177 protein-coding genes, 6 tRNA genes, 1 other RNA gene, 2 pseudogenes and 1 riboswitch (1 of these 187 cut by a window edge) are annotated in these 209,748 nt (G+C 43.6%); of the genes and pseudogenes, 128 read left to right on the plus strand and 58 right to left on the minus strand.

Translation table 11 applies throughout. The features are described from left to right. Positions 1–241 carry the 3' end of an acylneuraminate cytidylyltransferase family protein gene (locus J8L84_RS13395; RefSeq protein ID WP_211071138.1) on the plus strand. 455 nt of this gene lie to the left of the window's left edge, so only the last 241 of its 696 coding nucleotides appear in the window; its start codon lies off the left edge, out of view; its stop codon occupies positions 239–241. Between the two features lie 32 nt (positions 242–273). Here the strand turns inward: J8L84_RS13395 and J8L84_RS13400 are convergent, their stop codons facing one another. Then, on the minus strand, positions 274–1,548 hold the full coding sequence (locus tag J8L84_RS13400; protein ID WP_211071139.1) for a class I SAM-dependent methyltransferase: 1,275 nt from the start codon (positions 1,546–1,548) through the stop codon (positions 274–276). A gap of 179 nt (positions 1,549–1,727) precedes the next feature. On the opposite strand from J8L84_RS13400, the gene J8L84_RS13405 reads away from it, so the two are divergent. Further along, positions 1,728–2,615: a GSCFA domain-containing protein gene (locus tag J8L84_RS13405; RefSeq protein WP_211071140.1), complete on the plus strand. Its 888-nt coding sequence runs from the start codon at positions 1,728–1,730 to the stop codon at positions 2,613–2,615. Between the two features lie 28 nt (positions 2,616–2,643). Here J8L84_RS13405 and J8L84_RS13410 read toward each other — a convergent pair whose 3' ends face one another. The 10 genes from J8L84_RS13410 to pseB form a co-directional block, all read right to left on the minus strand. Further along, positions 2,644–4,128, minus strand: coding sequence for a CDP-glycerol glycerophosphotransferase family protein (locus J8L84_RS13410; RefSeq protein ID WP_211071141.1), 1,485 nt, complete (start codon positions 4,126–4,128; stop codon positions 2,644–2,646). Between the two features lie 211 nt (positions 4,129–4,339). Further along, positions 4,340–5,077: an SDR family oxidoreductase gene (locus tag J8L84_RS13415; RefSeq protein ID WP_211071142.1), complete on the minus strand. Its 738-nt coding sequence runs from the start codon at positions 5,075–5,077 to the stop codon at positions 4,340–4,342. Positions 5,078–5,081: 4 nt separating this feature from the next. Further along, positions 5,082–6,458, minus strand: coding sequence for a fatty acid--CoA ligase family protein (locus J8L84_RS13420; RefSeq protein WP_211071143.1), 1,377 nt, complete (start codon positions 6,456–6,458; stop codon positions 5,082–5,084). 4 nt (positions 6,459–6,462) lie between these two features. Further along, entirely contained in the window at positions 6,463–6,732 is a 270-nt protein-coding gene (locus J8L84_RS13425; RefSeq protein ID WP_211071144.1) for a phosphopantetheine-binding protein, read from the minus strand. Between the two features lie 23 nt (positions 6,733–6,755). After that, on the minus strand, positions 6,756–7,436 hold the full coding sequence (gene pseH, locus J8L84_RS13430; RefSeq protein WP_211071145.1) for a UDP-4-amino-4,6-dideoxy-N-acetyl-beta-L-altrosamine N-acetyltransferase: 681 nt from the start codon (positions 7,434–7,436) through the stop codon (positions 6,756–6,758). A 4-nt stretch (positions 7,437–7,440) separates the two neighbouring features. After that, positions 7,441–8,490: a pseudaminic acid synthase gene (pseI, locus tag J8L84_RS13435; RefSeq protein WP_211071146.1), complete on the minus strand. Its 1,050-nt coding sequence runs from the start codon at positions 8,488–8,490 to the stop codon at positions 7,441–7,443. 1 nt (position 8,491) lies between these two features. Further along, positions 8,492–9,616, minus strand: coding sequence for a UDP-2,4-diacetamido-2,4,6-trideoxy-beta-L-altropyranose hydrolase (gene pseG / locus J8L84_RS13440; protein ID WP_211071147.1), 1,125 nt, complete (start codon positions 9,614–9,616; stop codon positions 8,492–8,494). After that, entirely contained in the window at positions 9,610–10,311 is a 702-nt protein-coding gene (gene pseF, locus J8L84_RS13445) for a pseudaminic acid cytidylyltransferase (protein WP_211071148.1), read from the minus strand. Before pseF ends, pseG begins: the two co-directional genes overlap by 7 nt. Before the next feature lie 62 nt (positions 10,312–10,373). After that, positions 10,374–11,564, minus strand: a complete 1,191-nt coding sequence (gene pseC / locus J8L84_RS13450; RefSeq protein WP_211071149.1) for a UDP-4-amino-4,6-dideoxy-N-acetyl-beta-L-altrosamine transaminase — start codon at positions 11,562–11,564, stop codon at positions 10,374–10,376. After that, positions 11,561–12,562 (minus strand): UDP-N-acetylglucosamine 4,6-dehydratase (inverting), encoded by a 1,002-nt coding sequence (pseB, locus tag J8L84_RS13455; protein ID WP_211071150.1) that lies wholly within the window; start codon positions 12,560–12,562, stop codon positions 11,561–11,563. The genes pseC and pseB overlap by 4 nt, the downstream gene beginning before the upstream one ends. Before the next feature lie 248 nt (positions 12,563–12,810). Between pseB and J8L84_RS13460 the strand changes: the two genes are divergently transcribed. From J8L84_RS13460 to J8L84_RS13630, 35 genes are all read left to right on the plus strand, one after another. Continuing rightward, a complete protein-coding gene (locus J8L84_RS13460) occupies positions 12,811–13,611 on the plus strand; it encodes a flagellin (RefSeq protein ID WP_211071151.1) in 801 nt (266 codons plus the stop codon). 155 nt (positions 13,612–13,766) lie between these two features. Then, positions 13,767–15,218, plus strand: a complete 1,452-nt coding sequence (locus J8L84_RS13465) for a sigma-54 dependent transcriptional regulator (RefSeq protein ID WP_211071152.1) — start codon at positions 13,767–13,769, stop codon at positions 15,216–15,218. 132 nt (positions 15,219–15,350) lie between these two features. Beyond that, positions 15,351–16,514 carry an ATP-binding protein gene (locus J8L84_RS13470; protein ID WP_211071153.1) on the plus strand — a complete coding sequence of 388 codons (1,164 nt, stop codon included), beginning with the start codon at positions 15,351–15,353 and terminating at the stop codon, positions 16,512–16,514. A gap of 18 nt (positions 16,515–16,532) precedes the next feature. Continuing rightward, complete coding sequence (locus tag J8L84_RS13475; protein ID WP_211071154.1) at positions 16,533–17,873, plus strand: sigma-54 dependent transcriptional regulator; 1,341 nt, start codon at positions 16,533–16,535, stop codon at positions 17,871–17,873. Between the two features lie 395 nt (positions 17,874–18,268). Then, a complete protein-coding gene (gene fliE / locus J8L84_RS13480; protein WP_013785107.1) occupies positions 18,269–18,598 on the plus strand; it encodes a flagellar hook-basal body complex protein FliE in 330 nt (109 codons plus the stop codon). 12 nt (positions 18,599–18,610) lie between these two features. Further along, a complete protein-coding gene (fliF, locus tag J8L84_RS13485; RefSeq protein ID WP_211071155.1) occupies positions 18,611–20,305 on the plus strand; it encodes a flagellar basal-body MS-ring/collar protein FliF in 1,695 nt (564 codons plus the stop codon). A gap of 13 nt (positions 20,306–20,318) precedes the next feature. Continuing rightward, positions 20,319–21,359 (plus strand): flagellar motor switch protein FliG, encoded by a 1,041-nt coding sequence (gene fliG / locus J8L84_RS13490; RefSeq protein ID WP_013785105.1) that lies wholly within the window; start codon positions 20,319–20,321, stop codon positions 21,357–21,359. A gap of 87 nt (positions 21,360–21,446) precedes the next feature. Continuing rightward, positions 21,447–22,232: a flagellar assembly protein FliH gene (gene fliH / locus J8L84_RS13495; protein WP_211071156.1), complete on the plus strand. Its 786-nt coding sequence runs from the start codon at positions 21,447–21,449 to the stop codon at positions 22,230–22,232. Then, complete coding sequence (fliI, locus tag J8L84_RS13500; protein ID WP_211071157.1) at positions 22,225–23,559, plus strand: flagellar protein export ATPase FliI; 1,335 nt, start codon at positions 22,225–22,227, stop codon at positions 23,557–23,559. Before fliH ends, fliI begins: the two co-directional genes overlap by 8 nt. Positions 23,560–23,565: 6 nt before the next feature. Beyond that, entirely contained in the window at positions 23,566–24,012 is a 447-nt protein-coding gene (gene fliJ / locus J8L84_RS13505) for a flagellar export protein FliJ (RefSeq protein ID WP_013785102.1), read from the plus strand. 282 nt (positions 24,013–24,294) lie between these two features. Continuing rightward, on the plus strand, positions 24,295–26,586 hold the full coding sequence (locus tag J8L84_RS13510) for a flagellar hook-length control protein FliK (RefSeq protein ID WP_211071158.1): 2,292 nt from the start codon (positions 24,295–24,297) through the stop codon (positions 26,584–26,586). 150 nt (positions 26,587–26,736) lie between these two features. Further along, positions 26,737–27,273: a flagellar basal body-associated protein FliL gene (fliL, locus tag J8L84_RS13515; protein WP_211071273.1), complete on the plus strand. Its 537-nt coding sequence runs from the start codon at positions 26,737–26,739 to the stop codon at positions 27,271–27,273. A gap of 13 nt (positions 27,274–27,286) precedes the next feature. Continuing rightward, positions 27,287–28,345: a flagellar motor switch protein FliM gene (gene fliM / locus J8L84_RS13520; RefSeq protein WP_211071159.1), complete on the plus strand. Its 1,059-nt coding sequence runs from the start codon at positions 27,287–27,289 to the stop codon at positions 28,343–28,345. Between the two features lie 17 nt (positions 28,346–28,362). Then, positions 28,363–28,764: a flagellar motor switch protein FliN gene (gene fliN / locus J8L84_RS13525; protein ID WP_013785098.1), complete on the plus strand. Its 402-nt coding sequence runs from the start codon at positions 28,363–28,365 to the stop codon at positions 28,762–28,764. Positions 28,765–28,792: 28 nt separating this feature from the next. Further along, positions 28,793–29,212, plus strand: coding sequence for a flagellar biosynthetic protein FliO (gene fliO / locus J8L84_RS13530; RefSeq protein WP_211071160.1), 420 nt, complete (start codon positions 28,793–28,795; stop codon positions 29,210–29,212). Beyond that, entirely contained in the window at positions 29,205–29,963 is a 759-nt protein-coding gene (fliP, locus tag J8L84_RS13535; protein WP_057793300.1) for a flagellar type III secretion system pore protein FliP, read from the plus strand. Before fliO ends, fliP begins: the two co-directional genes overlap by 8 nt. Before the next feature lie 8 nt (positions 29,964–29,971). Beyond that, complete coding sequence (gene fliQ / locus J8L84_RS13540) at positions 29,972–30,241, plus strand: flagellar biosynthesis protein FliQ (RefSeq protein ID WP_013785095.1); 270 nt, start codon at positions 29,972–29,974, stop codon at positions 30,239–30,241. Between the two features lies 1 nt (position 30,242). Further along, positions 30,243–31,022, plus strand: coding sequence for a flagellar biosynthetic protein FliR (gene fliR, locus J8L84_RS13545; RefSeq protein ID WP_211071161.1), 780 nt, complete (start codon positions 30,243–30,245; stop codon positions 31,020–31,022). 18 nt (positions 31,023–31,040) lie between these two features. Beyond that, entirely contained in the window at positions 31,041–32,171 is a 1,131-nt protein-coding gene (gene flhB / locus J8L84_RS13550; protein WP_211071162.1) for a flagellar biosynthesis protein FlhB, read from the plus strand. 233 nt (positions 32,172–32,404) lie between these two features. After that, a complete protein-coding gene (flhA, locus tag J8L84_RS13555) occupies positions 32,405–34,504 on the plus strand; it encodes a flagellar biosynthesis protein FlhA (RefSeq protein ID WP_013785092.1) in 2,100 nt (699 codons plus the stop codon). A gap of 29 nt (positions 34,505–34,533) precedes the next feature. Beyond that, positions 34,534–35,931: a flagellar biosynthesis protein FlhF gene (gene flhF / locus J8L84_RS13560; RefSeq protein ID WP_211071163.1), complete on the plus strand. Its 1,398-nt coding sequence runs from the start codon at positions 34,534–34,536 to the stop codon at positions 35,929–35,931. Continuing rightward, entirely contained in the window at positions 35,928–36,794 is an 867-nt protein-coding gene (locus tag J8L84_RS13565; protein ID WP_211071164.1) for a MinD/ParA family protein, read from the plus strand. Before flhF ends, J8L84_RS13565 begins: the two co-directional genes overlap by 4 nt. Continuing rightward, the gene (locus J8L84_RS13570) at positions 36,791–37,522 is read left to right on the plus strand and encodes an RNA polymerase sigma factor FliA (protein ID WP_013785089.1); all 732 of its coding nucleotides are present in this window, start codon (positions 36,791–36,793) and stop codon (positions 37,520–37,522) included. Before J8L84_RS13565 ends, J8L84_RS13570 begins: the two co-directional genes overlap by 4 nt. 36 nt (positions 37,523–37,558) lie before the next feature. Then, positions 37,559–37,942 carry a chemotaxis response regulator CheY gene (cheY, locus tag J8L84_RS13575; RefSeq protein ID WP_013785088.1) on the plus strand — a complete coding sequence of 128 codons (384 nt, stop codon included), beginning with the start codon at positions 37,559–37,561 and terminating at the stop codon, positions 37,940–37,942. 34 nt (positions 37,943–37,976) lie between these two features. Continuing rightward, positions 37,977–38,741 carry a protein phosphatase CheZ gene (locus J8L84_RS13580; protein WP_057793290.1) on the plus strand — a complete coding sequence of 255 codons (765 nt, stop codon included), beginning with the start codon at positions 37,977–37,979 and terminating at the stop codon, positions 38,739–38,741. Positions 38,742–38,753: 12 nt separating this feature from the next. Then, positions 38,754–40,982 carry a chemotaxis protein CheA gene (locus tag J8L84_RS13585; RefSeq protein ID WP_211071165.1) on the plus strand — a complete coding sequence of 743 codons (2,229 nt, stop codon included), beginning with the start codon at positions 38,754–38,756 and terminating at the stop codon, positions 40,980–40,982. 30 nt (positions 40,983–41,012) lie between these two features. Next, the gene (locus J8L84_RS13590; protein ID WP_211071166.1) at positions 41,013–42,143 is read left to right on the plus strand and encodes a chemotaxis response regulator protein-glutamate methylesterase; all 1,131 of its coding nucleotides are present in this window, start codon (positions 41,013–41,015) and stop codon (positions 42,141–42,143) included. A 71-nt stretch (positions 42,144–42,214) separates the two neighbouring features. Further along, the gene (locus J8L84_RS13595; RefSeq protein WP_057793285.1) at positions 42,215–42,979 is read left to right on the plus strand and encodes a ParA family protein; all 765 of its coding nucleotides are present in this window, start codon (positions 42,215–42,217) and stop codon (positions 42,977–42,979) included. Positions 42,980–42,985: 6 nt separating this feature from the next. Next, positions 42,986–43,837, plus strand: coding sequence for a chemotaxis protein CheW (locus tag J8L84_RS13600; RefSeq protein WP_211071167.1), 852 nt, complete (start codon positions 42,986–42,988; stop codon positions 43,835–43,837). Next, positions 43,812–44,303, plus strand: a complete 492-nt coding sequence (locus J8L84_RS13605) for a chemotaxis protein CheW (protein WP_211071168.1) — start codon at positions 43,812–43,814, stop codon at positions 44,301–44,303. The genes J8L84_RS13600 and J8L84_RS13605 overlap by 26 nt, the downstream gene beginning before the upstream one ends. Positions 44,304–44,392: 89 nt before the next feature. Continuing rightward, entirely contained in the window at positions 44,393–44,833 is a 441-nt protein-coding gene (locus J8L84_RS13610) for a DUF2802 domain-containing protein (RefSeq protein ID WP_211071169.1), read from the plus strand. Positions 44,834–44,933: 100 nt separating this feature from the next. Then, positions 44,934–45,872, plus strand: a complete 939-nt coding sequence (metA, locus tag J8L84_RS13615; RefSeq protein WP_057793277.1) for a homoserine O-succinyltransferase — start codon at positions 44,934–44,936, stop codon at positions 45,870–45,872. 3 nt (positions 45,873–45,875) lie between these two features. Next, complete coding sequence (locus J8L84_RS13620) at positions 45,876–46,943, plus strand: homocysteine S-methyltransferase family protein (RefSeq protein WP_129737091.1); 1,068 nt, start codon at positions 45,876–45,878, stop codon at positions 46,941–46,943. Between the two features lie 8 nt (positions 46,944–46,951). Then, positions 46,952–49,576: a methionine synthase gene (metH, locus tag J8L84_RS13625; protein ID WP_211071170.1), complete on the plus strand. Its 2,625-nt coding sequence runs from the start codon at positions 46,952–46,954 to the stop codon at positions 49,574–49,576. Continuing rightward, the gene (locus J8L84_RS13630; RefSeq protein WP_211071171.1) at positions 49,569–50,165 is read left to right on the plus strand and encodes a DUF938 domain-containing protein; all 597 of its coding nucleotides are present in this window, start codon (positions 49,569–49,571) and stop codon (positions 50,163–50,165) included. Before metH ends, J8L84_RS13630 begins: the two co-directional genes overlap by 8 nt. A gap of 133 nt (positions 50,166–50,298) precedes the next feature. Here J8L84_RS13630 and J8L84_RS13635 read toward each other — a convergent pair whose 3' ends face one another. Both J8L84_RS13635 and J8L84_RS13640 read right to left on the minus strand, forming a co-directional pair. Further along, positions 50,299–51,192: a LysR family transcriptional regulator gene (locus tag J8L84_RS13635; protein WP_211071172.1), complete on the minus strand. Its 894-nt coding sequence runs from the start codon at positions 51,190–51,192 to the stop codon at positions 50,299–50,301. A 108-nt stretch (positions 51,193–51,300) separates the two neighbouring features. Continuing rightward, complete coding sequence (locus tag J8L84_RS13640) at positions 51,301–52,245, minus strand: hydrogen peroxide-inducible genes activator (protein WP_211071173.1); 945 nt, start codon at positions 52,243–52,245, stop codon at positions 51,301–51,303. A 143-nt stretch (positions 52,246–52,388) separates the two neighbouring features. Between J8L84_RS13640 and J8L84_RS13645 the strand changes: the two genes are divergently transcribed. The 4 genes from J8L84_RS13645 to betI all read left to right on the plus strand — a co-directional run bounded on the left by J8L84_RS13645 (position 52,389) and on the right by betI (position 57,964). Further along, entirely contained in the window at positions 52,389–53,036 is a 648-nt protein-coding gene (locus J8L84_RS13645) for a carbonic anhydrase (RefSeq protein ID WP_211071174.1), read from the plus strand. Positions 53,037–53,071: 35 nt separating this feature from the next. Continuing rightward, the gene (locus tag J8L84_RS13650) at positions 53,072–54,709 is read left to right on the plus strand and encodes a SulP family inorganic anion transporter (RefSeq protein ID WP_211071175.1); all 1,638 of its coding nucleotides are present in this window, start codon (positions 53,072–53,074) and stop codon (positions 54,707–54,709) included. 184 nt (positions 54,710–54,893) lie between these two features. Further along, positions 54,894–57,308, plus strand: a complete 2,415-nt coding sequence (locus J8L84_RS13655) for a TonB-dependent receptor (RefSeq protein ID WP_211071176.1) — start codon at positions 54,894–54,896, stop codon at positions 57,306–57,308. 74 nt (positions 57,309–57,382) lie between these two features. After that, positions 57,383–57,964, plus strand: a complete 582-nt coding sequence (gene betI, locus J8L84_RS13660; protein ID WP_211071177.1) for a transcriptional regulator BetI — start codon at positions 57,383–57,385, stop codon at positions 57,962–57,964. Between the two features lie 120 nt (positions 57,965–58,084). On the opposite strand, the gene J8L84_RS13665 is transcribed toward betI, so the two are convergent. Further along, entirely contained in the window at positions 58,085–60,163 is a 2,079-nt protein-coding gene (locus J8L84_RS13665; protein ID WP_211071178.1) for a M13 family metallopeptidase, read from the minus strand. Continuing rightward, the gene (locus J8L84_RS13670) at positions 60,160–61,527 is read right to left on the minus strand and encodes a GNAT family N-acetyltransferase (RefSeq protein ID WP_348771835.1); all 1,368 of its coding nucleotides are present in this window, start codon (positions 61,525–61,527) and stop codon (positions 60,160–60,162) included. Before J8L84_RS13670 ends, J8L84_RS13665 begins: the two co-directional genes overlap by 4 nt. Before the next feature lie 83 nt (positions 61,528–61,610). On the opposite strand from J8L84_RS13670, the gene J8L84_RS13675 reads away from it, so the two are divergent. The 9 genes from J8L84_RS13675 (at position 61,611) to J8L84_RS13715 (ending at position 69,506) form a co-directional block, all read left to right on the plus strand. Beyond that, on the plus strand, positions 61,611–62,060 hold the full coding sequence (locus J8L84_RS13675; protein WP_211071179.1) for a regulatory protein RecX: 450 nt from the start codon (positions 61,611–61,613) through the stop codon (positions 62,058–62,060). Between the two features lie 258 nt (positions 62,061–62,318). Next, a complete protein-coding gene (gene alaS, locus J8L84_RS13680) occupies positions 62,319–64,916 on the plus strand; it encodes an alanine--tRNA ligase (protein WP_211071180.1) in 2,598 nt (865 codons plus the stop codon). Positions 64,917–65,049: 133 nt separating this feature from the next. Next, on the plus strand, positions 65,050–65,241 hold the full coding sequence (gene csrA / locus J8L84_RS13685) for a carbon storage regulator CsrA (protein WP_013785064.1): 192 nt from the start codon (positions 65,050–65,052) through the stop codon (positions 65,239–65,241). A 294-nt stretch (positions 65,242–65,535) separates the two neighbouring features. Continuing rightward, positions 65,536–65,626 (plus strand) — tRNA-Ser (locus J8L84_RS13690). Between the two features lie 41 nt (positions 65,627–65,667). After that, a tRNA-Arg gene (locus tag J8L84_RS13695) sits at positions 65,668–65,744 on the plus strand. A 55-nt stretch (positions 65,745–65,799) separates the two neighbouring features. Beyond that, positions 65,800–65,876, plus strand: a tRNA-Arg gene (locus tag J8L84_RS13700). A gap of 407 nt (positions 65,877–66,283) precedes the next feature. Further along, positions 66,284–66,544, plus strand: a complete 261-nt coding sequence (locus tag J8L84_RS13705; RefSeq protein ID WP_211071181.1) for an OadG family transporter subunit — start codon at positions 66,284–66,286, stop codon at positions 66,542–66,544. Positions 66,545–66,569: 25 nt separating this feature from the next. Continuing rightward, on the plus strand, positions 66,570–68,372 hold the full coding sequence (gene oadA / locus J8L84_RS13710; protein WP_211071182.1) for a sodium-extruding oxaloacetate decarboxylase subunit alpha: 1,803 nt from the start codon (positions 66,570–66,572) through the stop codon (positions 68,370–68,372). Positions 68,373–68,375: 3 nt separating this feature from the next. After that, positions 68,376–69,506, plus strand: a complete 1,131-nt coding sequence (locus J8L84_RS13715) for a sodium ion-translocating decarboxylase subunit beta (protein ID WP_057793242.1) — start codon at positions 68,376–68,378, stop codon at positions 69,504–69,506. A 245-nt stretch (positions 69,507–69,751) separates the two neighbouring features. Here the strand turns inward: J8L84_RS13715 and J8L84_RS13720 are convergent, their stop codons facing one another. From J8L84_RS13720 to pspF, 6 genes are read right to left on the minus strand one after another with little or no spacing between them, the layout of a single operon-like run. Beyond that, positions 69,752–70,558 (minus strand): ATP-binding cassette domain-containing protein, encoded by an 807-nt coding sequence (locus J8L84_RS13720; RefSeq protein WP_211071183.1) that lies wholly within the window; start codon positions 70,556–70,558, stop codon positions 69,752–69,754. Continuing rightward, positions 70,555–71,550 (minus strand): oligopeptide/dipeptide ABC transporter ATP-binding protein, encoded by a 996-nt coding sequence (locus J8L84_RS13725; protein WP_211071184.1) that lies wholly within the window; start codon positions 71,548–71,550, stop codon positions 70,555–70,557. Before J8L84_RS13725 ends, J8L84_RS13720 begins: the two co-directional genes overlap by 4 nt. A 1-nt stretch (position 71,551) precedes the next feature. Next, the gene (locus J8L84_RS13730) at positions 71,552–72,445 is read right to left on the minus strand and encodes an ABC transporter permease subunit (RefSeq protein WP_013785057.1); all 894 of its coding nucleotides are present in this window, start codon (positions 72,443–72,445) and stop codon (positions 71,552–71,554) included. Beyond that, entirely contained in the window at positions 72,432–73,463 is a 1,032-nt protein-coding gene (locus J8L84_RS13735; protein ID WP_057793236.1) for an ABC transporter permease, read from the minus strand. Before J8L84_RS13735 ends, J8L84_RS13730 begins: the two co-directional genes overlap by 14 nt. Then, on the minus strand, positions 73,460–75,082 hold the full coding sequence (locus tag J8L84_RS13740; protein WP_211071185.1) for an ABC transporter substrate-binding protein: 1,623 nt from the start codon (positions 75,080–75,082) through the stop codon (positions 73,460–73,462). The genes J8L84_RS13735 and J8L84_RS13740 overlap by 4 nt, the downstream gene beginning before the upstream one ends. A 4-nt stretch (positions 75,083–75,086) precedes the next feature. Continuing rightward, positions 75,087–76,256: a phage shock protein operon transcriptional activator gene (gene pspF / locus J8L84_RS13745; protein WP_211071186.1), complete on the minus strand. Its 1,170-nt coding sequence runs from the start codon at positions 76,254–76,256 to the stop codon at positions 75,087–75,089. A 199-nt stretch (positions 76,257–76,455) separates the two neighbouring features. Here pspF and pspA point away from each other — a divergent pair, with 199 nt between their 5' ends. The 7 genes from pspA to maiA all read left to right on the plus strand — a co-directional run bounded on the left by pspA (position 76,456) and on the right by maiA (position 82,652). Beyond that, positions 76,456–77,139 (plus strand): phage shock protein PspA, encoded by a 684-nt coding sequence (pspA, locus tag J8L84_RS13750; RefSeq protein ID WP_211071187.1) that lies wholly within the window; start codon positions 76,456–76,458, stop codon positions 77,137–77,139. Between the two features lie 85 nt (positions 77,140–77,224). After that, positions 77,225–77,464 carry an envelope stress response membrane protein PspB gene (gene pspB, locus J8L84_RS13755; protein ID WP_013785052.1) on the plus strand — a complete coding sequence of 80 codons (240 nt, stop codon included), beginning with the start codon at positions 77,225–77,227 and terminating at the stop codon, positions 77,462–77,464. Next, the gene (pspC, locus tag J8L84_RS13760) at positions 77,461–77,913 is read left to right on the plus strand and encodes an envelope stress response membrane protein PspC (RefSeq protein WP_211071188.1); all 453 of its coding nucleotides are present in this window, start codon (positions 77,461–77,463) and stop codon (positions 77,911–77,913) included. Before pspB ends, pspC begins: the two co-directional genes overlap by 4 nt. Positions 77,914–78,133: 220 nt before the next feature. Continuing rightward, entirely contained in the window at positions 78,134–78,937 is an 804-nt protein-coding gene (gene phhA, locus J8L84_RS13765) for a phenylalanine 4-monooxygenase (protein WP_211071275.1), read from the plus strand. Positions 78,938–79,117: 180 nt separating this feature from the next. Then, positions 79,118–80,674 carry a transcriptional regulator TyrR gene (gene tyrR, locus J8L84_RS13770; RefSeq protein WP_057793227.1) on the plus strand — a complete coding sequence of 519 codons (1,557 nt, stop codon included), beginning with the start codon at positions 79,118–79,120 and terminating at the stop codon, positions 80,672–80,674. Between the two features lie 207 nt (positions 80,675–80,881). Then, positions 80,882–81,892: a fumarylacetoacetate hydrolase family protein gene (locus J8L84_RS13775; RefSeq protein ID WP_211071189.1), complete on the plus strand. Its 1,011-nt coding sequence runs from the start codon at positions 80,882–80,884 to the stop codon at positions 81,890–81,892. 103 nt (positions 81,893–81,995) lie between these two features. Continuing rightward, entirely contained in the window at positions 81,996–82,652 is a 657-nt protein-coding gene (maiA, locus tag J8L84_RS13780) for a maleylacetoacetate isomerase (RefSeq protein ID WP_211071190.1), read from the plus strand. Positions 82,653–82,707: 55 nt separating this feature from the next. Here the strand turns inward: maiA and J8L84_RS13785 are convergent, their stop codons facing one another. Further along, positions 82,708–83,175 (minus strand): Lrp/AsnC family transcriptional regulator, encoded by a 468-nt coding sequence (locus J8L84_RS13785; protein WP_013785046.1) that lies wholly within the window; start codon positions 83,173–83,175, stop codon positions 82,708–82,710. A gap of 194 nt (positions 83,176–83,369) precedes the next feature. Here J8L84_RS13785 and J8L84_RS13790 point away from each other — a divergent pair, with 194 nt between their 5' ends. Next, positions 83,370–84,428, plus strand: coding sequence for a Glu/Leu/Phe/Val dehydrogenase (locus J8L84_RS13790; RefSeq protein ID WP_211071191.1), 1,059 nt, complete (start codon positions 83,370–83,372; stop codon positions 84,426–84,428). Between the two features lie 85 nt (positions 84,429–84,513). Further along, positions 84,514–84,610: signal recognition particle sRNA small type (gene ffs, locus J8L84_RS13795), an RNA gene on the plus strand. 71 nt (positions 84,611–84,681) lie between these two features. On the opposite strand, the gene J8L84_RS13800 is transcribed toward ffs, so the two are convergent. Next, on the minus strand, positions 84,682–84,969 hold the full coding sequence (locus J8L84_RS13800; RefSeq protein WP_211071192.1) for a late competence development ComFB family protein: 288 nt from the start codon (positions 84,967–84,969) through the stop codon (positions 84,682–84,684). A gap of 158 nt (positions 84,970–85,127) precedes the next feature. On the opposite strand from J8L84_RS13800, the gene J8L84_RS13805 reads away from it, so the two are divergent. The 8 genes from J8L84_RS13805 (at position 85,128) to J8L84_RS13840 (ending at position 98,508) form a co-directional block, all read left to right on the plus strand. After that, the gene (locus tag J8L84_RS13805) at positions 85,128–86,216 is read left to right on the plus strand and encodes a tryptophan 2,3-dioxygenase family protein (protein WP_211071193.1); all 1,089 of its coding nucleotides are present in this window, start codon (positions 85,128–85,130) and stop codon (positions 86,214–86,216) included. 327 nt (positions 86,217–86,543) lie between these two features. Then, positions 86,544–89,516 carry a TonB-dependent receptor gene (locus tag J8L84_RS13810; RefSeq protein ID WP_211071194.1) on the plus strand — a complete coding sequence of 991 codons (2,973 nt, stop codon included), beginning with the start codon at positions 86,544–86,546 and terminating at the stop codon, positions 89,514–89,516. Between the two features lie 50 nt (positions 89,517–89,566). After that, positions 89,567–91,000 (plus strand): sulfotransferase, encoded by a 1,434-nt coding sequence (locus J8L84_RS13815; RefSeq protein ID WP_211071195.1) that lies wholly within the window; start codon positions 89,567–89,569, stop codon positions 90,998–91,000. Positions 91,001–91,310: 310 nt separating this feature from the next. Then, positions 91,311–94,148: a TonB-dependent receptor gene (locus J8L84_RS13820; RefSeq protein WP_211071196.1), complete on the plus strand. Its 2,838-nt coding sequence runs from the start codon at positions 91,311–91,313 to the stop codon at positions 94,146–94,148. A 63-nt stretch (positions 94,149–94,211) separates the two neighbouring features. Beyond that, positions 94,212–95,348: a 2OG-Fe(II) oxygenase gene (locus J8L84_RS20685; RefSeq protein ID WP_211071197.1), complete on the plus strand. Its 1,137-nt coding sequence runs from the start codon at positions 94,212–94,214 to the stop codon at positions 95,346–95,348. A 45-nt stretch (positions 95,349–95,393) separates the two neighbouring features. Beyond that, positions 95,394–95,675 carry a hypothetical protein gene (locus tag J8L84_RS13830; RefSeq protein ID WP_057793209.1) on the plus strand — a complete coding sequence of 94 codons (282 nt, stop codon included), beginning with the start codon at positions 95,394–95,396 and terminating at the stop codon, positions 95,673–95,675. A gap of 53 nt (positions 95,676–95,728) precedes the next feature. After that, on the plus strand, positions 95,729–96,703 hold the full coding sequence (locus tag J8L84_RS13835; RefSeq protein WP_211071198.1) for an aspartyl/asparaginyl beta-hydroxylase domain-containing protein: 975 nt from the start codon (positions 95,729–95,731) through the stop codon (positions 96,701–96,703). A gap of 2 nt (positions 96,704–96,705) precedes the next feature. Beyond that, complete coding sequence (locus J8L84_RS13840; RefSeq protein ID WP_211071199.1) at positions 96,706–98,508, plus strand: tetratricopeptide repeat protein; 1,803 nt, start codon at positions 96,706–96,708, stop codon at positions 98,506–98,508. 101 nt (positions 98,509–98,609) lie between these two features. On the opposite strand, the gene J8L84_RS13845 is transcribed toward J8L84_RS13840, so the two are convergent. Beyond that, positions 98,610–99,170: a 2OG-Fe(II) oxygenase gene (locus J8L84_RS13845; protein ID WP_211071200.1), complete on the minus strand. Its 561-nt coding sequence runs from the start codon at positions 99,168–99,170 to the stop codon at positions 98,610–98,612. A 660-nt stretch (positions 99,171–99,830) separates the two neighbouring features. Between J8L84_RS13845 and J8L84_RS13850 the strand changes: the two genes are divergently transcribed. Genes J8L84_RS13850 through J8L84_RS13875 form a run of 6 tightly spaced genes read left to right on the plus strand, consistent with a single transcriptional unit; the run spans position 99,831 to position 104,774 of the window. Next, positions 99,831–100,592: a DUF3450 domain-containing protein gene (locus tag J8L84_RS13850; RefSeq protein ID WP_211071201.1), complete on the plus strand. Its 762-nt coding sequence runs from the start codon at positions 99,831–99,833 to the stop codon at positions 100,590–100,592. A gap of 6 nt (positions 100,593–100,598) precedes the next feature. Next, complete coding sequence (locus J8L84_RS13855; RefSeq protein ID WP_211071202.1) at positions 100,599–101,957, plus strand: MotA/TolQ/ExbB proton channel family protein; 1,359 nt, start codon at positions 100,599–100,601, stop codon at positions 101,955–101,957. A 1-nt stretch (position 101,958) separates the two neighbouring features. Further along, positions 101,959–102,483 carry a MotA/TolQ/ExbB proton channel family protein gene (locus tag J8L84_RS13860; protein ID WP_211071203.1) on the plus strand — a complete coding sequence of 175 codons (525 nt, stop codon included), beginning with the start codon at positions 101,959–101,961 and terminating at the stop codon, positions 102,481–102,483. A gap of 11 nt (positions 102,484–102,494) precedes the next feature. Continuing rightward, positions 102,495–102,893: a biopolymer transporter ExbD gene (locus tag J8L84_RS13865; RefSeq protein ID WP_013785032.1), complete on the plus strand. Its 399-nt coding sequence runs from the start codon at positions 102,495–102,497 to the stop codon at positions 102,891–102,893. A gap of 1 nt (position 102,894) precedes the next feature. Further along, the gene (locus J8L84_RS13870) at positions 102,895–103,506 is read left to right on the plus strand and encodes an energy transducer TonB (RefSeq protein WP_211071204.1); all 612 of its coding nucleotides are present in this window, start codon (positions 102,895–102,897) and stop codon (positions 103,504–103,506) included. A gap of 2 nt (positions 103,507–103,508) precedes the next feature. Next, positions 103,509–104,774 carry a tetratricopeptide repeat protein gene (locus tag J8L84_RS13875; RefSeq protein WP_211071205.1) on the plus strand — a complete coding sequence of 422 codons (1,266 nt, stop codon included), beginning with the start codon at positions 103,509–103,511 and terminating at the stop codon, positions 104,772–104,774. A gap of 67 nt (positions 104,775–104,841) precedes the next feature. Here the strand turns inward: J8L84_RS13875 and J8L84_RS13880 are convergent, their stop codons facing one another. Continuing rightward, the gene (locus J8L84_RS13880) at positions 104,842–107,295 is read right to left on the minus strand and encodes a GNAT family N-acetyltransferase (protein WP_211071206.1); all 2,454 of its coding nucleotides are present in this window, start codon (positions 107,293–107,295) and stop codon (positions 104,842–104,844) included. A gap of 68 nt (positions 107,296–107,363) precedes the next feature. Between J8L84_RS13880 and J8L84_RS13885 the strand changes: the two genes are divergently transcribed. The 10 genes from J8L84_RS13885 (at position 107,364) to J8L84_RS13930 (ending at position 114,918) form a co-directional block, all read left to right on the plus strand. Further along, positions 107,364–107,792, plus strand: a complete 429-nt coding sequence (locus tag J8L84_RS13885; RefSeq protein ID WP_013785028.1) for a hotdog domain-containing protein — start codon at positions 107,364–107,366, stop codon at positions 107,790–107,792. 113 nt (positions 107,793–107,905) lie between these two features. Then, a riboswitch (TPP riboswitch) is annotated at positions 107,906–108,015 on the plus strand. Between the two features lie 54 nt (positions 108,016–108,069). Next, positions 108,070–110,169: a TonB-dependent receptor gene (locus J8L84_RS13890; RefSeq protein ID WP_211071207.1), complete on the plus strand. Its 2,100-nt coding sequence runs from the start codon at positions 108,070–108,072 to the stop codon at positions 110,167–110,169. A 9-nt stretch (positions 110,170–110,178) separates the two neighbouring features. Next, positions 110,179–110,457 (plus strand): YkoF family thiamine/hydroxymethylpyrimidine-binding protein, encoded by a 279-nt coding sequence (locus J8L84_RS13895; protein WP_211071208.1) that lies wholly within the window; start codon positions 110,179–110,181, stop codon positions 110,455–110,457. Then, positions 110,454–111,098, plus strand: a complete 645-nt coding sequence (gene pnuC / locus J8L84_RS13900; RefSeq protein WP_211071209.1) for a nicotinamide riboside transporter PnuC — start codon at positions 110,454–110,456, stop codon at positions 111,096–111,098. The genes J8L84_RS13895 and pnuC overlap by 4 nt, the downstream gene beginning before the upstream one ends. Beyond that, positions 111,055–111,846, plus strand: a complete 792-nt coding sequence (locus J8L84_RS13905; protein WP_211071210.1) for a phosphotransferase — start codon at positions 111,055–111,057, stop codon at positions 111,844–111,846. Before pnuC ends, J8L84_RS13905 begins: the two co-directional genes overlap by 44 nt. 115 nt (positions 111,847–111,961) lie before the next feature. Continuing rightward, positions 111,962–112,038: transfer RNA gene (locus tag J8L84_RS13910), tRNA-Trp, on the plus strand. Between the two features lie 165 nt (positions 112,039–112,203). Continuing rightward, on the plus strand, positions 112,204–112,899 hold the full coding sequence (locus J8L84_RS13915; RefSeq protein ID WP_211071211.1) for a hypothetical protein: 696 nt from the start codon (positions 112,204–112,206) through the stop codon (positions 112,897–112,899). A 24-nt stretch (positions 112,900–112,923) separates the two neighbouring features. Beyond that, entirely contained in the window at positions 112,924–113,373 is a 450-nt protein-coding gene (gene rimI / locus J8L84_RS13920) for a ribosomal protein S18-alanine N-acetyltransferase (protein WP_211071212.1), read from the plus strand. A gap of 137 nt (positions 113,374–113,510) precedes the next feature. Continuing rightward, on the plus strand, positions 113,511–113,810 hold the full coding sequence (locus J8L84_RS13925) for a 2OG-Fe(II) oxygenase (RefSeq protein ID WP_211071213.1): 300 nt from the start codon (positions 113,511–113,513) through the stop codon (positions 113,808–113,810). A gap of 172 nt (positions 113,811–113,982) precedes the next feature. After that, positions 113,983–114,918: a DMT family transporter gene (locus J8L84_RS13930; protein ID WP_211071214.1), complete on the plus strand. Its 936-nt coding sequence runs from the start codon at positions 113,983–113,985 to the stop codon at positions 114,916–114,918. A 21-nt stretch (positions 114,919–114,939) separates the two neighbouring features. Here J8L84_RS13930 and J8L84_RS13935 read toward each other — a convergent pair. Further along, a pseudogene (locus tag J8L84_RS13935) lies at positions 114,940–115,665 on the minus strand (LysR substrate-binding domain-containing protein); the annotation flags it as partial. Between J8L84_RS13935 and J8L84_RS13940 the strand changes: the two are divergent. From J8L84_RS13940 to argS, 3 genes and pseudogenes are all read left to right on the plus strand, one after another. Beyond that, positions 115,659–116,166, plus strand: a pseudogene (locus J8L84_RS13940) (MFS transporter); the annotation flags it as partial. The pseudogenes J8L84_RS13935 and J8L84_RS13940 sit on opposite strands and share 7 nt — an antisense overlap. Positions 116,167–116,810: 644 nt before the next feature. Beyond that, complete coding sequence (gene prfC / locus J8L84_RS13945; RefSeq protein WP_211071216.1) at positions 116,811–118,400, plus strand: peptide chain release factor 3; 1,590 nt, start codon at positions 116,811–116,813, stop codon at positions 118,398–118,400. Positions 118,401–118,414: 14 nt separating this feature from the next. Beyond that, a complete protein-coding gene (gene argS, locus J8L84_RS13950) occupies positions 118,415–120,145 on the plus strand; it encodes an arginine--tRNA ligase (RefSeq protein WP_211071217.1) in 1,731 nt (576 codons plus the stop codon). A gap of 105 nt (positions 120,146–120,250) precedes the next feature. Here argS and J8L84_RS13955 read toward each other — a convergent pair whose 3' ends face one another. Continuing rightward, positions 120,251–123,439, minus strand: a complete 3,189-nt coding sequence (locus tag J8L84_RS13955) for an EAL domain-containing protein (protein ID WP_211071218.1) — start codon at positions 123,437–123,439, stop codon at positions 120,251–120,253. Between the two features lie 378 nt (positions 123,440–123,817). On the opposite strand from J8L84_RS13955, the gene J8L84_RS13960 reads away from it, so the two are divergent. Next, a complete protein-coding gene (locus J8L84_RS13960) occupies positions 123,818–124,399 on the plus strand; it encodes an NAD(P)H-dependent oxidoreductase (protein ID WP_211071219.1) in 582 nt (193 codons plus the stop codon). An 83-nt stretch (positions 124,400–124,482) separates the two neighbouring features. Here J8L84_RS13960 and J8L84_RS13965 read toward each other — a convergent pair whose 3' ends face one another. Then, a complete protein-coding gene (locus J8L84_RS13965; protein WP_247670785.1) occupies positions 124,483–125,394 on the minus strand; it encodes a LysR family transcriptional regulator in 912 nt (303 codons plus the stop codon). A gap of 93 nt (positions 125,395–125,487) precedes the next feature. On the opposite strand from J8L84_RS13965, the gene J8L84_RS13970 reads away from it, so the two are divergent. The 6 genes from J8L84_RS13970 to lysS all read left to right on the plus strand — a co-directional run bounded on the left by J8L84_RS13970 (position 125,488) and on the right by lysS (position 131,403). Further along, a complete protein-coding gene (locus tag J8L84_RS13970; protein ID WP_211071220.1) occupies positions 125,488–126,696 on the plus strand; it encodes a TauD/TfdA family dioxygenase in 1,209 nt (402 codons plus the stop codon). A 3-nt stretch (positions 126,697–126,699) separates the two neighbouring features. After that, positions 126,700–127,320 (plus strand): HD domain-containing protein, encoded by a 621-nt coding sequence (locus tag J8L84_RS13975; protein WP_211071221.1) that lies wholly within the window; start codon positions 126,700–126,702, stop codon positions 127,318–127,320. Between the two features lie 127 nt (positions 127,321–127,447). Further along, positions 127,448–128,074, plus strand: coding sequence for a DUF6515 family protein (locus J8L84_RS13980; RefSeq protein ID WP_211071222.1), 627 nt, complete (start codon positions 127,448–127,450; stop codon positions 128,072–128,074). 93 nt (positions 128,075–128,167) lie between these two features. After that, complete coding sequence (locus J8L84_RS13985; RefSeq protein ID WP_211071223.1) at positions 128,168–128,605, plus strand: DUF2177 family protein; 438 nt, start codon at positions 128,168–128,170, stop codon at positions 128,603–128,605. Positions 128,606–128,722: 117 nt separating this feature from the next. After that, positions 128,723–129,821, plus strand: a protein-coding gene (prfB, locus tag J8L84_RS13990; RefSeq protein WP_126871927.1) for a peptide chain release factor 2 whose coding sequence is annotated in 2 segments (ribosomal slippage) — positions 128,723–128,797 and positions 128,799–129,821 — 1,098 coding nt in all. Because the reading frame shifts where the segments join, the coding sequence is not laid out codon by codon here. Between the two features lie 25 nt (positions 129,822–129,846). Further along, on the plus strand, positions 129,847–131,403 hold the full coding sequence (lysS, locus tag J8L84_RS13995) for a lysine--tRNA ligase (protein ID WP_211071224.1): 1,557 nt from the start codon (positions 129,847–129,849) through the stop codon (positions 131,401–131,403). Positions 131,404–131,498: 95 nt separating this feature from the next. Here the strand turns inward: lysS and J8L84_RS14000 are convergent, their stop codons facing one another. Genes J8L84_RS14000 through J8L84_RS14010 form a run of 3 tightly spaced genes read right to left on the minus strand, consistent with a single transcriptional unit; the run spans position 131,499 to position 134,002 of the window. Next, a complete protein-coding gene (locus J8L84_RS14000; RefSeq protein ID WP_211071225.1) occupies positions 131,499–132,602 on the minus strand; it encodes a 2-dehydropantoate 2-reductase in 1,104 nt (367 codons plus the stop codon). 8 nt (positions 132,603–132,610) lie between these two features. Then, positions 132,611–133,444, minus strand: a complete 834-nt coding sequence (locus J8L84_RS14005; RefSeq protein ID WP_211071226.1) for a pseudouridine synthase — start codon at positions 133,442–133,444, stop codon at positions 132,611–132,613. Next, positions 133,445–134,002 (minus strand): Hpt domain-containing protein, encoded by a 558-nt coding sequence (locus J8L84_RS14010; protein WP_211071227.1) that lies wholly within the window; start codon positions 134,000–134,002, stop codon positions 133,445–133,447. Positions 134,003–134,232: 230 nt separating this feature from the next. On the opposite strand from J8L84_RS14010, the gene J8L84_RS14015 reads away from it, so the two are divergent. From J8L84_RS14015 to J8L84_RS14065, 11 genes are all read left to right on the plus strand, one after another. Continuing rightward, complete coding sequence (locus tag J8L84_RS14015; protein WP_211071228.1) at positions 134,233–137,082, plus strand: pitrilysin family protein; 2,850 nt, start codon at positions 134,233–134,235, stop codon at positions 137,080–137,082. A 91-nt stretch (positions 137,083–137,173) separates the two neighbouring features. Beyond that, entirely contained in the window at positions 137,174–138,772 is a 1,599-nt protein-coding gene (gene gshA / locus J8L84_RS14020; protein WP_211071229.1) for a glutamate--cysteine ligase, read from the plus strand. 66 nt (positions 138,773–138,838) lie between these two features. Next, positions 138,839–139,477: a hypothetical protein gene (locus tag J8L84_RS14025; protein ID WP_211071230.1), complete on the plus strand. Its 639-nt coding sequence runs from the start codon at positions 138,839–138,841 to the stop codon at positions 139,475–139,477. A gap of 235 nt (positions 139,478–139,712) precedes the next feature. Beyond that, the gene (locus J8L84_RS14030; RefSeq protein WP_247670786.1) at positions 139,713–140,660 is read left to right on the plus strand and encodes a transposase; all 948 of its coding nucleotides are present in this window, start codon (positions 139,713–139,715) and stop codon (positions 140,658–140,660) included. 369 nt (positions 140,661–141,029) lie between these two features. Beyond that, positions 141,030–142,286: an HlyD family efflux transporter periplasmic adaptor subunit gene (locus J8L84_RS14035; RefSeq protein ID WP_211071231.1), complete on the plus strand. Its 1,257-nt coding sequence runs from the start codon at positions 141,030–141,032 to the stop codon at positions 142,284–142,286. An 18-nt stretch (positions 142,287–142,304) separates the two neighbouring features. Next, on the plus strand, positions 142,305–143,039 hold the full coding sequence (locus J8L84_RS14040) for an ABC transporter ATP-binding protein (protein ID WP_211071232.1): 735 nt from the start codon (positions 142,305–142,307) through the stop codon (positions 143,037–143,039). Position 143,040: 1 nt separating this feature from the next. Beyond that, the gene (locus tag J8L84_RS14045; protein WP_211071233.1) at positions 143,041–144,354 is read left to right on the plus strand and encodes an FtsX-like permease family protein; all 1,314 of its coding nucleotides are present in this window, start codon (positions 143,041–143,043) and stop codon (positions 144,352–144,354) included. Positions 144,355–144,364: 10 nt separating this feature from the next. Next, positions 144,365–145,573 (plus strand): FtsX-like permease family protein, encoded by a 1,209-nt coding sequence (locus J8L84_RS14050; protein WP_211071234.1) that lies wholly within the window; start codon positions 144,365–144,367, stop codon positions 145,571–145,573. A 22-nt stretch (positions 145,574–145,595) separates the two neighbouring features. After that, entirely contained in the window at positions 145,596–146,939 is a 1,344-nt protein-coding gene (locus tag J8L84_RS14055) for a sigma-54 dependent transcriptional regulator (RefSeq protein WP_211071235.1), read from the plus strand. Next, a complete protein-coding gene (locus tag J8L84_RS14060) occupies positions 146,936–148,318 on the plus strand; it encodes an ATP-binding protein (protein ID WP_211071236.1) in 1,383 nt (460 codons plus the stop codon). Before J8L84_RS14055 ends, J8L84_RS14060 begins: the two co-directional genes overlap by 4 nt. Positions 148,319–148,593: 275 nt before the next feature. Then, positions 148,594–148,719: a DUF3149 domain-containing protein gene (locus J8L84_RS14065; protein ID WP_082604951.1), complete on the plus strand. Its 126-nt coding sequence runs from the start codon at positions 148,594–148,596 to the stop codon at positions 148,717–148,719. 65 nt (positions 148,720–148,784) lie between these two features. Here J8L84_RS14065 and smrB read toward each other — a convergent pair whose 3' ends face one another. Next, positions 148,785–149,378 (minus strand): endonuclease SmrB, encoded by a 594-nt coding sequence (gene smrB, locus J8L84_RS14070; RefSeq protein ID WP_211071237.1) that lies wholly within the window; start codon positions 149,376–149,378, stop codon positions 148,785–148,787. 88 nt (positions 149,379–149,466) lie between these two features. On the opposite strand from smrB, the gene prmB reads away from it, so the two are divergent. From prmB to J8L84_RS14090, 4 genes are all read left to right on the plus strand, one after another. After that, positions 149,467–150,402, plus strand: coding sequence for a 50S ribosomal protein L3 N(5)-glutamine methyltransferase (gene prmB / locus J8L84_RS14075; RefSeq protein ID WP_211071238.1), 936 nt, complete (start codon positions 149,467–149,469; stop codon positions 150,400–150,402). Between the two features lie 9 nt (positions 150,403–150,411). Next, positions 150,412–151,512, plus strand: coding sequence for a chorismate synthase (aroC, locus tag J8L84_RS14080; protein WP_211071239.1), 1,101 nt, complete (start codon positions 150,412–150,414; stop codon positions 151,510–151,512). Positions 151,513–151,649: 137 nt separating this feature from the next. Beyond that, a complete protein-coding gene (locus J8L84_RS14085; RefSeq protein WP_211071240.1) occupies positions 151,650–152,825 on the plus strand; it encodes an MFS transporter in 1,176 nt (391 codons plus the stop codon). Between the two features lie 211 nt (positions 152,826–153,036). Continuing rightward, on the plus strand, positions 153,037–153,501 hold the full coding sequence (locus tag J8L84_RS14090; protein ID WP_211071241.1) for a hypothetical protein: 465 nt from the start codon (positions 153,037–153,039) through the stop codon (positions 153,499–153,501). A 116-nt stretch (positions 153,502–153,617) separates the two neighbouring features. On the opposite strand, the gene J8L84_RS14095 is transcribed toward J8L84_RS14090, so the two are convergent. The 4 genes from J8L84_RS14095 to sodB all read right to left on the minus strand — a co-directional run bounded on the left by J8L84_RS14095 (position 153,618) and on the right by sodB (position 159,212). Then, positions 153,618–155,132, minus strand: a complete 1,515-nt coding sequence (locus J8L84_RS14095) for a SpoVR family protein (RefSeq protein WP_211071242.1) — start codon at positions 155,130–155,132, stop codon at positions 153,618–153,620. A 3-nt stretch (positions 155,133–155,135) separates the two neighbouring features. Continuing rightward, positions 155,136–156,422, minus strand: a complete 1,287-nt coding sequence (locus J8L84_RS14100) for a YeaH/YhbH family protein (protein WP_211071278.1) — start codon at positions 156,420–156,422, stop codon at positions 155,136–155,138. A 43-nt stretch (positions 156,423–156,465) separates the two neighbouring features. Continuing rightward, the gene (locus tag J8L84_RS14105) at positions 156,466–158,388 is read right to left on the minus strand and encodes a PrkA family serine protein kinase (RefSeq protein WP_057793122.1); all 1,923 of its coding nucleotides are present in this window, start codon (positions 158,386–158,388) and stop codon (positions 156,466–156,468) included. 242 nt (positions 158,389–158,630) lie between these two features. Beyond that, positions 158,631–159,212, minus strand: coding sequence for a superoxide dismutase [Fe] (gene sodB, locus J8L84_RS14110; RefSeq protein ID WP_211071243.1), 582 nt, complete (start codon positions 159,210–159,212; stop codon positions 158,631–158,633). Between the two features lie 509 nt (positions 159,213–159,721). On the opposite strand from sodB, the gene J8L84_RS14115 reads away from it, so the two are divergent. The 5 genes from J8L84_RS14115 to J8L84_RS14135 all read left to right on the plus strand — a co-directional run bounded on the left by J8L84_RS14115 (position 159,722) and on the right by J8L84_RS14135 (position 167,918). Further along, positions 159,722–160,072, plus strand: a complete 351-nt coding sequence (locus J8L84_RS14115) for a Grx4 family monothiol glutaredoxin (protein ID WP_013784977.1) — start codon at positions 159,722–159,724, stop codon at positions 160,070–160,072. Positions 160,073–160,365: 293 nt separating this feature from the next. Next, positions 160,366–162,927 carry a TonB-dependent receptor gene (locus tag J8L84_RS14120; protein WP_211071244.1) on the plus strand — a complete coding sequence of 854 codons (2,562 nt, stop codon included), beginning with the start codon at positions 160,366–160,368 and terminating at the stop codon, positions 162,925–162,927. A 147-nt stretch (positions 162,928–163,074) separates the two neighbouring features. Next, positions 163,075–163,635 (plus strand): RNA polymerase sigma factor, encoded by a 561-nt coding sequence (locus J8L84_RS14125; protein WP_013784975.1) that lies wholly within the window; start codon positions 163,075–163,077, stop codon positions 163,633–163,635. 1 nt (position 163,636) lies between these two features. After that, complete coding sequence (locus J8L84_RS14130) at positions 163,637–164,713, plus strand: FecR domain-containing protein (RefSeq protein WP_211071245.1); 1,077 nt, start codon at positions 163,637–163,639, stop codon at positions 164,711–164,713. 358 nt (positions 164,714–165,071) lie between these two features. Beyond that, the gene (locus tag J8L84_RS14135; protein WP_348771836.1) at positions 165,072–167,918 is read left to right on the plus strand and encodes a TonB-dependent receptor; all 2,847 of its coding nucleotides are present in this window, start codon (positions 165,072–165,074) and stop codon (positions 167,916–167,918) included. A gap of 95 nt (positions 167,919–168,013) precedes the next feature. Here the strand turns inward: J8L84_RS14135 and J8L84_RS14140 are convergent, their stop codons facing one another. Then, positions 168,014–168,208: a bacterioferritin-associated ferredoxin gene (locus tag J8L84_RS14140; protein ID WP_013784972.1), complete on the minus strand. Its 195-nt coding sequence runs from the start codon at positions 168,206–168,208 to the stop codon at positions 168,014–168,016. A gap of 261 nt (positions 168,209–168,469) precedes the next feature. Between J8L84_RS14140 and J8L84_RS14145 the strand changes: the two genes are divergently transcribed. After that, complete coding sequence (locus J8L84_RS14145; RefSeq protein ID WP_211071247.1) at positions 168,470–169,075, plus strand: peroxiredoxin C; 606 nt, start codon at positions 168,470–168,472, stop codon at positions 169,073–169,075. A gap of 175 nt (positions 169,076–169,250) precedes the next feature. Here the strand turns inward: J8L84_RS14145 and rnt are convergent, their stop codons facing one another. Then, positions 169,251–169,907, minus strand: a complete 657-nt coding sequence (rnt, locus tag J8L84_RS14150; protein WP_211071248.1) for a ribonuclease T — start codon at positions 169,905–169,907, stop codon at positions 169,251–169,253. A 317-nt stretch (positions 169,908–170,224) separates the two neighbouring features. On the opposite strand from rnt, the gene J8L84_RS14155 reads away from it, so the two are divergent. Then, a complete protein-coding gene (locus J8L84_RS14155) occupies positions 170,225–171,031 on the plus strand; it encodes an OmpA family protein (protein ID WP_049791830.1) in 807 nt (268 codons plus the stop codon). A gap of 83 nt (positions 171,032–171,114) precedes the next feature. Here the strand turns inward: J8L84_RS14155 and glpQ are convergent, their stop codons facing one another. The 3 genes from glpQ to J8L84_RS14170 form a co-directional block, all read right to left on the minus strand. After that, positions 171,115–172,137 (minus strand): glycerophosphodiester phosphodiesterase, encoded by a 1,023-nt coding sequence (glpQ, locus tag J8L84_RS14160; RefSeq protein ID WP_211071249.1) that lies wholly within the window; start codon positions 172,135–172,137, stop codon positions 171,115–171,117. 50 nt (positions 172,138–172,187) lie between these two features. After that, a complete protein-coding gene (gene gloA / locus J8L84_RS14165) occupies positions 172,188–172,574 on the minus strand; it encodes a lactoylglutathione lyase (RefSeq protein ID WP_211071250.1) in 387 nt (128 codons plus the stop codon). 133 nt (positions 172,575–172,707) lie between these two features. Then, positions 172,708–173,418, minus strand: coding sequence for an SDR family oxidoreductase (locus tag J8L84_RS14170; protein ID WP_211071251.1), 711 nt, complete (start codon positions 173,416–173,418; stop codon positions 172,708–172,710). Positions 173,419–173,846: 428 nt separating this feature from the next. On the opposite strand from J8L84_RS14170, the gene J8L84_RS14175 reads away from it, so the two are divergent. The 3 genes from J8L84_RS14175 (at position 173,847) to J8L84_RS14185 (ending at position 178,005) form a co-directional block, all read left to right on the plus strand. After that, positions 173,847–174,059, plus strand: coding sequence for a cold-shock protein (locus J8L84_RS14175; protein WP_013784966.1), 213 nt, complete (start codon positions 173,847–173,849; stop codon positions 174,057–174,059). A gap of 543 nt (positions 174,060–174,602) precedes the next feature. After that, complete coding sequence (locus tag J8L84_RS14180; protein WP_211071252.1) at positions 174,603–176,270, plus strand: diguanylate cyclase; 1,668 nt, start codon at positions 174,603–174,605, stop codon at positions 176,268–176,270. 565 nt (positions 176,271–176,835) lie between these two features. Next, positions 176,836–178,005, plus strand: a complete 1,170-nt coding sequence (locus tag J8L84_RS14185; protein WP_247670787.1) for an alpha/beta hydrolase-fold protein — start codon at positions 176,836–176,838, stop codon at positions 178,003–178,005. An 86-nt stretch (positions 178,006–178,091) separates the two neighbouring features. Here J8L84_RS14185 and J8L84_RS14190 read toward each other — a convergent pair whose 3' ends face one another. Further along, the gene (locus J8L84_RS14190) at positions 178,092–179,492 is read right to left on the minus strand and encodes a M20/M25/M40 family metallo-hydrolase (RefSeq protein WP_211071253.1); all 1,401 of its coding nucleotides are present in this window, start codon (positions 179,490–179,492) and stop codon (positions 178,092–178,094) included. Between the two features lie 334 nt (positions 179,493–179,826). Here J8L84_RS14190 and J8L84_RS14195 point away from each other — a divergent pair, with 334 nt between their 5' ends. After that, positions 179,827–181,905 (plus strand): S9 family peptidase, encoded by a 2,079-nt coding sequence (locus J8L84_RS14195; RefSeq protein ID WP_211071254.1) that lies wholly within the window; start codon positions 179,827–179,829, stop codon positions 181,903–181,905. A 146-nt stretch (positions 181,906–182,051) separates the two neighbouring features. On the opposite strand, the gene J8L84_RS14200 is transcribed toward J8L84_RS14195, so the two are convergent. The 11 genes from J8L84_RS14200 to J8L84_RS14250 form a co-directional block, all read right to left on the minus strand. Next, a complete protein-coding gene (locus J8L84_RS14200; RefSeq protein WP_247670788.1) occupies positions 182,052–182,915 on the minus strand; it encodes an alpha/beta hydrolase in 864 nt (287 codons plus the stop codon). A gap of 335 nt (positions 182,916–183,250) precedes the next feature. Then, entirely contained in the window at positions 183,251–184,774 is a 1,524-nt protein-coding gene (locus tag J8L84_RS14205; protein ID WP_211071256.1) for an amidohydrolase family protein, read from the minus strand. A gap of 303 nt (positions 184,775–185,077) precedes the next feature. Beyond that, a complete protein-coding gene (gene nth, locus J8L84_RS14210; RefSeq protein ID WP_063458287.1) occupies positions 185,078–185,719 on the minus strand; it encodes an endonuclease III in 642 nt (213 codons plus the stop codon). A gap of 118 nt (positions 185,720–185,837) precedes the next feature. Beyond that, on the minus strand, positions 185,838–186,530 hold the full coding sequence (locus tag J8L84_RS14215; protein WP_211071257.1) for an electron transport complex subunit E: 693 nt from the start codon (positions 186,528–186,530) through the stop codon (positions 185,838–185,840). Further along, positions 186,527–187,195 (minus strand): electron transport complex subunit RsxG, encoded by a 669-nt coding sequence (rsxG, locus tag J8L84_RS14220; RefSeq protein WP_211071258.1) that lies wholly within the window; start codon positions 187,193–187,195, stop codon positions 186,527–186,529. Before rsxG ends, J8L84_RS14215 begins: the two co-directional genes overlap by 4 nt. Then, entirely contained in the window at positions 187,196–188,296 is a 1,101-nt protein-coding gene (gene rsxD / locus J8L84_RS14225) for an electron transport complex subunit RsxD (RefSeq protein ID WP_211071259.1), read from the minus strand. It lies immediately after the preceding gene. Continuing rightward, complete coding sequence (gene rsxC, locus J8L84_RS14230) at positions 188,293–190,935, minus strand: electron transport complex subunit RsxC (RefSeq protein WP_211071260.1); 2,643 nt, start codon at positions 190,933–190,935, stop codon at positions 188,293–188,295. The genes rsxD and rsxC overlap by 4 nt, the downstream gene beginning before the upstream one ends. A gap of 3 nt (positions 190,936–190,938) precedes the next feature. Next, positions 190,939–191,508, minus strand: coding sequence for an electron transport complex subunit RsxB (rsxB, locus tag J8L84_RS14235; RefSeq protein ID WP_211071261.1), 570 nt, complete (start codon positions 191,506–191,508; stop codon positions 190,939–190,941). Further along, on the minus strand, positions 191,508–192,089 hold the full coding sequence (gene rsxA, locus J8L84_RS14240) for an electron transport complex subunit RsxA (RefSeq protein WP_013784953.1): 582 nt from the start codon (positions 192,087–192,089) through the stop codon (positions 191,508–191,510). Before rsxA ends, rsxB begins: the two co-directional genes overlap by 1 nt. 212 nt (positions 192,090–192,301) lie before the next feature. Further along, positions 192,302–192,378 (minus strand) — tRNA-Asn (locus J8L84_RS14245). Positions 192,379–192,406: 28 nt separating this feature from the next. Continuing rightward, a tRNA-Asn gene (locus J8L84_RS14250) sits at positions 192,407–192,483 on the minus strand. A 1,174-nt stretch (positions 192,484–193,657) separates the two neighbouring features. Between J8L84_RS14250 and J8L84_RS14255 the strand changes: the two genes are divergently transcribed. The 5 genes from J8L84_RS14255 (at position 193,658) to J8L84_RS14275 (ending at position 198,931) form a co-directional block, all read left to right on the plus strand. Continuing rightward, on the plus strand, positions 193,658–194,947 hold the full coding sequence (locus J8L84_RS14255; RefSeq protein ID WP_282100451.1) for an MATE family efflux transporter: 1,290 nt from the start codon (positions 193,658–193,660) through the stop codon (positions 194,945–194,947). Between the two features lie 28 nt (positions 194,948–194,975). Then, entirely contained in the window at positions 194,976–196,991 is a 2,016-nt protein-coding gene (gene uvrB / locus J8L84_RS14260; protein ID WP_211071263.1) for an excinuclease ABC subunit UvrB, read from the plus strand. A 171-nt stretch (positions 196,992–197,162) separates the two neighbouring features. Further along, positions 197,163–198,089, plus strand: coding sequence for a LysR family transcriptional regulator (locus tag J8L84_RS14265; protein ID WP_057793076.1), 927 nt, complete (start codon positions 197,163–197,165; stop codon positions 198,087–198,089). 99 nt (positions 198,090–198,188) lie between these two features. Beyond that, positions 198,189–198,527 carry a hypothetical protein gene (locus tag J8L84_RS14270; protein WP_231518478.1) on the plus strand — a complete coding sequence of 113 codons (339 nt, stop codon included), beginning with the start codon at positions 198,189–198,191 and terminating at the stop codon, positions 198,525–198,527. Further along, on the plus strand, positions 198,524–198,931 hold the full coding sequence (locus tag J8L84_RS14275) for a hypothetical protein (RefSeq protein WP_211071264.1): 408 nt from the start codon (positions 198,524–198,526) through the stop codon (positions 198,929–198,931). Before J8L84_RS14270 ends, J8L84_RS14275 begins: the two co-directional genes overlap by 4 nt. Positions 198,932–198,947: 16 nt before the next feature. On the opposite strand, the gene queC is transcribed toward J8L84_RS14275, so the two are convergent. After that, positions 198,948–199,604 carry a 7-cyano-7-deazaguanine synthase QueC gene (gene queC, locus J8L84_RS14280; RefSeq protein ID WP_013784947.1) on the minus strand — a complete coding sequence of 219 codons (657 nt, stop codon included), beginning with the start codon at positions 199,602–199,604 and terminating at the stop codon, positions 198,948–198,950. A 117-nt stretch (positions 199,605–199,721) separates the two neighbouring features. Here queC and queE point away from each other — a divergent pair, with 117 nt between their 5' ends. Beyond that, a complete protein-coding gene (gene queE / locus J8L84_RS14285; RefSeq protein WP_211071280.1) occupies positions 199,722–200,372 on the plus strand; it encodes a 7-carboxy-7-deazaguanine synthase QueE in 651 nt (216 codons plus the stop codon). 31 nt (positions 200,373–200,403) lie between these two features. After that, a complete protein-coding gene (locus J8L84_RS14290; protein WP_211071265.1) occupies positions 200,404–201,264 on the plus strand; it encodes an amino acid ABC transporter substrate-binding protein in 861 nt (286 codons plus the stop codon). Between the two features lie 117 nt (positions 201,265–201,381). Here the strand turns inward: J8L84_RS14290 and asnB are convergent, their stop codons facing one another. Further along, positions 201,382–203,055, minus strand: coding sequence for an asparagine synthase B (gene asnB / locus J8L84_RS14295; protein WP_057793070.1), 1,674 nt, complete (start codon positions 203,053–203,055; stop codon positions 201,382–201,384). Between the two features lie 391 nt (positions 203,056–203,446). Here asnB and J8L84_RS14300 point away from each other — a divergent pair, with 391 nt between their 5' ends. Beyond that, positions 203,447–204,229, plus strand: coding sequence for an RMD1 family protein (locus J8L84_RS14300; protein ID WP_013784943.1), 783 nt, complete (start codon positions 203,447–203,449; stop codon positions 204,227–204,229). Positions 204,230–204,346: 117 nt separating this feature from the next. Here the strand turns inward: J8L84_RS14300 and J8L84_RS14305 are convergent, their stop codons facing one another. Beyond that, positions 204,347–206,035 (minus strand): M28 family metallopeptidase, encoded by a 1,689-nt coding sequence (locus J8L84_RS14305; protein ID WP_211071266.1) that lies wholly within the window; start codon positions 206,033–206,035, stop codon positions 204,347–204,349. A gap of 69 nt (positions 206,036–206,104) precedes the next feature. On the opposite strand from J8L84_RS14305, the gene J8L84_RS14310 reads away from it, so the two are divergent. Continuing rightward, the gene (locus tag J8L84_RS14310) at positions 206,105–206,989 is read left to right on the plus strand and encodes a DUF3025 domain-containing protein (protein ID WP_211071267.1); all 885 of its coding nucleotides are present in this window, start codon (positions 206,105–206,107) and stop codon (positions 206,987–206,989) included. 56 nt (positions 206,990–207,045) lie between these two features. Here the strand turns inward: J8L84_RS14310 and J8L84_RS14315 are convergent, their stop codons facing one another. Together J8L84_RS14315 and J8L84_RS14320 are read right to left on the minus strand one after the other, a co-directional pair. Next, complete coding sequence (locus tag J8L84_RS14315; protein ID WP_211071268.1) at positions 207,046–207,747, minus strand: YIP1 family protein; 702 nt, start codon at positions 207,745–207,747, stop codon at positions 207,046–207,048. A gap of 235 nt (positions 207,748–207,982) precedes the next feature. Beyond that, the gene (locus J8L84_RS14320) at positions 207,983–209,713 is read right to left on the minus strand and encodes an SLC13 family permease (RefSeq protein ID WP_211071269.1); all 1,731 of its coding nucleotides are present in this window, start codon (positions 209,711–209,713) and stop codon (positions 207,983–207,985) included. Positions 209,714–209,748: the final 35 nt, after the last annotated feature.

Genomic DNA, 209,748 nt, shown 5'->3' on the forward strand with positions numbered 1-209,748 from the left:
ACAAGATAATGCCGAAGGGCAACTTCGGTTCCTTGACGATAGCTTAAATCAAGGCGGATTATTTAATCGACAGAGCAATGGCCGTGTGTACATGCCCAATGGCGCTATCTTCATTTACCAGGTTGATAGTTTAGTAGCACAATACCAGCCCACCACCTATTCATTTGTTATGGACGAAGTTGATTCAATTGATATTGATACGTTGGATGAATTTAATTTAGCACTTAAGCGTCAGCAGTAACTTATTCTCTAGCATAGCTAATGCTAAGTGCATCACTTGTACAGGCAAATAATCTCAACTTCACTAGATTCAAGATGACTTATTCGCCTTAATATCGTTTCTTGATACGAATTGGATGAAATAACAATTGCCTTTGGAATCTGTGCTTCAAGGGCAACTACCGGAAGGCCCCCCATTATGTTTCCATGTTCTTTCGCATCAGGTGATATTATATTTTTCAACTTCTTTGCTTGAGTGATGTAAGACAGTAATTGTTTCGTGTGCAGGCCAGTACCGTAAAGAGATACGGATTCGTCGGGAAAAGTACTGAGTGTCAAATCGAGCTCGCTAAAGCGTTGACGTATTGCCAATTCAGCGTTCTCACTTTGTTGCTTAACGTAACATTCGCGATTGCTCTCTAGGTCATCTAAATATGCGCGAATGCTAGAGTATTGATTATCCGTGCAAGGTACAAAATTATCAGATTTCTTAAATACGGCTTGTACATATTCATTGCCCTTCACAAGTGAAAAGCCATATTTTCCAAGTACCCTTTTCAATAATGCCAAGTTAAAGTGATAGTTGTGTGCATTTTGCAAATATTTAAGAAAGTCACTGTCATAAGTGTTTCTGAGGTTAAATAAGCCTGGAACTTCTATATAGAGAAGGCCATTTTTTGCAAGCAGCGAGGAGATGGTGTTGAGTTCTTTCCCTATATCAAGAAAGTGTTCAAATACATGGCTGAGAATAACTAAATTGAATTTTTCTTTTGTTGTTTCGACAAGTTGTTGAGAAGACATACAATGAAGATTTAACCCAAACTGTCGGCCCATATCTAAATAGGTGTCCCCTAAATCTATACCAATACACGAATAGCCAGCTTCTTCGAGGGGCTTTAATATTCCTCCGGCACCACAACCAATTTCTAAAACAGAACCGCTATTGGGCTCAATAACATCTGATAAATAGCGTAATATGCGATTGCCGTGACGAACTTGTCGATTAAAAAACTGTTCGTCTGCAGCCGAGGCCCCTACATAGAGCTTTCTGTACAAATTAGCATAAAAATCTGAGGTGCTTATTTGGTTTAATCGTGGAGAGGTGAAAACTTGACCGCATGACTTGCATATCTGTGTGGTAATCGGAATGGCGTATCTGTCTTTTTTAGCCAAAATTTCTAGATCACTACTTCCACATTCACAAATTACCGATTCGAACTGATATTTGCCAAGGGCCACTTGAGACAAATATTCATTCCTAGCGGCTAATTGCGCCTCCTTTAATGTTAACCTCGCAACGTTATCATTTTTGAATCTTTCAGAAAGCATTTGGGGCGCCTTTACTTATAAGCTGTCACATGAATTAACGGCAGCTATTTAATATTCTAAAGCGTTACGTTGAATAAATCTGGTCAAGGTAACTTTTTATTTAGTTTAAGAAAAGTGTTAAGCGTACTGGAGTATGGTCGATAATAAAGGAGTGAGAATGATTAATACCGGAGACAGAGATGCGTAAATTGAGCGTTTTAGAAAAGCATGGGTTTAATGGCTTGAATCGTTGGCCAGGTAATACGCAGCTTGAAAGTGCCGAGGCGGTCTCAGACTATTTTATGCATGGTTACGCACCGCCTGAGCCACTGATTACTAAAAATACAAAAATAACCGCCTTTGGCTCTTGTTTCGCTGGAAATGTATCTCGCTATTTACTCAAAAAAGGCTACCAGGTTAATGCTCATAGCTGGGACCATAATCAATCAGATTTAATTCGTATTGACGAAATAATGGTACATACACCAGCTCTACTTGCCCAGTTTGAGTGGGCGTTTAACAACAAACCTTTGGGCTCTGTTTTCATCGGTTCCGCCGAAGAAAAAGCGCAGACATATCATAGTATGGAAGCTTGCAAACAAATTATTAAAGAAACAGACTTTTTTATAATAACACTGGGGCTTACGGAGGCTTGGTATGACAAAGAGAGTGAGCAATACCTCTGGAAGTTTGTGCCAAATAGACGCTTAGATCCAACTCGATTTGAAAGTAGGTTTGTTTCCTTTTCCGAAAATTTAGAGAATTTGCGTCGAATTTATAGCTTAATCAAATCTAATGTTCCTAATGGGAAAGTATTGTTTACCCTTTCCCCAATACCGCTCCTTGGTTCATATCACGGAAAGTCAGTAGTTGCTGCGAATACTGCTTCGAAAGCAACACTCCGTGCTGTATTGCATGAGTTTTTGAGTCAAAAGGAGCATGGAGATGCCCTCTATTTCCCATCATACGAGTTAGTAAATAACTACATTGATTCGCCTTGGAAAGAAGATAACCGACACATCACGCCTGAGACTGTTGAAACGATAATGTCAATTTTCGATGAGTATTACATGAGTGCAAACGAGTAGAATGAGAGGGTAATGGCTATTGCGAGGTTTAACTTCTAACCTCTTCAAGAATTAATGGGCAAGCCGGTTTGTTACCGAGCCAAAACTTATCACGCAGCGCTGATACTAATTCAGTATTTGCTGCCGCAGAGTCGGTAAGAAGCCGAAGTAATTCATCAATAGCTAACGCCACTTCCCCCGCAATAAAATCACTGTCGCTCACCAATGTGTTTCCACGTAATTTCAGATAATCCTGCTTGTCATATTGAAAATAAACAATCGGCTTGTTCGCTAATAAAAAATCATATGCGATTGAGGAATAGTCAGTAATCAAAGTTTCTGCATCTGCCAGCCAAGGGTATATATTCTTTCCACTAGGGTATAAATAGATATGAGGATGCGAAGGAAGCGCTTGAACGTTTTCACTGTCAGGTAGAGCCATAGCATCGCCAAACTGCCTTGAAATAAACGGGTGAAATTTTAAAACAAAAGAGCGTTTATTATTCTCACACCACGCGTTTATCTTATCTAAATCTAACGGGTAATCGTTATCCCCCCAATCGCGGTAGGTGGGGGCGTAAACAACAATACTACCTGTGGTATTTTGAATATGAGTCAATGTGCTAAGAGGCTCAGCGTTTATCCAGTCTCGCGCTTCAGGTGATTGACTAAACACGTCATTTCGAGGGTATCCGAAATCTAAATAGCGTTTGGCCCTAAAAATAGTGGGAAAGATGTGTTCATTAAACCATGATGAACTAGAGATGAAGGCATCATCGCAAATATCAGGGTAATGGATATTCCCGCTTAGCGCTTTATAAGGTAACCCATGCCATAGCTGTACAACAGGAATAAACTTTCTAAAAAGGGTGAAGGTATTCCCGGTGAACTCATGATCTACCACCATCTTTTTAGCACGTACCATTTGCCAAAGCCCGAGAAGCGAAAATAAACGTAGTAGATGATTATCGGCATCCAGCATGGTTAAATCTTGCTTAATATTTCTGCCTATCAACCAAGGTTCATCAGGGTATTGTCTACGGTGTTGTCGGTACGCCAACAGCATATTGGTATCAAAAAACTGCTCCGCGTAATACACATAGCCCCGTTGCGGCACTATGCTTCTTAATACCTGGATGATGAATGAGAAAAACCTAAACCGAAATGACTTAAATTTTTCGTTTATCGGCGTTTTATACGGGTGAATGTTCGAGTGACTGTTTGCGCCAGAGCTTGACGTTGGCGCTGTGGTGTCGACATCTTCTTTTAACGAAGTGTAAAGCTGGTGGGGGGCAAACCCTCTTGCCATAAGCCCTTTGGCAACATTATGCGTGTAGGGGCCGTTGCAAATAATAACGATAGCATCAGGTTTTGATTGAGCGTGTGAGTTTATTATTCCATCGGCTTGCTTTAAGTTATCAGCTAGCCCGCATACGTTGTACCCCTCAGCCGTTAGCGCACTCGCAAGTGCCCTTCCTGCTGGGTTGGCTGGTGCTACGTATACTGGTTGTGAGGTATTAATATTGCTCTGCATAGTAATGCGTTCTCGCTAAGCTCTCGCCAATGCCAATGGGTGTCCTATCCGTATCGCTATCCGTATCGAGCACGTGACTAACATTAATAGATAATAAACGTATTCATGACGTTGCCTGCTAAGCCAAATATTTAAGCCAGATGTTTAAGCCGAATAGATAAGCGTAATACTTAAGGCATATTGTGTTAAGCCAACTAGCTAAGCTATTTAATTAAGCGGTGCTGCCAGCATCAACGGTTATGGTTGTACCCGTAATTGATTTTGCGCTATCACTTAATAAATACAATACCGCGCCCGCCGCATCTTCAGGCGTGGCAAGCGTGCCTAAAGGACTACGGCGTTTCACTGCTTCAAGCTTGTCGCCAGTAAGGCTATCTGTCATATCCGTTTGCATGTAGCCAGGGGCTACGCAATTCACTGTTATGCCGGCTTTTCCAACTTCCCGCGCAAGGGAGCGAGTAAATCCTTCAAGCGCCGCTTTACTGGCAGCATAAACGCTTAAACCATTAAATCCGGTGTTGGCAATAATTGAAGAAATATTGATAATTCGCCCCGTGCGGTTTAGTAGCATGGCGCGAGACAAATATTTGGTCAGTAAAATGGGCGCCTGAACATTCACATTCAGCAGCGTATTTATCTCGCTGTTATGCATAGTGGCTAACACACCATCAAAACCTAAGGCGGCATTATTAATAAGCGCATAAGGTCTACCATGTGTTTTCACTATTGATTTAGTCAGTTCGTGAAGTGAATCAAGGTTCCCTAAATCAAACGGAATATGGGTAACATCATTGCGACTGCACAATGCATCAAGGGCGGGACTGCTTGCCCGTGAAATCGCCACCACTTGGTAGTTATCTGCTGCCAATAAGTGGCATATTGCAAGGCCTAATCCTCGACTCGCGCCGGTCACAATCACTAGTTTCTTATTTGATGTTGGCTGCTGCATATATTTACTCTGTTGACGCTTGTTGTGTTCTGCCTATCTTGCCTGAGGCATTGATGGCTATGCTATCAGTAACGTTAATTTTTGTAGGCATTTCGAATCGGGCAAGATGCTTTTTACAATGTAGCAGTAACGCTATCGTGGGTTTTGTCTCAATGTCTTTGCTAGAAGAAAGCACAACATCGGCCACAACAAGTTGCCCCATGATGCTGCTTTTCTTCGCGTAGACTAGAGCTTGTGACACTAATGGCGATTGTAAAAGCACTTGTTCTACATGCTCGGGGTGCACTTTTTGCCCTCCGACGTTAATGGCACCATTTGCTCTGCCTTTAAAGTAAACTCGATTGTCTTTAATCATAACTACATCATTTGTGTTTACGTAGCCTTCTGAATCAACCTCTACAATGGTGTTATTTATCTTTTTTAATTCAGTGTTTTGCGCTGCATTAGCCTTGATCCAAAGCACATCTTCGCTATCCACTTTTAAGTTATTCCCATTCACGCCGGTAGTTAACCATTGTTTTGGGAAACCAGGCTGACTATCAGTAACCGCAAACCCTACACCAGCTTCGGTTGAAGCATATACATGCATAATCTTCGCGTTCGGAAATTGGCTGGCTAATAGGGCCAACAAGGGGGCATCGGTAATTTCTCCCCCAAGAGTTATCTTCTCAATAGTGAAAGGAGGCGAGCTATCTGAAAAAGCACCGCTTAATAAAAATTGACGCCAAAGGGTGGGTGTGGCGGAAATCGCATTTACTTTTTCGCGCCTAATAATGTCTACTTTTTTTGCGGTATCGGCGGTGGTGCAATCTACTAACGTGGCACCATTAAGCAGACTTTGTAAGAGTACTTGCAGGCCAGCGTAGCGAAAAGGTTGGTAGCATAATGCCCAGCGGGTTTGCTGATGCTGCTGTCCTTGTTTAATCGCGCGGCATAAACTTGCGCTAGTATGAGCAATCCATTTCGGCGTGCCTGTTGTGCCCGACGTTGGTAAATGCAACACGGTTGCAGCTGTGTATTTATCTGTGCTATCTGGCGTGCTAGCGCTACTCTTATAAGCGTTGCTCTTATTAGTGGCGCTGTTATTTGCGTTGCTTGTATTAAGGAGGGCAAGCGGGGCTTCAGGTTGTAGATATAAATTTTCCACCACGCTTTCATAGGCTAGCAAGTAGGTTACAAAGGTGGTTAGGTTTTCAAAAGAAAGTACCGCCTGGCAAGGCAAGTTTCCTTTGGCGCGTAATGCTTTGGCTTCGACAATTAGGGTTTCGTAAGTGGTGTATTGAATAGCTTGAGCGTCATCATTACCGCTGCTATCTGCTTTGGTATTGTGAACCAGTGCAACACCGGTAAAATTTGAGACCTGCTCAAGCAGCGATAACACCCTGTTAGCCTTCTAATGCACTTGCATAAAGCGCGGTAAACTCGCCAAAGGTGCGCGGGTATACCGCTAGCTGCATTTCACTAAATGGATCTATACCTAGGTCTTCTTCAAGCTGCGCCACTAACATGGCAAATCCTAGTGAATCTAAACCGCTTTGAAGCAGTACGGTTTCATCAGTAATGGTATCGATGAGCGTACAATCTGCAATAACCGCTACATTGGACATGGTATCTAAAATAGTTTGCGCTAACTCAGTTCTGTTTAAATCGCTCATTGGTCTCGTTCATTATTAATGGTTTAAGGTTTAGCAAAGTGTATATGCTGTGCCGCTGCGCCAATTTGCTTTGGTAACATTGAAAGCACTTTTTCCCGTTTGGTAAGCCACTGCTTTTGTTGGTATAAAAAGCGCTTAACCGTAACAGTAGTGCCGTCTTTTTTCTTTGGTTTTTCGTCTATTCGATCTTCAAGTGCTTCGTATTGAAACAACTTGTGCATTTTAAGCACGGATTGGTTGGACGACAGCACCTCGGCATATAAGGCCGCTGCATTTTTATTAATCAATGCATAATCGAGTGCGGCAATTTCTAATAGCAACCCTGACCCCGGCCACACGTTGTCCTCACCAATATAACATCCCCATTCTATGCAGGGCGTTGTTAGTTCAGGGTTATTCTCAATAGCGCCCATTGAAGTGAAATTTAATACACCAATAGGGCGCTCGTTTTGCATAAAGACGAAGAACTGCTTTTCCGCGTTGTTTTTAAGTGTTTCAAACCAACTAAGGTGCTGTTGCCAGCTTATCTCATCAGTAGAGTGCATGTTTTCGCGTATATGCGGTAAGTTACGCCACCCAAGCACCGTTTCAAGGTGTGTCTCGTTCAATGGTATAAACTGACTACTAGGCGACGTTTTAACTTTAGCGCTAGTTGCTTTTGAATGAGATGCTGCTTGTTTAGGTGTTTCGGGAATATGCGTCATGGGATTAAATAAGGTCCCAGCTCATTGGGGTACCCTTTGCCACGTCTTGTTTGACAGGCTTCCCTAACAACATGGGCAAGTTTTTAACCGGCAAGCCAAGGCCAGGTCTAATTGAACGTAAGTTTGTGGGTGTTAAAACATCACCGGCCTTCAAATCGTTAGCGATATAAAGCGAACGCCTGTGTACCCGTGAATTCACCTCTGCCTCGGTACAGCCGTAATTAACTTCACCTACTGCAATGCGCGCGCGCTGACTTTCTTCTACTAGCTGTTTAAATTCTTTAGGTTCTAAAGAAAATGCCGCGTCCACGCCGCCGGCATTTCTATCAATAACGAAATGTTTTTCAATTACACTCGCGCCTAGTGCGGCAGCTGCAATGGCTACCCCTATACCAGTGGTGTGATCAGATAGCCCCACGTGGCATCCGAACATGGCTTTTAAATGGGGCAAGGTCATTAAGTTAGCGTTTACTGGGTCGGCAGGGTATTGGCTAGTACATTTAAGTAGCACGTAATTCTCGCAGCCATTGTTACGTAATACATCTACCGCTTCTGAAATTTCTGTCAAACTCGCCATGCCCGTAGAGACAATAACGGGTTTGCCCGTTCTAGCCACAGCAGCAATGAGCGCGTGGTCAGTATTTTCAAATGAGGCTATTTTATAACAAGGTACTTCTAGACTTTCTAGAAATGCGACTGAAGTAAGATCGAACGGCGTGCTAAAGGCAACCATCCCTTTTTCTTTCGCTCGTTCAAAAATAGCGTTATGCCACTCCCATGGCGTAAACGCTTTTTCATATAACTGATACAACGACGAACCGTGCCACAGGCTATTCTCATCATCAATATAGAACTCGCCAGTAGCAATATCTAATGTCATGGTATCTGCAGTGTAAGTCTGCAATTTTAATGCATGTACACCAGCTTCTGCAGCGGCGTCTACCATGGCCAATGCAACATCAAGATCTTGGTTATGATTACCGGATAATTCCGCAATAATAAAAGGGGGCTGTGTGTCACCAATGGTATGGTGACCAATTGAAAATGTATCCACGTTAGCCTTCCTCTCTTAATGTTCTACTGTTTAACAACGACTCGCCCTTTATCTTATTCATCTGCGCTACTATTACATTAACTACTGCAACAGCGCCGCCATCTATTGGGACAAGCTGTGATGCGATTTTAGCCATGTGTTGCCGTGCCGTTGCATCATTTAACAACGCTAATACAGAATGCGCAATTGCGTCCTGTGTTACCGTTTCACTATCGCCAAGCCATTTGCAGGCTCCCAATTCTGACAAATATTTTGTCGTCGCGACTTGGTTGGCGGCAAGTGTAATAACTATGCTAGGCAGAGCTGATACACAGCGTTCCCAGTGCATACTGCCACCCGCGCCAACCATTATTGTCGCGTGCCGCATAAGCACTGCCATTTGTGTGGTATCTACGTGCAATGTCATAGTAGAAAATTGCGCCACTTTTGAAACAATTTGAGCATAATTCTCATGCTGGCTACCAATAACAATATCAACGTCAACAAAGGTAGTGTCTATCTTACTTATCGCTGATAGGGTTTTATCGGTTACATTTTGCGGATCTGTACCCCCAAAGCAAACTAGAATACGTTTTCTTTTTTGTTTCTCGTTGGTTTGAAGTGCAACATTCGGTATGTGTTTGGGTATTTTAGTTTGTGTGGGCGCGTAAAATTCTTCTCGCAATAACGCGAACTGCGGCCCCAACAGGGTGGTGCAATCTTTCGGAACAAGGTCTTTGTATCGAGAAGCACTATTTGGCAGCAGGTTACCATCTAAAAGCAGATTGCAATGATGCTTTCTATCGGCGAGATCATCAATAACCATCACACCCAAAACCTTGTTGTATAAAAGTGTTTCGTAGCACGTGTCCAAGCTATAGTGGTCGATAATAATCAGGTCGGTTTCAGGCGGTATTACCGCTAACGTATTTGTCGCGTGTTGCGCTGGGTCGTTGTCTATGTCAGCAATAACATGCACATTATACCCAGAAGCTTTTATCTTAGATGAAAGTGCGGCACCGCTTTTACTGACAACAAATTCGCAATATGCCTTGCCACGCAGTGCGTGCGCTAAGGTAAGGCAACGCATAACGTGGCCAGCCCCCATCGCGATTGAAGCATCAACACGAAAAACGACCTTTAGCATTCACCCATCTCTTTAAGTACTTTGTACAAGACTTCTGCACGCTTCCAATCTTCGGGGGTGTCGATATCTTGAACAAGGTGTGATGGGAGTTTAATCATGCGAGATTGAGGTGAAAATACGCGTTTGGTTTTATCTAGCCATGTGGTGGCATTAGCAACGTATAGCTGCCCGGCATCATGAAAGGTATCTGGTAAATCTTGTGATCGCTTACCAATAGTTTCAGGGTTAAAAGGCATCACTTCACCAAGCTCAGATTGCAAGAGTGCTCGTTGAATAGGAAAAGAGAATTGATTTACCGTAAAAACAAACTCTGCGTTGTCTTGTTGAAGCCGGTGTACCGCATCGTTAATCAACGTGCCTGTTAAAAAAGGGGCGGTAGCATACAAACACGCGCATACATCAACATTCCATCCGAGCGCGACTAACGATTCAAGCGCACTGCGAATTACCGGCGTAGTGCCTGTCTTGTCGTCTGCCAGTGATACTTCTCTTAAGAAAGGCACTTCTGCACCATATTGAATGGCAATATCAGCAATTTCCCTATCGTCAGTGGACACCACGACTTTATCTATAGCAATACTGCTAAGGGCGGCTTCTATCGAATAGGCAATAATAGGCTTACCCCGAAATAACTTAATATTCTTTCGAGGAATGCGCTTACTTCCGCCTCGGGCTGGAATAATGGCTATATTCATGAGTATCGTGCTCTATATCTTTGCTTTCATTACGGCTTCTTTGTTTGTACTCGCGGCACTTTTCAAGCGACGAGTAAGCGTGCTTCTTTTACTTTATCGGCCACAAATGAAATTTGTGAAGGCGTAAGGCTTGGAAATAGTGGAAGGGTAACCGCTTGTGTGTAGTAGGTTTCGGCATTGGGACAATAGCCCTTTTCGAAGCCCAAAGCTTGATAGTAAGGTTGAAGATAAATTGGAATATAATGAACGTGTCCTACAATACCTTGTTCGCGCAGGAACGTTATAGCATGGCGATGCTGAGCATCATTAATACCAATAAACCGAACCACATAGAGGTGATAACTGCTATCGCTGTTTTCTTCGACGACTAACGGCGCTATCTCGACTTGGCTGTCGGCCAGTAGCTCGTGCATGTCTGAAAATAACTGATTGTAGCGCTTAGCATGTTGATTACGCTTCTCTACAAACTGGGGCAATTTTGCAAGCTGACTTAAACCTAGTGCCGCTTCTACATCGTTCATACGGTAGTTAAAGCCTAACGTGTGCTGTTGATAATACCAAGGGCCGTGGGAAGGTTCGGTTAATAAAGCCGGATCGGCAGATACACCATGACTTCGTTGCAGCGCCATTTGATTGTACAGTTCTTCGTTATTAGTAAGCGCCATTCCACCTTCCATCGTGGTAATGATTTTGACGGGGTGAAAACTAAAAATACAAATATCTGAAAATTCGCAGCTTCCTACATATTTGTTGTTGTAGCGCGCGCCTACCGCATGTGAAGCATCTTCGATTATTCGAAATTGATATCGGGTTGCAAGTTTCGCTAGTTCAGCCATGTCGCAAGACTGCCCTGCAAAATGAACGGGTATCAGTACTTTGGGTAGCGTGTTGTTGCGTTCTGCCACTTCAAGTTTTTCAGCAAGCGCGCTCATGCACATGTTGCCGGTGGTAAGATCAATATCAACAAAATCCACATCTGCACCACAGTAAAGCGCGCAGTTTGCCGATGCGACAAACGAGTTTGGGGATGTCCATACACAATCGCCTAGCCCCACATTTAGTGCCAAACAGGCAAGATGTAATGCAGAAGTGGCGCTGTTGGTTGCCACTGCATGGTTGGCATTGCAATAACTGGCCATCGCTTGTTCGAATCTTGGCACCATCGGGCCCTGTGTCAGCCAATCAGATTTTAGGGCTGACACTACTGCCTCAATATCATCGTCGTCTAAATGCTGACGACCATAAGGGATCATGCCTCAGATTCCTCGTTAAACTGAATTATCTCATCGACAGTTAAAAACGAGGGATTTGTGTCTGAAATATATTCGAAACCTTCTGCTACTGGCCTACCTTTTTCATCAAGGGCATTGCTAGTAAAATTATTGCTGCGGTGAAAGAATTTAATAGCCGGCGCAATCACGAAATGATCGTCAAATTCGTAAGTGTGAAATGCCATATCGCCGGGGCACATCATTTCATGTAATTTTTCACCTGGTCGTATTCCGATAATTTTTATCGGTAAGTTAGGTGCCATCGCTTTTGCTAATTCGGTAATGCGAATAGAGGGGATTTTAGGAACAAAAATCTCCCCGCCAAGCATACGAGCGAAGTTTTTCAATACAAAATCAACGCCTTGCTGAAGGGTTATCCAGAAGCGCGTCATATCCTGATGGGTAATGGGGATATGGTCGCTACCTTCATCAATTAACTTGTTGAAAAAGGGCACGACTGACCCTCTTGAACCCACCACATTGCCATAGCGAACCACTGAGAATCGAGGTTTTTTACCGCCAACCATATTATTGGCTGCAACAAACAATTTATCTGACGCCAGCTTTGTTGCACCGTATAAATTTACGGGGTTAGCCGCTTTGTCGGTGGATAACGCAATGACTTTACTCACACCGTTATCAATGGCGGCATTTATTACATTTTCTGCGCCATCTATATTGGTACGAATACATTCGGTAGGGTTGTACTCTGCGGCTGGAACTTGTTTCATTGCGGCAGCGTGTATAACGTAATCAACGCCTTGCATAGCACGAGTTAGCCTGTCTTTATCACGGACATCACCAATGAAATATCGCATGCAAGGTGCATTAAACTTTTGCTGCATTTCGTATTGCTTGAGTTCATCTCGAGAGTAGATGATTAAGCGTTTTGGTTTGTAACGAGACAACAAGGTTTCTGTGTATTTGTGGCCAAAAGACCCAGTGCCACCTGTTATCAGTATTGATTTACCGTCGAACATGTCTCGCTCGCTATTTTTATCATTATGAAAATAAATATATCATGTGTCGGCGCGAATGCCATAAACCATTAGTTTTTAACAGTTCCTATTCGCGATTTTTCGCTTTTAAACACAAATTTAGCACGCTAATCCATATATGAGTATGGCAATGTATACTTATTAATAATGTAGTGGGGTACTTGGGTTTACGAAAATGCTGTATAATTACTGAACTAATTACCACAATTAACACTTAACCGGAGGTTCAAATGTTGAAAGTTGATTCTGACATCGGCAGTTCGCTTCTTCAGCAAGTACAAGAAAAGCAAAATACGCTTTTGGAAAAACTTGCGTCCGGAAAAGAAATTAATAGCGCATCAGACGGCGCCGCTGCCCAGCAAATTATTGACCGTTTAACCTCTGAGGTTGAAGGCAATCGTCAGGCTGTGAACAACGTTTATGACGGCATATCGTTAGCTCAAGTCGCTGAAGGCGGGTTGAGTAACATCAACGATGATGTGAATCGTATACGCGAACTTACTATTCAGTCAGGTAATGGCATTTTAAGCGACGGCGACCGTCAAGCGCTGCAATCTGAAATATCACAGCTTCAAGAAAACATTAGCTTTACCATTGAGCAAACCAATTTTGCAGGTAAACCCTTGTTGTCTGACAATGGCGCGTTGAGTTTTCAAGTTGGGGCGAATGCTGGCAATTCAGTTGATGTTAAAACCCAAGATATTGGCAGCCAGCTATCAGACGTTCTTTCTATCGATTTAACCTCTGGTAGCAGTGTTGATGATGCGTTAAACGCTACCGACGAAGCGATTGAAATTTTAGGTGGTGCACGTGGCGATTTAGGCGCTACGCAAAATAGTTTGGCTAGTACTGCTCGAAATTTAACCCAATCCAATGTGAACACGGCAGAAGCGCGTAGCCGAATTCAAGATTTAGATTACGCTCAAGCAAGCTCTCAACAAGCGGCAAATGATGTGCAAGGACAAGCGGCTTTAACGGTTCAAGCCCAAGCGAATCAGCAGCAAGGGCAGGTTTTGGCGTTGCTCAGTTAAACATTAAATCTGAGTGAGTTATTCGAAAGAAGCAGGGAAACCTGCTTTTTTTATTGCTACATTTCCGAAAACACCAGTTGCGCTGCGATCTTTTGTCGTTACAATTTACAAATGCGCTAAACTGTAAATAATAACAAAGCGTTCTCGGGGATTTGATGAAGGATATTTTGCTGGTTAGTGATAGCCAGGAACTAATTCATAGCTTAGAAACCATAGTCACCTTTTTGGGAGAGTCGTGTCAGTCACGAGGGCTTTCTGACTGTGAAAGTTACCTGAAAGAAAAGGGCGCAGATGCGGTGCTTATTGAGTACGCGTCGCCGTCAGTGATAAATTCACTGGTTGCTCGTTTTCCACACATACCATTCGTTGCCATTTTACATTCAAATGGCGAAGTGGCCGCGTCGTGCAACTTAGTCAGCGTGATCACTTTACCGCTTACTTACCCAGTACTTACGCAATCAATTCACCGATGCCAAGAATATAGCCGCAGAAAGCCGGGTAAAACACGCGCTGGTGGTTCTAAAACTCGGCTGTTTAGAAGTTTGGTGGGTAAAAGCGACGAGATTCAGATAGTACGCCGTTTAGTAGAGCAAGTAGCTCCAACAGAGGCTACAGTGCTAATTTTGGGTGAATCTGGTACAGGTAAAGAAGTGGTGGCACGTAATGTACATTTCTTGTCAGAACGTAAAGATGGCCCTTTTATCCCGGTTAACTGCGGTGCTATTCCCGGCGAGCTTCTTGAAAGTGAATTGTTTGGTCACGAAAAAGGCGCGTTTACCGGTGCGATAAGTGCTCGTAAAGGCCGTTTTGAGTTAGCCGAAGGCGGAACATTATTTCTAGATGAAATTGGCGACATGCCGTTGCAGATGCAAGTCAAACTGCTTCGGGTGCTGCAAGAGCGTATTTATGAGCGAGTAGGTGGCAGTAAGCCTCTACAGTGCAATGTTCGTATTATTGCGGCTACCCATCGTCATCTAGAAACTATGATCAAAGAAGATAAGTTTCGTGAAGATCTCTATTACCGCTTAAATGTGTTCCCTATCGATAGCCCTGCACTGCGTCAACGCAAAGATGACATTCCTTTGCTATTGCAAGAACTCAATAGTCGTATTCAAGGTGATGGTGTAGAAAGCGTACGTTTCACTGAGCGCGCCATTGCATCGTTGATGGAGCATAACTGGGCAGGTAACGTACGAGAGCTATCAAACCTTGTTGAGCGTTTAAGTATTTTATATCCAGGTCAAATCGTTGATGTGGCCGACCTTCCAGAGAAATACCAGTACGGTGAAATTCAAGCGTACGAACCAGATTACCCTGAAGAATTGCTAGAGCGAGATGCCTTTAATGCACTTTTTGCTGAATCAGCCTCTCAAGAACACTTTGATGAACCTGAGGAAGAGAGCAGTTTGCCGCTTTCCTCTGCGTTGCCTGAGGAAGGGGTTAATCTAAAAGAATACTTATCTGAACTTGAAATTACCCTCATTCGCCAAGCCTTAGAACAACAAGAATGGGTTGTCGCTCGCGCTGCAGATAAGCTAGGAATGCGCAGAACCACCCTTGTTGAGAAAATGCGTAAGTACGATATTCAGCGTATGGAAGAAGTTTAACGTCAGGTAATTGACGTTAAATTTCTTTCTGAATTTACTGTAACTGCCTGATAAATATAGTTTAAAAAACTGGCATGCCTTCTGCAGTGTAAAATCATATACACAAACCGTCTTTAAATTGACGAGAGCCATATGATTTTTGATAGCACACACGACAGCAGTACTTCATCTTCTGAACAATTCACTTCATCCTATGATGTGCCTAGTGTCGAGCATGCGCTTGAGGCTGCAACACCGTCGTATGTGAGTGAAGCAGAAGTCAGTTCACTTCGTCGTCAAGCTAGTCGTTTGGAAAACTTGCTTCAAGTCATGCCTGCAGGCGTCATTGTTATTGACGGCAAAGGGGTTGTACGTCAAGCCAATGACTTAGCTAAAGCATTGCTGGGCGAGCCGCTAGAAGAACAAGTATGGCGTAGCATCATTTCTCGCTCATTTAACCCTCGTGCAGACGATGGTCATGAAGTGTCATTGGTAGATGGTCGTCGCGTTAAACTTTCTATCACGCCGCTAGAAGACGAGCCAGGGCAGCTTATTGTAATTACAGACTTGACGGAAACCCGTCGGCTTCAAGCCAGTGTCAGTCATATGCAGCGGTTATCTTCATTAGGCAAAATGGTGGCATCGCTTGCGCATCAGATTCGTACGCCTTTATCCGCAGCTATGCTCTATGCCTCTAATTTAACGCGAAAAGATTTACCGCAGCATGCATCTGAGCAATTTGCTCGAAAGATGACAGACAGGCTTAAAGAGTTAGAAAGCCAAGTTAATGACATGCTGCTGTTTGCCAAATCCGGCGAGCAACAAGTGGTTAATGGTTTATCGCTCGCCAGTTTGCGAGAAGCTATTGAGCCCAACGCGCAAACTATCACCGCGCAGCATGCACAAAAAATTGCGTTTAATGGCTTCGATTCAACCGATGCACTTATCACGGGCAACCTCACTGCGCTACAAGGTGCTGTATTGAATCTTATCCAAAATGCGAGTCAGGTTACGCCCAAGGGTTACACGGTGTCGATTAATGCGGTAGTACATGAAGATAGCGTACTGCTTTGCGTTAATGATAAGGGGCCTGGTGTACCAAATACCTTAATCAATAAAATATTTGAGCCGTTTTTTACCACCAAAACCCATGGCACAGGGCTGGGGTTAGCCGTGGTGAAATCGGTAGCTAAAGCACATAACGGCTCGCTTAGCGTGGTAAATCTTAATGAAGGTGGTGCCTGCTTTACGCTTTCATTACCTTGTAATACTCAGGCTATCGGGCAACACAATAAGCCTCACTCAAATGTCGCTTAATTGCTAGGAGAATTAGAAATGTCTAAAACAACTATTCTTATCGTGGAAGATGATGCTGGATTACGCGAAGCGTTGTACGACACCTTATTACTAGGCGATTACGATGTTGTGGATGCCGACTGTGCCGAGGCTGCGCTAATGGTATTGGCGGGGAGAAAGATAGATCTCGTGGTAAGTGATATCCAAATGGGTGAAATGAGTGGGCTTGCTTTATTAAAAAGCATCAAGACGAAATACCCTCAACTGCCCGTATTATTAATGACAGCGTATGCCACCATCGATGACGCCGTGCAGGCCATGCGAGATGGGGCTACTGATTATTTGTCCAAACCATTCGCCCCTGAAGTGCTACTTAATCTTGTTGGACGCTATGCGCCTGCTCAAAAAGTAGAATCTTGCACGCCTATAGTAGCTGACCCTTCAAGTTTGAAATTACTCGAATTATCAAGAAAAGTGGCGAAGTCAGAAGCGACCGTAATGGTGCTTGGGCCAAGTGGTTCTGGTAAGGAAGTACTTTCTCGCTATATACACGACCAGTCTTCTCGCGCAGATGCACCTTTTGTAGCAATCAACTGCGCAGCTATTCCTGAAAATATGCTTGAAGCTACCTTATTTGGTTATGAGAAAGGCGCGTTTACTGGCGCTATTCAAGCTTGCCCAGGTAAGTTTGAACAAGCCCAGGGCGGAACGCTATTATTAGATGAAATTACCGAAATGGATTTAGCGCTTCAGGCGAAACTACTTCGTGTTATTCAAGAGCGTGAAGTAGAGCGGCTTGGTGGTCGTAAAACAATTAAATTAGATGTGCGAGTTATTGCAACCAGTAACCGAGATTTACGTAAAGCGGTAGAGCTTGGAAACTTCCGAGAAGATTTATATTACCGTTTAAATGTCTTCCCTATCACGTGGCGCCCACTCGCAGAGCGTCCAGGTGATATTGTACCTCTAGCAGAACACCTTATTAATCGTCACACGAGTGTGCAAGGCTTAGGTAATGTGCGTCTCAGTGCAGCGGCACGAAATAAGTTGGCGCAATACACATGGCCAGGTAACGTGCGAGAGCTTGAAAACGTTATTCAGCGGGCACTTATACTGTGTGAAGATGGCAGTATAGAGTCTGGTGACTTGATGATTGATATGGCCGTGCATGACGAGATGGAAGTAAGGCAGGAGGAATCTGAAGACAATAGTCGTCTTGGATCGGAGCTTCGCCAGCAGGAGCATCAAATTATTCTTGATACACTTACCCTGTGCAACGGTAAGCGTAAAGATGTAGCTGAAAAATTGGGTATTAGCCCTCGAACCTTACGCTATAAGTTAGCTAGAATGCGTGAAGATGGGATTGAATTGCCGGCCTAACATCTTAAACTAGCTTGGTAATAAAGAGGGGCGGTTAGCCCCTTATTTTTAATGCTTTAGCTGCGGTGCTTTTAGTATTGTGCTTGCAGTTGCGCTTGTATTTATACTTGCTTGGACCGGGCGTTACGGAAACGTGGTATACCTTCTGCGCTGCCATTAAGCATTTTGCATCGCGTATTTACATAATCTTACGTCTATTCACTTTCTTGACGCTATTTTTTCCTCTCTGTCATAAAATTGGCAACCCCCCTTAAAAACGCTATAACCTATTGCTTTTAAATGGCTTTTACATAGTTTTTTAAAGTTGGCTTGCCGCTTGCTTATAGTTAAACATAAGTAATTAAAACGCATTGTCGTTAAGTGGCAATTCCCCACCGACATTCGAAGGAGTGGTTATGGACGTTAAAGCCAATAGTTTGTACCAAGAAATGCAAAGCATGATTGGGCAAACTCGTATGCCTGCAAACGAACTTCAACCATCAAACGAGATTAATCCCTCGGCCAACGAGTTCTCTACCATGCTTAAGCAAGCGGTAGATGGGGTTAATGGTATGCAATTAGAATCTAAAGATTTACAGCAGCGGTTTGAAATGGGTGATAAGTCACTAAGCCTTGCCGAAGTTATGCTAACTAAAGAAAAAGCAGGCATAGCTTTTGAGGCCACAGTGCAAGTACGTAACAAGGTACTTGAAGCTTATAAAACCATTATGAACATGCCGGTGTAGTTGGAGTAAGTCATGGCTGAAGCAACAGGCACAAATTTAACCGTTAACGACCCTTCCATTGGGAACGATAGCGAGCCTGAGAATAAATCAGGATTCATGGATACCTTAGGCAGTGCAGACATGATGCGCCAAATGGCGTTAGTGGTAGTGCTCGTTATATGTGTCGCCATTGCAGTCTTTATATTAATTTGGGCGCAAGAGCCTGATTTTCGTCCGTTAGCAAAAATGGAAACCCAAGAGCTTATTGAAACCTTGGATTACATGGACGCTAACCAAATTGAATATCGTTTAGAGGGAAATACGGTATACGTTCGAAGTGACGAATTTCAAACTATACGCTTAGGCATGACGCGTCAGGGCTTAACCGGCTCTTCTGATGCTGGAACCGATATTATCATGCAGGACATGGGATTCGGGGTAAGCCAGCGGGTAGAGATGGAACGCTTGAAACACGCCCGTGAGCAACAAATCGCTGCCACTATCGAAGATATCTCAAGTATACAAAAAGCACGGGTTCTATTGGCGATGCCAAAAGAAAATGTGTTTGCTCGCCGTGAGAAAAAAGCCTCGGCTACTGTAGTACTAACCGCCAAGCGCGGCAAAGTGATTGCAGGAGAGGAAGTTGACTCAGTTATCGATATCGTGGCGTCAGCGGTACAAAACATGGAGCCTTCTGCGGTAACGGTTACCGATAGCAATGGCAGGTTACTAAATTCGGGTTCACAAGACTCACTAAGCGCTCGAGCACGAAAAGAATATGAAATTGAAAGGCAGCGTGAACAAGAATACCTAGAAAAAATTGATGCTATTCTTATTCCAGTTCTAGGCATCGGTAATTACACCGCGCAAGCGGATGTCAGTATGGATTTTACTGCGCTTGAGCAAACTCAGCGCAGTTATAACCCTGATTTACCGGCTGTTCGTAGCGAAATGATCAACGAACAAAATAGCGTGGGTGGTGGTGCCATGGGGATTCCTGGTGCGCTAACTAACCAACCTCCGTTAGACTCAAATATTCCTGAAAATCCAGAAGCAGGTGCACAAGCTACGTTGCCAGGCAGCACATCGAAAGTCTCTACTCGAAACTACGAGCTGGACACCACCATTAGTCATACCAAAAAACAAAGTGGCGTAATCCGCAGGTTAAGCGTATCGGTGGCGGTAGACTATCTTCAAGTTACTGGTGAAGATGGCACTACCTCGGCAGAGCCTCGTAATCAAGAAGCCTTGTTAAACATTCGCCGTCTGCTACAAGGTGGTGTTGGGTTTGACGTGACCCGTGGCGATTCGTTAGAAGTCGTGAGTGTGCCTTTCACCCGTATGGATGATGGTATTATTGAAGATGCGCCAATATGGGAACAGCCTGCATTTTTGCCTATACTTAAGCTAGTTATTGGTGGTTTGGTTATTATCGTGCTTATCATCTTTGTGATAAGACCAATGCTACGTCGCTTGATTAACCCAGATGAGTCTAAAGAAGCGGATGACTTTGATGCAGACGAAGGCCTAGATCTTGGTGACGAAACCATTAGCATGCTGTCTTCTGATTTCGATGAAGGTCAAGTGGGCTTTGCGGCAGATGGCTCACTAATGCTGCCAGATTTACATAAAGATGAAGACGTATTAAAAGCGGTTCGTGCACTGGTTGCGAACGAACCTGAATTGTCAGCCCAGGTTGTTAAGGGCTGGCTGATGCAAGATGAGTAAGTGAGAGCGTATTATGGCTGAAGAACTTGCCACTACTGAAGAAGCGTCCTATGACGTCAGTAAGTTAGAAGGGGTTGAAAAAGCCGCTATCTTGCTTCTGAGTTTGTCTGAAGAAGACGCTGCACAAATTTTAAAACATCTTGAGCCAAAGCAAGTTCAAAAGCTAGGCTCTGAGATGGCAAAAGTGGATGATATGACACAGACAAAAATTACGTCTGTGCATAAACACTTTATTGAAGAGATTCAAAACTACAGTACTATCGGCTTCCAAAGCCAAGACTTTGTTAAGCGAGCCCTTACCGCTGCATTAGGTGAAGATAAAGCGGCTAACTTAATTGACCAAATTCTGATGGGAAGTGGGGCGAAAGGTCTCGATTCGTTGAAGTGGATGGACTCGAAGCAAGTAGCCAGTATCATCCGAAACGAACACCCTCAGATTCAAACTATTGTATTGTCGTACTTAGAGCCAGAACAGAGTGCCGAAATATTGGCACAGTTCCCAGAAAAAGTACGCTTAGACTTACTTATGCGTATTGCTAACCTTGAAGAAGTTCAGCCTGCTGCACTGCAAGAGCTTAACGAAATCATGGAGAAACAGTTCGCCGGTCAAGCGGGTACGCAAGCGGCTAAAATGGGCGGCCTGAAATCTGCTGCGAACATCATGAACTACCTTGATACCGCTATTGAAGGTCAGTTGATGGATGCTATCCGTGAACAAGACGAAGAAATGAGTCAGCAAATTCAAGATCTCATGTTCGTATTCGACAACTTAGTCGATGTAGACGACAAAGGTATTCAAGCTATCTTGCGCGAAGTGCAACAAGATGCGCTGCTTAAGTCGATTAAAGGTGCGGACGAAGAGCTTAAGAACAAGATTATGAAAAACATGTCGAAGCGAGCGGCAGAAATGCTTAACGACGACCTTGAAGCCTTGGGGCCTGTACGTATATCTGAAGTTGAAACCGCACAGAAAGAAATTCTCTCTGTTGCCAGAAGACTTTCCGATTCAGGTGAAATTATGCTGGGCGGCGGAGGCGGTGAAGAGTTCTTATAACCCTTCATTATTTATTCGCTATTGTGGTTAAAATAGGCCTTTTCACTAGTTTGCTAAAGGCCTCATGAACGTTACCTGGGTAGATTGATGTCATCAAATAAAGGCTTCAGCGACGACGAATTAAGCGATGCAAAACCTTGGGATTTGCCCTTCGTTGAACAGCCCGAAAAGCCACAAGATAAAGATAAAACCAACGCGCTAAATTTCCGTTCAGATTGGAAATACGAGCCACCAGAAGAGGAAGAGGCTGAAATCCTTCCTCCTACTGCACAAGAAATCGAAGCGATTAGACAAGCTGCTCACGATGAAGGCTACGGACAAGGCAAAGCGCAAGGTTTTGAAGAAGGAAAAGCCGAAGGCCTAGCGCTAGGACTTAATGAAGGTCGTGAGTCTGGTCATGCTGAGGGGCTTGAGCAAGGATTAGAAGAAGGTAAGGGCTTAATTTCCTCGCAAGTTGAAGTTTGGCAGCAACTTATTGAAAAACTTCATACGCCATTATCACAAGCTAACGACGAAACCCGCGATCAGCTGGTTAAGCTTGCAGTTACTCTTGCTAAATCTGTGATCAAAACCGAAATTACGTCAAACGAGCAAGTGATTTTGCAAGCGCTTAGCGAAGGAATGAAAGCTCTGCCGGTTAATCAAACTCGGTATCAAATTCATATGCATCCGGATGATATAGCGCTAGTTACCGAACATTATTCCGAAGCTACGTTAAAAGAGAAAGATTGGCAGTTCATTGAAGCGCCTACTATGGAGCGAGGCGGCTGTGATATTGCGACTGAACAAAATGCTGTAGATGTTTCAATAGAACGCCGCTGTCGTGATGTGATTGACAAATTTATGGTGAATCAGGGTTTATCAGATGACTAGCCCTTGGCATGCCCATTTTGACAGCTTGCAGAAACAAGTGTCATCACCGCCTATTGTGGCGGCAGGTAAACTTGTCAGAGGCATAGGCCTTACCCTTGAAGCTGTTGGGTGCCAACTACCAGTCGGTAGTCAGTGCCTTGTGCAAACCATTGAAGGCGAAATTGAGGCCGAAGTGGTGGGGTTTGGTGCCGATATTACTTATCTCATGCCCACCGAAGCAGTGCGGGGCATAGTACCCGGAAGTCGGGTAATGCCGCTGAATCGACAAAGTGGCCTTGCCGTTGGCATGGGGCTGTTGGGTCGAGTGGTTGATGGCAACGGCAACCCGCTAGATGGACTTGGCGAAATTCAAACTGAAACCCGTGTACCTACTACGCGCCCCCCTATTAACCCGTTAATTCGCCGTGCCATTACTCAGCCTATGGATGTGGGTGTTCGCGCTATTAATGCACTAAATACCGTTGGCGTAGGTCAACGCATGGGGCTTTTTGCAGGTAGTGGCGTGGGGAAAAGTGTTTTACTCGGTATGATGACCCGAGGCTGCGAAGCCGATGTGGTTGTGGTTGGCTTGGTGGGAGAACGGGGCCGAGAAGTAAAAGAGTTCATCCACGATATCTTAACCGAAGAAGAGCGCGCACGTGCGGTAGTGGTAGCAGCGCCGGCTGATACTTCACCGTTAATGCGCTTAAAGGGCTGCGAAACGGCAGTCACCATTGCTGAATACTTTCGCGATCAGGGCTTAAAAGTTTTACTGCTTATCGATTCTTTAACTCGCTATGCCATGGCGCAACGTGAAATTGCATTAGCGGTGGGTGAGCCTCCCGCCACAAAAGGGTATCCGCCTTCGGTATTTGCCCGATTACCTGCATTGGTAGAAAGGGCGGGTAATGGTAGTGAGAAGCAAGGGTCTATTACTGCCTTTTACACGGTACTTACCGAAGGTGACGATTTACAAGATCCCATTGCCGATGCCGCACGGGCTATTTTAGATGGTCACGTTGTGCTATCACGGACTCTCGCCGACAGTGGTCATTACCCCGCCATCGATATTGAAGCCTCTATCAGCCGTGTTATGCCGATGGTGGTCAGCGATGAACATCAACAGATGGCACGAAGAGTAAGACAAGTTTATTCAAACTATAAACAAAACCAAGATCTTATATCCATTGGTGCTTATGCCAAAGGTTCAGATCCTCGTATCGATTTAGCCATTCGTGCAGAGCCTGCAATTAATGCATTTCTGCAACAGGGTATGAAAAACGTATTGCCTTATGATGAATGTCTAGAAGGCATGGCGGCATTAGCGAAAGGCCTAGGGCAAGGGTAATCAATTATGTCTAAACAATTAGAACGCCTCGCTGAATTTGAACGAGAAAGAGAGCAACGCATTGCGCAAATGTTCCAACAAGCACAGCAAAATGTGATGCAACAGAAACAAAAGCTCACTAGCCTTGAGCAATATAGAATTGATTACTTAAAGGGCATTCAGCAAACCGGCAAAGCGGGTGTAACTGCTACCCATTATCAACAGCATTTGTCGTTTGTAGGCAAATTAGATAAGGCCTGCGAGCAGCAAATGAATGTCATTGCACAAGCGAATATGGCCGCCGATCAGCGTAAACAGCTTTGGCTAAAGCAGCAGCAAAAAGTAAAAGCAGTAGAGTTGTTACTTAATAAACGTCATTTAGCTAAAGTGGCAAAAGAAGCTAGGGCAGAACAAGCTATGATGGACGAATTTGCCACGCAGAAATTTTTTAGAAGTGGAAAAACCTTTTTCTAGACAGTTTCTCTAATTTTTCATTCACCCCAAGTCGTGTACTCCAAGTCGTTCAATCCTTTCGATTTTTTAAATACCTCGTCGTTTAATCTCCACAGTGGAACACTCTTTGCAAATTCGTTAATCAATAATGTGTTTATACGCCTAATTTGAATACCGATATGGCAGCTTTTCTAAGCTAAATGTCGGCCTACAGCCCACGGACACTGGGGTTGTAGAGGCCAAACGATTCAATCTGGGTTTTCATAGTTCTGACTTACAAAGTCATAGCAGGACGGTAAAAATATGATGCAACAAGTTGCCGCACAAAAAACAGACATTGCCGCATTGCCTTTCTCGGCCTCATCAACGGCAAAAGCCGTAGAAGCTGGCATGGGTGCAGAAGATTCATCGCAGAATAACAAAGCGTTTGAAGCTGCATATATTCAGGCAAAAGAAGCGAGTGCAAAGTCACTCGACGCCCAAAATAGAACTCATTCATCGCGACACGCAAGTGCCTCGGTAAACGACAGTGCGAACCCTGCAATCGAAAAGAAATCAGCTAATAACCGCTCGGTTGACCCAGAGGCTGGAAATGTTGATTTACCGCCGGTGAAAGATGATGAAGCGCAAGCGCAAAATGGCGATCAAGCAGACCAAACAGGCAGCAAAGGCGAAGTGGGGGATGTAACCTCACCTGACGAAGGCACTGATGAATCGGCAATGACAGACATTGCTGATGCGCAGGCACGACGAATCGACGCTGATGCAAAGAAAGACGACAAAGACGATGGCCTAAATAACGGTGAAAATAACGGCGAAACTAAGAAAGACTTCTTTGGCGGCCATATCGATTTACCACCCGAAGAGTTATCGAGTATTGGAAACGGGGATAGCGAAGTCTCCACAGACTGGGTTGAGTATGTCACCTCAATGATGGGGGCTTCTAGTGATACTGAGGTTTCTTCAGATAACGAGGCTACTGCCGACACCAGTATTGATGATTTATCAGACGCTGGCGAGATAGAAGATGCCGAATTAGCCGCGAAGCAATTAGCACAAGCTTTGCTAGCGGGTGATGAGTTAGTGAGCGATGACGTACTAAGTGCACTGGCATCAAATAACAGTAGCAACGAAAGCGGTGCTGAGACAAACGGTGCTTTAAGCGCAACGAGTCTTCCGGACGATGTTGATGCTAGTTCAGCAACGGAAGTAACGGCCTATCTAATGAGCTTGCTTGAGGGACAAACCGGTGACGAACTTAGTCAAGATGCTGGCGAAGGGCTTAGTAATGAAACCTTAGAAGCAGTAAAAGCACTCACCGCTGCGCTAATGGCTAAAGCAAATGATAACGCTGCAACAAGCGACGTCGATGCAGGGCAGTCGGAAAGTGCTGATCCCTTAGCTAACCTGCTTGCGCAGTTTTTAGGTAATGCTAGCGAGAATGGTGAAGAAAGTTCTGATGCTCTGGCGCAAAATGCAGAGCAAGCACTCTTAGCTGAACAAGAAGCAGTAGATGAACAAGCCTTGAGTGCCGATGAGGCATTAGTATTAAGTCTTCTTCAAGAGCAAATGCAAATAGCTGGGCAAACTGACACCAAAGAGGCGCTAAATGCAGCGCTAGCCAATGGTGTTTCAAGCCAATCTTCAGCATCAACGCAAACGAATAATAAAGCTATCGATACAGTCTCTACCGAAGCTAGCGATATACTTACCGATAGTCAGGGTGAATCTTTGCTGCAGTCACTCGCGATGATGTCACCAGAAAGTGCACAAAAGGCGACGGAAGCATTTGCCGAGCGGGTAGCGGCATCTTTGCCTACCGCGACCACCGCAGCCCAGCAACAAGCGGTTAAATCAAATCTAATTGCTGGCATTAACGAGTTTCAGCAACAAGTCGCTCAAGGGCGTGAGCCAGGAATAGATCTTTCGGCACTTGTAGCCGATGCAGCCTCTGAAGCAGGGTTAACACAAACTCAAATGCAGAATGTTGCGGGGCAAACTGATGTGCTAGCTGGGCAGTTTATGCAATTGGTAAACGGTACCCAACAAAGCGCGCATCAAGTATTGCAAAGTGAGCTAGTCAGTATCGATTCTCACATGAATGAAAATAACCAAGTTCGAGCAGAGTCAACCAAAACTCAGCTTCAATTTGATGGTGCTGACAAACCGGTTAATATTTTGAAGCCCGAAGGCCAGCAGCAGCTGCATGAGAAAATTCGCTGGATGGTGAATGCGCGAAACAGTATGGCAGAAATTAGGCTCGACCCGCCTGAACTAGGCAGCATGCAGGTGCGTGTGAATGTATCTGGCGATGCAGCCAGTGTAAGTTTCATTGTGCAGTCGCAACATGCTAAAGATGCACTAGCTGATGCCATGCCAAGGCTAAAAGATATGCTAGCAGAGCAAGGCATTAATTTAGGCGAATCAGAAGTTCGTAAAGATAATTCGTCACAAAATGGTGATGGAAGTGGCCAGCAACTTGCAGGTAACGGTGTAGCTAGCCAAGATACCGACGGTGAGTTCGACGAGGGCTCCACGGTGATAGAGCAATCTGTCACGAGGGAAGCGAAAGGCGGTATAGACTATTACGCTTAGTAGGTAGATAGCAAAGGCAAAGACTTAAGTAGGGTTGATGTACAATTGCGCAATCTGCTATAAGAACTGCAAATTTAAGCAGGCTTACGTTGCCATTTGCGTCGTAAGCCTGATAATACGAGTTCCTCGTGGGATATTGACGGATTAGACATGGCTGAAGAAGAGTTACAGATTGAAGAAGGTGGTAAAAAGAAAGGCAAAATGATGCTGATTATTATTATCGCCGTGGTGTTAGTTGGCGGTGGTGCAGCAGCCTATTTTCTTTTATTCGCTGGTGGTGATGAGCCTGTTGCTGCAGAGCAACTTGCCGAAACCGACGAGCAAGCAGCCACTGAAACAGCGGCTCCAAGTGGAAGCGCTGAAGTAGGTACCGCCTTGTACGTTGCTATGCCACGCCCTTTCGTTTTTAACGTTCCGGGCACAGGTCGAGACCGATTAGTACAAATTAAAGTGCAGCTTCTTGTGCGGGGCTCAGACAACGAAGAGTTGGCTAAAACCCATATACCGCTTATTGAAGGCACTTTACTGCAAGTCTTTAGTACATCAAATGCCGATGATTTGGTGACTGAAGCAGGAAAAATTGAACTGCGTGAACAAGCGGTGACTGAAGTACAAAAAGTGCTTAAAGACATCGCGGGAAGTGATGTGGTTGAGCGTGTGCTCTTCACTGGTTTTGTGATGCAATAACAGGTAGATAACTGTGAGTGATTTATTATCTCAAGATGAAATCGATGCCCTCCTACACGGGGTAGACGATGTAGAAGAAGACGAGGTTAGCGATGCTGATTCCGATGCTTCTACGCTAGAGTACGACTTCTCCTCACAGGATAGGATTGTTCGTGGGCGTATGCCTACACTTGAAATCGTTAATGAACGCTTTGCCCGTCATATGCGGGTGAGTTTGTTCAATATGATGCGCCGCTCTGCGGAAGTGTCAATTAACGGGATACAAATGATTAAGTTTGGTGAATACATTCATACCTTGTTTGTACCCACTAGCTTGAACATGGTGCGGTTTCGCCCGCTTAAAGGTACTGGCCTTATTACGATGGAAGCCCGCTTGGTTTTCATTTTGGTCGATAACTTCTTTGGGGGGGATGGTCGTTACCATGCAAAAATTGAAGGGCGCGAATTTACGCCAACAGAGCGGCGTATTATTCAAATGCTGCTTAAAATTATTTTTGAAGATTACAAGGAAGCGTGGGCGCCAGTCATGGACGTGTCTTTCGAGTATTTAGACTCAGAAGTAAACCCAGCGATGGCGAATATTGTGAGCCCCACTGAAGTGGTGGTGATAAGCTCGTTTCATATAGAGCTTGATGGTGGTGGTGGCGATTTCCACGTGTCACTTCCATACTCAATGCTTGAGCCTATCCGCGAATTGCTAGATGCGGGTGTGCAAAGCGATAAAGAAGACACTGATTTACGTTGGAGTAAAGCACTTCGCGATGAAATCATGGACGTAAAAGTGGCACTGACAACCCACATGCTTGATGTGGATGTGTCATTACGCCAAGTAATGGAATTCAAACCAGGTGAAATTATTCCTGTGGAAATGCCAGAAACCATTACGGTGCTGATTGAAGATTTACCTACGTTCAGAGCTAAACTAGGTCGTTCACGCGATAACTTAGCCCTGAAGATAGTAGAAAAGATTGCAAGACCGACTTCTGTGAAGTCTGAGCTACAATTATTAACCCGCGGCGGGCGCATTATAGATAATGATGCTGAGCTGCAAGTACTCGAAGAAGACCTGTAAGGTGAGGGGAATATCCCATGAGTGAAGACGGTATGGACGATTGGGCTGCCGCCATGGCGGAGCAAGCCGATTCTGAAGCTGACGATCAGGAAAACGATGATGTTCAGGTTGCAGAACTCGACGAATTAACCGACGACACACCCATAACCCAAGAAGAGAAAAAGAAGCTGGATACCATTTTGGATATTCCAGTTACTATCTCGATGGAAGTAGGGCGTAGTCAAATAAGTATCCGAAATCTGCTACAGTTGAATCAGGGATCTGTGGTGGAGCTGGACCGAGTTGCTGGTGAGCCATTAGATGTATTGGTAAATGGCACGTTGATTGCTCATGGTGAAGTAGTAGTGGTCAACGATAAATTCGGTATTCGGTTAACGGATGTTATTAGTCAAATCGAGAGAATCAAGAAGCTTCGATAAATCTTCTTACATAGCAAGGGGTTGCGCAATGCTGCCCCTTATATTTTCGCAAGTAGTGAATGCGCAATCTACCCAATCAATCACTAACCCCACCTCTGTAGTGTCAATTTTTCTATCACTTCTTTTAGTGGTTGGAATTATTTTTGCGCTTGCTTACCTTATGCGTCGATTTAATGTCGGTACCATGGGTGGTGGCCAAATGAAGGTAGTCGCCAGTATGGTGGCAGGCACTAAAGAAAAAATTATGGTTATTCAGGTGGGCGACGAACAGCACCTTGTGGGCGTGACCAGCCATAATATTTCCCATTTAAGTAAACTTGAAAAGCACTTAGAAACGCCAGTAGCAAATGGGCAGCAAGGTAGCGGTGACGCATTTAAACAAAAGCTGGTTGCCGCCATGGCAGGTAAGCTGAACCCCTCAATAAAGGAAGATAAAAACGATGCGTAAGTTTTGGACCGCATTTTTTGTAGTGTTAGCTTCTTGGGTGATTGCTGAGCCTGCATTGGCCCAACAAGGTATTTCAGCAGTAACCGTTGTGACTAACGACGACGGCTCGCAAGATTACACCATGACGTTACAAGCGCTGTTTATCATGACAGCGCTCAGTCTTATTCCTGCGTTCATCATGATGATGACTTCGTTCACCCGTATCATCGTGGTGTTATCGATTTTGCGCCAAGCGATTGGTTTGCAGCAATCTCCTTCTAACCAAATTTTGGTTGGGGTAAGTTTGTTTCTCTCTATGTTTATTATGGCGCCGGTGTTTGAAGAAATTAACGAGCGCGCCTTGCAGCCGTATTTGTCAGAGCAAATGACAAGTTTGGATGCCATCGAGCAAGCTAAAGGCCCAATGCGTGCCTTTATGTTGTCGCAAACTCGGGTGAAAGACTTAGAAACCTTTGTGCGGATTGCTGGCGATGAAGGAAAGTATGCTGACACGGAAGAAGTGCCAATGACGATTCTCATTCCTGCCTTTGTCACCAGCGAGCTTAAAACCGCATTTCAAATTGGGTTTATGCTGTTTATTCCCTTTCTTATTATCGACCTTGTTGTGGCGTCAATATTGATGGCTATGGGTATGATGATGCTGTCACCCATGATTGTTTCTTTACCATTTAAGCTCATGTTGTTTGTGTTAGTTGATGGTTGGAATCTCATATTTGGCACACTGGCTACCAGTTTCGGTATGGGTGTGTAGGAGGGCTTATGTCACCAGAAGTCTTTGTTGAAATACTCCGCGAAGCCATGTTTATGGTTATCGTTCTGGTGTCTGCGGTTATTGTTCCAAGCCTTATAGTCGGGCTGGTGGTTGCAGTGTTTCAGGCTGCAACCTCAATTAATGAACAGACCATGAGTTTCTTGCCGCGATTACTTGTTACCTTGTTAGCCCTTAGTTGGGGAGGCAACTGGTTGGTGCAAAAGTTAATGGATTTCACTTTCCACATGGTAGAAATGATTCCTCAGGTTGTCGGTTAACATGGTTGTCGAATTGGCTACCATCAATCAGTTTCTTGCTGATTTAATGCTGCCTTTTATGCGTATCAGTGGCCTGTTTGTGGCAATGATTGGCTTAAGTGCACAATCTATACCCCCGCAAGTTCGTGCTCTGCTAGGCATTATGCTGACCCTTATTATTATGCCGGTAGTGCCGCCTGCTCCTGTTGATGATTTAGTGAATCTAGGCACCTTTATTCTTGGTATTCAGCAGCTGTTAATAGGCGTAGCTATCGGGTTTATTTCCATGATGGTGCTAAATACTTTTGTGCTGGCAGGGCAAATTATTGCTATGCAAACGGGTTTAGGGTTCGCTTCAATTGTAGATCCGGTCAATGGTATTAATGTTCCGGCCGTAGGTCAGTTTTACTTAATTCTGGCTACCTTGCTGTTTTGGACGTTAGACGGCCATCTGGCTATGATCCACATGATTGTATTAAGCTTTCATGCGTTCCCAATCGGGGAGGCATGGTGGACAGGGGAGCAGTTTAGGGAAATCGCTCATTGGGGCGGTTGGATGTTTATCTCTGCGATTACGCTATCGTTGGCGCCCATTGTTTCTCTGCTTATTGTAAATTTAGCGTTTGGCGTTATGACCAAAGCGGCGCCTCAGCTTAATATTTTCAGTATTGGCTTTTCTATTGCACAGGTGATGGGCTTGCTCATCATCTGGATAACCCTAGATAACTTTACCGCGCATTTTGAAACCCAGTGGCTGCGAGCAGAGCAGTTTATGTGTCAACTTCTTAGGATTTGCCCATGAAGATAAGTCAGGTGATACATGGCTGATTCAGATTCTAGCGAAAAAACAGAAGACCCCACGGGGAAAAAACTCGAAGACACCCGAAAAAAAGGGCAGATAGCCCGATCCCGCGAATTATCGACAACCTTAGTGTTGGTGGTCAGCGCTTTTATGTTTTTGTTCGTTGGGGGCTGGATTGCCGAATCGGTATTTAAGCTTACTCAGCGCATGTTCGTTTTATCACGAGATGAAACTTACGATACCACGCATATGTTTGGTGCATGGGGCGAAGCCATTTCTACGGTAAGTGTACCGGTTCTACTGTATATGACGGTGGCCATGCTAGCCGGAATATACGGCTCTATTGCGTTAGGCGGCTACAACTTCACTTGGGAAGGTGCCAAATTTAAAGGCTCTAAAATGAGCCCGCTTAGTGGATTTAAGCGCATGTTTGGTATGAATGGCTTGGTTGAGTTAATCAAATCTATCGCCAAAGTGGTTGTCATCGTTGGGATGGCGTTAGGTGCATTGCTGTTTTTTGAAGACGAAGCACTGCATCTGGATTTAGAGCTGTACCCGGGCAATATTTTTCACGCGTTAGATATGCTGAAATGGGCTTTTATCATGTTGGTTTGCGGCATGATACCTATTGCGCTTATTGATGTGCCTTATCAAATGTATAAGCACAACAAAGAAATAAAGATGACTAAACAAGAGGTGAAAGACGAGCGTAAAAACTCTGAAGGTGATCCTTTAGTAAAAGGGCGCATTCGTCGCTTGCAGTATCAAGCTGCCACAAAGCGGATGATGCAAGAAGTCCCTCAGGCCGATGTGGTGGTGACAAACCCAACCCATTATTCTGTCGCTATAAAGTATGATGACAGTGGTAACCGCGCCCCTGTAGTTGTGGCAAAAGGCACCGATGAATTAGCCATGCATATCCGTAAAATAGCCACTGCCAACGATGTGCCGCTTATTCCATCACCCATGCTAGCCCGCGCCGTTTACTACTCGACTGAAATTGACGGTGAAGTCCCTAACGCCTTATTTATGGCAGTAGCACAAGTATTAGCTCACGTTTATCAATTGAAAGCACACAGGGCGGGCAAAGGAAAACGTCCCAAGCCGCTTAAACGTGACTTACCCATACCACCAGAGCTGCGCCGCTAGCGCGCTACTCTCTACTTAATTAGAGCCTAACTCAAGCGAGAGCAGCGCTCAAATAAGTGTCTGAATCGGAGCTTGAGCAAAGGCTTATAACGAGACAATCTTTATTGTAGTGCTGAGAATTGCAGCCCTCCCACTTATGTTTAATCGGTTTTGTATAAAGCTGGCACGGTAGTTGTAATACTCATTGAAAGATAGCGTTAAGCGTCAATTTTCCGATAGAGAGACTCCCTGCAATGCAGTTATCCGGTTACCTTCAGCGATTCGATAAAAGTCAGCTGCAGAACATTACCAGTGGCTTAGGCGCTCCCATTGTTCTTCTTGCCATTATGGGCATGGTTATTCTTCCCATGCCGCCATTCCTACTCGACGTATTGTTCAGCTTTAATATTGCGCTGTCTTTAGTCATTATTTTGGTGGCAGTACTCACCCAAAAGCCGGTTGATTTCGGTATTTTCCCCCTCGTATTATTGATTGCTACTGTACTGCGATTAGCCCTAAATGTGGCCTCTACCCGTGTGGTATTACTGTACGGGCATGAAGGGGGCGATGCTGCGGGTAAGGTTATCGAAGCCTTTGGTGCTGTGGTCATTGGCGGTAACTATGCGGTGGGTGTGGTGGTCTTTGCTATCTTGCTCATTATCAACTTTAAAGTGGTCACCGCCGGTGCAGGGCGTATTTCAGAAGTAAGTGCACGCTTTACGCTTGATGCTATGCCAGGTAAGCAAATGGCGATTGATGCCGACTTGAATGCAGGCTATATCGACCAAGATCAGGCGCGTGCTCGCCGTGAAGAAATAACCGCCGAAGCAGACTTCTACGGATCGATGGACGGTGCGTCAAAATTTGTGAAAGGTGATGCGGTCGCGGGCCTATTCATCATGCTCATTAACATTGTAGGCGGCCTGTTTATCGGCATGATTCAACACGGGCTAAGCTTTGGAAATGCTATTGAGGTGTACACCATATTAACCATTGGTGACGGTTTAGTGGCACAAATTCCATCGCTGTTACTGTCTGTAGCTACCGCAATTATTGTTACCCGAGAAAACGAAACCCAAGAAATGGGTAAAGAAATTCGTAGTCAATTGGGTAATAGCCAAGCCCTTTATATTGCTTCTGGTGTGCTATTCGTTATGGGGATAATTCCCGGCATGCCTCATCTGGCCTTTATTGGTTTTTCAGTGCTTATAGCCGGTTACGCTTACTGGCAGGGTGTTGCCGCTAAACGCGAGGCAGAAAAGCCTAAAACTCCAGCGAATATAGTGAAAGATGACACGGTAGCGCCTGAAATAAAAGAGCTTGGATGGGACGATGTACAGCATGTAGACACCATAGGTTTAGAAGTAGGGTACCGATTAATACCCTTGGTAGATAAGTCCCAGGGCGGAGAACTGCTCACTCGTATTAAAGGGGTGCGTAAGAAGCTGTCTCAAGAACTAGGCTTTCTTATTCCACCCGTACACATTCGCGATAATCTAGATTTAGAGCCTAACCTTTATACTATTGCCATGTTGGGCGTCACCATTGGTGATGCACAGATAAGTCATGATGAAGAACTTGCGATTAATCCGGGTCAAGTATTTGGCAAATTGGAAGGCCGTGCTACCAAAGACCCTGCCTTTGGCTTAGACGCGGTATGGATCAAACCGAATAAGCGTGAGCACGCGCAAACCCTAGGTTATACCGTGGTTGATGCAGCTACTGTGGTTGCTACTCACTTAAGTCAATTGCTGACAAACAACGCCTACCAACTACTTGGGCATGAAGAAGCTCAGCAGCTATTAGACATGCTAGCCAAGCAGCATCCTAAATTAGTTGAAGGATTAGTGCCTGATATTCTGCCGCTAAGCACCATCGTTAAAGTGCTGCAAACCTTGTTATTTGAAGGGGTGCCTATTCGCGACATGCGTACTATTGTACAAACCTTGAGTGAGTATGGCCCACGTAGCCAAGACCCAGATGTACTGGTGTCTGCGGTACGTATTGCGCTTAAACGTCTCATCACTCAAGAAATTACCCAAGGGGCGAAAGAGATACCCGTCATAACCTTGGCGCCAGAGTTGGAACAGATGTTGCACCAGTCATTACAAGCAGGTGGCGAAGATGGCGCTGGTATTGAACCAGGACTGGCCGATAAGCTGCAAAAATCATTGCAGCAAGCTAGTCAGCAACAAGAATTAGAAGGTGAGCCTGCGGTACTTCTCACTTCCGGTATGTTGCGCCCCGTACTATCTCGCTTCTTAAAGTATTCGGTCGCGGGTTTACATGTACTTTCCTATCAGGAAGTACCCGACGATAAGCAGATAAAAATAGTCAGTTCGGTCGGTCAATAATCTGACACTGGGTGATTGGAGAGTTTTCAATGAAAATCAGACGTTTCTTTGGCAAAGATATGCGAGAAGCTTTAAGCCAAGTTAAAGCGGAATTAGGCAGTGATGCCGTTATCATGTCAAACCGAAAGCTTGCTGACGGTATCGAACTGGTAGCCGCTTACGATAAAGAGCCAGAAGCTAAACTGTCGATTAAAAAGCCTGCACCTAGTGCACAAGGACAAGCGAAAGCAGCGGTTCCTAGTCTTAGTGAAATCATCGGTGATGATGGTCCAGACAGCTTAAAAGCACTGTTGGAAAAACAACATGGTGGCAGTATTCAAAGCCCAACTTCAGCACCAGCCCCCAGTGCCAATGCTCAGCATGCTAATCAAATTGCTTCGCACTTAGACTTTTCAGAAGCCTTTATCGACGATGTAGAAGCAAGCCAGCACACCTCAGAATTCCCAAGCCATCAGGCGTCTAGCCTAAATGAAAGCCTTGATAATAGTAGTGCTGCTAAATCTGACGAGTTATCGCAGATTAAAGAGGAATTGGCGTCACTACGAAATGTACTTCAATACCAAGTTGCCGATTTGATGGAAGCAAAAAGTCGTCGTCAGCAGCCTGTACACCATTACTTAATTCAGCGTTTAACCGATATGGGGTTAAGCCAATCACTGGCAGAGCAACTGATTAGTTATACGCCGTCGCATTACAACGAGCGTGACGCCTGGGTGTATCTTCTAAACCTATTGGCTAATCGCATTAATGTGACAGGTAACGATATACTTACGCAAAAGGGCGCAGTAGCGTTAGTGGGTCCTACCGGAACAGGTAAAACTACCACAGTAGCGAAATTGGCTGCACGCTATGCACAGAAATACGGTGCTGACTCCGTTGCCATGATTACGATAGATACCTACCGTATTGCAGCGTTTGAGCAATTAGCCACATATGGAAAAATTATTGGTTGCACGGTGCGTAAAGCGCAAAGTAGTGAAGAATTATCAGATTTATTGTTTCAATTACGCCATAAGAGACTAGTGTTAATTGATACGGCAGGCTTTAGTCAGCGAGATAGTCGATTAATTAAACAGATAAATCAATTTGATAACGGCCAAATGCAGCCAGTAAAAAAATACCTAGTAGCGCAAGCGAATACCCAATATGCTGCGTTGCAACGTATTATAGATGCGTACGAAGGGGTGGAACTTAGCGGTTGTATCTTTACAAAGCTTGATGAGTGCTACTCTCTAGGCGAAGTGCTTAGCGCTGCGGTGGAGTACCAGTTACCTGTCAGTTATGTAACAGATGGACAGAAAGTTCCTGAAGACATTAAGATTGCAGAAGCAAAATCTTTAGTATCTGCTGCTGCAAAGCTTTATAAAAAGTACGGTTTGAATCATACTACTAGTAACAATGTGGTTAAAACAGCACGAGCAGTATGATTGATGATCAAGCGAGTAGCTTACGAAAAATGAAGCAATCACGATTAATCAAAGTTATCGCCGTCACCGGAGGTAAAGGTGGCGTTGGTAAGACAAATATTACGCTAAACACCGCTATTGCTATGGCAAAGCAGGGAAAGCGGGTAATGGTATTGGATGCAGACTTAGGTCTGGCCAATGTGGATGTAATGCTAGGATTGCGCGTAGAGAAAAACCTCTCTCACGTATTATCTGGTGAGTGTACCTTGGACGATGTACTCGTTACGGGCCCTCACGGTATAAAAATAGCACCAGCCACATCAGGCTCTCAATCAATGGCAGAGCTATCACCAACGCAGCATGCAGGGCTCATTAGAGCTTTTAGCGAATTGCGCTCGCCCATTGATGTACTTATTGTGGATACCGCAGCGGGTATTTCCGATATGGTGCTAAGTTTCTCCAAAGCCTCTCAAGATATTATGGTGGTAGTGTGCGATGAGCCCACTTCACTCACTGATGCCTATGCGTTAATTAAAATTCTTAACCGAGAGCACGGTGTTTTTCGCTTCAAAGTGGTCGCCAACATGGTCCGCGATGTTAGAGAAGGTCAGGAGCTTTTCAGTAAATTATCTAAAGTAACAGGGCGATTTTTAGATGTTGCGCTAGAATTGGTAGCAACAGTTCCTTTTGACGAGAACATACGCAAAGCAGTACGTAAACAAACGTCAATTGTAGATGCTTACCCAAGTTCGCCGGCAGCCGTGGCAATTAGCCAGCTAGCAGCCAAAGCAGCATCATGGCCTATTCCTGCGCAACCAGGTGGTCATTTAGAATTTTTTATTGAACAACTAGTAGCAGATAAAGCAGTAGGAAGTCAGCGTTGAATAGCAAAGCAGCCGCTTATCAACAGCAAACGGACAAGTCACAATTAGTTGAGCGTCACGCTTCGCTGGTGAAGCGAATAGCACACCACTTAATGGCGAGATTACCAGCCAGTGTTCTTGTCGATGATTTAATCCAGTCAGGTATGATTGGACTGCTAGAAGCTGCACGAAATTTTGACGGTTCCAAAGGTGCAAGTTTCGAAACCTTTGCAGGTATTCGTATTCGCGGCGCCATGCTTGATGAAATAAGAAAAGGTGATTGGACGCCTCGCTCTGTTCATAAAAACGGAAGGGCAATCACCGAAGCAATCTCTCAAGTTGAAGGTGAAACAGGCCGAGACGCGCGAGATGTTGATATTGCAGCTAAAATGAATGTCAGTATGCAAGATTATCATCAAATGCTTAACGAAGTGAATGCTGGGAAATTGGTGGGTATTGAGGACCTAGGTGTTTCTGAAGATGTTATTTCTACAGAAAAAAACCGAGGCAGCGACGCACCGTTAGAAGATTTGATGCAAGGGGCTTTCCAAAAAGCGCTAGCACATGCTATTACTACATTACCCGAACGGGAAGCGATTGTACTTTCTTTATACTATGATGAAGAACTGAACCTTAGAGAAATAGGTGAAGTTCTTGATGTTAGTGAATCGCGAGTGAGTCAGATTCATAGTCAGGCCATGTTAAAACTCAAATCACGAATGAAATCGTGGCAAGTTGACGAAGAATAGAAATTAATAACAATTAACCCCTCATTGGAGGCTATTTTGGATAAAAGTATGAAAATTCTCGTGGTTGACGATTTTTCTACCATGAGACGTATCATAAAGAACCTGCTAAAAGATTTGGGTTTTGCCAATATCCAGGAAGCGGACGACGGTAACACCGCGCTGCCTATGCTACAACAAGGTGATTTTGACTTTGTTGTAACAGATTGGAATATGCCAGGTATGCAAGGTATCGACTTATTACGCGCTATACGTGCCGACGATAAGTTGAAGCACCTACCGGTTCTCATGGTGACAGCAGAAGCGAAGAAAGAACAAATCGTTGCCGCAGCGCAAGCTGGTGTAAACGGTTATGTTGTAAAACCTTTCACTGCCGCTACGTTGAAAGAGAAATTAGACAAAATCTTCGAACGTTTAGGTTGATCCAGACGCTCACCAGAGAAATGAGGTTTACTGGATGTCGACAAATGAAAGTGTCTCTATAACGCTCGAAGAAGCCAAAAAATTGGTAGCGTATCTTGAAGAGGGCGATAACGCATCAGCGAACGCCGTCTTAGAAGCCGTTTCGATGAAAGAGTCCATTGAGCTCTTTGCTGAAGTTGGTAAATTAACGCGTCAACTTCATGATTCGTTAAATAATTTCCAAATCGATGAACGTATTAAAAATTTAACCGTTGATGACATTCCTGATGCGCAGACGCGACTGATGTACGTTATCGAAGAGACGGAAAAAGCGGCCAATACCACTATGGATGCTGTTGAAGAGTGCATGCCAATTGCGGAAGTGCTTTCTACACGCATCGAAAAAATTATGCCGGAATGGAAAAAACTGATGAATCGTCAACTTGAGTTGGGTGAATTCAAAGTTTTATGCGCAGATTTAGACGAATTGCTAGAAGACGGATCGAAACAATCGTCTAAGCTTACATCATTGCTTACCGAAGTGTTAATGGCACAAGGTTATCAAGATCTTACCGGTCAAGTTATTCGCAGAGTGATTGAACTCGTAAAAGAAGTGGAAGATAGCTTAGTTAATATGCTGACGATGTTCGGTGAACCCGAACAGTCAGAGCAAGACAAGCCATCTGAAGCGAAAGTCGAAAAAGTTAACAAGATTGATGGTGTCGAAGCCGAAGGTCCAATTATTGATGCAGACCAACGCGATGATGTGGTATCTGGCCAAGATGACGTAGATGATCTTTTGTCTAGCTTAGGTTTTTAGGGGAGCGGGCGCATGGCGTTTGATGTTGACGAGGATATATTACAGGACTTTCTAGTTGAAGCTGGGGAGATCCTTGAACAATTACAAGAACAGCTCGTTGATCTGGAAAATAATCCTGAAGATGGAGATTTACTTAATGCTATCTTCCGGGGTTACCATACCGTAAAAGGTGGCGCCGGCTTTTTGTCGCTTACTGAATTAGTTGAAATTTGCCACGGTGCAGAAAACGTTTTCGATGTAATGCGAAACGGACAACGTACTCTTACGCCTGAATTGATGGACACCATTCTTCAGGCCACCGATGTAGTAGTAGATATGTTTGAGCGTGTTAAAGCGCAAGAGCCGCTAGTACCTGCAGACGCAAAGTTAGTTGATTTGCTGCATAAGTTAAGCACCCCAGAAACTCCAGACGAAAATATCTTTGGTGACAGTAGTGATGCGGCTGAAGCCCCCGCTGCCGAAGTTGTCGAGGAAGAATTTGCGTTGGAAGAAGCGCCCGTACCTGAAGCGCCTGCTGCCAGCAGCGATGGCGGCATCGATGAAATTTCTGAAGATGAATTTGAAGCTTTACTTGATGAACTTCATGGTTCAAACGCCCCAGGTAAATCTGCGCCTAAAGCAGAACCAAAAGCGGCTGCACCCGCTGCCGCTGGTTCAGGTGATGATATTACCGACGACGAATTTGAAGCGCTGTTAGACGAATTGCATGGCAAAGGTAAATTCAAAGAAGAAGAATCCGCGCCTGCAGCTGCGCCAAAAGCGTCAGCGCCTAGCGGTGAAGAAATTACCGACGATGAGTTTGAAGCACTACTTGACCAGTTACATGGTTCAGGCCAAGGGCCTACAGCGCAAGGCGCTGAACCAGCAGCAAATACTCCGCCTGTAGATAAAAAGGCGACAGAAGCAATTCAGAAGGCTAAAGCAGAGCAATCTGCCGCTAGTACGCCAGCTAAATCAACGCCTGCCGCAAAAGCGCCAGCGCCTAGTCCAGCAGCTAAAAAGGCGCCAGAGCCTGCTAAAGCCGCGGCTAAGAAAGACGACAAAAAAGCAACCCCAGCACCTCCTCAAGCAGAAACCACAGTACGTGTTGATACCAAGCGCCTAGACCAAATTATGAATATGGTCGGTGAGTTAGTATTAGTACGAAATCGTTTGCTGAGTTTAGGAATAAACAATGCCGACGAAAGTATGTCTAAGGCAATTGCTAACCTTGATGTGGTAACGGGCGATTTGCAGGGTGCGGTTATGAAAACCCGCATGCAGCCAATTAAGAAAGTGTTTGGCCGCTTCCCTCGCGTTGTTCGAGACTTAGCACGTAGTTTGAAAAAAGAAATCACCTTAGAGTTGGAAGGTGAAGAGACAGATTTAGATAAAAACCTGGTAGAAGCATTGGCCGATCCGTTGGTTCACTTAGTGAGAAACTCAGTGGATCATGGTATTGAAATGCCAGATGACCGTGCTGCTACAGGTAAATCCCGAATGGGGACCGTGAGATTAGCGGCTTCTCAAGAAGGTGATCATATCCTACTTACCATTGAAGATGACGGTAAGGGCATGGATGCGGAAAAACTGAAAGAGATTGCGATAAGTCGAGGTGTTTTAGACGCCGATGCGGCTGCGCGTATGTCTGATGTTGAAGCGTTTAATCTTATTTTTGCACCAGGTTTCTCTACGAAAACTGAGATAAGTGATATCTCGGGCCGTGGTGTAGGCATGGATGTGGTTAAAACAAAAATTAACCAGCTTAACGGTACCATTAGTATTGATTCTCACCTTGGGAAAGGCACGCGACTCGATATTAAAGTTCCACTTACGCTTGCGATATTACCTACCCTAATGATTGTGGTTGGCAAACAAACGTTCGCGTTACCGTTAGGTGCGGTCAACGAAATTATCAATATGGACATCAAGAAAACCAATACGGTTGATGGCCAATTAACCATGATAGTTCGTTCTAAAGCGATACCACTGTTCTTCCTTGGAGAATGGTTGATCCGCGGACCTAAAAATATAATCAAAGAAAAAGGTCACGTCGTCGTGGTTCAAATAGGCACTCAGCAAGTTGGTTTTGTTGTTGATGCGCTAATAGGCCAAGAAGAAGTGGTGATAAAACCATTAGATGCCTTATTACAGGGAACGCCAGGTATGGCGGGAGCGACTATCACATCCGACGGTGGAATTGCACTCATCTTAGATGTTCCTAGCTTATTGAAGCGTTATGCTCGGAAGCCTTTAAAGTAATACGGCGGAACACATAGGAAATTTACATCCATGGTCTTTAAAGTCCTGGTCGTGGACGATTCTACTTTTTATCGTCGTCGAGTTCGTGAAATTCTCGACGAAGATAGAGAACTTGAAGTTATTGGCGAAGCTCGTAACGGGCAAGATGCACTAGATAAAATAGATACACTGCTACCCGATGTAGTCACAATGGATGTGGAAATGCCGGTAATGGATGGCATTTCAGCGGTAAAGGCCATTATGGAAAAGCGGCCTGTGCCTATTTTGATGTTTTCGTCTCTTACGCACCATGGTGCACAAGCGACACTAGATGCGTTAGAAGCCGGTGCATTAGATTTTTTGCCAAAGAAATTCGAAGATATCGCCCAAGACCGTAAAGATGCAGCACGACTGCTCTGTACAAAAGTAAGATTAATTGCACGGCGTGGTGTTGGTATCAAACGCCCTGTATTAAAGCGAATTGAAAGTAGGAAGTTTCCTGATAACGCGCCGAAACCAGCGTTTTTCAAGAGCTCTAATCTACTGACCGGAAGGAAAGATGCCACGAGGCAGCCTACCGTTTCCTCGATTAAGGCTTCTGGTAAAAGGTATAAGTGTTTAGCAATTGGTGCCTCTACGGGTGGCCCCGTGGCATTGCAGAAGATATTGGTAGCACTGCCGACAGATTTTCCTTATCCAATTGTGTTGGTGCAACATATGCCTGGCACTTTTACTAACGCGTTTGCACAGCGACTAAATTCTCATTGCAATATTGCGGTGAAAGAAGCTGAACATGGAGACATATTGAAACCAGGGTGCGCTTATTTAGCCCCCGGTGGCAAACAAATGTTGATAGAGGGTGCAGGCTCTCATAAGAAAGTAGTAATTACCGACGCTAACCCGTCTGATAAAATAAATTATAAGCCGAGTGTTGATTTAACCTTCGGTTCGCTGGCCAAAGCTTATGGTGGCGATTTATTGGGTATTATATTAACTGGTATGGGCGCAGATGGGCGAGAAGGCTGCCGTTTGATGAAAGACAATGGTGCTACCATTTGGGCGCAAGATCAGGATTCATGTGTTGTTTATGGCATGCCTCAAGCGGTAGCTGTTGCAAACATATCGGTTAACAGTATTGATATAGATGACATGAGCAGCTGTATCTTAACCGAAATGAAATAGCCTAAGCGCAGCGGCAGTGTTGTCTGTGAATGAACAACACCCCAAGTAAATATAAGCTGGGAATTAAAACGATGAAGGTGTGGACAGTTGCAAACCAGAAAGGCGGAGTTGGTAAAACAACAACGACAGTAACCTTAGGTGGTTTGTTAGCTCAGCGCGGGAAGCGGGTATTGATGGTTGATACCGACCCCCACGCCTCACTTAGTTACTATTTCGGCATAGACGCAGAGTTACTCAGTCAATCTGTCTACGACATTTTTATTAAGTCTTCTGATATCACTGCCGATATGGTCATGGACTGTTTGTGTCCAACTAAGCTAGATAATTTGTACGTTTTGCCCGCTACCATGGCGTTAGCCACATTAGACAGAACAATGGGTAGTGAGCAAGGAATGGGCTTAGTGCTAAAAAAAGCGCTGGCCAAAGTAGAGAATGAATTTGATGTTGTCATTATTGATTGTCCGCCAGTACTTGGTGTACTTATGGTCAACGCATTGGCAGCATGTAATAAAGTGATAGTGCCGACACAAACAGAGTATTTGGCACTGAAAGGCTTAGACAGAATGATACGCACCATGGAAATAATGGGGCGCTCTCTTCAAAAGTCTTTTGACACTGTGATTATTCCTACTATGTTCGACAAACGCACGAACGCGGCACTTGAATCAAGAAAGCGTTTAATGAGCGATTATGGAGAGCGGGTTTGGCAAGGTGTAATTCCCGTAGATACGCATTTTAGAGATGCGAGTTTAGTACAGTTGCCAATTTCCGCAGCATACCCGAAAACCCGAGGGGTAACGGCTTATAGCAAGTTACTTGAGGTTTTGGAGAAGTAAAGTTAGATGAGCAATCAAGGACCTTTTGCACGGGAAGACGTTGTAGAGGCTTATCTCGATAGCCTATTAAAAGAGCCAGATGATCCGGCAGACGTCACTGCGCGAACGGCAAAATTGCTTGAGCAGGCAGTACAAACGTTAGCCGAAGAAGCCACAATTGATGAAGCACCTGCCACTGAACAAATCGTGGTTGAAGAAGCCATCATTGAAGCGGTGTCATCTAGCACAGGCAAAGATGTCGAAGAAACTACGCAATACGAAAAAAGCGACTACAATGAAATAGATAATGAGACTGCTGAGTCAGTCGAGGCCTCTTCAGATGAGGGGCAATCAGTTGAAAAAGGATTGTTGGTCGACAGCCTCGAAAATAATTTTCAGGCATTATTTTTTGAAGTGGCAGGGTTAACATTAGCGGTGCCATTAACCACCCTAGGTGGTATTCATCAGATTGAAAAGATAGGCCCTTTATTTGGTAAACCAGATTGGTTTATGGGGGTAATGATACATCGCGAAGAAAAGCTTAGCGTTGTAGATTCTGCAAGGTGGGTCATGCCAGAAAAGTATGATGAGAGTCTCGCAGAGTCATTGAACTACCGATATCTTATTATGTTAGGGGATAGTTCGTGGGGATTGGCCAGTGAGAAACTGGTTAACACGGTCACCTTGGCAAAAGCTGACGTCAAATGGCGTGAGTCTACCGGTAAGCGTCCCTGGTTAGCGGGGATGGTTAAAGAGAAAATGTGCGCGTTAATTGACGTTAACGAATTAATATCTATGCTTAACAAAGGCTTAGGCAGTAACGACCAGACGCCGAGTATTGGGAGCCAGGTTCATGAGCGACGAAAGAACGAACAGTAATACCACCGATAGTAACGATGAAGTCCTTCAATGGGTGACATACCGCTTAGGTGAAGAAACATACGGTATTAACGTAATGCAAGTGCAAGAAGTATTGCGTTACACTGAAATTGCACCTGTACCCGGCGCACCTAACTACGTATTAGGTATCATTAACCTACGTGGTAATGTTGTTACGGTCATTGATACACGTGCGCGTTTTGGATTACCACCAACAGAAATAACGGATAATACCCGTATTGTGATCATCGAATCTGATGAGCAAGTCGTGGGTATACTTGTTGATAGCGTGGCTGAAGTGGTTTACCTTCGCTCGTCTGAAATTGACAGTGCGCCAAACGTGGGTACTGAAGAAAGTGCTAAGTTTATCCAGGGTGTTAGCAACCGAGACGGTGAGCTTCTTATCCTAGTGGATTTAAACAAACTTTTAAGTGACGAAGAGTGGGATGAACTAAGTTCAATTTAGTCAGCCTACACGTCTAAAGGGCAGGTAACTGGGTTATCTGCCTTTTTTATTTCCGTTTTATATAGGTACGAATTAAGGCTTCTTCGCATATGGATCTGCAGTTTATTGCTCCAACAATCAACGAACTTATATTGCTTGTGCTTGTTATAGCACTGGTTATTTTTGCAATATGGTTGACGTTTAAAGAGCGAAAAACACATGCGGCGTTAGTTGAACTGCAAGAGCTTGTAACGCGCAGAACCGATGACATGGATACTCAAATCCGAGATTTTGGTCATCAACAAAATGAAGCCCAAACGAGAAGTTTAGTGGTGACGCGCCATCTGCAAGCCCTTCAAGCCAAGCAAGACGATTTCGAAAACCAAATCCGCGAAGTAAAACTTCAAGATCCCTCACTCCGGCTTTATCAGCGTGCCGCCGAGTTAGTAAAGCAAGGCGCTAGTATCGAAGAAGTGATGGAGGCCTGTGATATTCCCCGTGCCGAAGCAGAAATGTTGTTTATGGTGCACAAACAATCCCCTTCTCAATAACACTGTTAAACGTCCGTTTAGACGTCTAGACGTAAAGATGTTGACATCTGTGTGTTAATTGCCACAATACAGTCATAGTAATTTATGACTGGAGCCTTCTATGCCAATTCGTATACCAGAACAACTGCCTGCGCAGAATGTGTTGTTGGGCGAAAATATCTTCACCATGGAGAGCAATAGGGCGGCGAATCAGGATATACGTCCTCTTAAAGTTGGTATCTTAAACTTGATGCCTAATAAAATTGAGACTGAAGTACAGCTGTTGAGGTTACTCTCCAACACGCCACTACAAATTGATGTGGATTTTATTCGCATTGATAGTCAGGCGCCCAAAAATACCCCTCAGTCTCACATGGATGCTTTCTACCACGACTTTTCGCAAGTGGCAGACAAAAAGTACGATGGTCTTATCGTGACTGGCGCACCTCTCGCTTTACTAAAATACGAAGACGTAAAGTACTGGGATACCATGACCACCATTTTGGAATGGGCACAGCGTCACGTTAACTCCACGCTGTATTTATGCTGGGCTGCACATGCTGCCATGTATCACTTTTATAACTTTACTCGCACGCTGCGCAAAGAAAAATTCTCAGGTGTGTTCGAGCATAAAGTAAACGACCCACATAATGAATTATTACGTGGCTTCGACCCTGTATTCTATGCGCCTCATTCTCGTTATGGGCATATCGATACCGCGAATTATAATAGTGTAGACGGACTGCATGTGGTGGCGGAATCTGAAGAAGTAGGCGCCTATATTGTTGCCTCAGAAGACAAACGCATGGTTTTCGTTACAGGGCATCCAGAATATGATGCTGATACCCTTAAAGATGAGTATTTTAGGGACGTCAAAGCTGGGCAAACCCCCGCCATACCAAAAAATTATTTTACGGATAACGACCCGAACAAATCGCCTATCGTTAGATGGCGCTCCCACGGGAGTCTGTTCTTCACAAACTGGTTAAACTACTATGTTTACCAAACAACGCCGTATGACTTAAATCAGTTAGCTGAAAAATCACAGCCAAAGAGGTAACGCGTGAGTCAACATCCAGTTTCTAGCGCGCAAGCAACACTGCTAAGCGCTGCACAACAACGTATTCTCGTATTAGATGGTGCAATGGGCACCATGATCCAGCAACACAAGCTGGAAGAAGAAGATTACCGTGGCACTCAGTTTGCGGACTGGCATTGTGACGTGAAGGGTAATAACGACCTTTTAGCCATTACACAGCCAGATATTATTTATCAAATTCACTGCGATTATTTTGAAGCAGGCGCTGATATTGTTGAAACCAATACCTTCAACGCTACTACCATCGCCATGGCCGATTACGACATGGAAGCGCAATCAAGAGACATCAACATTGCCGCAGCCAAATTAGCCAGAAAAGCAGCCGATGAGTTCACGGCAAAAACGCCAGATAAACCAAGGTTTGTCGCAGGTGTATTAGGCCCAACTAATCGTACAGCGTCTATCTCTCCTGATGTTAACGACCCAGGTAAGCGCAACGTGACTTTCGATGCCTTAGTAGAAGCGTACACAGAGTCTACCGAAGCGTTAATTGAAGGCGGCGTAGATTTGATTATGCTTGAAACCATTTTCGATACGCTAAATGCTAAAGCGGCGGCTTTTGCCGTGGAAACCGTATTCGAAAAACTAGGTAAGTATTTGCCAGTGATGATTTCAGGCACCATTACCGACGCATCAGGCAGAACGCTCTCAGGACAAACCTCTGAAGCCTTTTATTATTCAATGCGCCACATTAGCCCATTTTCGTTTGGCCTAAATTGCGCATTAGGGCCTGACTTATTACGCCAATATGTTGAAGAAGTCTCAACGATTAGCGAGTGCCTTGTATCTGCTCACCCCAATGCAGGTTTACCTAACGAATTTGGCGAATACGATTTAGAAGCGCCTGAAATGGCCGAACATATCAAAGAATGGGCAGAGTCGGGTTTAGTGAATATTGTTGGCGGTTGCTGTGGCAGTACGCCAGAACATATTCGTGCTATTGCCGATGCGGTAAGCAGCATAGCACCAAGAACGGTGCCTAAGTTCGAACCTAAAATGCGTTTGTCTGGCCTTGAGCCGTTTGTACATTAGGAGGCAGCGTGAGCGCACAATTTTCTACATTTATTAATATTGGTGAACGTACTAACGTTACCGGTTCAGCACGCTTCAAACGTCTTATTCTTGAAGGCGATTATGAAACTGCCCTTGATGTTGCCCGCCAGCAAGTTGAAAGCGGCGCGCAAATCATCGATATCAATATGGACGAGGCCATGCTTGATTCCAAGCAGGCCATGGTTACCTTTTTGAACTTGATTGCTTCTGAGCCTGATATCAGTCGGGTGCCTATTATGATTGACTCATCAAAATGGGAAGTGATTGAAGCCGGGCTAAAATGCGTGCAAGGCAAGGCGATTGTAAACTCAATCAGCCTTAAAGAGGGTGAAGAAAGCTTTCTTACCCAAGCCAAGAAAATCAAACGTTATGGTGCTGCCACGGTAGTGATGGCGTTTGATGAAACGGGGCAGGCAGATACCCAAGCGCGTAAAGTTGAGATATGCCAGCGCAGTTATAAACTGCTGACAGAATCTATCGGTTTTCCACCTGAAGATATTATCTTCGACCCGAATATTTTTGCGGTAGCAACGGGTATAGAAGAGCACGATAACTACGCCGTAGATTTTATTGAAGCCACAGCGAAAATTCGTGAGCTTTGCCCTTATGCACATATTTCCGGTGGCCTTTCTAATATTTCGTTCTCGTTTAGGGGCAATAACCCCGTACGCGAAGCGATGCATTCGGTGTTTTTATACCACGCCATTCGTGCCGGTATGGACATGGCTATCGTGAATGCGGGGCAGCTTGAAGTTTATGATGAAATACCAAAAGAACTTCGTGAAGCGGTAGAAGATGTCATTCTAAATCGTTGTAGCGACTCTACTGAACGCTTGCTTGATATCGCCCCTAACTATCAAGGCGACGGTAAAGCGGCGGCAAAAGAAGATTTAAGCTGGCGAGAGCAAGACGTTAATAAGCGTTTGGCTCATGCGCTGGTAAAAGGTATTACTGATTACATTATTGATGATACTGAAGAAGCCCGTTTGCAGGCCGAGCGCCCGCTACATGTAATTGAAGGGCCGTTAATGGACGGCATGAACATTGTTGGCGACTTGTTTGGTGAAGGCAAAATGTTCTTGCCTCAGGTTGTAAAGTCGGCGCGGGTAATGAAAAAGGCCGTGGCCCACTTACAGCCTTACATTGAAGCCGAAAAATCCGATGGCACTAAGAGCAATGGTAAAATATTGCTTGCCACCGTGAAAGGCGACGTTCACGACATTGGTAAAAACATCGTAGGCGTTGTATTGCAATGTAATAACTTCGAAGTGATTGATCTCGGGGTGATGGTACCTGCAGCTACTATCTTGCAAGTGGCGAAAGATGAAAACGTAGACATGATTGGGCTCTCTGGCCTTATTACGCCTTCACTTGATGAAATGGTGCATGTAGCCAAAGAGATGGAGCGTCAAGGCTTCGACTTACCGCTTTTAATTGGCGGTGCAACTACTTCCAAAGCACACACGGCAGTTAAGATAGAACAAAATTATCATGCCCCTGTGGTGTATGTACCTAATGCAAGTCGCGCAGTTGGCGTGTGTCAAAAGCTGCTTAACCGTGGCTCTCGAGATATTTATGCCGAAGAACTGGCAAAAGAATACGACAAAGTACGTGACCAACACGCCCGTAAAAAACCGCGCAGCAAGCCAGTTACCCTAGCCCAAGCACGCGCCAATGCATTCACACCAGATTTTACAGAAGCACCGGTAACACCTAAGAAGTTAGGGGTAACACCGGTGGATGTAGATATCGCTACCTTGCGTCCGTATATCGATTGGACACCGTTCTTCCTGACTTGGTCTTTGGCCGGCAAGTATCCACGAATTCTAGAAGATGATGTGGTAGGGGAAGAAGCAAAGTCCTTATTTAGCGACGCCAACGAAATGCTTGATAACATTATCGCTAATAATTCATTGGCCGCTAAAGGTGTTATTGGGTTATTTCCTGCTAATAGGGTAGATGATGATATTGAAGTGTATACCGATGAGTCTCGCTCAGAAGTGCAAGGGGTAGCGCATCATCTTCGTCAGCAAACCTTAAAAGATAAATTCGCTAACTATTGCTTAGCCGATTATGTTGCCGAGAAATCATCAGGTATTAATGATTATATCGGTGCTTTCGCGGTGACAGGCGGAATAGGTGAAGATGAGCTAGCCGATAGCTTCATTAAAGCTGGGGATGACTACAACGGAATTATGGTAAAAGCCGTGGCCGATAGGTTAGCCGAAGCCTTTGCTGAATATTTGCACGAACAAGTGCGCAAAGTGTATTGGGGCTATGCGGAAAGTGAAAACTTAACCAATGACGACCTTATCCGAGAAAAATACCAAGGTATTCGACCGGCGCCAGGTTATGCAGCGTGCCCTGAGCATACTGAAAAGCAGCTTATTTGGGATTTATTATCGGCACAGCAGCATACTGGTATGAAACTCACCGAAAGCTACGCTATGTGGCCTGGAGCGGCAGTATCGGGGTGGTATTTCTCCCACCCTCAAAGTAAATATTTTGCCGTGGCTAAAATTCAAAAAGACCAAGTGGAAGACTACGCCACCCGTAAAGGTTGGACATTGGAAGAAGCTGAGAAATGGTTGGGGCCTAATTTACATGACTGAGTCGTTTTCAAAGCCGTTTAGCCAAGCGTGCGAAAATAACAAAGCGCCTATTTTAGCTGTACTTAACCGTACGTTTGCTAATTGTAAAGGCGTGTTAGAAATTGGCAGTGGTACGGGGCAGCATGCCGTTTACTTTGCTGAAAACCTTCCTCATTTGCAATGGTACTGTAGTGATCAGCCTGATCACCATGAGGGTATTACGGCGTGGTTAGAAGAAGCTGCGCTACCTAACGTTTCAAAGCCTGTATCGCTCACAATAGGTAAAGACGCCTTTCCAGCGTTATCGGTACAAGGTATTTACAGTGCTAATACCGCTCACATTATGCAACGTCATGAGGCAGAGCAGCTGATGAAATCAGTAAGTGAATACTTACCTTCAGGTGGGATTTTCTGTCAATATGGCCCTTTTACTATCGGCGGAGAGTTTTCCTCTGAAAGTAATAAGGCATTCCATGAGTCACTTATCGAGCGTGGATATGGTGGCTACCGTGATATTAGTGAACTGACTGAGTGGTGCCGAGACTTAGTGTTACGAGAAGTTCATAAGATGCCCGCAAATAATTTATTGCTGGAATGGCATAAACCCTAGCGGCCTTTTAGTAAACTGAGTAGCCATGGTGTATATAGGTCTCCATGGCCGTTGAGGCCACTCAGCTTAGAGGCGTATCTATAGGGTTAAATGGATGGGTAGGGTAGTTTAAAATGTAAACGCGGCTATCTGTTCATTTAGGCAACACGGTTGCCTTGGCCAACGAGATAAATTCGTCAACAAACCCAATTGGGTCAACCTCTTTTCGGTGGCCCAAATATAAGGTTTTTTGTAAGCCCTTTTCACCTAAGGGCTTATACGTTAACACATCAGATTCTTTCGCTTCTTCAACTAGCCATTTCGGTAATGCGGTAACACCGCGCCCAGCTGCCACCATTTGCAAAATAATTTCTGTGGTTTCAATGGTTCTGTGTTGTTTTACGCTCGCACCAGCAGGAGTAAGAAACCCAGAAAAAATATCCAGTCTATTAGTTTCTACCGGATAGGTGATCACCACTTCATTGGCCAATTGCGAAGGCTTGATATAGGCACATTTAGCCAAAGGATGTTCTTTGTGCATTACTAATACTTGTTCGTAATCTAATACGCCGGTGTAATTAATCGCATCTACATGTAATGGATCGGGTGTGAGTAATAAATCAATGTCGTAGCCGTGTAAGGCTTGTAAGCCACCGAATGAAAATGCTCGTCTTACATCAACGTCTACATCGGGGAAGGCCTTTAAAAAAGGCGCAACTACTTTTAGCAACCATTCGAAACAAGGGTGGCATTCCATCCCAATACGCAATATACCTTGCTTCCCTTCTGCCATACGGCGAAGCTGTGCCTCGGTGTGCTCGAATTGAGGCAGTACACGTTGAGATAACCCCACCAAGCTTTTACCTGCTTGAGTCAGCACTAATGTTCGACCTTCTTTTTGCCAAAGCGGCAACGAAAAGCTCGCTTCTAGTTTTTTCATCGAATGACTAAGCGCTGACTGAGTAACGAACAACGACTTGGCTGCTTCCGTCATGGTGCCGTGTTTATGAATAGCGTTAATAATCTTAAGATGCTGACGTTCAATCATAATTTATGAATGTTGCTCATGTATTAACGTAAATATACCATTATTTTTAATCAGTTTTGCCATGCTAATTAGGTAAATTGCGATAAGTGTAGAAACGTAAACACGTGATTAACCGTGAATGACATCTACCGCGGTTGAAAGTCGGTTACCGATAATATCCCTGATCACAGAAGTAATTTCTCTAAAGGTTTTGCGTCCTGGTGCGGTATTTCTCCACGCTAAGGAGTGCTGTCTTTCAATGGGCATACCTTCTATTTCACAAACATGAAGTGCCTCGGGGTGATGCAACTCTGAATGTATATATAGCCCCGGCAAAAATGCTACCCCCATACCCATTACTACCATTTGTCGCAGTGTATCTAAGCTTGTTCCTTCGTAGTCCCGTTGCAGGTTTGCGCCAATTTCGTCGCAAATATGTTGCACTTGATGATGAAAATGGTGTCTATCTTCTAATGTGAGTACTCTTTCTCCGGCTATTTGTTCAGGGCGCACAAAGGCATTCCCAGCAAGATGATGATCGGAAGGCACAACAAATTTAAGGGGTTCGTTAAATAACGGCTCGGTTATTAGCTGCGAATATTCACTGGAAAGTGGTGAGATAATTAAATCGTACTCGCCATGCAGCAATCCATGTTGTAGCGCCTGCGGTGCAGCTTCTCGCACGTAGAAACGTAGTCCCGGCTTGCGCTGATGTAACTCAGGCAAAATATGGGGCAACAAATAAGGGCCGAGAGTAGGGGGAATACCAAGCCTGAAGGTAACCACTTCACCTTCAGCCAGGTCCCGCGCAATTTCATTGAAACGGTGATTAGCTTGTAGCACTTCTTCGGCCGCTTCGAAAAGTGCTTTTCCTTGGGGCGATAATAAGGTGCCAGTTCGCGAACGTTCGAACAACACTAAGTCTAGACTCGTTTCAAGAGTATTAATTTGGCTCGTTAATGTGGGCTGACTAATACCTAGGCTTGTGGCCGCTTGCCGAAAGCTTAGGTATTTAGCTACCGCAACAAAATAACGAATTTGGTTAATCGATGGAGTTTTACCGTTCAGTAACATGGTGATTACGTCGCCTTAATTTTATAATTCAAATAGCGTGATAGTTAAGAGCTATCACGAACTAGTATATTAAACTATTAATCTATCAGGCGACACTGGTGTCGACAGTAAAAGACAATAATTATTATTTAATGGAGAAATTTATGGATCACGTAATTTCGGGTGTTGCTAAATTCCAGAAGGAAGTTTATCCGGGAAAAAAAGCGGCCTTCCAAAAGCTGGCGAATGGTCAGAACCCAGAAGTGCTTTTCATCACGTGTTCAGACTCTCGTATCGATCCTAACTTGGTGACGCAAACCGAACCAGGCGAACTGTTTATCTGTCGTAACGCAGGCAACATCGTGCCTCCGCATAGCAACCAAACAGGTGGTATGACCGCCTCAATCGAATTTGCTGTTGCAGCATTGGGCGTTACGCATATCGTTGTTTGCGGGCACACAGATTGTGGCGCAATGAAAGGCGCTTTAAAGCCTGAAGGGCTTGCTTCATTGCCTCATGTTAAAGAGTGGCTAGGCCATTGTCGTGCTGCGACTGAAGTTGTTAAAGAGCGTAGTGGTTGTTCTGAACTAACCCACGATCATTTAGAAGATGTAACAAAAGAAAACGTGGTACAGCAAATTCAGCATTTACGTACACATCCTGCTGTTGCCGCAAAAATTGCGAACAAACAAGTTACTCTTCATGGTTGGGTTTATAATATAGGTAGTGGCGAAGTGTTGTGCTACAACAGCGAGTCTGGTGAGTTTGAGGTAATGGATCAATCTCACGCAGAAGCGCAGCTTGCACGCTAAGCACTTTTGCGCGTTAAGAACTTAGGAAACATTCCATGTTTAAGTTAAATGTAAGTAATTTACGTGGTGACATTACCGGTGGTTTAACCGCCGGTATTGTTGCTTTACCGCTAGCCTTGGCGCTAGGGGTAGCCTCAGGACTTGGCCCGATGGCCGGTCTTTATGGCGCCATTGCGGTAGGTTTCTTCGCCGCATTGTTTGGTGGTACGCCGTCACAAATTTCTGGGCCAACTGGGCCTATGGTGGTGGTATTAGCCGGTTTGTTTGCTAGCCTATCTGGTGATGCAAGCTTGATCTTTACCGCAGTTATACTTGCCGGTATTTTTCAGATTATCTTCGGCTTCTTAAAGGTTGGAGAATACATCCGGTTAGTACCATACCCTGTTATATCGGGCTTTATGTCGGGTATAGGTGCCATTATTATTATTCTACAATTAGGTCGTCTTTTAGGGCATGAGCCTCCAGGCGGTACTATTGGTGCATTAAGTTATTTACCAACTGCGCTTGCAGATATTAATTTTGCCACCCTAGGTTTAGGTATTGGTACACTAATTATTGCCTACAAATGGCCAGCATCATTAGGTAAATATGTACCCGGTGCGCTAGCAGCACTTATCATCGGTACGCTTGCAAGCTTAGCGTTATCTGTGCCTATTTTAGGTCAAATCCCAACAGGTTTACCTAGCATCCAAATGCCAGTATTCGAGCAAGGTACAGCATTATTAATCTTAGAAGCTGCGTTTATTCTTGCGATTCTAGGTGCTATCGATAGTTTATTGACCTCATTGGTTGCCGACAACATGACCCGTACCCGCCACGATAGCAATAGAGAGCTAATCGGTCAGGGTATTGGTAACACTGTAGCGGGTTTCATTGGCGGTATTGCTGGGGCTGGTGCCACCATGCGAACGGTTGTGAATATTCGCAGCGGTGGTAAAGACCGTATTTCGGGTATGGTCCACGCATTGGTATTACTTGCGATTGTGTTGGGTCTTAGCCCACTTGCGGCGAAAATCCCTCATGCTGTACTAGCCGGTATTTTGGTTAAAGTCGGTTTAGACATTATTGATTGGAGCTACTTAAAGCGCGCTCACAAAGGTCCTCGCTGGGATTTCGGTTTGATGATTTTGGTACTTGCACTTACTGTGTTTGTTGACCTAATCACTGCTGTGGGGGTGGGCGTGGTATTTGCTGCGTTAGCTTACGTCCGTCAAGTTGCTCACTTACAACTTGAAGAGCTTCGTAAAATTCCTGAGTCGCTTAACGATCCTGAAGAGAATGCGTTACTTGAGTCGCTTAAAGACAAGGTCTCTATCTTCAGCTTCGGCGGTCCGTTAAGTTTTGGTGCCGCTGCTGATGTAGGTCACCATGTAAGAGACAACGTAAAAGTAGGTTCTAAGGTGATGATCTTAGATTTCACCCGTGTGCCTACTGTGGATGTGTCTGCGGCAATGGCGGTAGAAACGGTAACTGTGGATGCTATGGCGGCAGGTAGACAACTAGTGATTTGCGGTGCTAATGCCGCGGTGAACGAAGTGCTAGAGAGCATCTGTGTTAACCATCCAGGTATCGTTATTTACGATAACTTGCACGACGCATTACTTTATGCGAAAAAAAAAGTGACGGAATCACCGAATCCAGAAGTTAATTTTAACGCTGTATCGCAATCTTAACTTCATGATAATTAAGTGTATTTAATAAAAGCCCTTCTCGCGAAGGGCTTTTTTTTGTGCTTTTTTCATAATCTGTCATTTTTTATTAATTGAATGTTCAATTTAACTTAACGTAACTGTCACATCCGCTTTTTAAGCTGATTGAGTGAAAAGCACTCAAACTATTAAAAAGGGAAACATACACATGACGCGTTACCATCTTATTGCACTTAGTGTACTTGCCGGATTATCAGGTGTTTCAAATAGCCATGCAGAAGCTATTGCCGAAGATAAATCAAATGAAATAGAAGAAATTACGGTTGTTGGGCGAAGTGTGTCATACGCCAATAACGCGGCTTCTGACGACATGCAAAAACAGCAAGCAAATTTAAGCAGTGTGCTTGCCGTGGTAGATAACTTACCGGGTGTGCTAATTAACGAAGGTGATACCTTTGGGGCCGATGATTGGTCTACTTCTATTGTTATTCGTGGTTTTCAAGTTAACCTTAATGAACAGCAAATCGGTATGACGGTAGATGGTATTGCCAACGGCAACTCGAATTATGGCGGCGGTGCTAAAGCAAACCGCTATATTGATACTGAAAACCTACAAACCATAGAAGTATCACAAGGTACGTCTGATATTGCCTCTCGCTCTCATGAAGCGCTAGGCGGTACGCTAAACTTTACGACTATTAATCCGAGCGATGAAGAAGGCTTTGTCGTGAGCGTGACGGCGGGGGAGTTTGATGCTTCAAAATACTACGTGCGTTATGACACCGGCGAAATCTTAAAAGATACGTACGCGTGGATCAGTCTATCTACACAAGAAAGCAGCGACTTCATGGATCAAGTGGCTGAAAATACCCGTGATCACCTGGCGTTGAAAGTAACCTCTATGGTGGAAGACGTTGCGCTAACCGGCTATGTGTCATATGACGATACCCATGAAGAAAATTACCAACGAATTTATAGCCTAGAGCAATATGCGCAAAACCCGGACTGGGATCAGCTCACCAGTGAATGGACCGGTATCCCCTATCAAGACCAATCTTATCGTCGTGGCTGGTCTACTTTACGTGAAAATCTATTAGCTTACTTGAAAGCAGAGTTTTCTATTGGCGCCGTCGATATGTCGACAAGTGTCTATTATCACGAAAACGAAGGACGTGGTGATTGGGTGCCACCGTATCTTGTAGACGTAAAAGATGACGGCGCTGACGGTCACTCAGAGTTGGTCAACGGAAACACGGTCTATGGTGGTAGTGCACTTGGTAATATCTACTTTGTAGACCGCGATGGCATGCAGCTTTCTCCTATTGCTGGCTGTGCAAGTTCAATTACCTTTCCTTATGGCGGGGCAGGGGCCGAGTACGACCCAAGCTGTCACGAACAAGGTGCAATTCCAGTTGGCTCGTACCGACACACACATTACAACAAAGAGCGCCTTGGTTTTAATGCAGATGGCATCTGGTATGCCAAGTTAGGCGAGTTCGATAATACGCTTCGCTTTGGATTGTGGTGGGAAGATTATGAGCGTGATGAATACCGAGATTGGCACAAAATCACTGATTCGGCGATTGGTTACGATTTTAATAACTCGCCTTACTGGGTGCAGTATGATCGCAGTTTCCCTATTGATACCTTAATGTATTACGTAGAAGACGAAATTGATTTTGGAATAGCGAAAGTACGTCTAGGCGCTAAGCGCTTTAATGTTGATATTGCTAAGAACGACAACTTCGACAGCGCTAATAACCTTGACGTTAATTCTGATTCAGACACGCTATTTTCTGCTGGCTTTGTAGCACCTATCGCCATAGATGGGTTGGAACTGTTCGCTGGCTACGGTGAAAACTTCGCATCAATAAAAGACGCACAACTTGAGCGTGACGATACGGACTTGCGCTTTATTGAACCAGAAACTGCAGAGAATATTGATGTAGGTCTTCGTTATTCAAGTGCTAAATTCAATGCCAATATTACATACTACACCATTGAGTTTAATAACCGCATTCAATTCACCAGCAATGAAACTGCTAGTGGTATCGACTTTTTAGAAGCCGCGGCAGGTGGATATCGAAATGTAGGGGGGATTGAGTCTAGCGGTTTTGAAATGTCTGCTGACTTTGCGATTACCGACAACCTTACTGTATTTACCTCGCTAACATTAAGTGAATCGGAATACATTGAAACCATTGGTGGCACAGGTACCCAGTACGACTCACTAGCCAATGCCCAAGCCGCTATTGCAGATACCACAAACTCTGAATCTTCATTGGTAGCAGTAAAAGGGAATACGGTGATAGGTACGCCAGATACCATGGCTGTTATTAGCCTAGATTGGAGTAAAAACAATTATTTCGCCGGTATATCGACAAAGTATGTCGACTCTCGTTTCATCGATATTTACAATACCGCTGAAGTAGATGACTATTTGGTTAGCGACCTTTATATTGGTGGATACATTAGCAATATAGGTCAAGGCATGGAAGAGCTTGAAGTTCGCCTAACCGTAAACAATGTGCTAGATGAGGATTATGCTTCTACCATCGCCCCTAACGCATTTTGGATAGGTGCGCCACGCGCAGTCGCCATCAATGCACGTTTAACGTTTTAATTCACTGTAAGACGGGTTGTTGCAACGTACATGAAAAGTGCGTTGCAGCGGCTCATACGGTATGGAGCAGTTACATGCCTAAAGTAGGAATGGAGCCCATTCGAAAGCAGCAGCTAATCGATGCCACCTTGGTGGTCATAGCTGAGCACGGGTTTCACAGCGCCACCATTAGTTTAATTAGTAAACAAGCGGGTCTTTCAACCGGTATTATTAGCCATTATTTTGGTGATAAACAGGGGCTAATTGAAGCCGCTATGCGATACCTGTTAGAAAAGTTGAAACTGCAGGGTAATTTTAGCAGCCATTTAGAGCGCTTAGACGCCATTATTGAAAGCAATTTTTCCGGTGAACAGCAAGAATCCTCAGCCACCAATACATGGCTGAATTTTTGGGCGTTATCATTGCACAATAAAGGCTTACACCGTCTTCAACGAATAAACCACAAACGGTTAGAAAGTAACTTAACCTATAGTTTTGCAAACCTTATTCCTAGGGAGCATGCCAAAGAGGCAGCGTTGTCTACCGCAGCCATGATAGATGGTTTTTGGTTACGCAATGCCCTTGAAGGTGAAAAGCAAAATAATAAGGAAAATGTGATTAGGACGAGTAACGCGGTGAAGCGTTATGTACGATTGGTGCTATCACAATATCAATAAAAGCGGCGTGGTAGTCGGGAGTGTGGGGTTAAAAGCCTTTAACTATAAAAGCTGCAAATACAAATATTGTCATCAAAGAAGCCCACACGGACAAAGCGTCCGCATGGGTATCCACTAACATTACCAAATACGAACTCGTTCTTCTGGCTCAAGATACAAATCATCGCCAGGTTGAACGTTAAAAGCTTCGTACCAAGCATCGTGGTTTCGTGGTGCTTGCGCACGGTAACGACCTGGAGCATGCGTTCCACCACGTAGCTGGTTCAACATGCTTTCCTCAGTACGCTTTTCACGCCACACTTGCGCCCATGCAAGGAAGAAACGTTGATCGCCAGTTAGGCCATCAATAACCGGCGCTTCTTCACCATTTAAGCTTAGTTTGTAAGCATGATAAGCCATAGACAAACCACCTACATCACCAATGTTTTCGCCTAAGCTGTTACGACCATTAACGAAGTTACCTTCAATCGGCTCGTATTGGTTGTATTGCTCGGCCAGCATATCGGCTTTTTTCTCAAATGCAGCGCGGTCTTCGTCAGTCCACCAGTTACGCTGAATACCGTTAGCATCAGACTTTGAACCCTGATCGTCAAAACCATGACCCATTTCATGGCCAATAACAGCGCCAATTGCACCATAGTTTACTGCAGCATCAGCATTAGGATCGAAAAACGGCGGCTGAAGAATAGCGGCAGGGAAAACAATTTCGTTAAACGAACTGTTGTAATACGCGTTAACACGTTGTGGCGTCATGCCCCAACGCTCACGGTCGGTTTTTTCTAGCTCTTTCGCAATACCTTCAGCTTTGAAAAACTCTCTAAGGTTACGCACGTTTCCTAGCAAGTCATCACTGTTGATGGTTAAGCCATCGAAAGATTGCCATTTGTCTGGGTAGCCAATCTTAGGGCGAAACGCCATCAGCTTTTCTTTCGCATTAACTTTGGTGTCTTCACTCATCCAATCTAGGTTATCGATACGTTCGTTCAGTGCCGTACGTAAATTTTCAACCAGCTCGGCCATTTGTGCTTTCGAACTTTCAGGGAAGTACTCAGTAACGTATATCTTACCAATGGCAAACCCTAAAGACTCAGTACCAGCCATTTGGCTTACGGCACGCTTCCAGCGAGGGCGAGGCTCCTGCTGACCACTTAACGTTGTGCCATAAAAATCAAAGTTGGCCAGATAAATATCTTCTGATAGTAAGCCTGCATTGTTTTTAATGGTGTGGTAAGTCAAGTAAGCCTTCCAATCATCAAGGCTGGTTTCATTGATAATATCAATAACATCATTGATGGGTTCAGGCTGGGTGATGTTAAGTTCAGGCGCTTTAAAGCCGGTTTGGGCTAAAAATGTGTCCCAATCAAATTGAGGATAAGCATCAGTAAGTTTGCTGCGCTCAATTTGATTTAATGTAAGGTCGCGGTCGCGACGTTTCTCACGAGGCCACTGAATGTTTGCTATCTCAGTTTCAAGCTTAAGAATGGTGGCAGCTTGTTCAGCGGCATTTTCTACGCCCGCAAAGTTCAACATTTGTTCGATGTGCGCCAAGTAAGCTTCGCGAATTTTCACGAACCTTTCATGATCGCTAATGTAGTAATCGCGATCAGGTAAGCTAAGGCCGCCCACACCAACGCTAAGCTGGTACTCATTCGGATCTAAACGGTTGTACCACATGCCAGTATCAATAGGAGAACTCGCACCGGTGAGCCAACTTTTACCAAATACTTCAGTTAAGTCTTTGGTTGATGCAATAGCATCAATAGATGACAACACATCAGAAATCGGCGTAAGCCCTTTTTCGTTAAGGGTTTCGACATCCATATAAGACACGAAAAAATCATGAACTAGCTGCTCATCAGCGTTCAAGTCTTCTTTTTCCATTAACCCGTCAATAATATTTTTGACCTGTTCTTCACTGCGCTCAGCAAGGGCAGTGAAGGCACCGAATCGGGTTTTATCGGCAGGAAGCTCATAATTGTCGTACCAGGTACCGCCAGCGTACATGAAGAAGTCGTCGCCAGGTTTAACGGCTTCGTTTCGGGCAGATAAGTCTACGCCAAATGAACCTAGTTCAGCTTGACCTTGCTCTTCTTCCATTGCCATCTTGTCAGCAGCTTGTTGTTTATTTTGTTCTGGCTGACCACAGCCAGCTAAGCCTAGCGATGCTGCTATGGCTAGCGCGAGTAGTTTTTGTTTCATATCGTTTTCTCATTATGATTATTCACCGCTAACAAAGGGTTAGGGGTGTTTGTCGTTTTAAGGGTAGGTGTTATATCGTTATTAAAAGGTAAAACATCTTGGGCTTGATTGAAATACGCAACAATATGTTCTGATTCTTGTTGTAAAAATGACGCTACAGCATCATGAAAGGGGGCCGAAAACAGTTGATGTTGCGACTGGCAGTAAATAGGTTCAAACCCCCGGAGAATCTTATGCTCGCCTTGAGTGCCAGGGTTAAAAAGTGGAAGCTTTTTCTCTATCGCAAACGCAATGCCTTCAAAGTAACAACACGCAAAATGTAGTCCGCTGACTTCCTCTAATGCCCCCCAGTATCTGCCATATAACCCCGAGTCATCATAAAAAAACAACGCACTGGCCATCGGGCAATCATGCTTAAACGCAGTGATAATAAGCATATTGTTGGCCATGGTATCGCGCAACTGATGAAAAAATGCCTCATTCAAATAGCCTGTGTGGCCGCTACGTTTTAAATACGTTGCTTGGTAGCACTGCAAGAAGAAATCGAGTACCTCATCGGTGATTTCATTCCCACATAAATGGCGATAATGGATACCTTGTTCAACAAGCTTTCGTTGTGTTTTTTTCATGTCACGACGTTTGCGCGAGGTCAGCGCATTTAAAAAGCTGTCGAAATTGGTGTATTGATAATTATGCCATTGAAATTGAACAGCGTATCGAGTGAGAAAATCTGAGTTATTGCCGAGGATTCTTTGCGTGCGGGCATCGGTAAATAGCCAATGGCAGGAAGAGACGGTCTCTTCGCCAATCGATTGCACGGTATCAGAAATGAGTGTTATAAGCGCTTCGTTAAATGATGCCTCTTCACGGGTTAATATTCGTGATCCGGTAACGGGCGTAAAGGGGATTGCGGCAATCCACTTCGGATAATAAGGAATACCATGCTGGTGGTATGCATTGGCCCATGAATGGTCAAACACGTATTCGCCATAGCTGTGGGTTTTTAAATAACCGGGAATAATGGCGATTACCGTACTTTCATCTGATGCAGAGAATGCTTCTTCGTTAGACGAGGCTTGATCATTTGCAAGGGCTTGTTCAGTTATAAGCGATTGGTCAGATAGAGGCGCTCGGTCATTTGCATGGCATTGGTCAGCTACAGAAGCTTTTTCAATGACAAGATGTTGCGGTATCCAACCAGAAGCTTCATTGCAGCATCCACTTTGTTCTAACGCATTTAAAAAGTCGTAACGTAAGAAAGGGCCTTCGCCTCTAGCAAGGTCATCCCATGTAGCTTGGGGAACATCCGACACCGCACTGACAACTTTTACCTTATATTCCATGCTCACGTTTACTTTATTCACTTTCGTTCAACGACGCTAAAGATTACCATTAATAGTAATATAACGAGATTGAAAAGTATTTTAAGAAGGTTTCGATTAATAAAATGTCAGAATTTGACAGAAAATTCATTACCGACGCGATTACCCGCATGCTTGCACGACGAGAGCATAGCTTTTCAGAAGTTTGCCGCAAGCTTTCCCAAAAAGGCATTGAAAGTGAGGCTTTTATGCCCGTGCTGGAAGCCTTTCGAGAAGCTGATATTCAAAGTGATGAACGCTTTGCTGAAAGTCGTGCCCGCGCTTTGTATATGAAGGGCTCTGGCCCTAGAAAAATCAAACTCGATTTACAGCAATACGGTGTTGATGAAATTGCGGCTGAACGTGCCCTTGATGAAATAGAACCTGATTGGTTCGAAAAAGCGAAATGGGTTAAAGATAAAAAGTTCGGCCCGTTTCAAGAAACCGATTTCAAGCTGCTGATGAAGCAAAAGCAGTTTCTTCAATACCGTGGTTTCTATAGCGAACACATCGAATTTGCCGTTAAGGGTGAATAAAAATCGCATAAAATTCATTTATGCCCTTTATAACGGGTATAAAAGGGCTTATTTATAATGCTAGAGCAGGCTATGGGCTTAACAAAAAAGCGCTAACCATGGTATTGTTGCGCACATCCGTGCGAGGGTATGAAATGCATAAACAACTAGGCGGTTATTAGTAAGGTTAATCTTAGAAAAGTTAATCTAACGATTAATCGGCCAGTAGCATCAATCTCGCACATTCTCATTCAATGTATTAAGGAAGTTAGGTTTTCAATGACATTATCAACTGCTGACTTACGCCAAAAGTTTAAAGATTATTTCAAGAGTCATGGTCACCAGCCTGTGGCTAGCTCGTCTCTCGTACCAGCAGATGATCCAACCCTTCTTTTTACTAACGCGGGAATGAACCAGTTTAAAGATACGTTTTTAGGTGCGGAAAAACGCAGCTACACCCGTGCGGTTTCTTCTCAGCGCTGTGTTCGTGCTGGTGGTAAGCATAACGATTTAGAAAACGTTGGTTATACTGCCCGCCACCATACTTTCTTTGAAATGCTAGGTAACTTCAGCTTTGGTGATTATTTTAAAAAAGAAGCCATTGAGTTTGCGTGGAATTTCTTAACATCAGAAATTGGCCTACCAAAAGAAAAGCTCCTGGTTACCGTGTATTCAGAAGACGAGGAAGCCTTTGATATTTGGGAAAACCACATTGGTGTGCCTAAAGAAAAAATTATTCGCATCAGTACATCAGATAATTTCTGGTCTATGGGTGATACAGGGCCATGTGGTCCGTGTTCAGAAATATTCTACGACCACGGTGACCATATTTGGGGCGGACCTCCAGGAACACCAGAAGAAGACGGTGATCGTTTCATCGAAATCTGGAACCTGGTATTCATGCAGTACAACAAGCAAGCTGATGGCACGATGGAGCCATTGCCTAAGCCTTCTATCGATACCGGTATGGGGCTTGAGCGTATTTCAGCTATCTTGCAAAACGTGCACAGCAACTACGAAATTGATTTGTTCCAAAACCTCATTCAAGCGGCGGCGACAATTGTAGGCACTGAAGATTTAGAGAATAAATCTTTACGTGTTATTGCTGACCACATTCGTTCTTGTAGCTTCTTAATTTGTGATGGTGTGATGCCATCTAACGAAGGCAGAGGCTATGTACTTCGTCGTATTATTCGCCGTGCTGTACGTCATGGTTACCAGTTAGGTGCCAGCGATATTTTCTTCTACAAACTGGCTTCAGCACTTAGCAAAGAAATGGGCGAAGCTTATCCAGAGCTTGTAGACCAACTACCGGTAGTTGAAAAAGTACTACGAGTAGAAGAAGAGCAGTTTAGCAAAACTCTAGCCCGTGGTATGGCAATGCTAAACGACACGCTAGAAACTCTTGAAGGTGACACTATTCCAGGTGACGTGGTGTTTAAGCTTTATGACACTTACGGTTTCCCTACCGACCTCACCAACGATGTTGCCCGTGAACACGACCTTAAAATCGATGTGGAAGGGTTTGAAAGTGCTATGCAGGCACAGCGTGCTCGTGCGCAACAAGCCAGTAACTTTGGTGCTGACTACAACAACACGCTCGCGGTTGACCATACGACATCTTTCACGGGATACAGCGATGTAGAAGGCGAAGCAAACATTGTAGAGCTTATTGCAGATAACGCCTTTTGTGAGCGTTTAGAAGACGGTCAAGAAGGGGTAGTGGTATTAGACCAAACGCCTTTCTACGCTGAAAGCGGTGGTCAGTCGGGTGACAAAGGGGTGCTTCGTGTTGCGAATGGCGAGTTTATCGTTACCGATACTCAAAAAATGGGTAATGCTTTCGCTCACAAAGGAAAAGTAAAAGGCACCATCACAAAAGGTGATCGAGTTACATCTGCTATCGATAATTCAAACCGTGATGCGGTGAAGAAAAACCATAGTGCGACTCATTTACTTCACGCTGCACTTCGCGAAACCTTAGGTGATCATGTCACGCAAAAAGGGTCGTTAGTAGAAGCGCAGCGTATGCGTTTTGACTTCTCTCACTTTGAAGCAGTAACACCCGCGCAGCTTATTCAGGTTGAGCGTAGAGTTAACGAAGAAATTCGAGCTAACCATGAGTTAAAAACCCAACTGATGGACTTAGATGAAGCCAAAGCATCAGGCGCAATGGCGTTATTCGGTGAAAAGTACGATGAGAAAGTACGTGTAGTGACTATGGGGCCCTTCTCTGTAGAGCTATGTGGTGGAACCCATGTTAACCGTACTGGCGATATTGGTTTGTTTAAAATTACCAGCGAAGCGGGCATAGCATCAGGTGTACGCCGTATAGAAGCGATTACCGGTGAGCAGGCGCTATATTATGTTCAAGACCAGCAAGCCACGCTGACAGAGCTGTCTAGTTTGTTAAAAACTGACACGCAAAACTTGGTTGAACGTGTGGCTGCGGTACAGACTCATACTAAAGAACTAGAAAAATCACTCACTTCTGCGACACAAAAACTGGCGAGTCAGCAAGGTGCTGATATGCTTAGTAACGCTATTGAAATAAATGGTGTAAAAGTACTTATAGCTAAGTTAGAAGGTGTTGAAGCGAAATCACTGCGTTCAATGATGGATGATATTAAAAACCGAATTGGCGAAGGCATCGTAGTACTAGGTGTGGCAAGTGAAGATAAGGTGAATCTTATCACTGGGGTGACGAAAAACCTTACCGGTAAAGTGAAAGCAGGAGAACTGGTTAACTTTATCGCTGCGCAAGTTGGCGGAAAGGGAGGAGGTCGCCCTGATATGGCTCAAGCGGGTGGCGATAAGCCAGAGTGTCTAGGCACAGCGTTAGATTCAGTTAACGCTTGGTTAGAAGATAAGCTATAATCAAATCTGAAACTTGCAGTGAGTTTTTGAAGTGACACAGAAACATGGAATCACTGTTGCTACTGTCGGGTCGTGCCGATGAGTGGCGGAGTAATTAAGGATATGTTCAGTATTAAGGAACAGGAGCAAGCGAATGCTTATTTTGACTCGTCGAGTTGGTGAAACACTTATGGTTGGTGATGATGTAACTGTCACTGTTCTAGGTGTTAAAGGGAATCAGGTCCGAATTGGTGTGAATGCACCGAAAGAAGTTTCTGTGCACCGTGAAGAGATTTATATGAGAATTCAAGCTGAGAAAGGTGGACAACCTGGAACGGCTGAGTAATCAAATTTCTGCACAAAAATCGGTCAGCTCATGCTGGCCTTTTTTGTTTTTGGGCCTTTTTTAAAATTAATTTCAAAAAAATTTAGATGTTTTTCGATATTTTTCGATATTTCTTAAAAAAGTTCATTTCGCATTACTGCGTGCAATCTTAAATTAACCCGCTAAAATTTGATTATAACCTAACCAAAACACAGGTTTTTTGTACGAATCGTACAAAATGACAGCGAGTAAACATTTTTATCTAAAAAAGGTTTGACTCCGGCCAGTGAATCCGTAAAATGCGGCACCACTTAAGGAGAGGTGGGTGAGTGGCTGAAACCAGTTCCCTGCTAAGGAACCATACCTAATACTGGTATCGAGGGTTCGAATCCCTCCCTCTCCGCCATTGTTCGTTGATGGTGTGACGGTCAACAAAAGTTTTATTGCGCGTGTGTAGCTCAGCTGGATAGAGTACCTGGCTACGAACCAGGCGGTCGGAGGTTCGAATCCTTCCACACGCGCCACTTCTTTTAAATGCGTCACCTTTGGGGATAACACCTTAAAGTAAAAAAAGTTTACGCGTGTGTAGCTCAGCTGGATAGAGTACCTGGCTACGAACCAGGCGGTCGGAGGTTCGAATCCTTCCACACGCGCCATATAAAAAAACCCACCATCTGGTGGGTTTTTTTATGCCTGACATTTAGTTTCTTTCTGTATATTTAGCTTTTTAGGCCCTGACTCGTTAACCTTTAGCCTTTGAAAGGTCAGCGCAGTACCGTTTTAGTTAACTGCTTTCGCTGCTTAACTTTCCCATCTTGTTAATATAAATACCCACTTACACTTCTCTTATCGGGTTTTCTCGTTATACCTCTTCCAATGAGTGTATTTCGTTTTTCCTTTCCTGAAGAGTTTGAAAAAATATTTAGACATAATGCATAAAAAGCATGAATTTTTGATGATTTTCGCATAAATGGCTGGTTTTATGCATTACTGGCGCTTTTCTGGTTGTGTTTTATAAATGAGCGTGATACTTATTCCTCATCAAAATATTTGAGGATTCGCCATGGGATCAGAATCAGTTAGCAGTTTGCTGCTTGAAGCCGGCTCACTGATGCTAATAGGAATGGTATTTGTTTTTTCATTCTTAGCATTGTTAATCGTTGGAATTCACCTAATTGCAAAATTTTGTGAAGCATTTCCGGGCGAAACCGCACCGCAGTACGCTGCACCCCGAAGAAAAGCGGTTCAAGCTGGTGTCGATGGTAACGTTGTTGCTGCTATCACCGCTGCTGTTCATACTCATCGTCAAACCAATAAAAATTAATTAAACAAATCATTCAGGAGTTACCATGTCTAAGCCACTGGCCTTAACCGAGCTAGTCTTGCGTGATGCCCATCAATCGCTGCTTGCTACGCGTATGCGTATAGAAGATATGCTGCCTATTGCCGAAAAACTTGATAAAGCAGGTTTTTGGTCTGTTGAATCTTGGGGCGGGGCGACATTTGATTCCTGTATTCGCTATTTAGGGGAAGATCCTTGGGATCGCATTCGCCAGCTTAAAGCGGCAATGCCAAACACGAAGCAACAGATGTTGTTGCGTGGTCAAAATTTATTAGGCTATCGCCATTACGCTGATGATGTAGTGACACGCTTTGTTGAGCGTGCACATGAAAACGGGGTTGATGTATTTCGTATCTTCGACGCCATGAACGATATGCGTAATCTGAAAACGGCGATTAAAGCCACCGTCGACAGCGGTGCTCATGCGCAAGGTACAATCTCTTACACCGTGAGCCCAGTGCACAACCTTCAGCTTTGGCTAGATATGGCCAAGCAACTTGAAGATATGGGTGTTCACTCTATTTGCGTAAAAGATATGGCGGGGCTGTTAAAGCCTTACGACTGTGAAGCCCTAATTACGGGTTTGAAAGAAACCGTCAATGTGCCTATTGCTATGCAGTGTCATGCCACTACAGGGTTAAGCACGGCGACTTACCAAAAAGCCATTGATGCTGGCATCGACATGCTTGATACAGCCATCTCTTCAATGAGTATGACGTATGGTCACACCGCAACTGAAACCATGGTGTCTATTGTTGAGGGCACAGAACGAGATACGGGTATGTCATTACCGGATCTCGAAGAAATCGCTGGCTACTTCCGTGGCGTGCGCAAAAAATACAGTAAATTTGAAGGTAGCTTGAAAGGGGTTGATGCCCGTATCTTACTAGCTCAAGTGCCTGGCGGCATGTTGACCAACATGGAAAGCCAGTTAAAAGAGCAAGGCGCTGAAGATAAGTTTGAAGAAGTACTAAAAGAAATTCCTCGCGTACGTGAAGATTTAGGCTTTATTCCTTTGGTTACTCCAACGTCACAAATTGTGGGTACGCAGTCTGTATTAAACGTACTTACTGGTGAGCGTTATAAGAGCATCACCAAAGAAACGGCGGGTGTCCTTAAGGGCGAATATGGTGCTACGGCTGCACCAGTGAACAAAGAATTGCAAGACCGTGTGCTAGATGGTGGGCAACCCATTACTTGTCGTCCGGCAGATAATATTGCGCCTGAACTAGACAGCCTTGAAACAGAGCTGACTAAGTTAGCATCAGAGAAAAGTATTACGCTATCAGATGCTAAGATTGACGATGTGCTTACCTATGCCTTGTTCCCACAAATTGGTCTGAAGTTCCTTGAGAATCGTGGCAACCCTGACGCATTTGAACCTGCGCCTGGCACTGAAGCTGATGTAGCATCAAGTGCACCAGCGGCTACGCCTGTTTCAGCTACCGGCGCACCAGCGGCATACGATGTAAAAGTTGAAGGCAAGGTATACCATGTTGAAGTAGCAGCATCAGGGGAGTTATCTAGCATAACCCCAAGTCAGCCATCTACAGCAGCGCCAGCGGCTCAGCCGGCATCCTCATCCAGTAATGAAAGTGCACAAAGCATTAACGCACCGTTAGCCGGTAATGTGTTCAAAATACTAGTGCGTGCTGGCGATGTAGTGAATGAAGGTGATGTGGTGATTATTTTAGAAGCCATGAAAATGGAAACTGAAATTCGCTCTGCTGTTTCCGGTACCGTTAGTGAAGTACTTGTGGGTGAAGGCGATGCCGTAGCCAGTGCTCAACCACTTATTGCGCTGGGGTAATTCATGGATAAGTTGATGGTGCTGTGGGACAGCACTGCACTGGCGCATTTTGAGTCAGGCCAGTTAATCATGATGGCAGTAGGTTTCCTGTTGCTATTCTTAGCGATTGTGAAAAAGTTTGAACCGCTGTTGTTAATCCCTATTGGGTTTGGTGCATTGTTAACCAATATCCCATTAGCAGGATTTTCAGAAGCGGGAGGATTACTCCATTACATTTATGCTATCGGTATAGACACTGGGGTTTTTCCGCTGCTTATCTTTATGGGCGTGGGCGCAATGACGGACTTCAGTGCCCTAATTGCTAATCCTAGAATGTTGTTGTTAGGAGCCGCAGCGCAGTTTGGTATTTTTGCGACCTTGTTCGGTGCTATTGCACTCAACATGATCCCTGGTTTTGAGTTCACTCTCAAAGATGCCAGCGCGATTGCTATTATTGGTGGTGCTGATGGCCCTACGGCTATCTTTCTAGCCTCTCGATTAGCGCCCGATTTATTAGGTGCAATTGCGGTAGCAGCTTATTCATACATGGCGCTGGTACCTATTATTCAGCCTCCAATTATGAAAGCGTTAACCAGCAAAGAAGAACGCACCATAGAAATGGCGCAATTACGCCCTGTATCGCAACGTGAGAAGATTATCTTTCCACTGGCTACACTATTCCTAACTATCTTGTTTTTGCCTTCAGCAACGCCTCTAGTGGGTATGTTTTGCTTTGGTAACTTACTGAAAGAGTGTGGTGTAGTAGATAGGCTTAGCAAAACAGCACAAAACGAGCTGATTAACATTGTTACTATTTTCTTAGGGCTAGCAGTAGGTTCAAAGCTATCTGCAGACAAATTTTTAACCGTTGAAACCTTGGGTATTCTTGGTTTAGGTGCAGTAGCGTTCGCTATTGGTACTGCAACTGGCGTGTTAATGGCTAAGTTAATGAGCCGTATGAGTGGTGGAAAGATAAACCCACTGATTGGTGCCGCTGGTGTATCGGCAGTACCAATGGCTGCAAGGGTTGTGAATAAGGTTGGACTTGAAGCTAACCCTCATAACTTTCTACTTATGCATGCCATGGGGCCGAATGTAGCTGGAGTACTTGGATCAGCAGTTGCCGCGGGTATCTTGCTGGCGCTAGTAGGCTAATACGTTAGCCAATTTATTTAATTGGCGACAGGGCGAGGAGTAGTAAACTCGCTTATATAAAAAGCAAAATGCGGCCTCTTCACTAGGCCGCATTTTTTGTTTTTGCATAAAGCACAATGTAAAAAGCGTTATAAAAAATGACGTCAGAATCGCTGCATAAGGTAACGTCAAAATCGTTTCAAGGGTAGCTTCAAATCAATTACCAAGCACCTTTAAATTACCAAGCATCTTTAAATTAATCTTAGCTAACTGATAGTATTGCTCGTAATTAACGACTGGTAGGCCAAAATAAGCTTTTTAGTAATCGTATGCTCCGGCCAACGAAAAATCGTTTCGGTTTTTCCTTCTTCTACAATATTGCCATTTTCCATCACAATAACCCGATCGGCGATATGTCGAACTATTCCCAAGTTATGGCTAATGAAAATAAACGCCAACCCCATTTCTTGTTGTAGCTTCAAAATAAGATTTACCGTTTGAGAGCGTATTGACGGATCAAGAGCCGCAAACGGTTCATCAGCAATAAGTACTTTCGGTTTTAATATTATGGCGCGAGCGAGGGATACACGCTGCTGTTGGCCATCAGATAACATATGACGATAGAAATAATAATGCTCGCGTAACAAGCCCACTTTTGTCAGCATTTCTTCAATAAGAGATTTACGTTCCGCTTCCGTTAAATCTGTATTTAAGCGAAGGGGTTCGTCGAGTACTTTTCCTACTGGCACAGAAGGGTTCATCGACTCACTACTGTGTTGCAATATCATGCGAATGTCATGGGTGCGTTTTTGCTGATTGTTGTGCTGGTTATATTTCGCTAAATATTTGTGGCTATTAAGCTCAATAACCCCTTCATCAGCAGGAATAGCGCCTACCAGTAATTTAGCTAACAATGATTTACCTGCGCGGTTTTCACCAATAATCGCAATGGTTTCACCACGCTGCACAGTCAGATCGATAGGCCCCAATTCAAATATTTCCGGCTTCTTTAGCCAACGTTTCTTATCGTTATGCCTAAACGTTAATCCATCTACCTGCATAATGTCTGTCATAACTTCTCCATATGCAGCGGGTAGTGGCAGTTATAGGTATGGTCGTGAATATGCCTTACCGCAGGTCTGGAAACACAGGCACGTTGTGCGCGAGGGCAGCGTGGGCCTAACCGGCACCCAATAGGTAAATGCTGCAACGTAGGAATAGAGCCACCTAATGTCGGCAATTGTGATTTTGGTGGTAAATCTTTTCTGAAGCTTGGTGCGCTGTCCAACAATGCTTTGGTGTACGGGTGAAGCGGGCGTTTTTTAATATGCTTCATTTTACCCGATTCTACTGTTTGTCCCGCGTAAAGTACCGTCATAGAGTGCGACATACTGGCAATAGCCAACAAGTCATGGCTTACAAATAAAATACTTAACGAACGGGTTTGGTTTAAACGGGTAAATAACTTAAGGATCTGCGTTTTAGTGGTTGGTTCCATCCCACGGGTGGGATCATCTGCAATTAACAGTTTCGGCTGAGACACCAAGGCCATGGCTATCATGAACTTTTGGCCTATATCGCTTGGAATTTGGTGAGGATAAGCATTTAAATAATGCCTGTGCTGCTTTATTCCCACCTTGTGTACTGTACTGATGGCGATGCGTTTTCTGTGCTGTGCCCGTTGCCAAAACCAGTAACCTTCTACAAACTCGTCGGGAATACTTTCTTCAAGCTGCTCACCTAAAGTGGCAGAAGGGTCTAAGCTGGTTTGTGGGTTTTGAAATACCACGGCAATGTCTCGGCGCATCACTTCACGGCGCTGATATTTTGACATGCTTAGTAAATTTTCGCCTTTCCAGCTCATGCGATCTGCGGTCATTCTCCACTGCGAGGGCAGGGCACCACAAATAGCAGATACAATTAAACTTTTTCCCGAACCAGATTCACCTACAAGGGCTCGTATTTCACCTGTATTAACGGTTAAGTTAACCTTATCTAACGCCTTAATGGTGGTGTCGCCAGCGACCATTTCTAGGGTTAAATTTTTAATATCTAGCATAGGCATGTTAGTGGCTCACTCTTTTTCTGAGTGCAGAACGTAGGCCGTCCCCCACAATATTTATCGACAACACCAATAAGAAAATAGCAATGCCAGGCAATGCTACATTCCAAGGTGCTAGGTAGGCCACATCAAGACCATCGCCCAAAATAGCCCCAAGTTCAGCGAGTGGTGATTGTGCACCTAAATTCAAAAAGCCTAATGCAGACACATCAATCACCGCAATCGATAATGCCACAGTACCTTGCACCACAAGCATTTCTGTCATGTTAGGAAGAATAGAGTGCACGAACAATTGCCATCTATTTGCGCCGTCTAATTTCGACGCCATAATATATTCTTTTTTCATTTCAGCTCGCACAAAGGTGCGTGTACGGTGAACAAATTGTGGAATGAGCGCAAGGGTAATAGCCCACATACTATTCACCAACCCTGTTCCAAGAATCGCCACGATAATAATAGCAATCAACAGGGTTGGAATAGCCATTAAAGCGTCCAGTAAGTGGTTCACAATACTTGAACGCACGCCCCGCAACATGCCTGCAAATGTACCTATGCTTACGCCAATCAGCATGGCTAGCACTACCATTAGAAATCCCGATCCTAACGTAGTGCGACAGCCGTAAATAATACGAGAGAAAACATCTCGGCCGAGGGGATCGGTGCCAAATAAATGGGTTATTGAGCCGCTGCTTTCCCAACTTGGGGGAATAAGTAACGCATCGATATTCTGTTCCGCAGGGTTGTAGGGCGACACCACCGGTGCGAACAGCGAAAAGATGATAAAGAAGCCAAGCAAAATAAGACCAACAATGGCAATGTGGCTGCCACGGAAAGCTGCCCAAGTGCGTTGCCAGGGAGATGGATGAAACTCCTCTTCGTATAAACTAAACTGTGGCACGTTCGTACTTTTCTCGGCTAGGATCGATAATGCGATTAAACAAGTCGACCATAATAGTTAACGTAATAACGAGGGTTGATACCGCCAACATTCCTACTCGAAGCGCAGGGAAGTCTCGTTGATAAATTGCTTGAATTAACCAGCTACCAATCCCAGGCCATGAAAATAAGGTTTCTACTATCATGGCATTGGTGATGAGCGTGGTAATTTGGATTGCCATTAAAGGCAAAATAGGCAGCAACGCGTTACGTAATACATGCCTAAAGAAAATCTGCCATTCAGATACACCTCTAGAGCGCGCAGCCACAATATACGGGCGGTGAATAACATCAATAACCGAGCGACGCGTAATTCGCACCATTGAAGCGGTTGTTATTGCCCCAATTGCCAGCGTAGGCAATGCAAGGTGTGAAATAGCATCACGGTAGGCTAACCCATGGTCAATACCCTCTGCCAGCATAATATCAATAAGCACGAAGCCGGTAACCGGTTCAATATCGAACAATAAACTAATCCGACCCGACAAAGGCGCAATATCAAGGTGTAAGCTAAAAAACAGAATTAGAATAAGTGCCAACCAGAAAACAGGAAACGAATAGGTGGTAATGCTTAAAGCATTAATGGTGTGGTCGGTAGTAGAGTAACTTTTCAGCCCTGCGTAATATCCCAATGGGATGCCAATGAAAAGCGCCATCAGCATCGCATAAGTGCTTAGCTCGATAGTGGCGGGCATGGCGATGCCAATTTCTTCTCGAAGGGGCAATCCTGACGCTAGGCTGTAACCCCAATCACCTTGTAGTAACGACGATAAATAGTAAAAAAACTGTACAATATAGGGTTGGTCTAGGCGAAATTGGCGCATAAGCGCCTCACGCTGAATCTCATTCTGCGGCACAATGCCGGTAAGGTTTTCTAGTACATCACCGGGAAACAGATACACCAGCGAGAATGACATGGCGGTTAATACCAAAAGGGTTAAGATAAATAACACACCGTATCGCGATAATATTTGAATCACAGTGATTTACCTACTCCGCCAAATCTAACGCCGCCAAAGGGGTTAATTGTCATGCCCTCAAGTTCATTTCTATAGGCTTGATAACGAAAGGCGTGGGCAATAGGCACCAATGGCAATCGTTCGTAAAGCAGTCTATTGACTTGCTGATAGATTAAGCGCCTGGCTTCAAGGTCTTCTGTCTGTAAGGCTTTATCTAAAAGTTCGTCATAATCGCTATCACACCACATGGCGCGATTAGTGCCAGAGGGAATAGCGCCACAACTAAGTAATGGTCGATAAAAGTTATCAGGGTCGCCATTGTCTGCAGACCAGCCTATTAGAACTGAGTCGTGTAGCCCTTCTTGCAAGTGACGTCTAAACGTTGCCCAGTCGTAACTAACAATTGTGGCGGTAACGCCCACTTCACGTAAATATCGTTGAATAAGCTCTGCCATCTTAGCGGCATTAGGATTATAAGCACGTTCAATGGGCATAGCCCATATGGTCATAGTAAACCCAGGCTCCACGCCCGCATTTTCAAGTAGCTTTCTCGCTAGCACAGGATTGTAAGCCGTATCATCTGCATCATTTTGAAAGGCCCAGCTAGCGGCGGGTAGCAGTGTTTTTGCGCGGGTAGCACTGTCGAAGTAGACCGCTTCTAATAAGGTGTTTTTGTCGATAGCCGCGGCTAGAGCACGCCTAACATCAGGGTTGTCGAAGGGAGGGCGCTGGGTATTAAATGCCCAAAAGCCTACATTCAAACCTGGCTTTTCAGCCAGTAATAAATCGTCGCGGGAACGGATAATTTCTAATTCCGTTTGGGCAGGAAAAGCCGTAGCGTCACATTCACCAGTCATTAATTTAGCCAAACGCAACGAGCTCTTCGGCGTGATGTCATAAATTAAGCGTTCAGCATTATCTTGCTCGCCCCAATAGGTTTGGTGACGCTGGTAGCGAATATAGTGATCTTTACGGTAGTTTTCGAATTTGAATGGGCCTGTACCAATAGGGTATTGGTCCATTCGATTGGGCAAGCCTTGTTGTAACAACGCTTCACCGTACTCTTGTGACAACATCACCGAAAAGTCAGTAGCTAAGTTAGCTAAAAAAGAACTGTCTCGACGTTTTAAATTTATCTCTACTCGGTATCCGTTTAACCGCTCAACTGAAGCGATATTTTGAGCAAGCCCCAAACTTTCAAAATACGGGTAACGGCCGCCAGACACGTAATGGTATGGGTGCGAGGTAAGTCGCCATCTATCAATACTAAAAATGACATCATCAGCATTGAAATTTCGGCTAGGGGTGAAATAGCTGGTGGTATGAAACTCTACGTCTTTTCTCAGTTGAAAAGTGTAGGTTAAGCCGTCATCAGACACTAACCAGCTACTGGCCACACTAGGTATAATACGGCCAGAATCTGGATCGAAATCTAGCAATCTGTCATACAATTGATGCGATGACGCATCGGTTGTGGTGCTAGACGTATCTAACTGAGGGTTAAAGGTAACGGGGTTGCTTTCAGAGCAATACACTAAACCGCTATTATAAAATGCATGTTCATCTTGTTTTGAACAGGCAGCTACCAGCATTACCATAACAACAGTAAAGGCAGCATAAAAAAGCGGTTTTACGGGCATTTAGTTAGCACTCCATCGATTCAGGTGAAGAGTCTAACAGGTTGTATTTTTTTAGATAACCTCGAAGTTGATGATAAGTGAGACTAAGTTTCTCAGCAGTCTTTTTCTGGTTGAATTGGCTGTCGGATAACGCTTGCTTAATCATATCAATTTCGTATTGCTGAGAGCGGTCTTTTAAATCAATTGGGTATTCTACCGTATCGGGCTTTAACGAGGGTAACACCGCCGAGGGTGAATTCGCAGCAGCTTCACTATTGTTGGCGTTATTTTTAGCGATGTTCTCTACATTGGCCGCTACTGTATTGGACGGCATTGTATTGGAAGCTAACGTCGACTCGGCTTCAGACGTACTCGAGGTTCTGTCGTTTGTTTTAATACGAGAGGTGGGTCTAAATAAAGATTCAAACGGGTCTAGAACAATATCGTGTACGGGCAAATGTGGGTTGTTCGTTCTATAAACCGCACGTTCAACCACGTTTTTAAGCTCTCGAATATTCCCTGGCCAATCGTAATCAAGCAAGGTGCGTTTTGCTTTTTCAGTAAAGCCGCTAAAAAGCTCCATTTCCATTTCTCTTGCCATGCTAATGGCAAAGTTCTCAGCAAGCATCATGATATCATCACGTCGCTCTCTTAAAGGAGGGATGGTAATAACATCGAAAGCGAGCCTGTCGAGTAAGTCAGCACGAAATTCGCCCGCGTCAGCCAATGCAGGTAAATCTTCATTTGTAGCCGCTACCAAGCGTACATCGGTTTTAACGGTTTTATTACCGCCTACCCGTTCAAATTCGCCGTATTCCACTACCCGCAATAACTTTTCTTGGATTAAACCAGACGTGTTCGCCAGCTCATCAAGAAACAAGGTGCCATTGTGGGCAATCTCAAAACGTCCTTCTCGGCGTTTTGCTGCGCCAGTAAATGCGCCTGCTTCATAACCAAATAACTCACTTTCCAATAAGCTTTCGTTAAGTGCGGCACAATTGAGTTTGACGTAATTTTGATCCCAGCGCTTAGACAGAAAGTGTAAACGTGCTGCAATAAGCTCTTTACCGGTTCCGCGCTCACCAATAACCAATACGGGTTTATCTAGTGGTGCTATTTGTGAAATTTGCTCAAGCACTTCTAAAAAACTATTCGCTTGGCCTAGCAAATTATCCTGCTGACGATACCTACTCATTAAATCCCTCAAATATTAGTCATTTCGACCAATTAATAGTGTAGAGTAAAAAAACTTGTTGTTCGAGCATTATTTAAACTAAACGAATATCTTTTAAAATTATCAAGTTAGGGTAATTTGAAAAACTGGCAAGCATATTGAATAGTCTTATTACAAGTTTATCTTGGTACAACCAGTTTTCGACTATGAGGTAATTATTATGGGTATCTTCTCGCGTTTCACTGACATTGTGAATTCGAATATTAATGCGCTTTTAGATAAAGCGGAAGATCCGGAGAAAATGGTCCGGTTGATTATTCAGGAAATGGAAGACACATTAGTAGAGGTGCGCTCAGCATCGGCTAAAACGTTGGCGAACAAAAAGGAAATTGTAAGCCAAATTAATAAATATGAAGCAGACGCTAACGATTGGCAGGCGAAAGCGGAACTTGCATTAAGTAAAGACCGTGATGATTTAGCCCGCGCAGCATTGCAAGAAAAAAAGAAATCAGCAGAAGCTGCTGAAACATTGAATAACGAGCTAACGGTTGTTGAACAGCAAATTAGCAAGCTTCAGGATGAAATTGGTCAGCTTCAAGACAAGCTAGCTGATGCGAAGAGTCGTCAAAAAACGATTATTATGCGTCAGAAAACAGCGAGTTCACGCTTAGAAGTGAAACGCACGTTAGATAGCACAAAAGTAGATTCAGCAATGGGGCGCTTTGAACAATACGAGCGTAAGATTGACGATTTAGAGTCGCAGGTAGATGCTTACGACTTAGGTAAGAAAACCTTAAATGATGAATTTGCAGAATTAGAAACTGGCGATAAGATAGACGAAGAGCTAGCTGCGCTTAAAGCAAGAGTGAAAGGTGACACAAGTTCATCTTCAACATCAGAATAATAATTATAGGTAGCCTGCTGAAGCATTAGATTTTTAGTGTTAGTGCACTAGGCAGGCTAATCGGGGTTTATTGGAGGTATTTACAATGGATGAAGGTATCATTGCAATGTTGGTAATGCCCTTAGTCATCTTTATGATTTTTGTGGCGCCGATTTGGTTAATTTTGCATTACCGAAGCAAAAAACAAGTTAATCAAGGTTTGAGTGTTGAAGAACAAGCTTCACTACAATCACTTGCTGAACAAGCTGAAAAAATGAGTGACAGAATTCAAACCCTTGAAGCTATTTTAGATAGCGAAGCTCCAGAGTGGAGGAATCGCGCATGAGAAACGGCAAGCAGTTATACCGAGATACAGACAACGCAAGAATAGCGGGTGTATGTTCAGGAATAGCGCACTACTTTGGTTTAGAAACATGGTTGGTGCGAATTCTAGCGGTGACAGGCTTTTTCTTACTTGCGGGTCCATTCATGTTTGTTGCTTACATAGCGGGCTGGTTCATTTTGGATAAGAAGCCTTTAGGTGACGCTCCAGAAGAACAAACCACTGTACATCAAAGTCGCGGCAAGGGATGGAAAAACACAAGTTCTCCATCAAGCAATAGTCGTCATAAGGTCGAAGTGAAAACCAAAGTTTGGCAGGCTGGTGAGCCACCTAAACAGGCTTTTCACGATATTCGTAATCGCTTTCAAAAATCTGAAATACGACTACGCAAGATGGAAACGTATGTGACCTCAAGAGAATTTGAGCTTAACCGAGAAATCAGTAGATTATAGTTAAGTGTCTTTGAAACACATTCGCTAGCAACTCCCCGATAAAACCAAAGCCGCTCTTTTTTAAGAGCGGTTTTTGTATGTAAAGCATCGAGTTAAGTATATTTGTAAATAAGTTGTTACGGCTTGGCTGCGTAACAAGAATAGGTAAACACTTCCTGTTAGCGCGCTTTTCATTAGACTATTTGGCAGAAGTCAGTCACTGAATATGTCGAAAGTAGTTATGGCAAAATCTAGCGTTTATCAATCAAAAACCTCAGACAGCAAAGGCGTTATAAGCTGGTCAGAAGAAGAAAATCAAATCTGGGCAGCCTTGTACGCGAGGCAACTTCCGTTATTGAAAACCCGGGCCTGCGAACAATATATGGAAGGGTTGTCGTTACTGGCACTGCCTGATGATCGCATCCCTCAGCTACCGGATATCGATAAAGTACTGTTAGCACAAACCGGGTGGAAAACCGCCGAAGTTCCCGCCCTCATCAATTTTGGTGAATTTTTTAGATTATTAGCCAACAAGCAATTTCCTGTTGCAACCTTCATTCGCTCGAAAGGTGAATTTGATTACCTACAAGAGCCGGATATTTTTCATGAGGTTTTCGGTCATTGTCCTTTGCTAACGAATCCTGCTTTCGCGCACTTTACTCATACCTACGGAAAACTCGGCTTAGCGGCGAGCAAAGAAGACCGAATCTATCTAGCACGACTTTATTGGTTCACGGTTGAGTTTGGGTTAGTTCGAAGTAAAGCAAACCCAGAAAAACTGGAAATTTATGGTGGTGGTATATTGTCTTCCCCGGGTGAAACGCTTTATGCATTAGATAGCAACGAGGCAATCAGAAAACCGCTTACAGCGACAGATGCGTTACGCACACCCTATAGAATTGATATCATGCAGCCCTTGTATTACGTACTTCCTGACTTTGATTATCTGTTCGAGTTGGCTGATATGGATATTATGAGCCTAGTGAATAAAGCGAAAGGGCTTGGGCTATATCCGGCCTTATTTGACGCCAAAAAGCAGGCTTAAGTTAACATTATGTTACAGCGTGGCGTGTTTGGGGGAAACGTTTTCACACCTCACGCTGCGCGGAACCGCTTTAAATACCAGTCTTCCAAGGTGATAATTTGACATAATTAACTTGTTATCTTTTTGTAAAAGTGTGATATTGTGTACATATAAGTTTACAAGAGATGTGAAGTCACACCCATGCGATTAGAAATCAGTTGTCAGGACAGACTGGGTATTACTCAAGATGTGTTGGATATCCTCGTTACCCATGAAATCGATCTAAGAGGTATTGAGATTGATGAGACAGGTAAAATTTTTCTTAATTTTCCCAATATTGAATTTGCAGACTTCCAGCATTTAATGCCGAAAATTCGTCGCATTGACGGTATTTCTGATGTGAAAACTACGCATTTTATGCCAAGTGAAAGAGAGAAAACCCAGCTTTCTGCCATACTGCGCACGCTTCCCGATCCGGTATTTTCCATTGATGCTCGTGGACAAATCTTATTGTGCAATGAAGCGGTAACCTCTGGGTTAGAACAAAGTGCCCACGATGTTGAAGGCGTAGAAATAGGTGAAGTAGTGAAGGGCTTTAACTTCACTCGCTGGATGGATGGCAAGCTGCCTCGAGCTCAGTCTTCTAAAGTAAAGTTTATCCAACAAGACTATGTAGCTGACATGTTACCCATCACAGTACCTGACGGTGACAACAACATTATTATGGCCGGAGCAGTGGTCATTTTAAAATCGGAAATGCGCTTAGGCCAACAGTTTAGTGTGTTTCATCAATCTCCCACTGACAGCTTTGATAGATTCGTAGTGGAATCTCAGGCCATGAAACGCGTAGTAAGTGAAGCAAAGCGTATTGCTGATCTTGATGCACCAGTGCTTATTTTCGGTGAAACAGGCACAGGTAAAGAAATGATTGCCCGTGCGTGTCATCAATCTAGTCGCCGCAGTGAGGGGGCTTTTTTAGCGCTCAATTGTGCATCACTACCTGACAGTGTGGCGGAAACCGAATTATTTGGTTACGCACAAGGTGCTTTCAATCAACCGAATGCTAAAGAAGGGCTACTAGAACAAGCGAGAGGCGGTACGCTGCTGCTTGATGAAATTGCAGATATGAGTTCTCAGCTACAAGCTAAACTGCTCCGGGTATTGGAAGATGGCGAGTTTAGGCGAGTAGGCGATGCAGAACCTGTTACGGTAGATGTTCGATTCATTTGCACTACTTGTCGCGACCTAGGGCAACTAGTAGAAGAAGGGCGTTTTCGAAAAGAATTATATTACCGCTTAAATGTTCTGAGCTTAGTGATGCCATCGTTAAAAGAACGCCGCCACGATATTGTACCTCTAGCAGAATCCTTTATTGCGCAGCACAGCACAAAGTTAGGCCGTAGGCCGGCTAAATTGAGTAAGTCCTGCGTTGATTTTCTGCAACAATATCCTTGGCCGGGCAATGTCCGTCAGTTGCAAAATGCGTTGTTCAGAGCGCTGTCTTTGCTAGACGGCAAGGAAATAACCAAAGAAGATATCCAGCTTCCTAGTTGTGCTCCTAGTGTGACCTTTATTGACGAAAACTTTGAAGGTACGTTAGACGATGAAGTGAAGAAATTTGAAAAAGATTTACTGAAGCGGCTTTATCCTTTCTACCCTAGTACTCGTCAATTGGCGAGAAAGTTGGGATTAAGTCATACCGCGATTGCGAATAAATTACGTGAGTACGGTATAAATAAAGCATCAATAAAAATGTAGGTTTCACTGTTTCGTTAAATTTACGTTGCCTTGCTTAACCAATAAGGGCGGTACTTCAATAGGAAGTGCCGCCTTTTTTTGTACAACCAAGCTTACAGTGAAAATTATTGTCGTGTGCTCCCGACTTTTCATCTTGATGCGGGTGATGCATAAAGAATAATAAATGTTACATACGCAAAAGCGCTGATCACAGTAAGGATCCAATTTATGAAACTAGCTACTTATAAGAACGATAGCCGAGACGGCCGTTTGATGTTGGTATCTAAAGATTTAACGCGTACCTGTTCAGTAGAAGATATTGCTCACACTATGCAACAAGCACTGGATAGCTGGCAGGTCACTGCGCCACAGCTACATATGCGCTACGAACAACTTAATAATGGGGTAATAGAAAGTATTGAATTTGATGCTACCCGCTGTGAATCGCCTTTACCGCGCGCTTATCAATGGGCTGATGGCAGTGCGTATGTGAACCATGTTGAGCTAGTAAGAAAAGCACGAGGCGCTGAAATTCCTGAAAGTTTCTGGAGTGACCCACTCATGTATCAAGGGGGATCTGACGATTTTATCGGTCCCCGTGATGATATTATTTTGCCCTGCGATGAGTGGGGCATTGATTTTGAAGGTGAGGTTGCCGTTGTTACTGACGATGTTCCTATGGCCTGTACTGATGCTCAAGCGGCAGAACGCATTAGATTAGTGATGCTTGTGAATGATGTATCCCTAAGAGGGTTAATTCCAGGCGAGTTGGCGAAAGGGTTTGGGTTCTTCCAGTCAAAACCGGCCTCTAGCTTTTCACCCGTGGCGGTAACGCCTGATGAACTCGGGGATGCGTGGGAGCAAGAAAAAGTGCATTTACCGCTTCGTTCCACCTACAACGGCGAGTTGTTTGGTAAACCACAGGCAGGCGAAGACATGACATTTAGCTTCGCAAAGCTGGTGTCACATGCTGCTAAGAGTCGTAATTTAGGCGCTGGTACCATTATTGGTTCCGGTACCGTATCGAACAAACAAGGTACTGACCATGGCTCAGCCATCGCTGAGGGGGGGCTTGGCTACTCGTGTATTGCTGAAGTGCGCATGATTGAAACCATCAGAGACGGTAAGCCCTCTACACCGTTTATGCAATTTGGCGATCGAATTAGAATAGAAATGTTTGATAGTAACGGGCAAAGTATTTTCGGTGCCATCGAGCAGCAGGTTAAGCCTTTAAGCTAAACCCATTTAATGCAAGCTGAGGAGGGGGGCATGCGCCGCCCTTTGCAAATTACGCTATGATTATAATAAGTAGCACAACACACACGTAAGGCGGCGGTGAGTTATGAGTTTAACTTTATATGGTTATTGGCGCTCAACGGCGTCTTACAGAGTAAGAATTGCACTTAATTTAAAAGGTGTAGAGTACCAATATATGCCAGTGCACCTTGTGAATGAAGGTGGCCAGCAGCACAGTGCACCCTATAAGCAGTTAAACCCCGCTCAGCTAGTGCCCACTTTGGTTGACGATGATGAAGATATTATTCTTAATCAGTCTTTAGCCATTATCGAATACTTAGATGAACGTTTTCCCTCTCCGTATCAGTTAATACCATCGCATAAGACAGAGCGGGCAAGGGTAAGGGCGCTGGCTCAAGATATTGCATGCGACACCCAACCTCTAAGTAACCTACGTGTACTCAATCAACTTAAAAGTGAATATAGTGCTGAACAAGAAAGTGTGAATAAATGGGCAGCGCATTGGATAACGCTGAGCTTCGATGCCATTGAAAAGCGGCTACAAACCCAAGCGGGGAAGTATTGCTTTGACTTTGACGTGACCATGGCTGATTTGTGTTTAGTTCCACAAGTGTATAACGCGCATCGCTTTAATGTGGATATGACACGATATCCGCTTATTCAGAAAATAACAGACAACTGCAATGCACTACCGGCTTTTGAAAAAGCCCTGCCTGAGAAACAGATTGATAGCGTGCTTTAATAACGTAAGAAAGAAGGGCAGTCGATAGGCAGCAGGGCGTAGGTTTCAATGAAACCTACTGTCGTTTGATAGGCAGCTCTGTGGTGTTCTTCACTTGTTTTAACGCGAAGGTGGAGCTGACATGATCAACCAAGGGAAGATGAGTAAGCTTCGTTTTCAGTAAAAATTCATATTCTTCAATACTTTCCACAATCACTTTAAGCAAATAGTCTTTCTCGCCGCTGGTGGTGTGGCACTCAACAATTTCATCAATACTTTGTACTGCATTTTCAAAATCGGTAAGGGAGTCACCATCATGATTTTTAAGGGTGACATAAATAAAAACCGACACCCCAAGGTTCAACTTTTTACTGTTTAATAAGGTAACTTTACCGATGATAATACCATCGGCTTCCATCCTTTTTACTCGTCGCCAACATGGGGTATGGGAAAGCCCCACCTTCTGACTCAACTCAGCCATAGAGACAGTGGCATCTTGTTGAAGTACTCGTAAAATCTCACGATCGAATTTATCTAATTTCATTGAACGCAGCTTCCGTCGTTTTTATGATGTTTATTATATAGAAAAATAAATTCTAGGATAGATATCCTAGAAAAATAGTATTCATACTTTGTGTATTTCACTTTACGAGAGTGGGTTAATAACTTAGCAAGGCGTGTCCTCTGGTGGTTGGGCTACACTTGGGCAAAATCCATCACATTATTAATAGGGAAAGTATGTCGGTTTTCGATCACATAGAGTTTGATAATCACGAGCATGTCGCTTTTTATCACGATAAAGAAGCAGGCTTAAGTGCCATTATTGCCATTCATAATACAAACTTAGGCCCAGCATTGGGTGGTTGTAGAATGTGGCCCTATGTAAGTAGTGCAGAAGCACTAACCGATGTACTCCGCCTTTCTAAAGGAATGACCTACAAAGCCGCCATGGCCAATATCGCATTAGGCGGTGGTAAGTCAGTGATTATCGGCGATCCTCGCAAACAAAAAACGCCGGCAATGATGGAAGCTATGGGGAAATTTGTTGATTCATTGGGCGGCAAATATTTTACCGCAGAAGACTCGGGCATTTCAGTTACCGATTTACAAACCATGGCGACTCAATCTGACTACATTGCTGGGGTAAATGCGCAATATCATTACGCTGACGAACAGCCAGACGGTAATCCAGCACCATCTACCGCTTATGGTGTGTTTGTTGGCTTAAAGGCCAGCGTAGAGCACGGGTTAAATCGCAGCTTAGAGGGCGTAAGCGTAGCAATTCAAGGTATGGGGCATGTTGGTTATCGACTAGCGTCACACCTTCACGCAGCGGGTGCAAAACTGTATGTAGCTGATATTTTCCCCGAAGGTGTTGAAAAGGCGGTAGCAGAACTTGGCGCTACAGCAGTTGCGCCTGAAGATATTCTAGGTCTAGACGTTGATGTACTAGCGCCTTGTGCATTGGGCGCGGCCATTAATGACCAAACATTGCCTACGATTAAAGCTAAGGTCATTGCTGGTGCGGCAAACAATCAACTCGCACGTGAAGAAATTGGCGATATGTTAGTTGAACGTGGCATTTTGTATGCGCCTGACTATGTGATTAATGCAGGGGGTATTATCGATATCTTCCATCAGCGTATGGAACAAAGCTCTAATGCGGCGCTGCGCAAGCATATCGAAGACATTGGCACTACGCTAAAAGAGATTTATACCCGTGCTGATGCCCAAAAAGCAGCCACAAATCGTGTGGCAAACATTATTGCAGAAGAGAGATTTTCGTTAAAGGGTTGAAACTTATCGGGCAAGTAGTCATAATGCGCCCCTCGCTTAAGACTGCTGACGCCTGTTAGCATTTTATTCGCTTTCTATGGTGGGCTTTTGGTCCTCCCGCAATGATACTCTGTGAACTCGGTCAGGCCTGGAAGGGAGCAGCCGCAGCAGACGACTCATGTGCCGGGATGTGGCTGGGAGCCCGCCACCCAATTTACTCCCCCGTATTTTAGTCCCACAACCGTATTTTTAACTTACACAACTGTGTTTGGCATTACTCTGCCTTCTCGTTTACCGATGTTTTATCTGTATCGTTTAAATACTTCATCGCATTATCGATAGCATACGTAACATTCATTTCCATTTGGTTCCGTTCACTCTGGGGAAGGTAAAAAGCCATATCGACTTCGTAGCGAATGTAACGCGGAGGAACTTGATTAAGTGCCAAGCAGCATAAGTCAGCTAAATAATCAGGACTTTTAGTATTGTCGAGTCCAAGTTCTGTTACACGTTGCAGTACAAGATGTTCGTAATAATTATGAATGTCATCATCAAGCTTCATATTTGTGCCCTAATTTAAATTTTAACGCGATGTTATTTTTTATGGGTGTGTATATTTTTAATAACGCCCCTAGATAATTTATAGCCTGTATTTTGTCGATGTCGAGTTAGCGATGTTAGAATTTCCTTCTGTGCATAACGACGATAAGAACAATCGGCATGAAAAAAAATATAGAACCCTGCTATTACGGTGATTACCTAGCGTTAGACAAAATACTTGGCGCACAAAAACTTCAAAGTACTAAGTACGGCGAACCTGCCCATGAAGAAATGCTATTTATCGTAGTGCACCAAGTGTATGAACTATGGTTTAAGCAACTTTTGCACGAACTCAATGCGGTTATCGATACATTTAATCAAGCATCAGTAAAAGATCAGCAACTCACTTCGGTAGTACATAGGCTACATCGCGTTATTCAAATTCAAAAGCTGATGAACGACCAAATTGGCATTATGGAAACCATGACTCCACAACAGTTTCTTTCCTTCAGAGACTATTTGGTTCCCGCTTCAGGCTTCCAAAGTATTCAGTTTAAGCAGCTTGAAATTTCGTTGGGCCTTAAAAGGGAATACCGTATCGATTTCGATAAACAAAGCTTTTATAACCGTTTAAGTGATGATGATCGCAGCCTACTGGAAGCGTTAGAAGAAAAGCCAAGCTTGTTCGAGTTAGTGGATAAGTGGTTGGCACGTATGCCATTGCTTAAAACCGAGGATTTTCATTTTTGGGATTACTACCGAAAAGCAACAGATGAAATGCTAAACGATGACAAAGAAACCATTGAAAAAAATGCGTTTCTGTCTGAAGTAGAACGCCGACAAGAGCTTAAAGACTGGCAATCGACCAGAGAGAACTTTGACGGGCTGTTTAACCATGATACCTATGAAGGGCTTCTTCATCAGGGGAAATTCCGCTTGTCTCATGAAGCATTATTGTCAGCTTTATTTATAAAGCAGTATTCAGAAGAGCCTGTTTTTAATCTGCCGTTCCAGCTTATTACTGCACTAACAGAAATAGATGAACAGTTAACGTTGTGGCGTTATCGCCATGCCATGATGGTGCAACGAATGCTGGGAACTAAAATAGGAACTGGAGGGTCATCTGGCCATCATTATTTGAAGAAAACGACTGAATCAAACAGGGTGTTTTTAGACTTTTTCAACATGGCTACGTTTCTTTTGCCAAAAAGTTCACTTCCAGAATTGCCTGAATCGGTAAAACGCAGCTTAGGATTTTACTTACAATAGACGAAAAATGCGACATTTCTGCATTTGCGACGAATGTAATTCGTCGCAAATGGGGAACTCTTTGAATATCCCTCAAAGCCAATTAACACACTAGCTCACGTGTAATTTCCCTACTTCACTGCACTGTCGCTCGTCGACAAAAATCCACTTTACACTTGATCTATCCCCTTTGCATATGTCAATTATACTTTCGGATAATCATAAAAATCCGTATAAAAAACAATCGTTTAGAAAGTTTTAATGGTTAGTTTAATAAAATTTAAAAGTCTGCTCTCATCGATAACTTTCAGTTACCGTTGAAGGGCGAATATAAAGCCGGGGAAACACATGATAAATAATAAAACGCTCACAGCATTAGCTGTGGCAGCGTCTTTAGGTGTTGCTGCACCTTCATTCGCACAAGAGTCAAAAGGTACTATTGTTGGTACTTCTGTATCTGCAAGTACTAATCAATTACTTGGTGATGTTGAAGTCACAATTATCAACCTTGAAACAGGTCTAACACGTAGTGTGGTGACAGATTCAGATGGCCGATTCACTTTTCCATTGTTACCACCAGGCCAATACAGCCTTTCAGCTCAAAAAGCAGGGTTTACCGTTGCTCAAGAAAAGCAATTTACAGTGCGTCCATCAGGAAGAACCAACTTAGATGTGGCTCTAGAGTCTGGGGATATTGAGCGAATTTCAGTAAGCGGAACGTCAATTTCGAATATTGATGTTACTTCAAGCGAATCACAGCTTTATGTAGACCAAGATTTCATTGCAAAAGTTCCTGTACCACGTGATATCGCTTCTGTCGCACTTTTAGCGCCAGGTACGGTATCTGGTGATTCCGACTTCGGGAACTATGCATCCTTTGGTGGTTCATCTGTAGGTGAAAACGTTTATTACGTAAATGGTATTAACGTAACTAACTTCAGAAACGGTCTTGGTGGATCAGAACTTCCATTTGAAATGTATGAATCGTTTGAAGTGAAGACAGGTGGCTACTCTGCTGAATATGGCCGTTCTACGGGCGGTGTTATTAACGCAAGAACGAAAAGTGGTAGCAACGAATTTAAGTGGGGCGCGAGCGCTTACTATGAGCCAGCTGCGTTAAGAGCACATAGCCCCGACGTCTTTTATAGAACCCAGGCTGATGCTGACGAAGCAGGAACAGCTTATTATGAAGTATTCAAAGAAGATGAGCGCAGTGAAACAAATGTAAACTTGTGGGCTAGCGGCGCACTTGTTGAAGATAAGCTTTTCTTTTTCGGTTTAATTAACCAAAAACTTCGTCAAAGAGATTATGGTGATACTGCAGTAATTTATGATCGTGAAGGTAACGATACATTACTAAGTGCAAAGCTCGACTGGTACATTACGCCAGAGCACATCCTAGAAATTACAGCATGGGACAATACCGAAGAGCTTGAATCTGAAAAGTTCTTATACAGCCCTGATTCGGATGAAATAGGAAACTCTTTAGGTAATTATACACTAGAGCGCGGTGGTAAAACTTGGGGTATTCAGTACACAGGTATTATTACCGATGATATTACTATTAGCACCCAATACTCAATTAACGAAACAAGCTACAGTAATTTAAATGATGGAAGTAATCCGCTTGGTGATGCTCCTGTTATTTTCGACAGATTTACAAACGTCGAATACGGCGCATACGGTTTAGCTACACCTTCTATTCAAGAAGATAAGCGTACCGCTATTCGTTTTGATGTTGAATGGTATGTCAATGCTGACCACGTGTTGAAATTTGGTGTGGATAACGAAGATCTAGAAGCGTCTGAAAATACTCAAAGAGCGGGTGGTGTAGCCTATCGCTATGAAAACTGTGGTGCTAATCTTGATGAAGCAGGAAACGAAGATTGCTTAGTTCGTCAAGAGTACTACATAAACCAAGGCGATTTTGAAACGAAAAGCTTCGCGTACTATATCGAAGATACTTGGACCGTAACTGATAATATTACAGCACGTATCGGCTTGCGTAATGAGAGCTTTGAAAACTACAACAAAGCAGGTGATAAATTTGTTGACGTTACTGACCAGTGGGCTCCTCGTCTAGGGCTTAGTTGGGACGTTAAAGGTGATGGCGAAAGCAAAATTTTTGCCAACTATGGTCGTTACTACCTTCCAGTTGCGACAAATACAAACATTCGTTTAGCGGGTGATGAACTTTATACTCGTCAGTACTATGAAGTAGAGTCAATTAATGCTGATTTCACACCAGTACTAGGTGATGAGGTTGGTGGCATGACGGTATACTCTGATGGCACACTTAAAAGCACAACAGAAACGGTTAATGCCGATTTAGACCCAATGTATCAAGATGAATTCATACTTGGTTACGAGCAAGTACTTAATGAATCATGGAGCTTTGGTGTTAAAGCCACTTACCGTGACCTTGGTAGCTCACTAGAAGACATTGCAATTGATGCAGGCTTTAACGAGTTTATTGAGCAAGAGTTTGGTTCCTCTTGTACTATGTGTGACTCTGGCTTCCACTACTACGTGCTAACCAACCCGGGCAACGATGTAACAATCACTACTGATCCAGATGGCGACGGTCCAGTTCCTTTTGGAACATATACTATTCCTGCAGATATGCTAGGTTATCCTGAAGCGGAGCGCCAATATGCCTCTGTTGATTTCACTGTCGACCGTGCATGGGATGACGTGTGGATGATGAGCTTTACCTATACGTGGAGCCATAGTTGGGGTAACAATGAAGGTTTCGTTCGTTCAGACAATGATCAGGACGATTCTGGATTAACAACTAACTTTGATCAACCAGGGTTAACGGACGGAGCTTCTGGTAATCTTCCTAATGATCGTCGCCACTCATTTAAATTAAATGGTGCGTATCAATTAACAGAAAATTTCTCGTTAGGCGCTAATTTCCGTTGGACATCAGGTCGCCCACTAAGCTCATTTGGTTACCACCCAACTGATGTGTTTGCGTCTCTATATGATGCAGAATCATTCGTTTATGAAGGTGAGATTGCTCCTCGTGGCTCTCAAGGTAGAACACCCAATGTTTGGAACCTTGATTTAAGCGCTAAATATTTGATAGAACTTGAAGAAGCTGATATTGCTCTTCGTGCTGATATCTTCAATGTGTTCAATAATGATGAAGCAACACAATTGAATGAAGTTAATGAACGACTATCAGGATATGAGGACGGCGAACAATTTGCTCCATTTGGCTATATTGCTCGCGGTGAATCTAACCCTAGTTATGGCCTACCAACTTCTTTCCAAACGCCTCGTTACGTGCGTTTTAGTGTTGAAGTTACATTTTAATAATTGAGTAATGAAAAAGCCCAGCTCATCCTGGGCTTTTATTTAGGCTTATGAAACTAGAACTACAGAAATTAGTACATGCGACGCGAGCAATGGACCAAACATTGGTTGTTTCTCTAATTACCGGCTTTTTGAATACTGAGTTAGAACTCAAAGAAAACTGGTTAGGAGTAGCGCGTTTGGCAATGACAGTTGGATGTTATGATTTAGCTGTCAAGTGTTTACATATGCTAGATCAATCAAAGTGTGATGATACGACAATAGCAAAGCAAATTGGTATGCTAGCCGATTGTGGTAAAGATGATGATGCATACCAGAGCGCAAAACAGTGGGCGAACAAGGCTCCGACATCAGTTGCAGCGCTTCATATCACTGGTGTACTTGCTTATCAAAAAGGGCTACTTGAAGAAGCGGAAACATTACTTAAAAAGGTAGTTAAGACAGCACCATTAGCGGGCGAAGCGTGGCACATGCTATCAACTCTGCAAAATGTGATCACTCAACCTGATTTTCAAAATTTCATTAGTGCGCAAACGGAAAAATTTAATCAGTTGTCTAACTGTGTATCTAAAGCTTGCTTTCTAAACGCTATGGGAAATGTAAACTGGTTAAATGGTGATGAGAAAAGTGCGTTCGCTTTTTACGAGAAATCAGCAAATGCTATGAGGCAAATCACAAGCTCAAATGCCCCCACAAAGCCTTTTAACATAGATGCGAACTACACAAAAATTACCAAAGTATTAAAAGATACTGAGCAGAGTAGCTTTACATCGAATACTTTCACGCCAGTATTTATAATGGGACTGCCCCGTTCTGGTACCACCTTGTTGAACAATATTTTGTGCTCTGATAAAGCTGTTAACTCAGTCGGTGAAACGGATGCATTTACTATTGCCTGTGACACAATCCTTAAAAAGAAAAATTCAGCTTACGATTTAGACACCATACTCAATTGTCAAAGCGTTGAACTAAATGCAATTGCAAAAGAGTACGAGCGGATCGCAAGAGAGTTAGGATGTACAGAAAGCGTATGCGTCAATAAAAGTTTAAACAACAGTCATATTGCATTGATGGTAAAGCGAGTCTTTCCTAACGCTAAATTTATCGCGACTAGGCGAAACGAGCTTGAAAATGCATGGTCAATCTACAAAACCTTTTTTAGCAGCAATTTGCATTGGTCTTTTGACATTCTCTCAGTTAAACGAGCGATTCAAATGGACAATAAAGCAATAGAGCAACTACAAACGATTATCAAAATAGAGGTAGTTGAACTCGAAGCGTTGAAGGCAGAACCTGAATTAGTGCTCCACAGAGTATTTGATTCAATTGGTCTAAATTACCAAAACAATCACACATATTTTCATAAAAAGTCCACAGTTGTGAAAACTGCGAGCATGTCTCAAATTAGGCAACCGTTAAATGCAATTAACAAAAATAGTTCTAGGGTTCCAAAACCATTTCTAGAACTATACGGAAATCTATAAACGTAGGTAAAAAGTCTTTTAACCTAATTTCCGTTTCTTATCGTGATAATAAGTCGCCTCAACTGAATTGGCCGAAAAGTAAACAGTAAAATGTGTTTGATATGTAAATTGTAAGTAAACATTTACAGAAAAAGGAAAAATAAACGAAAAAAATTGAACTTTTAATTATTCCTCTCCCGATCTCAGTTGACCGTTTACTCTTGTTGTGTTTATTATCTTAGTGAGGCTTTGACCTTACTAATAATAATTCGTTATAAACGATTTTAGAAATACACACTAAACAAGCTTTAGTGGTCCAGGGAGACAACACATGTTTACAAATTCTAAGCTGGCTAAGTCAGTTAGGTTGGCCTGCGCGTTCGGCGCGGTTTCAACAATAAGTTTTTCTGGTGCAGTTGCTGCACAAGAAGCTGAAGAAGCAGCCGATTCTGTTGAAAAAATCGAAGTAACTGGTTCTCGTATCCGTCGTACAGACATTGAAGGTGCTAACCCAGTAACGGTTATGACCCGTGTTGACATCGAAAAATTCGGTATCACTTCAATCGGTGACGTACTTCAAGCTATCCCATCTGCTGGTTCAGCAATCAACACCAACAACAACAACGGTGGTAATGGTACAACGACTATTAACATTCGTGGTATCGGTTCTAACCGTACTCTTGTTCTTGTAAACGGTAAACGTTGGGCTCCAGGCATTACTGGTTCCGTTGACCTTAACAACATTCCTTCTTCTATCATTGAGCGTATCGAAGTACTTAAAGATGGTGCTTCAGCGGTATACGGTTCAGATGCGGTTGCAGGTGTTGTAAACATTATCACTCGTCAAGATTTCGAAGGCGTTCACGCTTCTGGCTACCTTGGTCAATACGACGAAGGAGATGGTAACAAAGAATCGTGGGATATCGGTTTCGGTGTTGCTAATGACAGAGGTAACGTATACTTCAACGTAAGTTACGTAGAAGAAGAGCCAACATTTGCAGGAGATCGTGAGATTTCTGCAGTACCAGTGTTTGGCGCTCCTACAGGCTACGGCGGTTCATCGGGTACTCCTAATGGTCGTTTTTGGTATTTCGATGATGAAGCTACTTCATTCAACGTTCAAAACGATGGTCAAGGTGGATTAATTCCTTGGACTGGTAGCAGTGCATTTAACTTTGCTCCTCTTAACTACCTTTCTACACCTCAAGAGCGTATTAACCTTTACTCACAAGGCCGTTATGAATTAACAGACAACGTTTCTGTTAACGTAACTGGTTTCTACGGCAACAGACGTTCTTCACAGCTTCTTGCTCCAACACCATTATTTATCGGTAACGCTGCTGGTACATCAGGTGTAACAATTGCTGCAAATAACCCTTATAACCCAACAGGTCTTGATTTAACAGATACTGCTGGCTTCGGTGAAGCGAACAGCTTGTTCTTCGCTGGCCGTCGTATGATGGAAGCGGGTTACCGTGAATTTGCTCAAAACGTTGATCAGTTCCAATTCAATGGTGGCTTTGACGGTGTTATTGAACTGGGCGATCAAGAGTATTACTGGGATGCAACTTACACGTATGCAGACATTACTCAGAATACGCTAACTGACGGTCTTCTTAATATGGACCGCGTAGCACTAGCCTTGGGTGACGTTGATACCTGTGCTGCTACTGATGGTTGTGTGCCATTAAACTTCTTCGGTGGCGCGACTGCTATCGGCGAAGGTACAATCACGCAAGAAATGCTTGATTACATTCAATTCACCGCACAAGACGCGCTTAACTCTACTTTAGAAAGCTACGCGGCAAATATCTCTGGTGAAGTTTTTGAATTACCTGCTGGTTATCTTGCATTTGCTGCTGGTTACGAAAAACGCTGGCAGTCAGGTTACGACCAACCTGATGCACTAATTGCAGCTGGTATTACTTCTGGTAACTCTCGTCAACCTACTTCAGGTTCATTCAGTGTTGAAGAAGTTTACTTAGAAGTTGCTATCCCTCTTATCTCAGATGTTGAGTTTATTGAGCAATTAGATTTAGAACTTGCTACTCGTTACTCTGACTACAGCAACTTCGGCGACACTACAAACTCAAAAGTTGGTTTGAAATGGCGCATCAATGAAGATGTATTAGTTCGTGGTACATGGTCAGAAGCATTCCGCGCACCTTCGCTATCTGAATTGTTCCTAGGTAACAGCGACAGTTTCGCAACGCTAATTGACCCATGTAATGGCGGTGAAGCTGCAAATGCCAACAGCCCAGGCTGTGCCGGTATCCCTGCTGCTTACGAGCAACCTAACCCACAGATCAGAACAACTGTTGGTGGTAACGTAGATCTAGAACCTGAAGAAGCAGAAAGCTTTACATATGGTTTCGTATACTCACCAGCGCAAGTTGAAGGTCTGTCAATCACATTTGACGTATTCGACATTGAAGTGGACAACGCAGTATCAACTGTTGGTGCTCAACGTATCCTAGATGCTTGTGCAACTACTGGCACTACGTTCTGTTCACTGATTGAACGTAACAGCGGCGGTGTAGTAACTGAGTTGTTCAACGGCCTTGTTAACCTTGGTGGTCAAACGACATCTGGTTTCGATTATAACGTAGCGTATAACTTCGATACTGAATACGGTGATTTCCGAGTGAACTGGGACGGTACTTATGTAGACGACCGTACTAGTATCTTTGTTGACCCTGTAACTGGTGAATCAATCTCGGAAAATGATGCTGGTAAAGCATTTGACCGTGACATTATTCCTCGTATCCGTACTAACTTGTCTGTTACTTGGGCATACGAAGATTGGACTGCTAACTACTTAGTTCGCTTCATTGGCGGAACGACAGAAGCATGTTCGTTCGATGACGATACTGATGATGCAGGTAACTTCCTAGAAGATACATTGTGTAGTGATCCAGGCGTAAGCGTGTTTGCTGAAGATGGAAGCCTTGAGTCTAAAGATAGCTTCAACGAGCTAGACGCGATGGCTTACCACGACGCTTCAGTAGGTTACTCAGTAACAGAGAACCTTCGTTTGACATTTGGTGTTAACAACTTATGGGATACTGATCCTGAAGTTTCTTACACTACATTTGCAAACAGCTTCGATCCTTCAATGTATGAAATTCCTGGACGTTTCTTCTACGGTCGTATCAACGTAGACTTCTAAGCACAGGCATTTAATTGCATTTTACAAAGGCCTCTTATGAGGCCTTTTTTATGAGGGTAAATTGTGAATTCAGTACAGCAGTTGCTTGACCAGGCTCAGTATCATCAACAGCAAGGCGCCATTGATAAGTCTATGGCATTGCTTGGTGAAGCCGGTAAACTAGGCAACATTTATGCTGCCTTAGATTTTGCCTATTATAAGGTGAGTAGTGACCCGAATTTGGCTCTTCTTTATCTTCAGTCTATTCCTGATACTAAACACCCCACAGTTCGTTACCACAAGACGCTGATTACTCGATTTTATATTGAAGGTAGCTTTAGCCGAAGCACTATAAATGAACTGATCGATTTAGCGCAGAATGGACATGCAGAATCTTTGCTAGTGCTATCTTGTTGGTGCTCTGAAGATGAAAAGACCTATCTTCAGGTTGTTAGTGTTATGGCGAAATTAACGCCGAATATATATCGGCAACTCGTTAACGATGATAGGCAGGTGCTAACGACTTCCCTCGAACCTCTAGATGAAAGTAATATTGAATTTGCTATTCGAGCTCGTGAAGCAAAGTTGCGCTCACTTGAACTTGAAGTTTTAAATGAAGATATATCATTAGTGCGTGTTAAAAATGCATTGTCAGCATTTGAGTGTCGTTATCTAAAGCAACGCTTCATGCCACTTTTAACCCGTTCGATGGTTGCTAGCCCTGCGGATGGAAGCCCTATGGTTGATTCTATTCGTACCAGCGAGGTTGGCGTTATTCTATCTGAAATGGCAGATTGGATTGTTAGAGATATAGATACGAGAATGGCAGATATCTCAGGCACTGAAACATCCAATGGGGAGCCTTTAAATTTACTTCGCTACAAAGAAGGGCAAGAATACAAAGCCCATTATGATGCGTTTTCTCACAAACAGCGTGAGCAAGCGGAGTTTATTGAGGAAGGTGGGCAGCGTGCAAATACTGTTCTTGCTTATTTAAACTCAATGAGTAGCAATGGTGAAACCCATTTCCCTAAATTAGACATTAAAATAAAGCCTGAACTAGGAACCGTTATTTCATTTAAAAATATTGATGAAAATAACGAGATATTAAAAGCCAGTTTACACCTTGGCGCGCCAGTTGCTGACGGTGAGAAATGGACGCTTACAAAATGGATAAGAATTAACCAGACACAGTATGGTATTTTAACCCACGGAACTTAAACCTACGGTACTTTAACCCAATAAACTTTGAATAAGGATTTATAAATGTTTAAAACGATTTTAGTCAGTCTTGCTATTTCTGCCACTTTGGTGGGTTGCGGCTCTACAAGTAATAAAACTGCAGCAGTAGCTACCAATAAAACTGAAGAGATAGCTAGCAATCAAGAGCGTGATGATCAAATTTGTAAAATGGAAAAGCGAATTGGTTCTAACATGATGCGTCGTGTTTGTTATACAGTAGAAGAAAGAGAACGTATGGAAGAAGCGTCTCGAGAAGGTTGGATACGTATGCAACGTGGTACCGAAACATCAGGTTCAGACAATTAGAATAATAAACGGAGCTGACGTTTTTACGCAGCTCCATTTACCTCAGGTTTTCAATGACACCTTTATATATATCTACCCTCAATGACATTGAGAAAATGTTGTCGAAAGGAGATTTTGACCAAGCGCTTTCCTTATATGTTACGTTAAATAGTCAAAATTCAGATTATCTTGATTCTAAGTCAGGAGAAATGACTAGGTCACGTTTTTCTCACATACAGAATGCAGCTAATTTAGCACGTAGGGACGGTTACACACGCTTGCAATTCATGGAGTCGGTATCACCAAGGTTAAAGAAGTCGCTCGCACTTTTTTTTGGTGTCGAATTTCATCCTTTCCAAAACGAACTTCAAAAACCAAGTTTCTTTTATATTCCCGACTTACCAAGTAAACCTTTTTATCAAGCGGACGAAATTGGAGGGTTAACTGATTGGATAGTAGAGCTTCAAAGCCACAAAGATGAACTTCTAAACGTTGGGAAACGAGCAAACGTTAAGTATGTAGGTGAGTTTGAGAATGTACCAGCTACTGAGACATGGGATAAGCTTCGCGATGAATGGTTATCTACTCATCTACTAAAAGAAGGCAAGAGCTGTTCAGCGTTTGAAAGTTTATCATTAGCGTTACGTAGTGAACTTGAAAATGCCCCCTTAGCTTTCTGCCCTCCACATGCCCCAGAGGTTTTTCTCTCGGTACTTAAACCCGACGCTTACATACCCCCGCATTACGGTATTTCAAACTGTAAGCTGACTGTGCATATTCCTTTGCAGGTAACTGAACATGCGAGCTTAACTGTCGGGGGAGAGACTTTTAATTGGGGGCAGGCTAACAAGCACCTTGTTTTTGATGATAGTTTTATACATTCAGCGTCTAATAAGTCTGACAAAGAGCGGGCAGTATTAATACTTGATGTTTGGCATCCAGTATTGACTCTCGATGAGAGAGAGGCGATAACCCAGTTTATGTCCGTATTGTCGAAATGGAATGAAGGGGCGGGTAAGCTTATGAATTTAGATCGTGGCTTAGGGTAGTTATGGCTATTGATAAAATGGGAGTGTTGCGGCAAGTAGTTAATGCTTTTCAACAAGGAAAGTACGACTATGTGATTCAATTTATAGGTGCTAATCCTAGCATTCTAAAGCTTGATCCTGTGGCTGTTCAGGTATATTCAAGTGCCCTTAGAAAGACGAGAGATGTAGCACGTGCAGAATCAGTCATTATAAAAGGGTTAAAAACATTTAAAGGGAGCCCTAAACTTCTCAACAGCTTGGGTACAACACAACTGGAATTGGGGAAGGCAAAGAACGCAGTGCAATCGTTCAAGAAAGCACTGGCCACAAATCCTCTCGATGTTGAAGTTAAATATAACCTTGCCAGGGCGTATAAAGAAGTTGGCTTATTTAATGAAGCGGAAGCCATTTTTGTAGATGTTATTCGCAAAAAAACGACTTATAGCCAAGCCAATATTCATCTTGCTGATGTATACGTTAATCTAGGTGCTTTAGAAAAGGCGCAGTCGTGTTTAATGTCAACGTTAGAAACAGACCCTACGAATGTCGTCGCATTGAACAACTTGGGTAACGTGCTTAGGAAGATGAACGACTTTGAAGCGTCAGCACAGCGCTTTGAAGCCGCAATAAAGCTACAACCCGCTAATAGTACCTTACGACGAAATTTAGCTGCAACCTTAGTGCTATTAAATCGTCGCGAAGAAGCCAAACAGTGTTTTATGGACGCTGTATCATTAACTCCTCTAGATTGGACAGCACAAGAAGAGCTCGCTTCTTTTTTATGGGAAGAAGGTGTTGAATCTCCTTTTGAGTATATCGAGCCTCATATCAATCAAAAAGGTGCGAATACGGAGTTTGTCTTAGCCTACATAAAGTTATTAGTGCGGGCAGATCAATTTCAAAAAGCGCTTGATGTACTTAATAGCCAAGCAGAGTTATTACGTACTAGTCTCGATTTTTATATATATCAAGCACGGGTCTATCGAGAGTTAGGGGACTATCACGCATCGCTAGACTATGTTGAAAAAGGTGAAAAGCTAAAAGTTAAAAATAGCATAGGACTCGATAGCGAGGCTGGATATACCTTACTAAGTTTAGGCCGGGTAAAAGAGGCACACACTAAATTTGCTAAATTAGTGAAGCAAGAGCCACTGAATCAGGGGTGGTGGACAATGCTTTCTACGTGCTATTACCTACAAAATGAAGAAAGTAAGTATGATTGGTTGTGTAATTATCAACAATTGCTGGCTGTGGTGCCAGTTTTACCCAGTAAAGAGGGTAGGCAGAGCCTAAACAATGCATTGCGTGATGTGCTTGAGGCTTTGCACCAAAATGAACGCCACCCTATTGGGCAATCGTTGAGAAATGGTACCCAGACCTATGAAAATCTCTTTGATGATAACAATGAGGTAATAAATACCCTGTCCGGCCTTATTCTTGACAGAGCAGGGGAGTTCATTAAATTACAAAGTACAGATAGAAAACATCCTTTCTTATCTCGCTTGAGTAAAGATTTAACGTTTAAAGGCTCATGGTCAGTAAAGTTACGTTCCGATGGTTATCATCGTTCGCACTATCATCCTGAGGGGTGGTTAAGCGGCGTGTATTATGTAGACGTACCAGACGCTGTAAACCAGCACGGGGAAGGGTGGTTAACTTTTGGTAGAGCTGATATAGCAAACCAAAATTTTGAAGGTGACTTCTCAGTGAAGCCTCACTCGGGTAACCTTATCCTGTTTCCTTCGTATATGTGGCATGGAACCAATGCATTCACTAGCAGTACCGCTAGACTCACGGTAGCATTTGATATCATCCCAAGTCATTAACTTGGGATGTTTAATTAAACAGAGCGATGACTATGCCACTTTGGGTAAATGGCTTTAACGTTTAGATGCTTGTCTTTACAGTGAATAAACAACACCAATGATTAGCTGGCCAATTCGAGTTTAAACGCTAAGGTATATCTAGGCGTATAGCAAATACGGTTAGGCGGTCTGCCTACGTGTTTTATAGCACCATGAAAGATGCTGACTCGACCAGGTTTAGGGGTGCAAGCAAATAGACAATCATCATGTTCGTTGAAAAACATGGTTTCACCACCCCATTCTATATCCCATGTTGGCGAAATATAGACTAATACAGTGAGTTCGTCGGCACCGGGCATGCAATCTGTGTGAGTAAAAAGCATATCACCAAAAGAAGCGTGATTTACGTAGCCTCTATAAGCCTTATAGGTTTTACCTGTAAGCGTTTGAACCGCACTAATTGCACGATTATAAACAGGTAAGCTTTGTATTTGTTCGCCAGATAAATTCACTGCCCAATGACGAAACTCTTTTGTGTCAGGCCTCGCAATCTCATTGCGTTTAAATGCACTGACTTCCAGACCGTTAAATATACCTTGCGCCTCTTGTGAAGAGCATAATCCGTCGAAAATCCAAAGTGGTTTATCATCAATTGATACGGAATGTGTAGCTTCATACTTCATGGATTAATCCCGATACTTCATTTTTTTATTAAGTTTATCCTATAGCGTTTAGCATTTATACCTAACACCTATAAGTGACGAAAATCCAGATAAGAAAAGGAAGCTCTGTATTACAAAAGTGGCATGGCGTTAACATTTAGTGAATCGCTGCACCAAAATGTCACCTTTCATTTGAAGGGATGCTGTATACGCCTGTTTTTGATGGTATGACCACCAAATTGTGGAAATGAAAAGTTAATACCAAGTGATTTTTTTGAGTGATAGATGATGAAGATGAAGCTTATATTGAACTCTGTAGGAAATTGCGGTGCCATACCCCCCAAATTTGCTATAAAGCCAAGTAAAAACTGGGTATATTTTTGCTGATAGACAAAAAAATAACCCCGTATTTGCCAGTTATTTGTACGTTGGAATGAATTCTGCAGGAGAATTCGAACGTATATTAAACAGATGATGAAAAATCTACTTGGTGTAAACAGGGTGTTACTTGACTCAGTGCTGTAATCCGTGTGAGTATAATACGTTCGTAGTACTGGAAGCTAAGGTCCGTACTACATTCCTAAAACATAATTGTAAAAGTTTAATACGCCCCTTGCCCGAACTGTTTTCCTTTATCGGCGAGGATTCAAATAAGAAATTTGGTTGGGAACTATGTCCAAAATGAGCAAGAGAACTCTTATTGCTTCTACTGTTATCGGTGCTTTCGCACTAACAGGTAGTGCAGTCTCTGCAGATACGCTTGATGACCTTCATAAAGAAGAAGCGAAAATCCACGCGGCTGCAGCGAAATCTCAGGAAAAAATCAACACGTTGTTTGAACAGTCTCAAGAATTACTGGTTGAATACCGTCAAACAGTAGATGAGACAGAAAACCTCAAAATATACAATGACTACATTGCGAGTCTTGTAGCAGATCAACAACGTGGAATTGACTCTTTGCAACGTCAGATTGACAGCATCGAGCAAACTAAGCAGGGCATCGTTCCTCTTATGTTCCGCATGATCGATAGTCTTGAGAAATTCATCAAACTTGACCGTCCTATTCACTTAGATGAGCGTCTAGAGCGTGTTCAGCGTTTACGTGATGTTATGTCTAACTCTAACGTAACTGTTTCAGAACAGTTCCGCCAAGTAATCGAAGCATACTTGGTTGAAGTTGAGTACGGCACTAAGATTAACTCTTACCAAGGTACTATCGATAGCAACGGCACTGAAGTGACTGTTGACTTCTTTAACCTAGGTCGTACTGCACTAGTGGCATTGTCTCTTGACCAAGAAAACGCTTGGGCATGGAACAATGAAAGCCGCGCATGGGAACAGCTTGGAGACGAGTATGTGTCTTCAGTTGTTGACGCAGTTAAAATGGCTAATAACGTCATTCCTGCGGACCTGATCAAACTACCAATTAGTGCAGCGGAGTAATTGTTAATGAAACCAGTATTCAAATCTCTTTTAACCGCTGCCACTCTTGCGGTTGTAGCAACCGGAGCTCAGGCTCAGGAAGCAAAGAGCCTTAAAGAACTTCTAGACCAAGTTCAGGATAACCGTGTTTCTGAAACACGTATCAACAAACAGCGTGAAGCAGAATTCCAATCTGCTCGTGCAGACAAGCAAGCGCTTCTTCGCAAAGCAGAATCTGAATTGAAAGCTGAACAAGGTCGTGGCGATCGTCTTCAACAACAATTCTCTGACAACGAAGTAACGCTAAACGAAAAAGCCGCTGAGCTAGATCAGGCAACTGGTACGCTTGGTGAGATGTTCGGTGTGGTTCGTCAAGCGTCTTCTGAAGCTTACGGCCGTGTTGCTACATCAATCGTTAGTGCTCAATTCCCAGGCCGTGGTGAGTTCCTAGCTGGAATGGCAGAAGACTCTAAAGGTCTTCCTAACATTCAAGAACTAGAAGACCTATGGTTTGCTCTACAGAAAGAAATGACTGAAGGTGGCGAAACAGTTCGTTTCACTACAGAAGTTGTTAACCTTGATGGCGGTTCTTCACAGCAAGAAGTTGTTCGTATCGGTACTTTCAACCTTGTAGGCGAAGATGGCTACCTAACTTATGATGCTGAAAACGAAATCGTTCAGCCTCTTGGTCGCCAACCAGACGGACACTTTGTAAGTTCAGCTGACGATTTAATCGCTGCGACTTCAGGTATGGTTCCTTTCTACGCTGACCCATCTCAAGGCGCAATCCTTGGTCTGTTGAAGCAAAAAGCGACTATGTCTGAGCGTTATCATGCAGGTGGTGTAGTAGGTTACACAATCACTGTAATGCTAGCGATTGGTCTACTTATCGGTCTTTACAAGCTAATCACGCTTACAGTAGTTGCTGGTAAAATGCGTTCACAGCTTAAAAACCCAGGTAACCCTTCAGATGGCAACCCTCTAGGTCGCATCTTGAAAGTTTATCAAGAGAACAAAGCTGCTGATGCTGAAAACTTAGAACTTAAACTTGATGAAGCTATCCTACGTGAACTTCCACGTATCGAAAGCGGCATTAACGTAATCAAGATCTTCGCAGCAATCGCACCTCTACTAGGTCTACTAGGTACGGTACTAGGTATGATCGCGACGTTCCAAACAATCACATTGTTCGGTACAGGCGACCCTCGTATGATGGCTGGTAGTATCTCTATGGCGCTTGTAACTACGGCTCAAGGTATTATCGCGGCATTGCCACTGATTCTTACTCACAGCATCGTAGCTTCACGTAGCAAATCAATCATCCACATTCTTGATGAGCAAACTGCGGGTATCGTAGCAGCTCATTCAGAGTCGGAGAGAGTTTAGAATGAATTACCTGATTGGATTATTTGAATCGGTCAGGGATTTTATCGCTACCGGCGGTGACGTGCTTTATTTCGTTGCTGCCGCGCTCTTTCTCATGTGGGTTTTAATGATTGAGCGTTATTGGTATTTAACCTCGGTCTTCCCAACGGTGAAGAAAAACATCATCAAAAATTGGGATGCCCGAGCAGATACCACATCTTGGTATGCGCATAGAATCCGTGACGCGTGGATTTCTCAGGCGTCAGATGATCTGAACGCTAGAATGCTGATTATTCGCACCATTATTGCAATGTGTCCGTTAATCGGGCTACTGGGAACAGTAACCGGTATGATCGGTGTTTTCGAGACGATGGCGACACAAGGCACCAGCAATGCAAGATTAATGGCAGCTGGTATCTCCATGGCAACAATCCCGACTATGGCGGGAATGGTAGCCGCGCTTTCTGGACTGTTCATCAGTTCTCGTCTTGAAGCGAAAGTGAAGCTGGCACGCGAAGGGTTAGTTGATAGCCTGCCACATCATTAGAGAGAGATATTATGGCTCGAAAAGTCAGAATCGAGGAAGAAGACGCACAGATTGACATGACACCCATGTTGGATATCGTGTTTATCATGCTGATCTTCTTTATCGTTACCACTGTTTTCGTTAAAGAAGCAGGGATTGAAGTTAATAAGCCCGACGCGAGCCAGGCGGTTCTTCACAAGAACGCGAACATCTTCATAGCAGTTACAGAAGATGGGAGCGTTTGGTTAGATAAACGTGAAGTAGCGCCGGACAGCGTTAGAGCGAATATTGAACGACTGCTTACCGAGCAGCCAACTGACTATGTAATCATTCAGGCTGATGTTAAGGCCAAGCATGGTTTGGTAGTGGAAATAATGGACCAGGTTAAAGCTGCAGGCGTTAACCGTGTCTCGGTAGCGGCAAGGGGTTAAGATGTTACGTATAATTGTATCTATATTGTTAGGTGCTGGTGTTGCATTTGCCCTGTTCGTACTTATGGCTAAGTTGATTGAAAACTCAGCCAGACCGGCGGACGAAGTACCTGAAGCACCGGTAATCGATATTGTGATGCAGGAACCAGACGATCAGACGCAAACGCGTCAACGTGTTCCGCCTCCACCTCCACCTCCGCCTCAGCAGCCTCCTAAAATGGAGCTTGTTGAGCCAGAAGCAGCTGAACCGGATGCAGATGGCTTTAGCCTAGCAATCCCAGCTATTGATACTGGTGGTGTTGGTGTAAACATTGGTGGTGTCGGCGCTATGCAGCGCGATGGCGACGCTACTCCAATCGTTCGTATCGATCCGAAATATCCACCTGACGCAGCCCGTGATGGCCGTGAAGGTTGGGTAAGATTGTCTTTCACTATTAATGAAATTGGTGGTGTAGACGATATCGAAGTAATTGAAGCTGAACCTAAGCGTGTATTCGACCGTGAGGCACGACGTGCATTACGTAAGTGGAAATACAAGCCTAAGATTGTTGACGGCAAAGCTGTTAAGCAGACTGGCATGTTCGTACAGCTAGACTTTAAACTGGAGCAATGATCATGATGAAAAATAAATTCAAAATGTCTGCATTTGCTTTAGTGCTTGGTGCCGGTGCAGTGTTTTCTGCACCAGCGGCACTAGCGCAGTCTTCACCTGTTATGTGCCCTGGTTACGAAAAAGCCAAAACAACCTTAGTAGGCGAGCGTACAGGTAAAAAAGTTCAAAAAGCATTTGAATTTTACAACGAAGATCAAGTTGATGAAGCGTTAAACATTTTATATGAAATTGACCCTTCTGAAGACTTCGATGCTGCGTATGTAAATCGCTTTATTGGTAACTTATTAGCTGCACAAGAAGGTAAAGGTTCTAAAGCACTTGGTTATTTAAACCAGTCTGTAGAACCTAAAGTATTGAATGACCTTGAGCATTCTCAAACACTTAAGTTATTAGGTGATTTGAACATGCAAGAGAACAAATATACTGATGCGATTAAATGGTATAACGCGTGGATGGACTTTACGTGTAAAGAAGATGCAGACGTTTATACCCGTTTAGCGCAAGCTTATTATGAAGCAGGCCAATTAGATAAGATGATTGAGCCAGCTGACAGAGCGATAGCTTTGTATGATGAGCCGAACAAAAACCCTTATGTGTTAAAGCTAACGTCATACTACGAGCGTAAGATGTTTCCTCAAACAGTGGCAGTTGCAGAAGAATTAGTTCGCAATTTCCCTGAGGAACCTCGCTGGTGGACTCAGCTTGGCTTCTTCTACCTTTCAGTAGAAGACTTCGAGAAGGGCTTATCTACGTTTGAGATGGCTTACATCCAAGGCTACCTTAAGAAAGTAAACGAGATTAAAACGTTATCTCAGTTATTCCAAACTAACGGCATGCCTTTTAAAGCTGCTCAAATTTTGGAAAAACACGTTAAATCTGGTTTGCTAGAAGAAGATGCAGATATGCTAGCTAGCATTGCTAACGCATATCACCAGGCTAAAAACTATGACAAGGCTGCTACGCTTTACGCTAAAGCTGCTGCGAAGAGTTCAGACCCTGAGCATTACAGAAAGCAAGGTACCTTGTTGCTAGTTGCTGAAGATTACAAAGGCGCGATTAAAGCATTAAACAATGCATTAGAGCGTGGTGTAGAAAACCCTGGTAAAGTTCACTTCACACTTATGGAAGCGAACTTCTATGCAGGCGACTTCAGAGAAGCTTATAAGCACATCCAAGAAGCGAAGAAAGATCGCTCGCTACGTCGTAATGCGGCGGCTTGGGAGCCTTACATTAAAGAGAAGGCTAAAAACCGCGGTATTAACATTTAGTAGTTATACCGATAAATAAAAAGGCCTCCATTTGGAGGCCTTTTTTTTGCTAAAAATAGACCCAGGTTTATATTGTTGTAGAAGCCAACATATTGCCTATCTTTTTTCTTAATGACTCAGTTAATGCTTTACGACCATTCACGCCTAAAAGCTTTATAAGCTTATTGGTGGGTAGTGGGGAATTAGTCAGTAATAAAAGAAGTTCAGGCGTGACTTCATCCGTTTCACTCGTGCACGTTTTAATAGGGCTCTCAGTATGCTTAGCACACTGGGTGGACACAGATACCTCTGCGGCCAACGCGTTTATTGCTAAGCTAACTTGGTTTAATGGTCTAGTCGCATCAACGAACTGATTTAGTTTTTTTATTAGTGTATTTCGAGTGATGGTTGGAAGCTTACTGATAGGAACAATGTCGGTTGCTTGGCTATGGGTAAATAAGCATGACAATACTTCTTGTTGTGGCCCAAAGCGTTCAGAGATACTTTTTACAACCAATGCACTGGTTTCACCGCTCGCTTTATTAGGTTTTTCCCCCATATCCACAAGCGTAAATCCGCATTGCTGCCAAAAGTGATTAAGCTTGTCAGAAGCGCCATAAGAGCTAGTCAGTGCATCTATGTTTTGTGCAGAGGCTTGCTCGTTAATAAAGCTTACCAGGCCTCTACCTAGCCCTCGGCCTTGTAGATGAGGAGCAACTGCTATGCGATTTATTCTCCAGTACCGATACGATGCAGTGGAGGGGTTTGCCGTGAGTAGCGTAAGCCTCTGCGCCCCTAAATGGCCTTTAGGGCGGCGGGAACCATTTGCAATTCCTTCACGTACATCTGCTAAAGGCTCGCCGCCTTCACAATTTATTATTGCTGCAGCGATTAAACGAGAGTCGGCCCATTGGGTAAACAATACGATATCTGGGCTGTCACAAAGCCGCATGAAGTCGTCAGGAGTGGTTTGATAGTGTGCAGTGGCTAACAGTTGCATCACACAATGTAATTCGTGTTCCGACAATGCAGACACCAAACCTATCCTGTAGTCACCGCTAAATTTATCTGGCGGTGCTTTTTGTTGTAATTTTTGCCGTAGTTCTTGCCTTAGTTCTCGCAGTATTTCTGGCGGTGCTCCACTAAAGGTATTAAATGACTCTGTTCCTTCAAATAAGCAAATATTATGTATGAGGCTTTCTAGTTTATCGTTCTGTATCCAACGAAGCGGTGTGCTTAATGAAAGGTGCAAAGCGCCTTCAGCATTAAAAGCCGGTAGCATGCGTTGCATAAAGCCTTGTCCACTTCCTTCGTATCCCTGCAATGTTGTGCTGATCACATAGTTATCATGAGCGCCAATTAACAACTTAAGTACAGGTAAGGGGAAGGACGCTGCTTCGTCAATAATAAGTAAGTCATAGTCACCATTGATAAGCGCTGGGTTATCTGGCGCAAGCCACTGTGCAGATCCACTTTTCTCACTCTCTGAAGCTTGATGAGAGACTGCTTCACTAACAAAATCCTCAACAGCAAAAGCCGCTTTAGTGACAGTTCCAGCAATACCTGACTCATCATCAGTACTACCATTGGCATCAGTAGTACCATTAGAATTACTTGCACCATTTGAATTAGTGGCACCATTAGAATCAGTACCGCAATTAGCAGCCAGGCTTCCTTGTGCCTTTTTCTCTGAATTTGATGACTCTATGTCTATTCCTATGCCTATGCGAATATGCTTGAAAAGGGTGCTCGTGTTTTCACGAATGGCGCTAGTGATTACTATTTTTTCGCCCTTTTTAAGCCTTGATGCAACAAACATCCCTAAAAGCGCAGACTTTCCTCTGCCTCTAGGCGCTGTGATGACAGCTTTACGATTACCTTGCGACCACTTGTTTGTCAGGCAATCAAATGCCGCCTGCTGTTCAACTGATTTGAACTGTGGCCTACGGGTTTCCTCACCATCTAATGGCTGTGTTGCGTGTGCGTTTTCTGATACTACCTGATTGATAGAGCTCTCAGAGGTAACCGGGTTTAGCCGGTTTAACAAATTTACGGTATCACCAGCTACCCAATCAGGAATATGGCTGTTGTTGGAGCTCCAAATGGCTACATGTTTATCGTTTTTTAGTATTGCGACAAGCCTTTTTATATACAGGCTTGGTGATGCAGTAAAACCATGTGACAGGTGACTAGGGCGGGTGTGCAAATGCCAAGCGTCGAGCGTAGGGCAGCATAAAATAAGACACCCACCCCATCGAATGGTGCCAGCAATGGCCATGAGGTTTCCAGGGTTGAACCCTTGATGAGCATGTACCACCCCGATATCGCATTCATTACCTAACAAATGTTTACGGCGCAGTGAGTTCTCAGCCCCTACTTCTTTGACGATAAGTGTGGGGGGAATATCGCTTAAAATAGACGTTAAACTCTTATTTACCCACTCGTACTCACCAGAAAGCACAAGTAGACGACGATGCTCAGTATGTCGTGCTTGCGAATAAATAGGGTTAAACAACCATTGAGTTAATTCCGGTGGCGCCATAGGTGTGTTTTTTCGGTATAATTAAGACTTTCTCTGCTTATAGTAACTACTTATCTAAAGGAATTCGAATGCGCTTTCTTTCTCGGCGTCTAGTGATGCCAAACGACTTAAATTATGCCAACTCTTTATTTGGCGGCCGCGCGCTTGAATGGATTGATGAAGAGGCTGCTATTTGGGCAATTTGCCAATTAGAAACCAATTGTTTGGTAACCAAACATATTGGGGAAATTAGTTTTGAGTCTCCTGCACTGCAAGGTGATATTGTTGAGTTTGGTCTTGAGACTAAAGCCGTGGGTAGAACGTCGATTACGGTAAGTTGTCTAGTGCGCAATAAAGCCACTAAAAAAACCATCTGTTTCGCCGATGATATTGTCTTCGTTAAAGTAGACCCAGAATCACGTCAACCTGCAGCGCATGGTAAAACCCTTGAGGCGCTAGTGTCTCAAACTAACGAAGAAGTGCGAAAGCTTAATCTTGAATTAGAAGAACAAAAATAAGCTTACATAACACGAATAGCGTGCCTATTGTTACGTCAAGTTAACCGTTTAATATCTTGACGGTTTTGGCGTAACTGGTAGACTCCTCGCTGTATTTGGTATTCAAACCGAACGCATATACCAAGGGGTGTCCGTACCGCGGACTGAGATTCACATCATCACTGTGAGAACCCTTACACCTGATCCGGATAATGCCGGCGTAGGGATGGTTGACCACATAGTCGTATCACCTGCCGTACACCCGGATCTTTTTTCTTAAAAAAGAATAAGAGATCCCATGCAAAAACCTATATTTTGTCTTTCTTTACTTGCCGCTTCGCTTTCAGTTAGCGCACAAACTACTCAGCAAGAAACACAACTTGAAGACGTTGAACGTATTGTCGTTAGCGGAGACTTTCGCGAAACTGTATTAGACCAACTAAGTGCAAGTGCTACCGTTATGAGCGCTAAGCGCTTAAGCAGTCGCCAGCCTACCCATATTGATAGTGTGCTAAACAGTGTGCCGAACGTGAACTTCGCCGCAGGCGCTTCTCGCGGCCGCTTTGTTCAAATTCGCGGTATCGGTGAACGTAGTCAATTTGTAGAGCCTATTAACCCGTCTGTTAGTTTCATCGTTGACGAATTTGATTTCTCTGGTCTTGCGGCAGCGGGCCTTATTTTTGATACGCAGCAGCTAGAAGTGTATCGCGGTCCTCAAGCCACGTTATTTGGTTCTGGCGCATTGGCAGGAGCAGTAAAGCTTTCTAGCAATGCGGTAGGTGACGAAGGGCCTGATTATGTTGAGATCAGAGCAGGCAATAAAGATAGCTACCGCGTAGAGGCAGCCACTGGCAACGATATTAACCAGGATTGGGGTTATCGCGTTGCACTTATGCATAACAGTAGTGATGGTTTTGTAGAAAATACCGTAGTTAACAGTGACGGCACCGAGCAAAAACGTGATGATACGAATAATCTTGATGAAACCGCAGCGCGCATAAGTGTTGCTGGGAATATCGACGAAAGAAGCACTTTGGCGCTGACGTATCGTTGGTATGACATCGACAATGGTTATGATGCGTTTTCGCTAGATAACAATAATCAGACGTTATCTGATGAGCCAGGTTTTGACACTCATCAAACCCATGCTGTGAGTGCTAGAGCCACTACCTCGACTAATGGCGGTGACTTTATTTTAATTGCCACCCACGCTTCCCATAATATCGGTTACGGATATGACGAAGATTGGACTTACGAAGGTTTTCACCCTTTCGGCTATACCTCATTTGACGCTTATTTCCGTGATGTAGACACCCAAACCGCAGAAGTACGATTTGTATCTTCAGACAGTGCTGCGTTATTTAATGGCGCGACGGCTTGGACGCTTGGTGCTTTTTATAAAACCAGTGAAGAAGATTTGTTACGAGAGTACACCTATGCATCAGGTGACTTTACCAGTGTGTATGAACCCACCACCAAGGCGGTATATTTACAGACTGAATCTACACTTACCACTAGCCTAACGTTAGTGGCAGGGTTACGTGTCGAAAACTACGGTTTTGATTACTCAGATAACAATGGCCTTGAAAGTAGTCATGATACTACGATGACTGGCGGTAAAGTGGCATTGCAATACACAGGTGAAAACCACTTTTACTACGCCAGTATTTCTCGCGGCTACAAAGGGGCAGGGTATAACCCTGACGAACGTGTATCAGATGAGCAGCGATTCTTTGATGAAGAATATAACTGGAACTACGAGCTTGGTGTAAAAGGGCCTTTATTGGTGCCTGAAGTTACCATGCGAGCCGCCCTTTTCTATATGGACAGGGACGATACGCAAGTAAGTAATTTTGATGTTCAAATACGCGAAGATGGTACCGCTGATTTTATCGACATTATAGACAACGCAGATATAGGCACTAACAAAGGTGCTGAGCTAGAGTTAAGTTGGCTGGTAGATGAAAACTGGACCATGAACATGAGTTTGGGCTACCTAGATGCAACTTTTGAAGATTATACGCTTACCGATGGCACTGTGATTGAAAAACAGCGCCAAGCACAAGCACCTGAATACACGGCTAACTTATTTAGTGAGCTATCCATTACTGATGATGTGCTTTGGCGCATTGATATTGATTTCAAAGATAGCTACCGTTTTTCTGATGGGCATGACGTAGAAGCCCCTTCGACAACACTAGTAAACAGTGAAATTGTATGGTTTTCTGATAACTGGCAAACCAGCCTGTGGGTTAAAAATGCCTTCGATAATGAGTATTACACCAGAGGTTTTGGTGGGTTTAGCAATGACCCTCGTGATGAGTATGCGTTTGCAGAACCTTATTATCAATTAGGTAATGGCCGACAGTTCGGTGTTACCGTTAAATACCAATTCTAGGAGTATGCTATGCAAGTCATGGTTGAGCTATCGTTATACCCATTAGTAGGTGAATATATTGAGCCTATTCAGCAATTTATTGATCGCTTGAATAGCTACGGTGATATTGGTGTATTAACTACTTCTACCAGCACGCAAGTGTCCGGTGATTACGGACATGTGATGTCTATTCTTGGTAAGGAAATGCAGCGCACTCATGAAGAAGTTGGACAGGCTATTTTCGTGGCGAAGTTTCTAAACTACGATGCTATGCAGGCGAATAAACAAGCCAGAAAAACTGAAGCATGAGTGCATTTTTCACTGAATTTTTGTCGCAGATAGCGGCCACATCAAAACTGGAATGGTTGGCTGTAGTGCTTGCCATTGCCTATGTGCTGCTTGCGGCAAAACAGAATAGCTGGTGTTGGCTTTGTGCCTTCGCCAGCACGGCTATCTATACCTGGCTGTTTTGGCAGGTGACGTTACCGTTTCAGTCCATCCTGAATTTCTTCTATATGATAATGGCAGGCTATGGTTATTATCAGTGGTCAAAAGGTGGTGATGGGGGCACTGAGAAGCCAGTGCGTTCATGGCCGCTATGGATACATCTTACAATAGTCCCTGTGCTGTTGTGCTGTGCGTGGGGATTATCTAAATTAGTCACTTCCCAATTTAATAGTGATCATCTACTACTCGATGCGAGTATCCATCTTTTGAGTGTAATTACCACTTTTATGGTGGCGCATAAAGTTTTACAAAATTGGATTTACTGGTTCTTTATTAATTTGGCCTCCGCCTTTTTATACTTTCAAGTGGGGATGGCATTATCAGCATGCTTGTTCCTTGGGTATGTAGGATTCTCGATTTTTGGGTATCTACAATGGTTAGCGCAATGGAATAAGCAAGATGAAACCGGAAACTATTATTCCGCTTTTGAAAGAAGCACTTAATTTATCTGATTCAGCTACAGTGGAACGTCACCCCGCTGGCATAGTGAATCAGGTGTATCATCTTAAAGATGATAATCGTGGGTTTGCTGTCAAATGGGTGGGGGAAGATGCATTTAGCGGCATCGACAGATTCCATCAGTTTGTATTGCAACAGCAACTTGCTGAGCGAGGCATTGCACCAAAGCCTATTTGGTTAAGCGATGATGAATTAATTTGGGTAGAGCAATGGGAGGAGGAAACTGATCCTCATCCCAGTATTCGTTCTCCCGAAGCGTTGGCATCAGTACTTGCCCGTGTCCACGCCCTGCCTATCACCGCTAGACCTCTCAATTTATTTTCTCGTTGGTTGCACTATATGCACTCCGCTGGATTGAAAGAAGGCGATGCGCTTTTCGACCGCGCTATTCAACTTCGGGCAAGTTTAGTGAAAAGTGAAGGCAGCACAGAAGACTATGTGCTGTGTCACAACGACCTACTTGCTCATCATGTGGTACGTGACTCAACGCCTTTCATTGTTGACTGGGAATACTCGGCCATGGGTAATCGCTATTTCGATGTGGCTGGGTGTGCAAAGATAAACGCAATGAGTGAAGCGCAAACACAGGCATTAGCCATCGCCTATGCAAAAGAAGTAGGTAAAGATGAAGATGAGGTCTTATCGCAAGTTCAACTTCACATGGAAATCGTTAACGTAACTAACGATTTATGGCTGGCTGCGCTTGAGGCAACCAAGCAAAACGCTGGCTAAAGCACGCTTTTTGTTTGTTTTCACAGCGCTTTGTTTGTTTAATAAGCGGTAGTGCATAAGGCAGTAGAAAAATGCTTTACCTTTTATATGTCATCCGTATAATGCACAGCGCGCTAGGGGTGTAGTTCGAATTGGTAGAACAGCGGTCTCCAAAACCGATGGTTGGGGGTTCGAGTCCCTCCACCCCTGCCACTTTCCCTTCTTGTTTTCTAAATTCAATTTTTATCATTATTTATTCTTCTTAAGCTAAGTTAAACTCAGCAAGTTAGTCATTCTGTATCTGCCATTTTTAATCGCGTTGCCATTTTTAATCGCGTTGCTATACAATGTTAAGTAATTAAACGAGGTTGGATTTTTATGTCGCTTTCTACTTTTCAGCGTGCTGTGTTGCAAGAAATGGGGATCCCTGTCTGGGTGAGCCAGTCATCGCTGCAAGTTGAAAACACGAACTCGGTTGCGACTGATGTTGAGAATAAGCCCTCTGCTAATGTTTCTTTTGCAACGACCAGCAATCATTCACCGGCCATGCCTTCTAATGAAGAAAAGCAAAGCCGGTTGGCACAACTTCGTGCTCAAGTATCATCAGATTCAACCAAAGCCTCTGGCCAAACAAAAGCTACCAGCCCGAACGCTAGTGATTCGTCGTCAGCGACACCGCGCTCGGTAGGTAGTAATGCAGATAGCGCTGCAAGCAAGAGTGCACCAAAAGCGAAGTCTGTTAATGCTTCGAGCCAATCATCCAGCCAATTACCCAGCCAATTATCGAATGTGTTGTCCAATCCTGCTTCGACAAATCCACCTGCTATGGTTGAATTAACCCAAGCACAGCGCTTACAGGGCAAGCAGTGGCTGCAAGATTTAGATGTTGCGCTCGCTTATCTTCAATTACCCTTCACCAGTACTCAGGTGAAGCTAGGGCAAGACGTAGCAGTAACTAACGGTGGCATTGTTATACCGTCAGCGCCTCACTTACTGACGGCAACGATGCAAAAGCAGCTGTGGAAAATGCTTTGTGCTTTGCCCAACAATGTAAAATCGCCAGAAGCGCGTTAAATTCCCTCACTCGGTTGACCTATTTTGCATATCCAATTAGTTTCAAATACAAGTTGTCAAAGTGCTTTAGCGCAAGCCCACGGCATTCACGAAGCGTCTCAATTCAAACCTTGGTCTTTTGCAACGTTTGCTGATTGCACTACGGCACCCTATTTCGGTGCCCTTGCTATAAAAGATGATCAAGTAGTGGGATACGCATTGGTACTTGAAGTGGTTGATGAAGCTACCTTGATGGATATTGCAGTAGATAAGCGTTGTCGCCAAGAAGGGATAGGGCGGGCTTTAGTGGAGTACGTAAAACAACACGCCCAGCACAACGAAATGACCTCAATGTGGTTAGAGGTTCGCGCCAGTAATATTGGGGCAATCAACCTTTACGAACATACCGGTTTTGAGCATATCGAAGTAAGAAAAAGCTATTATCAAACCGCTAACGGCAAAGAAGATGCTAAAATAATGAAAGCCTCGCTTTAAACTCAAGAAGCTAAACTAAACACGCAATCGCACAAGTTATACCTTCTCGATCTACCCGCGCACTATCAGTCTACTCCTGTTCTCTGAGACAATAACATTCAATGTTTACGTTGTTAAAAACTAACTAAAGAGGATAAATGCCAAAGGTTATCAATCGGGAGATTGTGCGATTTAAACGGTTTGCCATTAATCTTGTGACCTATCCTGAAGGTCATCGGGTAATGAGACATAACGACCCTGTAAGCGAAGGGAAATACTATAAGTTTAATGTGGTATTAAAGCAGCCAAAAGTGGGTGGGGTGTTTTGTGCCGACAAGGTTATTTTTAACTTATTTAACCGTGTTTATTTCTTTCGGCCTGATTTGTACAGTCATAGTGTTACGCCCATTCAACAAGGGCAACGCAAACTATTGTCTGTGGCAATATTATTACCTTAGTTTAACCTTTATTTCCCTTGGCCTTTATGCGCGATAAGGCGCCTAATTACGTCGTTAAGGTCTATATCCGGTTTCAGGTTATTCGCGTATATTGCGCGGCTAAGTGAAATGTCACTTACTGTCTTATTTTTTGTGAAATAGCGCATGCTTTTTCATTTTATAGGTATTGAATATGTCTTCTGCGTTGCCTCCTCCGTCAGTTCAAGCAAAAGGCATTAAAATGTTGTTTGTTTCAGTGTTGTGCTTAGGCTTAAGTTGGCCAGCAATGAAGCTAGGTTTAGATTCTGTAAGTGCGTATTGGATGGTGACACTTAGGTTATTATTTGCCTTGCCTGTTATCGCCTTGTTTGTGTTTATCACCAAAAAACGATTACCTACTTTTTCACGGCCCGACCGCGCGGTTATCTTTACGGTAGCCTTGGTGCAGTTCATTGGCTCTATGGGGTTAATCACGGTTTGCCTGCAGTACATTCCTGCCGGTACCGCGAGTATTTTAATTTACACCACACCACTGTGGATGCTGGTGATTGATACCGTGTGGTATCGACAGCGACCTGCAGCAAAACGTTTTTTACTGACGAGTATCTCTACAATTGGCGTTGGCTTAATATTATTCGCGTCGGGCCAGCCTGGTGCTTGGTTACCTTTGTTTGGCATGCTATTAGCTTCGGGATTGTGGGCCGTGTCGATAAGGCGTGTTTCATTTCACAAATGGCATGGCAGTGTTATTGATGCGGTGTTCTGGCAATTTGCATTGGCTGGAGTAGTAATGCTAGCGATTGCCTGTGCTATTGAGGGTGTCCCCAACTTTGCTGAATACGGGGCGCGAGGTTGGTTGTCACTATCTTACATTGGACCAATCGCTACTGGGTTGGGTTTTGGTCTTATGGTGTCTGCAGGGCCTAAGCTTCCGCCTGAGCGCATCGTACTTATTAGCACGCTTACGCCAATCATTGGTTACGTAAGCTCGGTACTGTTACTAGGTGAAACCTTGCTGCCCATGGTGATTGTTGGCGCCACTGTAATGCTTTGTGCACTTACCCTCAACGCGTTGCCAAAGTCGGCACTAAAGAAATTGATATCCAAGGTGCCTGGGCAAACCAAATAAACTGGGCCAATAAACAAGTCGCTACAGCTTGAGACGTGGCTGTATAAAATCTAAAAAAGCCGAGATACGTGACGACACTGCACTGTTTCGGTAGTACACCGCTTGCACGGGCTCTCGATTGTTTGGTGTAAGTAAGTGCTCGCCTAATACGCTGACAAGTTTACCGTTTTCTAAATCGTCTGCCACCATAAAGTGCGACAGTAGGGCAATGCCTTGATCTGCTAAACAAAGCTGCCTGATGGTTTCCCCGCTGGATGCTTTTAAATCGAAATTAAGTTTTACCTCTTCTGATAAAGGCCAGCGGTTCAAGCTAGCGCCACTGGAAAAGCCAATGAGTCGATGTTCGCCCAATGACCTTATAGACACATCAATATTAGAACTTGCTAAATAGGCTGGGCTCGCCACCAAATGAAGTGCACTTCGCCCCAAGGTTTTGGCATGCAAATTAGAATCGCTCAGGGCACCAATTCGAATGGCGATATCGGTTTTATGTTCAAGCAAATCAATGATGTTGTCGTGACTGGTGATATCGAGTTTTATCTCTGGGTACGCCTCACGAAATTCACCTATCAGTGGGGTTAACTGATGCAGCACAAAGGGGCTGGCTGCATCTATTCTTAATAGCCCAGAAGGTTTTTGGTTTAGCAGCCGTAACGCTTCTTCGCCTTTTTCTAGTAAGTTCACACTGTCGCGGGCGTACTGTAGGTAGACTACACCTTCTTCGGTTAGCTCCAGTCGGCGGGGGGACTTTTACGACATTCACCTAAGCAAGAGAGCGGTTTTGCGCCTTCTGCGGTAAGTATTATCATGCTGGTTTACGGAGTGTCTGTGGCCATTGGTAATATTTACGGCGGTAAACTTGCCGATAAGAAAGGGCCCATAAAAGCGCTTACTATTATTTTTACTGCTCTCGCGCTCATACTATTTACCCTAACATTTACCATGAACACCCAAGTAGGTGCTGTATTAACCGTATTGGTGTGGGGCGCATTTGCCTTTGGTAATGTACCTGGCTTGCAAGTATATGTGGTGAAATTAGCCGAGCGATACACCCCAAATGCGGTAGATGTGGCATCAGGGTTAAATATTGCTGCGTTCAATATTGGCATTGCACTGGGTTCAGTATTAGGTGGTGCAATTGTTGAGGGCATGGAATTACGAGATACCGCCTGGGTGGGTGGCGTGATTTGTTTAGCAGCGCTGGTAGCAACTCGATTCAGTGGTTCCTTAGATGCGCGCACAGCTTAAGCTTGAGTTTGTTAAATCGTTAGCGTTTTAAAAGGTTAAATATTAAAAAGAACGGCGGCGCAACATAATAGCAAGGTGTTGAGCCGCCCGTTTTGCTATCAATAGATCATGAGATTAAAAAATTCTGAGTTTTAGAGAATATGAGGTTATGAAATCTTTTCTTTAGCACTCTCATCATGGCAGTTATCTCTGCCTAAAAAAACACTTTCACCGCAGCTTTAACAGCGCTCTTTTCAGCGCTATCACTAATCCCGCTACTATGTCTTTAATTGGCTCTGTTTTCGCCTCTTTTAGCAGCTCTTTTGCCAGCACTATTTTCACCTCTGAAATCACGAATTTATCCATCAGACAATATTTAACGGTGAGTTAAGAGAAAAACGTCAGCAGAGCGTGTTTTTAGCTGCCACAAATGTATAATAAGCGGCATTTTTATACTCCCTCAATGCTTTCCACTTTTTGGGTGCTAATTAAGGCTTCAAAAGGGAAGGTGTGATGCTTGGCGTCCCTTCGTAATGCTGTGTACAAAAGCTGGTAGCAAAAGCACGTTGCACACGTTAGTACGACAGTAAGAACGCCACTAAGCAAAGCGAGTAAATACTCAAGACTGAAGTACCATTACGGGTACGAAACGGGACCGATTTTTCATGGCAAATGCCGATTTTCTAAACGAAATCAATAAGCGAAGAACGTTCGCTATTATCTCGCATCCAGATGCGGGTAAAACCACCATTACTGAAAAAGTACTGTTGTTCGGAAACGCACTGCAAACCGCAGGTACGGTAAAAGGTAAAAAGTCTGGCCAACATGCAAAGTCAGATTGGATGGAGATGGAAAAAGAGCGTGGTATATCTGTAACCACTTCTGTAATGCAGTTTCCTTACAAAGACCATTTGGTTAATTTACTGGATACGCCTGGACACGAAGATTTCTCGGAAGATACCTACCGTACGCTTACCGCAGTAGATTCTTGCTTAATGGTTATCGATGCCGCGAAAGGGGTAGAGGATAGAACCCGTAAATTGATGGAAGTTACCCGTTTACGTGACACGCCTATCTTAACCTTTATGAACAAGCTCGACCGCGATATTCGCGATCCACTAGAAGTGATGGATGAAGTTGAGAGCGAACTCGATATTCTTTGCGCGCCAATTACCTGGCCAATCGGCTGCGGGAAAAGCTTTAAAGGGGTTTATCACCTTTATCGTGACGAAACCATTTTGTACCAAAGTGGGCATGGGCACACCATTCAAGAAGTTCGTATCTTAAAAGGGCTAGATAACCCTGAACTTGAAGATGCCATTGGCAGCGACCTAGCTGAAACTTTACGTGACGAGCTAGAGCTTGTGCGCGGTGCATCAAACGACTTTGATAAAGAACTCTTTTTAGACGGCCAGCTTACCCCAGTATTTTTCGGTACTGCATTGGGTAACTTTGGTGTCGACCATATGCTTGATGGCATGGTTGAATGGGCTCCCGCGCCACAAGGCCGTGAGACTGATGAAAGCCCAGTTGAATCGACAGATACCAAGTTCAGCGGTTTCGTATTCAAAATTCAGGCGAATATGGATCCTAAACACCGCGACCGCATCGCGTTTTGTCGTATTGTATCGGGCAAGTATGAGAAGGGCATGAAAATGCGTCACTCACGACTTGGCAAAGATGTACGTATTTCCGATGCTTTAACCTTTTTAGCCGGCGATAGAGCCTTACTTGAAGAGGCGTATGCAGGAGATATTATTGGTCTGCACAACCACGGGACCATTCGAATTGGTGATACTTTTACCTCAGGTGATAACTATCGCTTCAGTGGTATCCCTAACTTCGCACCAGAATTATTTAAACGTATTCGATTACGCGACCCGCTAAAACAGAAGCAATTGCTAAAAGGCCTTATCCAGCTTTCAGAAGAAGGTGCGGTTCAGGTATTTAGGCCGCTTGCCAATAATGACCTCATTGTAGGTGCGGTAGGTGTACTTCAGTTTGACGTGGTCGTCGCCCGTTTGAAGGCAGAATACAATGTTGATGCATTGTACGAGCACATTAACGTAAACACTGCCCGATGGGTGTACTGTAAAGACGAGAAAAAGCTGGATGAGTTCCGCCGCAAGGGTGAGCAAAACCTTGCACTAGATGGTGGCGATAACCTTACGTATATCGCCCCTACTAGAGTGAACTTACAGTTGTCGCAAGAACGTTACCCAGACATCGAATTTAAAAACACGCGCGAAAATTAAGATAAAGAATAACTATGAATATACATGCATTATTAATTAATCGATTTAGTGAAGCTTTAGAAACAATGGGTGTTGAAAACGCACCTATTCCTGTATCGCGCAGTGCTCGTCCTGAATTTGGTGAATATCAATTCAATGGCGCAATGGCGTTGGCGAAACAGCTTAGACAAAAGCCTCGCGATATTGCAGAAAAGATTGTTGAGATTGTAAAGCTTGATGATGTGGCCAGTAAATTAGAAGTGGCCGGCCCAGGTTTCATCAATGTTCATTTGAACAATGAGTGGTTGGCAAATCAGTGTGAATTGGCCCTAAACGATCCACGCATTGGCGTAGCAAAATCGCCAGCACAAACCGTAGTGGTAGATTACTCTTCACCAAACCTAGCGAAAGAAATGCACGTAGGGCATCTACGTACCACCATTATTGGGGACGCTGTGGTGAAAGTGTTGGAGTTCTTAGGCCATAAAGTCATTCGCCAAAATCACATGGGTGATTGGGGGACGCAGTTTGGTATGTTGCTAGCGCATTTGTCAGACAAACTTGAACAAGAAGTCGCTGAAACGGCGTTGTCTGACTTAGAAGACTTTTACCGTGAAGCAAAAGTGCGTTTCGATGACGAAGAAGGCTTTGCCGATCGTGCACGTGAATACGTCGTTAAGCTTCAAGGCGGTGATGAAAAATGCCTAGGCTTATGGGAAAAGTTCATTGATGTATCTATTGCACACTCTGAAGACGTTTATAAAAAGCTAAACGTAAGCTTAACTCGTGCCGATATTATGGGTGAATCTGCCTATAACCACGACTTAGCTAACGTAATTAGCGAATTAAAAGCGAAAGAGATTGCGGTAGAAGACCAAGGCGCTCAAGTGGTTTTCATTCCTGAATTGGCCGATAAAGAAGGTAATCCAGCGGTTTATATTGTGCAAAAATCTGGTGGCGGTTATCTATATGCCACCACAGATTTAGCGGCTATGCGCTATCGCAGCGGCACGTTGAACGCCGATAGAACCCTAATTCTTACCGACGCTCGCCAAGCACTACATTTCAAGCAAACCGAAATTGTGGGCCGTAAAGCAGGCTTTATGGAAACCACTCAAACCTACGAGCATTGCCCATTCGGTATGATGTTAGGCAGTGACGGAAAGCCATTTAAAACCCGTACTGGCGGTACGGTTAAATTGGTTGAGCTATTAGATGAAGCGGTAGAGCGTGCAGGTAAATTAATTGCCGAACGTGACAATGATTTATCTGAAGAAGAGTTAGCGGAAGTTGCCCGTAAAGTAGGTATTGGCGCAGTTAAGTATGCTGATTTAAGTAAAAACCGTACTACTGACTACATGTTTAACTGGGACACCATGTTGAGCTTTGAAGGTAATACCGCCCCGTATTTGCAATACGCTTACACGCGGGTTAAAAGCTTATTTAGAAAAGCCGGTGTTGCCATTGAAACTATGCCAGTAGATATCAATATTGTTGAAAAACAAGAACACGCATTGGCGGTACTGTTATTACAATTTGAAGAGGTGGTAGGCTTGGTATCACGTGATGCAACGCCTCACGTGTTGTGTACTTATTTGTACGAACTAGCCAGCGCCTTCATGAGCTTCTACGAGGCTTGTCCAATGCTAAAAGACGGCATTGAACTGAAAGTACGAGACAGCCGTTTGGCTTTATCAGCGCTTGTCGCCAGCACGTTAAGCCAAGGCTTAAATCTGCTTGGTATCGAAACATTGGAAAAAATGTAAAGTTGATAACGTAAACGTTTTTAGCATCTGATTCACGAATACAAGTATTCAGTATGCTATGTCTATATTGCTATTTTAAGAGGCTGACATTCGTGTCGGTCTTTTTTATGCCTCGTTATCGACAAGCGCTGGGGCAGGGCATCGCCACTCGGTCTTAGTAGACCACTGGTCTATCCAATCGGGCATGTCTGTGGCGGGCATAGGTCTAGCAATACCGTAGCCCTGGGCCAGTTCGCAGCCCAAATCCAACAACGATGTGCCATGAGCAATGGTTTCAACCCCTTCGGCAATAACATTGCGATTAAACGATTTAGCTAGGGCGATAACCCCCACTACAATGGTTCGATCTTCTGGGTCGATTAACATATCACGCACAAAGGTTTGGTCTATCTTAATGACTTTAGCCGGCAATCGTCTTAAGTAAGTGAGAGAGGAATAACCCGTTCCAAAGTCATCAATGGCAAAAGTCACCCCTAACTTTACGCAATCGTCCATAATTTCCGCGACTTTTTTAATATCACCTAACTTGCTGGTTTCTAAGACTTCTAACTGAAACGCTTCAGGGGGAACATTGGGTACTTTTGATAACAAACGTGATAAGCGAATAGGAAAGTTTCTTTGCTGTATCTGCAACGCAGAAATATTCACACTAATGGGAATATGAACCCCTAATTGCTGCCAGCGATTATATTGCTGCAATGACTCTTCGATAACCCATTCACCAATATCTATACTGAGTTGGTGATTTTCAATAAAAGGTAAAAAGGCTGCAGGGGAAAGTATACCTTTAACGGGATGTTCCCAGCGAATAAGGGCCTCTGCACCAATAATTTCTCCGGTGCGCATATTCACTTTTGGCTGGTAGTAAAGCACAAACTCTCTGTTATGAAGGGCTGTGGTTATGCTCTGGAGTATTTCATGGCGTGCTTTTATAGCGTCTTCAGACTCTATATCAAAAAGGTGATAGCAATTTTTGCCCTTCTGTTTTGCCACATACATCGCTTGGTCGGCGTGGCGGATAAGCTGATCAGCATCGGTGTCATCTGCAGGGTAAAGTGTCACGCCAATACTGGCAGATACTTTAAGTTGGTGCTCACCAATTTTTACCGGTTCAGATGCTACTCTCAGCATATTCTTAATAATGGCAGCAAAATCTTGTGGTTGTTTTAGGTTTGCTAATACCGCAACAAACTCGTCACCTCCAAAGCGTGAAATAGTATCACTCTCTCGCAATGTTCCTTTTAAACGATGAGCCAAGATCACAAGGAGTTCGTCGCCCACACTATGACCAAAGTTATCATTTATTTCTTTAAAACCATCTAAATCGAGCAGCGCCACTGCCACAAACCCTTTATCGAATTTACATTGAGACAGGGCTCTATCTAGTCGCTCGGCAAGCAGCGAGCGGTTAGGCAAATTAGTTAACACATCATAATGTGCCATATGCTCTAATTTGTATTGCTGCTCTTTGGCTTCCGAAATGTCGCTAAATATAGCAATGTAATTTTTAACATTGCCTTCATCATCATTGACTGCGCTAACAGTTAATAGTTGGGCGTAAACCTCATGATTTTTACGTTTGTTCCAAATCTCTCCAGCCCAATAACCTTTGCTTATAATAGACGCCCATAGGTGACGGTAGAATTCAGGAGACTGCTTTCCCGACTTAAACATATTAGGTTTTTTGCCTAACACTTCGTTTCGCTTATAGCCTGTTATATCAACGAAGGTTTTGTTCACATCTATAATGTTTGCGCTGCTATCTGTGATGAATATGCCTTCTCTTGCGTGAGAAAATACACTTGCAGATAGTTTTAGTTTTTCTTCTAAATGTTTGTTCTTGGTTATGTCTTGAACTAACGAGGTTACGCTTATTACGTTACCTGCTAGGTCAAGAATAGGGGTGCTATACCATTCGCAGATTATAGGGAGGCGTAATTTAGTCACGTTTTTATTTATTTTTCGCTTTGGCGCCTTTTTCTTAATGAGCTGAGCGAATGCGTCGTTTATTTCACCTCGACGTTCTAAAGGTATAATGAGATCTGAAGCATGTTTGCCAATCGCTTCTTCTTTTTTATAGCCAAAAATATTTTCTGCCGATTTATTCCAATCGGTACAGATAAGCTGAGTATCCCAAGTAATGCACCCTAAGGGGGTATTTTCGATATGACTTGCTAAGGTATTCTTACTTTCTAGCAAAGAAGCCTGGCTATCGATAAGTCGCTTTTCTGCCTCTAGCCGTGTTTTTGCCATCGAGGTGAAGCGTTGCTGTAGCTTCACTAACTCAACGCTACCATGTAAAGGTGCATCGCATACGTCTTTGCCTTCAGCAAGGGCTTTAGTAGATTGAAGTAATGTGCGTATTGGCTTTAATACATTTCTTCGCACGCCCCATACTGAGACACCTACAAGTAGTATTACTATCGCGGTCAGTATTCCGGCCGTTTTAATCAATCGCTCATTAATGACTTCCAGTGTCTGCTTAAGAGGAATGCCTACCGTAATATTGATTTGCTGACCATCTTCAAATAAAGGGCGTTTTACATATACCCGTTGATAAGGGTCATTGGAAATAACGGCGCTATTATCAGGTGCGGTATTCGAGTTATCTATTGCAGTGCTAGAGGTGCTTAATAGTGTTCCTAACAGGTTGTTGTTGGTTGGATATGCAGCAACAATCTTATTCTCGCTATCGGTGATGTAAGCAACGGTATTATTGGGTAAATGAGACTCTGAGAGCGCTTCACTCCACCATTCTAGTGAGATAACCGCTACCACTAACGCCACCACAGTTTCGTTTGTAGCATTCATTACCGGGTAAGCAAAATTCACACTAGTAAGATTAGTCGCTCGGTCTATTTGAAACTCACCGATGGAAAAATCTCGCGCGGCTAGCGCCTCTTGAATATAAGGACGGTCGGAGACATTTATTGGGGTATTGATGGGACGTGCATTACACAGTAGCTCGCCATCAGCCCTTGGGGCCCCTAAATTAATATAGTTACTATTTACCTTAAGTACGTTGGCAAGAAAAGCACTGCATGCTTCAGAGTTTGGCTTTTGAACCGCGTCGAAACTGGCAAGGTTTTGCAGAAAAACACGTGTTTTATCAATCAGTGTAGACTGGAATTTTGAGGTGGCCTTGGCGGTATTTACGGATTGGCTTATGGCAGCTTCTATAGCGTGTTCTCTTTCAACGTATGAGTCATAAAAAACGCCAACCCACCCTGGTAATGCAACCATAACGATGAGGAGAATTATTCTCGACTGCAGTGACTGAAAAAAGTACGCCATGTATTATTTTATAAATCCATTTAACGAAGATGACTACGAAAAATGTGAGATTTATCGTAGTGTATAACCGTATTAAGCCGTGCGTGAATTTTCGTGAAATTTAAAATGCACTAGCAATTCAGGTAAGTATAGTAACAATACTATAAAAGCGTTAATTATGATTAAGGTATTGCTTTATTTAAATATTATTACCTAACTTAGGGCATGTTTATTCATAGATTTGGGCTGCTGATTTGCGTCAGTGTTTAAATAGCCGGCTTATTATTCGCATTTTTTTGCTCACATTCTTGCTCAATAGTGTAGTAGGGTGATTCGCTACAATGCATCGAGTTTGTATGGCATAAACATTTGAATAGTACTAACAAAGGAATTTAAATTATGACGAAGTTACTCGCTTTTTCTGGCAGCACACGGAACGGCTCATTTAACCAAGCAATACTCACGGTTGCTGCTGAAGGAGCACGGGAGTCGGGCGCCAAAGTGACTGTTGTAAATCTAGCCGACTACCCAATGCCTATCTTTAATGAAGATGAAGAGCGCGCATCTGGCGTTCCAGAAAATGCGAGAGCCTTCAAGCAACTGTTAACTGAGCATGATGGTTTCTTAATTGCTTCTCCAGAGTACAATTCGAGTTATCCTGCATTGCTTAAAAATGCCATAGATTGGGCCACTCGCATGGAAGAAGGTGATAAACCTATGCAGGCTTTCAGAGGTAAAACGGCAGGTATTATGGCTGCATCTGCCGGCGGTTTGGGTGGAATGAGAGTGCTAGTGGTTCTGCGCATGCTGTTGGCGAACATTGGTGTAACGGTGTTACCTGCACAACTTGCTGTGGCAAAAGTAAATACCTTAATGGACGACAGTGGGGTAGTTACCGATGAGAAAACCATCAAACAACTTAAAAATTTAGGTAAACAAACCGCTGAATTAACAATGAAGATGACAGCACAGGTTCTATAAAGTAGTGCTGAGGCGAGGAGGCGAGTCATCGTCGCCTCTACATTTTTATCAATCTAGTCTTTTGTAACCTAGCCCTTTGTAATCTAGTCTTGCTCCACTTCTTTAATAAACCACTTTATTACATTACCTATGGCAAAGTTTGCGTATTGATCTGAACAAATCTGATATCCCCGAGTTTCAGATTTTAATCGCGGCCCTAATTCAATAAGTTTACCTTCTTCAATAAAAGGGTTTATTAACCCTTCCCATCCTAAGCAGAGGCCGTGCCCGCCAATGGCGGCTTCAACAATAAGAGGGTAATTGTTATACCGAAAAGAAATAGGGCTTGTGGAAGGCTTAACGCTTAATGCTTGGGCCCACCGTTGCCAATTTAGCCAACGGGAATCATCTACGTCCTTGTGTAGTAGCGGGAGGTTTCTCAAATCACTGAGTAGTTGGCCGCTTTTTAAGTGGTATTTGGCTGCGAATTCAGGTGAGCAGACGGGGAAAACTATCTCAGGGATTAACATCGTTTCAAACTGATATTTACCAATCTTTGATGAAAAGTGAAATAATATATCTGCATGTGCAGTGGTAAGGTCACTTAAACTGTTGGTTGGTTGGATTTCGAAAAGATAATCAGGAAAAGCTTGTTGTAATCGCTGTAGCCTAGGCATTATCCAATGAAAGGCAAAACCAAAATAGGCGCTAATAGAAATTTTAGTTTTTGTTTCACGAAAATCTTCTCGTGCGTTATTGGTAGCACGCAGAATAGATGATGTAGAGCCTCTTAACTCGTTGTAATACTTAAGCCCTTCAACCGTAGGTGTAACGGGTTTCTTACTACGATCAATTAAGATACCACCTACCACATCTTCCAGTGCACGAATTCTTTGAGACACCAGCGGTTGTGTAATACCAAGATCTTCAGCTGCTAATGTCATAGAGCCATGTCGTACTGTAGCTTCAAAACACAATAAGCCGTTAAGTGTAGGTAACTCAGATTCTTTCATCATTACTAATTTGCATGTTAGCTATAAGGCTTTGCTACTGTAATATAAACCACGATTACTTGATACTTCTCCTATTGATTTTTAAGGGAGATTCTCGTGCAGCAAATAGACTATATTATCAACGAAGCGAATGCTTCCGTGTCAGCGACTGTAAATGGACAACACTATCCTTTACCCGCGTTATGGCTTCGTGAGCGTTGCCAAGATTCAGAAAACCTTGATAAAACCACCAAGCAACGCTTTTTCGACCCACATCAGTTAGATGAAAATGTGTCGCTTATTAAGGTAGAAAAGAAGCACAATACGCTTGCTAACCTAACGTTCAGTGACGGGTATTCTGGTGAGTACGATTTGAATGAGTTCGCTGCCGACTTCGACGTTTGGGATGGCGCGCCTAACGATATTCCGTGGAAAAGCGATGTGGACAAATCGTTATTTCATATTGATTTAGCCACGTTGAAATCGGAAGCGGGGTTAATGAAAGGAATAGAAATATTCTTAACCTACGGGGCGCTAATTGTTGATAACGTGCCTACTGAATCAGACGCGGTATTAGAAGTAGCAAATTTATTTGGCCATGTGAGAGAAACTAACTTTGGTAAACACTTCGAGGTTTTCACCCGTCCAAACTCTAACGATCTTGCTTATCGTTCAGTGCCTTTAGGGCCGCATACCGATAACCCTTACCGAAACCCCATGCCGGGTATTCAACTTCTGCATTGTTTAGAAAACCAAACGACAGAAGGCTTGTCCACATTGGTTGATAGTTTGTCGGTGCTAGAGCAGTTGAAAAAAGAAGATCCCGACGGGTTCGCATTGCTTTGCACGGTACCTGTCCGTTACCGTTATTATGACAACGAAGTTGATTTGATAGAAAGGCGTACCATGATTGAATCTGACCCTAGCGGCAGAATTACGGGGATCGCTTATAGCCCGCGACTCGACTATTTGCCGCTATTACAAGATGAAGAAATGGTTATATTTCATCGTGCCCGTAAACGTCTGGGACAGTTGTTGTGTTCGCCTGAGTATGAGTGGCGTTTCAGATTGGAACCCGGTCAATTGCAGATGTTTCATAACACCCGTGTGTTACACGGACGCACAGGGTTTGACCCTAGTGAAGGGCGTCGTCACCTGCAAGGCGCTTACATAGATATTGATGCACCAAAAGGCCGATACAATGCGCTTAAAAGAAGGCAAGGTTCTATGCATACCAACGATGCGGTTGAAACAACAAGTACTAAGGGTGAGTTTGAAATAGCGAATACCAAGGCCACAGTAGAAACAGCAAAAATGAGAGGTTAAGTGATGGAAACTGTTCAATTTCGCCAGATGAAAGACGGAACAAAAGAAGAGTATTTGTTTCTTACCAAACATGAAGATGAATACGCGAAAGGCTTGCCCGATAGAATATTGGAAGCGCTGAAAAATTTAGAGAACACCTTATCAGGCTATCAGGTTTCACGACTTGGACACTCACTGCAATCAGCAACCCGCGCTGAAGCCGATGGCGCCGATGAGGAAATGATTGTAGCGGCACTTATTCATGATCTTGGTGATGACTTAGCGCCGCACAATCACTCGCAATACGCGGCATCGATTTTACGCCCCTATGTGCGATCTGAAGTGACTTGGATTATTAATCAGCATGGATTATTTCAAAACGTGTATTACGCCCATTTTTTAGGTGGCAATCCGAATGAACGAGAGTATTTAAAAGATCACCCTTGGTATCAAGCCTGTGTAGATTTTTGTGAAAAGTGGGATCAATCATCATTCGACCCTGACTACCCTACAAAACCACTTTCACACTTCGAGCCATTGGTTAGAAAGATATTTTCTAGAACGGCATTCGACCCCAAATATGTGGGTGAACAAACCATGGGTAAAAGTGCTGTTGATATCGCCATGTCTGGAACTAGTGAGTAAAAGGCGTAAGCCTCGTAAAGGTTAGGTAAAGGTATAAGAAGATCTATTCTTGTATAGGTCTATACCCCCATATAACTAAGTGCACGGCATTGTCGCCGTACTCTTAATTTGTTGGGAGTAATACTTTATGAATTTACTTACGAATTTACGCTTAATACCCATTGTATGCTCTATTACTTTACTAAGCGCATGTGCGGTGCCGCTACATGGTGGCGGTGCACGCGGTGGCTTTCACGGTGGAAATGCAGCATTAAGTATAGGTGCGGGCATTGCGGCGGGGGTTGCTGTTGCAGTGCTAGCATCCCCGCGATATGAGCCAGGACATAGAGTAAGGCACTTACCTAAAGACGCTGCCTTCATTCGTCACCATGGCATAGACTATCGATATAGAAATGGTGTGTATTATCGCAAAATAGGCAGCGATTTTACTGTAGTGTATCCGCCTGCAGGGGTCATCATTCATACCTTACCTGATCATCCCGATACCATTTTTGTCGATGGGCAAACCTATTATGTTGTGGAGGGGGTGTATTACAAACGAATGGATGGTGAGTATATCGTAGTGAAAGCCCCTGTCGAATGGTCGCGAGCAGACAGTGGTGAATATCAAGCAGGCAAGCATTACGATGCTCTTCCTGAAGGTGCGCTGCCAGTAAAAATACATGATACTCAGTACTTTTTATCTGGCGGTTTATATTTTCTGCCTCAATCATCCCAAGGGCAAGTCACTTACCTCGCAGTGAAATTGAACTAGTCTCGTCAGTATACAAATTTTACATATTGCTATTTTATTCATAGACATGACAAACTGATAATCTGCGCATGTTTATGAATGGAACGCGAGTTCATGCTTCAAAAAATCATTATGTTTTCTTCCAGTATAGCTCTTTCGATATTGGCCATTTTATTGTGCTTTGGTGTACTTGATGCCCTATGGCTAGGCTGGATAGCCCGTGACTGGTATACCACCGAAATGGCGAGCTTATTGCGAGAAAGTTATATTACTTGGCCTTGGATAGTATTCTATTTAATGTATGGCTTTGTGGTATTTGTATTGGCTGTTGTGGCCAACAGAGACAAGCCACTTTACTACGCAGGTATTGATGGAGCACTGCTTGGGCTCGCCAGTTACGGAGCATACAACCTAACTAACTACAGCATTGTTGAAGGGTTTACACTGTTTATCACGGTGATTGATTGGGCCTGGGGCACCTTCTTAACCAGTGCAAGCGCAATGGCGGGCTGGGTGGGCTTTCAACAGGTGCGAAATAGTGAAGATAATTAAACGCTAGGCCGATTTTTAGTCGGCTCTTTAAGCTGCCTTTTATTTCGTTAACCCCTATCAAATTTCGTCCAAATTCGGTACTATCCGCGGTCTTATTTTACAGTTGATAAGCGGACTATGTTTGAAGTAAACCCCGTTACCAATGCGATAAAAGATATCCGCGAGCGCACCGACGCGCTTAGGGGGTACCTTTGACTTTGATGCAAAGTCAGAGCGCTTAGAAGAAGTTAACCGAGAGCTTGAGAGCTCTGAGGTATGGAACGAGCCAGAACGCGCACAAGCGTTAGGTAAAGAAAAGGTGGCCTTAGAGCTGGTTGTAGAAACAATTCACAACCTTGAACAGGGCACCGAAGACGTTGAAGGTTTGCTTGAACTCGCCGTTGAAGCAGAAGATGAAGAAACCTTCGATGAGGCCAACAAAGAACTAGAAGGCCTGCTTGAGCAACTTGAAAAGCTTGAGTTTCGCCGCATGTTCTCTCAGCCTAATGATGCCAACGATTGTTATATTGATATTCAATCTGGCTCTGGCGGTACAGAAGCGCAAGATTGGGCTAATATGCTCCTTCGCATGTACCTTCGTTGGGGTGAGGCTCACGGCTTCAAAACCGAGCTTATTGAAGTATCTGATGGCGACGTAGCGGGTATTAAAAGTGCTACCTTGCGTATTGCAGGTGAGTACGCTTTTGGTTGGTTACGTACCGAAACGGGCGTGCATCGCTTAGTGCGTAAGTCGCCATTTGACTCAGGGAACCGCCGTCATACGTCGTTTTCATCTGCCTTTGTTTACCCTGAAGTAGATGACGATATCGATATTGATATAGACCCTTCAGATTTGCGTATTGATACTTACCGCGCTTCGGGCGCGGGTGGTCAGCACGTAAACAGAACCGATTCAGCGGTGCGTATTACCCACGAACCTACAGGTATTGTAGTGCAGTGTCAGAACGACCGCTCGCAGCACAAGAACAAAGATCAGGCGATGAAGCAGTTGAAAGCTAAACTCTACGAGTATGAGCTTCAAAAGCAAAACGCCGAGAAACAAGCGATGGAAGACAGCAAGTCAGATATCGGTTGGGGAAGTCAAATTCGTTCATACGTACTAGACGACTCTCGCATTAAAGATTTGCGTACTGGCGTGGAAACACGCAACACTCAGGCCGTGCTAGATGGTGGCCTGGATAAATTTATCGAAGCCAGCCTTAAATCAGGGCTGTAATCCGAACAACGAAAGTGAATAGGTTATGACTGACCAACAAACCGACGAAAATAAATTAATTGCTGAGCGCCGAGCAAAACTAAGCGCAATTCGTGAGCAGTGCCGTGCAAATGGCTTCCCAAACAGCTTCCGTCGTGAAAACTATGCTGACGAACTTCAAGTCAAGTTCGGTGAACTAGATAAAGAAACCTTGCAAGAGCAAGGTAACAAAGTAAGCATTGCTGGCCGTATTATGGCAAAGCGTGGCCCTTTCATGTTGCTTCAAGACATGACAGGTCGCATTCAAGCTTACGCAGATAAAGACACGCAAAAAGCCCTTAAAGCCCAATACGGCGCGCTAGATATTGGTGACATTATTGGTGTTGCTGGTGTATTGCATAAGTCGGGTAAAGGCGATTTATATGTGAACATGGAAGAGTATGCATTGCTAACCAAAGCACTGCGCCCTCTACCTGAGAAGTTCCATGGCCTAAGCGACCAAGAAACTAAATATCGTCAGCGATACGTTGACCTTATTACCAGCGAACAAACCCGCAAAACCTTTATGATCAGAAGTAAGATTGTAAATGGTATTCGTAACTACCTAACTCAGCGCGACTTCCTTGAAGTAGAAACGCCTATGCTGCAGGTTATTCCTGGTGGTGCTACTGCGAAGCCGTTTGTTACTCACCATAATGCATTAGACATTGATATGTACTTGCGTATTGCCCCAGAGCTTTACTTGAAGCGCTTGGTGGTAGGTGGTTTCGAGCGTGTTTTCGAAATTAACCGTAACTTCCGTAACGAAGGGCTTTCTACGCGTCATAACCCAGAGTTCACCATGTTGGAATTTTATCAGGCCTATGCTGATTTCAACGACCTGATGAACTTAACAGAAGACATGTTGCGTACCCTTGCCGAAGATATTCTTGGTTCTAGTGTTATTACTAACACCACCAAAGATACCGACGGGAACGTGGTTTCAGAAGTACAGTACGACTTTGGTAAGCCGTTTGAGCGCTTAAGCATGGGCAACGCCATTTTGAAATACTGGCCAGAAGCCAATGAAGCCGCTATTCGCGACCCAGAAGCTAACCTTGATGCACTTAAAGCCATGGCGAAACAGTTGCATATTAAAGAGCCTGAAGTTGACGGTATCTGGGGCGCGGGTAAGTACCTATGTGAAATCTTCGAAGCTACAGCAGAAGAGAAGCTTGAACAGCCTACGTTTATTACTGAATACCCGTGGGAAGTATCGCCACTTGCACGTCGTAACGATGACAACCCGTTCATTACCGACAGGTTTGAATTCTTCGTTGGCGGTCGTGAGCTAGCAAACGGCTTCAGCGAGTTGAATGACTCTGAAGATCAAGCTAAGCGTTTCTCTAAGCAAGTTGAAGAGAAAGATGCTGGTGATGATGAAGCGATGCACTACGACGAAGATTACATTCGTGCACTAGAGTATGGTTTACCGCCTACCGCTGGTGAAGGTATTGGTATCGACCGTTTGGCCATGCTATTTACTGATAGCCCAACGATTAAAGACGTGATTTTATTCCCGCATATGAAACCTGAAGTGTCGAAAGGCGCTGAAGAAGAGTAAGCTGTGTGGATGACGTTACGAATAAGTGACGTTATGCCTAAGTGACTTTATGAGTACGTTATAAAAAACAGCTTTATAAAAACAACTTACAGCGCTTATGTTAAACGCGCAGTGATTTGTTTTGTAAGAAGGGTGTTGAGGGGAACTTCAATACCCTTTTTTTGTGCCATTTTGACAATATACCCATTAATGGCTTCAATTTCCGTTTGTCGATGGTGTAGCACGTCTTGGTGCATACTGGAGTAGTTATTGCCGGTAAGGCTTGCGACTTTAATTACTTGCTGTTCAATTTCAATCGCATCAAAGCACTGCCCACATGCATTTGCCACTTGAGCAAATTCTTCACAAAGCGTTTTACGTTCATTAGCAAACTGCTCACCAGCAATATGGCTATTGGTTATATTATTCAGGGCTGTTAATGGGTTTATCACCACATTGATAGCAAGCTTGGCCCACAATGCCTGCATGATGTCAGCTTGGTAATTCACTGGTGGAAGCAGCGCATGCAAAGTGTGACACACACTTTTCACCCACTCAGGCATGGCTGAGTGTTCGTGCGAAAGCAAATGAGGGGCAATACCAATCTGAGTAGCGCCCTCGCCAGTGTAAATAGCCTGAGTTTCCGTGCGCTTCATGGCCCCATGGCTGGTGGTAGCAAGCAGCAATGGTTGGCTTGGTGGCAATATCGATTTCGCAATTTCATACCCACCCATACCATTATGTAAAAGCACAACTGGCGTGTTACCCCCTAAAAATGGCAACCATTGAATAAGCGCGTCTTTTAAGTGGTGTACCTTTAAAGGCAATACCAAAATGTCGTTATCAGAAAGGTGAGGTTTGGTACTGCTTATTTGCGTAACGGGGTATTCGGAACCGTCAATCCATTCTACGAAATAGGGGGTGAGTGTCCCATTGTCATACTTCTCATCGTCATTTTGTGAATAGAGTGTGGGTGTCTCAGTTTTAGGTTGCTCACTATTATGTTGTTTAAGGCTAGTTTTCTGAAAACCAGATTTATCAACTTGAGATACAAGGCTTCTTGGGTAAAGCGCGTAAGGCATGGTTTGTTTTTCGGCAGCTCCTGCGAGTAAAGAGCCAATAGCGCCGCTGCCTACAATGTGGATTTTTTTTATCGCGATCTGCTCAGCCTTTAAGTTTTCTGTTTCCTGCACGCCTTGCTTTGCCTTTTCACCTTTCATTTCTTACATCAAGCCTTGCTAACTAACTGTAATAAAGAAGGGGCGATCTCGGGCCAGGTGAAAGTATCTGGTTCAGGCAATTCAGCTAACCAAGTCGCCACTTCACTGTCAGTGAATAAATCACCTTCTAATATGGGGGCTTTCACTGAAATAGTGCGAGAGGGTAGGGGAATGCTTAACCAGCCGGCGTGCAAATGCAATATATCGGATGGTGCGCCACTATAAAGTGTGTCACCAAGTATGGCTGCGCCAACACTTTTAAGGGCGACTCGAATTTGATGGGTTTTGCCCGTAAGCGGTTTTACGATAAAACCGCGATAGCCAGGTTTGGCTGACTGACTAAAAAATTGAGTGACTGCAGGGTTATCTTTGCTTTTAAGTAACATGAACTGGCCGCCGCGGCGGTTTTTCATATCACCGACAATAGTACCTTGTTTCTTTTTCGGCTTGTCGGCACTAATAGCAAGGTAGTACTTACTGACTTGGCGTGTCGCAAAGGAATCACCAATAAGTGCTGCTGTCTGTGCATTTTTGGCTAAACACAAACAGCCGGACGTGCCGGTATCTAAGCGATGACAAAGATGAAGCTGGCTATAACCGGTTTGTTTCCTAAGTAGGCTGACAATACCTAATGTATGGGTGTCTATGTTGCTGTCTATGTTTCTGAGACTGCCTGAGTCTGCGCTTTCACCGGTTCTTATATTTTTACCAGCCCCAGTGCTCTTGGCATTTTCAGTATTAGCAGTATCCGCAATATTTGCACTGTCATGCATGGCGATGCCGGAAGGCTTGTTGACGATAAGCACATCGTTATCGTCAACTAAGATAGGAATTTCGTTCACCTAGGCTTTTTCAAGCAATTTAATGGCTTCGTCGTAGTCTAGTTCGTCTACCGCCTCTTCAATTTCTTGCTTCGTTTCAGCAGGAAGTGAAAGCACACTTAGCCACTCATCAAGCGTTGACTGGGAAATGAATTCACTGGCTTTTAATGCGGCAATAAATTGATCGCGAGCTTGTGCCGCCACGGCGCTAGTTGCTTCAGGCGCTGCGGGCTCAGGCGCTGCCGATAGTGCATCAACAGCCGCTATGGTTTCATCAACGAGAGCAGAAAAGCTGGCGTAGTCATCGGGAAGGCATTTGTCGTTTCTAACACTTGCTTCAACCGGCTTACTGGCGTGATGCAAAGCAAATAACCCTAAGTTACCTGCCACACCTTTTAGCGTGTGAATTAAAGAATATGCGTCGTCGAAATTACCTTCTTTCACTAATCTCTGTAAATCATCGTTTGCTGAGCGATATTCATCCGAAAACTTATTTAATAAGGTTAACAACAGTGTTTTATTACCACTTAGTTGAGACATGCCAAATTCAAAATCTAAGACTGTTGCGGGCTGATCCATATAAGTTCCTTTAACTACGTTTCTGTACTGTGTTCACTGTCAGTGTATTTCAGAATTTTATAAATTAATACAATGATAGCAAGTCAGAGCAAGTAAAGCGTTAAAAAGTCTGGTAGTCTTCGATGAAACGTATGCCCCAGGCCATTGTCTCAACGGTTGTATTATTATAGACGCTAGTGTGATGCGAGTTAAATGTATTACAAAAGCGAGGCCACCTAGAAGGATCCAGCATGTCAGGAAGTTTGGCGTTTCGCCTTATTGTTGCAGTTTTTGCTATTAGCGTACTTAACGGATGCCAGCGGGCAAACGTAGATATCCCCGCCGATAGCTCCGCAGTTACTATCCCCTACGAAAAGTACACGCTCAGTAATGGATTAACGGTTATTCTCCACGAAGACCATTCAGATCCCCTCGTTCATGTGGATGTGACGTACCACGTAGGCTCTGCCCGAGAAGAAGTGGGTAAGTCTGGTTTTGCACACTTTTTTGAGCATATGATGTTTCAAGGCTCGAAACATGTAGCAGATGAACAGCATTTTAAGGTGATTACAGAAGCCGGTGGCAGTTTAAACGGCTCGACAAATACCGACAGAACCAATTATTACGAAACTGTGCCTGCCAACCAGCTTGAAAAAGTGTTGTGGCTTGAAGCAGATCGCATGGGGTATTTGCTTGAAGCGGTAAATCAAACTAAATTCGAAAACCAACGTGAAACGGTTAAGAACGAGCGTGCTCAGCGAGTAGATAACCAGCCTTACGGGCTAAGACACGAGCTAAATGGCGAAGCCATGTATCCAGAAGGGCATCCCTATTCTTGGATGACCATTGGTTATGTTGAAGACTTAGACCGGGTTAATGTAAACGACCTTAAAGCCTTTTTTAAACGCTGGTATGGGCCCAACAATGCGGTGTTAACCATAGGTGGTGACATAGACGCGGCAAAAACGAAGAAGTTAATTGCCCAATACTTCGGTGATATTCCAAAGGGGCCTGAGGTAAAAGATCCTGAGCCTCAGCCTGTGACCTTATCTGAAACGCGCTATATGACGTTAGAAGATAAGGTACACTTACCCTTACTACAAATCACTTTCCCTACGGTATATGCACGTCACCCTGATGAAGCACCGTTAGATGTACTCTCTGACATTCTAGGCGGCGGCAAAACGTCTTTATTTTATAAAAATTTAGTAAAAGAAGGCATGGCTGTCCAAGCTGTCGTGTCACACCCATGCCGGGAACTTGCCTGTGAATTTCAATTAATTGCCTTGGCTAATCCAGCAAAAGTGCAGTCACTGGATGAGCTTCAAAAAGTAATAGAAGCCACTCTGGCTGAATTCGAAACCCGCGGTGTTAAACCTGACGATTTAGCGCGAACCAAAGGCAGTATAGAAGCCTCTACCGTATTTGGCCTACAAAGCGTAGCCGGTAAAGTGACTGCGCTTGCGGCTAATGAAACTTTTTATCAAACTCCAGATTTAGTGTCTGAAGATATCGCGCGATATAATTCTGTCACCGCTGAAGACGTGATGCGTGTCTATAAGAAATATATCAAAAGCGCTAATAGTGTGGTGTTGAGTATTGTGCCTAAAGGCCAGCCGCAACTGCAGGCTGCGGAGCCCACGTTTGAACGCCCGGTTCGAACACTGCCTGAAACGCAGCCCGAAACAAAACCAGACAATCATGAATATACGTCTTCACCATCTAGTTTCGATAGAACCGTACAACCGAAAGCCGGTGAGGCTCCTGTAGTCACAGTGCCGGATTATTGGGAGCGTGAACTAGCAAATGGTGTGAATGTACTTGGCGTCACGATGAGTGAAACGCCTACTGTAGCCCTTACCATCAGTATGGATGGTGGTATGTTGCTAGATGCTGAGGGTAAAGCAGGTACAGCGTATCTCACCGCATTAATGATGAATGAATCTACACAAAACTACACAAATGAAGAGTTAGCGAACGAGTTAGCTAAATTAGGCAGTTCAATTCGCTTTAGTGCAGCTGGCCGATACTCACAGGTATATGTGTCTACGTTAACTAAAAACGTAATGCCAACTTTGGCATTACTAAAAGAGAAGTTCTTTAATCCTGCTTTTGCAGAAAGTGATTTCATTCGAATGAAAGAGCGGGTGTTGCAAGGCTTGCAGCAGCAAGCGAAAACGCCGTCAAGTTTGGCTCGACGTGCGCGAGATTTAGTATTGTTTGGTGCCGATAATCGTGTAAGCCTTCCTGATGAAGGCACCATTGAAACGGTTCAGTCCATCACACTTGACGATGTGAAGCAGTTTTATAATCAGTATTATTCACCCAGTAAAGCGAGTGCGGTAGTCGTGGGTAATATGAGTTCTGATGCGGTGGTAGATGCATTAGATTTCATGTCGAATTGGAAGGGTGAGGCTTATACCTTTGAAGATTATGATGCTTTCCCTACTTACGATAAGAACCAAGTGTTTTTGGTCGATAGCCCCAGTGCAGTGCAGTCGGTGGTTTATATTGTTAAACGTAGCCTACCTTTTGATGCAACTGGCGATTACTTTAAATCTCGTTTAGTGAACTTCCCGCTAGGTGGCGGCTTTAACAGCCGAATAAACCTGAATTTACGAGAAGATAAAGGCATTACCTATGGTGCGAATAGTGCGTTCATGGGAGGTAAAACCCTAGGTTGGTTTGAAGTTGGAACTGATTTAACGGCGGCGAATACTGCCCAGGGCATTACTGAAGTTTTTAAAGAAATAAATCAGTACATCGACAAAGGGGCGACGGATGAAGAAATTCAATTTATGCGCAACGCGTTTACATTAAGTGATGCTTTGGAGTTTGAAACCCCCAATAGCAAAGCGCGCTTTCTTCGCCAGTTGCAAAGTTATGGCCTTGAAAAAGGGTACCGAAACGAGCAAATTGAGATAATTAATAGCATCAGCAAAGACGAGATAAACGCACTGGCTAAGCAATATTTGTCGACAGATGCGTTGCAAGTTATCGTTGTTGGCGATAAAGAAGCGATTCTTGAGCAATTAGAGTCGTTAAATATGCCGATCATCGAATTATCGGTAGATACCAATAGTCGAGAAAAGATAAACTGAGTATCTGATAGCAAGTCATTGGTAATATTGACTTGAATTTAATACGTTGTTCCCCATTTTGAGGGGAACAACTCATCCATGGATATGAACATTGACTGTAAACTCAACGTGTTTCAACGAGCGTTTGGCTGCGCTTAAATCACCTGAATTTTTAACGGCACTTACGCAAATAAAGCGTGGTGTTGAGCGTGAAGCGTTACGCATTAAGCCAAACGGTGCTCTGTCGCAAGAGCCTCATCCAAAGGCGTTAGGCTCTGCGCTAACACACGACACGATAACCACAGATTTTTCAGAGTCGTTGTTAGAGTTTATTACGCCGCCTGAAAGTAGCGCCGCTAAAACTATTACGCAGTTACAAGATGTTCATAAGTACACCATTGATAACATTGGCGATGAGCAAATTTGGCCACTCAGCATGCCGTGTTTTATCGAAGATGAAGCGCATATTCCTATTGCTTATTTTGGCGAATCTAATATCGGCAAAATGAAGCGAGTATATCGAATTGGGTTAAAAAACCGCTATGGCAGCATGATGCAGGCGATTGCTGGCGTACATTTTAACTTTTCTTTTTCTGATGATTTCTGGAAACTTTGGGCTGAGCTTAACGGTACTGACCATAGCCAAGATCAGACTTCAGCCGACTACTTTTCTTTAATCAGAAATTACCGTCGTTACTGCTGGATAATTCCTTATTTATACGGTGCCTCACCTGCATTGTGTGGTTCGTTTTTGAAAGGAAAAGAACATGCATTACCATTCGAAAAAATAGGCAAGGGTACGTATTACATGCCGTATGCCACGTCATTGAGAATGAGTGACTTGGGCTATACCAGTGCAGAGCAGTCTTCACTTAAAATTTGTTACAACCAGTTAGACAACTACGTTCGTTTGCTTCGTGGTGCTATGGATACGCCATCAAATCGCTTTAGTAGCTTTGCTGCTGGCGATGGTGGTAATTATCAGCAGCTCAGTCGTAATATTTTACAGATTGAGAACGAGCTGTACTCGCCAATTCGTCCAAAGCAACCTACGCAGTCTATGGAAAAACCTACCGACGCGCTGGTTAAGCGCGGCATCAGCTACATTGAAGTGCGTGCGTTAGATGTAAACCCATTTTCGCCCATTGGTATTAGCCAAACGCAATTCGATTTTCTTGATGTGTTTTTGTTGACGTGCTTGTTGAAGCCTAGTGCTGAATTAGACGAAGCTCAGCTAAATGAAGCGAAAGAAAACATGAACCGGGTAGTGTTAGAGGGGAGAAAGCCTCAATTAGCGCTTACTCGTGACAATCAGGAAACAACACTAACAGCGTGGGCTTCATCATTGTGTGAAGAGTTTGAACAAGTAGCGAAAATACTCGACTTGGCAAATGATACCACCCGATACAGTGACGCAGTTGCTGCAGAGGCGAAGAAAGTTGCAAACCCTGCGTTAACGCCTTCAGGTGTTCTTTTAGAGGAACTGCTCAAACATGATAAAGATAACGGTGTTTACGGACTAGAGCTAGCCGCACGGTATCAAGAGCAGATGAAAGGGTTCGATTATCAGCAAACTACGGAAGCTATGTTTGTAGATGCCGCTGAGACGTCTTTAGCAGCGCAAGCTGATGTGGAAGTGGCTGATACGATAGACTTCGACAGTTTCATTCGTGATTATTTCAATGAACCGCTAGCAAAAAAAAACGCCTGATAGAAATCAGGCGTAGAAGGTTCCAGGGAAACACACATTTTACTAGAACATAAGTTAAGACAAGCTATGCATCAAAAGTTCAAACCGTTGTTCATTTTTTTATCAAGTTTGGTCGTGCTTTTTCCGCTATTTATCGCTGGGTGCGCTACAACACCGCCGAAAGACAGCAGTAATTTGTGCGAAATCTTCTTTGAAAAAGATGATTGGTACGATGCAGCAGCCGACGCACGTGATAAATGGGGGGTACCCATTCATGTGCCGATGGCGATGATGTATCAAGAAAGCTCTTTTCGCCACGATGCATTGCCTCCTCGTGATTATGTGTTTTTCGGCTTAGTCCCTTGGGGCAGAGTCAGTTCCGCTTATGGCTATTCGCAAGCTAAGACACCCACATGGGCTGACTATATGCGCGAAACCGATAACAGCGGCGCTGATCGCGATGATTTCGAAGATGCCATCGACTTTATGGGTTGGTTTATTTATAAATCGCAAAAAGTAAATGGCATTTCAAAGTGGGATGCATACGCCCAATACTTGAATTACCACGAAGGCTGGGGTGGCTATAAACGTAGAAGTTACGACCGTAAACCTTGGTTGAAGAAAGTGGCATCTAAAGTGAAAGCAAGATCGCTACGCTACGCCACCCAGCTTAAAACCTGTGAAGAAGAGCTAAGCAAAGGCTGGTTCATGAAGCTTTTTAGCTAAGTTTTTGATAGATTTGTGGACACCCACCTAATTAAAACATGGACACCCACTAAAACATAGACACCCACCGTTTTAAGATCCTTGGACATATCATGGATGTCCAAGGTTTGTTTGATAAAACGCACACCTTAGTCAATTGATTCGGAACAGAGGAGAAAACTAACCCAAGGTTCAGTTTTCTCCTATGGCAGATTAATCCACTATAAACATCAAATACCCACACCAAAACTTCAGCATGCCGCGTCCTCGTAAGTCACTAATATGTTTAGATGAGACTCCATACTATCATTGCGTTTCTCGTTGTGTTCGTAGAGCATTCCTATGCGGTAAAGACAGATTCAGTGGAAAGAGCTACGAGCACAGAAGGCAATGGGTAGAGAACCGATTGCTGAAGCTCGCCAGTGTTTTTGCAATCGATGTTTGCGCTTATGCAGTAATGAGCAATCATACCCATACGGTATTACGCATTGATAAGAATCTTGCACTTGCAATGAGCCCTGAAGAAGTACTAAGCCGGTGGCATACGCTTCACAATGGAACTTTGCTTACCCGTCAATTTATGAATATAAATCAGAGGCCTAATCTTTCTGAAGCACAAATAAAAACGGTATTTTCTTGCGTGGAAATTTATAGAAAGCGTTTGTACGATATCAGTTGGTTTATGCGGCTTCTTAATGAGTTTATTGCTAGGAAAGCAAACAAGGAAGACGAATGCACAGGCCGTTTTTGGGAAGGACGATTTAAGTCTCAAGCTCTGTTAGATGAATCAGCGTTATTGGCTTGTATGGCCTATGTTGACTTGAATCCCATTAGAGTTGGTAAAGCGAAGACACCAGAAAAGGCAATGTATACCAGTGTGAGTCGTCGTATAGCAAAGGCGAAAGTGAATAAACAACCCCCAGAACTACTTCCATTTATTGGTGATTCACAAAATAGTAAATTAGGAGGATTACCTTTTCGATTAGAGGATTATTTGAACCTGGTGGATCAAACAGGTAGGCAGCTAAAAAGTAATATCAAAGGTGCTATCCCGCAAAACTGCGAGCCTATTTTATCGCGTACAGGTTTAACACAAACAGATTGGTCTGAAGTTGTAAGCACTATAGAGAGTAATTTCTCCAGCAAGATAAGCTTGTCGCTGGTAAAACGAAAAACTGGAAAGAGATATCAATTAGTCGGCTAAATCCGAATACTCTATCCCAATCTTTGTATCTTATTTAGCATCAATGGGTATTGAGGCAAGTTGATACCAGCCTTTAAGTAACACCCAGTGATTTTCCTGATATCTATCCCCTAATTCTCCAAACCCGTCCGGCCAACAAAATCGGACAATAAAAAGTGTCCGTTCGGACACATTAACTACTCAAAGTTTTAAAAAATCATTGCTAATCATGTGGTTAATTTTTGGCACGTTATTCGTAGTACTAGTTTATACCCCCAACAAAAATTAGATGAACATGTTGCTTTTTCACTTTATCAGTCTGCCCATTATTATCTTTATCATTGTGGTGTTGCTCGCTAATTTTGAGTCCGTAAGTCATGAGGATGCCTTATGATTCAGGATACCAGTAGCCAGGATACCGTTGTTATAACGCAGCCATCGCCAAAAAAATGGGTGGGTGTCTTAGCGGTACTCGTGATAGTGGGTGTCTTCGGATATTTTTTTCTTTTTTCCAGCTCCAACGCTGGCATATCTAGCAGCCGTGATTCGCTAAAATTCAGTGTAGTAACGAAAGGCGAGCTGATTAGGGATATCGTCACAACAGGCAGAATAATCGCTTCAAACGCTCCACAGCTATATAGCCCTGAGCAAGGCTATGTTCTATTAAAAGTTAAGCCCGGTGATTCGGTAGAATACGGGAATATTGTAGCAATAGTCGATTCTCCTGAGTTGCAGAATACTATGAAGCAAGAGCAATCTGCGCTAGCAAGTTTGCAAAGTGAGCTTGCTAGGCAAGAGCTCGATGTACGTAGACAGGCACTTTTATTAAATAAACAAGCTGATATTGCCAACGTTGAATTGGTCGCTGCTCAGCGAGAAGAAAAAAGAGCAAAGCTGTCTATTAAAGACCACCTCATTAGCCAGATAGATTTAGAAGAGGCGCTAGATAATCTAGCCAAGGCTGAAGTGACTTATAAGCACGCCATTAGCGAAATTGAATTAGCAACAGATACGTTAGCTTTTGAGCTTAAGACCACGAAAGAGAAGGTCGCCAGGCAAGCTTTAGTTGTTGATGACCTTACCCGCCAACTTGCCGATTTAACTATTAGAGCTAGCGTGTCTGGTGTGGTGGGGAACGTGCTAATTCAGCCGAACGCACTTGTGGCCAAAAATGAGCCATTAATGAAATTGGTAGATTTAACAGCTTATGAAGCTGAACTCAACGTTGCTGAGAGCTACGCAAATGAGTTGGGTTTAGGGATGAGTGTTGAGTTAAAAGTGGGTGTCCAAAAAGTGACTGGCACACTCGTTTCAATATCCCCAGAAGTTGTCGATAGACAAGTTACGGCTAGGGTGCGCTTTCCTGAAAATAGCGTGCAGTCAATTCGTCAGAACCAACAGGTGTCAGCACGAATATTGTTAGAGAACAAAAGTGATGTACTTAAGGTAGACCGTGGGAGCTTTCTTCAAGCCGGCGGCACCACAGCTTATTTAGTTACCGGCGACCTTGCAGAGCGAATCGACATTCAGGTTGGTGCAACCAGTATTCGAGAAGTGGAAATTCTCAGCGGGCTGCAAGAAGGCGACAAAATAATAGTTTCAAATTACGAACAGTTTAATCAAGCGGCTACAGTACTTCTGCGCTAATAAAAAGGATAAATAGCAATGTTAACCATGAATAACGTAAGCAAAATATACCAAACGAACAGCGTACAAACCCATGCACTAAGAGATTTTTCCTTAACCGTTAATGAAGGTGAGTTCATCGCCGTTACCGGGCCCTCAGGTTCTGGGAAAACAACGTTTTTAAACATAGCTGGTTTGCTCGAGCCGTTTACCACAGGGCAATATACCTTAGATGGTGTCGATATCGGCGGGCTTTCTGACAATGAAACTGCCGACTTAAGAAACCAAAAAATAGGGTATATATTTCAGGGGTTTAATTTAATACCTGATTTGAATTTATATGAAAATGTCGAAGTACCCCTTCGTTATCGAGGTATTGCAGCGAAAGAACGTAAAATTAGAATTGAACAATGTTTAGAGCAAGTTGGACTAGCCAGCCGAGCGAAACATTTACCACAACAGTTATCTGGCGGGCAACAGCAGCGTGTTGCAATCGCACGAGCTCTTGCGGGCAAGCCTCGTTTCTTACTTGCCGATGAACCTACGGGAAATTTGGACAGCCTTATGGCACGCCAAGTCATGGAGCTTCTAGAAGAAATAAACAAAAATGGCGCGACAATTGTGATGGTAACACATGATGCAGAATTGGCCCGCCGAGCGCCTAGAAATATTCAAGTGGTAGATGGGCAGTTAGCCGACTTTACGTTGTATCAAGGTAAACCGACAGTAGCGGCTACCCGCGACAATGAAACCTTTGTTGCGTCAGGAGTATAATATGTTCCTCCATTATATCGATTTAAGTTGGCGAAGCATTAAACGCACGCCCGTCATTAGCTTTTTGATGGTTTTTGCGATTGCCATTGGCATTGGGCTGACTATGACAAGTCTGTCGGTTTATCACATGATGTCGATGGACCCCATTCCCCACAAAAGCGGCGCTATTTTTTATCCGCAGTTGAATATCATGGACGATGGCAATGAGTGGCATTCATCCGACAACCTGCCTTATCAACTGACTTATCAGGATGCCGTGAATCTGTACAACGCAGATATTCCAGTACCTAAGTCGCCGAGCTTTAGAAGTGGTTTCTCTGTGCATCTTAATTCTCCTGACGTGAAACCTACCATGGAGCCCGCGCGATTGGTAAATCGAGAGTTCTTCACTATCTTTGACCGACCCTTTATTTATGGCGCACCTTGGTCTTTAAATTCACAAGACACCCACGAATACGTAGTAGTGATATCAGAAAAAATAAATAATCGGTTATTTGCAGGCAAAGACTCGGTTGGCCAACATATTTACCTTGATAACAATAGCTACAGAATTGTGGGTGTCTCAGCTGATTGGGAGCACCACGTCAAGTATTACGACGTGAACAATGGAGCATTTAATTCCTCTGAACAGCTCTATATTCCTTTCGGCATTGGTGCATTAGAAGAAATTACCACCTGGGGAAACTTAAACGGCTGGAAGCATGAGGGGCTTAAGAACTATCAAGATTTAATGCAATCAGAGCACGTGTGGCTTCAATTTTGGGTTCAATTGAACACGGAAGAAGAGAAGCAACAGTTCGCCAATTTCCTAATGACCTATATGGAAGATCAAAGAGAAAAAGGGCGATTTAACCGAGAAACTCTGGAATACAAGCTACGAAATGTGACGGAATGGCTGGAGTACAACTCAGTGGTTTCTGAAGACAACCGTATTCTGGTGGGGTTGAGTTTTATGTTCCTATTAGTGTGTGTGTCCAACATTTTAGGATTACTGCTGGCGAAGTTTTTAAAGCGGGCGCCAGAGGTGGGTGTCCGAAGGGCACTAGGCGCCAGCAAGCGTCATATATTTGCCCAGCATATTGTCGAAGTATCAGTGATTGGGCTAGCCGGAGGCTTGTTAGGTATTGTGATTGCGCAAATTGGGTTATGGGGAATTCGCGTGACCAACAGCTATTATGATGACTTAGCAACTATGGATGTCTCAATGTTGCTAGCTGCGCCATTGATTGCACTTGTGGCCAGTTTCTTAGCCGGATTGTACCCAGCTTGGTTAGTGTGCAGAACACAACCCGCAATTTACTTAAAAAGCCAATAGGGAGCAGGCTATGTTAGACATTAAACCAATCTTCAATGCAATACGCCGCTCTAAAATTGGCGCCTTGCTTTTATTACTTCAAATAGCGCTCACTATGGCGATCGTTAGCAATGCCGCATTTATGATTAATGATCATGTTTCGTATCTTCGCGAAGATACAGGGTTCCCAGAGAAGGAAATCTTTAGTTTGTCGGTAATGACGTTTGGAAAAGACCGCTCTCTCAGTCAACAAGCTGAACTCGATGAAACAATGATAAGAAACCTTCCTGGCGTAATTGACGCCAGTTTGATTCAAGCGGTACCCTTGTCAGGTGGTGGTTCATCATCATCAGTGCGTTTGAAACCATCTCCAGAGAAATCTAAATCCATCAGCGTGCCTTACTATTACATGGATGACCATGGCTTAAATACTTTTGGTATAAAACTACTTGAAGGGCGTAACTTTAGGCCAGAAGAGGTAATAGTTGGTAATGACTTCACCGGTAGCGGCCCTAATACAGTTATTGTCTCTCACGCTCTCGCCAAAGCCTTATTCCCTGATGGTAATGCGTTGGGCGAGACGGTTTATCTTAAAAATAGGCCCCTTGAAATTATCGGTATTGTGGGAACAATGAAAAGCCCGTGGCCTAATGGTATGCGAGACAAAACCACCGCTATTGTGCCGTTTATGGATGTGCAAAGTTATCAACATATTCTCGTTCGAACAGATAAAACTGAACGAGCTAACATCATGGCGAATATTGAGCAGAACATGTTGGATATTTACGATAAACGGGTCATCATTAATGTCGATGGATTAGATAAAACCAAAGAAAACTATGACGCTACTGATGTGCTCATGATGCGTATGTTGATAGTACTGGTTGTTATTCTTTTACTGGTGACCGCTCTTGGCATATTTGGCTTAACCCAGTTCAATATTAGTAAACGAACAAAACAAATTGGTACTCGGCGCGCATTAGGGGCAAGAAAGTCTGCTATCGTAAGATATTTTTTAGTCGAAAATACCATGGTATGTATAGCGGGCTTACTGATAGGGGGAATAGCGGCAGTGGTTCTAGGTAATGTGATGATGAAATCCTATTCGATTGCATCTTTAGAGCCGGAATTCATCGTGGGTACCGCCGTGTTCATTTTTGCAATGAGTATACTTGCCGTCATTTTTCCTGCTATGCGAGCCGCTAATATTTCACCCAGTATTGCTACCCGTAGCATATAAGTCGTATTGAAGAAGTGAAGACATGACAAAAGTGTTAATTGTTGATGACAACGCAGCCGTATTAGAGGCGTTGTCATTATTGCTAGAAATTCATGGTTACGATGTGGTGACAGCCACCACGCCAAAAGCAGCGCTGCAGATAGTCAATTACCAAGCTATCGGGCTAGTGCTGCAAGATATGAATTTTAGTGCAGATACGACCTCTGGCGAAGAAGGACGCGATCTCTTCTTCGCACTTCGTGAGCTAAACCCGTTATTACCCATTATTCTCATTACAGCGTGGACGGAGTTAGAGCAAGCTGTAGAGTTAGTGAAAGCGGGCGCGGCAGACTACATTCCAAAGCCTTGGGATGACAGCAAGCTGATTACTACTATTAAAAACCTAGTAGCGCTAGGCCAGGCCGCTAGCCAAAATAAAGTGTTGAAGCAACAGGCGGCAAATTTTGACAATACTCGCCAGGCAGCAGTAAGTATTGGATTAGTGTACGAAAGTGCAGCCATGCAGCGGGTGGTAGATATGTCGGTGCAGGTGGCTAAATCAGATGTGCCGGTACTTATTACTGGACCTAATGGTAGCGGAAAGGAAAAGATTGCTGAACTCATTCAGTCTCAATCCCCCCTTAATCAGTCCGCCTTTGTGAAGGTAAACGCGGGAGCCCTTCCTCAAGAGCTTATTGAAGCCGAGCTATTTGGCGCAGAAGTAGGGGCGTTTACCAGTGCTAATAAAACGCGAATTGGCCGCTTTGAAGCCGCCAACCAAGGCACTTTGTTTTTAGATGAAATTGGCAATTTGCCTTTGTCGGGCCAAGTCAAATTATTGCGTGTATTGCAAACCGGTGAATTTGAAAAACTGGGCTCGGTGAAAACACAAAAAACAGATGTAAGAATTATATCGGCTACCAATTCTGATTTAACTCGCGATATCGCCAACGGCGAATTCCGCGAGGACTTGTTTTATCGTTTAAATGTTATCGAAATTAATGTGCCGCCGCTCAATGAGCGAGGAGATGATGTGTTGGCTTTAGCAAAGCATTTCCTGCCAGGTCGAGACATAAGCTTAACGGGTCAACAAGCGCTGCAAGCCTATGCATGGCCAGGAAATGTGCGTGAGCTTGAGAATGTGTGTCGACGAGTTAGTATTTTGCACCCAGATGGTACCCTTGATGCTGAAGACTTCGGTTTACCCTGTGCGAATGGTGAATCGAATACCGAGGACAAAGGTGGAAAAGAACCCAGCAAGTTAGAGATAGAGGCGGCGCTTACAGAATTTAACGGCACAATATCTAAAGTCGCAAGGTACTTGGGGCTATCAAGGCAAGCCCTTTACCGCAGACTAGATAAATACGGAATTAATTATAAATCGTGAGGTTAATTAAAACTAAACTTCTGGTAGCAGCGCTTTGCGCTACGGCAATAGGCATGGCGCCTATGTTGTATTTAAGCGACCAGTCGGTTGTTCAAAAAGTCCTGCTTGCTACCGCATCTTTGTGCCTGTGCGCAATGGCAGTGAAAATCTGTACGTCACAAATAACTAAACAATTGGATGCCCTTGAAATAGGCTTGCTCAATTTTAAAGACGGTGAGTTTTCATCAACACTGGCTTGTAAAACTGGGGACGAGTTTGAAACCTTATGCCAGCTTTATAACGATACCGCAGAAACCCTTCGCCGAGAAAAACAGTGGTTGTATCAACGAGAGCTAATGCTAGACAAAGTGCTGCATAGTTCGCCTGACGTTTTATTATTAGTAAACGACCAGATGCATGTAGTACTGAGTAACCGCCAAGCGTGCGAGTTCTTCCACCCAACAAGTAAGATGGAGGATAGTGACTTACAGGCAAATAGTGCCAATGGGGTAGGTGCTAACAGTTTGGGCGAGAAAAGCATGGGTAGCAGAAGCTTAGAGGGTTACACCCTTGGCACGTTACTCAAAAATAAACCAGACACGCTGAAAGATGTTTTGTTAGAAAACCGAGAAGGCCTATTCACCTTGCCTCAGGATGCCAGCGGTATTCAAACGTGGCATATGGCTACCGGAACCTTCTTGCTCAATAACCAAACTCATCGATTGTATATTCTTAAGCAAATGACTCGGGAGCTTAACCGACAAGAAGTGTCGGTTTGGAAAAAAGTAATAAGGGTGATTAGTCACGAGCTAAATAATTCCTTAGGGCCTATTTCCAGCCTGTTACATAGCGGGCAAATTGTAGGGCAGCAAAATGGTGATACTCGTCTGGTGCGGGTGTTCCACACCATTGAAGAGCGTATTGCCCATTTAAATCAATTTGTTCAAGGGTATGGAAGGTTTGCGAAATTGCCTCCACCAGTTTTGACAACGATTGATTGGGATAAAATAACGGCGCAACTCAGCAATCAATGTGATTTCAAGTTAACCATGCCAGAGGCTGTCGAGGTGAAAGCCGATGCAGTCCAAGTAGAACAGCTATTAATCAACTTGCTTAAAAATGCCCATGAGTCGGGAGGAAATCCACAGGATGTGGAGCTCGTTATCAAGCAAACGGCCTCTCAAGTTATTATAGAAGTACTCGATAGCGGAAAAGGCATGACGGATAGCGTAATGACAAATGCGCTGGTTCCTTTTTATTCCACTAAGGCGAATGGAAGTGGACTAGGGTTGGCGCTATGCCGAGAAATTACCGATGCACATAATGGCCACTTAGTGATTCAAAACCGAAAAGAAAAAGGATTATGCGTGCGTTTTATTATTGATAAAACGAAAAAGTAACAGACAAAAAAATAGGGGAACAGACGGGCGTCTGTTCCCCTTACGACGCTAAGCCAAGACCGTTTTTAACCTACGTCGAACAGGCATGTATAATGTATTGCAAATGAGAATGATTTGCAATGTCATTTTGAATTATTTTTAATTTATTTCTATATTGATCTCGATCAACTTCTCTACAACCCTTCTATTTACCGTATTTCGGACTTGATCCAGATCATAAACCCTCGTCATGAAATCGCTATCATTAACTTACTAACCCTGTGAGGAGAAACACTATGTTACTAAGTATGATTTCAGATCCCGTTGTATGGGGCTCGCTTTTAGGTATCAGTATTATTATTGGAATGGGCGTGTTTTACACATACATGTTTATGCACAACAGCGCAGAGCTTGATAAGTAAGCAGGGCTTTACCTATGAGCATTGTCGCTTAGGTCAAGAAGCCTCAGTAAACAGGATTAAGTTTGCTATCGCTTATATTCTGGCGTGGGCACATCTAGCAAAACAAGCAATGCTGCTTGTCCGCCGTATTCAAGGGGTGCTTGGTGGAATGCATTCACGTGGGGATGCTGTATTAAGTAGTGGGGAAGCGCGTTTTTTAAAACGCCTTGCCCAAACCCGTGCATTATAGAAACACAGTCTACCGACTCTTTGCGGGCGGTATAAATCAATGAGGCTATTTCGGTTTTTGCCATTTCTCGGGTCATGCCATGTAAATCGAGCAAAAACTCAGGGGAATAGTCTCCTCGTCTAAGCTGCTTTAATACGTGCGTTGGCACGCCATCTCGGCAATACCGCATAGGGCCTTCTTGTGGAAGTACGGCTTGGTACATATCTGAAAAGCTAAAACTCGCCGCTACCTGCTTACTGCCTTTAAGGTGTTTAACCCCTGCCAGTTGCTTTTTCTTTTCTAGAGCAACTTTCTTATTCGGTACAATCTTGTCCTGCTCCATGGGCTTTACACCTTGCACAGCATCAGCAAATGAGAAGGTATCTTCAATCACTTTTGGCTTCTCAGTGCCTTTTTTCATGGCTTTTAGTTCTTTTTTAAATGCTGTCATTATGAACCGATATGCAAATTAACGTGGGCGCAGGCGTTATCTTTGGGTATGATACCAGCTTTCATATTCCTGATGTACCCAAGCTCTTATGACCGACAAGTTTTACTTAGAAGAAGCCATCGAAGATTTACACAGCATACTTGATATGATTCGGTGGGCTACCAGTCGTTTTAACGACGCCGCCCTCTATTTTGGTCATGGTACCGATAACGCTTGGGATGAAGCATTAAGCCTTACCATGCAAGCGCTGCACTTGCCGCATTCGTTGTCTGAGCATGTTGGCGACAGTATGTTGTCATCACGACTTACAAAAAGTGAGCGTGAAAAAATTGCTGAGCTTGTTTTAAAACGAGTTCAAACTCGTATGCCACTGCCTTACATTACTAACGAAGCTTGGTTTTGCGGCATGCCTTTTTACGTTGATGAGCGCGTGCTTATTCCTCGCTCTCCGTTTGCAGAACTGATTCAAAATAATTTCGAGCCTTTCGTTAAAGAAGCACCGTCGCATATTTTAGATATGTGTACTGGTGGTGGCTGTATTGCGATTGCGCTTGCGCATGCGTACCCCGACTCACAGGTTGATGCGGTAGATATAAGCGAAGATGCCCTTGAAGTGGCTGATATTAATATTCAAGAGCATCAACTCAGTCACCGTGTTTACCCCATTCATTCTGATTTATTTACTAATTTAACCGGGCAGAAGTACGATTTAATTGTATCAAACCCACCTTATGTTGATGCTGAAGACATGGCCGACTTACCTGATGAATATCATCATGAGCCAGAGCTCGCATTAGCTGCCGGTGATGACGGGTTAGAACTTGTGGATATTATGCTGCGTAAAGCACCACAATATTTAACCGACAACGGCTGGTTGTTCATTGAAGTAGGTAACAGCGAAGTGCACATGGACACTCGCTTCCCAGGCCTTGAAGTCATTTGGCTTAGCTTTGAAAATGGCGGGCAGGGGATATTTGCCGTAAACAACACAACATTAAAAAACTATTTTAACAGCAAGGATTAATTCTAGATTATGTCAGGCAACAGCTTTGGAAAACTCTTCACCGTTACCACATTTGGAGAAAGCCACGGTATCGCCATTGGTGGTGTTGTTGATGGTTGTCCTCCAGGCCTCACGTTAAGTGAAACTGATTTACAGGGCGATTTAGACAGACGTAAGCCTGGTACATCCCGTTATACCACGGCCCGTCGTGAAGATGATGAAGTGCAGATTTTGTCTGGCGTGTTTGAAGGAAAAACTACGGGTACCAGTATTGGTTTGTTAATTAAAAACAAAGACCAACGTAGCCAAGATTACTCAAATATCGCTGATCGTTTCCGTCCTGGTCATGCTGATTACACCTACGATCAAAAGTATGGTTCACGTGATTATCGCGGTGGTGGTCGTTCTTCTGCCCGTGAAACCGCGGTACGTGTTGCGGCTGGTGGTATTGCTAAAAAGTACTTAAAAGAAGTACATGGCGTTGAAGTACATGGGTACCTTTCTCAATTAGGGCCTATTAGCGTTGAAAACGTTGACCATACGGTAACGAACACGAACCCTTTCTTTTGCCCCGATGAAAGCAAACTTGAAGCACTCGATGAATACATGCGCGAGCTAAAAAAATCTGGCGATAGCATTGGCGCTAAGGTTTCAGTCGTGGTTAAAAATGTTCCAGTGGGGTTGGGCGAGCCAGTATTCGATAGACTAGATGCCGACATTGCACACGCTATGATGGGTATTAACGCCGTTAAAGGCGTAGAAATTGGCGATGGCTTTGAGGTTATAAACCAAAAAGGCAGTGAGCACCGTGACACACTTTCACCCGAAGGTTTCCTATCAAACCATGCTGGTGGCGTATTAGGCGGTATTTCAACAGGACAAGATCTTGAAGTGCATATGGCACTTAAGCCAACCTCAAGTATTTCGGTGCCAGGCAAAACCATCAATAAGCAAGGCGAAGAAATTGAAATTATCACCAAAGGTCGTCACGACCCTTGCGTGGGTATTCGCGCAGTGCCTATTGCTGAAGCGATGATGGCCATTGTATTAATGGATCATTACTTACGTCACCGTGCACAAAATGCTTCTGTGGTATCGACGACTGCCCCCATCGCGGGTCAGGCTGACTAAACGATAAGAAAACGCTAAGAAAACGCTAGTTAAGCGCTAATAAACAGCGCGTCAGTAAAAATAGTAACAACCCAATTCATCCCCTCATACGCCACAAGTAATCTTACTTGTGGCGCTATCGCATACGGAGTTGTGCAGTGCCATTCGCTAAATTGCCTTTTGCTAACCATAAATCACTCATTGTCCTCGCGTTAACTTATTGGCTGTACTTTGGTCAACTAGGCGTGTTAGTCCCTTACTTGGGTATATTTCTTGATGGTCGTGGTTTTAGATCTGCTGAAATAGGGGAGCTTTTCGCGGTAATAACCTTGGCGCGTATTTTAGGGCCTGGATTGTGGGCGGGCATTGCCGATAAAAAAGGTAATGCGGTAAGTGTATTGCGCCTGGGTAGCTTTCTTACGGTAGCCACCTTTTGTTCGGTATTCTTATTTGAAGGTTTTTGGGGGCTTACCCTTTCCTTTGGCTTAATGATGATGTTCTGGACTGCGGTTTTACCTCAGTTAGAGGTTATTACTATGAAGTCTGTAGTGGGAACTAAAGCCAGCTATGGGCTTATTAGGTTGTGGGGAAGTATCGGCTTTATCTGCTTAACCGTAGGCGTGGGTAAGGCCTTAGACAGCTTTTCTACTGAAACACCGGTCATCGTGAGTGTGGGCGTGTTATTGCTCTTGTTCGTGACCACGCTATTTATTCAAGCCCCGAAAGCGAGTGCCGAGAAACACACCGCTGTTGGAAGCATTTGGCAGTATGCCAAACAGCGCCCTTTTGTGGTTTTTATCTTTGCCTCAATATGCTTACAAATTAGTTTCGGTGCTTATTATGGTTTCTTTGCATTGTATATGCGCGACCTTGGCTACAGCGGTCAGCAAACGGGTTTATTCATCGCCCTAGGTGTATTGGTAGAAGTGGTTATTTTTCTTATTGCCAGTCGTTTAACTGCACGTTTTGGCGTATGGAATTTGCTGTTTGCCAGTTTGCTATTAACAGCACTGCGTTGGTATGCGTTAGCGGCAGCGGCCGATAGCATGGCGGTGATATTACTAAGCCAAGTGATTCATGCGTTAAGCTTCGGATTAACCCATGCGGTATCGGTACACTTTATTCACCAGTTTTTACCACCGGCATTCCACAGCCGAGGCCAAGCTATCTATATTAGTGTGGCCTTTGGGTTTGGTGGCGCATTTGGTAATTACATGGCAGGTCAACAATGGAACCAAGGCGCCAATGCTTATGAAACCTTTGCCACCGCCGCGGTGTTCTCAGCAATAGGGGCGGTCTCCTTGTTTTTCTGTAAGCGCAAGCAACTTATGTAAAAAGCCTTCACCGTTTAAAGCTTGTTTTATTAAAGCTTTCGTCTAAAACTACTTTACTTGCAATATGTAGCTATACTGAATTAGACGTAAAGTAATACTAGTACGAAGACAATAGACACCTTGTTGTAATAAAGAACATTATTGCAGGTCTAGTACAAGGCTAGCACAGGTGTCGACGTCAGTAGTTTTGTACTAATAAAGGAGTGCTTGCATGAATTTACGCTCTGATATGGTGTGTAATAAAAAGTTTCCCCATGCGGCTTACAGTATAGAAATTACCGGTTCTACGCTGATTAGTGAATTAAAGGGTCAGTGGTCTACTGAGATATCAAATAGCTATATTGCGGATGTTAAGCAAGAGGTTGCCTCAAGGTTTAACATGCGCTGGCTACATATCGTGTTGTTAGATAAGTGGGATTTAACCACTTTTGACGCCATGGAAAACTTCACTCAATACGGAGTATGGTGTTATGAAAATGGCGTGAAAGCGTCTTTCTATGTGTATCAAACCAACCCAGTCAAACGCTATCAATTGGCCAAAATGTTGCCCGAACGCGCCAAAGACTACGTTAGCTTTCATGTGGAAAGCATCGACGACGCGTTTCACTACGCCTCTGAAAATGGCTTTCTTGACGAGCCTAAGCCCAACCAGGCGATTAAAACATTGAATGCCTAACATACTCATACGGTTGTATTTGCTCGTTAACGCCTTAGCGCGTTAGGCTCTAGAAGTTGGAAGTAAGAGTGTGCATTTAACTGGCGCCCCCGCGTACCAGAAGGCGCAAAGTACAATTACTTACTGGTTCGGCACTCGGCCAGTAGGGTAGGAAGGCCTGCACTGTTTTCTTGCTCAAGCCTTACATCAAACTTCCACAATCTATGAAGATGACGCATAACCTCACCTTTGGAGTTTCCTAACGGAATGCCATGTTGAGGTACGTAGCGAAGTGTCAAAGATCTATCACCTCTTACATCAACGTTATATACCTGAATATTAGGTTCTAAATTACTTAAATTATATTGGGCAGAGAGTTTTTCTCTAATAGTACGATAGCCGTTCTCATCATGAATAGCGCTCACACTCACATAGGAATTGCTCGCGTCGTCCTCCAAGGCAAATAATTTAAAATCTCGCATTAACTTAGGTGATAAAAACTGACTGATAAAACTCTCATCTTTAAAGTTATGCATAGCGAAATGTACGGTTTCAAGCCAATCTTTTCCTGCGATAGTCGGTAAGTATTCATAGTCTTCTTTGGTGGGAGATTGGCACACCCGTTTGATATCCATAAACATGGAGAACCCTAGCGCATAAGGGTTAATGCCCGAATAGTAGGGGCTGTTGTAATCGGGCTGCATCACCACACTGGAATGACTGTGCAAAAACTCCATCATAAAACGGTCGCTCACTAAGCGCTCGTCATACATTTTATTTAAAATATGGTAGTGCCAAAAACAGGCCCAGCCTTCATTCATCACTTGGGTTTGTTTTTGTGGGTAAAAGTACTGAGATACTTTTCTCACAATACGAACAAGTTCACGCTGCCAAGGCTCTAACAAAGGGGCATTTTTTTCAATGAAGTACAGCAAGTTTTCTTGCGGCTCTGAAGGGAAGCGTAGAATATCCGTGTTTTGGCTTTTAGGATTGTTTGGTAAGGTGCGCCACAGCTCATTAACTTGTGATTGCAAGTAGCGAGCACGTTCTTCTTGACGCGTTTTCTCTTCCTGAAGCGATATCTTTTGGGGTCTTTTATATCTATCCACGCCGTAATTCATTAGAGCGTGACAAGAATCTAAGATGTTTTCCACTTCCTCTACGCCGTGTTTTTGCTCACATTTGGAAATATACTTCTTGGCAAATACCAAGTAGTCGATAATAGAGCTGGCGTCTGTCCAAGTTTGAAAAAGATAGTTACCTTTAAAAAATGAGTTGTGACCATAGCATGCATGGGCCATCACTAGCGCTTGCATAGTAATGGTATTTTCTTCCATTAAGTACGCGATGCAAGGGTCGGAATTAATCACAATTTCATAGGCCAATCCCATTTGACCTCTGCGGTACTGTTGTTCAGTTTGAATAAACTTTTTACCAAACGACCAATGGGTATAGTTTAGTGGCATACCTATACTGGCATACGCGTCCATCATTTGTTCAGCGGTAATAACCTCAATTTGGTTAGGGTAAGTGTCTAGCTTAAAATCTTTAGCAATGCGGTCTATTTCTGTTTCATACTCGGTCAGTAACGAAAACGTCCAATCTGGACCATCATCTAATTTATGTTTTTGACGGGCTTCACTTAAAGACATGGGCTAACCTCCTGGCGTACTTAACTGCTCAGTACGCTTAAATATTTCTCTGAATACAGGGTAAATATCATCCGGTGTTTGAATGTGCTTACATACTAAGTTGTCATAAGACTGACTTACCTTTTCGTATTCTCGCCAAAGGGTTTGGTGTTGGCGTTCGGTTATTTCAATATAGGCAAAGTAACGGGTGGCGGGTAATAGATTGTTGACTAAAAGTGAGCTACATAAAGGTGAATCATCGGCCCAGTTATCCCCATCTGACGCCTGGGCCGCGTAGATATTCCAATTACCGTCGCTAAACCTTTCTCGCACAATGTCATCCATTAGCTTTAGTGCGCTAGAAACAATAGTGCCGCCGGTTTCTTGAGAATAGAAAAACTCTTGCTCGTCGACTTCTTTCGCTTGAGTATGGTGGCGGATGTACACCACCTCTACATTTTCGTAGGTACGGGTTAAAAACAAATACAATAAAATATAAAAGCGCTTGGCCACATCTTTGGTCGCTTGATCCATAGAGCCTGAAACATCCATTAAACAAAACATTACTGCTTTGCTTGTGGGGATAGGGCGCTTATCGAAGTTTTTGAAACGTAAATCGAAGGTGTCGATAAAAGGGACTTTAGCGACTTTGGCCTTAAGTAGTGCGAGTTCTTTTTCAATTTCTTCAATGGCAAGCGCATTGTCAGAAGGCGCAGCAATTAACAAGGCTAACTGTTCTTCTAACTCTCTAATACGCTTACGAGTAGAACCGGTTAACGCTATCCGTCTTGCTACCGACCCCTTTAAAGACCGAACAATGTCTAAATTACTCGGCACACCGTCAGTCTGATACCCAGCACGATAGGTTTCATGTTGAATCACTTTATCAAACTGATTTTTCTTTAAATTAGGCAGTGCCAAATCGTCGAACAAAATATCCAAGTATTCGTCTTTTGATATGGAAAAAACAAATTCGTCTTCTCCCTCGCCGCTATTGCCGGCTTCACCATCACCAGAACCTTGCCCCGCACCACCGGGTGGGCGGTCAATTTTATCGCCGGCAATGAATTGGTCATTGCCGGGGTGGACGATGTCCCGCTTGCCTCCTTTTCCTGTGTGAAATACAGGTTCGGAAATATCGCGAGTAGGAATACTTACCTGCTCGCCCGAGTCTAGGTCGGTAACAGAACGTTTACCAACGGCATCGGTAACAGCACGCTTTATCTGTTGTTTATAGCGTTTAATAAAGCGCTGTCTGTTTACCGTGCTTTTGCCTTTACTGTTAAGTCTTCGGTCGATGAAATGCGCCATAACCACCTGCTTGTCATAGGGTGAACCACGAGTAAATAGCCCATTATGAGGCTTTACGAACTCGTAAATACCACTCACACAATAGTCTGACTTGCTTTTGTGTATAGCCTTTTTCCGTCATTCGATTCACAAAGTCGTCATGCTTTTTCTGTTCGTCGGCCGACCCTTTGGTATTGAACGAAATAACTGGCAGCAAATCTTCCGTGTTGGAAAACATTTTCTTTTCAATCACAGTGCGTAATTTTTCATAACTCGTCCACGATGGGTTTTTACCGCCATTGTTGGCCCGTGCGCGAAGTACGAAATTCACTATCTCATTACGGAAGTCTTTAGGGTTGCTAATTCCCGCAGGCTTTTCGGTTTTTTCAAGTTCAGCGTTTAGCGACGCGCGGTCAAAAAGTTGACCGGTTTCAGGGTCGCGATATTCTTGATCTTGGATCCAAAAATCTGCATAGGTGACATAGCGGTCAAAAAGATTCTGCCCGTATTCTGAGTAAGATTCCAAATACGCGGTTTGAATTTCTTTACCGATAAACTCAACATATTTTGGTATGAGGTAGCCTTTTAAAAATTCTAAATATTGCTCACTTAAATCAGGTGGAAATTGCTCACGCTCAATCTGTCTTTCAAGCACGTAGAACAAATGGACAGGGTTGGCAGCCACTTCTTGATGATCGAAGTTAAACACTCGGGATAGTATTTTAAAGGCAAAGCGGGTGGATAGCCCTTCCATGCCTTCATCTACGCCGGCATAGTCTCGGTATTCTTGATACGACTTGGCTTTAGGGTCGGTGTCTTTTAAACTTTCGCCATCGTACACCCGCATTTTTGAGAATAAACTTGAGTTTTCTGGTTCTTTCAATCTTGAAAGCACGGTAAATTGAGCTAAGCATTCAAGGGTATCTGGCGCGCACGGTGCCCCTTTAAGTTCACTGCTATCTAGCAATTTACGGTAGATATGAATTTCTTCACTTACTCGCAAACAGTAAGGCACTTTTACAATATAGACTCGGTCTAGAAAGGCTTCATTGTTCTTGTTGTTTCTAAATGTTTGCCACTCTGATTCATTTGAGTGAGCTAAAATCAGGCCATCAAAAGGTAACGCTGAAAAGCCTTCGGTTGGGTTATAATTGCCTTCTTGAGTGGCAGTAAGCAGCGGATGTAGCACTTTAATGGGCGCCTTGAACATTTCCACAAACTCCATCAACCCCTGATTCGCTTTACACAGTGAGCCCGAGTAGCTGTAGGCATCTGGGTCATTTTGTGCGTATTGCTCTAACCGGCGAATATCTACCTTACCTACCAAGGCTGAAATATCTTGGTTGTTCTCATCGCCAGGCTCAGTTTTCGCAATACCCACTTGATCGAGCACAGAAGGGTAAACACGCACTACTTTGAATTTCGTGATGTCACCATTGTATTCATGCAAGCGCTTGCGCGCCCAGGGCGACATAATGGTCTTTAAGTAGCGTTTGGGAATGCCATATTCTTGCTCGAGTAAATGGCCGTCTTCTTTGGCGTCAAATAAGCAAAATGGATGGTCGTTTACCGGAGAGCCTTTAATGGTATAAATCGGTACGTGTTGCATAAGCTCTTTTAAACGCTCAGCTAACGACGATTTACCTCCCCCTACAGGCCCAAGTAAATAGAGAATTTGTTTCTTTTCTTCTAACCCCTGTGCGGCATGTTTTAGGTAAGAGACTATTTGTTCAATAGCTTCTTCCATACCATAAAATTCATCAAACGCGGGGTAGCGAGATATAACGCGGTTTGAAAATATGCGACTCAGTGCGGGATCCGTCGCGGTGTCTATCATTTGAGGCTCGCCAATGGCACTTAGCAATCGTTCAGCCGCATTTGCGTAAGCTGCTGCATCGTCCTTGCAAATCTCAAGGAACTCCTCAATGGTAAACTCTTCCTGCTTTCGTTCTTCGTATCGGTTTTGGTAATGTTCGAAAATACCCATAAATACCTCTTAAAAAAACGGTTGCCCGTAATTTCAGCTTAGTCGGTATTTAGAAATAGGAAACAAAAATCATAGTAAACTTTTGTATAGATGTGAAATGTTTGGTCTAACGAAAAATGGAATTTTTTCGTTTAAATAGAGTCAAATACACCCATTAGTATTACTTAAAGGTCTGTATATTATTTAATGATGGGCATAAAAAAACCCGCACAAGCGGGTTTATAAAATTTACCTGAAAATGATTACGCGAAGTTCGCGCTAGCAAATTCCCAGTTAGCAAGTGCCCAGAAGTTTTCTAGGTACTTAGGACGCACGTTACGGTAATCGATGTAGTAAGCGTGTTCCCAAAGGTCAACAGTCAATACAGGCGTAAGCTCGTCACCAGAAATTGGTGTTTCAGCGTTACTTGTATTTACGATGTCTAGAGAACCGTCAGTAGCTTTCACTAACCAAGTCCAGCTAGATCCAAAGTTGTTCACTGCTTTGTCGTTGAATGCAGCTTGGAAGTCAGCGAATGAGCCCCATTTTGCATTGATTGCGTCAGCAAGTGCACCAGTAGGTTCGCCGCCGCCATTTGGGCTTAAGCAGTTCCAGTAGAACGTGTGGTTCCAAACTTGTGCTGCATTGTTGAAAACGCCACCTTCAGAAGACTTGATGATCTCTTCTAGGCTTTTGCTTTCCAAATCAGTACCTTCAACTAAACCGTTTAATTTAGTTACGTAAGTAGCGTGATGCTTGCCGTAGTGATAGTCCAGCGTTTCAGAAGAAATATGCGGTTCAAGTGCATTTTTTTCGTATGGTAATGCTGGTAATTCAAAAGCCATATCGGTCTCCGTGTTGGTTTAATGTTTTTAAACAACGTTAATTTAAGCTCGTAATGCCTGTTCAACGAGCCTGTATAAATACTTTATCTAAGATGCTTATTTTATAATAGCAAAAGCATGTTGTAGATGTAGGGGCAAATTTGTATAACTCAATGACAAATTTATGAAAATTCTAAATTCTTGTCTAGTTATAATAATTGCCCTTTAAATCCCCATATCGTGAATGCTCGATGACGATGCGTAGCAGCCACGTCGCAAACAATAGAAACTAGGGTACTGATAGTAAGTAATATCTGCGTAAGATATAAGATCACTTTCATCTTACCAATGCGACTAGGCTATATGAGATTATTGCCATCCACAATTGGTGTGAGCATCACAGGTTATATAAATACCTTTTTCAGATGCGGTGAGTATAAACCCCTACAAGAAACTATGATAATATTACCCTTGAATTCTACACGCTCATTCCCACTTATAGGGAATAACTTTTCCGCTGAGAGGACCTGATGGATAACACTGAAACACAATCCACCGTAGACAGAATTAAGCAACAAATTGAAGAAAACCCTATTCTTTTATATATGAAGGGTTCTCCTAAACTGCCAAGTTGTGGTTTTTCTTCACAAGCATCACAAGCACTAATGGGCTGTGGTGAACCGTTTGCGTATGTAGACATTTTGCAAAACCCAGATATTCGCGCTGAATTACCAAAGTATGCGAACTGGCCAACTTTCCCACAATTATGGGTAGACGGCGAGTTAGTAGGTGGTTGTGATATCATTATGGAAATGTTTCAACAAAACGAATTGCAGCCGTTAATTAAAGAAACGGCAGAGAAACACAAGACTGAAGAATAAGATTAGAAAGCCGGCAATTAGCCGGCTTTTTTGATTAAAAACCCGCAAAATCACACCACTTTCAATTCCCGTAAATACTAATAGACAGACCAGAAAACAAAATCCTCTATGGTTTGAAAATAAATAATTATTTTGTGCAAAAACGTTTGTTTTATAGGAGCTTACATCTTATAAAAACCGGGTGCTGACAAGTATATGGTCAGTGTTAAAGGTATAAAATAACTATCACTCGCTGCACTTATTACGTTCATGAAAGCGTAGAGGTGACAGGGGGAAAATCCCGGGAAACCACTATGAATACATCTTTGTCTTTATTGACCAAACACGTTCGAGGCGTACTTGCTGCGTCAGCGGCATTTTCTGTTATGGCCATCGCGCCAGTACATGCCCAAGAAGCAGCCGATGCTGCAGAAGCGAGCGCAGAAGATTATGAACAAATCGCTATCGTAGGTTCACGCGCAGCACCACGTTCTGTCGCTGAATCTGCAGTACCTATCGATATTATCTCTGATGAAGAATTTAAAAATCAGGGTGCCACCGATGTTGTCTCTATGATGCAAACGGTTGTTCCGTCGTTTAACGTTAACGACCAACCTATTAATGATGCATCTACCCTAGTTCGTCCTGCTAACCTTCGTGGTATGGCATCAGATCACACCCTAGTGCTAGTAAACGGTAAGCGACGTCACCGTTCTGCTGTAATCACATTTCTAGGTGGTGGCTTGTCTGACGGTGCACAAGGCCCAGATATCTCGGTTATTCCAGCAGCAGCTTTGAAACAAATTGAAGTATTACGTGATGGTGCTGCGGCGCAGTATGGTTCAGACGCCATTGCCGGTGTTATTAACTTCGTATTAAACGATGCGTCGGAAGGCGGCTCATTTGAAGCACGCTACGGCTCGTATTATGAAGGTGACGGCGACATGATTCAGCTGTCTGGTAATATTGGTATGCCTTTATCTGACAAAGGTTTCATAAACCTTTCTGCAGAATACCGTACTGCCGATGATACTTCTCGCAGCGTTCAGCGTGATGATGCCGCAGGCCTAGTGGCTGGTGGAAATACCTTTGTTGCCGACCCTGCGCAAATTTGGGGTTCTCCTGAAATTAAACACGACTACAAACTTTTCGCTAACCTAGGGTTAGAGCTAAGTGATACTGCAGAAGCCTATATGTTCGGTAACTTCGCTGAGCGTGAAGTGGAAGGTGGTTTCTACTACCGTAACCCGCACACTCGTGGCGGTGTTTACGCGGCTGATGATGGCTCATTGTTGGTAGGTGACTTAACCGACGACCTTTCAGGTAACTGTCCTACTGACATCATGCCTGGTGACAACGTGTTAACGAACGAACGTTACATCAATGAAGTGGCTAATAACCCTGATTGCTTCGCGTTCAACGAAATTTTACCAGGTGGTTTCACACCGCGCTTTGGTGGAACGGTCACCGATATGTCATTGGTATTTGGAACCCGTGGCGAGTTAGCTAACGACATCACTTATGATGTAAGCTTGAACTTGGGTGAAAACGAAGTTGATTTTGTTATCAGCAACACTATCAACCCATCATTAGGTCCCGATACGCCCTTCGAGTTTAGCCCTGGTCGTTACACGCAGTCAGAGCAAACCCTTGACGTAGATTTCACTAAACCTTTCGAAATTGGCTTATATGAGCCGTTATTTGTAGCAAGTGGTTTCCAATACCGCCATGAAAGCTACGAGAGTTTTGCAGGTGATTCTGCGTCTTATGAAATTGGTCCACTAGCCTCACAAGGTTTTGGTATTGGTTCGAATGGTTTCCCTGGTTTAGCGGCAAACAGCCAAGGCCTAGTGTCGCGTCATAACATCGCGTTCTACGTAGATGCAGAAGCGTACATTACTGAAACCTTCATGTTAGCGGGTGCTATTCGTTACGAGGATTACTCAGACTTTGGTGATACTACCAAAGGTAAAGTGGCGTTCCGCTGGCAAGCACTTGAAAACATCGCCTTCCGTGGTGCTTTCTCAACAGGCTTTAAAGCGCCTACATTGGGTCAAAGCAACGTTCGTAACGTAACCACAGCGTTTGGTACTGATGGCAAGCTTATCGACCGTGCTACCCTTCCGCCTACCGATCCAGTATCACAACTTAAAGGTGGTGAGCAGCTTACTCCGGAAGAATCTGAAAGTATCACGTTTGGTGTAGTAGCAGACTTTGATAACGGTTTGTTCATTACAGCTGATTACTACAACATCGAATTGACTGACCGAATCAGTACTGCTTCTGGTATTGCGCTTACTGATGAAGATATTGCGATTTTGCTAGATCAGGGCATCAACGATGCGTCTAGCTTCACTGAAATTAGCTTCTTCACTAATGACTTCGATACGACTACCGAAGGTCTTGATGTTGTAGCTAACTACAGCATGGACATGTTTGAAGGCGAAACTAAGTTCTCGCTAGCGTATAACTGGACGTCTACTGAAGTAGATAGAGCATCTGATAATATTTCAGCTGAACGTATCCGCATGTTGGAAGATAACCTTCCGGCAGTACGCTACAGTGCAACAGCTAACCATACCAATGGTGACTGGCGCTTCCTAGCTCGCCTTAACTATTTCGGTAGCATCTATGAAGATCACCTAGATTCAGCACTACCTATCGATAAAGTAGGGTCTGAAATCACGATTGATTTGGAAATGGCTTATAACTTCACAGAAGAGCTGACTGTAACAGTGGGTGCGAAAAACGCGTTTGATGAGTACCCAGATGAAAACACGCAGTATGCAGGTATTGCAGGTTCATTGTATCCGACTACGTCTCCCATCGGCATCAATGGCGGTTTCTATTACCTGAGAGGTGTTTACACTTTCTAAAAACGGAAACCAGGTAAAAGGAGGCGTTCGCCTCCTTTTATTTCTCTAAATACTAAAAATATAAGATTTCATCGTGCAAGAAGACCAATTAATTGGCATGATGGTTCAATAACTGTAAGCAATTTGAAACACCTGCAAAATTTTAATATGACCAGAAAGTCGACAGTCACCGAATCCTTCTTAAAATATCGCGCAAAGCTAATGCGTGCGGTGAGTACTATTGTGGGTGCCGACGATATAGAAGACATCGTTCAAGAAGCATTCATAAAAAGTTATGAAGCTGAGATGAATCAAGAGATTCGTTTTGAACGCACATACATGCTGAAAACAGCACGTAACTTAGCATTAAACCATGTTGCCAGAGCTGAAAATAAAAATAATCAGCCTATTGATGACATGGACATTTTACCCCACGAACTGGTGGGTTATAGCTTAGAAAAAAATGTAGAAAGTAAGGAACGCTTCATCCACTTTTGCCGAGCAACGGATACGTTGTCTGCGGATGTTAAGCGGGTATTTTTACTTAAAAAAGTATATGGCATGCGCCAAAAAGACATCGCAGAACTCGTTGGTTTAAGCGAGAGTACGGTAGAAAAGCATGTCGCTAAAGGATTAATGTTGTGCTCGAAATATTTAGCCGAGCTATCTAAAGATGACGCCCCCGTGCGCACATCTCGTAATGCGACTCAGGACATAAGCCGTAGTTAACATGAACAATATTCGTCAGTTTTCCAGCAAAGAAGATATCCAAGAGCAAGCCTGCTTATGGATAAGCCGTCTCGATCGTGAACTTAGCGAAGACGAAAAAACACAGCTAGATGCGTGGCTTGCCGAAAGTCCAAATCATCGTAAGGCACTGATGGAGGCCGCAAGCTTGTGGGATGACATGTCAGTACTTAACGAGTTAAGTGGATTGTTTCCTCGTCATCAGAACAAAACCGAAACCAAGGCCCATAATCGCAATAAACGACGCGTGGGTATCGTTACTCAAGCTCGCATGAGCGCAGCCGCCGCATTTTTAGTGATGGCTATTGCGGTAGGAGTTGTGGTTGACCGTGTTTGGCTTGAAGAGCCAAATGCAGTGGCGCACATGTCTGAAAAAATTGAAACCGGTATTGGTGAACAAAGAAATCTTGTGCTTTCTGATGGTTCCACATTACTGTTAAACACAAACTCGCGGGTCACCGTCGATTTTTCTGACGATGTGCGAAACATTGTCTTGCTAAAAGGCGAAGCGCATTTTGAAGTGGCGCACGATACCACGCGCCCTTTCACCGTAACCGCTGGAAATAACACGGTTACAGCGGTGGGTACTGCGTTTAACATGCAATATGTTGACGATAATGCCTTTGAGTTAGTGGTAACCGACGGAAAAGTATTAGTTAAAGACAGGTTCAGTGCATTCAGTAGTAACCAATCATTGTTTTCCAAAACACCCGTTGAAGGTGAAGGCCTGCTTATGTTTGCGGGTGAAAAAGCCACAGTTAAAGGCGATGTTGATGCCCGTGAAAGCTTATCGCAAAATGATATCGACGATGACTTAGCATGGCAGCAAGGCATGATTGTGTTTAAAGGCGAGCGCTTAGAAGCCGTACTTGCTGAAATTGGCAGATATACCCAAGTACATTTTCAGATTTCTGACGAGTCACTTAAAAGTCGCCGTGTTGCTGGCTACTTTAAAGTGGGTGATATTGATGGCTTGCTAGCGGCACTGAAAAACAGCTTTAACATCGAATACGAGAAAGTTTCTGATACCAGTATTCAGTTATCGGTTTCCCGAAGCTAGTTTAAGCCTAGTGTAGGGGGCCACTGCAGGGGCATTAAAGGGCTAATTCGCAGATAACTCGCGATTGATGGTCAAAGGCATGCTTTAAGGTTAGTGTTTGTCTTATAAAAGCAATGCGCTTGCATTACTTGGCATAAGCTTAACTATTGTGACAATATAATAAAACAAATAATAAGTACGATTTCTTATCTTGCATCATTTGCGTTCGGCCAATTTTTCTCGTGCAGTAGTGCGCAGCTATAACAGTGTGCGCAAGGCAAGTATATGCCTTGTGTTAGCCGTTTGTGCTGGTCCCATTCAATGCACATACGCCCAAGAGCCCGAGTCTCAAGCTGGTCAACGGAGCAAACAAGAAAATGTGCCAAGCCCAATAAAGCAGTCTAATCAAACGGCCTTTCAGTTTTCAATTCCAGCCCAAGATGCCGATGACGCGCTAACAGAACTAGCAAAGCAAGCTAATACCACACTCTTATTTCCTTTCGACTTAGCGCAAACGGTTAAAACCAATTCTTTAGAGGGCAACTTCACCCTTAACGAAGCTTTATCAAAATTGCTTGATGGCACCGAGCTTGCCGTAGTAACCGACAGTGCTGGGCAAGTCAGTATTCGTTCTCGCAGTGATGTGGTTGCTCAAAATAGAAAAGACGAGGGTGAAGAGAAGGTTCAAGAAGAAGACACGAGTAATACGATTGAGCGCATCGCCGTGGTAGGCACGAGAAACTCTCCTCGTAGTGTGGTCGACTCGCCCGTGCCACTAGATATTATTGGCTCAGAATCATTGCGTTCACAAGGCAACAGCGATGCCTTGTCGATGCTAAGCACCATGGTGCCTTCTTTAAACGTCAACGATCAGCCTATTAATGATGCTACCAGTTTAGTGCGACCTGCTAATTTACGAGGTATGGCGTCAGATCACACATTGCTGCTCGTTAACGGTAAACGCAGACATCGCTCGGCAGTCATTACCTTTCTTGGCGGTGGCTTATCTGATGGCGCACAGGGGCCGGATATTTCGGTTATCCCAGCTTATGCATTAAAGCAAATTGAAGTTTTACGAGATGGTGCTGCGGCACAATACGGTTCAGATGCCATTGCTGGCGTGATTAACTTCGTACTTGATGATAGTGATTCAGGTGGCAGCATCGCACTTAAAACGGGTACTTATTCTGAAGGTGATGGTGAGTTATTTCAGATACAGGCTAATAAAGGTTTTCGTTTAGGTGAAAACGGCTTCTTGAACGCCACGGTAGAATATCGACAGCAACAAGGCACATCACGCTCTGTTCAGCGTGATGATGCCCAAGGCCTCATCGACGCAGGCAACACATTTATAAGTAGCCCCGCGCAAATTTGGGGGGCACTAGATGTTAACGAAGACATGAAAATGTCGGTAAATGCGGGGTGGGATATTGCGCCTAACTACGAAGGATACGCGTTAGCAACTTATGCACATCGAGAAATAAGTGGTGGTTTTTACTATCGCAACCCACAAACCCGAGAAGGTGTCTTTTCTGAAACGAACGAAGAAACGGGCGAAAGTCGCTTATTAGTTGGGGATTTAGACGGTATAGGGCAGGGGATTAGCTGCCCCACTATTTTCCTTGATGATACCAATGTATTGGATAACCCCGATTATTTGCGTATTGCCGATAACACCACCGCACTTGGTGCGAATTGCTTTGCCTTTAACGAGTGGTTTCCTGGTGGGTTTACCCCACAATTCGGTGGCACAATTACTGATGCCTCAGTATTTGCTGGTGTTAAAACGGAATTAGACAATGGCTGGGCAATGGATTTGAGTGCCAGTGTAGGGTATTCAGATATTGCTTATCGGCTATCGGGTACAGTTAACCCTTCGCTAGGGCCAGACTCTCCGCTCTCTTTTACACCGGGCTCTGTGAGCCAAGTAGAGCGTACGTTTAATCTTGATTTCGCAAAGCTAATTCAATCTGTATTTGAAGAGCCAATTAGTATTGCTATGGGCGCAGAGTGGCGCAGAGAAACTTACTTTCAAAAAGCCGGCGATGATGCCTCTTATGCCGCAGGCTCGCTTGCTTTTGACCCCACCACGGAGGCGTCGCAAGGGTTCAGCATTGGTTCTAACGGGTTTCCTGGTTACCAGCCTCAATCTGCAGGGCACTGGAGTAGAAGTAATTGGGCGGTGTACATAGATTTGGAGTTTTTTTTAAGTGAAGCATGGCAGTTTGGTGTAGCGACCCGCGTTGAACACTTTACTGATTTTGGCTCTACCTTTGATGGAAAGCTAAGTACGCGATACAAGGTTAACGACTTATTTGCCCTTCGAGGCTCTATCAATACGGGCTTTAAAGCGCCGACAGTAGGGCAAAGTAACGTAATTAATGTTACCACTGCTTACAGCGCAAATGGACTAGAAGACCAAGCCACATTGCCGCCCACTGATTTGATATCACAACAGCTAGGTGCAACACCGCTCACTCCAGAGGAATCGGTTAACTTTAGTTTAGGTGTGGTGATGCACGTAAGTGATACCTTTTTCGCAACCCTCGACTATTTCAATATCCGTTTAATGGACAGGATCAGTACCACGTCGGCAATACCGCTTAGTGACGCAGACATCCAAGTGCTTAGTGCGAAGGGCCGAGACGATGCGGCGAAATACAACGCCGCCAAATTTTTCACCAATGACTTTGATACCCAAACCCAAGGTGTCGATTTAGTGGTTCACTATGACTTCATGGTACAAGATTGGAAGCAGACATTGTTGTTAGCTTACAATTGGACAGACACACAAGTAGAGCGGGTGACCTTATATCCCACTATGGTTGATGGTGAGATAACCTTAATGCCAAACCTGACAACACAGCGCATTAGAATGCTAGAAGATAACTTGCCAGCACACAGAGGCAGTTTGACGCTAGAACAGTACATTGGCGACGTTAATTTTACGTGGCGGGCAAACTACTACGGTAAATACTACGAAGACCATCTAGATGCTTCAGCGGGAATGGATATTTTTGGAAGCGACACGCTAACGGCAGATGCGCAAGTAGCATGGTATTTTTCACCGTCGTGGCGATTTACGCTAGGTGTGCAAAATTTATTTGATACAAAACCTGATAGCAATCCATTCAGTGGGGAAGTAGGGGCTTTATATCCGCCAACATCGCCAGGGGGAATTAATGGTGCTTTCTATTATTTAGGGTTGGAATACAGTGTTGATTAACGACACACAAGTTAATTGAAATAGAAGATCAAATAAATTCTGGATAGAACGTAGGAAGGAGAAACTAGGAAAATGCCTAGGAAAAAAGGGAAGAACTAGCCTACGTTTTTAAACATAGAATCATCGATGATAGTTTGATCGATAATCTGTTGTGCCATTTGGATGCACTTGCCACACTGGGAACCCAGTTCCATATGTTCACGCAATTCACGCATGTTGCCTACGCCATTACCTTGTACTGCGGCGCGTATGCTTTTATCGGTAACGCCGTAACACATACATACAAACATAAAACACTCCAAATAAGTCTGTAAATGATAATAATTGCTATTTCATTCTAATGCAAGTGAGATTTAGTCGTATTCACACTCAAGAAATCATCAAAAAGGGTGGCCTTTGGTACGATGAGTGAATAAATCATGAAGAATTAGCGAAAGTACAGTGCGTTACCGCTTGTTATCTAAGATAAAGTACCAATAAAGGAAATAGAAAACGCCCATTAATAAGACGTTTTACTAATTATTAAATATTTTAAAAAATTGGAGATATTCATGAGTGTATTAGTTGGTCGTCCAGCGCCGGATTTTACCGCTGCTGCAGTATTAGGTTCGGGTGAAATAGTTGATTCATTTTCACTCTCTGAAACCATCAAAGGCAAAAAAGCGGTACTTTTTTTCTACCCGCTAGATTTCACCTTTGTTTGCCCATCTGAACTTATTGCTTTTGATAAGCGTTTTGAAGAATTTAAAAAACGCGGCGTAGAAGTGATTGGGGTTTCTATCGATTCACAGTTTTCTCATAACGCATGGCGAAATACGCCAGTAAACGAAGGTGGCATTGGCCCAGTAAAATACACCTTGGTGGCCGATGTAAAACATGAAATCTGCCAGGCATATGATGTAGAACACCCTGAAGATGGCGTGGCATTTAGGGGTTCTTTCCTGATTGATGAAGAAGGCCAGGTCCGTCACCAAGTGATTAACGACCTTCCACTAGGCCGCAATGTAGATGAAATGCTTCGTATGGTTGATGCGCTTGCATTCCATCAAGAGCATGGCGAAGTTTGCCCAGCGGGTTGGACACAAGGGAAAGCGGGTATGGATGCTTCACCAGAAGGCGTAGCTAAGTACCTTGCAGCAGAAGCTGACAAGTTATAATAGGCCGAAAGTCTCTACAATAGCCTTTAAAATAGGCATTTCGGCTTGTTAAACAGGCTTTATGCAAATCCGTTTATCCAATACTAAAACAGCGCCATTCGGCGCTGTTTTTTTCTATTGAATAGATTTTAATTTGAAGCGCTTGCCGCTAAGCCAGCATTTCAGGCGTTGCATATCAGCAAGGCTCATCAGGGCAGATAGGTTCACCTGCTAAGGGCCAGCCGCCCAGTGCTTTATAGCGATTTACCATAAAGCAAAATAGCTCTGTGGTTTTTTGCGCATCATATAATGCGCTGTGAGCTTCTTTTTGATCGAACTCAATGCCTGCCGCTCGACAGGCTTTAACTAATACAGTTTGGCCCAACGTTAAACCGGCAAGGCTGGTGGTATCAAATGATACAAACGGATGGAAAGGCGTGCGCTTAATGTTGCAGCGAGCTATGGCTGCGTTCACGAAGCTTTGATCGAAAGTGGCATTATGCGCCACAATCACCGAGCGCTGGCAATCCGCATCTTTTTGCGCTTTACGAATACCTTTGCACAACGACTTCATTGCTTCACTTTCTTCAATGGCACCGCGCAGGGCACAGTGAGGGTCGATACCGTTAAACTCTAGCGCTGCAGGTTCTAAGTTCGCGCCTTCAAAAGGGTCTACATGGTAATGAAAAGTTTGGTCGGGATAAATCAGGCCATCTTCTTCCATTTTTACCGTTACGGCAGCAATTTCAAGTAAGGCATCGGTCCCAGCGTTGAAACCGGCGGTTTCAACGTCGATAACAACAGGGAAGTAGCCCCTAAAACGATGAGGAAGGGAGTGGTGCAACTCAGACATAGTTTCTCTTAGCAGGTTCTTTGGTTACGTAACAAAGCTGTATCAACATAAAAATGCTACAAAAAGTGCTGGGATTATGGCAAGGATAACCCACGGTATCCAGCCTGAATTTCAATGTGGGGCGTAAGAAACCTGAAATGAGGGGCATAATTGATGGTATTAATGGTATAGAAGGCTAAACTTTTCTACACTAAGGACGATATATTCTGTAAGCGCCTTTTTGTTAGGTATGGTTTATCAGTTGAGTGGGTATAGTTGTGAAGCGTAAATTCGGTTTACTTATTCCGTTGTTTTTTACTACGGTCGCAAGCGGTGCTATGCGTCAGTATTCTGCTACGGTAGAAACGTCAAACTGGGAAGTGGTTGATGCATCGCGTTTGCAATGTACATTGAACCATCCTTTACCCGGCTACGGCGATGCCATGTTTACAAGCGTGGCTTCTAAACGGCTTAATATGGAATTTGAGCTAGACATGCATTTATTGCCTAATCGCTTCGATGTAGCTGCTGTTTATTCTGTACCGCCAAAGTGGATGCCGGGAGTGGCCCCTAAAACCATCGCCGATATGACATTGCGCACGCAATATAATGGCGACCTTCCACAAGACGCTGCATGGACTATGCTAAGTGAACTCGAAAAAGGTTTCTGGCCCACCATTTACTATCAAGACTGGTACAACGAATACGATAAAGTGAGTGTTGCATTAAACGCCAGTAATTTTTCGATGGTGTATAGAGACTTCGTTAAGTGTGTGTCTAACTTATTACCTTACAACTTCGACGATATTGCCTATACGGTGTTGTCGTATCAGAAAAACAGTACCGAACTGACTAAGTATTCTCAAAAGCGCCTAACAATGATTGGGGAATACCTAAAAGAAGATAGCGATTTAGAGTTAGTCTTGCTTGATGGCTATACCGATAGTTATGGCGGGCGATGGAACAACGAACAATTATCTATACGCCGAGCCAATGAAGTAAAAAGCTACTTAACGACCATTGGCGTGCCCGATGACAGAATTCAACTGACGGGACACGGCGAGAAGCGTCATATCGCAAATAACGATACCCGAGAGTCACGAGCACAAAATAGACGGGTAGTCGTGCGTTTATCTAAATCTTAGGGTTATCTAAAATCCAAATGAAATCTATAAAAAGCGGCTTAATAGCCGCTTTTTTTGTCAAGTGAATAATCTACTTGTTGTTGCTATTCGCCTTGAGCCTCAAGCCAGGTTTTTACCGGCGGCACATGGTCGGTAAATACGCCGTCTACGTTCACCACGTGTTTAAGGGTAGACAGAAGTTGTTCTGCTGTCATGCCTGGCGGAAGGGCATCTTGACGGAACGTGTAGGGATGAATAATGAAACCTTCTGAATGGGCATACTCAACCCACGATGCGGGTACTAATTTACCTGCTTTCATCGCTTGTGGGTCTAGTAGTTGACCTAACCAAGGGCCTAAACCGTCAGCATAGTTTGCCACTTCTTTCATGCCTGCTTCACTTTTGATCCAATCGTAGTCTGTGGTTGATTCGCCCCAACTGTTTTCACCCATTAGCATGACCACTTTGCCCGCATAGTTTAGGTCTTTTCTAATGCGCTTTATTTCATCGAAGTCAAAACACTGCAAGTAACTATTGGCGTCTTTATTGGCAAGATTAAATCGTGTCAGTGATGCAATCACAATCTGGCTTGCATCTACTCCTTGTTCGTTATGCCACGCTGGTGATTTTACTTCCGTATATACCCCTACATCGGTATTAAACTCTCGATTGAGCTGAGTAATAAGCTCGTAGTGCTCTTCTAAGGTTGCCACGGTAAAATTTGCCGTATTCCCTGTATAGCGTTTTGTAAAAACTTGTTCGCCCTTGCTGTTCGCTCGTTCGTGTACTTGCAGAGTACGAAGCTCAGCTAACGTGAAATCTAAGGCGTAAAAGCGACCATCTTTACGTGCACGCTCTGGAAATACTTGCTCGACGTTGGTTACTGTTTCTAAATGTATGTCGTGCAAGACCACGGCAATCCCATCTTTAGTAATAACCGCATCTTGCTCAATAAAGTCAGGGTTCATGGCAAAAGCAAGCGTGGCGGCTTCTAATGTGTGCTCAGGCAGATAACCTGACGCGCCCCTATGAGCAATAACATCGAAGTCTTTCGCCAATAGTACTGGGCTTGTAAAAATCGAGATAGAAAGCGAGAAAGTAAGTAGAGCGTGACGAATTTTTAGCATGATAGGGCAATATCCTTATTAATAGGGCCGCTGTATTTTAAAATAGAGACTTATTGTTTTGTTTGGATAAGTTCAATGGCATAGCCATCTGGGTCGCGAACAAAAGCGATGACAGTAGAGCCGCCCTTAACAGGACCTGGCTTACGGTATACATCACAGCCATTTTGTTCAAGGGTTTCGCAGAACTGATAAATATCGTCTACTTCGATGGCGATGTGGCCGTAAGCTGTGCCTTTTTCATAGGTGTTGTCACCCCAGTTATAAGTGAGTTCAAGTACGGTAGTGTTAGTTTCTTCACCGTAACCCACGAAAGCGAGCGTGTATTCATAAGCTTGGTTTTCAGACTTTCTTAGCAGCTTCATGCCCATCAAATTAGTGTAGAAGTGCAAAGACGCATCAAGATCCTCAACACGAAGCATGGTATGTAGCATTCTCATTCGATTCTCCCCCGTCCTTCTAAGGACATCATGTATATCAGTTTACTATGGGTATGTGAAAGGAATGAGACACTAAGGCGCAAATACAATGGCTGCAAGCGCCTATCGGTAAACCGCTAGCAAAAAAGGATAGTTAAAAGCCCCACATTCCAATATTGTCTATTTTAAGACGACGAGGTTGCTGTAGTAAATAAACGAGCATATCAGCAAGATCATCATTTTGAATAAGCCCTGAATCAATTTCATCCTTTGGCGTTTTTTGAGATTGAATAAGCGCAGGGTTGAGTGAATGAACATGAATGCCGTACTCACGCACTTCTTCCTGAAGGGCTTTACCTAGCCCCACCATGGCAAATTTTGACGCGCAATAGACGCCTGCATTGGCATAGCCGTTAAGCGCAGCTTGTGAGGCAATATTTACCACGTACCCATCTTTTTGCTTAATCATATTGGGCACCACGTTTTTGCACATCAAAAATGTACCTTTAACGTTGGTATCCATAACGTCATCCCAGTCGCTTTCGCTGGTCTCACAAATTAAGGTTTCTTTGCCAAAGCCACTGTTATTTACCAATACTTGAATATCGCCGAACTGCGAATGTACTTCCTGTATAAAGTAACTTACCGCAGATGCATCACTAATATCGCAAACTTGGCCATAAATACGCTTACCGAATTGGGCTTCAAATTCTGCTACTGTGTCATTAATAGTGGCTGCGGTTCTTCCGCAAATAGCGACCTTCATACCTTCTTGAAGTAGTCTTAGGGTAAGGGACTTACCCAGACCTTTACCGCCGCCGGTAACAATCGCCACTTTCTCGTTTACTGAATAATGTTGTGACATACAGCCTCTACTCGAGTTGTGATTTCTAAGCGCGTTAGCGCAACAAGAACATGAGCCTAGCTAATATAAAGGGGCATTCCTATCAACATACGTATGTAAGTTGTCAGTCGTGATTGCGCCGCCAATTGATGGTGTATGCGGGGAAGGGCACGGTGGATAAGGTATGTGAGCAATTGTAGGAGAAGCCTTACAGCAATGTGGTGCACGACAAGAGAAATAAATAGCGATTTAGGTAGACTTACCTGACTGAAAGATGTACATTATGCCCGCTTTAGATAATTAAAAGCTTTTTCTACTACTGCGTTGTACCCTTTTATTCTTCAGTTTTATCGAAGTTTTAATAGATATACATTTGCGTTACTAGTAAGTTAAATCTATTGCTATCCGGTGAATTTCACCAATTACTTCAAATATATAAGGTTACAAACATGTCTGATACAGTAAACGGCACAGTTAAATGGTTCAACGAAGATAAAGGTTTTGGTTTTCTTACTCAAGACGGTGGCGGTAAAGATGTATTCGTACATTTCCGTTCAATCGCTTCTGACGGCTTCAAAACTCTTTCTGAAGGCCAAGCGGTAAGCTTCAGCGTAGAACAAGGTCAAAAAGGCCTTCAAGCTGCAAACGTTGTTGTTCTTTAAGTAGAACTTTAAAATACAACGACAAAAGGCTAAGTTTCTACTTAGCCTTTTTTAATTGTGCAATACTAATATTTTTATTTATTTTTGGTTTGATAAGAACAGAATTTTGAAAGGAATTTTAAAACGAATAAAAAACTAGCAACATTATTATACAAAGAAAAATTATATGTCTCATACTATTAACGGCGCCTCGCTCCGTACACTTCCCCCTATTTCGACAATCTCAGTAAATAACTTCAACGTTGTTTTCACCGATACAGAGTGTCAAAAGTCAGTTCAATTTCACAACAACAAAGATACTAAAGTATTTTTACGTTGGTTGCTTAATACTACGGTTGAAAGTATTTACGCTTAGCTAGTTAGCAGGCTGAAGCAAAATTATTACTGCGTTAAGAGCTCGTGTGTCGCTATTGCCTTACAGAATATTGCGTAAAAAAAGTAAATTTCCTCTTTTATATTATGAATTTTGAGAAAGCAGGTTTATGCTTGATACAGGACAAGTAACATTTTTGTTGCCCTTTTACCTGCAGACAAGGTTCGATTTTGCTTTCTTACTTTCATTTGGGTGTTTTGTATTTTCTCCTTTTACTGTCGGTATTTCCCGTATTCGGTCAGGAACCTATATCAGTCGTTGATGATAAGCGCATAATTGCTGATGCTAATCTGTGGCACGAATTAGATGATTCTTTTGATACAACAAGCCTCGAATCAAAGGATAAGCTAGCAATTTTAAAAGAGGCTTATGAAAGCGCCGCGGTTGTTCCATCACTGGGTGGGATGTCGGGAAGTTACTTCACCAAAGTAGTCTTAGATATTTCACAAAAAGGGCAGTATTTTGCAGTCGTTAATGCCAACTTCATTGATGTTGGCTTAGCATCATACTCGTCGTCTATTCAGCCTGAACCTAGCACACAAGTATTTTCTCAACTTCTTGATGACAGCACACCGCCGGTACTTCATTTTCAAGCCGTGACGGTGCAAACCGTTGTGGTGAATGAACGGGTAGAATTATGGCTGTTTATTAACGCCAAGCAGTTTCCTACGCCGGTTTCCATTACCGTGTTAGACAGTGCAGAGTTTTATCGCTTCCAAAAATTTAATAACGGTATTTCCATAGCTGGCATTACCACCATGTTCATTTTGTCGTTGCTGGCCTTGCTCATCTATTCAGGGACGAGGAAAAGAGTAGCGTTAACCTGTGCAGGCTATTTGGGTTTTCATGCTATTGGCTGGGCAGCAGCTTCTGGAATGCTAGGAGATATCGTTCATTTCCCATTTAATACCAGTTATTGGGGAATGCTACTTTTTCCTTTCGCTATTGCCTGTGCCGCGCAATTTGTCTCTGATTTATTTGAGTGCAAAACCGACCACAAAAAATTATTTAAATTTCTAAACGTCTTAAGTGTTGTGAGCGTCGTATTAGGCGTTGGCATGTGGTTTATACCATTCACCATCGCATATTTGCTATCTCACTTATTGGCTATGTTCTGGATAGTGGTGACCATAGCGGTGGGTGTGAGCATGATTAGACAGCAAGATTTCCGCGCGAAATATTTCTTGGCAGGCAATCTACTCTACAGTGCATCACTTGGCTACTACATTGCTGCTCACAGCCAATATTTTGGTGAGCTAGCGTACCCCGAATCGGTTGTTATATTTGCATTGTCGCTAGATTGCTTATGTATTTTGTTGTGCTTAACCGAGTGGTTTAAATTGAAGCAAAAGGAGTTCAATCGAAACCAGTACTTGTCTCGCATAGACTCAATGACACAGCTTGGTAACAGATTTTCTCTAACAGAATGCATTGAAGCCTTAAATGATTACTACGTTATTATTTACATCGACTTAGATGGTTTAAAGGCCATTAACGATAAATACGGCCATGATGAAGGCGACAAACTTATTATTAAGACGGCGAGCCTGTTACAACAATCGTTTTACTCTTTGGGAGATATCTTTCGCTCAGGAGGCGATGAATTTGTGGGCGTATTGCATGCCGATTCGACCAGTGAAACTCGAAACGTGGCTGATAGTGCCTTATCAGTAGTATCGAATGTTTCAATGGAGCTTAGCCAGCAATGGCGTGATGCGGGTGTTAGCTTTGGGATTGCAACCAGCCTAGAAACTAACTTACCTTCTGAATGTATATCTCTCGCTGACAAACGAATGTATCGACATAAAGCTAAATCGAAGCATCCGCGCGCTGGTTAGGCGCTTAGTGAAAAGGCGCTGTGTAAGAGTTCTTAATAAGGGCTCTAAATAAGGGATCAGTGAAAACGCTTAGCCTCTGTAAATAATATGATTTCGCTTTTAGTTTCAATGCCAGCTATTTAAACCGCCAAGCTTTATAGTATTAGTCTTTAAACAATTGCAATTACGCATTTCTCCATCACAGTCTACCTTATCAAGGTTTTTTTAAGCTTTACGGTGCTGCTTAGCGTAAAAAAAAGCGGCTATCATCAAGGCCAAGGGCAGTAAAAAAATTAATTCAGGTATCATGCTTAACACTCACTGTTTTGTTCACTTAATAGATAGATTAATGATTCATCATTTATTTGCAAGTAGCTCAAATGGCTAGTTTGCTTAAATGAAAAGTCGCACGCGTGGGTTTATCTACTTTCATTTCTGTCTTCTTGCTGGGTCTGTTTCCGCATCCTTTCCGCACCTTTTTCCGCAGTCCGTGATTTTGTGTTAACGTAATTAAATAGCATAAATTTTCATAACGCATTAAAAGGGCTTAACTTTCATGGCGCTGCACCGAATAAAGATTCTATGTTTGTTTTTACTATTGGTAAGCCCAATTACCTATGCTCAAGATGCTTCTGTAGAGGGTGAATTAGATAATCCTAGTTACACCCTAATTACCGAAAAGCTAACATCGAAGGTTTTATCAGAAGAGCGGACTGTGTTTGTACAGCTCCCTAAAAGCTATGCTGAAAATCCTGATAAAAAATACCCCATTATTTATCGTCTTGATGGTGTCGGTACTTTGGTTATGCTGAATGCGGTTCTAGAAAGTTTGCAATCTCAGCGGGCGGCGCCAGAAGTTATTGTAGTGGCAATCGAAAATACCGACCGACTACGGGATTTATACCCTAACGTAAATAAAGATCCCAACGGCCCTGTGGGTTATGGCGGCGGCGGTGCTAAATTTTTACAATTTATCACTTCAGAGCTGATGCCGATGGTGGAAAGTAAGTATCGCGTGCATGATTTTCGAGTTATTGCAGGTGCTTCGGCAGCAGGTGCTTTCTCATTGTATGCCATGCAGAAAGAGCCTGAATTGTTCAATGCCGCCTTAACTTACAGTGCTGCGGTATGGTGGGCAAATGGCGCAACGGCAAAGACTACGGTTGAGTTCTTCAAGAATAATAAAAAGTTCGATCATTACCTTTATACCGCTATTGGCAACGAAGGTGCGCCCATGCGCCCTTATTATGATGGCATGATTTCAGATATTCGTAAAAACAAGCCTGAGGGACTGCGCTGGCATAACGATGTATTTACTGATGTTCCTCATAACCTTGTGACCAATGCAGCAAGCTTTAAAGCGTATTACAGTTTGTTTTACTCAGAGTATATGCGCCCGAAAGACTATGATGGTGATTTGAGTTCGATTGAAAAGTATTACGAAGCGGTATCACAGCAACGCGGCGAGAAAATCGAAGCTGCGGAATGGGTGATAAGAGATTTAGGTTATCACTTCGTGACAGAACAAGATTTCGATGAAGCTATCAAGCTATTTCAGTACGGTATTGAACGCTATCCCAATGTGCCTGATGCATATAATGGTCTTGCCTATGGCTACGAGCAATCCGGCAAGTTTGAAAAAGCTCTGGAGCAAGTGAATAAGGCATTAGCGCTAGCCTCACCTGATTACGATGGCTATGACGTTTATGTGGGTAGACGGGAACGGTTATTGAAGGTTATTGAACAAGCAGGGTGAGAGTTGGTGAGAGTTAAAGCGCGAATGTAAGCGGGCAGGAGAGTAGCTCAGTTGTACTAGCTCAGTCCCGGCCCGCTTATGGCATATTAAGGCTTTAATGCCACATCAGAGTCAGCAATTAAATATATACTTGCTGCGTAAGCAGCAATATTTTGTGCTAATTCATTTGGATCAATCTTATCAAGCGTATCATCTGGCGTATGATGCAAATCGAAATAATCCTGTCCATTTTGGTTTAATCGAATGGTCGGCACACCTTTTTTCGCCAAGGGAATGATGTCAGGGCCACCGCCAGGTACATCTGATCCCCCTCTCACTATGCCAAGAGGGGACAATATTTTTCCTACTTCATCCATTAGCAAGGTAGCTTCTGGATTGACGTTCGATACTAACTGCCAAATGGTTTGCGCACCAAAGTCAGACTCGGTTGCCAAAACATGGTTTTGTAAATTCGCATCATGTTGTTTCGCATAGGCGAATGCACCAAGTAACCCCACTTCTTCTGCACCAAACATTACCACCCGAATAGTACGCTTGGGGCGAGTAGGCAAGTTAGCAATCAACGCGGCAGCTGCGGTAGTGATAGCAACGCCTGCACCATCGTCAACCGCGCCAGTGCCTAAATCCCAGCTGTCTAAATGGCCACCAATAAGTACGATTTCTTCAGGCTTCTCACTTCCCACTAAATCGAGAACGACATTTCCGCTTTTTACTTCGCCTTTCCATTTTGATTCTGAATGCAATGAAAGACTTATAGGCTTGCTTAAACCGTGTAAGCGGCGAAGGTGATCTGCATCAGGATTTGAGATAGCGATAACAGGAATATCTGCCCATTTGTCACCGTCTTTACTCATCATCCCTGAGTGTGGGAATCTATGTGAGTCTGAGCCGACAGAGCGAACCACTAATGCGCTAGCCCCACCACGCTGCGCATGTTGCCAGCCAATTCTACGACGTTGATTGGCTTGGCCATAACCTGCGCCAGTTTGGCTTTTAACCATTTTGTCGCCATCGACAAAAGCAATTTTTCCGCTAAGGCTGCCATCCTTAATATCTGATAACGCGTGAATATCTCTAAAATATACTACATGGGCGTCAATACTTTCTTTTGATGGCGCACCACCACCTAAAGCGGTGCCGTATAAATCCTGCTGATAAGGCGAGGTTAGCGATATGTGTAAATGACCTCTATCCCAAAAAGGCATCGTAAATGGTTCGATACTGACGTTGTCGAATCCCAAACGTTCACCTAACTTTACTCCCCAGTCCCTCGCGCGCTTCTCAGCTTCAGAGCCTCCCAATCGAGGGCCTATTTCTGTTGTCAGCGATGTCACGATTTCCATGCCTAGGTCGCTTTTAAGTGCGGTGTCTATAAGATTGTTAGCAGTTTGTTTTTGTTCGCTTGTTATCACATTAGAAGCGGCCAGTATCGGACAACTAAAAAAAACGACTATAGCGCTAAAAGTGAGGCGTCTAAGTTGATGCATGTATTCTCCATTGAAACTGTTATTAGGGCCAAATTTATATAGTAACTGCAACGTACCCCAAAATTGTTTTTATTATTTAAGCGTTTTTTTCTATTTTTAACGATTTAGGCCATAAAGCAATGAGCGCGGTTGCGCGCGTAGAAGATGCTGCCGTTTACAGCCATAGTCGCTTAGCTAAAAGAAGAAAACCATGAGCGCGACCAGAATATGAAATTCACCCTATAAATACTACTTTTTACATCAAATGTAAGGTATTTCTAGCGTTATATAAGCTATGTTAAACCTTCAATAGTCATTCTATTTATCGATTTAAAACAATTAGAGCAAACGAGCCATGAATAAGAAATATCTAAGCAAGTCGGCGTTAACACTAGTCATAGGTACATTATTTACTACCCATTCAGCGTTGGCAGACGAATCGGCAAACAATACTTTGTCTTTAAAAGACGTATTTAATCTTGAGTACGCGGCTAATCCTGTTGTTACTCCCGATGGCAAGCATGTTGTGTACGAGCGTCGTAGCATGGATATTATGACTGATTCAATGCGCAGAAATCTGTGGTCAATAGCCTTAGATGGAAGTGCCCATCTGCCTATTCTTTCTGACAGTAAAAACCACTTTAATCCTGTGTTTTCACCTGATGGCGCTAAAATGGCTTACCTTTCAAGTAAAGAAGGTAAGGTTCAAGTTTATCTAAAAGATTTAGCATCAAATAGCACAACTCGCGTAACCGATGTGGCAATGCGCCCGAGCGGTATGAGTTTTTCCCCAGACGGTAAATATTTAGCTTTTGCTATGTTTACACCCACTAAAGCCAAACCGTTATTTAATTTAGATTTTAAGCCTAAAGGCGCTAAGTGGGCAGAAAACCCTCAGTATATTGACCAAACCAATTTCCAACGAGACGGTATGGGAATGAAACGCCCCGGCAACATGCAAATATATGTTGTGCCAACCATTGGCGGAACACCAAGACAAATTACCTCGGGTGAGCACGATCACGCCGGCACCATTGCCTGGTCTAAAAATGGCCAACAGATAATCATCTCTGCAAACACCAGCGATGAAGCTGATTTCGATTTGCTCAATAGCGATCTGTTTAGCATCGACATAGACACATCAAAAGTCACTAAATTAACGGATATGAGTGGCCCAGAGCGTAGTCCTCATTTAAGTCCTAATGGAAAGAAAGTAGCTTTTGTCGGTAATGAAGATAATGGAAAGTCGAATCAGTTAAGTCAGTTGTATGTAATGAATTCGGATGGCACGGACATCGAAAACCTGACTAGTGAGCTAGACCGCTCTATCGGTACAATTAAATGGGCAGACAACGGTAAAGGTTTATATTTTAGCTATGATGATATGGGTAAGAAAAGTGTCGCCTATGTTAGTTTGTCAGGTAAGATTTCAACAAAAACAAGTAACTTAGGTGGCACCAGTTTAGGGAGACCGTACACATCAGGCGATTACGATGTCACGCCTAAAGGCAGTGTTGTTTACACAGCGTCTGCAGGAAATCGTCCCGCAGACCTTGCAATAGTCACCAGTAAGGGAAAAGTTAAACAACTTACTGACCTAAATGGCGATGTGTTTGACCACAAAACAGTGAACAAGCCAGAATTGTTGGAGCTGAAAAGCAGCGTAGACAATAGAGATTTACAGGCTTGGATAGTCACCCCACCTAATTTTGACCCGAAGAAAAAATACCCATTAATTTTAGAGATACATGGCGGACCTCATACTGCGTATGGCCCCAGCTACTCAACAGAAATACAATTAATGGCCGCTGCTGGCTATGTCGTTTTATATGGCAACCCACGTGGGTCTACGTCTCAAGGTGAAGAATTCGCTAATTTAATTGATAAAAATTATCCATCACAAGATTATGATGATCTTATGGATATGGTGGATGCCGCTATTGCTAAAGGCTATGTGGATGAGTCTAACTTATTTGTTACTGGCGGTTCTGGTGGTGGAACGCTTACGTCTTGGATCATCGGTAAAACTGATCGTTTCAAAGCCTCGGTAGTAGCAAAACCCGTTATAAACTGGACAAGCATGATTGGTACCTCTGATATCTATGCCTACATGAGCAAGTATTGGTTTTCAGACTTACCTTGGAACGATTATGAACAATATTGGAACCGTTCGCCGTTATCATTAGTGGGCAATGTCACAACGCCAACCATGGTGCTTACCGGTGAATTAGATGTACGTACCCCCATGTCTGAAAGCGAGCAGTATTACGGCGCATTACGCTTACAAGGTGTCGATAGTGCACTGGTGCGTATTCAAGGCGCTTATCACGGCATCGCTGCTAAGCCTTCTAATTTAGCACGTAAAGTTGGCTATATTTTAGCGTGGTTTGATAAGTACAAAGATGACGCGAACAGTGAAATGAAAGAGGATTAGAGGTTAGTTTTCTCTAGAAGTACATCTTAAAAACCTAAGCCCTATATACTGTTGTAGTAATAGGGCTTTTAACTTTTTTAACGCGTTAAATTGCTAAAGCATTTGTTTTAACTAAGTGATTTATTACCAACGGCCTTATTGCTTATTTAATGTTTATTTAAAAAGCTTAAAATATCTTTAGATACACGTCTAACATCTTCCACCATAGGCATATGGCCAAGATCTTCATAAATAAGTGTGTTTGAGTTAAGTATCATTTTCCAGTGCGTGAAATCGTCTACCGGTAATAGTTTATCGTTTAGCCCCCATATCAACATTGACTCAGGATAATCAAATCGATAATCACGAGGGTAAAAGTCGCGCAAGTTGAAAAACTGGTTGAACATGTGGGTATATTGGGCTCGTTTACTAATGTATTCCCATGCTAGTGCGCGCAAAATAAATCTTGGCACAAAAGGCGGTTTAGTCATGATTAAATCATAAAAATTAAAAAAATCCTGTTCAACTTCATGGTCGAAAGGGTTTTGTTGACTGTCTATCATGTTTTGCGCAAACAGAGACTTAGCGCCTGCTGGATCGATTAAAACGGCTTTTTCGATTCGCTTAGGCATTTCATCAAATAGTTTGGCCGCCATCATTCCGCCCATTGAATTTCCGACGATGCTGAAACGCTTAATGTTTAATTGTTCTAATAGCGCTAACAACATCTTGCATTGGCTAGGCACAGAATAATCGTCACTGGCGCGATAGGCAGTCTGGCCATGGCCTTTAAGGTCAGGGATAACTAAGTGGTATTGAGAAGAAAACCTTTTGGCAAAACGGTTCCACACATACTTATCAGCACTGAACCCGTGTAACAGCACCAGTACAGGCTTATCAGTAGAAAAGTGTTTTGTATTACTATGATAGAACACTTCAAGCCCATCGATTGAACGGCTGTCACACTGCAATTTAGCTAGTTTTGCTTCTGTAAAATTAACAAAATCAAAGATTAATCGACTCAAAAGCATACGACGCCGCTTAGTCGATAAAATAATCATCAATCCTACAATAACAGCAGTAATCAATAAAACGATGATAAATAATTCCTAATGATTTCTATATTGGCTTACAACGATGTGCAGACTTTTAGTTTTAGATAGGAGTTTAATCGGAATCTAAGGCGTTGACTAGTAACACTATTCGGACGGAGAGATTTCTAACAGGTAGGTAGTATTGTGTTTAACTTCAATGTTTTTAGCTATGGTCAATTTTGTGCGGTTTTAGTACTCTAAAATAAGCGTGTCTACAGCAGTGTTAAGCTGGGCAAATGCTAATAATTCTAGAGCATGAACAACCTCAAAGATTAATATCCGGCGTTTCTAGCCTCTGGGGTATTATCTTGAAACATTGCGACTATCATTTTGACCGTAACTAATAGGTTATTAACACCGCTGACATTCGTTTCTACATAATCTTTTTGTCGTATCAAATCGTGTTCGTCATAGACTGCGCCATCAAAAATGAGCATTTTGATGCTTTTGGTATTTTGGATGTTAGCCAAAGGATTTTTGTCGAGCAAAATAACATCACCTATTTTGCCTATATCTACGCTTCCCATTTTTAGCTGCTTTTGAAAATAAGTTGCAGGTAAAATTGTGGCCGATGCGAGTGCTTCGGCATTTGATAAGCCAGCTTTTGTCAATTGTTCTAATTCAGCATGAAGCGAAAAACCCGGAAATGAGTAAGGGTCATAGGTGTCGGTCCCTGCGAGTATCTTGACACCTTGTCGATGGGCTTGTCCCGTTAGCTCAAGACCTCTAAGGTAATATTGATTGAGTGTGCTAGCTGAGTACGCTTTCATGCCTTTGGCATCATCTGCCCAAAGGTTTTGCACCATAAACGGAATATATTTGAGTTTAGCATCTGATAGGAATTTATTATCGTTGCTAAATGCCTCATATCGTTTAGTGATGTGAGTTGGAACAAAATACGTGTCGTTTTGGACCATTGCGGCAACCAGCAAGTTAAATTTCTGCTGTTCAAATGAATTAATAATTTCTATCTTCGTTGGTTGGTGAGTTTTTGATACGCCGTTATTTGAAAACCTTTCATAGTAATATTGCCGTAAGAGGGGGGCTTTTGTTGAGGCGTTATCAATGAATAAATGCGCGTGTTCAAAACTTCGTTGACCAGCATTAGATGCCAAAATTGGATCAATACTTAACGGATAATGACCTGCAAATTCGACATGATTTTGCTCTGCTAATTTCGCTAGTTTGAGAAAACGAGGTTCTTTTATTTGACTGTATATTTTAATAAAGGCATTTGGATTTTCTGATGTTTTTAATACCACTTTTTCGACATCGCGACGGTCATAATTATCACCTACGATATGATCAGCGGAGCCGACAATTCTGGGGCCAAGTAATTCGTGACTGTTGATTGATTCAGCCCATAGTCTTCTCTTAGCGGCAATATTCATAATGCCTTGCATATCGCGCAGGTACAGAATGCCATTGGCTATGTAAAGGGGCATAGATATTTGTGGCGCTTCGTTAAAAGCAAGATGTGAATGCATGTCCCACAAGCCCGGCATCAAATACTTATTGTTACCAGCCACCATATAGCCACCACCTTTGGTGAAACGAGTTCCAGCTTTTCGAATGTCTGTGATGATCCCAGCTTCGATGACGACTTGTTTATCTTCCAGTATCGTTCCGCCAATGACATCGACTATATTGACGTTATCGATAATGATTAACTCTTGCTTTTCGTTTTGAACAAGTGGTGGCGTTAATGGGGTAAAATATAGAGCGGTAACTACCAGTACACCGGTGACCAATATCCCAATAATCCCCAGACCGATGTGTTTGAATGCAGAATGCAATGAATTAACCAAGTAGAGTAATTGATATTTATAAAGCTAAAGCAGAAAATTGCACAACACAAGAAATTGAACAGTTTAAATGCTACGAAATATAATATCGGTTAGTCGGCTATGCCTTTCAACTCACATAAATCTTCAATGATACATGCGACGCGTTTGGGGTTTCGCGCGGTGCATACGTATCCCTTGAAATGGCTGAATAAACCAGTGATGAACATTGAGTTTAGATTCTTTGGGACGACGTTTAAGAATTCTTTGCAAGGTATCAAATAGCTCTCAAATAGGTAAAGCACTATGTTTTAGCTATTCAGCATACTCAGTCTTATCCTTAAACTCACACAAGTCTTCAATAATGCAGGAGCCACAACGTGGTTTACGGGCAATACAGGTGTAGCGACCATGAAGAATCAGCCAGTGGTGCACATCCACTTTAAATTCAGCAGGTACTACTTTTAGCAGCTTTTCTTCTACTTTCTCAACGGTTTTACCCATGGCAAGTTTAGTGCGGTTACTGACACGATAAATATGGGTGTCTACCGCTATTGTGGGCCAGCCAAACGCGGTATTAAGTACTACGTTAGCGGTTTTACGGCCAACACCAGGAAGGGCTTCTAATGCTTCACGGCTTTCTGGCACTTCGCCATCGTACTTTTCAACTAAAATTTCGCTTAATCGGTGTACATTTTTAGCTTTCGAATTAAACAAGCCGATGGTTTTTATATATTCTTTTAACCCGTCTTCACCAAGCGCAGAAATGGCCTGTGCGGTATTCGCAATTGGAAATAATTTATCTGTGGCTTTGTTTACGCCAACATCGGTAGATTGCGCTGACAAGGTAACCGCGACCAACAATTCAAAGGGCGTGGAGAAATTAAGCTCAGTGGTAGGGTGAGGGTTAGCATCCCGAAGTCGGGTTAAGATTTCACGTCTTTTTGTATTATTCATGTTTACTTCGCTTATACTTATTCCACTCGAGCTCGGTGGTATTCTTTGCCACTTGCCACTTGCCACTTGCCACTTGCCACTTGCCACTCGCCACTCGCCACTAGTCGCTTAGATTTCGTTATGCTTCAGCGGTAACCCGTGCGCGAGTTGCTTTTTCTTTCACCGTGCTTTCTCGGGCAGCAATTCGAGCATCAATCATGTTCTTAAAGGCAATTAAAAGGCCCATGCCTAAAAACGCACCGGGTGGCAATATGGCCAATAAGAAAGGGGAGGCGGTTTCAAATAAGGTGAGTGTCCAATTACTCGCAATGCTTCCAAAAAGTCTGTCGGCACCCACGAACAAAGTTCCATTCCCTAAAATTTCGCGCATACCACCAAGCACTACAAGTACGAAGGTGAACCCTAAGCCCATCACTAGACCATCGTAGGCTGATGCGCCCGCACTGTTTTTAGAGGCAAAGGCTTCTGCTCTACCGATGATGGCGCAGTTGGTAACAATTAACGGGATGAAGATACCCAACGCAAGGTATAACTCGTAGGTAAAGGCATTCATTAAAAGCTGCACTATGGTAACAAAAGCGGCAATAATCATAACAAATACGGGGATTCGTATTTCGTTACGAACGATATTTCGCACTAATGAAACGGTGACGTTGCTGCCAATTAATACAAGGGTGGTGGCTAAGCCTAGTCCTAATCCATTGATGAAGGTGGCAGTAACCGCTAGCAACGGGCACAAGCCTAGCAGTTGAACTAGCGCAGGGTTGTTCTTCCAAATACCTTGGAGGGTAAGGTCGCGATAATCTGTCATTCGCTTAACACCTCATTAGTTGGTAATAGGTCATTTTCAATACCGCATAGGTTAGGGGCAGAAAATAAGGTTTGTTGATTGTCTTGCACGTAAAGCAGGGCATTTTTAACAGCACCCACCACCGCTCGCGGCGTTATTGTGGCGCCAGTGAATTGATCGAATTCGCCGCCGTCTTTCTTCACTTGCCATACAGGTAAGGCACTTATCGAGAAGTGTTTTCCGGTGAATGACGTTATCCAGTTGCTGATTGCCAATTCAATTTTATCACCCAATCCTGGGGTTTCTTTGTGCTCTAACACGCGAACACCCAGCACATTCATTTGCGTATCTACCCCAATAACTAGCGCAATATCACCGCTATAACCATCTGGTGCAGTAGCTTCAATGGCTAGGGCTGTTGGCTCGCCATTTATACGTGCACGATAAACCGTATGAGGCTCTTGCGTACCTAAATTCGAACTTACCACCGCAGTGCAATCGGCATAGAGCTCATTATCATGTAACTCATGCGGCACCACTTCATTTAATATGCTAAGCAATTTTTGCTTTTGTTGCTGTGCAATCCGCTCGGCTGTACCGTTGTAGGTAAGGGCGATGAGCGCAGTACCAATTATTGCAAACGCGCTTAACATCAAACCATTTTTTATTAGCGTCTCTTTTACCATTTACTCTACTCGCCTTGCTTTCTTGGTAACCTGATGCCCGTATGTGCGAGGGCGGGTATAGTAATCAATCAGCGGCACTACCATGTTCATGATAATGACGGCAAAAGCAATGGCGTCTGGGTAACCGCCAAAAACTCGAATGATAACCACCCAAAAGCCAATGGCTGCGCCATAGATAATACGCCCTTTTTGAGTGGTAGAGGCAGATACCGGATCGGTGGCTATAAAGAATGCACCCACCATAACGGCGCCATTAATTAAATGAAAAAGCGGCGATGCATAATGATCGGCATCAACCAAATAAAGCAATAATGAAAACGCAGCTACAGACGCCAGCATGCTGCCTGGAATGTGCCAGCTAATCACTTTCAATCGCACAAGCCATAGGCCGCCTAGTAGATAACTTAAGCTTACCCATCCCCAGCCTGCACCGGCAGATTGAAATAGCCCAGTAGAAAAAATAGGTCTAAGCAATGATTCTGAGTAAGTAATGCCCAAGGTTAAATCAGTCTTCAACGTGTCGAGCGGTGTGGCCATTGTTACCCCGTCTGCAACCCCGCCAGCCACAGTACGCAACTGGGTAACATCGTAGCCGGTGGTAGAAAAGTCGGTAAATATAAGTGCTGCCGAATCTAAGAAGCTAGGTGTTAAGCTTGCTAGGTGCTGGGGTGGCAACCATAAACTCATGGCCGCAGGGAACGAGATTAGTAGCACTACATAGCCAATCATCGCTGGATTGAAAATGTTAAACCCTAAACCGCCGTACACTTGTTTGGCAACGGCAATGGCGAAAAATACGCCTGTAATCGTCATCCACCATGGCAGGGTAGGGGGAATACTAATGGCAATTAGCAGGCCGGTTAATATGGCAGAATAGTCGGTTAACGTACGCTCGATAGGACGTTTACGTAGCCAAAGGATTACCCCTTCAAAAACCAGCGCACTAGCAACCGCTAAAAAGGCTTGAATGAGCGTACCCCATCCAAAAAATACGGTTTGGGCAATAATGCCTGGTACCATGGCATAAATGACCAAGCGCATGACCTGGCCAGTATCGCGCTTTACTCTTTGATAGGGAGAACTAGATAAGGTTAATTTCATGATTGATTGTTCTCACTTTCTGCCGCTGCTTTTTTTGCTTTGGCCTTAGCGACTGCTGCGGCAATACGGCGTTTTTTCTCAAGAGCAGGATTGTTTGTCTCTTCTGATGATATCGGCTGTGGAGCGCTTTGCTTGGCCTCGTGAGTAGGCGCAGATGGTTCTGCGTTCTCTGTTGCCTTTTGTTGCTCAGCCTCACCATTTTGATTAGCAGTGGCCACTTCGTCTGCTTTGACATTTTGCGCTTCAGCCAAACGTTTTTTCGCTTTAGCTTTTGCTACTGCCGCTGCTATTCGGGCTTTCTTGTCATCAGCATTGCTAGTGGTTTCGCTGTTTGCTTCTTTTTCAACCCTGTCATCGCTGCTGCTTGGCTTATCAAGAGGCTTTTCGCTTTGGATATTGATAAGGTCAGCCTTGGGCTCAATAGTAGCTTCAGCATCTGTTGAGGCTGGTTTAGGTGTTTCTAAATCGCCACGCTTCTGCTGTTTTTGTAATTCTGCTTTTTTAGCTTTTTTAGCTTTTGCTTTAGCAATTGCTGCGGCTACTCGGGCTTTTTTCTCATCTTGCAGTTGCGTTGATGAAACTGTGTCAGAAGCGTCTTCTTTAGGCTGACTTTGTGGTAATTCGCTTCCAACTACCTCAGTGCTGCTATCATTTTGTTGCTGACGAGCTGCTTTTTTCGCTTTTGCTCGCGCTATAGCAGCGGCAACTTGTGCTTTTTTGTCGTCGGCAGGCGTATTTGTATTGTCGAGTTTGCTATCGACTGGGCTTTCAGTATGGCTTTCAGTTTGGCTTTCAGGAGCAGCTTGCTCTGTCTGCGCTGTCGTTTGAGATTCAGATAAATCGACAGCAGCTTTAGGGGTATCAGCTGCTGTTTCGTTAAGCTTCTGAGCCTTTTTAGCTTTAGCTCGTGCTATGGCGGCGGCTACCTGGGCTTTTTTATCATCAGCAGGTGAGCTTGCGGTAGTTTCTGCGCTAGCTGCGGTACTTGGGGATGCAGATTTTGCGTCAGCCACGTTTGTTTCGTCAGAATCAGTGCTCTGAAGGGCTGCTTTTTTCGCCTTGGCTCTGGCTAATGCAGCCGCGACTTTATCTTTAGAGCTATTTTGCTCAGTAGAAGGAGCCGGGGATGCAGACCCGTTATTGGAATTACTCTTCGCGGCGAGTCGTGCTTCTTTAGCGCGGCGGTGTTTCGCTTCACGCTCTTCTTTTTCTCGTTCTAGGCGCTCATTTCGCGCTTCAAAACGTTGTTTCGCTTTTTCTGCTTTGTTCTTTTCATCTCGTTGTAATCGAATTTCTGATTTAGCTTGGCGATAATAATGCACCAAAGGTATTTCACTCGGGCATACATAAGCGCACGCGCCGCATTCAATACAGTCGAAAAGGTCATACTCTTCAGCTTTGTCGTACTCTTTCGCTTTGGCGTGCCAAAACATTTGTTGTGGTAGTAATGAAGCAGGGCATGCGTCAGCACACGCACTACAACGAATACACGGGCGTTCGGCGTTATCGTCTACTAATTCTTTTTTACTGGGTACTAGTAAGCAGTTTGTGGTTTTTACCACGGGTATGGTGGCATCAGCTAAGGCAAAGCCCATCATGGGGCCACCCATAATAACTTTTGGGGACGTTTGCTTTTTAACTTGGTAATTGGCTTCGTCGAGCAAATGCTTTACCGGTGTGCCAAGTAACGTGCGAAAATTAGCAGGTTTAGCTACGGCATCGCCGGTTACTGTGACAATTCGTTCAATAAGCGGTTTGCCATGTAAAATAGCGTCGGCAATGGCAAAGCAGGTCCCAACGTTAAACATCATTACACCGATGTCTGCTGGTAGGCCATTACGGGGGACTTCGCGGCCTGTGATAACTTGAATTAATTGTTTCTCACCGCCAGCCGGGTATTTTGTTTCAATGGGCACTACCCGATAGGCGTCTTTATCTTGGCAGGCAATGTTAAGTGCTTGAATTGCTTCTGGCTTGTTATCTTCAACAGCAATAACAATCGCTTTAGGCTCAATAATATGTGCTAAAACATCTAACCCCTGACGAATCTGCCACGCGTGTTCGCGCATAAGGCGATCATCTGCAGTAATGTAAGGTTCGCACTCAACGCCGTTTAGCACTAAAAACTCAACGGGTTTACTGGTGGCAGTTTTAATATGAGTAGGAAAGCCTGCGCCTCCCATGCCAGAAATTCCTGCTTGGCAAATGGCATCTACAATCGTATTTTTATCTACCGCAGTATAATCAGCTAAAGGTGATAGCTCACCCCACGTATCTTTATCATCGGGTTTGATGCTAACGCACATTTCCGTAAGACCACTAGGATGAGCAACCACGTGAGGTGCTATAGCAACAACATGGCCCGAGGTGGGCGCATGTACTGGCACAGCATAAGGTGTTGTAGCATTAGATAGCGCTTGGCCTTTGTAAACATAGTCTCCTACATTTACGCAGCATATACCTTCTGAGCCCACATGTTGACGTATAGGCAATGTGAGCAGGTCTGGCATTGTTGGCTGCACAATAGCCGCTTTGTTCGACAGTCTCTTTTTATCATCAGGGTGCACGCCGCCCGGGAACGAAAAGAGTTTCCCGGAATTTAGGCGTTCAATAATGTTATCAAAATCTGGGTAGTTCAACGCTTACGACACCATTTTAATTGGAATGTCACCTTTAGGTGATGAGGAAAAATCCCACTTCCATGTTGCTGTGGTTGGTGTAACAGGCACCATATCGATACAGTCTACTGGGCAGGGCTCTACACATAAATCGCAGCCCGTACATTCTTCAACAATCACTGTATGCATATGCTTTGCTGCACCTAATATGGCGTCAACGGGGCATGCTTGAATACACTTGGTACAACCAATACATTCGTCTTCTCGAATGAAGGCGACTTTTTTCGTATCTTCTTCGCCGTGAGCCGCATCGAGAGGTTTTGGCTCTACCCCCATCAAATCGGCAAGTTTTTTTATGGTCGACTCACCACCTGGGGGGCATTTATTTATTTCATCACCATTAGCAATGGCTTCTGCATAGGGTTTGCAACCAGGGTAGCCACATTGTCCACATTGGGTTTGGGGCAATATTTCGTCGATTTGATCGACTAGTGGGTCGCCCTCTACTTTGAATCGAATACTGGCGTAACCTAAAATTAGGCCGAAAAGAAGCGCAAGTGCGCCTAATGCGATAATGGCGTATGTCATGGTCATTATACTTTCACCAAACCGCTAAAGCCCATAAACGCCAACGACATAAGACCCGCCGTTATCATTGCAATCGATGCCCCTTTGAATGAAACAGGCACATCGGCAGCAGCTAAACGTTCTCGCATGGCCGCAAATAAAACTAGCACTAATGAAAAGCCAACAGCGGCACCAAAGCCATAAATAAGGCTTTCCATAAAGTTATGCTGCTCGGTAAGGTTCAGTAACGCAACACCAAGTACAGCGCAATTGGTGGTAATAAGAGGAAGGAAAATACCTAATAAGCGGTAAAGGGTAGGGCTGGTTTTATGCACCACCATCTCAGTGAACTGAACCACAACAGCAATCACTAAAATAAACGCTAACGTTCGTAAGTAGCCAATACCTAAAGGCGCAAGTAAATAAGTCTCTACTAAGTAGCTTGTGGCCGAGGCTAGCGTTAAAACAAACGTGGTAGCCATAGACATACCCATGGCAGTCTCGAGTTTGCTCGACACACCCATAAAAGGGCATAAGCCAAGAAACTTCACCAGCACGAAGTTATTAACTAATACGGTACCAATTAATAGTAATAAAAATTCAGTCATGAAAATCGCAATTCCTACGAGGAATTAGTTGAGTCTCGGCATAATCGCCGTACTCGAAATTAAAACAGGAATAATTTGTCTATTATCGCTTTTTAGGCGCAGATTAACAACTTGATTGAATTAGGGTTATTTAATGAATATATAAGCTATTTCAGGAAGAAAAAAACGTATGAGATAATAGAAGAGTATAAAGCGGTAATGAGCCAACCAAGTGGCTCCCCCTCCCCGATTCGAACGGGGGACCTGCGGATTAACAGTCCGTCGCTCTAACCAACTGAGCTAAGGGGGAATTGCACTTAAAGTTGTCGATGAAAAGTTGGCTCCCCTTCCCCGATTCGAACGGGGGACCTGCGGATTAACAGTCCGTCGCTCTAACCAACTGAGCTAAAGGGGACCTGCTTTTCAACGGGGCGGAATATTAAAGAGCATCTGGGTTTCTGTCAACAACCTTAATGAATTTTTTATGCTAAGTGGTCAAAAAATAGCTTTTTAGGGGTTTTATGCTCAAATTTACACCAAAAGCGAGAAAGTGATGCTTAATTACTGAGCGAGTATTCGTATTGCCGTGTTTAACTGCATTATCAAAGGAATGAATTTTTACGAAAAGCGACTCGTTTCATTCAGTAGCAAAATACGAAACCTATATAATAAAATAGAATAAAAAATGTTTTGTATACTGATATTATGTACAGTGTTTAATAAATATGTAACCTAGAGCTTAGTATCTCAAGGTTAGTCTTCACTTACATAATTAGGGAGGGGTTACCCAGCATAGGGCGTAATTGCTGGGGTAGAGCTACTTATCCACTAATTCTGTGGATAACTATGTTGATAGTTATTAACTTGAGGATAAATTGGTAAGATCATCGTGGTCATGATCGTGAGCTCTACCAACCTGTAATCACTAAAATCAATTGTATTTCAATGGTTTACTTGTTTATGTTAGATCTCTAGTTAAGATCTTAATAGATCTGTTGGACAAAAAATATCTTGTGTGTTAATTCGTCGACTATGAGTTACTTTTTCAACGATATAACAGTAAGAAATGAAAGGTTTACATAAATTTTACATTTTTGTGTGGTGTTGCTTCTACGGCAACTTAGGTGTAATCGACCGATAGACTGTCTTAAAAGCGCAATCTAGCCGTAATGAAATTGTCATTACACTAAATTGGCTTATTTCATAAACTAAGTTGATAAGCCTTCAAGCGTTAGCTATTAAAAAAGCGTTGTCAGTGACATCTTCGCCAATGTTCACGTTAAAACGTGTAAATTAGTCAATAGTATTAATTTTAACAATGCGCTGGTGTGAAAACCGGCACCTGATCTAGCCCAAACTTAGCTTGGTCGATTTAACATAGCCAATGTGGTCAGTCTCACATAGACTACTGTCAGCTTCTTGTTGTAAGGCAAGTTTAGTTATTTACGATAGCCACTTATTTATTAGCGCCAGTTATTTCTACCAATCAACTATTGAGAGGGTTTGTGAAAACAGACGAGTCCCCGAGCCGAACCGCGAATCTTTTAAACGGTGATATTCCTTCTACCCTAAAACGCATGACAATACCTATGATACTGGGCATGGTCATGATGATGAGCTTCGGGTTAATCGATACCTTCTTTGTCAGTTTATTAGGTACAGAACCTTTGGCTGCCATTAGTTTTACCTTTCCCGTCACCTTTACCGTTATAAGTTTGAATATTGGGTTAGGCATTGGCACGTCGGCTATTATCGGCAAACTGCAAGGCAGTGGCGAATTGAGCGAGTCAAAGAATTACGCGACTGGTTCACTAATGCTTTCTGCCTTATTGGTGGGTACGTTGGCGTTAATTGGTTACTTCACCATTGAACCTATATTTACATTGCTGAATGCCTCGCCAAGCTTATTACCTTATATAAGGGACTATATGGCCTTATGGTACGCATCGAGTATTTTTCTGTCGCTACCAATGGTGGGTAACAGTGTACTAAGAGCCTGTGGCGATACCCGAACCCCAAGTATTGTCATGGCAACCGTAGGTGGTTTAAATGCACTGCTCGACCCTTTGTTTATTTTTGGCGCAGGTCCGGTCCCCGCAATGGGCATTCAAGGCGCTGCGCTGGCTACGCTATTAGCGTGGATGGTGGGTGCTGCGTGGATACTTTATTTGTTGGCGGTTAAACGAAATCTAATTCTGCCTCGGTTACTTTCATTACTAGAGCTAAAAGCAATTAGCGGGGATATATTAAAAATAGGCCTGCCAGCCGCTGGGGCTAATATGCTTACGCCAATAGCCGGTGGTGTAATGACCGCGGTGGTGGCCGGTTATGGTGCTCAAGCTGTGGCGGCGTGGGGAGTAGGCAGCAGAATGGAGTCTATTGCCAGTATCGTGGTACTTGCACTTTCTATGACATTGCCACCCTTTATTAGCCAAAACGTTGGTGCAAATAGATTCGACAGAGTGCATAGCGCTTATATGGTGTCGTTAAAGTTTGTGCTTTTTTGGCAGTTATTCGTATTTGTTGTTATGTGGGTGTGTTCTGGCTGGATTGCCGTAGCCTTTACCAGTGAACCCGAGGTAAGCCGCCTCATTCAATTGTTTTTGATGATAGTGCCTTTAGGTTATGGCATGCAGGGTATTATTATTTTAACGAATTCTTCGTTAAATGCGATGCACCGCCCCTTGAGTGCATTGGCTTTGAGTGTTATCAGATTGTTTGTATTTTTTGTGCCAATAAGTATTGCGGGAAGCTACATTTTCGGTTTAACCGGATTGTATTGGGGAACGGTAGTGGCAAATATTGCCATGGCAACCGTATCTTTTGTCGTATTCAAAAATTCGCTCTCGGTATTTAAACAGGAACAACATGCTACTTAGGTGGCAAGGTAAATAAGGTATTTGATTAATGAGTAAAGGTTTTGAACTTCATTCAAGCTACAAGCCAGCCGGCGATCAACCTGCTGCTATAGAAACCCTAGTTGATGGGTTAGAAAGTGGCCTAGCAGCGCAAACCCTGTTAGGGGTTACCGGTTCGGGTAAAACTTTTACCATGGCGAATGTTATTAGTGAAGTTCAAAGGCCAACGCTGATTATGGCGCATAACAAAACCTTGGCGGCACAGTTATACGGGGAGATGAAAGATTTTTTCCCTAACAATGCGGTTGAGTATTTTGTTTCTTATTATGACTACTATCAGCCTGAAGCATACGTACCCAGTACCGATACGTTTATTGAGAAAGATGCTTCGATAAACGATCACATTGAGCAAATGCGTTTGTCTGCCACAAAAGCATTGATGGAGCGCCGAGATGTTGTGATTGTCGCAAGTGTGTCTGCTATTTATGGTTTGGGTGATCCCGAGTCGTATATGAAAATGCTTTTGCATTTGCGACAGGGCGATACCATGGATCAGCGCGATATTTTGCGCAGACTTGCCGAGCTTCAATATAAGCGCAACGATTTAGCCTTCGAACGGGGTACGTTTCGCGTGCGCGGCGATGTGATTGATATCTTCCCTGCAGACTCAGAAAAACAAGCAGTGCGCGTTGAGCTATTTGACGATGAGATAGATAAAATTAGTTTGTTCGATCCGCTAACAGGCGCAGTCGACAAATCAGTTGTGCGGGCAACGGTATTTCCGAAAACTCACTATGTTACCCCAAGAGAAAAAATCCTTGATGCCATTGAGCATATAAAGGGGGAGTTGAAGTCTAGAAAGGCGCAGCTGCTAGAAATTAATAAGTTAATCGAAGAACAGCGAATTTCTCAGCGTACTCAATTTGATATTGAGATGATGATGGAGCTTGGTTATTGCTCGGGCATAGAAAACTATTCTCGTTATCTATCGGGTCGCGCACCTGGTGAGCCGCCCCCAACCTTATTAGATTACTTTCCTGCTGATGGCCTTATGTTCATTGATGAATCCCACGTAACGGTTTCTCAAATTGGTGCCATGTATAAAGGGGATCGCTCTAGAAAAGAAACCTTGGTGGAATATGGGTTCCGTTTACCATCAGCACTAGATAACCGCCCACTTAAATTCGAAGAATTTGAGCAAATTTGCCCACAAACGGTATACGTATCGGCCACTCCCGGTGAGTACGAACTTAAAAAGACCCATGGTGATATAGTAGAGCAAGTGGTGCGCCCAACAGGGTTATTAGACCCCATTATTGAAGTGCGCCCCGTCGCTACCCAAGTGGATGACGTATTATCGGAAATTCACAAGCGAGTGGCGCTTGATGAAAGGGTACTTATTACTACGCTCACTAAGCGTATGGCCGAAGATTTAAGTGAATACTTAAATGAGCATGGCGTTAAAGTGCGGTATTTGCATTCCGATATCGACACGGTAGAACGCATTGAGATTATTCGCGATTTGCGTATTGGTAAGTTCGATGTGCTGGTGGGGATTAACCTGCTTCGTGAAGGCCTCGATATGCCTGAAGTTTCTTTGGTGGCGATTTTAGATGCCGACAAAGAAGGCTTTTTGCGAGCAGAGCGCTCACTTATTCAAACCATAGGTCGAGCCGCACGTCATATTAACGGGCGCGCCATTTTATATGGCGATAAAATCACCAAGTCTATGAAAAAAGCCATGGATGAAACTGAACGCCGCCGTGAAAAACAGGTTGAGTACAACAAAGCCAATAATATAACGCCGATGCGTTTGAATAAGCCGATTACCGATATTATGGATTTGGGCGAGGGTGCTCATCCTGCCTCCGGTAAAGTAAGGCTTCGCAAAGTAGAAGAGAAGAAGAAACAGAAGAAAGCGGCAAGTTCGACAGAGTTAATGGAGCAAATTTCCGAGCTTGAAAAGCAGATGTTTGAATATGCCAGAGAGCTTGAATTTGAAAAGGCAGCTTCCTTAAGAGATGATGTAGAAGCACTTCGTAAACAGGTTGTTGCACTGTCTTAATAAACCAACTAAACGTTCTTGATGGTAAAACAATCTCAGCAATTTTGTTTCAGTCGTTTATAACAGTTTGTTTAGAGCAGAAATTCGCCTTAAATTGTCGTTGTAATCAGGGCGCCAGTTGCATATAGTTGATACTTAAGTATCTATAACTATACCTATAATGGTGCCTTTATGCTGAATCGTCTTCAAGAGTCGGATATTAAGTTGTTACGCGTGTTTTATGCAGTAGCAAGTTGTAATGGTTTTACTGCTGCAGAACCCGTGTTGCGTATGCAACGTCCTAATATCAGTGCTGCAATTAAGAAGCTTGAAGAACGTCTCGATTTAGTATTATGCCACCGGGGTCGTGGTGGCTTTCAAATGACGAAAGAAGGCGAAGTGGTTTTTCAGGAAACCAAGCGTATTTTTAACGCCTTCGATAATTTTGTGTTTAATTTGAAATCATTACACGACGACTACTCAGGTCACATTACGCTAGTTCTTATGGCTGGCCTGCCGCTTTCAATGCATTTAGCAGTGAGTAAAGCGGTTAAAAGTACCATGAAAAAGTTTGATGATATTCACGTTAATATCCAAACCCGTTTATATAATGAAGTAGAGCATGTTGCCTTATCCGGAGAATGCCATTTGGTGGTATCGACTTACGATATGGTAAAACCCGAATCTGTGACTTTCCATCCTATCGGGATCACCACAGATGGGCGTTTGTATTGTTCACCTACACACCCGTTAGCGAAATACCGTGATACTGCGTTGCCTGAAAATATAAAAATTGAAGATTATCCGGCCATTGGTATTTCTGGTTTATCATCGGCAAACTACATTGATAATGAGTCTCGTCTTGCCATTCAAACCTTTTCAGACTCTTTCGATGCCGCAATGTCTGCCATTATGACGGGTGAGTATATCGGTTTATTGCCAGACTACATGGCCAAAGAGCAGGGCGCAGCGCTAGGGTTAGTGCCTATTGCCAATGGCAGCTTGTATAACTTTAGCCATGATTTGTTTGTAATGAATGGTAAGAACACGCGATTAAATCCCGTGTTACGACACTGCATTAAGGAACTCACTTACTTTATAGGCGAAAGTCAAAAGTAGGTACGCGCAAATCAAATACTGTATGAAAACGCCTTGTGAAAACAGGGCGTTTTTCGTTTCACCCAAAAGGAATGGTTTATTTTCTTTCTAGTTAAATTAGTGTCGTTCTTTTTCGGAACGTATTTGTGCTTTTCACTGCATCATCATTTTGATGTACCCGTGGTATTGGCTGCCGCCTTTACTGGTTTGGTTGGCAGTTTTTGGCATTGGCCTAAAAAGTATGGCAATCACCCACAAGCTGCTATTTATGCTGGAGCCTTCGCGGGTATGTGTTCAAGTGCCATTATTACTGGGTGGGAAGCGCTAGTATTTATTTCTGTTGTAGGGGCTGGGGTATATACCCTTACACGCAATATATTCGAAGGTTTTGGTGGTCGGCTAGGGGCTATTGCATTTACCGCAGTCAGTAGCCTTATTCTTCTAAGGGCGTTGTTTTGACGGCGTTATTAGTTGTTTTAATTACCCTTGCCGGTGCATTCACCACCTACCGGTTAGCGAAGCTACGAAGGTTTAATGTAATTCGAGCGTCCAGTTTACTCACAATTTTATTTTACTTTTCAGTGCTACTTATCGAGAACGTGCTAATGAGCGAAAGTCGTTCATCAGAAACCGCTGAATTTTGGGCAACCGTATTTTTCGGGGGAAGTTTTGTAGGTATGAGTGCACCGCATCGGTTTTCGTATTACTTGCTCACGATTTCGTCGTTATGCTTTGCCATCATTTTTATGGTGCTACTGCCGCTACTAGAAGGGATTGGGGGAGCACTTGGGTGTAGCGCTTTTATTTCGGTGGCGATAAGCCACTCATTACGCATGATGGTGAATAAGCTAAAAGGCGCCTGAGTAGGCGCCAAATCGATTATTCGTAGCTAAGTGGGTCAGTACAGTGATTTTCTCTGAAAGCTTCTAAGCGCTCTTCACAGGCACCGCATTTACCACACGCTTTCTCTCTTCCGTTGTAACATGTCCATGTTTCGCCGTAGTCTAAGCCCATTTTTAACCCGTCAGTTAAAATTGCCGTTTTACTGTCTTTAATATAAGGCGTCACAATTTCAACAGGGGTGTAGTTAGCAATACGACAAACATCACTCATCTTTTCCACAAACTCAGGGCGACAGTCTGGGTAAATAGCATGATCGCCCGAATGAGCGCCGTAATACACTTCATTTGCTTCTAAACTTACCGCATATCCCACCGCTAACGACAGTAAAATCATATTACGATTAGGCACAACGGTTTGCTTCATGCTGGGCTCTTCGTAATGCCCTTCTGGTACATCGATATCAGAGGTTAGTGATGAGCCACCTATTAAGCTATTAATAGCGCTAATATCCACAATTTTGTGAGGCACGTTTAACGATTTACACACCGCTGCCGCATAATCTAATTCTTTTTTATGGCGCTGACCATAATCAAAAGAAAGGGCGTGAACGGTCTTACCATCACGTAAGGCTTTATGTAAAACAGTGAATGAGTCCATTCCACCTGAATAGATAACAACAACGTTTTCTGACATAGTTTTAAAGTTTTGAGAAATTATGCCCGAATTTTATGTGATCCTTGGTAAAATCGAAACATACAATCGTTAAAGGGTGACATTTTGTCGAAATTAATCACGCTGAACATCAATGAAATGTTCGAAACCATCCAAGGAGAAGGGGCACATACCGGTATCCCGTCTATCTTTGTTCGCTTACAAGGATGTCCTGTGGGTTGCCCATGGTGTGATACCAAACATACCTGGACGCTGAATAACGCCTTGGTGACCACGGCACAACAAGTTATTGATAAGACCAACGAGTCTGAGCATTTTTTTGAAATCGATGAAAACAAGTTGTTGTCGCTGTTTTCTGAACAAGGTTATGTGGCAAAGCATGTGGTTATCACCGGTGGTGAGCCATGCATGTATGATTTGCGCCCGCTTACCACACTGTTACATGACAACGGCTTTTCCACGCAAATAGAAACGAGTGGCACTTATGAAGTGTTGTGTGATGATAGGACTTACGTGACGGTCTCGCCTAAAATCAATATGAAAGGGGGGATGCCGGTTTTGTTAAGCGCCCTTGAGCGTGCGAATGAAATAAAACATCCTATTGCCATGCAAAAACACATTGATGAGTTAGATGCGCTGCTAGCCGATGTCTCTTCGTTAGCAGGTAAGCAGGTTTGTTTACAGCCGATAAGTCAGCAACCAAGGGCGACCGAACTTGCAGTACAAACCTGCATAGCCCGTAATTGGCGACTATCCTTACAAACACATAAATATATTGGTATAGAATAAATTACATAAGCGTGAGCAAAGGAGTTCGATAATGGCGTTGAAGTATGTAAAAACGGCACTGCTTTTGTGTTCGTTGTTTGTAGCAACACAAAGTGCCGCGGCATTGTGGACAATTAACTACCCCAAACCGCTAGATGACTCTGACGCTCGCGCCGAATACCCCATTGCCTTGCTTAAACTTGCCCTTGATAAAACGGGTGTAAATTACGAGTTATTGCCATCAGATCGCATTCTTTTGTCTTCAAAGGCATTGCGTCAACTGCGTGAAAATCGTGAAGTGAACGTGGTGTGGAGCATGACGGACAGCCAACGTGAAAAAGATCTTCTCCCTATTCGAATTCCCATTGCGAAAGGACTCATTGGTCTTCGGGTATTTGTTATCAATGTAGATAGGGAAGCGGAGTTTGCGCGGGTTTCATCGAAAAATGAATTAATGAACTTTACACCACTTCAAGGTGAGGAATGGCCAGACACTAAAATACTGCAAGCCAACGGCTTTAATGTTGCCACGGTGCCGAATTTCAAAGATGCCTATTCGTTATTACTGCAAAACAAAGGGGATTTCTTTCCTCGCTCGGTCATAGAGGTATCAGCTGAACTTGACGGGCGATCGGCATCGCTTAAATTAGAACCTGATATGGCAGTTTATTATCCAACTGCCATGTACTATTTCGTTAATAAGAGTAACCCAACGTTAGCACGGCTAATTGAAACAGGCTTGAATCGTGCAATTAAAGACGGCTCTTTTGAAGCGTTATTTAAATCTTCTAATGAAGCAATTTTAGAGCAGTTAGACATCAAAAACAGACGAATCTATACGCTTGATAACCCCTTATTACCGCCTGAAACGCCGTTAGCCGATGAGCGGCTTTGGTACGTAATTGATCGGTAGAGTATGGCTTACAATTCGCTGTAGACTTTTTCTACACCCCTTACAGAACATATATAGAACTCATAAAAAAACGCGGCAAGAGCCGCGTTTTTTATTTAAAAGTTCAGGTGACTAGAATTAGTCAGAGGCACCAGAGTGCACGTCTTTCATTGAACGACCTGAAGGATCGGCATTGTTCTTAAAGCTTTCATCCCACTCAAGCGCTTCAACCGTACTGCAGGCAATAGATTTGCCACTAGGTACACAACGTGCCGCACTTTCTTGAGGGAAATAACCTTCGAAGATAGTACGGTAGTAGTAACCTTCTTTGGTATCTGGTGTGTTCACTGGGAAGCGGAACTCAGCAGAAGCAAATTGTTGGTCAGATACTTCGTTCTCTACGAAATCACGGATAGAATCAATCCAAGAATAGCCTACGCCATCACCGAACTGTTCTTTTTGACGCCATAGCACTTCGGCAGGCAGAGTATCGCCGTTGTCGAACGCTTTACGTAAAATCCATTTTTCCATTTTACCATCAAGACACATTTTATCTTGTGGGTTTAAGCGCATGGCCACGTCGATAAAGTTTTTATCTAGGAATGGAACACGGGCTTCAACACCCCATGCTGAAGTTGCCTTGTTCGCACGAGCACAATCGAACAAGTGAAGACGATCTAGTTTACGTACCGTTTCTTCGTGGAACTCTTTCGCATTTGGCGCTTTGTGGAAGTATAAGTACCCACCAAAAATTTCGTCAGCACCTTCACCAGACAATACCATCTTAATACCCATGGCTTTAATCTTACGGGTCATTAGGTACATTGGCGTTGCCGCACGAATGGTAGTGGTATCGTAGGTTTCTAGGTGGAAAATCACGTCACGAATGGCATCAAGCCCTTCTTGAATAGTGAAGTGAATTTCGTGGTGTACAGTACCAATCATATCGGCCACTTTCTTAGCAGCTTTCAAATCTGGTGCACCTTCAAGACCTACCGCGAAGCTATGCAGGCGAGGCCACCAAGCTTCTGTTTTATCTTCGTCTTCAACACGTTTTGCAACGTACTTAGCTGCAATTGCAGAGACTAATGATGAGTCCAAACCGCCTGATAATAATACTGCGTATGGTACGTCTGACATCATGTGAGACTTCACTGATTTTTCAAACGCTACACGTAAATCGTCAAGGTTAGTGGTGTTGTCTTTTACTGCATCGTATTCCATCCAATCACGCTTGTAATACTTCGTGATTTGACCGTCTTTACTCCACAGGTAATGCCCTGGAGGAAATTCGCTGATGGTTTTACAAATTGGGGCCAACGCTTTCATTTCTGAAGCAACGTAGAAGTTGCCGTGCTCATCGTAACCTGTGTATAGAGGAATAATCCCCATATGGTCGCGAGCAATTAGATAAGCATCTTGTTCGTCATCATAAAGAACAAATGAGAACATACCTTCTAATTCATCAACAAAGCTCACACCTTTTTGTTGAAATAGCGGAAGAATAACTTCGCAATCTGAGCGAGTTTTAAACGGATAAGGTTCTGCTAAATCATCAGCGAGTTGCTTATGATTATAAATTTCGCCATTTACGGCTAAAACTTGTTTGCCATTTTGGCTGATAAGCGGCTGAGCGCCGGTGTCCACATCAACAATAGCCAATCTTTCGTGACAAAGAATGGTATTGTCATTATTCCAGATTCCCGACCAGTCAGGGCCACGGTGGCGCAATAATTTTGTTAATTCGAGGGCTTGGGTTCTGAGTTCAGACACATCGGTTTTGATATCAAGGATACCGAAAATACCACACATAAAACGGATTCTCTCTGTTCACTTGTTGAAAAATAATTGAGGTTTTTTCTGTCGGGTACTCGCGAACGAGTTGGCGAAGGTATTGTTGTTTTTTTTAATCGCGCTTTCGCATGCCTTGAATGTGCCAGTCTGACAGGAAATTGCAAGTACAATATGATGAGAAAATGGAAATTGTTATTCCAAAACTCGTGGTTCTTGGGTGAAAGTTTAGCTGTTAGTAGGTGCAACAGAAAAAAGGTAGTGCAAATAGTAGGCAGAATGCAGTATTATCTCACTATATCTATATCAAAATATATTTTATAACTTACTGATAATAAATAATTTATATTTGTATCTCTTTACCTCCTTTGAGCGCATAATCTGCCGGTTTTTTCAACACCTGGTAAAGGGTATGCAATTTTCAAACGACCGAGTTTCGGTATATGTTATTCCTGATGTAGATAGCCTTCAAATGGACGCAAGTGTTCAGGGTTCGCGCTATCGTGATGCCATGCACATTGAAGTGACAGGCGGTGAAGCTTGGCTTTTCGAGTATGGTGTGGTGGTTTTTTGGGGCGTGGTAGAAGAAGAGCGTGTTGCCTTATTAAATAGGTTACAGGTGAGCCCTAAATTATTGTCTGGTATTCACCAAGAGCATCTACAATTTGCGTTTACAAGCGATGTGCTTAGGCTGCAACGGGACCTAATAACCCTATCGATTGACGATCCATTACTTCGGCTATCAATCAGCCATGGGTTAGCCCAGTCAATTAAGCTCAATGAATACGAGCATAAAGCGCAAGATACGATTACTCGCTATGCGTATTTGCCGAAAGCGTTGGCCGAAACGGGCAAGATAACGTTACGTCGCCCCGCGTTGGCAAAAATACGTGGGCACTTGTTTAGTACCAAAAGTGACATCTTTTTGCATTACGGGTTGCTTGATACGCCAGAGTTCTTTTGGGAATACCCCGAATATGAACATGCTTATAATGCCACGGCGCGATATTTAGATATTCGCCCTAGGGTAGATGTGCTTTCAAACAAGCTAAATGTTATTCATGAGCTGTTCGAGATGCTAGCGGAAGAATTAAATCATAAACATTCATCGTTCTTGGAATGGATAATTATTATCTTGATTGCGTTTGAAATAGCAACCTTTGGGGCTGAAGAGCTGAAAGGGTTGTTCATGTAAGAAGCACGATATAACGCGCATTGTTAATAGCAATAATTAGCAATAAATAGCAATAAATAAGCCCTGTTTTAACAGGGCTTATTTTTATTACATGTTTGTGTTATCTGAGTCTAAAACTCAATTATTACGCTGAAACTCGCTGGTTTCTTTCCAGGATGGCCACTGCTTAGCGTTAGCAACGTTAAAACCTACATCGAATAATAATTGGGTGTCTTGCACAATGCCGCTTAAATCCCAATCGTCACGGTATTGGTCACACACTTGGTGATAACATCCCGTGACAATTACATTCATACGTTTACGGTATTTAGCCGTTGCCTCGTCAGCAGGCTCATTACCCCCTTCTGCATAAAGTGCAGGCACGCCTTTTTTCGCAAAGCTGAAATGATCTGAGCGATAGTAATAACCTGCTTCCGGGCGGTCTTCCTGAGTGAGGGTTCTACCTTGTTTATCAGCAGCAGTTTTAAGGTAATCTTCTAAGTCTGACTTACCCATACCTACCACGGCAACGTTCTTAGTCTTCCCAAGTACGTTCATGGCATCCATATTGATATTGGCTACCGTATCTTCCAATGGGATAACGGCGTTATCTGCATAGTATTTACTGCCCAACAAACCTTGTTCTTCGGCTGTTACTATTAAAAACGATACAGAACGCTTCGGCGCAATATCTAAGTTAGCATAGGCTTTAGCCATTGCCAAAATAGCAGCGCTTCCTGTGGCGTTATCGTGTGCACCATTGTAAATATTGTCGCCTTCTTTGGTTTCATCTTTTCCTAAATGATCCCAGTGCGCGGTGTAAATAACATGCTCGTTTGGTAGCTCTGAGCCAGGTAGCGTGGCAATAACATTGTGACTTTCAGATTTTTTAAACGTGTTTTGCACGGTTACCGATGCATTAATATCCATTGCTTTATGATAAGGCCCAAGCTTGGCTTGGTTCTTTTCTTCTTGAAAATTAAAGCCTGCATCTGCGAACACTTTTTCAGCGGCGCTTAACGTTAACCAACCTTCAACAGCAACACGACTAGCACCTTTGTCTTTAGATACTAACCCATACTGTGGGCCACTCCAGCTATTCGCTACTACTGACCAACCGTAAGAGGCTGGGGCGGTTTCGTGAACAATTAGCGCGCCAGCAGCGCCTTGACGGCTAGCTTCTTCATACTTGTAACTCCAGCGGCCATAGTAGGTCATCGTCGTGCCTTGGAACTTTCCGCTCTCAGGGTTTTCGAAACCTGGATCGTTCACCAATATCACTACGGTTTTGCCGGTAACATCTAAGCCTTCATAATCGTTCCAGTCGTATTCAGGTGCGTTAACACCGTAGCCAACAAATACCAGTTCTGAATTCTCAAGTGATACGGTTTCTTGCTCGCGCTTAGATGACGCAACCATGTCTTCTTTATACGAAAAGCTATTGTCACCAATTGTCATGGTCATTTCAGGGTTAGCGCTAATTTCCATTAATGCTACTTTCTGAAGGTAGCTATCGCCGTTACCCGGTGACAACCCTGCTTTTTCAAATTCTCGAGTGAGATAATCCAGCGTTTTTGTTTCACCGATGGTGGTGGGCAAGCGGCCTTCAAATTCGTCAGATGACAGTATTTTTAATGGTTCGCGAATATCTGCATCTGAAATGCTGGCGTAAACTGAGTCGAAGTTCGAAGCAATTTCATTTGTTTGGTTTTGCGTTTCTGATTGCGCAGTGTCGTTATCAAGCGCGTTGTCAGGCGCGTTATTGGGGCTGCAAGCACTTACCGCTGATACGGCAGTTACCAGCAAGGGCAAAAACATTTTTTTCATTGTTAGTCTCTGTTTGCTCTACAATACCGCCCAGTATAGAGAAAACCTTAAGATGAACCAATATTAAGTATGCCAATACCTGTTACTCCTTGGTGTAAACACCATATTCAAGATAATGCGTCTTTACCAGTACATACACTGTTGAATGAATTCATGTTATTAGACGACACTGTTTTTCCTAGCGCTGCAAGGATTAACCATTTACGTGAAGCATTTCAGCCCCAATGGCAGGGCCCTGTGTTTGTAGCGCAAGGGGATCTTGATAAGCAAAGTGACCCAAACCACAGTCGTTACTATGAAGAAATAATCGCGAGCGACAACAGTATACCCACTCGTGAAAATAGCTGGCATGATTTGTTCAATGCGCTTATCTGGATTCAATTTCCCGCCACAAAAGCGTTATTGAATACCCTGCACATGCAAGATATTGCACACCATGGCACACACCCAAGAACTGAGCGACGAAACCGCATTACGCATTTTGATGAATGCGGCGTGGTACTCGCGCTGGAAGAAGGGGATGCTTATAAATCAAACATGTTGCTGAATATGTTAGCCCAACATCAATGGCAGGATAGCTTTTTAACCCATAGGCACGAGTGGGGAACTCACATAACCCCCTTTATTTTCGGGCATGCAAACCTTGAAATGATGCTTTCGCCTTTTATCGGGCTTACGGGGAAGTGGTTGGCAGTGAGTGTGCCTAAAGGGTTTAGTGGTATGAATCAATGGCAACAACGCCAAGAGGTAGACAAATCATTGGTGAAACGTATCACTGAGCTTGATGCGTTTAACCAATCTCCGCTACTAAAACCTATTCCTTTGCTAGGTGTACCAGGGTGGTACGAAGAACAAGATGAAAATTTCTATAACAATAGCGAGTACTTTAGGCCTTTGAGGCCGGGAGCAAAACCTTCTATTCAGTTACCGCTTTTCGACATATCAACGGTTTGAACTCACTTCCTACACCAAGCTTAGGTGTAAGAAGTGAATTGAAAATGGTGTAGAGCTTAAATAAGTGCGAAAACACCCCAAATACCGTAAATCACAGCGTAGGGTGCGGAAGCAATAATTGCTGCCTTTTTCGTAGAGAATGAGGTCCATTGAGTGATGCCTACCATCGTAAGGTAGATGGTCCAAAACAACTCAACGCGAATAGCTTGGGCAAACGCGAACCATGGTGATGTCATTTCAATACCTAGTATGTAAGAAAGTGACAGGGGAGCAAGTATGGCAGGGGATATTTGGTGATCGCCCGCAAACATAATAAGTGCAGCAGCAATAAGACCCGTTACCACGTAAGGCATAGATACCCACCACGTAAAGCCATACCAATCCGTAAAGCCGAAAACATGACTGTCGTCACTGCGTGTTGTTAAATTTAAATAAACGGCAAAAATAGCGTTCACCACGGTAAGTGCAAAGAATGCACCTATTAACTGGGAAAGCATGAGGGTGTTTCTAGTGAAGAAGGCGCGCATTTGGTCTTCTTCTGCCGGACTCATTGCATCTTGAGCGGCAATGTTAATATTTGCAAACCATTCAATATCAACGAAGTTTACGTACAAATATTGAGATGCCAACGTTATCATCATAACAATAATAAAAGGAAACCAACTCCAGTTGTTTTTTTCACCAACAGCTTTAAATACGCCATTAGGCCGAAAGAATATATCGTTACACGCTTGAAAGGGGTTTGATACTGAATGCATCCGTTGCTCCGAGATAAAATATTATATTAGTTTTGTTTAGGTTACTGATATAGCGAAGCTAAGTACAGGCGCTGCTTAAAGAACTGTACCTGTTTTTAGTAAAAACTTGTGTCGAATGCGTAGTAGAGGGACTTATTTGTGCTTACAGTAATGCCGCAAATATAAAAAAGGCCAGTATTGGATAAATACTGGCCCTTTAATGACGACTATACCTCGTCAATCGCGTGCTTACCTGTTAATGACTTAGATACGTTAAGTTCAATAAGCAGAGCACGATAGCGCTATACAGTAACGAGATAGGTAACCCTATTCGAATAAAGTGGCTAAATTTATAATTAGCGGCATTAAATACCAATAAGTTAGTTTGGTATCCAAACGGCGATATAAAGCTAGCACTTGCCGCAAAGGCAACCGCCAATGCGAATGGCATAAGCGGTGCGCCTATGATTTCAACTAGTCCATAAGCAAAAGGGAACATAAGCGCAGCAGCTGCGTTATTGGTCACAAATTCCGTTAAAAGTAAGGTAGTCAAATACACCACGATTAACGCAATAAACCAGTCGGTGTCGGCTAAGTAGGGAATTAACTGCGCAGTAGAAATGGCAATAACCCCTGAAGACTCTAACGACGTGGCTAAGCTTAATGCTCCAACAATCACGATAATTAGGTTGAGCGGTAAATTTCGCTTCATCTCACCGTTGTTTGTTACCTTAGAACCAATCAATACGGCAGCTAAAAATAGCAGACCCATCGCGAGTGAAATAATATCAGCCGCGGCTAACGTCACCACAGTTAGAAACCCGCCAAGGGTTATCCATTCCTGTTGGTTGGTTAGCGGGCGAGAGATTTTTTGCTCAGACAATATAAAGAAGTTTTTACTTAAATTTTGTCGAGTATTGAAATCTGGCCCAGCGGCAAGTAATAGAAAATCACCTGCTTTCAGTTTTATTTCACCCAACTTACCTGACAGCTGCTCGCCGTCACGACGAATAGCCACTACGGCCGAATCGAACAATGCTCTAAAACCGAGGTTTTTGATGGTTTGCCCGATAATTTGAGCGCGGTTTGCTACCACCACTTCGGTTAAGCTTTCTCGCAAAATGCCGTCGGTTTCAGCAAAGGTGGTTAACCCTTTTATGTGGCTTAAGTTATCAAGCTTTTGGACATTGCCAGTAAAGATAAGTTTATCGTTTTCTGCAATCACTAAGTCGGGGCCAACGGGAGAAATTAGATTCCCGTCGCGAACTACTTCAACCAAAAATAATTCAGGTAAATTACGAAGGTGGTTTTGCTCAACGGTTTTGCCAATGAGTTCTGAACCTGAATTCACCTTCGCTTCAACCATGTACTCTTGGTAGTTGTCATTCTTGTTTGCAATATTAGGCAGTAATGGCGTAAGCACAAACATGAGTACGCCACAGCTTAAACCGGCAACTAGCCCATACAGTGTGAAGTCAAAAAAGTTAAAACCAGGATGACCATGCTCTTGTAAAAAGCTATCTACAATCAGGTTAGTCGAGGTACCAATTAAGGTAACTGTTCCACCGAGTATGGCAGCATAAGAAAGCGGAATAAGTAAGCGGGAGGCAGGGTGGTATTGGTTTTGTTTAATGGGCCCTATAAGGCTGGCCACTATAGCGGTATTGTTTAACAACGCGGATGACACAAAGGTAAGTGAAAACAGTTTCCAATACGACTTAGAAAAACTTGTACTAACGAGTTTTCTACCAATACGCTTTATTAACGCAGTTTTGTCTATTGCACTACTGACGAGCAGCAGCAAGACAAGGGTGATTAACCCTTTGTTGGTTAGGTTCAACAAAATGTCATCAAGTGACAATTGTTGTGAAACCAATAGTAATAACACGGCGCCTGAAAAAACAGTAGACGGGCGCTGATTTGAAAAAATCAGCGCAAAAATCGTGGGGGGGGAAAAAGCCCCCCCCCGTAAAAGGGTTATATTCAAATATTTTTAAGCGGTGGGGTTTTAACAAGTTGGGC

This window comes from Alteromonas sp. MMG017 (assembly GCF_018100795.1).
Classification (GTDB): domain Bacteria; phylum Pseudomonadota; class Gammaproteobacteria; order Enterobacterales; family Alteromonadaceae; genus Alteromonas.

Coding starts and splice junctions, on each gene's coding strand:
- J8L84_RS13645 (WP_211071174.1), top strand. CDS start 52,389: ATGGATCACGTAATTTCGGGTGTTGCTAAATTCCAGAAGGAAGTTTAT.
- J8L84_RS14195 (WP_211071254.1), top strand. CDS start 179,827: ATGAATAAGAAATATCTAAGCAAGTCGGCGTTAACACTAGTCATAGGT.
- J8L84_RS13650 (WP_211071175.1), top strand. CDS start 53,072: ATGTTTAAGTTAAATGTAAGTAATTTACGTGGTGACATTACCGGTGGT.
- pseC (WP_211071149.1), bottom strand. CDS start 11,564: ATGATCCCTTATGGTCGTCAGCATTTAGACGACGATGATATTGAGGCA.
- J8L84_RS13905 (WP_211071210.1), top strand. CDS start 111,055: ATGAAACCGGAAACTATTATTCCGCTTTTGAAAGAAGCACTTAATTTA.
- J8L84_RS13800 (WP_211071192.1), bottom strand. CDS start 84,969: ATGAAGCTTGATGATGACATTCATAATTATTACGAACATCTTGTACTG.
- J8L84_RS14055 (WP_211071235.1), top strand. CDS start 145,596: ATGACAAAAGTGTTAATTGTTGATGACAACGCAGCCGTATTAGAGGCG.
- J8L84_RS13855 (WP_211071202.1), top strand. CDS start 100,599: ATGAAACCAGTATTCAAATCTCTTTTAACCGCTGCCACTCTTGCGGTT.
- maiA (WP_211071190.1), top strand. CDS start 81,996: ATGAGTTTAACTTTATATGGTTATTGGCGCTCAACGGCGTCTTACAGA.
- J8L84_RS13930 (WP_211071214.1), top strand. CDS start 113,983: ATGTCTTCTGCGTTGCCTCCTCCGTCAGTTCAAGCAAAAGGCATTAAA.
- fliL (WP_211071273.1), top strand. CDS start 26,737: ATGGCTGAAGAAGAGTTACAGATTGAAGAAGGTGGTAAAAAGAAAGGC.
- J8L84_RS14125 (WP_013784975.1), top strand. CDS start 163,075: ATGACCAGAAAGTCGACAGTCACCGAATCCTTCTTAAAATATCGCGCA.
- J8L84_RS14170 (WP_211071251.1), bottom strand. CDS start 173,418: ATGTCACAACATTATTCAGTAAACGAGAAAGTGGCGATTGTTACCGGC.
- J8L84_RS13510 (WP_211071158.1), top strand. CDS start 24,295: ATGATGCAACAAGTTGCCGCACAAAAAACAGACATTGCCGCATTGCCT.
- J8L84_RS13915 (WP_211071211.1), top strand. CDS start 112,204: ATGTCGCTTTCTACTTTTCAGCGTGCTGTGTTGCAAGAAATGGGGATC.
- lysS (WP_211071224.1), top strand. CDS start 129,847: ATGACTGACCAACAAACCGACGAAAATAAATTAATTGCTGAGCGCCGA.
- smrB (WP_211071237.1), bottom strand. CDS start 149,378: ATGACAGCATTTAAAAAAGAACTAAAAGCCATGAAAAAAGGCACTGAG.
- J8L84_RS13630 (WP_211071171.1), top strand. CDS start 49,569: ATGACTGAGTCGTTTTCAAAGCCGTTTAGCCAAGCGTGCGAAAATAAC.
- J8L84_RS13830 (WP_057793209.1), top strand. CDS start 95,394: ATGTTTAAAACGATTTTAGTCAGTCTTGCTATTTCTGCCACTTTGGTG.
- J8L84_RS13820 (WP_211071196.1), top strand. CDS start 91,311: ATGTTTACAAATTCTAAGCTGGCTAAGTCAGTTAGGTTGGCCTGCGCG.
- fliE (WP_013785107.1), top strand. CDS start 18,269: ATGGACGTTAAAGCCAATAGTTTGTACCAAGAAATGCAAAGCATGATT.
- gloA (WP_211071250.1), bottom strand. CDS start 172,574: ATGAGAATGCTACATACCATGCTTCGTGTTGAGGATCTTGATGCGTCT.
- pseB (WP_211071150.1), bottom strand. CDS start 12,562: ATGTTCGACGGTAAATCAATACTGATAACAGGTGGCACTGGGTCTTTT.
- J8L84_RS13985 (WP_211071223.1), top strand. CDS start 128,168: ATGCTTCAAAAAATCATTATGTTTTCTTCCAGTATAGCTCTTTCGATA.
- J8L84_RS14105 (WP_057793122.1), bottom strand. CDS start 158,388: ATGGGTATTTTCGAACATTACCAAAACCGATACGAAGAACGAAAGCAG.
- J8L84_RS14100 (WP_211071278.1), bottom strand. CDS start 156,422: ATGGCGCATTTCATCGACCGAAGACTTAACAGTAAAGGCAAAAGCACG.
- J8L84_RS13860 (WP_211071203.1), top strand. CDS start 101,959: ATGAATTACCTGATTGGATTATTTGAATCGGTCAGGGATTTTATCGCT.
- J8L84_RS13655 (WP_211071176.1), top strand. CDS start 54,894: ATGACGCGTTACCATCTTATTGCACTTAGTGTACTTGCCGGATTATCA.
- queC (WP_013784947.1), bottom strand. CDS start 199,604: ATGTCAGAAAACGTTGTTGTTATCTATTCAGGTGGAATGGACTCATTC.
- fliQ (WP_013785095.1), top strand. CDS start 29,972: ATGTCACCAGAAGTCTTTGTTGAAATACTCCGCGAAGCCATGTTTATG.
- J8L84_RS14015 (WP_211071228.1), top strand. CDS start 134,233: ATGTCAGGAAGTTTGGCGTTTCGCCTTATTGTTGCAGTTTTTGCTATT.
- J8L84_RS13475 (WP_211071154.1), top strand. CDS start 16,533: ATGTCTAAAACAACTATTCTTATCGTGGAAGATGATGCTGGATTACGC.
- J8L84_RS13960 (WP_211071219.1), top strand. CDS start 123,818: ATGACGAAGTTACTCGCTTTTTCTGGCAGCACACGGAACGGCTCATTT.
- rsxD (WP_211071259.1), bottom strand. CDS start 188,296: ATGAAATTAACCTTATCTAGTTCTCCCTATCAAAGAGTAAAGCGCGAT.
- J8L84_RS13875 (WP_211071205.1), top strand. CDS start 103,509: ATGATGAAAAATAAATTCAAAATGTCTGCATTTGCTTTAGTGCTTGGT.
- sodB (WP_211071243.1), bottom strand. CDS start 159,212: ATGGCTTTTGAATTACCAGCATTACCATACGAAAAAAATGCACTTGAA.
- J8L84_RS13980 (WP_211071222.1), top strand. CDS start 127,448: ATGAATTTACTTACGAATTTACGCTTAATACCCATTGTATGCTCTATT.
- J8L84_RS14010 (WP_211071227.1), bottom strand. CDS start 134,002: ATGGATCAGCCCGCAACAGTCTTAGATTTTGAATTTGGCATGTCTCAA.
- J8L84_RS13470 (WP_211071153.1), top strand. CDS start 15,351: ATGATTTTTGATAGCACACACGACAGCAGTACTTCATCTTCTGAACAA.
- fliJ (WP_013785102.1), top strand. CDS start 23,566: ATGTCTAAACAATTAGAACGCCTCGCTGAATTTGAACGAGAAAGAGAG.
- rsxA (WP_013784953.1), bottom strand. CDS start 192,089: ATGACTGAATTTTTATTACTATTAATTGGTACCGTATTAGTTAATAAC.
- J8L84_RS14090 (WP_211071241.1), top strand. CDS start 153,037: ATGAATTTACGCTCTGATATGGTGTGTAATAAAAAGTTTCCCCATGCG.
- J8L84_RS13705 (WP_211071181.1), top strand. CDS start 66,284: ATGGGATCAGAATCAGTTAGCAGTTTGCTGCTTGAAGCCGGCTCACTG.
- pspC (WP_211071188.1), top strand. CDS start 77,461: ATGAGAAACGGCAAGCAGTTATACCGAGATACAGACAACGCAAGAATA.
- J8L84_RS14030 (WP_247670786.1), top strand. CDS start 139,713: ATGCCGCGTCCTCGTAAGTCACTAATATGTTTAGATGAGACTCCATAC.
- J8L84_RS13635 (WP_211071172.1), bottom strand. CDS start 51,192: ATGATTGAACGTCAGCATCTTAAGATTATTAACGCTATTCATAAACAC.
- J8L84_RS14290 (WP_211071265.1), top strand. CDS start 200,404: ATGGCGTTGAAGTATGTAAAAACGGCACTGCTTTTGTGTTCGTTGTTT.
- J8L84_RS14300 (WP_013784943.1), top strand. CDS start 203,447: ATGCAATTTTCAAACGACCGAGTTTCGGTATATGTTATTCCTGATGTA.
- J8L84_RS14190 (WP_211071253.1), bottom strand. CDS start 179,492: ATGCATCAACTTAGACGCCTCACTTTTAGCGCTATAGTCGTTTTTTTT.
- J8L84_RS13775 (WP_211071189.1), top strand. CDS start 80,882: ATGAAACTAGCTACTTATAAGAACGATAGCCGAGACGGCCGTTTGATG.
- J8L84_RS14035 (WP_211071231.1), top strand. CDS start 141,030: ATGATTCAGGATACCAGTAGCCAGGATACCGTTGTTATAACGCAGCCA.
- J8L84_RS13580 (WP_057793290.1), top strand. CDS start 37,977: ATGTCGACAAATGAAAGTGTCTCTATAACGCTCGAAGAAGCCAAAAAA.
- J8L84_RS14115 (WP_013784977.1), top strand. CDS start 159,722: ATGGATAACACTGAAACACAATCCACCGTAGACAGAATTAAGCAACAA.
- J8L84_RS14050 (WP_211071234.1), top strand. CDS start 144,365: ATGTTAGACATTAAACCAATCTTCAATGCAATACGCCGCTCTAAAATT.
- J8L84_RS14130 (WP_211071245.1), top strand. CDS start 163,637: ATGAACAATATTCGTCAGTTTTCCAGCAAAGAAGATATCCAAGAGCAA.
- fliG (WP_013785105.1), top strand. CDS start 20,319: ATGGCTGAAGAACTTGCCACTACTGAAGAAGCGTCCTATGACGTCAGT.
- J8L84_RS14140 (WP_013784972.1), bottom strand. CDS start 168,208: ATGTTTGTATGTATGTGTTACGGCGTTACCGATAAAAGCATACGCGCC.
- argS (WP_211071217.1), top strand. CDS start 118,415: ATGAATATACATGCATTATTAATTAATCGATTTAGTGAAGCTTTAGAA.
- J8L84_RS13890 (WP_211071207.1), top strand. CDS start 108,070: ATGCAAAAACCTATATTTTGTCTTTCTTTACTTGCCGCTTCGCTTTCA.
- flhA (WP_013785092.1), top strand. CDS start 32,405: ATGCAGTTATCCGGTTACCTTCAGCGATTCGATAAAAGTCAGCTGCAG.
- J8L84_RS13595 (WP_057793285.1), top strand. CDS start 42,215: ATGAAGGTGTGGACAGTTGCAAACCAGAAAGGCGGAGTTGGTAAAACA.
- fliH (WP_211071156.1), top strand. CDS start 21,447: ATGTCATCAAATAAAGGCTTCAGCGACGACGAATTAAGCGATGCAAAA.
- fliF (WP_211071155.1), top strand. CDS start 18,611: ATGGCTGAAGCAACAGGCACAAATTTAACCGTTAACGACCCTTCCATT.
- J8L84_RS13845 (WP_211071200.1), bottom strand. CDS start 99,170: ATGAAGTATGAAGCTACACATTCCGTATCAATTGATGATAAACCACTT.
- J8L84_RS14040 (WP_211071232.1), top strand. CDS start 142,305: ATGTTAACCATGAATAACGTAAGCAAAATATACCAAACGAACAGCGTA.
- J8L84_RS13810 (WP_211071194.1), top strand. CDS start 86,544: ATGATAAATAATAAAACGCTCACAGCATTAGCTGTGGCAGCGTCTTTA.
- J8L84_RS13715 (WP_057793242.1), top strand. CDS start 68,376: ATGGATAAGTTGATGGTGCTGTGGGACAGCACTGCACTGGCGCATTTT.
- J8L84_RS13975 (WP_211071221.1), top strand. CDS start 126,700: ATGGAAACTGTTCAATTTCGCCAGATGAAAGACGGAACAAAAGAAGAG.
- J8L84_RS13425 (WP_211071144.1), bottom strand. CDS start 6,732: ATGAGCGATTTAAACAGAACTGAGTTAGCGCAAACTATTTTAGATACC.
- J8L84_RS14255 (WP_282100451.1), top strand. CDS start 193,658: ATGATACTGGGCATGGTCATGATGATGAGCTTCGGGTTAATCGATACC.
- tyrR (WP_057793227.1), top strand. CDS start 79,118: ATGCGATTAGAAATCAGTTGTCAGGACAGACTGGGTATTACTCAAGAT.
- queE (WP_211071280.1), top strand. CDS start 199,722: ATGTTCGAAACCATCCAAGGAGAAGGGGCACATACCGGTATCCCGTCT.
- J8L84_RS14305 (WP_211071266.1), bottom strand. CDS start 206,035: ATGAAAAAAATGTTTTTGCCCTTGCTGGTAACTGCCGTATCAGCGGTA.
- J8L84_RS13965 (WP_247670785.1), bottom strand. CDS start 125,394: ATGATGAAAGAATCTGAGTTACCTACACTTAACGGCTTATTGTGTTTT.
- aroC (WP_211071239.1), top strand. CDS start 150,412: ATGTCAGGCAACAGCTTTGGAAAACTCTTCACCGTTACCACATTTGGA.
- csrA (WP_013785064.1), top strand. CDS start 65,050: ATGCTTATTTTGACTCGTCGAGTTGGTGAAACACTTATGGTTGGTGAT.
- J8L84_RS13865 (WP_013785032.1), top strand. CDS start 102,495: ATGGCTCGAAAAGTCAGAATCGAGGAAGAAGACGCACAGATTGACATG.
- J8L84_RS14155 (WP_049791830.1), top strand. CDS start 170,225: ATGCGTCAGTATTCTGCTACGGTAGAAACGTCAAACTGGGAAGTGGTT.
- pnuC (WP_211071209.1), top strand. CDS start 110,454: ATGAGTGCATTTTTCACTGAATTTTTGTCGCAGATAGCGGCCACATCA.
- phhA (WP_211071275.1), top strand. CDS start 78,134: ATGGCAAAATCTAGCGTTTATCAATCAAAAACCTCAGACAGCAAAGGC.
- asnB (WP_057793070.1), bottom strand. CDS start 203,055: ATGTGTGGTATTTTCGGTATCCTTGATATCAAAACCGATGTGTCTGAA.
- J8L84_RS13400 (WP_211071139.1), bottom strand. CDS start 1,548: ATGCTTTCTGAAAGATTCAAAAATGATAACGTTGCGAGGTTAACATTA.
- J8L84_RS14065 (WP_082604951.1), top strand. CDS start 148,594: ATGTTACTAAGTATGATTTCAGATCCCGTTGTATGGGGCTCGCTTTTA.
- metA (WP_057793277.1), top strand. CDS start 44,934: ATGCCAATTCGTATACCAGAACAACTGCCTGCGCAGAATGTGTTGTTG.
- J8L84_RS13725 (WP_211071184.1), bottom strand. CDS start 71,550: ATGCCTATGCTAGATATTAAAAATTTAACCCTAGAAATGGTCGCTGGC.
- J8L84_RS13585 (WP_211071165.1), top strand. CDS start 38,754: ATGGCGTTTGATGTTGACGAGGATATATTACAGGACTTTCTAGTTGAA.
- fliO (WP_211071160.1), top strand. CDS start 28,793: ATGCTGCCCCTTATATTTTCGCAAGTAGTGAATGCGCAATCTACCCAA.
- prfC (WP_211071216.1), top strand. CDS start 116,811: ATGGCAAATGCCGATTTTCTAAACGAAATCAATAAGCGAAGAACGTTC.
- prmB (WP_211071238.1), top strand. CDS start 149,467: ATGACCGACAAGTTTTACTTAGAAGAAGCCATCGAAGATTTACACAGC.
- J8L84_RS14175 (WP_013784966.1), top strand. CDS start 173,847: ATGTCTGATACAGTAAACGGCACAGTTAAATGGTTCAACGAAGATAAA.
- J8L84_RS13590 (WP_211071166.1), top strand. CDS start 41,013: ATGGTCTTTAAAGTCCTGGTCGTGGACGATTCTACTTTTTATCGTCGT.
- J8L84_RS13815 (WP_211071195.1), top strand. CDS start 89,567: ATGAAACTAGAACTACAGAAATTAGTACATGCGACGCGAGCAATGGAC.
- J8L84_RS13605 (WP_211071168.1), top strand. CDS start 43,812: ATGAGCGACGAAAGAACGAACAGTAATACCACCGATAGTAACGATGAA.
- glpQ (WP_211071249.1), bottom strand. CDS start 172,137: ATGCTAAAAATTCGTCACGCTCTACTTACTTTCTCGCTTTCTATCTCG.
- rsxG (WP_211071258.1), bottom strand. CDS start 187,195: ATGGTAAAAGAGACGCTAATAAAAAATGGTTTGATGTTAAGCGCGTTT.
- J8L84_RS13925 (WP_211071213.1), top strand. CDS start 113,511: ATGCCAAAGGTTATCAATCGGGAGATTGTGCGATTTAAACGGTTTGCC.
- J8L84_RS13840 (WP_211071199.1), top strand. CDS start 96,706: ATGGCTATTGATAAAATGGGAGTGTTGCGGCAAGTAGTTAATGCTTTT.
- J8L84_RS14265 (WP_057793076.1), top strand. CDS start 197,163: ATGCTGAATCGTCTTCAAGAGTCGGATATTAAGTTGTTACGCGTGTTT.
- J8L84_RS13665 (WP_211071178.1), bottom strand. CDS start 60,163: ATGAAACAAAAACTACTCGCGCTAGCCATAGCAGCATCGCTAGGCTTA.
- J8L84_RS13880 (WP_211071206.1), bottom strand. CDS start 107,295: ATGGCGCCACCGGAATTAACTCAATGGTTGTTTAACCCTATTTATTCG.
- fliR (WP_211071161.1), top strand. CDS start 30,243: ATGGTTGTCGAATTGGCTACCATCAATCAGTTTCTTGCTGATTTAATG.
- J8L84_RS13835 (WP_211071198.1), top strand. CDS start 95,729: ATGACACCTTTATATATATCTACCCTCAATGACATTGAGAAAATGTTG.
- J8L84_RS13740 (WP_211071185.1), bottom strand. CDS start 75,082: ATGCCCGTAAAACCGCTTTTTTATGCTGCCTTTACTGTTGTTATGGTA.
- betI (WP_211071177.1), top strand. CDS start 57,383: ATGCCTAAAGTAGGAATGGAGCCCATTCGAAAGCAGCAGCTAATCGAT.
- fliP (WP_057793300.1), top strand. CDS start 29,205: ATGCGTAAGTTTTGGACCGCATTTTTTGTAGTGTTAGCTTCTTGGGTG.
- J8L84_RS13790 (WP_211071191.1), top strand. CDS start 83,370: ATGTCGGTTTTCGATCACATAGAGTTTGATAATCACGAGCATGTCGCT.
- J8L84_RS13720 (WP_211071183.1), bottom strand. CDS start 70,558: ATGACAGACATTATGCAGGTAGATGGATTAACGTTTAGGCATAACGAT.
- J8L84_RS13675 (WP_211071179.1), top strand. CDS start 61,611: ATGTCAGAATTTGACAGAAAATTCATTACCGACGCGATTACCCGCATG.
- J8L84_RS14310 (WP_211071267.1), top strand. CDS start 206,105: ATGCCAATACCTGTTACTCCTTGGTGTAAACACCATATTCAAGATAAT.
- uvrB (WP_211071263.1), top strand. CDS start 194,976: ATGAGTAAAGGTTTTGAACTTCATTCAAGCTACAAGCCAGCCGGCGAT.
- J8L84_RS14200 (WP_247670788.1), bottom strand. CDS start 182,915: ATGCTTTTGAGTCGATTAATCTTTGATTTTGTTAATTTTACAGAAGCA.
- J8L84_RS14000 (WP_211071225.1), bottom strand. CDS start 132,602: ATGAAAGGTGAAAAGGCAAAGCAAGGCGTGCAGGAAACAGAAAACTTA.
- J8L84_RS13805 (WP_211071193.1), top strand. CDS start 85,128: ATGAAAAAAAATATAGAACCCTGCTATTACGGTGATTACCTAGCGTTA.
- J8L84_RS13465 (WP_211071152.1), top strand. CDS start 13,767: ATGAAGGATATTTTGCTGGTTAGTGATAGCCAGGAACTAATTCATAGC.
- J8L84_RS13885 (WP_013785028.1), top strand. CDS start 107,364: ATGCGCTTTCTTTCTCGGCGTCTAGTGATGCCAAACGACTTAAATTAT.
- J8L84_RS14145 (WP_211071247.1), top strand. CDS start 168,470: ATGAGTGTATTAGTTGGTCGTCCAGCGCCGGATTTTACCGCTGCTGCA.
- J8L84_RS13895 (WP_211071208.1), top strand. CDS start 110,179: ATGCAAGTCATGGTTGAGCTATCGTTATACCCATTAGTAGGTGAATAT.
- J8L84_RS13460 (WP_211071151.1), top strand. CDS start 12,811: ATGTTGAAAGTTGATTCTGACATCGGCAGTTCGCTTCTTCAGCAAGTA.
- J8L84_RS13610 (WP_211071169.1), top strand. CDS start 44,393: ATGGATCTGCAGTTTATTGCTCCAACAATCAACGAACTTATATTGCTT.
- pspF (WP_211071186.1), bottom strand. CDS start 76,256: ATGAGTAGGTATCGTCAGCAGGATAATTTGCTAGGCCAAGCGAATAGT.
- J8L84_RS13640 (WP_211071173.1), bottom strand. CDS start 52,245: ATGTTACTGAACGGTAAAACTCCATCGATTAACCAAATTCGTTATTTT.
- J8L84_RS13405 (WP_211071140.1), top strand. CDS start 1,728: ATGCGTAAATTGAGCGTTTTAGAAAAGCATGGGTTTAATGGCTTGAAT.
- J8L84_RS13410 (WP_211071141.1), bottom strand. CDS start 4,128: ATGCAGAGCAATATTAATACCTCACAACCAGTATACGTAGCACCAGCC.
- J8L84_RS13785 (WP_013785046.1), bottom strand. CDS start 83,175: ATGAAATTAGATAAATTCGATCGTGAGATTTTACGAGTACTTCAACAA.
- J8L84_RS13600 (WP_211071167.1), top strand. CDS start 42,986: ATGAGCAATCAAGGACCTTTTGCACGGGAAGACGTTGTAGAGGCTTAT.
- J8L84_RS13870 (WP_211071204.1), top strand. CDS start 102,895: ATGTTACGTATAATTGTATCTATATTGTTAGGTGCTGGTGTTGCATTT.
- pspB (WP_013785052.1), top strand. CDS start 77,225: ATGGATGAAGGTATCATTGCAATGTTGGTAATGCCCTTAGTCATCTTT.
- J8L84_RS14215 (WP_211071257.1), bottom strand. CDS start 186,530: ATGACAGATTATCGCGACCTTACCCTCCAAGGTATTTGGAAGAACAAC.
- J8L84_RS14120 (WP_211071244.1), top strand. CDS start 160,366: ATGAATACATCTTTGTCTTTATTGACCAAACACGTTCGAGGCGTACTT.
- flhB (WP_211071162.1), top strand. CDS start 31,041: ATGGCTGATTCAGATTCTAGCGAAAAAACAGAAGACCCCACGGGGAAA.
- J8L84_RS13565 (WP_211071164.1), top strand. CDS start 35,928: ATGATTGATGATCAAGCGAGTAGCTTACGAAAAATGAAGCAATCACGA.
- J8L84_RS13850 (WP_211071201.1), top strand. CDS start 99,831: ATGAGCAAGAGAACTCTTATTGCTTCTACTGTTATCGGTGCTTTCGCA.
- pspA (WP_211071187.1), top strand. CDS start 76,456: ATGGGTATCTTCTCGCGTTTCACTGACATTGTGAATTCGAATATTAAT.
- flhF (WP_211071163.1), top strand. CDS start 34,534: ATGAAAATCAGACGTTTCTTTGGCAAAGATATGCGAGAAGCTTTAAGC.
- J8L84_RS14315 (WP_211071268.1), bottom strand. CDS start 207,747: ATGCATTCAGTATCAAACCCCTTTCAAGCGTGTAACGATATATTCTTT.
- nth (WP_063458287.1), bottom strand. CDS start 185,719: ATGAATAATACAAAAAGACGTGAAATCTTAACCCGACTTCGGGATGCT.
- J8L84_RS14095 (WP_211071242.1), bottom strand. CDS start 155,132: ATGTCTTTAAGTGAAGCCCGTCAAAAACATAAATTAGATGATGGTCCA.
- rsxB (WP_211071261.1), bottom strand. CDS start 191,508: ATGACCATGACATACGCCATTATCGCATTAGGCGCACTTGCGCTTCTT.
- rnt (WP_211071248.1), bottom strand. CDS start 169,907: ATGTCTGAGTTGCACCACTCCCTTCCTCATCGTTTTAGGGGCTACTTC.
- pseH (WP_211071145.1), bottom strand. CDS start 7,436: ATGACGCATATTCCCGAAACACCTAAACAAGCAGCATCTCATTCAAAA.
- pseF (WP_211071148.1), bottom strand. CDS start 10,311: ATGAATATAGCCATTATTCCAGCCCGAGGCGGAAGTAAGCGCATTCCT.
- oadA (WP_211071182.1), top strand. CDS start 66,570: ATGTCTAAGCCACTGGCCTTAACCGAGCTAGTCTTGCGTGATGCCCAT.
- fliI (WP_211071157.1), top strand. CDS start 22,225: ATGACTAGCCCTTGGCATGCCCATTTTGACAGCTTGCAGAAACAAGTG.
- J8L84_RS14025 (WP_211071230.1), top strand. CDS start 138,839: ATGCATCAAAAGTTCAAACCGTTGTTCATTTTTTTATCAAGTTTGGTC.
- J8L84_RS14045 (WP_211071233.1), top strand. CDS start 143,041: ATGTTCCTCCATTATATCGATTTAAGTTGGCGAAGCATTAAACGCACG.
- fliN (WP_013785098.1), top strand. CDS start 28,363: ATGAGTGAAGACGGTATGGACGATTGGGCTGCCGCCATGGCGGAGCAA.
- J8L84_RS13955 (WP_211071218.1), bottom strand. CDS start 123,439: ATGGCGTACTTTTTTCAGTCACTGCAGTCGAGAATAATTCTCCTCATC.
- alaS (WP_211071180.1), top strand. CDS start 62,319: ATGACATTATCAACTGCTGACTTACGCCAAAAGTTTAAAGATTATTTC.
- pseG (WP_211071147.1), bottom strand. CDS start 9,616: ATGCTAAAGGTCGTTTTTCGTGTTGATGCTTCAATCGCGATGGGGGCT.
- J8L84_RS13415 (WP_211071142.1), bottom strand. CDS start 5,077: ATGCAGCAGCCAACATCAAATAAGAAACTAGTGATTGTGACCGGCGCG.